This window comes from Pseudomonas sp. LBUM1640, from assembly GCF_059716225.1.
The window spans coordinates 6,710,691-6,894,081 of the sequence record NZ_CP166816.1 but is presented as its reverse complement, the minus strand read 5'-3'; the positions used below and the strand labels follow the sequence as shown (position 1 = coordinate 6,894,081).

Sequence of the window (183,391 nt, the reverse complement as noted above, 5' to 3'; positions counted from 1 at the left end):
GGATATCCCCTAAGTTGAAAGCCGGTGAGGCAAAAACAGCCGCCATTGTAGCGGCCAGCCGTCCACTTATCCACATGTAGGTTGCTCACAGAGCACCCAAAATCAATGCGTTAACCGTAAAAAAGGCGACCAATGGTCTGTGCATAAGCTCTGTGGATAAGCGTGCCTAAGCTCGTTGTACAAGTGGGGTCGAAAGTCTGTGGGTAACTGGCCTGTGGATAACAACCCATTCCACCCACAGCTTATCCGATAGCGCAGCACAGGCTAAGCACCGTTTCCCCGCCTAGTTGTCATTCTCTGTACATCAGGTGGAATATGGGCTTAACGCAGTTATCCACAGAAGATCGTGCCCCTAGCTTTTATAAGCTTTACAGAAAAGCTTTAAATAACTTCCTTCTTTATTTTTATATCTATGGCATTGCCCATGAAAGCCCGGCGAGCAGAAAAGGCCGGAATGCCTGTGAAGATCTAATTGAAGGAAAAGCTGGTTGGAAATTGACCTAGAGGCTTGCTTTCTCTAGAATCGCCGGTCTCTTAAAACGGGGGCCATTCCGGCCCGTTGTGGACGAACCAGGTAACAACGCCATGAAACGTACTTTCCAACCAAGCACCATCAAACGCGCCCGTACTCACGGCTTCCGTGCTCGCATGGCTACCAAGAACGGCCGTGCTGTCCTGTCGCGTCGCCGCGCCAAAGGTCGTGCGCGTCTGGCAGTTTGATAATCCGGTACTGGTGGTGAGTCAGGACTTCAGTCGGGAAAAGCGTCTGCTAACCCCCCGGCACTTCAAGGCAGTCTTTGACTCCCCCACCGGCAAGGTTCCGGGGAAAAATCTCCTGCTCCTTGCGCGTAACAACGATCTTGATCACCCCCGTCTCGGGTTGGTGATCGGCAAGAAGAGCGTAAAGCTCTCCGTTGAGCGCAATCGCCTCAAGCGTCTGATGCGCGAATCGTTTCGCCTCCACCAGGACACTCTGGTTGGTTGGGATATTGTTATCGTCGCGCGCAAAGGCTTGGGGGATGTAGAAAACCCCGAATTGATTCAGCATTTCGGCAAGCTCTGGAAACGTTTGGCGCGTACCAACAAGCCAGCACCAGTAGTCAGCACCGAAACTGTAGGGGTAGACAGCACCAATGCGTAAACTGGCCCTCGTTCCGATCCAGTTTTACCGTTATGCCATTAGTCCTCTGATGGCTAACCACTGTCGTTTCTACCCCAGTTGTTCCTGCTACGCGTTAGAGGCCATAGAAAATCATGGTCTTCTGCGCGGTGGCTGGCTGGCCTTTCGTCGTTTAGGCCGCTGTCATCCGTGGAATCCCGGTGGTTATGACCCGGTTCCGCCTATCCCTACCTCCCGTTCTTCTTCGATGGCCGAGTAATCATGGATATTAAACGCACGATCCTGATCGTCGCCCTGGCAATCGTGTCCTACGTCATGGTTCTTAAGTGGAACCAGGACTACGGCCAAGCTGCCCTGCCGACTCAGAATGTTGCTACCAATCAGGCTGCGCCGGCTATTCCGGACACCCCGTTGGGTAACAATGCGTCCGCGAGTGCCGATGTTCCCAGCGCGAATGGCGAGACAAGCGCCCCTCTAGAAACGCCAGTGGTCACCAATAAAGACCTCATCCACGTAAAAACGGATGTGCTCGACCTGGCTATCGACCCACAAGGTGGTGATATCGCGCAGTTGAAACTGCCGCTGTATCCACGTCGCCAAGACCACCCGGATGTTCCGTTCCAACTGTTCGATAACGGTGGTGAGCGTACTTATCTGGCACAAAGTGGCCTGACCGGCACCGACGGTCCGGATGCTCGTGCTACCGGTCGTCCGGTTTATTCGACCGAACAGAAGACTTATCAACTGGCCGACGGCCAGAACCAGTTGAACGTTGACCTGAAATTCAGTCAGGACGGCGTCAACTACATCAAGCGCTTCAGCTTCACCCGCGGTTTGTACGATCTGAAAGTCACTTATCTGATCGACAACGAAAGCGCCAAGCCTTGGAGCGGCAACCTGTTTGCACAGCTCAAGCGTGACAACAGCGCCGATCCGTCTTCCAGCACCGCCACCGGCACCGCGACTTACCTGGGCGCAGCCCTGTGGACAAGTAACGAGCCGTACAAAAAAGTGTCGATGAAAGATATCGACAAGGGCGCGTTGAAAGAAACCGTGCAAGGCGGCTGGGTTGCCTGGTTGCAACACTACTTCGTGACCGCATGGATCCCGAACAAGGCTGAAGCCAACCTGGTTCAAACCCGCAAAGACAGCCAAGGCAACTACATCATCGGTTTTACTGGCCCGGCGTTGACCGTCGCTCCAGGTGCCAAGGCTGAAACCAGCGCTACTTTGTACGCCGGCCCGAAAAGCCAGGCTGTGCTGAAAGAGTTGTCCCCAGGTCTGGAACTGACTGTGGATTACGGCATTCTGTGGTTCATTGCTCAGCCGATCTTCTGGCTGCTGCAACATATCCACAGCATCGTCGGTAACTGGGGCTTCTCGATCATCTTCCTGACCATGCTGATCAAGGGGATCTTCTTCCCTCTGTCGGCAGCCAGCTACAAGTCGATGGCCCGCATGCGTGCCGTAGCGCCGAAACTGGCCGCGCTGAAAGAGCAACATGGTGATGACCGGCAGAAAATGTCGCAGGCCATGATGGAGCTGTACAAGAAAGAGAAGATCAACCCGCTGGGTGGATGCTTGCCGATTCTGGTACAGATGCCGGTATTCCTGTCGCTGTACTGGGTGCTCCTGGAAAGCGTGGAAATGCGCCAGGCACCGTTCATGCTGTGGATAACTGACCTGTCGATCAAAGACCCGTTCTTTATCCTGCCGATCATCATGGGCGCAACCATGTTTATCCAGCAGCGCTTGAACCCGACCCCGCCGGATCCGATGCAGGCCAAGGTAATGAAAATGATGCCAATCATCTTCACCTTCTTCTTCCTGTGGTTCCCAGCTGGCCTGGTACTGTACTGGGTGGTCAACAACGTGTTGTCGATCTCTCAACAGTGGTACATCACACGTAAAATCGAAGCGGCTACCAAAAAAGCCGAGGCGTAATTTACTCTGTGGATTACCACTCAAGACGCCCCCTAGTGGGGCGTTTTGCTTTCCGTCACTTTTGTTTTGGAACCTGCTGATGAGCGCTCCTCGTGAAACCATCGCTGCTGTCGCTACCGCTCAAGGTCGCGGCGGCGTCGGTATCGTTCGAATTTCCGGGCCGCTGGCCAGCGTCGCAGCCCAAGCCATAAGCGGCCGTGAGTTGAAACCGCGATATGCCCATTACGGCCCCTTTCTGGATGCCGATAACACGGTATTGGACGAAGGCTTGGCGCTGTATTTTCCTGGCCCGAATTCGTTTACCGGCGAAGATGTCCTGGAATTGCAGGGCCACGGCGGGCCGATAGTCCTGGATATGTTGCTGCAGCGCTGCCTGCAGTTGGGTTGCCGCTTGGCGCGTCCGGGGGAATTCAGCGAGCGTGCCTTCCTGAATGACAAACTCGACCTTGCCCAAGCGGAAGCCATTGCTGACTTGATCGAGGCGAGTTCTGCACAGGCAGCGCGCAATGCATTGCGCTCGCTGCAGGGCGCTTTCTCGTTGCGTGTGCATAACTTGACCGAGCAACTGATCAGCTTGCGCATCTACGTCGAGGCCGCGATTGATTTCCCGGAGGAAGAAATCGACTTCCTCGCCGATGGCCATGTCCTGGCAATGCTGGATAAAGTCCGTGATGAGTTATCCACAGTGCTGCGCGAAGCCGGGCAGGGCGCTTTGCTGCGTGACGGCATGACGGTAGTGATTGCCGGTCGACCGAATGCTGGCAAGTCGAGCCTGCTGAATGCCCTGGCAGGACGTGAAGCCGCCATCGTGACCGAGATTGCCGGCACCACCCGGGATATCTTGCGCGAACATATCCACATCGATGGCATGCCACTGCACGTGGTCGACACGGCAGGTTTGCGTGATACCGACGATCAGGTCGAAAAGATCGGCGTGGAACGCGCGCTCAAGGCCATCGGTGAAGCGGACCGCGTGCTGTTGGTGGTGGACGCCACGGCGCCCGAAGCTGTGGATCCTTTTGCCTTGTGGCCGGAATTCCTTGAGCAGCGGCCAGACCCTGCGAAGGTCACCTTAATTCGCAACAAGGCCGACCTGACCGGCGAGGCGATTGCCATGGAAACCAGCGAAGATGGCCACGTCACTATCAGCTTGAGTGCAAAGTCGGCCGGCGATGGCCTGGAATTGTTGCGCGACCATCTCAAGGCCTGCATGGGCTATGAGCAAACATCGGAAAGCAGCTTCAGTGCACGCCGCAGGCACCTGGAGGCGTTACGTCACGCCAGCGCGGCATTGGAGCACGGTCGAGCTCAGCTGACCTTAGCGGGGGCAGGGGAGCTGCTGGCTGAGGATTTGCGTCAGGCACAGCAGCTGCTGGGTGAGATCACCGGTGCGTTCAGCTCGGATGATTTACTGGGTCGGATCTTTTCCAGCTTCTGCATCGGTAAATAACCCTTCGTCGTCCCCAGACAGGCCATTCGCGCCTGTCTGTTTCGCTCGCTTCAGAGCACTCCATCCCTTTTGACTCACCACTCAGCCCCTTGGCGGCTTTTGCGTGGGCGCTATTTGGCCGTCTGGGCAATTTTCTGTGGATTAAGCCCTGTGAATAACCGCCCTTGTGCCCAGTTGATAACAGGGCCTGAAACCTGAGTAAAAACCCCTCTGTGGATAACCACCTGTTTAATCCACAGGCTTAGAGCACTTATCCAAGGGCCTTATTGGCACATGACCACAGGCTTTTGAATCTCTGTACACAGAGTAAATAAAGGCCTGTAGCGATCTATCCACAGAAAGTGGCCTCAGTAGAAATAAACATAAAAACAAAGATCTTATAAATTTCTTTCTTTTTAATTTCTATTGTCTGTGATTCATCCACAGCTGGTTAAATTTTGTGCAAAGGGTTCTTTAGGAAGGGCTAAGTCCCTATACTTGCCGCCAAAGCTCTAAAACCAGCTCAACCAATCAATTCCTAATTACCTACATAAGCAGGCACGAGGTGCGTGGTGGATTTCCCTTCCCGTTTTGAAGTGATCGTCATCGGCGGCGGTCATGCCGGTACCGAGGCAGCACTGGCCTCAGCACGCATGGGCGTAAAAACCCTGTTGCTGACGCACAACGTGGAAACCCTCGGAGCCATGAGTTGCAACCCCGCCATTGGTGGGATCGGCAAAAGCCATCTGGTCAAGGAAATTGATGCCCTTGGCGGCGTCATGGCCATGGCTACCGACAAAGGTGGTATTCAATTTCGCGTGCTCAACAGCCGCAAAGGCCCAGCCGTACGGGCTACACGGGCACAAGCCGACCGCATCCTGTACAAGGCCGCGGTGCGCGAAACCCTGGAAAACCAGCCGAACCTGTGGATATTTCAGCAAGCAGCCGATGACCTGATCGTCGAACAGGACCAAGTACGCGGTGTTGTCACCCAAATGGGCCTGCGTTTCCTCGCAGAATCCGTGGTGTTGACCACCGGTACGTTCCTCGGCGGACTTATCCACATCGGCATGCAGAACTATTCCGGTGGCCGCGCCGGTGACCCGCCGTCGATTGCCCTGGCAAAACGCCTGCGTGAATTGCCGCTGCGCGTCGGCCGCCTGAAAACCGGGACCCCGCCGCGTATCGACGGGCGTTCTGTGGATTTTTCGGTGATGACCGAACAAGCCGGTGATACACCGATCCCGGTGATGTCATTCATGGGTTCCAAAGAACAGCACCCAAAACAGGTGAGCTGCTGGATTACCCACACCAACGCCCGAACCCATGAAATCATTGCCGCGAACCTCGACCGTTCGCCGATGTATTCCGGGGTGATCGAAGGCATCGGCCCGCGTTATTGCCCGTCGATCGAAGACAAGATCCACCGCTTTGCCGACAAGGAAAGCCACCAGGTCTTCATCGAGCCAGAAGGCTTGACCACTCACGAGCTGTACCCGAACGGGATTTCCACGTCCCTGCCGTTCGACGTGCAAATCCAGATCGTGCAGTCGATTCGCGGCATGGAAAATGCGCACATCGTGCGCCCGGGCTACGCCATTGAATACGACTACTTCGACCCGCGTGACCTCAAATACAGCCTCGAAACCAAAGTGATCGGCGGCCTGTTCTTCGCCGGGCAAATCAACGGCACCACCGGTTACGAAGAAGCCGGCGCCCAAGGTTTGCTGGCCGGGACCAACGCGGCACTGCGTGCACAAGGCAAAGACAGCTGGTGCCCGCGCCGCGATGAGGCGTACATCGGTGTGTTGGTCGACGACCTGATTACCCTTGGCACTCAGGAACCGTACCGGATGTTCACGTCTCGGGCGGAATATCGCCTGATCCTGCGTGAAGACAACGCCGACCTGCGCCTGACCGAAAAAGGTCGCGAGCTGGGCTTGGTCGATGACGCCCGCTGGGCTGCCTTCTGCAAAAAACGCGAAAGCATCGAGCTGGAAGAACAGCGCCTGAAAAGTACCTGGGTGCGCCCGGGCACCGAGCAAGGCGATGCGATTGCCGAAAAATTCGGCACGCCGCTGACCCACGAATACAATTTGCTGAACCTGCTGTCCCGTCCGGAAATCGACTACGCTGGTCTGGTCGAAGTGACAGGCCACGGTGCAGAAGACCCACAGGTCGCCGAGCAGGTTGAAATCAAAACCAAATACGCCGGTTACATTGACCGCCAACAGGACGAGATCGCTCGCCTGCGCGCCAGTGAAGACACCAAGCTGCCTGTGGATATCGACTACACCGGGATTTCCGGGCTGTCGAAAGAAATCCAAAGCAAGCTGGGGATAACTCGGCCGGAAACACTTGGCCAGGCTTCACGTATCCCTGGCGTCACCCCGGCAGCCATTTCGCTGTTGATGATTCACTTGAAAAAACGCGGCGCGGGCCGTCAGTTGGAGCAAAGCGCTTGAGTTCGTTGGTCACCTCGCAACACGCCGAAGAGTTATCCACAGGTGCTCGCCAGATTGGCGTCAACCTGACCGAAGCCCAGCACGAGTTGCTGCTGGGCTATCTGGCCCTGTTGATCAAATGGAACAAGGCTTACAACCTGACCGCGGTGCGCGACCCGGACGAAATGGTTTCCCGCCATCTGCTCGACAGCCTCAGCGTGATGCCGTTTATCGAAAATGGCCGTTGGCTCGACGTTGGCAGTGGCGGCGGCATGCCTGGCATCCCGTTGGCCATCCTGTTTCCCGAGTCGCAAGTCACATGCCTGGACAGCAACGGCAAGAAAACCCGCTTCCTGACCCAGGTCAAACTCGAGCTCAAGCTGGATAACCTTCAAGTTATCCACAGTCGCGTCGAAGCCTTCACGCCGCCGCAGCCGTTCAACGGGATTGTTTCCCGGGCGTTCAGCAGCATGGAGAACTTCAGCAACTGGACCCGCCACTTAGGCGACCGCGACACCCGTTGGCTGGCAATGAAGGGCGTTCATCCAAGCGACGAGCTGTTAGCATTGCCGGCAGACTTCCACCTCGATAGCGAACACGCCTTGGCCGTACCCGGTTGCCAAGGCCAACGCCATCTGCTGATACTGCGCCGCACGGCATGATTGGGAACACAAGCAAGAATGGCTAAGGTATTCGCGATAGCGAACCAGAAAGGTGGCGTGGGCAAAACCACCACCTGCATCAACCTCGCAGCATCCCTGGTCGCTACCAAGCGCCGGGTGCTGTTGATCGATCTCGATCCACAGGGCAACGCCACCATGGGTAGCGGTGTGGATAAACACGGCCTGGAAAACTCGGTCTACGACTTGCTGATTGGCGAGTGTGACCTGGCCCAGGCCATGCATTATTCCGAGCACGGCGGTTATCAACTGCTGCCGGCCAACCGCGATTTGACCGCGGCGGAAGTGGTGCTGCTGGAAATGCAGATGAAAGAAAGCCGTCTGCGCAGCGCCTTGGCGCCGATCCGCGAGAACTACGACTACATTTTGATCGACTGCCCACCGTCGCTGTCGATGCTGACGTTGAACGCACTGGTTGCAGCCGACGGGGTGATTATCCCCATGCAGTGCGAGTACTTCGCGCTCGAAGGGTTGAGCGACCTTGTGGATAACATCAAGCGTATCGCCGAGTTGCTCAACCCCAACCTGCAAATCGAAGGCCTGCTGCGGACCATGTATGACCCGCGCCTGAGCCTGATGAACGATGTGTCGGCGCAGCTCAAGGAACACTTCGGCGATCAGCTTTACGACACCGTGATCCCACGCAATATCCGCCTGGCCGAAGCGCCAAGCTATGGCATGCCCGCGCTGGCGTACGACAAGTCATCCCGCGGCGCCATTGCCTACTTGGCACTGGCCGGCGAGATGGTTCGTCGTCAACGCCGCAATTCACGCACCGCTGCAGCCCAGCCAACTTAAGGAATCCCCATGGCCGTCAAGAAACGAGGTCTCGGACGTGGACTGGATGCACTGTTGAGTGGTCCGACTGTCACTTCGCTTGAAGAACAAGCGGTGCAGGCTGATGAGCGCGAGCTGCAACACCTGCCGCTGGACCTGATTCAGCGCGGCAAATACCAGCCACGCCGGGACATGGACCCCCAGGCGCTGGAAGAACTGGCCAATTCGATCAAGGCCCAGGGCGTAATGCAGCCGATCGTGGTACGCCCGATTGGCGGCGGCCGCTTTGAAATCATCGCCGGCGAACGCCGCTGGCGCGCCAGCCAGCAGGCCGGCAAGGAGACCATCCCGGCGATGGTGCGCGATGTGCCGGACGAAACCGCCATCGCCATGGCGTTGATCGAGAACATCCAGCGTGAAGACCTCAATCCAATCGAGGAAGCGATCGCCCTGCAGCGCTTGCAGCAGGAATTCAAACTGACTCAGCAGGAAGTGGCCGATGCGGTGGGTAAATCCCGCGTCACCGTGTCCAACTTGTTGCGCCTGATCGCGCTGCCGGAAGTCATCAAGACCATGCTGTCCCACGGCGACCTGGAAATGGGTCATGCCCGTGCTTTGCTCGGATTGCCGGAAAATCAACAGGTTGAAGGGGCGCGACACGTTGTCGCACGCGGCCTTACCGTTCGTCAGACTGAGGCGTTGGTTCGCCAATGGCTCAGCGGTAAACCTGCACCGGTCGAAACCGCCAAACCTGATCCGGATATCGCGCGCCTCGAGCAGCGACTGGCCGAGCGCCTGGGCTCTGCGGTGCAAATTCGTCACGGCAAGAAAGGTAAGGGGCAATTGGTCATCGGATATAACTCACTCGATGAGCTACAGGGCGTCCTTGCCCACATCCGCTGAAACATTTGCTCATGTAGCGCGCGATCGGAAAACACTACCCGACAGTTGAATAGGGGCTGAACCGCCCCTATACTCTGCGCGCATTTTGTCGGCACAAATTATGCCAAGTTATTGATTCTCGGCAGCCGACCATTGGGGAGCAAAAGTGATGGAAACCCGCACGCCAAACACGTTGCCGTTCCATCGCTTGGCCGTTTTCCCGGTTTTATTGGCTCAATTTGTCATTTTGCTGATCGCCGCATTGGCGCTTTGGTATTGGCATGGAGTCGTAGCCGGATATTCAGGACTCTGCGGAGGCCTGATAGCCTTGCTGCCCAATATGTATTTTGCTCACAGGGCCTTTCGGTTTTCCGGCGCCCGAGCAGCCCAGGCTATCGTCCGGTCTTTTTATGCCGGCGAAGCAGGGAAACTGATTTTGACGGCAGTGCTGTTTGCACTGACCTTTGCAGGTGTGAAGCCATTGGCGCCGCTGGCTGTATTCGGCGTCTTCGTGTTGACCCAACTGGTCAGCTGGTTCGCTCCCCTGCTAATGAAAACAAGACTTTCGAAACCTTAGGGCGTTTGAGGCAACCATGGCAGAAACAACCGCTTCGGGCTATATCCAGCACCACTTGCAGAACCTGACCTTCGGTCAGCTTCCCAACGGCGGCTGGGGCTTCGCCCACTCCGCAGCAGAAGCCAAAGAAATGGGCTTCTGGGCTTTCCACCTGGATACTCTGGGCTGGTCGGTCGCACTGGGTCTGATCTTCGTCCTGATTTTCCGCATGGCGGCAAAAAAGGCGACTTCCGGTCAGCCAGGTGCTTTGCAGAACTTCGTTGAAGTATTGGTCGAATTCGTCGATGGCAGCGTGAAAGACAGCTTCCATGGCCGTAGCCCGGTGATTGCACCGCTGGCACTGACCATCTTCGTCTGGGTGTTCCTGATGAACGCCGTCGACCTGATTCCGGTTGACTGGATTCCTCAGTTGGCCATGGCGATTTCCGGCGACCCGCACATTCCATTCCGTGCCGTATCGACCACTGACCCGAACGCTACCCTGGGCATGGCCCTGTCGGTGTTCGCGTTGATCATTTTCTACAGCATCAAGATCAAGGGTATCGGCGGCTTCATCGGCGAACTGACCCTGCACCCGTTCGGCAGCAAGAACATCTTCGTTCAAGCCCTGCTGATTCCGGTGAACTTCCTGCTGGAATTCGTGACGCTGATCGCCAAGCCAATCTCTCTGGCCCTGCGACTGTTCGGCAACATGTATGCCGGCGAGCTGGTGTTCATTTTGATCGCTGTGATGTTCGGCAGCGGTCTGCTCTGGCTTAGCGGCCTGGGCATTGTTCTGCAGTGGGCGTGGGCTGTGTTCCACATCCTGATCATCACCCTGCAGGCCTTCATCTTCATGATGCTGACCATCGTCTACCTGTCGATGGCGCACGAAGAGAACCATTAAGACCAGTCTCGACTAGTCTGATGTCCTTCCCGGTAACACGGGAAGGTGGCCCAACAGGGCTATGAAACGATTTGTTTTACCGCTTTAAAATCTAAAAAACCTAAACCATACGACGTAAAAGTCGGGAGGAAAGATGGAAACTGTAGTTGGTCTAACCGCTATCGCTGTTGCACTGTTGATCGGCCTGGGCGCCCTGGGTACTGCCATTGGTTTCGGCCTGCTCGGCGGCAAGTTCCTGGAAGGCGCAGCGCGTCAGCCAGAAATGGTGCCAATGCTGCAAGTTAAAATGTTCATCGTTGCCGGCCTGCTCGACGCCGTGACCATGATCGGTGTTGGTATCGCTCTGTTCTTCACCTTCGCGAACCCCTTCGTTGGTCAACTCGCCGGTTAATCACTCGTTTTTTCGAGTGATTGGTGTGTTGTGCAACGAACGAGCGAGGTATTGGCGTGAACATTAATGCAACCATTATTGGTCAGTCCTTAGCGTTCTTGATTTTTGTCGTTTTCTGCATGAAGTTCGTATGGCCTCCGGTCATCGCCGCTTTGCATGAACGTCAAAAGAAGATCGCGGATGGACTGGACGCTGCCACCCGTGCAGCTCGCGACCTGGAGTTGGCCCACGAGAAAGTTGGCCATCAACTGCGCGATGCTAAGGCACAGGCAGCTGAAATCATTGAGCAAGCCAAGAAACGCGGTAATCAGATTGTTGAAGAGGCTGTTGAAAAAGCCCGTATCGACGCTGACCGTGTGAAGGTTCAGGCTCAGGCCGAGATCGAGCAGGAATTGAACGGTGTCAAAGATGCGCTGCGTGCCCAACTGGGTGCGCTGGCTGTCGGCGGTGCTGAGAAGATCCTGGGTGCCACAATCGATCAAAACGCGCACGCGGAGCTGGTAAACAAACTGGCTGCTGAAATTTAAGCGAGGGCGATCATGGCAGAATTGACCACGTTGGCCCGACCTTACGCTAAGGCAGCCTTCGAGCACGCCCAGGCCCACCAGCAGCTGGCCTCTTGGTCAGCCATGCTCGGCCTGGCTGCAGCAGTGTCGCAGGACGACACCATGCAGCGCGTGCTCAAGGCCCCGCGACTGACGAGCGCAGACAAGGCCGCCACGTTTATTGACGTGTGCGGCGACAAGTTTGATGTGAAAGTGCAGAACTTCATCCACGTCGTTGCCGAAAACGACCGTCTCCCGCTTTTGCCGGAGATCGCCGCTCTGTTCGACCTGTACAAGGCCGAGCAAGAGAAGTCGGTAGACGTTGAAGTGACCAGTGCTTTTGCATTGAACCAAGAACAGCAAGACAAACTCGCCAAGGTTCTCAGTGCACGACTCGACCGGGAAGTGCGCCTGCAAGTTGCGGAAGACCCATCCCTCATTGGGGGTGTTGTCATTCGCGCCGGCGACCTGGTTATCGATGGCTCGATTCGCGGCAAACTCGCGAATCTTGCCGAAGCATTGAAATCTTGAGTTTGAAGGGGCAGCAGAGCAATGCAGCAACTCAATCCTTCCGAAATAAGTGAAATTATCAAGGGCCGCATCGACAAGCTCGATGTGACCTCCCAAGCCCGTAACGAAGGCACTGTCGTCAGCGTATCTGACGGCATCGTGCGGATTCACGGTCTGGCCGACGTAATGTACGGCGAGATGATCGAGTTTCCGGGCGGCGTCTACGGTATGGCCCTCAACCTGGAGCAAGACTCCGTAGGTGCCGTTGTATTGGGCGCGTACACCAGTCTGGCTGAAGGCATGAGCGCCAAGTGCACAGGCCGCATCCTGGAAGTTCCGGTGGGTAAGGAACTGCTGGGTCGCGTAGTCGACGCACTGGGTAACCCTGTTGACGGTAAAGGTCCACTGGGCAACACCGAGACCGACGCGGTCGAGAAAGTTGCTCCAGGCGTGATCTGGCGTAAGTCGGTAGACCAGCCTGTACAGACTGGCTACAAGGCTGTCGATGCCATGATCCCAGTCGGCCGTGGCCAGCGTGAGCTGATCATCGGTGACCGTCAGATCGGTAAAACCGCTCTGGCAATCGACGCGATCATCAACCAGAAAGACAGCGGCATTTTCTGCGTCTACGTAGCTATTGGTCAGAAGCAATCGACCATCGCCAACGTGGTTCGCAAGCTGGAAGAAAACGGCGCCCTGGCCAACACGATCATCGTGGCTGCCAGTGCTTCGGAATCTCCTGCGCTGCAATTCCTGGCACCGTACTCCGGTTGCACCATGGGTGAATTCTTCCGCGACCGCGGTGAAGACGCACTGATCGTTTATGACGATCTGTCCAAGCAAGCAGTGGCTTACCGCCAGATTTCCCTGCTGCTGCGCCGTCCACCAGGCCGTGAAGCTTACCCAGGCGACGTGTTCTATCTCCACTCCCGTCTGCTGGAGCGCGCATCCCGCGTATCCGAAGAGTACGTAGAGAAGTTCACCAACGGCGCAGTGACCGGCAAAACCGGTTCCCTGACCGCACTGCCGATCATCGAAACCCAGGCTGGCGACGTTTCCGCGTTCGTTCCGACCAACGTGATTTCCATCACCGACGGTCAGATCTTCCTGGAATCGGCCATGTTCAACTCGGGCATCCGCCCTGCAGTGAACGCCGGTGTTTCGGTATCCCGTGTGGGTGGTGCCGCTCAGACCAAGATCATCAAGAAGCTCTCCGGTGGTATCCGTACCGCTCTGGCTCAGTACCGTGAACTGGCGGCATTCGCCCAGTTCGCTTCTGACCTGGACGAAGCGACCCGTAAGCAACTTGAACATGGTCAGCGCGTTACCGAGCTGATGAAGCAGAAGCAATACGCCCCAATGTCGATTGCTGACATGGCGTTGTCGCTGTATGCCGCTGAGCGTGGGTTCCTGACCGACGTTGAAATCACCAAGGTCGGCAGCTTTGAACAAGCGCTGATTGCTTACTTCAACCGCGATCACGCCGAATTGATGGCGAAGATCAACGTGAAGGGTGACTTCAATGACGATATCGATGCTGGCATGAAAGCCGGTATCGAGAAGTTCAAGGCCACCCAAACCTGGTAAGCCGCAGCGGGAGCCGCAAGGCTCCCGCTTGCTAACCTGATAGGTGTTACATGGCAGGCGCAAAAGAGATTCGCAGTAAGATTGCGAGCATCAAAAGCACGCAAAAAATTACCAGCGCCATGGAAAAAGTGGCGGTCAGCAAAATGCGCAAGGCACAAATGCGCATGGCTGCTAGCCGTCCTTATGCGGAGCGTATCCGCCAGGTAATTGGGCATTTGGCCAACGCCAACCCGGAATACCGCCACCCGTTCATGATCGAGCGCGAAGTTAAGCGTGTGGGTTATGTGGTAGTGAGCAGTGACCGTGGTTTGTGTGGTGGTCTGAATACCAACCTGTTCAAGGCCCTGGTCAAGGACATGGCGGTAAACCGCGAAAAAGGCGTCGAGATCGATCTGTGTGTTGTTGGTAGCAAGGGTGCGGCCTTTTTCCGTAACTTCGGCGGTAACGTCGTAGCAGCTATCAGCCACCTGGGTGAAGAGCCGTCGATCAATGATTTGATCGGCAGTGTGAAGGTGATGCTGGATGCGTACCTGGAAGGCCGGATTGACCGCCTGTCCGTGGTATCCAACAAGTTCATCAACACCATGACCCAGCAGCCGACCGTGGAGCAATTGATTCCACTGGTGGCGACTCCGGATCAGGAACTCAAGCACCACTGGGACTACCTCTACGAACCAGACGCCAAAGAGCTGCTTGACGGCTTGATGGTGCGCTACGTGGAGTCGCAGGTTTACCAGGCGGTGGTCGAGAACAACGCAGCTGAACAAGCGGCGCGGATGATCGCGATGAAAAACGCTACCGATAACGCCGGTGATCTGATCAGCGATTTGCAGCTGATCTACAACAAGGCGCGTCAGGCTGCGATCACCCAAGAGATCTCGGAAATCGTCGGCGGCGCTGCCGCGGTTTAACGGTTCAAATATTCAGAGGATCCAGCTATGAGTAGCGGACGTATCGTTCAAATCATCGGCGCCGTCATCGACGTGGAATTTCCACGCGACAGCGTACCGAGCATCTACAACGCTTTGAAAGTACAAAGCGATGCAGGCACCACTCTGGAAGTTCAGCAGCAGCTGGGCGACGGCGTGGTTCGTACCATTGCAATGGGTTCTACCGAAGGCTTGAAGCGCGGTCTGGATGTTCTGGACACTGGCGCTGCCATCTCCGTACCGGTCGGTAAAGCGACCCTGGGCCGGATCATGGACGTACTCGGTAACCCAATCGACGAAGCTGGCCCGATCGACACCGAAGAGCGTTGGGGCATTCACCGCCCAGCACCTTCGTTCGCCGAACAAGCTGGCGGCAACGATCTGCTGGAAACCGGCATCAAGGTTATCGACCTGGTTTGCCCGTTCGCCAAAGGCGGTAAGGTCGGTCTGTTCGGTGGTGCCGGTGTAGGCAAAACCGTAAACATGATGGAACTGATCCGTAACATCGCCATCGAGCACAGCGGTTATTCCGTGTTCGCCGGTGTGGGTGAGCGTACTCGTGAGGGTAACGACTTCTACCACGAGATGAAGGACTCCAACGTTCTGGACAAAGTGGCACTGGTTTACGGTCAGATGAACGAGCCGCCGGGAAACCGTCTGCGCGTAGCACTGACTGGCCTGACCATGGCCGAGAAGTTCCGTGACGAAGGTAACGACGTTCTGCTGTTCGTCGACAACATCTACCGTTACACCTTGGCCGGTACTGAAGTATCCGCACTGCTGGGCCGTATGCCTTCTGCAGTAGGTTACCAGCCGACCCTGGCTGAAGAGATGGGCGTTCTGCAAGAACGTATCACTTCGACCAAAGAAGGTTCGATCACCTCGATCCAAGCGGTATACGTACCTGCGGATGACTTGACTGACCCATCGCCTGCGACCACCTTCGCCCACTTGGACGCCACCGTCGTTCTGTCCCGTGACATCGCTTCCCTGGGTATCTACCCAGCGGTCGATCCACTCGACTCGACTTCGCGCCAGCTGGACCCGAACGTGATCGGCCAGGAGCACTACGACACCGCTCGCGGCGTTCAGTACGTGCTGCAGCGTTACAAAGAACTGAAGGACATCATTGCGATCCTGGGTATGGACGAGCTGTCGGAAACCGACAAGCAGTTGGTATCCCGCGCTCGTAAGATCCAGCGTTTCTTGTCGCAGCCGTTCTTCGTGGCTGAAGTCTTCACCGGTGCCTCGGGTAAATACGTTTCCCTGAAAGACACCATTGCTGGCTTCAAAGGCATCCTCAACGGTGACTACGACCACCTGCCAGAACAAGCGTTCTACATGGTCGGCGGCATCGAAGAAGCGATCGAGAAAGCCAAGAAACTGTAATCCCGGCGCCCGGCAACGGGCGCTCATCAGGTTGAGGCAATCAGATGGCTATGACAGTCCATTGCGATATCGTCAGCGCGGAAGGGGAAATCTTCTCCGGTCTGGTAGAAATGGTGATTGCACACGGCGAACTCGGTGACCTGGGTATTGCCATGGGCCACGCGCCGTTGATCACCAGCTTGAAGCCAGGTCCGATCACTCTGACCAAGCAAGGCGGGGAACGTGAGGTGTTTTACATCTCCGGTGGTTTCCTCGAGGTTCAGCCGAACATGGTCAAGGTACTTGCCGACACTGTGCAACGTGCTGGCGACCTGGATGAAGCCTCCGCTCAGGAAGCCGTCAAGGCTGCCGAGAAGGCCCTGAACGAAAAGGGCGCGGACTTCGACTACAGCGCTGCTGCTGTACGTCTGGCCGAGGCTGCAGCTCAGCTGCGCACGCTCCAGCAGTTGCGCAAGAAGTAAGCGGCCACGCCGTCATGCTTATGCGCGATTGATTAAAAAGGGTAGCCTCGGCTACCCTTTTTCTTTTTTAGCAAAACACTTCTTTGGTCTGAAGCCGGACCGCCCAGGATTGGTAGCCATTCATGTCTCTTGAAATCGTCATTCTCGCCGCAGGCCAGGGCACCCGCATGCGTTCGGCCCTGCCCAAGGTGCTGCACCCGGTCGCGGGCAATTCCATGCTCGGCCATGTTATCCACAGCGCCCGGCAACTGGACCCGCAGCGGATTCACGTGGTGATCGGCCACGGCGCCGATGTGGTGCGTGAACGCCTGGCCGCGGATGACCTGAATTTCGTTTTGCAGGACAAACAACTCGGCACCGGCCATGCCACTGCGCAAGCCGTGCCGTTCATCACTGCCGACACCGTGCTGATCCTCTACGGCGACGTGCCGTTGATCGAAGTACAAACCCTGCAACGCCTGCTCAAGCACGTAGTACCTGGCCAGATGGGCCTGCTCACCGTTGAACTGGATGACCCCACCGGCTATGGCCGTATTGTGCGCAACGCCGACGGCAAGGTTGCAGCCATCGTTGAGCACAAGGACGCCAGCGAAGCCCAGCGCGCCATCACTGAAGGGAACACCGGCATTCTTGCCGTGCCGGCCAACAAACTTGCCGACTGGATGAGCCGCCTGTCCAACAACAACGTCCAGGGCGAGTACTACCTCACCGACGTAATCGAAATGGCCGTGAGTGATGGCCTGCTGGTCGCCACCGAGCAGCCCCATGACCCGATGGAAGTGCAGGGCGCCAACGACCGCAAGCAGCTTGCAGAGCTTGAGCGCCATTACCAACTGCGCGAAGGCCAGCGTCTGATGGCTCAAGGCGTGACCTTGCGCGACCCGGCACGCTTCGATGTGCGCGGTGAAGTTACCGTAGGCCGCGACGTGCTGATTGATATCAACGTGATCCTCGAAGGCCGCGTGATCATCGAGGACGACGTGGTGATTGGCCCGAACTGCGTGATCAAGGACAGCACCCTGCGCAAAGGCGTGGTGATCAAAGCCAACAGCCATATCGACGGTGCGGTGATGGGCGAGGGCAGCGATGCCGGCCCGTTTGCGCGCTTGCGTCCGGGCAGCGTGCTGGGTGCCCGGGCCCATGTGGGTAACTTCGTCGAACTGAAAAACGCGCAGATGGGCGACGATGCCAAAGCAGGTCACTTGGCCTATCTCGGTGATGCGGTCATCGGTGCTCGCAGCAATATCGGCGCTGGCGCTATCACGTGTAACTACGACGGCGCCAATAAGTACCAGACGACGATTGGTGAAGACGTATTCATCGGCTCCAATAACTCGCTGATTGCACCCGTCACCATCGGCGACGGCTCCAACACCGCTGCCGGCTCCACCATCAATCAGGATGTGGATAAGTCTCAACTGGCAGTGGCCCGTGCTCGCCAGCGCAACATCGACGGTTGGAAACGCCCGGTCAAGATCAAGAAGACCTGAGTTATCCACAGCTCCATCAGCAACACCCTTCCAATGTGGGAGCGGGCTTGCTCGCGAAGGCGGAGTGTCAGTCACTGAATGTGTATCTGATACACCCCCTTCGCGAGCAAGCCCGCTCCCACATTGGGTCTATGTTGTTTTCAAAAAAGTGCACCCGCCGCTTGACGATCTTTCACCAATAGGTTTTGATTGCCTTCGTTATCTTTCGAAACGAAACTTATCAATACCATGTCGAAACGAAATACACCCCAACGACGCCACAACATCCTGACCTTGCTCAATGAACTGGGCGAAGTCAGCGTGGACGAATTGGCCAAGCGTTTCGAAACGTCCGAAGTGACCATCCGCAAGGATTTGGCCGCCCTGGAAAGCAATGGCTTGCTGCTGCGCCGCTACGGTGGCGCCATCACCATGCCCCAGGAACTGGTGGGCGACGCTGCCCAGCCTATCTCGGCCTACAAGCGTGCCATCGCGCGGGCGGCCGTGATGCGTTTGCGTGAACACGCGCGCATCATCATCGACAGCGGCAGCACCACCGCCGCGATGATCCCTGAGCTGGGCCATCAGCCCGGCCTGGTAGTGATGACCAACTCCCTGCACGTAGCCCGCGCCTTGAGCGAACTGGAGCACGAACCGGTGCTGCTCATGACCGGCGGCACCTGGGACCCGCATTCGGACTCGTTCCAGGGCCAGGTTGCCGAGCAAGTGCTGCGTTCCTACGACTTTGATCAACTGTTCATCGGCGCCGACGGCATCGATCTGCAGCGCGGCACCACCACCTTTAACGAATTGCTGGGCCTGAGCCGTGTGATGGCCGAGGTCGCCCGTGAAGTGGTGGTGATGGTCGAATCCGACAAAATCGGCCGCAAGATCCCCAACCTGGAACTGCCCTGGAGCAGCGTCCATACCCTTATTACCGATGATCGCCTGCCGCTTGAGGCCCGCGACCAGATCCAAGCCCGCGGCATTACGCTGATATGCGCGGCAATCATCTAGGAGAAAAACCATGTGTGGAATTGTAGGCGCAGTCGCTGAACGCAACGTCACCGCCATCTTGCTTGAAGGCCTCAAGCGCCTGGAATACCGCGGCTACGACAGCGCCGGTGTGGCCGTCTTCACCAACGCCGGCAAGCTTGAGCGCATGCGCCGCCCAGGCAAGGTCAGCGAGCTGGAGCAAGCCCTGCTCGGCGAGCCGCTGGTCGGCCGCCTTGGTATTGCCCACACCCGCTGGGCCACCCACGGCGCGCCGTGCGAGCGCAACGCCCACCCACATTTCTCCGGTGACCTGGCGGTGGTGCACAACGGCATCATCGAAAACCACGAAGTGCTGCGCGAGCAGCTCAAAGGTCTGGGCTATGTATTTACCTCGGACACCGACACCGAAGTGATTGCCCACCTGCTGAACCACAAGCTCAAGGACCTCGGCGACCTGACCGTCGCCCTCAAGGCCACCGTTAAAGAGCTGCACGGCGCCTATGGCCTGGCGGTGGTAAGCGCGAGCCAACCTGACCGCGTGGTTGCCGCGCGCAGTGGCAGCCCATTGGTGATCGGCCTGGGCCTGGGTGAAAACTTCCTCGCCTCCGACCAACTGGCGCTGCGCCAAGTCACCGACCGCTTCATGTACCTGGAAGAAGGCGATATCGCCGACATCCGCCGTGAAAGCGTAGCGATCTGGGACGTCAACGGTAACTCCGTCGAGCGCGAAGCTGTGCAATATCGCGACGGCGCCGAAGCGGCCGACAAAGGCGAGTTCCGCCACTTCATGCTCAAGGAAATCCATGAGCAACCGTCCGTGGTGCAACGCACCCTGGAAGGTCGCCTGAGCCAGAACCAGGTTTTGGTCAACGCCTTCGGCCCACAAGCCGCCGAGCTGTTCGCCAAAGTGCGCAATGTGCAGATCGTCGCCTGCGGCACCAGCTACCACGCCGGTATGGTTGCGCGTTACTGGCTGGAAGAACTGGCCGGCATCCCGTGCCAAGTCGAAGTCGCCAGCGAATTCCGCTACCGCAAGGTGGTGGTGCAACCCGACACCCTGTTCGTGACCATCTCCCAGTCCGGCGAAACCGCCGACACCCTGGCAGCCCTGCGTAACGCTAAAGAGCTGGGCTTTCTCGCCAGCCTGGCGATCTGCAACGTCAGCATCAGCTCCCTGGTGCGCGAATCCGACCTGACCCTGCTGACCCAGGCCGGTCGCGAAATCGGCGTGGCCTCCACTAAAGCCTTCACCACCCAGCTTGTCGGCTTGTTATTGTTGACGCTGTCGCTGGGCCAAGTGCGCGGCACCCTCGCCGAAGGCGTCGAAGCTACCCTGGTGGAAGAACTGCGCCGCCTGCCGACCCGCCTGGGCGAAGCCCTGGCCATGGACAGCACCGTGGAAAAAGTCGCCGAGCTGTTCGCCGACAAAAACCACACCCTGTTCCTCGGCCGTGGCGCCCAATACCCGGTGGCAATGGAAGGCTCGCTGAAACTCAAGGAAATCTCGTACATCCACGCCGAAGCCTACCCGGCCGGTGAACTGAAACACGGCCCGTTGGCCCTGGTGGATGACGACATGCCAGTGGTCACCGTCGCGCCGAACAACGAACTGCTCGAAAAGCTCAAATCCAACCTGCAGGAAGTCCGCGCCCGTGGCGGCCAACTGATCGTGTTCGCCGACGAAAAAGCCGGCATGACCAACGGCGAAGGCACCCACGTCATCAACATGCCGCACATCCACGACACCCTGTCGCCGATCCTCTACACCATCCCGCTGCAGTTGCTGTCGTACTACGTGGCGGTGCTCAAGGGCACCGACGTTGACCAGCCGCGTAACCTGGCGAAGTCGGTGACGGTGGAGTAATACTGCGCAGCCTGGAGGCCGATCGGGCCTCCAGGTGCCATCGAAAGGACGTGACTTCGATGCAGAACCCCTCACACATCCACGACCGCTTGAACAATCGCCGGTTCACCGTAGCCGCCAACACCCAAGGGCTGTCCGGTTCAGGCACGGTATTTCATTACCAAGTCGACGGCGACTCGATCTCGGGCACCTACCAAGGCGGCCGTATCCGCACGGGCCAACAGGTCGGACGCGTAACAGGCTCCAACACCATCGAACTTCTTTATCAGTGCCTGACCACCGAAGGTGAGTTGCTGGCCGGCTGGTCTCGCGGCACCGTAGGTGTTGACCTTGGCGGGCGTACCACCTTGAGTTTCGTGTGGGGTTGGTTGTCAGGCGCTACAGGCGGCGGGGAGTCCGACTACATTGAGCTTCCCCTATAAAGGCAGAAAAAATCAGGCAAAGATCCGAAAAAAATCGGAAAAATGATTAGTAAGTAGTTGTATGAAATCGCTGATTCATCCCGTTACTATTGGCCTTTAAGGAAAATAAGATCCGAAAAAAAATCGGAAAAGGTGATGTAAATGACGCAGCAGTTTATTTCCGGAAACCACTGGCTGGAGCCTGTCTGGCCATCCCCAGGTTTCCCTGCGTCGATTTTGCGTACGGCAGAGACGCTGTCGTTTCGCGCAGGCAAACTCACAGGCTTGCTCCCCGAACATACTGCGACCCGCATCGGCGGCCTGATGCGAATCACCAATAGCTATTACAGCAACCTGATCGAAGGCCAATACACCGAGCCTGCGACCTTGTCGGCGAGAGGACCTTGTCGGCTTACGCCTGCGGCTCGAGAGAGTGATTGGGCTTGAAGGACGATTCGTAGAGTCGGGTGTGAAACAGGAAATGGCCAGGGCAATCCATATCTTGCTGACTCAGGGTGAGATTGCTCGAGCGGACTTTAAAATTTTCTCGGGCCTGCATGATCGCGTGGCGAGCGATCAGCTTAAGAAATTGATCGATTTGGGGGTAGTTGAAGCACCGTCAGCAAAATCGCGCTCAATCTTCCCTGGGCTTCCCGTCTGGTTTGCGCAGATGATATTTCCGGATCTTCATCGACGTTTTTACTGAGCTGTGTGAAAGGGATGTCTGATCACGGCACAAACTCCACCTTCAACCCCCGGCTCGCACTGCGCCCCTGATCATCACTGACCCGCAACCGGTATTCCCCCGACTTGCCCGGCCGCCAGTTCAGCGTGGTTTGCGGCGGACCCTGGCCGATCAGCGTTTGGTCGGCAAACCAATACAGCGTTGCCGCATCGCTGGCCGCGTTGGCATTCAGCGGGATGCTTTCCTGCGGCAGGGACAGGCGCAATTGATAGCTCACCTGGGTCAGCGGCGAGCGAATCTGCGGCGCTTCGCTCTGGTCGCTGATGCGGTTGGGTTGGCAGTTCTTTATCACGCTGGGCGGCGTGCGCCGTGGCAGGCCAGCCGCGCGATAAAGACGCTGCACATCACTGGGCCAGAACTCGAAGACTTCTTCGCGGGTGTATTGCGGGTCAAACGGCGGGCACGCAGCCTTGCCGGTGCGGGTGTCGATCAGCACCGGGCGGTGCAGGTTGGACACCCGAATCGGCGACACACCGGGCACGTACCACGTCTTGCGGGTTTGCGGGCACCAGCGGTTGGGCAACTCGCCAGAAGCGGCGCAGACATCGATGCGCACCAGCCCGGCCGGCGGTTTGTCGGCTTTGATCACCACGTTGGGCAGCGCGAGGGGCAAGGCATCGGCAATACGAAAGAACAGCGGTGCGGCGGTCTTGGCGCCGATAAACGCAGGATTCGGTCGACCGTCGAAATTGCCCACCCACACCACCAGCACGTACGGCCCGACCAGGCCTGCGCTCCAGGCATCGTGAAAACCCCAAGAGGTGCCGGTTTTCCACGCGGTGCGCCAATGCCGGCCCGGCAAGCCATCTGGCCGCGGGTTGCGGCGCAGCATATCGCGCACCATAAACGCGGCCTGCGGCGTGAGCAGCTGTGGGCCGGTGGCTTGCGGCTGCTCCTGCAAATACCGTAAAGGCCGTAGATGCCCGTCACCGGCCAGCATCACATACAGCCGCGCCAGTTCCTCCGGCGTCATTTCGCCGCCGCCGAGGGCCAAGGCCAGGCCGTAATGGCTTTCGCCGCGCAAGCCCTGGATGCCGGCGCGTTGCAGCAAGCCATACAGCGACGGCGACTTCACCTGGCTGGCGAGCCACACTGCCGGGATGTTGCGACTACGGATCAAGGCATCTCGCGCCGTCAGCGGCCCGATAAAACTGCCGTCGAAATTTTCCGGCTGGAAGTAGCCGAAGTTACTCGGCAAATCCTTGAGGATGCTCATCGGGTGGATCACACCCTGATCCAGCGCCAGCCCATACAGAAACGGCTTGAGGGTCGACCCCGGCGAACGTCGCGCCAACACGCCGTTGACCTGCCCGTGAATGCTTGTGGATAAGTAGTCCGCCGAGCCCACCAGCGCCTTGACGCTCTGGTCGCGGCTGTCGATCAGGATCGCCGTCGCGTTTTCCACGCCAGTGCTGCGCCGCTCGGCGATAAAGCCGGTGATCAGGCGTTCGAGCAGTTGCTGAAGGGGCAGGTTGAGGGTGGTGTTAAGTTCGTTACCTGCCTGGGACGCGAGCAACTGTTCGCTCAGGTGCGGCGCCAGGAACGGAATCTGCTGACGGTTGCGCGCTTCCAGCGGCAAGTCGAGCAAGCTGTCGTTGCGCGGGTCCTGTGGATAAGTTTCACGCCAGTCGGCCATCAAGCGCAGCCGCGCGTTTTGCAGCGATGGCCCGAAGCGCGCGCGTCGCCCCGGCTGCTGGGGAATCACCGCCAGTGCCAGTGCTTCAGACAACGACAACTGCGCCGCCGACTTGCCAAAGTAAATGCGACTGGCCGCCTCGGCGCCTTCGATATTGCCGCCCATGGGCGCCAGGTTCAGGTAGGCCTCAAGAATGTCGTGCTTGCTGTAACGCGCTTCCAACCACAGCGCCAGGGCCATCTGCTGCAACTTGCCCGGCACCTGGCGGGTGTTCAAGTCCCACAAGCGCCGCGCCAGCTGCATGCTCAAGGTCGAGCCGCCCTGGCGCTGGCCGCCGCTGTAGGTGGCCATGGCCGCGCGCAGCAACGCCGGGGGATTGATCCCCGGGTGCCAGTAGAAATTGCGGTCTTCCTTGAGCAGCAAGGCTTCCACCAGTGAAGGCGACATGCGCGCAAGCGGCAGCCATAAACGGTATTGGCCGTCAGCCGCCAGCGTCATGCGCAGCAACGCGCCGTCGTCGGCCAACACCACCCGCGACGAGGTCACGGCCTGTTCCAGCGGGGCATGCGGCCACAGCCGCAACCCCGCCAACACCGCCGCCGCTGCCAACAGCGGCGTCAGGTGTTTAAGGCTTGGTAATTTCAAGCTGGCCTACTTTGCCGCGCCCTTGCAGGGTCGTTTCGTACATCCCTTCGGCGTAGGCCGGTGGCGTGTTGAAGGTGCCGGCGTTGGTGGCGCGCACGCGGTAGACGAACGTGCCTACATCGCGCAGCGCGGTGCCGTACAACACCACTCGATCATCACGCACATCCACGTAGTCCGGCTGCCAGTTGCTCAGCTCGGTTTCGCCGATGGGCGCCTGCCAGGCATCTGCCTCTTCACCGTCGGCGGTTTCCACGTACTCCGAATCGTCGCCTTCACTTTCCTCGGAGTTTGCGGCCTCCGGCTCCGGTGGCAAGTTATACACAGGCTCGACGCCACCGGGCAGCAGGTCGACCACGGCCACTTGCTGCACTTGGTCGCGGTCGGTGGCACGCAGGCGCAGGCGCACCAGGAACTCATCGCCCACCGCCACTTTGCTGACCGGCTCGCCTTTGAGGTCGAGGTATTCGTGGATGATTTCCAGGCCATTGTTGATCGGCTTGAGCTTGGCACCCTTGTCGAAACCGGCTTCGCTGAGCATGTAGAACGCGGCCGGGCCGTCGGTTTTTTCCATCACCAGCTTTTGCGTGGCACCCGGTACGGCGGCGCGTGGCGGCTGACCGGCCATCTCCAGCAATTGCTGCTGCTTGTCGCCCAGCCAGGCGGTGGCCTTGAGGGTCATGTCGCTCTGTGCACGTTGGCCATAGTTGTCCAGGGCACGTAGCAACAGGGCGGCCGACAGCGAGTTGTAGCGTTGCTCGTTGAGACGCTTGCCGAGTTTATCCAGCAAGGCTGTCGGCACGTCGTCCAGCAACTCGGGGAAGTGGCGCGCCAGCAGGTGCAAGTGTTCGGCGTCGTGCACCAGCGGGTCGTAATACAGGCCGTCGCTGTCCCACTTATCCACAAGGGAGCGCCATGGGATTTTGCGGAACAGCATGTCGGCCTGGCGGTCCTGCTTGAGCAGTTTGTAGCTGGCGGCCAGGTAAGCGGCGCCCAGGTCGTTCTGCCAGGTGTCTTTGAAGTAGCTCTCGTAGCGCTCGCGGATATCGCTCAAGGCGCCACTCACCAGAATCCCCTGACGGCTCAGCAGATAACTGGCGTAGGCACGGTTGCGCAATTCCGACAAACCTTCGCTCGGGCCGTTGGCCAGGTCTGTCAGGTAGGCGTTGGCGCGCACCAGCAAATCTTCCGGCACCGGCAGCCCGCGTTCCTTGGCTTCGATCAGGAAGTCAGTGGCGTACAGGCTGGCGTACGGCGCCACGTCCGGGTTAGCCGCCCACAAACCGAAGCCGCCGGCCTGATTCTGGCGTTGGCGCAACATGCGCACCGCGCTGCTGAAGGCTTGTTCAGCTTCAGGCGCGGTGCCGCCCCAGATCAGTGCCGGCATGGCCTTGGACACCAATTGCTCGGTGCAGGCGTAGCCGTAGTCATCCAGGTAATGCTTGAGGCCGTTGGCCCACACCAGCGGCGAGGCCGCCACGCCCAGTTGCACGTCGCGCAGTTGGCTGAACAGTTCACGCGTGGGCTTGAGCTCTTTGCTGGCGCTGTCGAAACGACCCAGGCTCAGGGCCACGCGATGCTCGCTCAGTGGGCGGATCGAGGTGGTTTCTGCGACTTGAATACGCTTGCCGTCCGGCAGCACCGCGATAAATCGCAGGTCCGCCGAGCCGAGGGTTTCGCCGACCTTGATCTTGAACTCGGCGGTGCCTTCTTTGCGCGGCTGCAATGACAAGGTGCTGCCCTTGTTGCCCTGCACATTGAGGCCGTCGCTGGTCTGCAGTTCAAACTTCACGTCTGCCGCCGCGTCGAGGTTGCTGAACACCCCGGCACTCACATTGAACACATCCCCCGGCGCGACGAAGGCCGGCACGTTCGGCGTGATCACGATCGGCCCACGCACGTCGGTGCTGGCCTCGCTGACACCCACGCTGTCGGCGTCCACCGCCACCGCAAACAGGTGCAGCTTGCCGTTGAAGCTGTCCGGCACTTGGTAATGCAGCACGGTTTCACCGGCCGGCAAATCCACCAAGCCGGACCACCACGCCACGGGTGGCTGGTGTTTACGCTTGAACGGGTTGAGGTGGTTGGCCAGGGCGCCTTCGGTATCGCCACCGGGCGCAGCCCCACTGAGCAAGCGGCTGAATTCCGGCAGGATCAGGTCAAGAATCTGACTGGTGCCGACCTCCAGCGCGCGCTTCTGGAAGAAGAAGCCCAATGGGTCCGGCGTCTGGTAGCGCGCCACTTGCAGGATGCCTTCGTCCACTGCGTAGATCACCGCGCGGCCTGGGCGGTCGGCGCTGACCTTGATGTCCAGGGTTTGCCCCGGCTCAATCTTCGCCGGGCCTTCAACCTTCAGCGCCATGCGCCGCGCATCCAGGTTGATGCTGAACGGCACCACGCCGTAGGACAGCGGGCTCATGTAGACCTCGGCCGAGCCCATGTCCCGCACAAACTGCACGTTGACGTAGGCATTGCCCTCAAGCCCAGCAGGCACGCGGATATGTTGCACGCTGTTGGTGCTGTCGGCCTTGAACCACTGCTGGGTGTAGACCTTGTCACGCTCGATGGTGATCAAGCCGGCGCCGGTGTAAGGCGCGCGAATGCTGATCGCAATCTCATCACCGGTGGCATAGCTGCGTTTATCCAGGCGCAGTTGCAGCTCGGCATTACGCTCCAGGGACCGCGAGGTGTTGCCACGCCCGGCCACGCTGTAGTCGATCTGGTTGAGCAGGTTGCCGTTGGCATCTTTGAGTTGCAGGGTGAAATCGCCCGGTGTGCCGGTGTTCAGGGCCTGCTTGGCGCCGTCCTTAGTCATCGTCAGGGGTGAGGCGGGTTGGCTGATGTTCTTGATGCGCGACTCGTATTTGTAGGTGCCGTTGGACTGTTTCACCAGCACCGACACATAACGGTGCTCGACCACTTCGCTGGTCAGGCCGTCCACTGCCAGTGGCGTAAGGTCCGGCGCGACGGCCAGCCATTGCACCTGACGCGGGGCGTCCTTGGCGACGTACGACAGCGAATCCTGACTTTTCACACCGACCAGATACGGCGCGGACGACACCAGCAGCGCACTTTGCGCCGCCACGTTACGACCGCCTTCGGCCTCGAACACCTGGGTCGTCACCTGCAGGCGATAGGTGCTGTTGGCGAAGCGCTGAAGGTTGAGGTCGAGCACGGCCTGGCCGTCGTCGTCGACAGTGGTTTCGGCGAGGTCTTCGGTGCTGGCGTCTTCCAATGAATCGTTGAGGCGGAAGCGGTAATCGGGGTAACGGTCAAAGGCCGCGAGCGTCGGGCTCAGGGACATTTTGGCGGTGACGCGACGGCCGGACGCCGGGGCGCCGAACAGGTGCATGGCGGTGACTTTGGCCACCACCTGGTCCGGTGGAATCCAGCCCAACACGGGCGTGTCGTGCAGGCTCAGGCTGACCTTCATGCGGTCCGGCTCGAAGTCACGCACCTTGAAGCTGACACTGCCCAAGTCGGTGCGGGTGTTTTTCTGGCCAATCAGCTGCAAGGTCGCGGTGTAGTCGCCTGCGGGGGCGACTTCGCTGCTGGGGAAATCAAAGGTTTCAAAACCGCTGGTGGACAGTTTCAGCGGTTGGCGAATCACTTCCAGGCCGCGTGGGTCGGTAATTTGCAGCTCCACCGGCAGGCCTTGCAGGGCGCCTTGCCAGTTGCCGCTGCGCACGATCATGCCCAAGTGCGCGGTTTCGCCCGGGCGATAGAGGCCGCGGTCGGTGAACAGGTAGGCGCTGAGGCGATCAATCGCGCCGTCCTCTTCCAGGCCGCCTACATCGAAGCGCGACAAATCCAGCTGCTGGGACTGACGGGCAATCGGCAAGAAGGATTGGTCATTACCGCGAGTGACCACATACATCAGCGGCGTTTTCTCACGGCGCAGTTCATCCAGCTTGGCGAAATGCGCGTGGCCTTCGGCATCGGTGCGGCCACTGCTGACCGGCAGGCCATTGCGACCAATGATGTCGACCTGCGCATCGGCCACCGGCGAACCGTTGCCGATGGACTGCACATACACATCATGGCTACCGTCGCTGGAGCGTTTGGCGATGATGCCCAGATCTGTAACCACGATAAACCGCAGGTCGCTGGTGCTGCTGCGGTCGTACTCGAAGGTGCGCTCGGCCGGTTCATCCTGCGGGCTGAGCTTGAGCACGAAAATACCGCGACGCCCGCCGTTGGCGGTGAGGTAGTGGCTCAGGTCAACGTTGTCGTACACGGTTTTCGCCGGGTCATTGGACGCCAACGCAATATCCAGCGACTGACGCTCGACCATCCGATCAAAGTATTCATTGCCGAAATTCGGCCGGGCAAAACTGCCGCTGCTCTGGTCCACCAGGTGTTGCAGTTGGTTGGGCAGCAGGCGGGCGATTTCCACGTGAGCGCCGGGCACGCCACGGGCCATGAAGCCCAGGCGTTTTTCGCCATTGAGGCTGAGCAAGGCGCCGTCAGACAGGAACTGCAAGGTGCGCGGATACGCCGGCATGCTGATCAAAGAGGCTGTAGGGTTTTTCGCCAGATAGCCGCCGATGGCTTCCAGGTTGGCGGGCACGCGCACATACAGCGCGCGGCCGGCCGGGGCCTTGAATTTGAAGGCGTGCAGGGTGTTCAGCGGCTCGACGCTGGGCACGTGAGTCAGGTTGACCTTGGTGCTGCGGGCGAGCAGGGCGTCATTGATATCGTTGCTGTTATAGGGACGGGTGTCGTCCTGGGCTTTTTCCGGCAGCAGCCAGGCCTGGACCTTACCGGCGATGGTGTCATCGGCTACGGCGCTGGAGCTGCTGAACATCAGCACGGGTTCCGGCTCACCGCGTTCATTGTCGACAAAGCTGACTTCGGCGCCGGTGAAGGTCAGGCGATAACGACCGGGCACGGTGACTTCCGCCACCAGCGGCGCGGTGCTGGCATTGCCGCCGTCGCGGGCCTTGATGCCTTCATCGAGCTTGGCGCTGACCGGCGAGCTTTCCAGCGGCGTGGCCAGGGCGGCCGAGCGTACGTAAGCGTTGAGCTTGGAGTCGTCGAAGGTGACTTCCGGGCGGTTGGGTAGCTGAGCGTCGCGGTAGGCCAGGCCTTTGCCGAGGGTTACGGACACGCGCTTGCGCAGGTTGTCTTCATCGACCGGGTGGGAAAAGTGGAAGGTCGCGACCAGTTGCTTCAGCGTCGGGTTGGACGGGTCTTGATACAGCTCGTTGTGCGCCAGGGTGGCGCGGAACGGTTGGGTGGAAAACTGGCTGCTGTACTGGCTGAGCAACACGCCGTCGGCCAGGAGGCTTTTCTTTGCCAGGTCCAGCGTGTAGTGGGCGTCTATCGGCCAGTCTTTTTCTGGCACGAACAGTAAAGTGCGGTCATCGGACCAGCGCCACGCACCTGCCACGGTCGGTTTGAGGGTAATGCCTTCGGTTACCGGTTTGCCAATCGCCGCCAACGGGGCCACAGACTCGGCGAAACGCACCTGCAAGTTATCCACAACCGGCGGTTGCTGGGTGTAATCCGTCAGGTTTGGTTTGTGCAGCGAATAACCGACAGTGTGCGGCTGCGGCAGGTTCGAATACCAGTGCCAGCCATAGAAGCCGGCAGCGGCCAGCAACACCAGGCCTAACACCCCGGCGCCGGCCTGGCGTGGGTAGGCGCGAGCCTTGCGGCCCAGGTTCGCCAGGCCGTGGCCGATGGCGCGCAGCCAGAATGGCGGTTGCCATTGGCCGAGCAGGGCACTCACCACAGTGGTTAACAGGCCGAGAAAACGGCGACTGGTCGCTTTCAACGAATCGAACATGGTGAGCATCCCTGGCTAAGTGCGGCGTATCTTACACGCGTCTTTGATACAAAAGATGACGTGGATACACCACACGCGCTCAGGCGTGTTGCACAAAGGTGAGACGCACCGCAAAACCGATCAAAAGACTGCCGAATAACCATTGTTGTACACGCTGCGCCGAGCGATTGCGCGCCAGCCAGTGGCCGATGCGGGCGCCGGCCAGGGCGTAGCAACAGTCGAACGCGAAACCCACACTCACCAAAATCACCCCCAACAACGCGAACTGCGCCGCCACCGGGCCGGCAAGCGGATTGATGAACTGCGGCAGCAGCACCGAGCAGAACAGCAAGGCCTTGGGGTTGAGCAGATTAGTCAGCAGGCCGCGTTGGAAGGCCGCGCGCCAGGCATGGGCGGGCGGGGCGCCGGGGTTTGCGTCGAGCGCCGGCAACATATTCGCGCGCAGACACTGCACACCCAGCCATAACAGATAGGCCGCACCGCCCAGTCGCACTGCATCGAACGTCCACGGCGCCACCTTGAACAAGGTCGCCAGCCCCATGCCTGCCAACGCCACGTGGCATGCCCGCGCGAGCCCCAAGCCGATGGCCGTGGTCAGCGCCAACGCCTTGCCCTGGCGTGCGCCGGTTTGCAGCAACAGGATCATGTCTGGCCCCGGCAGTAGATACGCTACCGAAAGGGCCACCAGAAATACCCAGAGCTCCGTCATGTTCAAACCCCCTAGATGTGTCGGCCAATTCTAGGGCGCAAGGGCGGGGCAGGTGCTTGCGTAGTCAGCCATAAAAGCGTTTAGTCTTGGCACTATCTGCCATTATTCAAGCCTGTGACCATTCACTTATGCCAACTCTCAAACTTGACGCCTTTGACCGCAAGATTCTTGAAGCCTTGCAACGCGACGGTCGCCTGAGCAATGTGCAACTGGCGGATGAGATCGGCCTGTCTGCCTCACCGTGTTTGCGGCGCGTGCGCCTGCTGGAAGAAGCCGGGGTAATTCGCGGCTACCAGGCGACGCTGGACCGCGATGAAGTGGGCTTGGGCATGATGGTGTTCGTCGGCGTGAAGGTTGAGCGGCATAACGACACCGAGGCCAATGCCTTTCGCGAAGCGGTGACCGCACTGCCCGAAGTGATCTCGGCATTTCTGGTGTCGGGCGAGTCGGATTTTCTATTGCAGGTGGTGGTGCCGGATTTGCGTGGGTATGAACGGTTTGTCACCGGCAGCCTGTTAAAGCTGCCGGGCGTGAGAGATATCCGCAGCAACTTCGCGATCCAGACCGTGAAAACCCCAGGCGCCTTGCCCCTGGGGCATTTGCCAGGCTGAGCACTTCAAAACCCCACAAAACCAATGTGGGAGCTGGCTGATCGTTCCCACGCTCCGCGTGGGAATGCCGCCGAGGACGCTCTGCGTTTACTCAGAAAGCCGTGACGCGGAGCGTCACAGGATGCATTCCCACGCAGAGCGTGGGAACGATCGTCAACAAGCGGCTGGGATTCTCTCGGAAATGTCCTGCGAAAGAAAGAGACGCGTGAAGTAGGAGCGGCGGTTTCAGACTTTGCCGCACTCTCGAAAACACCGCAAAACCACTGTGGGAGCTGGCTTGCCTGCGATGGCGGTGTATCAGTCAACAAATGGGTTGCTGACCGACCGCCATCGCAGGCAAGCCAGCTCCCACAGTTGATCCACGTTGAGCTTGAGGTGGTATTTCTCAGGTCCACCAGTAGCGAACAAGGTGAAAGAAAATCGGCGCGGCAAAACACACCGAATCCAGCCGGTCCAGCATCCCGCCGTGGCCTTCGATCATGTGGCCCCAATCTTTCACGCCCCGGTCACGCTTGATTGCCGACATCACAATCCCGCCGGCAAACCCGAGCAGGTTGATCAATAGCGCGATCAAGAACGACTGCCAGGGGTTGAACGGCGTGGTCCACCACAGCGCTGCGCCGATCAGGGATGACAGCAGAATCCCGCCGACAAAGCCTTCGACGGTTTTGGACGGCGACAGGTTGGGCGCGATCTTGTGTTTGCCGAACAGCTTGCCGCACACGTACTGCAGCACGTCCGACAGTTGCACCACGATCACCAAGTAGGCAATCAGCAACAGGTTGCGGCCCTCGTAGCCGGGGATGTCGAGGGTCAGCAGGGCCGGTACGAAAGACACGCAGAACACCGCGATCATCAGGCCCCATTGCACCTTCGATGCGCGCTCCAGGAAGTGCGTGCTGTCGCCGCCCAGCGACGCGAGGATCGGCAGCAGCAGGAACACGTACACCGGGATAAAGATTGAAAACAGCCCGTACCAATCGGAGTAGATCAGCAGATATTGCAGCGGCAATGCCAAGTAGAACGCGGCCACCAGCGCCGGGTAGTCGCTGCGGCGGGTCGGGGTGAGGGTGAGGAATTCGCGCAGGGCGTAGAACGACACCGCATAGAACAGCAGGATCACCGCGCCGGTGCCGAGCCAGAAGGCGATGCCGATGACGACGACCATCACCCACCAGGCGTTGATGCGGGCATTGAGGTTGTCGACCACCGCATTCGGCGTGCCACGGGTGCGCAGCTTGAGGATCAGGCCGATCAGCGAGGCGAGTACCAGGATGGCGCCGATGCCGCCGAACAACATCAGGGTTTGGCTATCCATGTCAGACATGCTCCGGGGCGAGGGCGAGCAGGGCGTCGCGGGTGCGGGCGAGGAAGGCGGCTTTGTCTTCGCCGTCTTCCAACTGCAGTGGCGCGCCGAAGCTGGTGGTGCACAACAAAGGCAGGGGCAGTACGCGGCCCTTGGGCATGACTCGGTTGAGGTTGGCTATCCACACCGGAATCAGTTCGGCCTGTGGGTAACTTTTTGCCAGGTGATACAAGCCGCTCTTGAAGGGCAGCAAGCCGTCTTCGAGATTGCGCGTGCCTTCGGGGAAGATGATCAGCGAGTCGCCGCCTTCCAACGCCGCGAGCATGGGCTGCAAAGGGTTATCCACAGGGTCTTTGCGTTCTCGATCAATCAGCACGCCGTTGAACACGCGGTTGATGATGTAGCGGCGCAGCGCGCTTTTGTTCCAGTAATCGCTGCCAGCCACCGGGCGCGTGAACTTGCGCAGGTTCTGCGGCAACGACGCCCACACCAGCACGAAATCGCCGTGGCTGCTGTGGTTGGCAAAATAGATGCGTTGCACCGGCACCGGCGCGCAACCCAGCCACAGGCTACGGGCGCCGGTGACGGTGCGGGCCATTGAGGTAATCAGGGTGGCAACCACGGGTTCGAACATGGGGATTCCTTATCCGGCGAAAGGTAGCCAAGGGCTGGCGAGGATCACGGCCAGCGTCAGCAGCACTTGCGCGCCCAACAGCCAGGCTTGCTTGCGCAGCAGTTTGAGGGCGCCGCGACGGCGTTCGGTCCACGGCCGGCCGACCCGTTTTGCCGACTGCAGGCCAAGGGTTTGCAGGGCTTGGTCGAGGTCCGGGGTGCGCTCGGTATCGCGCGCCAGCAGGGCGAATAAATCAGCATCGAAGGCTACGCGCAGCGCCCAGTACTTTTGCAGCAGCCCGAGGATAATCATCCACAGGCTGAGCAGCAGGCAGATCGGCGAAATGCTCGCCAACAGCAATTGAGCCAGGCCGAATAACACGCCGAGCAGCGTCAGGCCTGTGGATAACTGGTCCAGCGACCGGCCGCGACGCAGCAGGCTGGCGACCACTTGCAGTTCCATATCAGCGGGCATGGGCTAAACCCTCCAACGCTTCACGGTGAGCGGGATGCAGGACCACCTGGGTCCGCGTTGTACGAATAATAGCCAGTGCCGCATCGACCGTCGCGGCGCGCTGGGTGTGCAGCAGCCAGGCAGCGACGGCGGTGGCGCTGCGTGAGTAACCAAGGGCGCAACACACCAGTAACGGCCCGTTAGCACGCAAGCGTTCAATGGCCTGCGCGGCTTGCAGGCATTCGACGGGTGTAGGAGTGATCAGGTCCAGCACGGGGACGCATTCATAAGCACGGCCCTGTGGATTAATCGGCAATTCGGCGCACAGATCGACGATGGCCTTGAATGAACCTTGCTCGCTGGTCGTGGGAATTCGTCCGAGCCAGACGTTATCCACAATCAGGTCTGGCTGCGGATGTTTGCGTGTCCACAGGCGTGAGTTGAGCCACGCCGCCGCCAAGTAGGGCGCATACAACCAGCGCGCAGCCGGCGTCAGCGTGCCATCGGCGCGTTTCTGAAACCCCGGTGCGCCGAGCACGAAGTAATTGGCCTTGATCAACCCCAGGGAAACCGCCGGCCACAGCAGCCACAGCCACCCACCGCCGAGCACCAAAGCGAGAACCAACAAGGCCAAGGCGCCCAGGCCGTAACGCACGCCCAGCCGCCAGCGTTTTCGATCCCGCGTAAGCCGCGCATTCAGCAGCGGGCTTGGGTGTTCCAGCGGCCATAGCCATACGCATAACCAGCCGGCGAGGGCGCCTGTGGGTAAGTCGATAAAGTGATGTTGATAAGTGGTCAGCACCGAAATACCGATCAACGCGAACCAGCCGTGCACTACCCAGCGCCAAAAGCCTTGGGTGTGGCGCTGGTACATGACCCACAGGATCACCAGCAATGCGATATGCAGAGACGGTGCTTGGTTGAACGGCTTGTCGAAGCCCGCCAGCACGGCAAACAGCCAGCCGAACACGCCGTCCAGTTCTGGCCGCTCAAACGTGAAGCGCAGCGGCCAGATCAGGAAGCAGCTCACGGCGATCACCTGTGCGGACAGCAGGCGCAGCGCGTGTTGTTTCAGTTCATGGCGGCTATTGGGCAGCAGCAGGGAAAAGCCGTAGAGCACGTCGATGGACCAGTAGGGCACGATGGTCCAGGCCCAGAACGGCATATGGGTTTCCCAACCGAACACCAGCGTGCCGACGTCGCTGCGTTGGCTGGTGACCCAGGTGGCGAAGCCGTAGGTGCTGAAAAACAGCGGCGCCAACAGCAACAGCCACAGGACGGCGGGTTTCAATAAACCGGGTTCGCGCATGTTTAGATCTTCTGTGCCAGGGACACGGTGAAAATGCCCCACTCATCCACACGCTGGGTGATCTTGCGGAAGCCGGCTGCTTCCACCAGTTGATCCATTTCCGCCTGGCTGCGCCGGCGCATCACCCAGGCCTGGCCCTGGCGGTGGCTGGTCAATGCGCGGGCGATCAGTTCCAACTGCGGGTGCCATGGCTGGCCGGTGTAGACCAAGTAGCCGCCCGGCTCCACCGCTTCGGCAAGGCCGGCCAACGAACCGCCGACCATGGCGTTATCGGCAAACAACTCATACAGCCCGGACACCACCGCCAAGGTCGGCTTGGGTTCCAGCGCCGCCAAATCCGCTCGATCAAACGCATCACCTTTGACGAACTGCGCGATATCCCCCAGGCCTTTTTCGCGAATCAGTGCGCCACCGTCGCGTACGTTGATGTCGCTGTAGTCGCGCAGCAGGATCGACTCCGGCAACGGCGACACGCCCTGCAAGGCTTCGAGAATGTAGCGGCCGTGGCCCGCAGCGATGTCGACAATGCGCACTTCGCGATCATCGTTGCGTAACGTGGCCATGGCCAGGCGCAGCAGTTCTTCGACGTTCAGCTTGCGCTGGCGAATGCCGCGCCAACCGATGGAGTTGAGGTAGTTGGTGTCGATCATCCGCCCCAACCCGCCCTTGCCGGTGGGCTTGTTGCGGTACACGTAATCGAGGGTACTGCCGGAGTCGAAGCCGGTGTCGAAGCCCAGTTTCACCCCGTCCGAGAGGTTCTTGCCCAGGCCCATGCTGGCGCGGGTCATGCGCCAGTACAGGTCGCGCAGCGAGTTGCGCGGCAGCGGCGCGGCCAGGGATTCGGACTCGGCGCAGGTGGCGCCGAGTGTGTCGGCATCCAGTAAAGAGGCACGGTCCAGCGGGTATTCGAAATTCTGCAGGATAAAGCGCTTGGCGCTGCTCACGGCCACGGCGCGGTCGCGTTCACCGAGGGTGTCGTGGAAGAAGCCGGGCAGGATGTGCAGTTCTTTTTTCAGGCTGCCCAGGCGGTCGAAAAATTGCTGCTGGGGTTTGCGGTGCACCACAAAGTCGGAGCCGGAGATCAGCAGCTGGGTCGGCACCTGGATTGCCTGGGCATCGGCTACAACACGGTCGGCAGCTTCGTACAGGCCGAGCAGCACATTCACCGAGATCGCCTTGGTGATCAGCGGGTCGCTGTCGTAGGACGCGACGCGCTCTGGGTCATGGCTGAGGAACTTGGCCTTGACGTAACTGTTAACGAAAAAGTTGCCGCGAAACGTGCGCATCAGCGCCAGGCCTGGCCGAGCGAACGGCACGTAGAGCTTGACCTTGAACGCCGGAGAGGCGAGCACCAACGCGCGGATTTTCGGCGCGTAGTCGTGCACCCACGTGGCGGCGATCACCGCGCCAACGCTTTGGGCGATCACCGCGCAGTTTTCTTCTTCAATGCCGTAAGTGGCGCCAATGTGGTCGCGAAAGGTCTGCACGTCGCGGGCACTGGTGGCGAAGCTTGGGCTGTCCCCGCGCGCGCCGGGCGACTGGCCGTGGCCACGAGCGTCCCAGGCGAAGAAGTCGAAGTGCGGCAGGTCCAGTTCGTCGACCAAGTGGGCAATGCGCCCCGAATGCTCGTGGCCGCGATGAAACAGCAGGATCGCCTTGCGCGGCTCATCGCCCAGCGGTGCGGTGGCCGGCCAGTGCCGGTAGAAAAGCTCGACGCCATCATGGGTACTGAAGGTGTGCTCTTGCTGTTCGCGCATCGCAAATTCCTTATGCAGAAGGGGAAGTCGTTTCTTTAAGACCTTGGCGCACACGGTTGACCAAGGTGTAGGCGAGCAGGGCGGCAACCAGCCACATCACCGTGTCGACCCAGCCCGCGCCGAGCCAGCCCAGCGCCACGCCGGTGGCCAACACGCCGAGTACAAACGCGCGATCACTCTTGCCCATCGGCCCGTCATAGCGCCGTGACGCACCGACCATCGGCCCAAGCACACCGGCGTATTCGCTGAATACCGCCAGCAACGTGACCAGCAGCACCGGCGCCAGGCTCACACCGGGAATCAGCGCAAACGGCAGGATCAGCGCGCTGTCGGCGATCACATCGCACAGTTCATTGAGGTAGGCGCCCAGGCGCGACTGCTGGCCGAATTCCCGGGCGAGCATGCCGTCGATGGCGTTGAGGGCCATGCGCAGGATCATCCACAACGGGATCAGCGCAAACAGCCAGAGGTGTTGGGCAAAGCAGGCAATCAGCAGGCCGACCAGCAGGGAAACCACGCCGGCCAGCACGGTAATTTGGTTGGCGGTGGTGCCGTTGTCGTAGAGGCGCTGCACAAGGGGGCGCAGCAGGTTTTGAAAACGCGGCTTGAGCTGATAGATCGAAATCATGGGAGGTGACGCTTCCTTGTCCGTGGACCCGCGAAAAACTGTTTGGAGTGTGCCGATTAATCTGCGACTGCACCAGTGATGGCTCGTGTTTATGGGGGTTTAATCACGGTCTTGCAGGCGCCGGAGACTGAATGTCCCACAGGGTGTCTGTGGTGTTTTCGAACAAAAATTTCACGCTGCGTGTTATATCGTAACGAATTGTGTACAAGCGGGCGTTGAGTGGATGCAAGTGGATCTAGAAGCTGACGGCGCTTCGGTTGAAGGCCTGCCGCGTTTTCAGCAGGGGCTGTTTCATGCCCGTCGATTGCGCCAGGCCGGCATCAGCCTGACGGCCCTGGCCGTTTGCGGTTGGGTGCTGGCGTTGTTTGTCGCCCTGTTTGCGCCGCTGTCGATCTGGCCGGTGGTGCTGATCAACTGCGCGTCGGCTTTGTGGGTGCTGGTGGCCGGGTTGCAGTCGGCGTGGTGGGTCGCGGATTGGCGCGCCCAGGCGCTGGAGGAACCGACGGCTGAAGTGATCGAACTGCCGGTTGAAGAGGCCGGTTGGTACGCGCGCCTGCTCGGGCGTTTCGGCAGTGGCCTGTTGGCGCAGATTGGCGCCCCGGTGCTGTGGCTGGGCGGTTGGTCGTTGTTGGCGTTGGTCAGCATCGTCGAATTCTGGAACCTGGCGTTGCCCGCCGCGCCGGTGGGGCAATCGGCAAGCATCGGTGCCGCGCTGGGGTTGGCATTGGCCTTTGGCTTGCTGGTGTTCGAGCGCCGCTTGGCGCAGGAAACGGCGGCGCAATGGCCGGAAGCTTCACCGCTGGCGCAACTGAGCCGGGTGGCGATTGCCTGCCTGGTGGGCAGCGCGATCTGCCTGCTGTTTGCCGGCGCGGAATCGGTATGGCCGTTGCGCTTGGCCGTGTTGATCGGCCTGCTGCCGGGGCTGGTCGCGGTGGAGTTTTTACTGCGGGCTGTACTCTCGCTGTTCAGCCCACGCCAGCCGCGTCTCGAACCACGTTTGATGGCGCAAAGCTTTATCGCCGGGCTGTTGCGTTGGCCGCCACAACCCTTGCTGGCGCTGCAGCACGAGTTGCACAACCGCTTCGGCATCGACCTGCGCCAGATCTGGGCGTTTACCTACATGCGCCGTGCATTCCTGCCGGTGCTGTTGGTGGTGCTGGCGGTCGGCTGGGCGCTGACCGGCGTGCACGAAGTGCCCCTGCAAGGCCGTGGCATTTATGAACGCTTTGGCAAACCGGTCGAAGTCTTCGGCCCGGGCCTGCATGCCGGATTGCCCTGGCCGTTAGGCCGCGTCATCACAGTGGAAAACGGTGTGGTGCATGAACTGGCTACCAGTGTCAGCGAAGCCGCCACACCGGAGCTGGCACCTGCGGAAGGCCCGGCGCCGACGATTGCCAACCGGTTGTGGGACGCCAGCCATGTGAATGACAAATCCCAGGTGATCGCCAGCAGCAGCGGCGACAAACAGAGCTTCCAGATCGTCAATATGGACGTGCGTTTCGTCTATCGCATTGGCCTGACTGATCAGGCTGCGCTGGCCGCCACCTATAACAGTGCGGATGTGCCGACGCTGATCCGTAGCACCGCCAGCCGCATTCTGGTTCACGATTTTGCCTCGCGCACCCTCGACGAATTGCTCGGCGAGCAACGCACCCAACTGGCCGACGAAATCGGCCGTTCGGTGCAGGCCGACCTGCAAAAGCTCGACAGCGGCGTGGAAATTTTGGCCACCGTGGTGGAAGCGATTCACCCACCCGCCGGCGCCGCCAATGCCTACCACGGCGTACAGGCGGCGCAGATCGGCGCCCAGGCGCTGATCTCCCGCGAGCGCGGTGCCGCCAGCGAGCAGACCAACCAGGCCTTGCTGCAAGCCAGCACCGCCCGCGACCAGGCCCTGGCCACCGCGCGCGAAGTGAATGCCGGTGCCCAAGCGGCCGACCTGCGCTTCAGTGCCGAACAAAAAGCCTACGCCGCCGCTGGCAAAGCCTTTGTGCTGGAACAGTACCTCGGCCAACTCAGCCAAGGCCTGGCCCACGCCAAGCTGCTCATTCTGGATCACCGCCTGGGCGCCGATGGCGCACCGACGATTGATCTGCGTTCTTTTACTTTGCCGGCCGACCCCATGGCGCCGCGTAAAGCCGTTCAATAAGGAGTCTGTCTGTTGAGCGCTCATTCTCACGATCACGGTCATCATCACGGCCACCACCATCACCATCACGCTGATGAGCAAGCCGCTGGCCCGTTCCCTTGGCGGCGCATGGCCTGGGCGGTGTTGCTGGTGCTGTTTGCGGTAGCGGCTGCCAGCCTGGTGCAAGTGCGTTCCGGCGAAGCCACGGTGATTACGCGGTTCGGCAACCCGTCGCGGGTGCTGCTGGAACCGGGCCTGGGCTGGCGCTGGCCAGCGCCGTTCGAAGCGGCGATCCCGGTGGACCTGCGCCTGCGCACCACCTCCAGCGGTTTGCAGGATGTGGGCACCCGCGATGGCCTGCGGATCATCGTGCAGGCCTACGTGGCGTGGCAGGTGCAGGGCGATGCCGACAACGTGCAGCGCTTTATGCGTGCGGTGCAGAACCAGCCGGATGAAGCGGCGCGGCAGATCCGCACCTTCGTCGGCTCGGCGCTGGAAACCACCGCGGCGAGCTTTGACCTGTCCAGCCTGATCAACACCGACGCCAGCCAAGTGCGCATCGCCGACTTTGAGGCGCAGCTGCGCCAGCAGATTGATCAACAATTGCTCACTACCTATGGCGTGCGCGTGGCGCAAGTCGGCGTTGAACGCCTGACCCTGCCGTCGGTGACCCTCACCGCCACCGTCGACCGCATGCGCGCCGAGCGTGAAACCATCGCCACCGAACGCACCGCCGTGGGCAAGCGTGAAGCGGCGCAGATTCGCTCCGCCGCCGAACGTGATGCGCGCATTGTGCAGGCCGACGCCACCGTGAAAGCCGCCGATATCGAGGCGCAGTCGCGGGTCGAGGCGGCGCAGATTTATGGCCGTGCCTACGCCGGTAATCCGCAGCTGTATAACTTGCTGCGCTCGCTGGACACCTTGGGCACGGTGGTCACGCCGGGCACCAAAATCATCCTGCGCACCGATGCCGCGCCGTTTCGCGCACTGGTGGACGGGCCGAAGGATGTTCAGCCATGAGTGAGCGTGACAGCCCGGACAGCCCGTGGATCCAGGCCGGGCGCCTGACCTTCCTGGCGCTGTACGCGGTGACGGTGTTGGCGGCGTTGGCCTGGGCGTTTTCCAATGTGCGCCAGATCGACCCGCAGAACCGTGCGGTGGTGTTGCACTTCGGCGCGCTCGACCGAATTCAAAATGCCGGGTTGTTGCTGGCGTGGCCGCAGCCGTTCGAGCAGGTGGTATTGCTGCCGGCCGCCGACCGGGTGATTGAGCGCCGGGTGGAGAACCTGTTGCGCTCTGATACCGCGATTCAGGCCGACCGCGTGGCCAGTTTTGCCACGCCATTGAGTGATGCGCTGGCAGGTTCCGGTTACTTGCTGACCGGCGATGCGGGTGTGGTGCAGCTGGATGTGCGGGTGTTCTACAAGGTCACCGAACCCTACGCGTTTGTGCTGCAAGGCGAGCACGTGCTGCCGGCGTTGGATCGCTTGGTGACGCGCAGCGCCGTGGCCCTGGCGGCCGCGCGCGATCTGGACACTATTCTGGTGGCGCGCCCTGAACTGATCGGCAGCGACAACGGCGCCGCCGAGCGCCGTGAGCGGTTGCGCGGGGATCTGGTGCAAGGCATCAACAAGCGCCTGGTGGCGTTGGCCTCCACCGGTTTGGGGCTGGGCATCGAAGTGACCCGAGTCGACGTGCAGTCGAGCCTGCCGGGCCCCGCGGTAAATGCGTTCAACGCCGTGCTGACGGCCAGCCAGCAGGCCGATAAAGCCGTGGCGAATGCGCGCACCGAGGCCGAAAAACTCACCCAAAGTGCTAACCAAGAGGCTGACCGGCTGGTGCAAGTCGCCCACGCCCAGGCCAGTGAACGCCTGGCCAATGCCCAGGCGCAAACCGCCACCGTCGCAAGCTTGGCCCAGGTCAAAGACCCGGGTTTGCTGCTGCGCCTGTACCGCGAGCGTATGCCGAAGATTCTCGGCCAGGCCGGTTCCGTGACCACGGTCGATCCTAAAGACGACTCCCGTTTGATCATCCAGGGAGCCGAACAATGAGCGCGCCTATGCTGACCTCCGCCGAGCAGCGCAGTGCTGCCCGGCAACTGACCCTGGCCATGTTGGCGCTGGGCTTGCTGGTATTGGGCTTGGTGTGGCGCTGGCTGGCGCCGGACCAGAACGGCGTGAGCCAATTGCTGCTCGGCGTCGCCTCCTTGCTGGTGGCCGTGCCGGTGATGCGCTCGGCCTGGTACAGCCTGCGTTACCCGAGCCTGCATGGCATCACCGACCAATTGATCGCGCTGGCGATGATTGGCGCGTGGGCCACGGGCGACCTGCTGACCGCCGCGTTGCTGCCGATCATCATGATTTTCGGCCATGTACTGGAAGAGCGCAGCGTGATCGGCTCGCAGGAAGCGATTCATGCCCTGGGCAAACTGACCCGCAGCCACGCGCGGTTGGTGCAGGCCGACGGCAGCATCGTGGAAGTGGATAACGGCACGCTGAACACCGGCGATATCGTTGAAGTGCGCGCCGGCGACCGCGTGCCGGCCGATGGCGTGGTGCTGTCGGGCCAGGCGAGCCTGGACACGGCGCCGATCACCGGTGAGTCGGTGCCGCTGGAAGCCAGCGTCGGTGTGCAGGTGTTTGGTGGCGCCATCAACCTTGATGGCTTGCTGCGCCTTGAAGTGACGCGCACGGGTAATGAATCGACGTTGGGCAAAGTCATTGCGCTGATGCAAAACGCCGAGCGTTCCAAGCCGCCGATCACGCGGCTGCTGGAGCGTTACGCCGGCAGCTATATGGTGCTGGTGTTGCTGCTGGCGGCGGTGACGTGGTTTGTGACCCATGACGCCCAGGCGATGTTGGCCGTGTTGGTTGCAGCGTGCCCGTGTGCCTTGGTGCTGTCGGCGCCGGCCACGGCGATTGCCGGGATTGCGGTGGCGGCGCGCCACGGGATTTTGATTCGCAGCTCGGCGTTCCTCGAAGAGCTGGCGGACCTGACCTCGTTGGTGGTCGACAAGACCGGTACGTTGACCTTTGGCACGTTGCGTTTGCAGTCCATCGACACCACGGCGCCGGATCGGCAAGCGTTGCTGAACCTGGCGGCCAGCCTCGGCTCGGCCAGCAGCCACCCGGTCAGCCGAGCGTTGGCGGGGTTGGCGACGCAGGAACAGATGCGGGTGCTCACGGATATTCGCGAACGCCAGGGCCTGGGTGTTGTAGCGCAAACCGAGCAGGGCGAGGCGGCCTTGGGGCGCCCGGAGTTGTTCGAGCAATTGGGCATCGTGACCACTGAGGTGCCTGACCACGATGGCCCGATTGCCGGGCTGGCGTTGGACGGGCAATTCCTCGCCTGGCTGTTACTCGCCGACAGCGTCAAGCCTGAGGCGCGTCAGGCACTGCAAGAACTACGGGACTTGGGCCTGGGTCGCCAACTGTTACTGACTGGCGACCGGCAAAGCGTTGCGGACAGCCTGGCGCTGGACGTGGGCATCAGCGACGTCGAAGCCCAGGCACTGCCGGAAGACAAGCTCAACCGCGTGCTGGGGGAAATCGGCAGCGGCTTCCGGCCGATGGTGGTGGGTGACGGCATCAACGACTCGCTGGCGCTCAAGGCGGGCGTGGTCGGCGTGGCGATGGGGGCGGGCGGGGCGGACATCGCACTCGCCTCGGCGGATGTGGTGTTGATCGGCAGCGACCTGCGCCGCCTGGGCACCTGTGTGCGCTTGAGTCGCCAGTGCCGGCACACGTTGCAGGTCAATGTGATCATCGGTTTAGGCTGGACGCTGGCCATCGTAGTGTTCGCGGCGTTTGGCTGGCTGGGCGCGGCGGGCGCCATGATTGCAGCGGTGTTGCATAACCTCAGCACCTTGCTGGTACTGGGCAACGCCGGGCGTTTGCTGCGCTTTCAGGAGCCGCTTTTGAAGCTCGACGAATAATTTTAGAAATATTTGCACACGGCTGTAACGCCGATAAGGGACCTCACTCTAGTGGTATGTCGAGACTGAACAATCCGTTTGGACCGACTCCCATAACGATCATGAGGTATACAAAAATGAATATTAAATCCGCTGCTGCTGGTGCCGCCCTCGCGATGGCCGCCGCCACTATGTTTGCTGGCGTTGTCACCCAGGCTCAAGCAGCTGATACCGCTGTGCATTGCTATGGCGTCAACGCCTGCAAAGGCCAGAACGACTGCAAAACCAAGGACCACGCGTGCAAAGGTCAGGGTTCTTGCAAAGGCCAGGGCTTCCTCTCCATGAGCAAAGCCATGTGCGATCAGAAAGGTGGCACCGTCGGCGAATAACCGGCAACCCAGTGCACCCGCAGCGGATGCCCCCCACCGCTGCGGACACTTTGCCCAGGAGTGTCTGATGTCCACTTCCCTTCCAAGTCTGGGTTACGGCCTGGGTTTACGCAGTGAGTATTACCAGCAGATCCTTGAACAATCGCCAGCCGTGGATTGGTTTGAAGTGATCTCCGAGAATTATCTGGTGCAGGGCGGCAAAGCTTTGTATTACCTGGACGCGATAGCCGAGCGCTATCCCTTGGTGATGCACGGTGTGTCCCTGTCCATCGGTGGCCCGCATGCCCTCGATACCGATTACCTGAAACACATCAAACAGCTTGCCGAGCGTATTCAGCCTGCGTGGATTTCCGATCACCTGTGCTGGAGCCGCGGCAGTGCGCACCAGCTGCACGATTTGCTGCCGCTGCCCTACACCGAAGAAAGCCTCTACCACGTGGCCGGTCGTGTACGCCACGTGCAGGACGTGTTGCAGCGCCCGCTGGTGTTGGAAAACGTCTCCAGCTACGTTCGCTCCAAAGCCGACGAATTCACCGAATGGGAATTTCTCAACGCCCTGGCGCACCTCACCGGTTGCCAGCTGTTGCTGGACGTTAACAACGTCTATGTCAGCTCGCGTAACCATGGGTTCGACGCCTGGACGTTTATCCGCAGCCTGCCGCCTGAAAGCATCCGCCAGCTGCATTTGGCGGGGCATATGGATTACGGCGACTACGTGGTCGACACCCATGACCACCCGGTGTGCGACCCGGTGTGGGCGCTTTATCAACAAACCCTGGAGCTGTTGGGGCCGGTATCGACGCTGCTGGAGCGTGATGACCACTTCCCGCCGTTCGAAGAGCTGCTCACCGAGTTGAGCAAGGCCCGTGAACTGGGCGCCAACGCGTTGGCCAGGAGAGCGTTATGCGCCTGATCGATTGGCAGCTGGCCTTTGAACAGCACCTGTTATCCGAAATATCGGTGGCCAATACGGGTTTTGCCGCCACCTTGTTGGGCGGGCCGACGCTCGATGTGGGCACGGGCCTGGCGATTTATCACAACGCTTATGTCTCCCGACTGCAGGAAGTGTTGCGGCACGACTTCGGCGCCATCTGGTATTGGCTGGGAGACGATGAATTCGCGTTACTGACGCACGCCTATGTGCGGCGTTATCCGTCTGCCCATTACAGCCTGCGTTGGCTGGGCGAGCGGTTCCCGGCCTTTCTCGTTGAACATCTGGTGGCTGAGCAGAGCGCGCCGCTGGCCGAGCTGGCGCGGTTGGAGTGGGCTTTTACCCTCGCATTCGATGCGCCGCAGGGTGAGCCGCTGAGCTTGAATGACATGGCGCAACTGGCACCCGAAGACTGGCCGGGTTTGCAGGTTACCCTGGTGCCTTCGGTGCAGCAGGTGCTGTGCCATTTCAACAGCGTGGCGATCTGGCGCGCGAGTAAGGATCAGTCGGATTTCCCCGACAGCCATGCACTGGAACTGGCGCAGATTTGCCTGGTGTGGCGTCACCAGAACCTGTGCCATTACCGCAGCCTGGAGCCTGCCGAAGCTTGCGCGTTGGCGGGAATGGTGACCACTGGCTGGAACTTTTCAGAACTGTGCGCAGAGTTAGTAGTCACTTATGGAGAGGGTGCTGCGCTGCAAGCGGTTACGTGGCTGAAACAGTGGATCCAAGACGGTTTGCTCGAGCGTCGAGCCCTATAGATCAGCGCTATCAAATCGATAGCCTCCTACTTTGTCTTCGGATGGTCTACCCTCACACCAGACGTCTGAAACAAGGGGGGATTACTCATGCTCGCGCAACTTCCACCGGCCTTACAGAATCTTAAGCTACCGCTGCGTCTGCGACTCTGGGACGGCCATGAATTCAACTTGGGCCCCGAGCCCAGTGTGACCATCGTGGTGAAGGACCCCACGGTTGTTTCCAGCCTGACCCATCCAACGCTCGACTCACTGGGCGAAGCCTTCATCGAAGGCAAATTGGAGCTGGAAGGCTCCATCACCGAAGTGATACGGGTATGTGACGAGCTGAGTCACGCCCTGATTGAAGACGACGAGGGGAGTCGTCCGGTGCGCTCGATCCACGACAAGGCCACTGACGCAGCGGCCATTTCCTACCATTACGACCTGTCCAACGAGTTCTACCAGCTATGGCTGGACCAGGACATGGCGTACTCCTGCGGTTATTTTGAAACCGGCAGCGAATCCATCGACCAAGCCCAACAAGACAAATTCCGCCATCTGTGCCGCAAGTTGCGTTTGCAGCCAGGCGAGTATTTGCTCGACGTAGGCTGTGGTTGGGGCGGGCTGGCGCGTTTTGCCGCGCGCGAGTTCGGGGTCAAAGTGTTTGGCATCACCCTGAGCAAAGAGCAATTGGCGCTGGCCCGGGAACGCGTCAAAGCCGAGGGCCTGGAAGGCCAGGTGGACCTGCAACTGCTCGACTACCGCGACCTGCCTCAGGACGGCCGCTTCGACAAAGTGGTGAGCGTGGGCATGTTTGAACACGTCGGCCACGCCAACTTGGCGCAGTACTGCAAAACCCTGTTTGGCGCGGTGCGTGAAGGTGGCCTGGTGATGAACCACGGTATTACCGCCAAACACACCGACGGCCGCCCAGTGGGCCGTGGCGCCGGCGAGTTTATCGAGCGCTATGTGTTCCCCAACGGCGAACTGCCGCACTTGGCGATGATGACGGCGGAAATCAGCGAAGTCGGGCTGGAAGTGGTCGACGTCGAAAGCCTGCGCCTGCACTACGCGCGCACGTTGGACCATTGGAGTGAACGCCTGGAAGACAACCTGGAAGCGGCAGCCAAGATGGTGCCGGAGCAAGCGTTGCGCATCTGGCGGCTGTATTTGGCCGGTTGCGCGTATGCGTTTGCGCGCGGTTGGATCAACTTGCATCAGATATTGGCGGTGAAACCGCATGCCGATGGCAGCCATGAACTGCCGTGGACGCGGGAAGATATTTACCGCTGAAACGCGGTTATGAAAACGCTGAAGATGTAAATGTGGGAGCGGGCTTGCTCGCGAAAGCGGTGGATCAGCCAACTTATTTGGCTCTGGCACACCGCCTTCGCGAGCAAGCCCGCTCCCACATTTGTTCTGCGTTGTTTGTTAGAGAATTGGTGAGATCAAACGTGCTACCCGCATGCCCAGTTGTTGCAGGCGACGGGTCTCGCGGCTTTCTTCCTGGCTGACTTCATGGGCCAGGGCGAAGTCGGCCAGCAGCATCTGCTCCACCTGGCTGGCAAACGCCTCATCCACTGTCAGCAACATCACTTCAAAATTCAGCCGGAACGAACGGTTGTCCATATTCGCACTGCCGATGGCGCTGATTTCACTGTCTACCAACACCACTTTCTGATGCAGAAAGCCGGGCTTATAGCGGAACACCCGCACCCCGGCGCGCACCGCTTCGATGGCGTAGAGGCTGGAGGCGGCGTACACAATGCGGTGGTCGGGCCGCGACGGCAGCAGCAGGCGCACATCCACGCCGCGCAAAACCGCCAGGCGCAAGGCAGCGAACACCGCTTCATCGGGCACGAAATACGGGCTGGTGATCCACACGCGCTCCGTCGCCGCATGGATGGCCTCGACGAAAAACAGCGAGCAGGTTTCGTACGGGTCGGCCGGGCCGCTGGCGAGCAATTGGCAGAGCACGCCGTCTTCGGGGTAGGCGTCCGGCAGGATCAGCGGTGGCAGTTCGCGGGCGGCCCAGAACCAATCTTCGGCAAACGATTCCTGCAGGCAGGCCACCACCGGGCCGGTGACCTGTACATGGGTATCGCGCCACGGCGCCAGCGGCGGCTTTTTGCCCAGATATTCATCACCGACGTTATGCCCGCCGACAAACCCGGTGATGCCGTCCACCACCACGATCTTGCGGTGGTTACGGAAATTGACCTGGAAGCGATTGAGCCAGCCGCTGCGCGTGGCGAACGCTTTGACTTTGACCCCGGCGTCGCGCAGCGACTGCACGTAACGGTGGGGCAGGGCGTGGCTGCCGATTCGGTCGTAGAGCACGTGAATGTCTACGCCTTCGGCAGCTTTTTCCTTCAGCAAGGCATGCAACTGCCTGCCAAGCTCGTCGTCATGAATGATGAAAAACTGGAAGAGCACGGCGGTTTTGGCGTTGCGAATCGCCTCGAAGATCGCACTGAAGGTGGCGTCGCCATTGATCAGCAAGCGCACCTCATTGTTGGCCAGGCACGGCATGCGCCCCAGTTTGGGCATGGCGCGCAGCGAGCCATAGGCGCTGGAGTTGCGCGCGGCCAGGGCTTCTTCGACCCAAGGGCGCCAGTTCAGCTCGGTGATGGCGGTGTGCATTTCCTGGTTGGCCTGGCGACGTGCCTGGATGTAGGCGTCGAAGGTGCTACGGCCGAAGATCAGGTAGGGAATCAGCGTCAGGTAAGGCATGAACATCAGCGACAAGGCCCAGGCAATCGAGCCTTGGGCGGTCCTGACAGTCAGCACCGCGTGGATCGCGGCCAGCGTCCCGAGAAAGTGCAGCGTGGCGATGAAGTAGGCGAGCAGGTGCGGGCCAAAAAAATCCATGAACGACTTAACTCCAGGCAATCAAGTGCCTAACAGACCATGAACCGTGGCGAATGTCGCTATTTTATTTGCCGTGCAACACTGACACCTTTGCGGCGTCTAACGCCCACAATTACCCAGGAGTTACCCGATGAATGCTCGTCTGCTTGGTTTGGCCATGGTTGTTGGATTGTCGCTGCCCGTGGCGGCTCAGGCGCAGATGTTGGCGCCGGGTTTGTGGGAATTGACCACCAGCAATATGAAAGTCGATAACCAGGACCTGCCGGATCTGTCGCTGATCCTCGGCCAGCTGAAACAACAGATGACGCCTGAACAGCGCGCCATGCTCGAAAAACAGGGCATCACCATGGCCGGCAAAGGCGTGCAGGTTTGCCTGACGCCCGCTCAAGTCGCGTCGGACTCTATTCCCCTCACCGACCCGCAGTCGGGCTGCAAACAGGAAGTGACCGACAAGACCGGCAACCAGTGGAAATTCCGTTTCAGTTGCCCGAAAGCCCAAGGCACCGGCGTTGCGACTTTCCAGAGCCAGCAGCAATTTACCACCACCGTCAACGGCACCTTCAATGCCACCGGCATCCAGCAAAAGGGCAGCCTGGACACTCACGCCCAGTGGCTGGGCAATGATTGCGGTACGGTCAAACCCCGCGCTTAACGCAGAAAATGCAGGGGCAACCCCTGGCAACTGTCGACCACCTGGCCGTTGTGCCAAGCCAGGTGGCCGGACACCAGCGTGGTACTGACGCTGTGGCGAAAGCTGCGCTCGGCGAAGGGCGTCCAGCCGCAGCGCGCGAGGATCGGCTGGCTGCTGACGGGCTTGCCTTCGGGCTCGGGCTTGATCAGCACCAGGTCGGCCCAATAGCCTTCGCGCAGATAGCCTCGGTCCGGGATGGCGAACAAGTCGGCCACACGATGACTGGTTTTCGCCACCAGTGTGGTCAGCGGCAAATGCCCGTCGATCACCAACTCTAACAACGCCGGCAACGCGTGCTGCACCAGCGGCAGGCCTGACGGCGCTTCGCGATAGCCCAACTGTTTTTGCGCCCAGGTATGCGGCGCATGATCACTGCCAATCACATCCAGACGATCACTCAGCAAGGCCAGGCGCAGCGCGTCGCGGTCGGCGCGGGTCTTGATCGCCGGGTTGCATTTGATCTGATGGCCAAGGCGATGATAGTCGCGGTCATCGAACAGTAAATGGTGCAGGCAGACCTCAGCGGTGATGCGTTTTTCAGCCAGTGGTTTGTCCTCGAACAACGCCAACTCGCGGGCGCTGGTCAGGTGTAACACGTGCAGTCGCGTACCGTGACGCTTGGCCAGTTCCACCGCAAACGACGATGAGCGATAGCAGGCTTCGGCATCGCGAATCAGCGGGTGGGCGACGGCGGGGATGTTGTCGCCAAAGCGCTCATGCAATCGTTGTTCGTTGGCCAGGATGCTCGGTGTGTGTTCGCAGTGAGCCAGCAGGATGGTTGGCACCTCGGCAAACAGCCGCTCCAGAATCCGTGGGTCGTCCACCAGCATATTGCCGGTGGAGGCGCCCATGAACACTTTGACGCCAGCCACTTCGCGCGGGTCGAGGGCGGCGACGGTGTCGAGGTTGTCGTTGCTCACGCCAAAGTGAAAGCCGTAGTTGGCCACCGAGTGCAACGCGGCGCGGCGCTTTTTATCGGCCAGGGCTTCCAGGTTAAGGGTGGCAGGGCGGGTGTTGGGCATGTCCATGAAGCTGGTGATGCCGCCGGCCACCGCCGCGCGGGACTCGCTGTAGAAGCTGCCCTTGTCGGGTGCGCCAGGTTCGCGAAAGTGCACTTGGTCATCAATCATCCCCGGCAGCAGCCACTCACCTTGCGCGTCAATTTCCACCGGTTCGTTGTAGCCTTCGAGGCTGGCGGCGATCTTCTCGATACGGCCATTGGCGACCAGTACATCAGCGTCGAATTCCTGGCCTTCATTCACCAGGCGGGCATTGCGAATCAGCAGGCGGCTCATGGTTCAGAACTCGTTTTGCAGGGCTTTGTAACCGCGCACCAGGTCGACGTTGGTGCGCGCCACGTCTTCGGAAAACTCCGAGGCGCTGACGCTCACCGGCGGGAATTGCGACAAGTCGGTGTTGGGCCCGATGCGGGTGGTGGAGGGCACATAGAAGGCGGCGGGCAGGTCGCGGCCATCGACCACCGAGTTGTGCCTTACCACGCAGCCATCGCCGACGACGCAGTTGAACAGCACGCTGTTGAAGCCGATAAACACGCGGTCGCCGACGGTACACGGGCCATGGACGATGGAGCGGTGAGCGATGGACGTGAACTCGCCGATGTTCACCGCCGCCCCGGATTTGGAGTGGATGACTACGCCGTCCTGGATGTTCGAATTGGCGCCGATGGTGATCGGGTCCATGTCGCCGTTGGCGTTGACTTCGTCGGCGCGGATCACGGCGTAAGGGCCGACGAACACGTTCTCACCGATGATGACCTTGCCGCAGATGATCGCGGTTTTATCGACGTAGGCCGATTCGGCAATCACCGGCAGATCGCCGGAAGGGTTCTTGCGGATCATGCAGCGGGCTCCTTTTTAAGGGGCGAAGTGATTATATGAACGTAGGCGCCGTCGATGGCGTTGTAGAAGCAGGTGGGTCGGCCGGTATGGCAGGCGGGGCCTTGCTGGTCGACGATCAGCAGCACCGCGTCGCCGTCGCAATCCAGCCGCGCTTCGACCAGCTGTTGCCAGTGGCCGGAGCTTTCACCTTTGCGCCACAACTGCCGGCGCGAGCGCGACCAGTAGCAGACGTGCCCGGTGGCCAGGGTTTCGGTGAGGGCCTGGCGGTTCATCCAGGCCAGCATCAACACCTCGCCGCTGCCGTGTTGCTGGGCGATGGCTGCAATCAGGCCATCGCTGTTCCATGGCAGGGCGTCGAGCACCGGTTCGAGTGGAAAGCGGCTGCCGATGGCAGCCTCTTCCAGGTCGAGCATGCTCAGGGTCATGGCTTGCTCAGGGCAGCGCACAGGGTGTTGAGGTTGTATTCGAACAGCCCGGTGAAGGTGCTGGCCGGGCCTTCGGCGGCGAGGGCGTCGGAGTACAGCGTGCCGCCGATCTGCGCGCCGCTTTCGTCAGCAATCTGCTTGAGCAGGCGAGAGTCCTTGATGTTTTCCATAAACACGGCTTTGACCTTGTCTTTGCGGATCTGAGTGATCAGTGCAGCGACTTCGGCGGCCGACGGTTCGCGTTCAGTCGACAAGCCTTGTGGCGCGAGGAACTGAATGCCGTAGGCCTGGCCGAGGTAACCGAAGGCGTCATGGGAGGTAACGATGCGACGGTTGCCCGGTGGCAGCGCGCCGAACTTGGTCTTGGCTTCGGCCAGCAGGCGGTAGATTTCTTTCAGGTAGGTTTGGCTGTTGCGTAGATAGTCAGCCTTGTTGGCCGGGTCGGCTGCCACCAGCGCCTTAGTGATGTTGTTCACATAGATTTCGGCGTTGGCCAGGTTATGCCAGGCGTGCGGGTCGGGAATGGTTTCGCCGTCTTCGTCCATCGTGTGGGAGATCACGCCTTTGCTGGCGGTGACTACGGTGGCTTTGGTTTCGGTGCTGGTCACCAGGCGGTCCAACCAAGGCTCGAAGCCCAGGCCGTTCTTGATGATGAGCTTGGCCTTGAGCAGCGCCTTGGCGTCGTCCGGGGTAGGTTCGTAGGTATGGGCGTCGGCGTCCGGGCCAACCATGTTGCTGATCTGGATGTGGTCGCCACCGATCTGGTGGGTGATGTCATCGAGAATACTGAAGCTGGTAACCACTTGGAGTTTGTCGGCGGCCTGGGCCATCGACAACGGCAGCAGCAGGCTGAACAGCACGAGTAGAGCGCGCATCGGGAAACACCTCATTGGGATGTAAGCAAAGGCGGGCGGCGCAGCAAGCCGTGCACCGGACCGAAGACCACGGACAGCAAGTACCCACCGCCAGCCACCAGCACGATGGCCGGGCCGCTGGGCAGCGAGTAGTAGAACGACAGCAGTAAACCGAACCACACCGACAGGCATCCCAGCACCGCCGATACCGCGATCAACACCGGCAGGCGCCGGCTCCAGAACCGTGAAGCAATCGCCGGCAACATCATCAAACCCACCACCATCAACGCGCCAATCGCCTGAAAGCCGATCACCAGATTCAGCACCACCAAGGTCAGGAACAACCCATGAGCGAGCGGGCCGAGGCGGCTGACGGTTTGCAGGAACAGCGGGTCGAGGGTGTCCAGCAGCAGCGGTTTGTAGATCAGCGCCATGGCGATCAAGCTGAAACTGGAAACCCAGAGCATGCCAGTGAGGGTGGTTTCATCCACCGCCAGGGCAGAGCCGAACAGCAGGTGCAGCAGGTCCAGGCGTTTGCCGGCGATGCCGAGGATCAGCACACCTGCGGCGAGGGAAATGGGGTAAATGGCAGCGAGGCTGGCGTCTTCACGCAGGCCAGTGCGGCGGGTGATCCACGCGGATAAACCGGCCATGCTCAGCCCGGCGCCGAGGCCGCCGATGGTCAGCGCGGGCAGGCTGAGCCCGGCAAACCAGAAGCCCAGGGCGGCACCGGGCAGGATGCCGTGGGCCACGGCATCGCCGATCAAGCTCATGCGCCGCAGGATCAGGAACACGCCCAGTGGCGCGGTGCTGCACGCGAGCACCAGCCCGCCAATGAGTGCGCGGCGCATGAAGACGAAGTCGAGGAACGGCATCCACAAGTGGGCGGCGAAGTGCATCAGGCCACCTGCATGTGAGGTTGCGGGCGGATCAGCTCTTTACTGGGGCCGAATACACAGCCGGTGCTTTTGACCTGCACCACGTGCTGGGTGTGGTGGCGCACGGAAGCCAGGTCATGACACACGACGATAATCGTACGGCCTTGGTCGTGCCAGGCGTGGATGTGTTTCCAGCACAGCGCCTGGCCATCTTCGTCGAGGGCGGCGTGGGGTTCGTCGAGCAACAACACGGGCGCTTCGGCCAAACTCATGCGGGCGAGCAGGGCGCGTTGCAGTTCGCCGCCGGACAAGGCCATCAGCGGACGGTGTTCCAGGCCACTGAGGCACCAATCCTCCAGGACTGCCTGTAGGCGTTCGCTGCGTTGTGGCGGGGTGAGCTGGGTGCCCCAGAAACCGGCGGCGACTAACGCTTGCAGGCTGATCGGAAACTGGCGGTCCAGGTGTTGCTGCTGGGGCAGGAACGACAGGCCACCGCGGCGTGGAACCTCCACGCTGACCTTGCCCGCCAGCGGTTTTTGCAAGCCGGCGATCACTTTGAGCAGGCTGCTTTTGCCGGTGCCGTTGGCGCCGATGATGCCGGTAAGGCTGCCTTTTTCCAACTTCAAATCCAGCGCTGGGGTGAGCGGTTGCCCCGGTGCGCCCCAACGCAAAGCGTTACAGGTGATCATGCAGAGTCTCTCGTCCAGCGGCTTTCAGCCACGGCATCGTGCGCGTGCAGGCTTTCGGCGTGGATCACTTTCAGGTGGAAGGCTTTGACGGCATCCGAGCGTTTCAAGGCGAGGTTGAGGCGGCGAGCGGCGTCTTCGCAGAACATCAGGTTCTGCCCGTTGGCCAGGGCGAAGGCCTGTTCGTCCGCACGTTTCACCGCTGTTTGCACGGCGGTGCCGAGGGCGGCCTCGACGTCGTCGATCAGGTCGGTGAGCGGAAAGGTGGGCTGGTTGGCGTCCAGCTGGATGGACAGCTGTGCGCTGCTGCGCTGGCTGTGGGGCGTGGCGACAATGCCGTTGGCGCTGCCGAGCCAGGTCAGCACGTCTTCATGCTGCAACGGCGTGTTGCCGAAATCTTCCAGAAATTGCTGCTGAATCAACTGCCTGGCGAGCGCGGCTGAACACGGGCAGGTTGAGGAGTAAGTAACGTCAATTTTTAGTTCCACGTGGAACATCTGGTGTTCCAGACGTGCTTCGATGCACACCGGGTAGCCTTTCCAGCCGGCTAATGGGCTGACCAGCGCCGGGCGTTTGAGCAGCAAATCGGTGCGAATACGCAAGTAGGCGTTCTTAGATAAACCTTCATGACTCTCGAGAAAATGCTGCAGTACATTACGCAGAAGTGCAGGCGTAAGAAGCTGCTGGTCGAGCATCTCCAGGGCCAGGTACAGGCGCGACATATGAATGCCACGGGCCTCGCCGTCGTCCAGGCTCACGCCCGCATCGGCGGTTGCAGTCAGGCGTTGGCCGTCGATGAGGATGGGCAAGGCGATGCCGCACATGCCTACCCAGTCGAGCGGCAAGGCTTGGCGTGAAGCCTGCGCGGCGATATCCGGCAGAGTCAGCGCATTCATGAGCAGGTCCATCGTTGGAAATAAAAAGACATGTTATATTATAACTATTGAGTCGACGATGATTTTTCTGCTCCAGCCTTTCTTCAGTCATGTCGAGCAGGGACGCTCCTCTATTTGCGGTATCTGTCATGCATAGACGTCAGCTTCTCAACCTGCTGTTGGTCAGCCCTTTGTTCACCTTTCCAATGGGGGCTTTCGCCACACAGATTCGTAATGCGCGCCTGTGGCGCTCCGACGACAAACTGCGCCTGGTGTTCGACCTCAGCGGCCCGGTGCAATACAAGACCTTCTCCCTGACCGCGCCGGAACGCTTGATCATCGACCTGAGCGGCGCCGGGCTCACGGGTGATTTTTCGCAGCTGGCGTTGAAGAACAGTGGGATTACCTCGATTCGCTCCGGGCATTTCGGCAAAAGTGATACGCGCATCGTGCTGGACCTGGCCACGCCAATGCAGCTCAACAGCTTCTTGTTGCCACCGCAGGATGGCCAAGGTCATCGCCTGGTACTCGATCTGACCAGCGCCACCCACGCCCCGCGCCAGATCGCCGCTGAACCGCCGCCCTTGGTGGCGCCGGTGGATAAAGCGCATCCCAAGCGCGACATCATCGTGGTGGTTGACCCTGGTCACGGCGGCAAAGACCCGGGCGCTATCGGCTCCAAGGGTCAGCGCGAGAAAGACGTGGTGCTGTCCATCGCCCAGCTGCTGGCCAAACGTTTGAAGCGCGAGAAGGGTTTTGACGTGAAACTGGTGCGCAACGACGACTTCTTCGTACCGCTGCGCAAGCGCGTGGATATTGCCCGTCAGCACAAAGCCGACATGTTCATATCGGTGCACGCCGATGCCGCGCCCCGGCTCACGGCGTCGGGCGCCTCGGTGTATGCGCTGTCGGAAGGCGGTGCGACCTCCGCCACTGCTCGTTTCATGGCGCAGCGCGAAAACGGTGCGGATTTGCTGGGCGCCACGACCTTGCTCAATCTGAAGGATAAAGACCCGATGTTGGCCGGGGTGATTCTCGACATGTCGATGAACGCCACTATCGCCTCCAGCCTGCAGCTGGGCAGCTCGGTGTTGGGCAGCCTGCAAAGCATCACCACGCTGCACCAGAAGCGCGTGGAGCAGGCAGGTTTTGCGGTGCTCAAGTCACCGGATGTACCGTCGATCCTGGTCGAGACCGGTTTTATCTCCAATACCCAGGATGCCCAGCGGCTGGTGACCGCGCGGCATCAACAGGCGGTGGCGGATGGGCTGTTCGAGGGCCTGAAAAAATACTTCGAGAAGAACCCGCCGATGAACAGCTACATGGCCTGGGTTCAAGAACAAAAGAGCGGTCAGGTCTAACAGCCGGTAACACGGCTGCATGTGAACTTGGCGCTGGCGCCACCGGAACTGGAAAACCGGTTGATGGTGGTCCAGCCCACGCGGCGCGTGTAGCCGACCCACGCCTCACCATCGGACGCCAACCCGGTAAAGAACGTCAGCTGCCCATAGCGGCTGTTGGTCTGCGCCCAGTAGCGTTTGCCGATCACCTCGAAACCCCGCAAATACGTGGTGCTGCCGGCAGTTGCCACGCTGTAGGCATTGCCCAGCGGATCCACACAAGCCAGCAGGTTGGCGCTGCGTGTGCAGTTCGCCAGCAGGCTTGGCGTTTGGGCGCAGGCCGGTCCAGCCGCTGCCAAAAACAGCGCGCACACCAAGTATTTCATAGGGCTTCTCGGGGCAAGGAAGTATTCAAGCATTGCGCCCTTCGTCGTGACGAGCAAGGGGGATTGGCTTATTTGTATTGTTATACTATAACATCAAAACACAGCCTGACCCGTGAACTGCTTTCCATGACTGAACAAGACCTCCTGACCCAACCGCCTGCCGATTACATGAATGAGGCCCAGCAAGGTTTCTTCCGCGAACGGCTGCTGGCCCAGCGCTATGAACTACAAGCGCGCATTGAAGCCGAGTTCCTGGTGTTGCGTGAGCAGGAAACCAACAGCGACCCAGCCGATGTGGGCAGTGCCGAAGAACAGCGCCAGTGGCAACTGCGCCTGCTGGAGCGGGAAAAGAAGCTGCTGGACAAAATCGACGACGCTCTGGAATTGCTGGCTCGCGGCGAATACGGCTGGTGCCGTGAAACCGGTGACCCCATTGGCCTGAAACGCTTGCTGCTGCGCCCCACCGCGACCCTGAGTATCGAAGCCAAAGAACGTGAAGAGCTGCGCGAACGCCATAAACGGGCGATTTGACCGGCCACCCCTGATGAGGAAAACCTGATGCCCAATCGTCTCCCCGTTACCGTGTTGTCCGGCTTTCTTGGCGCCGGCAAAAGTACGCTGCTCAACTACGTCCTGCGCAACCGCGACAATTTGCGGGTGGCGGTGATCGTCAATGACATGAGCGAAATCAACATCGACGGCAGCGAGGTGCAGCGTGACGTCACCCTCAATCGCTCCGAAGAAAAGCTGGTGGAGATGAGCAACGGCTGCATCTGCTGCACCTTGCGTGAAGATTTACTGGAAGAAGTCGGAAAACTCGCCAAGGAAGGTCGGTTCGATTACCTGTTGATCGAGTCCACCGGTATTTCCGAGCCGCTGCCCGTGGCCGAAACCTTCACTTTCCGCGATGAAAACGAACAAAGCCTGGCGGACATTGCGCGCCTGGACACCATGGTCACTGTGGTCGACGGCATGAACTTCCTGCTCGACTACCAGGCGGCCGAAAGCCTGGCTTCACGCGGCGAAACCCTGGGCGAAGAGGACGAACGCTCGATCACCGACCTGCTGATCGAGCAAATCGAATTCGCCGACGTGATCCTGATCAGCAAGATCGACCTGATCAGCAGCCGTGAGCGCGAGGAACTGATAGCGATCCTCGAACGCCTCAACGCCCAGGCCGAAATCATCCCCATGGTTATGGGCGAAGTGCCGCTGAACAAGATCCTCAACACCGGCCGCTTCGACTTCGAGCGCGCCGCCCAGGCGCCGGGCTGGTTGCAGGAACTGCGCGGTGACCATGTGCCGGAAACCGAAGAATACGGCATCGCCTCCACCGCTTATCGCGCGCGCCGCCCGTTTCATCCACAGCGCTTTTTCGACTTTATCGACCGCCCGTGGGTAAACGGCAAACTGCTGCGCTCCAAGGGTTTTTTCTGGCTGGCGAGCAAGCATCAGGACGCAGGCAGTTGGTCCCAGGCTGGCGGGCTGATGCGCCATGGCTTTGCCGGGCGCTGGTGGCGCTTCGTGCCGAAAAGCCAGTGGCCGCAGGATGAAGAAAGCGTGGCGGCCATCATGGGCAACTGGCAACTGAGCACCGGTGATTGCCGCCAGGAACTGGTGTTTATCGGGCAAAACATCGACTTCAACCAGATGCGCGCCGAGTTGGACGCCTGCTTGCTCACCGATGAAGAAATGGCCCTGGGCGTCGAAGGTTGGCGCCTGCTGGCCGACCCCTTTGGCCCTTGGTATGAAGAGGCAGCCTGATGTTGGCCCCGGTGATCCCGCTGCGCCCAGTAATCCGACAGACCCGCGGTGAAACCCCGCTGGCGTTGTCCGATATCCTCGAAGACGGCGTCAACCTGGCGCTATGGCAGCGCCAACTGCCGCTGCATATTGCTGAGTTCGGCGCCTTGCTGGTGGCGCTCAATGAGCCGTTGGCCGACGCCTTGGTAATTGAGCTCGACAACGAGGACGCTGTACCGAACTTGCAAGGGTTGGCGTCCAGTTGCCGTGATCTTGAAGGCTACGACGGCTTTATCGCCGATGTGTCGTGGTTGGTCAGCGCGTTTGCCTGCTTGCTCGGCGCCAAGCGCATTGGCCTGCGTTTGCGGCTGTTGGACAAGGCCATGTGCCCGCGTTTTCACGTCGATCACGTGCCAGTTCGGCTGATCACCACCTACGCAGGCATCGGCAGCCAGTGGTTGCGTGAAGGCGTGATGGACCGTCGCAAGCTCAGCCAGCCGGACGCTGAGCCTACCGAGCGCATCGAGCAGGTCCTTTGCGGTGAAGTGGCCATGCTCAAGGGCACCAAATGGCATGGCAACGAAGCCCACGGCTTAATTCATCGCTCGCCCGCGCTCAAAGCCGATGAGCGACGATTGATCCTGACGCTGGATTGGCTGGCATAACCGGGTAGGATCTAGCTCTCTAGACGGTCTGAATGATGCCCCTGATGCTGCAGAACATTCCCACCCATGTGATTGCCGGGCCTTTGGGCGCCGGCAAGACCAGCTTGATCAAGCACCTGCTCGCCCAACGCCCGGAACACGAGCGCTGGGCGGTATTGATCAATGAGTTCGGGCAGATCGGCCTGGACGCAGCCTTGCTTGCTCAGGATGACGACGGCATTGCGCTGGGCGAGGTGGCCGGTGGCTGTTTGTGTTGTGTGAATGGCGCACCGTTCCAGGTAGGCCTGGGCCGCCTGCTGCGTAAGGCCAAGCCGGATCGGTTGTTTATCGAGCCCTCGGGCCTGGGCCACCCGGCGCAGTTGCTCAAGCAACTGCGGCAGGCGCCTTGGCAGGACGTGCTCGCGGTTCAGCCGTGCGTATTGGTGCTGGATGCCCAGGCGCTGGCAGCAGGTAAACCCTTGCCTGAGGCGCAACGTGAAACCTTGGCCAGCGCCGGTCTGCTGGTGTTGAACAAGGACGAGTCACTGGATGCCGCGCAACGCCAGGCCATTGAACAGCAATTACCCGATTGCCCGCTCTACTGGACGCGCCAGGCGCAATTGCCACTCGACCAGCTGCCAGGCCTGAATGCGCAAGGCCGTGAGGCTGTGGATAACTTCGACGTGCCCAAAGGCTTGGCGCAGATGCCAGCCATCTGGACCGACCCGGCGCTGCCGATATGCCTTAGCCAGGCTCAAGAAGGCGGTTGGAGCATCGGCTGGCGCTGGCACCCGAGCCAGCAATTCGATGCCCAGCACATTCAACACTGGCTGATAAACCTTGCATGGCGTCGTGCCAAACTGGTTATCCACAGCGCCGATGGATGGGTTAGCGTGAACGCTGTGGATAACCATTCGCTCGCCTTTCAACCTAGCGAATGGCGGCGTGATTCACGTATTGAATTGATCTTCAGCCAGCCACAGGACGTGGCCGCATTGCAGGGTGCGTTAGCGGCCTGCCGTCAGTGACGGTTCTTACTGGCGTGGTCCTGGCGCCATTGGCTCAGCTCGATCACCTCAGCGCTGGGCAGCGGCGTTTTTATCTCGAACGGGTAGGGCGCCAGTTCGATCTGCGCGCTGTGGGCGCCAAACTGAGTGATGGTCCCGGGGTGGCGGGCTTCGCCGGTCACCGTGAACTCAAAGTTATAGATGCGCGCCAGACGGCGCCGACCATTGGCATCCTTCACAAAACCGATGCGCTTCAACGCCACCGCGCCGTCGAGCAGTTCGATATCAAGCTTGGCGCAATGCTGCTTGACCCGCTCCAGCGCCCGCTCGCGCAGGCCGTGGTTGTGCCACACCCAGGCGGCGCCAGTCGCCAGCAGCATCAACACGAAGATGTTTCCCAGGGTCAGCATGCGATGAACTCCAACAAAGTGAGAGCAGCTTAACTGTGTCGCTGGCCTGTCGTATAGGCTGTGTTTAGTCGCATACTGCGCGGCCAGAATTTCAACGGCTTTACGGAAATCTCCCGCATGAAACGCACACCTCATCTGCTTGCGATCCAGTCTCATGTGGTCTTTGGCCACGCCGGAAACAGCGCCGCCGTATTCCCCATGCAGCGGGTCGGGGTGAACGTCTGGCCGCTCAACACGGTGCAGTTCTCCAACCACACTCAGTATGGTCAGTGGGCGGGCGAAGTGTTGGCGCCGCAGCAAATTCCGGCGCTGGTGGAAGGCATTGCCGCGATTGGCGAGCTGGGCAACTGCGATGCCGTGCTGTCCGGCTACCTGGGCAGTGCCGACCAGGGCCGTGCAATCCTCACCGGCGTGGCGCGGATCAAGGCCATCAACCCCAAGGCCCTGTACCTGTGCGACCCGGTGATGGGCCACCCGGAAAAGGGCTGCATCGTGCCCCAGGAAGTCAGCGATTTCCTGCTGGACGAGGCGGCGGCGATGGCGGATTTCCTTTGCCCTAACCAGCTGGAGCTGGACAGCTTTGCCGGTCGCAAGCCGCAGTCGCTGTTCGATTGCCTGGGCATGGCCAAGGCGCTGCTGGCACGCGGGCCGAAGGCGGTGCTGGTCAAGCACTTGGATTACCCGGGCAAACTGCCGGATGGCTTCGAGATGTTGCTGGTGACGGCTGATGGCAGTTGGCACTTGCGTCGGCCGTTGCTGGCCTTCCCGCGTCAACCGGTGGGCGTGGGCGACCTGACGTCGGGGCTGTTCCTGGCGCGCGTATTGTTGGGGGACAGCTTGCTGGCAGCGTTCGAATTCACGGCGGCGGCGGTGCATGAAGTGCTGCTGGAAACCCAGGCCTGCGCCAGCTACGAGCTGGAACTGGTTCGCGCCCAAGACCGTATCGCCCATCCCCGCGTACGCTTCGAAGCTACGCCAATCGGCCTGTAATGACGCAGATCAAAATGTGGGAGCGGGCTTGCTCGCGAAAGCGGAGTGTCAGTCAACGCACATGTGGCTGACCCACCGTATTCGCGAGCAAGCCCGCTCCCACATTTGATCCAGTTTACAGTTTGGGATTTACGGGCCGTCGGCTTTGATTTCCTGATAACGCTTTTCCAGCTCCTGGCGAATCTGCCGGCGCTGCTGGGCCTGCACGAAACGGCGCTTGTCTTCGCTATTTTGCGGTTGCAGCGGCGGGACGGCGGCGGGTTTACGCTGATCGTCCACGGCCACCATGGTGAAGAAGCAGCTGTTGGTATGGCGCACCGAGCGCTCGCGGATGTTCTCGGTCACCACCTTGATGCCCACCTCCATCGAGGTATTGCCGGTGTAGTTGACCGAGGCGAGGAAGGTCACCAGCTCGCCGACATGGATAGGCTCGCGAAAAATCACCTGGTCGACCGACAACGTCACCACATAGCGCCCGGCATACCGGCTCGCGCAGGCGTAGGCCACTTCGTCGAGGTACTTGAGCAGGGTGCCGCCGTGGACATTGCCTGAGAAGTTGGCCATGTCAGGGGTCATCAATACCGTCATCGACAGCTGGGCGTTTCCGGGTTCCATAGCACACTCACGGGTTGTAGGCATCGGTTGGGGAGGCACCTCTGCGGGTGCTGGAATCTTTGCAGCGCTCTCCCTAACGGGACGCCGGCGGGCGGCTTGCCGTCACGCGTGCACCGATCTGTTTCCATATATTGCACCGGCTTTCTGCCGGAAGTCGCGGTGTTAACCTTCAAAAGCCCATCTCAGGGCATTTCTTACGATCAAGGCCGACTTTTCCTTCCGCTTATTGCGACCGTTCAACGGTGCGGGTGGAAGTGGGAAAAGCGCCAGCACCCTCAAGGAGCCCCTCGCCATGCACGCCATCAGCTTTATCCAGGACTTGGCCGTGATCATGTTGGTGGCAGGGGTTGTCACCATCCTGTTTCACCGCCTCAAGCAGCCGGTGGTGCTGGGGTACATCGTCGCCGGCTTCATCATCGGCCCTCACACCCCTCCTTTTGGCCTGATCCACGACGAAGACACCATCAAGACCCTCGCTGAGCTGGGGGTGATCTTCCTGATGTTCTGCCTGGGCCTGGAGTTCAGCCTGCGCAAGCTGTTCAAGGTCGGCGCCACGGCATTTATCGCCGCGTTCCTGGAAATCATTCTGATGATCTGGATCGGCTACGAAATCGGCCGCTGGTTCGACTGGAACACCATGGACTCGCTGTTCCTCGGCGCGATCCTGGCGATTTCTTCGACCACCATCATCGTCAAGGCACTCAACGACCTGAAGATGAAAAACCAGCGCTTCGCCCAGCTGATTTTTGGCGTGTTGATCGTTGAAGACATTCTCGGTATCGGCATCATCGCCTTGCTGTCGAGCATTGCCGTCAGCGGCACAGTCAGCTCCGGCGAGGTGTTCTCCACGGTCGGCAAGCTTTCGCTGTTCATGATCGTCGCGCTGGTCATCGGTATTTTGCTGGTGCCGCGCCTGCTGGCCTATGTGGCCAAGTTCGAAAGCAACGAGATGCTGTTAATCACCGTATTGGGCCTGTGTTTCGGCTTCTGCCTGCTGGTGGTGAAGCTCGAATACAGCATGGTGCTGGGCGCGTTCCTGATCGGCGCGATCATGGCCGAATCCCGTCAGTTGATTAAGATCGAGCGCCTGATCGAGCCCGTTCGCGACATGTTCAGCGCGATCTTCTTTGTTGCCATCGGTTTGATGATCGACCCACAAATCCTGCTGCAATACGCCTGGCCGATTGCGGTGATTACCGTAGCGGTGGTGCTGGGCAAGATGTTGTCCTGCGGCCTGGGCGCGTTTATCGCCGGCAACGACGGCCGTACCTCGCTGCGGGTCGGCATGGGGCTGTCACAGATTGGCGAATTTTCCTTCATCATCGCTGCGCTGGGCATGACCTTGCAGGTGACCAGCGATTTCCTCTACCCGGTGGCCGTGGCGGTGTCGGCGATCACCACGTTGCTCACGCCCTACCTGATTCGCGGCGCCGACCCGTTGTCGTTGAAGATTGCGGCGGTGATGCCCCAGCGCATGAGCCGGGTATTCGGCATGTATGGCGAGTGGCTACGCAGCATTCAGCCTCAGGGTGAAGGCGCGATGCTGGCGTCGATGATCCGCAAGATCATCCTGCAAGTGGGAGTCAACCTGGCGTTGGTGGTGGCGATCTTCTTTGCTGGCAGCTTCTTTGCGGCGCGCATCGGCGGGTATCTGCAGGGCTGGATCAGTGACCCAAGCTGGCAGAAGGCGCTGATCTGGGGCGGGGCGTTGCTGTTGTCGCTGCCGTTTTTGATTGCGGCTTACCGCAAGCTCAAGGCGCTGTCGATGTTGCTGGCGGAGATGAGCGTGAAGCCAGAAATGGCCGGGCGGCATACCCAGCGCGTACGACGGGTGATCGCAGAACTGATCCCGATTCTCTCGCTGCTGGTGATCTTCCTGCTACTGGCAGCCTTGTCGGCCAGTATTCTGCCGACCAACAAGTTGCTGGTGCTGATCGCCGTGGTGGCTGCTGCAGTGGCGGCGGTGCTCTGGCGGTGGTTCATCCGCGTGCATACGCGGATGCAGGTCGCCTTGCTGGAAACCCTGGATAACCATAAGGACACGCCGGAGCATTAAGGCCAATGCCATTGTGGCGAGGGAGCTTGCTCCCGCTGGGCTGCGAAGCGGCCCTAAAATCCGTCACATCGCTGGATCTGAAAGAACACGTCGCCCTGATTGGGGCTGCTTTGCAGCCCAACGGGAGCCCTTGTGTATCAGCTTTCGAGCCACACGTCCCGCGCCCAGTGCCACACCGACTCCCAGGTTTCTTCGGTGACCAGTTCTTCTTCGCCGGACCACAGCACCACGGTGCCGTCTTCTTCGACGCAGTAGTAGTCGTCGCCGTCCTGGCAGATTGGGATCATGCTGCGGTCAACACCGGCATCCCAGGCGTTGGCGGCAACGTCCGGCAGGTAGGTGTGCGACTGCGGGTCGGTGACGGTCACCGGCTCCAGGCTGCCATATACCACGTCGCTGACGGTGAGCAGGAATTCGCGGAAGACAAACGGGATGTCGATGAACAGTTGTTCCTCGATTTCCACCAGTTGGTCTTCGTCAGGCAGCTCCAGAGGAACCGGGACCGGTTCGTTGGCTTCACGCAATTGTTCGATGATTTCTTCCACGGCCGGGATCCTCTTGCTAGTTGGCGCGGTTAATAGGGCGTTTTATACAGTAGCTCGCTATAAGTGCAACCGCGAAATAGAAAACCCCGGAACATGTCCGGGGTTTTTATTACCAAGTGCTCAAGCGTGAGGTTATCAGCCGTTCTGGCGGATACCGGCGACCAGCCAAGGCTGGTTGTCGCCTGGGGCGCGTTCCATGTTCCAGCTTTCGCTGAACACTTCGCCCTGGTCGAAACGCGAGGTCTTCGACACGCCGCTGAAGGTCAGGGTGGCGATGGTCTTGTCGGCGCGATCATCCACACCTTCCAGCTGTACGCGCAGGTCTTCGATGTAGGTCGACTGGAAGCCGTCGCCCAGGTCGGCACGTTCGCGCTTGAGGAAGTCAAGCAGTTGCGGGGTCACGAACTCGGAGATCTTGTCCATTTCGTTGGCGTCCCAGTGCTGCTGCAGGGACTGGAAGTGGCTGCGGGCCGCTTCGACGAAACGCTCTTCGTTGAACCAGGCCGGTGCGTTGATCACCGGACGGGCGGCGGCAGGTGCTGCCGAACCACCGAAGATCGAACCCATGGCTGGTTTTTGCTCGAACACTTCACGCTGCATCGGCGCGCCGGCTGGAGCCATGTGCTCCTGTTGCTTGCGGCGACGGGCGGCAATAAAGCGGAAGATCAAGAAGGCGATGACCGCCATGATCAGGATGTCGAAGATCTGCATGCCCTGGAAGCCGCCGCCCATGAACATGGAAGCGAGCAGGCCACCGGCAGCGATACCGGCCAGAGGGCCCAACCAGCGCGAAGCACCGCCAGCTTTGGCAGCAGCGCCAGCCGCACCGGCTGCGCCTGCGGTAGCCGCAGCGCCGCCGGCACCGGCGGAAGGAGCCATTTGGCTGGTCTGGTGAGTCGGTGCCGAGCCCATGCTTTTGCCGCCACCGAAGCGCTTGGCGTTGGCGTCGAGGCTCATCGTCAGGCCGATGCACAACGCCATGGCGATGCTAAGAAAACGTTTCATAAAGGGAATTCCCATTTGTGGATTGCACGCGCGCCATGTTGCACAGGTGTCGTGACACTGGCTAGCGGCAGAGTGTTTCGGGCTTTTGCGTAAGACCGATTCCGAAGGGTCTGTAGGACTAATTACAGATATTGGCCCGAGTGGGTGAAAAACAAGGGCTGGGCGTCGATCATTCCCACGCTTTGCGTGGGAATGCATCCGGTGACGCTCCGCGTCACGCCTTTAAAGCGGGACGCGGAGCGTCCCAGGCGGCGTTCCCACGCGGAGCGTGGGAACGATCATTAAGCTCCCTTCAGACAGCTTCGAGCTTCGCGTAACCCATCATCAGCCACTTGCTGCCTTCGGCGAAATTCACCTGCACCCGCGCCTGGGCGCCGGCACCTTCGAAGTTGAGGATCACGCCCTCACCGAAGATCGCGTGCTTGACCTGCTGGCCAAGGCTGAACGGTGTTTCCGGGATTTCGGAACCGGCAAACATGCTGCTGGAATTTTGCTGCTGACCACCGCCGAACGGGCGGCTGACGCTGTTGGACAGGCGCACTTCCTGAATCAGCCCCTTTGGCACCTCACGTACGAAGCGCGACACCTTGTTGTAGGTCTCGCTGCCGTACAGGCGTCGGGTTTCGGCGTAGGTCATCACCAGGTTCTGCATGGCGCGGGTGATGCCCACGTAGGCAAGACGGCGTTCTTCTTCAAGGCGGCCGGGCTCTTCCAGGCTCATCTTGTGCGGGAACAGGCCTTCTTCCATGCCCACCAGGAACACATACGGGAACTCCAGGCCCTTGGCGCTGTGCAAGGTCATCAGTTGGACGCTGTCTTCATGCTCATCGGCCTGGGTATCGCCAGCTTCCAGCGACGCATGCCCGAGGAAGGCGGCGAGCGGTGTCAGCTCTTCATCTTCCTCGGTGTTTTCGAACGCGCGGGCGGCGCTGACCAATTCCTCAAGGTTTTCTACCCGGGCCTGGCCTTTCTCGCCTTTTTCCGCTTCGTGATAGGCAATCAAGCCGGACTGTTCGATGACGGTCTGGGTCATCAAGTGCAGCGGCATTTCTGCGCACTTGGCGGCCAGGTTCTCGATCAGCTCGACAAACACCCCCAACGCCCCGGCCGCGCGGCCGGTCAGGCCTTTATTGGCGATCAGCAAGCGCATGGCTTCCCACATCGACACATCGGCGTGGCGCGCGTGGTCGCGGATGGCCTCGACGGTTTTTTCGCCAATGCCACGCGCCGGGATATTGATCACCCGCTCCAGCGCCGCGTCGTTGCCACGCCCTTCCAGCAAGCGCAGATAGGCCATCGCGTTCTTGATTTCGGCTCGCTCGAAGAAGCGCTGGCCACCATAGATGCGGTACGGAATACGTTCGCGCAGCAACGCTTCTTCCAGCACCCGCGATTGGGCGTTGGAGCGGTACAGAATCGCGATATCGCTGCGTGCCAGGCCGGTTTTCAACGCACTCTCGATGGTTTCCACCACATAGCGCGCTTCATCGTGCTCGTTGAAGGCGGCGTACAGGTTGATCGCTTCGCCTTCGCCGCCGTCGGTCCACAGCTCTTTGCCCATGCGCCCGGTGTTATTGGCGATCAAAGCGTTGGCGGCCTTGAGGATACCGGCGGTGGAACGGTAGTTCTGCTCCAGACGGATGGTGATCGCGTCCGGGAAGTCATCGGAGTACTGGTAAATGTTCTCGATTTTCGCGCCGCGCCAGCCGTAGATAGACTGGTCGTCATCGCCGACCACCATCAGGCTGTCGCCGCCTTTGGCCAGCAGGCGCAACCAGGCGTATTGCACGGCGTTGGTGTCTTGGAACTCATCCACCAGGATGTGCCGGAAGCGCTTCTGGTAATGCGCCAGCAAGCCTGGGTTGTCGCGCCACAGGTCGAGGGCGCGCAGCAGCAGCTCGGAGAAGTCGATGACGCCGGCGCGCACGCACGCGGCCTCGTAGGCTTCATAGATGCTGCGCATGGTGGCCAGGAACAAATCGCCGCTGGCCTGGATATGTTGCGGGCGCAGGCCTTCGTCTTTCTGGCCGTTGATGAACCACTGCGCCTGGCGGGCGGGCCAGCGCTGTTCGTCCAGGCCCAACTCACGGATCACCCGCTTGACCAAGCGTTGCTGGTCATCACTGTCGAGGATCTGGAAGGTCTGGCTCAGCCCCGCTTCCTGCCAATGCGCCCGCAACAGGCGGTGCGCCAGGCCGTGGAAGGTGCCCACCCACATGCCGGCCGGGCTGATGCCCATCAGCTGCTCGATGCGGTGGCGCATCTCGGCAGCGGCCTTGTTGGTGAAGGTCACCGACAGGATGGAATGCGGCGACGCGTTCTCGACCTGGATCAACCAGGCGATACGGTGCACCAGCACTCGGGTTTTACCGGAGCCAGCACCGGCCAGGACCAACTGACGGCCAACGGGGGCTGCTACGGCCTGGCGTTGGGCATCGTTGAGGGAGTTCAGCAAAAGGGAGAGATCATCGCGCATCGGCGCATTCTAGGGTGCGCGGCAGAGTGGGGCAAATCCCAATGCCGGGTGGTCGCCAGAAAACAGCGGGTGCGCTTCGGGCCGTGGAAACATTCTATCGAGAGTGATGACTGGTCGGTCATGCCTCGCAGCCCGCGCAGCGTCTCACTCAAGCTGTCTGGCCCCGAGGTTTGCGGCTGATTTTCGCGCGGCTTTTATGACGTCGAGCAGTTTGGCCCAAGCGCTTGCTTGTGTATGCTCCGTCCACGTTTCGGGCTCACCATTATAAGAACACTGCCTATGACTCTCAGTCCCGACCTGTTCGGCCCCTCGGCGGCGCCCGCGCAAGTCATCCGTAAATATTACGCAACCGAGATGGCGGTCGAACGCACGCGTCTGCTGTATCAAGGTTCATTGCTGCCGACCTTATTGATGTTGGTTAACGGCCTGGTCTGCGCCTGGTTGCTGTGGAACCCCAAGCAATACTTGTTGGACAGCATCTGGCTGATCTGGCTGCTGGCCCTTGTGGCATTGCGCGTGATTCAGGTGGCAGCGTTTGATTCGGCGATGCCCAGCCGCCAGGCCCAGCCGATCTGGCGGCGCATGTTCATGCTCGGTTCGGCGGTCAGCGGCCTGACCCTGGCCACTGCCGCCATCGCCCTGGTGCCGGCGGACAGCTTCATGCAACAGGCGTGGGTGTTCGGCCTGATCGGCGCGGCGACGCTGTCAGCCAGCGTCGCCTACGCGGTGAGCCTGCCCGCGTTCCTGTCATTTGCCGTGCCTTGCCTGGTGCCGGCCATCCTCTACCTGTTTTGGAACGGCACCGCACAGCAACAAGGCTGGGGCGTGCTCGGCCTGATCCTGCTGGCCTCTTTGAGCCTGGTGGCGTGGCAGGTCAACCGCCTGATCCAACGCGGGTTGTTGCGACGCTTTCAGAACCAGGCGCTGATCGAGCATCTACAGCAGGCGCAACAACGCAGCGAGCAGTTGAATCAGGACCTGGTGCGCCAAGTCGAGCAGCGCCGCCGGATCGAACAGGAACTGCGCGAAGCCCAAATCGGCCTGCAAGATCGCGTGGCGCAACGCAGTCAGGAACTGGACGCCGCCAGCCTGGCCCTGAATAAAAGCGAAGCGCGTCTGGCCATGGCCCTGCAAGCCAGTGAACTGGGCCTGTGGGACTGGAACCTGCAAACCGATGAAGTCCATCACACCCAGCTCAAGGAGCTGTTTGGCCTTGAGCCCGAGTACGTCACGGCAATGCTCAGCCACCTCAAGCCGCGCCTGCACCCCGACGACTTGCCGCTGCTCAGGCGCGCGCTGGTAGAGCATCTCAAAGGCCGCAGCGAGGACTATCAAGTTGAATACCGCGTGCGCCACGGCGACGGCCATTGGGTGTGGATCGAAGACCGCGGCCGCGCCGTGGAACGTGCGCCCAGCGGTCGCGTCACGCGCATGCTCGGCACCCGCCGCGATATCAGCGCCGACAAGGCCCTGGAAGAACAGCAGCGCCTGGCGTCGACCGTATTCGAGGCCGCCAGCGAAGGTATTGTTATTCTCGATCCGGACTACGCGCTGATCGCCGTCAACCAAGCCTTCAGCCGCGTCACCGGCTTTGACATCGACGACATGCTCGGCCGCAATGTTGTGGAATTGCCCAGCAGCCGCGACGCCCGCCGTCATTTCCCGGTGATCCGCCAGGCGCTGCTCAGCCATGGCACCTGGCAGGGCGAGCTGGTGGAAACGCGCAAGAACGGCGAGTTATACCCGCAATGGCTGCAACTGAATGTAGTGCGCGATGCTCGGGGAAAAGTCAGCCATATCGTGGGTTTCTTCGCCGATCTGTCGGCGCGGCGTGAATCTGAAGAGCGCATGCGCTACCTCACTCACTACGACGAATTGACCGGCCTGGCCAACCGTTCACTGTTCCGCGAACGCCTGCGCGAAGCCCATGCGCGCGTGCGCCAGGGCGGGCGCAGCCTGGCGCTGCTGCACATCAACCTGGACCGTTTCAAGCTGTTGAACGACAGCCTGGGTCATGAAGTGGCCGACCAACTGCTGCAGAAAATGTCACGCCGGCTGATCAACGCGTTGCCCGAGGCCGACACCATTGCGCGCTTGTCCGGGGATGAGTTCGCCGTACTGTTCGACGCCTACGGCAACCTGTCGAGCCTGGCGCGGGTGGCCACGCGGCTGCTCGCCAAGCTGCGCGTGCCGGTGACGGTGGAAGGGCATGAGCTGGTGGTCAGCGCTTCAATGGGCGTCAGCCTGCTGCCGGACAATGCGCGGGAGATTTCCGCGCTGGTCAGTCAATCGAACATGGCCATGCAGCACGCCAAGCATTTGGGCGGCAATAACTTCCAGTTCTACACCGACAGCCTGCAAGCCAGCACGCTTGAGCGGTTGCAGCTGGAGAACCACTTGCGCAAGGCCATCGACGAGCGCCAGCTGGCGGTGTTCTACCAGCCGAAACTGTGCCTGGGCACCGGCAAGCTGAACGCCGCCGAGGCGCTGATTCGCTGGGAGCATCCACAATGGGGCATGGTGCCGCCGGGCGACTTTATCGGCCTGGCTGAAGAGACAGGCCTGATCGTACCGCTGGGCGAATTCGTGCTGCGCCAAGCCTGCTGGCAGGCGTGCGAATGGCAGCGCCAAGGGCTGGCGCCGATTCGAGTGTCGGTCAACCTGTCGGTGCATCAGCTGCGCCAGGGCAAGTTGGTCAGCCTGGTGCGCCAGGTGCTCGAAGAAACCGGTCTGGACCCGCAATACCTCGAGCTTGAGCTGACTGAAAGCCAACTGCTCGACAGCGTCGAGCACATCATCGCCACCTTCCAGCAACTGCGCGACCTTGGCGTGAAGCTGGCCATCGACGACTTCGGCACGGGTTATTCGTCTCTGAGCTACCTCAAGCGCATCCCAGTGGACTACGTGAAAATCGATCAGACGTTTATTCGCGGCCTGGGCCAGGGCCGCGAGGACGCAGCCATTACCCGGGCCATCATCGCCATGGCCCATGGGCTGGCGCTCAAGGTGGTGGCCGAGGGGGTGGAAGATCAGCAGCAGCTGGATTTCCTGCGTGCGGAACGCTGCGATGAGGTGCAGGGCTACCTGATCAGCCGGCCGATGGAGGCGCAAGGGCTGGCAGAATTGTTACGCAAAAATGCAGACTTTCCTTAAAGACAGCCAGGCCGCCTGTGTGGCTACACGGCGGCTGCCCGCTGATTCAAAGGGCATCAGGGCGATTTAGTGATGCATCGGACGGGCAAAACGCCAATTCTTGTAGTATAACTACAAGCTTGCTACATCCCTGGCACCTGCCAATAACAAGAGTCCTGCCCTTTGAACCTGTTGCAACATATCGCCCAGTCGCGCCACCTGTTACGCAAATCGGAACTCAAGGTTGCCGATCACGTGCTGCTTGACCCTGCGGCCGTGATGCACAGTTCCATGGCCGACCTGGCCCACAGCGTGGGCATCAGTGAGCCGACCATCGTGCGCTTCTGCCGCGCCATCGGCTGCTCCGGGTTCCAGGACTTGAAACTCAAGCTGGCCCAGAGCCTGGCGGCCGGTGCGAGCTTTGGGCAGTTTGCGATTCACGAAGACGACTCCGTCGCCGACTACAGCCTGAAAATCTTCGACACCACCTTGCACACCCTCATGGAAGTGCGTGAGAAGCTCGACCCGGTCGAGTTGCAAAAGGCCGTGACCGCGATGTCCCAGGCCCAGCGCGTGGAGTTTTACGGCTTCGGTGCTTCGGGTGCAGTGGCTGCCGATGCCCAGCATAAATTCTTCCGCCTGCTGCTCACCGCAGCGGCCTACAGCGACCCGCACATGCAGGCGATGTCGGCGGTGACCTTGAAGCCGACTGACGTGGCTATCTGCATTTCTCAGTCCGGCCGCTCCAAAGACCTGCTGATCACCGCCAACCTGGTGCGTGAAAGCGGCGCGACGCTGATCACCCTGTGCCCAAGCCAGACGCCGTTGGCGGAGCTGTCCACGGTCAACCTGGCGATCGACGTGCACGAAGACACCGAAATCTACACGCCGTTGACCTCGCGTATCGCCCACCTGGTGGTGATCGACGTGCTGGCCATGGGCGTAGCCATGGCGCGCGGGCCGAGCCTGGTCAACCACCTCAAGAGCGTGAAGCGCAGCTTGCGCAGCCTGCGTCTCTCGCCAAAATCGGTCAAAGCCCTCGACGACTGATTCAAAGGCATACACGGTTGATCGCTCCCACGCTCCGCGTGGGAGTGTCTCTTGCGACGCTCTGCGTCGCGGGACGCAGAGCGTCCTAGCCTGCATTCCCACGCAGAGCGTGGGAACGATCATGCCCTGCTGATCCAGAATCTTCATCAGGCTGTCATCGCCGCGTCATCCCCTGCACCCATCCTGAACTCCCCGTACTCGCATTGGGAGACTCAACATGGCCCGGCAATACGAAGACAGCAGCAGCGTCAAAACCCGTCGTCAGCAAGAAGACCAGCGTCGCATGGCGTTCCGTCGCGCAATCGAAGACCGTTGCGAGGAGCGCCAATTGCTCCAGAGCATCAGTGACTACCCGGAACTCCACTGGCAGGCACCCGCGGCTGCCCAGCGAAGCGTTCAGCCAACGCGCTGATCTGCACCCGTTCGCTGCGGATAAAGCCCAGGAACGCATGGGCCACCGGTGACAGGCGCTTGGCTTTGGCTTGCACCAGGCACCAACTGCGGTACAGCGGCAGTTCTTCCACCGGCAGCTCCTTGAGCCCGCCGGTGGCCAGTTCCAGGTTGACCGCGTGGCGCGTCAGCAGCGCCACGCCCAACCCTGCGTTCACGCACTCACGTTGCGCCTCGGCCGAGGCCACTTCCACCGTCTGGGTGAAGTGCACGCGTTTTTCCTTGAAGTACTCCTCGCACGCCAGCCGTGTGCCGGAACCCGGCTCGCGCAGCAGCAGTGTGTAAGGTTCCAGGTCCTGCAGGCGCAGCGGGCCTTGGAGGCTCAAAGGGTGGTCGGGCGGCGCCACGGCGACAATTGGATTGTTAAGAAACGGCAGGAACTCCAGGCCCATGTCCTGCGGCACCATGGACATGATCACCAGGTCATCGCGGTTGTCCGAAAGCCGGCGAATCACCTGAGCGCGATTGACGACCGTCAGGTGCAATTGCACCTCGGGGTGCTGGCGCTTGAACGCGGCAAACAGGTGCGGCACGAAGTACTTGGCGCTCGATTCCACCGCCAACTTCAACTGGCCCTGCAGCGAACCCTGCATGTCGGACAGCTGCATATCGAGGTTTTCCAGGCGTCCGAAAATATCCCGGCTGGCCCGTTGCAGGGCTTCGGCGGCCTCGGTCATGTAGAGCTTTTTGCCGACGTAATCGAACAGCGGCTGGCCGACCAGCTCTTCAAGCTGGCGAATTTGTAGGCTAACGGCAGGTTGCGTGAGGGACATTTCCTCGGCGGCGCGGCTGTAGGAACGCAAATCACAGACTTCGTTGAAGATCTGCAGTTGACGCAATGTCATACGCATCAATGACTTACGCATTATTAAAGTCCTCTCATCTCAGGCCGTTCGGCCAACTATAAGTCTTTACTTATACACAACCCAATAATTATTGATTTTTGTTAATCCTCCGGTGCGCATAGTGTGTGTCTCGCGACTGTCATGAAACATTTGGTCACGCGCCGACCCCGGTCCAACGGGTCGTAGAACGCAGCAATCGGCTCAAGGGAATTTCCAAGTGATAAAAAAGATCCTGATCGCCAACCGTGGTGAAATTGCCGTACGAATCGTGCGTGCCTGCGCCGAGATGGGCATTCGCTCGGTCGCGGTTTACTCGGACGCCGACCGCCATGCGTTGCACGTCAAACGTGCCGACGAAGCCCACAGCATTGGTGCCGAGCCCCTGGCCGGCTACCTGAACCCGCGCAAGCTGGTGAACCTGGCCGTGGAAACCGGTTGCGATGCGCTGCACCCCGGCTACGGTTTCTTGTCGGAAAACGCCGAACTGGCGGATATCTGCGCCGAACGTGGCATCAAATTCATCGGCCCGTCGGCAGAAGTCATTCGCCGCATGGGCGACAAGACCGAAGCGCGCCGCAGCATGATCAAGGCCGGCGTGCCGGTTACCCCCGGCACCGAAGGCAACGTTGCCGACATCGCCGAAGCCCTGACCGAAGGCGACCGCATTGGTTACCCGGTAATGCTCAAGGCCACCTCCGGTGGTGGCGGTCGCGGTATCCGCCGTTGCAACAGCCGCGAAGAGCTCGAACAAGCCTTCCCCCGCGTGATTTCCGAGGCCACCAAGGCCTTCGGCTCGGCGGAAGTGTTCCTGGAAAAATGCATCGTCAACCCCAAGCACATCGAGGCGCAGATCCTCGGTGACAGCTTTGGCAATGTGGTGCATTTGTTCGAGCGCGATTGCTCGATCCAGCGTCGTAACCAGAAGCTCATCGAAATTGCCCCGAGCCCCCAGCTGACCCCTGAACAGCGCGCCTACATCGGCGACCTGTCAGTGCGCGCGGCCAAGGCCGTGGGCTACGAAAACGCCGGCACCGTGGAGTTCCTGCTCGCCGAGGGCGAGGTGTATTTCATGGAGATGAACACCCGGGTGCAGGTGGAACACACCATCACCGAGGAAATTACCGGCATCGACATTGTTCGCGAGCAGATCCGTATCGCCTCGGGCCTGCCGTTGTCGGTAAAACAGGAAGACATCCAGCACCGTGGTTTCGCGTTGCAGTTCCGCATCAACGCCGAAGACCCGAAGAACAACTTCCTGCCCAGCTTCGGCAAGATCACCCGTTACTACGCACCTGGCGGCCCCGGCGTGCGTACCGACACGGCGATTTATACCGGCTACACCATCCCACCGTTCTACGACTCCATGTGCCTGAAACTGGTGGTGTGGGCGTTGACCTGGGAAGAAGCCATGGACCGCGGCCTGCGTGCCCTGGACGACATGCGCCTGCAAGGCGTGAAGACCACTGCCGCCTACTACCAGGAAATCCTGCGCAACCCGGAATTCCGCAGCGGCCAGTTCAATACCAGCTTCGTTGAAGCCCACCCTGAGCTGACCAACTACTCGATCAAGCGCAAACCCGAAGAGCTGGCCCTGGCCATCGCCGCCGCCATCGCCGCCCACGCAGGCCTGTGAGGAATACAACAATGTCCAAGAAAATCTTTGTCACCGACACCATCCTGCGCGACGCCCACCAATCGTTGCTGGCGACCCGCATGCGCACCGACGACATGCTGCCGATCTGCGACAAGCTCGACAAAGTCGGCTACTGGTCGCTGGAAGTCTGGGGCGGTGCGACCTTCGACGCCTGCGTACGCTTTTTGAAAGAAGACCCGTGGGAGCGCCTGCGCCAACTGCGCGCCGCATTGCCTAACACGCGCCTGCAAATGCTGCTGCGCGGCCAGAACCTGCTGGGCTACCGCCACTACAGCGACGACGTGGTCAGAGCCTTCGTCGCCAAGGCTGCCGTGAATGGCATCGACGTGTTCCGCATCTTCGACGCGATGAACGACGTGCGTAACCTGCGTGTGGCCATTGAAGCGGTCAAAGCTGCCGGCAAACATGCCCAAGGCACCATCGCTTACACCACAAGCCCGGTGCACACCATCGGTGCGTTCGTGGCCCAGGCCAAGCAAATGGAAGCCATGGGTTGCGACTCGGTGGCGATCAAGGACATGGCCGGCCTGCTGACCCCATACGCCACCGGCGAACTGGTCAAGGCACTGAAAGCCGAGCAAAGCCTGCCGATCTTCATTCACTCGCATGACACCGCCGGCTTGGCCGCGATGTGCCAACTCAAGGCCATCGAAAACGGTGCCGACCACATCGATACCGCGATCTCCAGCTTCGCCTGGGGCACCAGCCACCCGGGCACCGAGTCGATGGTCGCCGCCCTCAAAGGCAGCGAATTCGACACCGGCCTCGACCTGGAGCTGCTGCAGGAAATCGGCCTGTACTTCTACGCCGTGCGTAAGAAGTACCACCAGTTCGAAAGCGAATTCACCGCTGTCGACACCCGTGTTCAAGTTAACCAAGTACCGGGCGGGATGATTTCCAACCTGGCCAACCAGTTGAAAGAGCAGGGCGCACTCAACCGCATGAGCGAAGTGCTGGCAGAGATCCCGCGGGTGCGTGAAGACCTCGGCTTTCCGCCGCTGGTTACCCCGACCTCGCAGATCGTCGGCACCCAGGCGTTCTTCAACGTGCTGGCCGGTGAACGCTACAAAACCATCACTAACGAAGTGAAGCTCTACCTGCAAGGCGGCTACGGCAAGGCGCCGGGCACCGTGAACGAAAAGCTGCGCCGCCAGGCCATCGGCAGCGAAGAGGTGATCGACCATCGCCCGGCTGACCTGCTCAAGCCGGAAATGACCAAGCTGCGCGGTGAAATTGGCGCGTTGGCCAAGTCCGAAGAAGACGTGCTGACCTACGCGATGTTCCCGGACATCGGCCGCAAGTTCCTCGAAGAGCGCGACGCCGGCACTTTGAGCCCTGAAGTGTTGTTGCCGATTCCTGAGGCCGGCGGTGTGGCGCGCGCCGGTGGCGAAGGCGTGCCGACTGAGTTTGTCATCGACGTGCACGGCGAAAGCTACCGCGTGGATATCACGGGTGTGGGCGTGAAGGCTGAAGGCAAGCGCCACTTCTACCTGTCCATCGACGGCATGCCGGAAGAAGTGGTGTTCGAACCGCTCAACGAGTTTGTCAGCAGCGGCGGCAGCAAGCGCAAGCACGCCACCGAGCCGGGCCATGTCAGCACGGCGATGCCGGGCAATATCGTCGACGTGCTGGTCAAGGAAGGCGACGTGGTCAAGGCCGGCCAGGCCGTGCTAATTACCGAAGCCATGAAGATGGAAACCGAAGTGCAGGCCGCGATTGCCGGCAAGGTTACCGCCGTTCATGTGGCCAAGGGCGACCGGGTGAACCCTGGCGAAATCCTGATTGAAATCGAAGGCTGATTTAGCCTTCGACACTACCGCTTAATCCTCGGGGGGGCAGGTGCCCCCCTTTTTTTTCGTGCGCAATTTACTGCCCGCGCGATTAAAAGCTCATCTTCCACGACCCCATCAAGCCCTGGCTTTGGCTCTGGCTGCCGGCGTGTGCGCTGTAGGCCAGGCCAACGGTGTGCTGTGTCGACAGGGCAAGGTCCAGACCCGCTTGAGCGTCCAGGCTATTGCGGTCCAGCGAGGTGCCGTTGATGGTGAAGCCGTCGATGAGTCCTGGCGCGGCGCGAGAAGATTGGCGTACGTGGCTGTGCACCTCGCCATAGAGGTGTTTCCAGCCCGTACTCAGGTGAGGCGTGAGGCTCATGCGGTTATCGAACCGATACACCGTCGCCAAGCGAAGGCCAAAGGTGCTGCTCAGGTTTTGCTGGGTTTGTGAGCCAACGTTCAACGCGGTCAGGCCACCTGTTTCCTTGAAACTGTCGCGTTGATAGCGCTGATAGCCGAGGCCTGCGAAGGGCTCTACGTGCACGTATTCACCGCCCAACTGATAGCCCGCTTCGGAAAACACGGTTTGGCTTTGGGCGGTGTGTTTGCCCTTGAGCTGCTCGCTGTAATTGATCACATTGACGCGGCGCTTGTTCTGGCCGGTATGGTCGCTGTAGATCGCCCCCAGGCGCAGGGCCAGTGGGCCGTCCTGGCGCACGGCGTAGCCGCCCAGGTGCCAGCTGTCGAGGTCGGCGGAGAAGCCCCGAGCATCAAATTGGCTGGTGGATTTTGCGCCCATCACCCCCACACGCCAGGCGTGGTCCAGTGCCCAGTCGGCGCCCAGCATTAGACCTTGGGTGGCGTGTTTGAGGCCGGCGCTGCCACCCTGTTTGTCGAGGCTGCCTTTGTTGCTCAGGCCCTGCACCCAAAAATGCCCGGCATCGTCGGTGGGCAGCGTGCGCAGGGTTGAGAGCAATTGGTGGCTGATTTGCCCAGTGACGGCGTGGGTTGCGCCCGCCAGGTTGGCATTTTGGCTGCCGGCCAATTGCTCGAGGGTTGCGCCGATGCCACCGGGTTGATGGGTCAGTGCTTCGGCGATTGATTCCAGCTCAGCATCCCGTTCCGGGCTCAGCTCGCCGGACTCCAGCAGTTTAGCCACTGCAGGCTCCAGAACCTTGGCGGCCTGTAGGCCATTGTGCGTGGTGGCCTGTCGTGTGAGGTAACCGTCCAGGGACGCTGCTTCCTTTGGAGGCGTGTTCAACCGCTCATTATCAAGCGAGTTGTAGGGCTGCACCCCATCGGGAGTGGACTCTATATCTCCTCGCGCCTGCGCGCATTGAAGGCTGACGGCGCTGATCGCAAGGGCCATGACAAGTGCAAGTCTGTGATGTGTACGGGGCATGTAATCCCAACCTCTGATGAATGAGGCCGGGAATTTAACGAGATGGCGGGGTGATAACTGTCAGGTCATCGACCCCTGGTTTGCGGGAGTTGTCTTTAGTCCGGCGCGATTAAAAACTCATCTGCCATTGCCCTGTCAGCGCGTGGTTACGGCTGTTACTGCCTAGCTCGCCGGTGTACCCCAGGCCCAAGCTATGGCGCGCCGACAAGCCCACATCGAGCCCCGCTTCGACGAGCAGGCTGTTGCGGTCCAGGGCGCTGCCCTCAACGTTGAAGGCCGTGCCACCGGCCAGGAAAGCCTGGCGCGTGTTGCTGTCGACATCGCCGTAGGTGTGCTTCCAGCCTGCGCTCACGCGTGGCGTGAGGCTGATGCCGTTGTCCAGTTGGCTCAAGCGCGCCAGGCGCAGCCCGAATGTGCTGCTGAAATTGTCCTGGGTTTGACCGTCGACATGCAGCGCGGCGGCGCCGCCTTTTTCGTTATAGCTGTCACGTCTGTAGCGCTGATAGCCAAGGTTGGCGAACGGCTCGGCACTCAAGCGACCACTGCCCATGGCGTAGCCCAGTTCGGCGAAGGCTTGCTGGCTGTTGGCGTCATAGTCGCCTTTGGGGCGGTCGCTGAAACCGTTGAAGGCCACTGTGCGTTTGCTGTCGCCCTGGTGCCCGCTGTAGGCCGCACCCAGGCGCAAGGCCAGTGGCCCGCTCTGACGCATGGCGTAAACGCCGGCGTGCCAGCTGTCGACGCTGCCGTCGACGCCAGTGGTGTCCAGGTTCGTCTTCGAATAGCCGCCCAGCACGCCCACGCGCCAGTCGCTGTCGAGTGCCCAATCGGCGCCCAGTACGCTGCCCTTGGTGCGTTGGGTGAGGCCATTGCTGCCGTGCTCGCCGTCGAGCTTGCCGTAGCTGCCGATGCCTTGCAGCCACAGACGGCCACGGGCATTCGGGTCATTGAGGTTACGCGCTTGCGCCGGCACGCCGGTGGCGGCGAGCACGGGCGTGTCTTTTTGATCAAGCCCGACCAGCAAGCCCGCACCGCCGCCTAGCTGGTGCATGGCGGCGAGCATGCTGCTGCCCACTTGGGCACTGGCACCGAGCGTGGCGCTGGTGAGGTTGGCGGTGCTGCTGCCGGCCAGTTGCTCGATGGCAGCGCCAGCGCTGGCGGTGGTGGTGTTGAGCAAGGCGTTATACAGCGGGTTGTTCTTGCCCAGACCCGCCAGGCTGTTGGCCGCGCTGGCGCCGTTGCCGGTGCTGGCGAACTGGTTGAAGGCGATGTCGTTACGGGTGTATGTCAGGCCGACTTGGGTGGGGCTGTAATCCAGGGTCGGGGTCAAGAAGGCATAGTCGCTGGTGACGTTGCCGAAGGTGCCGTTGATGCTGCCGGCTTGCAGCACGGTGTAGTGGCTTTGCCACGGGTATGTGCCCTCGCCGGGGTTGATCGCCAAGGTCGCACCATTGAGGTTGGCGATGCCGCCGACCTTGATCGGCGCGCTGCTGCCATCGGCGTTGACGCCGTAGGCCAGGGTCGCGCCGCTGCCCAGGGTCAGGTCGCGGGTGATGGTCGCGGTGCCCAGCGCCGTGTTGGTCTGCAACGTGCCATTGACCACCAGGCTGCCCACCGAGCCGCCACCGGCATACATACCCCCGGCATCGACCGTCACGTTACCGGCAATGCCGCCTTGGTTGATCAGCTTGGCGCCGCTGAAAATTTCGCCACCCTCGCTGAAATCACCGCTGCCGGTGAGGGTCCAGGTGCCTTGTTTCACGTCCAGCCATTCGAAGTTGCGGCTGTCACCGAAACTGCCGCCCGCGGCGTCATCCATGCTCAGCCGGTCATAGCCGGCGCCGCCGTCCACCAGGCCGACAAAACGGCTGCCGCCCAGCAACACCAGCTTGTCATCGCCGCCGCCCAGATCCAGGGCCAGGCCGTTGCTGCCGCTGATGGTGCCGCCGTTGATCACGGTGTCGGCAAAGTTGCCGACGAACTTCACCCCAAACCCATTCAGGCCCTGGATGGTGCCGTGGTTTTCCAGGGTGGTGGCGGCGAGGCCCGGGCCGTCGCTGCCGTCGTCCACCAGGATCGCGTTGTTGGCGCCGCTGACCAGCGCGCCGCGGGCGTTATACACATAGCCGCCGCCCAGGGCGATGCCTTCGCTGCCGTTGGCAAAGCCGTTCTTGTCGACACCCCCGGCGCCGATGCCCTGGATGACCCCGTAGTTTTCGATATGCGCGATTTTGTCGATGTCCACGCCATCGCCGTCGCCGTCCGGTTGCAGCCCGGAGTAGGCGCCGGTGATGGTGCCGTGGTTGATCACCGTACCGTCGCCATCGGAGCCAAAACCCGAACCGTTGCGGCCGATCACTGTGCCGTAGTTGGTGAGCGTGGCGCCCAGGTCGGTGGTGATGCCGTGGCGGCCCCCGGAAATCAGGCCGTAGTTGGTCACCGTCACGCCGGTGGCGGAGTCGATATCGACGCCGTCGAATTTGTCGTCGCGCGAGAACGTATCGCCGCTCGAGATCTCGCCATAGTTGGTGATGCTGGCGTTGGCCCCGGTCTTCATGCCGTCACTGGCATCGCCGCGAATCAAGCCGCCGGCGCGGTTGATGATGGTGGTCGTGACATTGGCGCTGCGGATCGCATCCAGGTCCAGCCCTTGGCCGGTGGCCGAGCGAATGGTGCCGCTGTTGTCGATCAACAAGCTGCCGCTGGCAAAGTTGCTATTGATGCGCAGCGCGTCGTTGGCACCCTGGATCACGCCACCCGCGAGGTTGTAAATGCTGTAGTTGCGCGCCCCGGTGATCGTCCCCGAACTGTCGATGCCGCGCCCGCCAGTGGAGATCAGCTTGCCCGCGTTAGTGATCACCACGCCCGCACCGCTGGTGCCGTCCTTGAGCGTGACGGCCACGCCGGGTGTGGTAATGCTGCCCGGCGCCGAGGTGGTCAACGAATCACTGCCGGTGAGGGTTTGCCCGATGGTGGTCGGTGTATCGATCTGCAAGGTTTTGGTCGGCGCAGGCGCCGCTTCAGCGAGACCGCTGGCCAGTAAGGTAATGGCGAGTGCGAGGCGGTGGGGCGACAGGGGCATGGCGGACGACCTTGTTATGGAAACGAGTCGACCTGTATAGCGGAGGAGGATTGCAGGAATGTGTCGATACTATGACATGTGCTATTTCTGCATTTTATTGCGTAAATAGCTCCAAAGTTTTTTGTTTTATGCATTTTATTGCAGTTTTCGCGGGTGCATAGATTACCCATCTGCACTATATTGCAACCAATGAGCACTTTATTCGCTGATAAATGCATTAAATTGCAGGTAGAGCCATGGTCAGCCTGACGCTACAACTCTACGTCAAAGGGAAATGGCAGGACGCCATGCTCCTGACTTTTGATAAGCCGCAGCTGGGGTTCGAAAGCCGGTGCAGTTTTGGTTATGACCAGCGCTATCTGGTGGACCACCTTGATGAATTGGCGACCCCTTTCGCCACTTCCGTGAGCACCCGATTTCCTCTGCAATGGGAGGGCGGCAGAACCCGCAATGCTCCCGCTTTTGTGCATGACATTGCACCGGCGGGTGCCGCTAAACGTTTTTTGATGGCGCGTATTGGCCGGGAAAAACCGGATGATCTCGGTGCAGACCTGTTTCTGCTAATGCGCAATACGCCCGCCCCGATTGGCCATATGCGGATCAAAGAGTCGATTGAGGCCTTGGACAGTCAGCCTGCCATCGGGTTTGAGCGTGATGAAGTCATCCAGCGAGATAACCGTTTCCTCGAATATGCCTATGAACAAGGCGCGGCGATTGGCGGGGCCACGGGGGCGGGCGGCGAGGCGCCAAAGCTGTTGCTGACGGAAAATCAGGACGGGTTGTTGTTCCCGGATGCGGTGCTCGATGACGAGCAGGTCAAGCAGCACTGGTTCGTGAAGTTTGCGCGCAACAAGGGTACGCAGATGGATCAGGACATTCTGCGAAGCGAATACCACTACTACAAAGCCTTGCAGACCTTGGGTATGGATACCGTGGCGGAGTCAGGGCTGTCCCTGGAGGAGGCGAGAAAGCCCAGTGTGTGGATGCAGCGATTTGATCGATGTGTCACTGCGCAAGGGGTCGAGCGCTATGCCGTGGAGTCGATTGACTCACTGGCAGGTGTGACTGAGCCCGGCAGTGCCATGGCGCATCGCGAGGTGGTGGAACTGCTGGTCGGCGTGTGGCGAGAGGCGGGTCAATCCAACGAAGTGCCAGCATTGGTCGCTGAGTACCTGAAGCGCGATCTATTGAACAAAATTCTCGGTAACTCAGACAACCATGGTCGTAACACCTCGATCATTCGCGAAGCGAACGCCTTGCGCCTTGCCCCCATTTACGATTTGGCGCCGATGGTGATGGACGACGAAGGCATCACGCGCACCACCAAATGGCCAAGGGAACTGGAACGGGCAGGCGAGGTGGACTGGCGCGGGGTATGTCATTCGTTGGGTGATCTTGTCGATAGCCAGGAACTGTTCGAAGGCCTCAGAGCCGCCGCGCAACAGTTATCTGCTTTGCCAGACATCCTCAGTGCAGGCGGTCTGCCTGCCGTGACGATGAACCATCCAGGCATTGCCTTGAAAAATTTGCCGCAGCGCCTGAAAGAGTGGGGATTGAAATGAGCCTGACCGTTGAAGAACGCACCCTGCTGATTGAAAGCATTCAGGATGCCTTGGCCGATGGCACGCTGGAAATCGCCGAAGCGGTACGCCGCTTGCGCACTGAAGTCACCGGCCTGCACCAAAGCCAGTTCGCCAAGATGTGCAAAATATCGGTGCGAACTTTGGTGCATATCGAGCATGGCGAGGGGAATCAGACCCTGAAATCCTTAAATGCTGTGTTCAGGCCGTTTGGGTTGAAGATGGGCGTGGTGAAGGTTCGCAGAAGCTTGTAGGAAAAGGCGATTTCATGGCGTTAGAGCCTTATTAAGTGTTTCCGGTTTTAGCTGCTGGTTTACATTGCGCTGGTTGCCGATGTGTCGGCGGCCGATCTTAGCCGGTCGAAAAAATGGAACCTCTAACTTCAATTACGAGTGTTTCGTTATGCCTACCTACACCCCGCTAGACAGCAATATCAGCTGCAATCCCGTTTTCTTCATCAATGACGACGTCGAAGCCTGTGAGTTGTTCGAAACCGCCACTCAGCGCATTCAGGCGGCCCGCGATCTGCTCAATAGCGTCACCTGTTTAAGTACCGAGTTGGCCGAAGGCGCTGACCTGCAACATGTCGCTTCGGCAGCGCATCTGTTGTTGCAGGATGGGTGTGATGCCTTGAAGGCGTTGGGCTGGAAGGTGGGTAAAGGCGGCTGAGCCCAAAGCTTGGAATTGCTGAAAATCTAATGTGGGAGCGGGCTTGCTCGCGAATGCGGTAGTTCAGTCAACACATGCTGTGACTGATACACCGCTTTCGCGAGCAAGCCCGCTCCCACATTGGTTTTGTGTTGCTGGGGAGAATCAGGCCCGGCACTCGGCCAGTGTTTTCAGTTGGCCGGAACCACTCTGGTTGGCCTCCGACAGCCACGCTTCAAACCCTGCTCCAACCGTCGGCCATTCCGAGTCCAGGATCGAATACCACGCCGTGTCGCGGTTCTGCCCCTTGACCACCATGTGCTGGCGGAACACGCCTTCAAAGCTGAAGCCCAAACGCTCCGCCGCGTACTTGGAGCGGGCGTTGCCGTTGTTGCACTTCCATTCCAGGCGGCGGTAGCCCTGCTCAAACGCGTACTTGGCCAGCAGGTACACGGCGTCGGTGCTTTTCGGCGAGCGCTGCATCGGTGCGCCGAAGGTGACGTGGCCGATTTCGATGCGGCCCTGGGCCGGGACAATCGACATCAGGCTGAGGATGCCCTGCACGTCGCCGCTTTTGCGGTCGATCACGCTGAAGAAATACGGGTCGCTGTGCTGGGCATGGTTGTTGAGCCAGGCATCGAAGGCGGTGCGCTCGGGGAAGGGGCCGTATGGCAAATAGTCCCAGAGTTTCGGGTCGGCGCCGGGCCCTTCGAGTGCTTGCCAAAGGCCGTCGGCATGGCGCGCCGGGTCGAGTTTTTCCAGGCGGATAAAACGCCCTTCAAGCAGTTGAACCGTGGGCGCCGGGACGCCTTTCCAGTCGGCGGGTGAGATAGGCATGCTGCGCTCCTTAAAGACCTTTGCGAAATTGAATAAAACCAGGCCGTTCGGCAATGCGTTCGTAGAGTTGGATCGCCGTGGCATTGGTCTCGTGGGTCAACCAGTGCACCTTGCAGCAACCGTCGGCCTTGGCGGTGGCGTAGACAAATTCGATCAGCTTGCGGCCCACGCCCGTGCCGCGTTGGGTCGGGTCCACCAGCAGGTCCTGCAAATAGCAGGAATTTTCGATGCTCCAGTTGGAGCGATGGTAGATGAAGTTGACCATGCCCACCGCCTTGCCATCCTGCCAGGCCAGCGCCGAATGGGTCGGTTCGTTGGCGTCGATCAGGCGCTGCCAGGTGCTTTGGCTGACGGCGCCTGGCAGCTCGGTGTTGTAGAACGCCAAGTACGCCTGCCACAGCGGTAGCCAGGCAGCGTGGTCGGCGGCGGTGACGGGGCGGATGTCGATCTGGCTCATTCTGGAGCTCCTTGGGGAATAAAGCGCGCGAGGGTCTGGTCGCGCACATCAATGCTGGCGGCGAGGCCTTCGCGTACGCCGGCGATGTCGGCTGGGCTGCGGTTCTGGCTGAGTTTGCGTTTGCCGATCAGGCGCTCGATGGGCAAAGCGAAGCCGACGATGGCCTTGAGCATGCCGTCAATGTAGTCGGCCGGTGCGTCGCTGACTTTCCACGGCTGGGCGCGGCTGCCTTCATGGCGGTCGGTGAGCGCCGTGACCACGGCGAGCAAACGCTCGGCGTCGGTGAATACCTCGGCCGTGCCGTAGGCGTGCACCGCGATGTAATTCCAGGTGGGCACCACTTTGCCGTGCTCGGCTTTGGCCGGGTAAAACGCCGGGCTGATGTAGGCATCGGCGCCGGCAAAGATCACCAAGGCTTCGCTGCCGTTTTGCAGGTCACGCCACTGCGGGTTGGCTTTGGCCAGGTGCCCGTAAAGTGTGCCGTTCGGGCCTTCATCGGGGTTGAGCAGCAGTGGCAAGTGGCTGGCTTGCAAGCCTTGCTCGCCAAAGGTCACCAACTGCGCCAGGCGCGTGTGCTGGATCAGTTGCTGCAGTTCGGGCAAATCATCGAGGGCAAAGGCGCGGGGTGTGTACATGGAAATTTTCCTTGGCGAATGCCTGCATCCTAGGCAGGCTAATGGTTCGTTGTAAGAGCCATCTAGCGCCAATTTCATAGGTCCAATATGCCGCCCATTTCGCCGCCGCTGTCATTCAACCCTGCCGGTATTGAGCTGGATCGCCGCCAGGGGCTGACCCGCCAACTGTATGAGGCCCTGCGCCAGCGGGTGCTGGACGGGCGGCTGGTCAGCGGCACGCGATTGCCCGCGACCCGTGACTTGGCAGCGGCGCTGTCGATCTCGCGTAACAGTGTGGTGCGCGCCTACGATCAGCTGTATGCGGAGGGGTTTATCGAGAGCCGGGTCGGCGATGGCACTTACGTAGCCCAGTTACCCACGCCCAAAAAACTATCCACAAAAGTATCCACAGGGTTTTCAACAGGCTTATCCCCAGCCTTATCCACAAAATGGGAGAAATTGCCGGAAGATCTCGACAGTGAAGTTATCCACAGCGCGGGCCTGAAGCGGGTAAAAAAAAACCACCTGGCCCAACCTCCCTCGGGGCCGCCTCGGGCGTTTCGTGTTGGCGTGCCGGCCTTTGATCTGTTTCCGTTTGAGGTATGGGCCAAGCTGAATGGGGCTTTCTGGCGCAAGCCGGACCTGGAGCAGCTCTGCTACGGCAACCCGGCCGGTGATAGCCGCCTGCGCGGTTTGATCGCCGCTTACCTGCGCAGCTCGCGGGGCATGCAGTGCACGGCTGAGCAGATTGTGATCACCTGTGGCGCGCAGCAAGCAATCAGCCTTTGTGCACAGTTGCTGGTGGAGCCCGGCGACGGGGTGGCGGTGGAGAATCCCGGGTATCGCGCGGCAGGTCATGCGTTCGCGTTGGCCGGCGGGCACTTGCATGGCGTGCCAGTGGACGCCGAAGGCATTGATTGCCAGGTCCTCAATACCCTCGCAGATTGCCGAGTGACGTATGTCACGCCTTCCCACCAGTACCCGATGGGTGTGGTGATGAGCCTGGCGCGCCGACTTGAGTTGCTGGCCTGGGCCGAGCGCACAGGCGGTTGGATCATTGAGGACGATTACGACGGTGAGTACCGCTACAGCGGCGCGCCCCTGTCACCGTTGGCGGCGCTGGATCGCAGTGGGCGAGTGCTGTATGTCGGCACCTTCGGCAAGGTGGCGTTCCCGGCGTTACGCCTGGGTTATCTGGTATTGCCCGCGGGCTTGGTAGACGCTTTTACCCGGCGTCGCGCCGTGGACATTCGCCATTCCGAAGTCAGTACCCAGGCGGTGATGGCGGAGTTTATGGCCGCTGGGCATTTTCAGCGGCACATCCGTCGCATGCGACGGGCCGCGTTGAGCCGGCGCAATGCCTTGCTCGCCGGCTGGCCCAGTGGGTTGCCGGGTGTCGGCGAGCTGCCCAGTGTCGCAGCGGGGCTGCACCTGACGGTGCGCGTGGGCAGCCTAGCGCGCGAGCAGCAATTGCTGAGCCAGGCACATGCGGCAAACGTCGAGATTAATGGCTTGAGCAGTTACTGGTTGCCCCACTCCACCACGCCCGGCGATCAACGTGCCGGGCTGGTGTTGGGTTTCGCCGCTGTGCCTGAGGCAGATATCGCCCTGGCGCTGGCGCGCCTACGGCAGGCATGGGGCCCCGCCGTTCCTGAGCTCACTTGTCAGTTCAGGTGCCCGACTTGATCTTGGTCCACGCCCGTGTCCTGGCTCGTTCCGCATCGCGGCCCAGTGGCTTGAGGGTATAGAGCGTGTTCATGGCGGCGGCGGTCGGGTACAGGTTGGGATTATTGCGAATCGCCGGGTCGACCAACTCGGTGGCGTCCTTGTTCGGGTTGGGGTAGCCGACAAAGTCGCTGATCGGCGCGATCACTTGGGGTTGCAGCAGGTAGTTGATAAAGGTGTAGGCGTCCTGTGGGTTTTGCGCGCCCTTGGGAATGGCGAGCATGTCGAACCAGATCGGTGCGCCTTCTTTAGGCAGGCGCATGTCCACGCTCACGCCATTTTTGGCCTCTTTGGCGCGGTTGGCGGCCTGCGCGAAACTGCCGGAATAGCCCACGGCCACGCAGATGTCGCCGTTGGCGATATCTGCCATGTATTTGGAGGAGTGAAAGTAGGTGATGTAGGGGCGGATCTTCATCAGCAGCGCTTCAGCCTTGACGTAATCCTTGGGGTTGCTGCTGTTGGGGTCCAGCCCCAGGTGTTGCAAGGCCAGGGGCAGAATCTCCGAAGGCGAATCCAGCAGGGCGACGCCACATTGCTTGAGCTTGCTGATGTTCTCTTCCTTGAAGATCAGGTCCCAGCTGTCCACCGGCGCGTTATCGCCCAACGCCGCCTTGACCTTGGCCGGGTTGAAACCGATGAGGATGGTGCCGTACATGTAGGGCACGGCGAATTTATTACCCGGGTCGTTGGCCTCGATCAGCTTCATCAGCTTGGGGTCGAGGTGGTTCCAGTTCGGCAACTGGCTGCGGTCCAATGGCTGGAACACCCCGGCTTCGATCTGTTTGGCAAGGAACACATTGGACGGCACCACCACGTCATAGCCGGAGTTGCCGGTGAGCAGCTTGGCTTCGAGGGCTTCGTTGGTGTCGAAGATGTCGTACACCAGTTTGATCTTCGGGTTCTGGGCCTTGAAGTCTTCAAGCGCCTTGGGCGTGATGTAGTCGAACCAGTTGTAGACCTTAAGGGGTTTCTCTTCGGCGTGGGCCGCGCCGCCGAGAACGGCTGCACAGAGGACGAGTGACTTGAGCGTGTTCATTGGGCGGACTCCTCAAAACCTTCGAGCACGTTGACGGCATTGATGCCGATTTCTTCCACGGCGTAGCCGCCTTCCATCACAAACAGCGTGGGTTTGCCCAAGCGGGCGATGCGTGCGCCCATTGCCAGGTAGTCCGGGCTGTCGAGTTTGAACTGTGAAATGGGGTCATCCTTGAATGTGTCCACGCCCAAGGACACTACGATGACCTCGGCGTCGTAGTGCTCGATCTCTCGGCAGGCTTGCTCCAGTGCGGCGCTCCAGCGTTCCCAGCCAGAGCCTGCCGCCAGCGGGTAGTTGAAGTTGAAGCCAGCGCCGGCGCCTTCTCCCAGCTCATCGGCATAGCCCAGGAAGAACGGGAACTCCGCCTCCGGATGGCCGTGGATCGAGGTGAAGAGCACGTCGCTGCGCGCATAAAAAATCGACTGCGTGCCGTTGCCGTGGTGGTAATCCACATCGAGGATCGCGACCTTTTTATAGCCCTGGTCAAGAAACGCCTGGGCGGCAATCGCCGCGTTGTTGAGGTAGCAATAACCGCCCATCAAATCGCTGGCGGCGTGATGCCCCGGCGGGCGACACAGGGCAAAGGCGGCGTTTGCACCTTGCGCGATAGCCTGTTGCGCGGTCAGCGCGACTTGCGCCGCGCTGTAGGCCGCTTGCCAGGTGCCGGCGGTAATCGGTGCGCCGCCGTCAAAACTGTAATAACCCAACTGGCCGTGCAGGCTGGTGGGCATGACGCGGCGCAAGGTGCGGGCGGGCCAGGTGTAGGGCAGCAAGTCGCCGTCCTGGCCGAATTCGGTCCAGCGTTCCCAGGCACCTTTGAAAAAGTCGAGGTAGTCGCGGCTGTGGATGCGTTGCAGCGGCGCCAGGCCAAAGTCCTGCGGCGCCTGCACCGGGCCCAGTTCGCGGGCCTTGACGCGTTGCAGTACATGGTCGGCGCGCGACGGCATTTCGAAGCAGGGCATTAATTGCCCGTCCATCAATTCGCAACGGCCGTGATGCAGGTGATGATCATCCGAGTAGATCGTCAGCATGTGTTGTTCTCCGCAGGCTGTATCGGTGGATGCAGTCTTGCGGCGGGCCGTGTTTATGAGAACGGCAGGAGCGGCCAAAAGGGGATAAATACGGCCAAATTGTCTGTCCGAAATTCGCCCCATGTGGGCGCGGGCTTGCTCGCGAAGGCAACACCGCGGTGCGGGTCAAGCGCGAAATTGACTGGGTGCTAAACCGCTCCAGCGTACAAAGGCATGGCGAAAACTCGCGGTCTCACTGAAACCCAGATGCTCGGCAATCCGGTAGATCGGCCATTGCTCGTCAGTCAGCAATTGCTTGGCGCGCTCGAAGCGCAGCTCGTCGAGCAGTTCCTGATAGCTACTGCCCAGGTCATGCAGGCGGCGGCGCAGGGTGCGCGCCGAGCAGTTCATCTGCTCGGCCAAGCCTTCCAGGCCGGGCGCGGCATTGAGTTGGGTGGTGAGCAGTTGGCGAATCCTGCCCAGCCAGGCCTGACGCCCGGTGAACTCCAGGTTCTGTTTGCGGCAGCGCTCGGCCATGGCCTGGTGCGTAATGGCGTCAGCCAGGGGCAAAGGCTGCTCGAGCCAGTGCTTGTCGAAGGCGAAGGCGTTGGCGGTCGCCTGAAAGTGCAGTGGGCAGGGGAAGCGTTCCGTGTAGCGCGTGAGGTAGTCGGGCGCGTCATGTTCAAAGCGCGCCGCGAGCAGTGGCAGAGGCTGGCCGAGCAGGTCATCGCAGATCACTTTCAGCGATGCCAGGCACAGTTCGACGTTGAATACTTCCAGGCTCGGGTTTTCCCGGTAGTCACCGGCGGTGAACCAGATGCGCTCACCGTCCGCTTCAAGGCTCAGCTCGAAGAGTGTTCCCAATAGCGCCGGATAACGCAGCGCCAGGCGCAAAGCGTCACCGAAGGTTGCACTGGTGAGCAGGGCATAGCCAAGCATGCCGTAGGCCGAGACGTGCATCTGGCGGCCCAGTTCCAGGCCAACATCCCGGCGCAGGGCCACGGCGTTGGCGCACACGCGCATTTCCTGATTAGTGGTGATGCGCGTGTCGGCGCGGCTCAGGTCTGCCGCACAGATGCCGCTGCCGGCCAGCAGCACCTCAAAGGGCAACCCTTCGGCCTTGAAGGTGCTGAGCACCAGGGAGACCGCATTGAGGGTGGTCAGGTGTGAATGCAACATGGTGGATTCCAGCCTGGGTTTACCAGGTTGGAGCAAGTTATATGCCGTTGCCGGGCACGCCCGTCAATCGCGCACTGGGTGGAAAAACAGCCGCATGGCCTGCGCGAGGGTGATGGTGCTGCGGTAGAACGCGACCCGTTGCTGAGCGTTGAGCCCCCGCACACTGTCAGCCGCTCTGCCCTGCGCGTGTTCGTGTGGGGTTTTCAAGCGAGCGGACAAAAATCTATCGGCCGGTGCGTCTGCGGTGGAGTAATGGAAGTGGGCATACCACAGCGGTGTCTGGGTGGACACATCGGTGAGGGTGTACTCGTCCAGATAGTCCTTGATATCGCTTTTGAGACGGCGCCGCTTGACGGTCTTTTTGAAGGTGATGAGCTTATGGTTCTTGAGCCATTCAACACCGGAGATCACCGGTGGCAGCTGCTTGATCATCTTCTGCACGTGCTGGTTGGCCTGCACGTAAAGGGCTTGCGCCGCTTCGTCGAGTTGTTTGCCAAGCGCCACAGCTGACGGTTGCTCACTTTCCGTGGCATTGGTTTGGGTCAGCGCCGCTTCGATGGTCTTGTTGGCCTGCTCCAGCAGTTGGGCATGTTGATGAAACAGGTATTCGATGCCGATGGGGGTGCGCGAGGTTTTGTTCATTTGCGCATTGGCGCGCGTTTGGAAGGCGGGCAACTGGTCCAGTAACGTCTGGCCTTGGAGCATGCTGTTTTCGACAGTGGGCACCGCCGGTGCGGGCTGCGCGGTGGCAGGCTGAATGTGCTCGGCCCAGACACCTGAGGATTTTTCATGAAAGGTGGCGATGACTTTATGGGTGAGCGGCGACTTGATGTCGACAAACTCGGTTTCGAGCCCCACGGGGGTCAAGCGCGGCTCGCCAATCAATACACCGTTGAAGCGGGTGCGGATGAACTTCTTCACGGGCCGCGGTGGTGAAGGGGGCGGTGTGGGCCGGATGCGGCGCCGTTCTTGTTCACTGTGCAACGGCGCCAGTTCAGTGCTGGCCCGATCAGCGAACACGCGCAGCCGTTCACGCAGGCTTTGAATGGGGGTGGCAAGAGCTTGCTCGATGTAGTCCTGAGGAAAATCCTGCAGGCGCTCATCAATGAACTGAAACTGTTCGACCAGGCTGCTCAAGGTTTCAATGCGTTCATCCAAGCGTGATTCGCTGCGCTCCTGAAGGGTGTCGCGCAGGGTCTGCACGGCAATGTCTGCGCGGTCGACAATCTCGCTGATCAGCGTCCAGGCCGCAGGTTCAGTGGTAAAGGATTGCGGCTGCAGGCAAAGGTTACGCGCCAGCGTCACTTGCAAGGCCCGCAGGTCGTCGCTGGTGTAGCCGGGCAGCCGGGGCTGGTTGAGCTGAATCATACGCAGGCCTTCCTGGGCCAGGCCGCGTAACTCGGTGAAGCGCGATTGTGCGTATTCCAGGCGCGTGATCATGGCGTTGCTCATATCAATCATTAACTGCGCGTCTGTGGCACGGGTTTCCTGGGTTGAGGCCGCGGGTGTTTCGAGGTGGTCAAGCACGGTCTTGAGTGTGGGGTTGAACGTGGTTTGCAGCTCCCTGATGCCGGCCTCATTGAGTTCCAGTTGGGCTTTGATATAGCTCAGTGCTTTTGGCTGGAAGTCCGTGACGGGGGTGAAGACGTTCAGGGTCATCAGCTGTTGTCTTGCCTCCTCGTAGTCCGAACTATGGCTGTCGAGTTTTTCCATGTAGGCCTGGCGCTTCAACTTGGCCTGGGCCGAAGTGCCGGGCGTGGCGGTCATGGCCTGGCGGGCCTGTTGCAGGTCACTTTGTACATTTTTCTTGGTGTTTTCGAATGCCGCCAGTTTCGCGCGCAGTTCGGCAGACTTGAGTTTCGCCTGGCTCAGGGCTTTTTTCTGTTGGCCTTTGCGGCCACCGCCGTGCAGGCGCAGCCGGGTGTCGATAAACCACTCGCCCTTGGCGTTGTGAATCAGCGGCGGGCCCTTACGGTCGGGCTGTTTGGGGTCGACGATGACGAAGGTCTCATCGCCCTCCAGCGTCACTTCAAACCAGCGGCTGCCCACCGGGGCGTAGTAATGCTGTTCGAGCTTATACAGGTGTTGGTAGTCACCCTCTTCGGTGATGGCTTCTGCCAGGTCGCTGGGCTTTTCGAGGTTGAAACTGTCCAGCAAGGTCGCCAGGCTGGCGGAAGTGCGTGTGATCGCGCCGCGGGTGTTCAGTGGCAAGTCGTGACCGCTAGGAGCTTGCTCTGCGGTGCGCGTCGGCAATTGCTCAACAGTCACCGGCTTCTTTGCGGGGAGGCGTGGTATTTCAGGCTCGACCTGGGCCGGGTCCGCGCCGGGGTGAGCGCGCGTGGCGACATGCAAGGTAACGGCCATGCCCACGTTGAGCAGTACATCGGTCAACACCGACCATTGCGCCTGTTGCTCGCCGTGCTCGTGCGCCTCGACCAAGGCTTGCACTTGATCGACGATCTGCCAGATCCAGGCCCCGGTGCCGGCGATACGCCCCATAAAGGGCAAGGCTGCATTGAAGATCAGCCACCCAGCCTGCTTGAGCGTGGCCCAGCGGTTTTCGGCATTGGAGACCGATTGGCGGTCTGCCAGCTCGGCCAGCGCCTTGGCGTTGGCTTCATAGAGGGTGGTAAACAGGTTGCCATTGAGCGCTTGCTGACCAAGGCTCATGGGGCCGCTGTAGGTCCAGAGCTTGTCAGGCTCCACCAGGAAATCGGCCACGGTCCAGGGTGAAGGCAGGTCGCTGGGAAATACGTAGTTGGTGTAATCCGCGCGCACCGAGTCCGGCAGCCAGGCGACCACCGAGTCTCGCAAAGGCTTGGACTGTGCGATGGCGTACAGCAGGTTTGCCTGTGACGGGTATTGAAGCAGCACCGGGTCGAAGAGCGGGCGATACAACAGGCAAGGTCCGGCTTCGGCATTTTGCGGGCCGATAACGTACATGTTGCTCACCACGTCCTGGTCGTTGGACTGCCGACGTTTGGGCACGAAGGCCAGATGCCTGATCACAATGGCTTGGCCGTCGACAAAACGGTCAGCGATCTCGGCTTGCATGACAGCCGCCACGTAGCGGTAGCCGCGCTCGTCGAGCCCTGCCTCGTTGCGTACCTTGTACTGCAAGGCCAGCAACGGCAACTGGATGCGCAGGTGTTGGGTGTACAAGGTTTTGCGCCGCAACGACTCGTCGGGGTCGTTTATCAACTTGCTGCGTATCAGTGCCGGGTAGGCCGTACCGATATCGACTTGCGTGATGAGCGTTTTCACGTAGTCGACGGTCAGCCATGCAGGCAGAGTCTTGCGCGCCTGCATGCGCAGGGTTTGGTTACCGACGGGCAACGCAATCAGGTTTTGCAGGGCCAGGTCGGCCAGGCTGAAGGTGCTGGTTTCGACCTGCCCCGGCACCGGGAACGTGCCCCAGACAATCTGTTTTTTCACATCGATGGTCAAGGTATCCCAGGCCAGCTCTGCGGCGTCGGGATGGTCCTTGATGATCTGCGCCTTGAGCATGTCCTGGGCGTACTGCTGGATGGAGGGGATGTCGTCCTGGTAGGTTTTGCCCGCGTTTCGACTGTTCAGCCCGGCCAGGTCCTTGAGGTGCCTTGAATAAAACGTTCGGTCCGCTGTTGACGCTTGGGTGAGCCAGTCCGGCAACGCTTGCTGATACCACGCAAGATCTGGCCCCTTGGGTGTGATCAGTCCGGCCGTCCCCGCTAATGCGCTCAAGGGCGCCTCGCTTTGCGCCGTTGGGATGCCAGAGGTGAAGCGGGTGAGGGCGTCGATTTGCAGCGTGACCAGGGTGCAGGCCAGGTTCTCGAAAAAATTCCCGACCGGTTCGTACAGGCGCCACTGCAAGCGTTCATAGGGCGGCGGTCGGTATAACAATGTCGTCAGGTACTCACCCAACTGTGCCTGGGTGGTGAATTTTTTGTAGCCATCGAGCGAGTGGCAGAGGATCACGGGTTTGCCCTCGGACTGCCCGAGCAGTACGGCGATAAATACCTGGTAGATGTGGGTCACCTTGTCGCCACTCACAAGGTCAATGTCGATCAGGCAAGCCTGGCGCTGGAGCGTGTCGCCGGGCTGGCGGTCCGCTGGGTCGGGCGAGTGGTACAGGTTGCGGGCCAACTTGCAGTCGTCGTCGCTCCAGTCGTGCACCTGTTGCACATTCCAGGCGTTGCGCAGGGTATTGGCAAGTTCGTGCCAGTGCGGGCCATTGCCGTCGCTGCTGTTCCAGAAAGCCACCAACTGTTCCTTGAATGCCTGGAACAGCAAGGGCGCCAGGATATTGATGGTGTTGGCGATTTGAACAATACGCACTGGCAGGTGAACCGCAGGCTCAGTCAGTGGGAGTTGGGTGAGAAAGTGTTCCCCCTCGATGCACAAGGTCGGCACTTTCAGTACGGCTTGCCTGGCCAACAGCACGCTGAGTGTCCAGTAATGTGCGGGGCTGGAGACGACCTTATTGTCGACAAGCTCCCAGGTCGGCTTGCCCATCAATGTGGTATCAGGGTTGATATGCAGGTCTGGATACTGTTCGTCTAAGGCTTCGCGCAGCAGTTGGCAGGCAACCTCCGTGATCGTGGGGCCGACGCACAGTTGGGTGATCAGTTTAAGCGTGAGCGCTTCGGGTTTTGCATCCTGGGTGGTAGTGCTTTGAGTGGTCATGGTGCATCCCTGTCTTGCCGGTTGATGGGAACAACCCGAGGCATACGCTCGGGGTGTCCATGCTAGAAACCGGCAAGTCGGGGAGGGGGTACTTATCTAGGGCGTGGCTGCGTAACCAGGTCCAGCTCCACCAGGCGGCGGATTTCGTCAGTGGCAAGACCGGCGCCGATCAAGGCGTGAAGTTTGCCGAACGCGGCTTCGCGGGTCATGCCGCCACCGGACAGCACGCCCACGTCGCGCAAACGGCTGCCAGCTTCGTAGACATCCAGTTCCACGCCGCCTTCATGGCATTGGGTGATCGCCACCACCACAATCGCGTTATCGCGTGCGCGCTGCAAGCTGGCCAGAAACGCTGGGTTGTCGCTCGGGCCCGTGCCACTGCCAAAACATTCGAGGATCAACGCCTGGATGCCGCTGTCGATCAATGCCTCCAGTTGCCCGGCAGCGATGCCCGGCACCAGCGGCAATACGCCGACGTTAGCCACGGCTTTGGGCTGGCGGTAATCCAGGGCGGCGGGCAGTGTCTCGGCCTTGGCCATACCGCTGTTGCGTTGCAGTGCGGCGAACGGGTGGCGCCCGAAACTGCGGATTTTCGCGCAACGGGTCGGTGCCATCAGCGCGCCGTGGAAGAACAACTGCACGCCCGGTGCCAGGCCTTCACCCAATGCCGCCAGCGCGCCGCTGACGTTTTCCCAGGCATCGCTGTCGGGCACGCCGGCAGGCAACATGGAACCGGTAAACAACACCGGCGCCGGCAGGCCCAGCAGTTGGAAGCTCATGGCCGCCGCGCTGTAGGCCAGGGTGTCGGTGCCGTGCAGGATCAGCACGGCATCGCAGCCCTCGTCCACCGCCTCGATCACGGCGACGCGCAGGCGCTGCCAGTAGGCCGGGTTCATGTTGGCGCTGTCGATCAGAGGGGACATTTCCCGGAAGCGCCAAGCGGGTACGGGCTGGTTGGCAAGCTGTTCGCGCATGCGCGCTTCAAAACCCGAAGCGGGCGCCAGGCCGTTAGCGCTGGCCTGCATGCCGATGGTGCCGCCGGTGTAGAGCACCATCACGTTATTAGCTGGTTGCATAAAATCTCCTGAACGAAAAACGCCGCCGGGCCCAGAGCATGCCCAAGGCCGGGCGGCGTGTCATCTATCTAGGCTTACGACGCTTAGCGTTGCGCTTGAGCGTTCAGTTCTGCCGTCGCTTGCGCACTAGGCTCAGGCTTTACCGGATTAGCCGGCCAGGCCTTACGGTCCAGGTCCAGGTCCGGGAACTTGCTGGAATCAAACACCGGAGTCTTGATGCCCGCAGCACGCTGGCCGTCGTAGTCATTCAGGATGCGCATGGCGATCTTGAACAGGAACGCCAGGGCGAACAGGTTGACGAACGCGAGCATGGTCATGGTGATGTCGGCGAAGGCGAACACGGTGCCGAGGTTCTCGATGGAACCCCAGAAAATCAGCACCAGCACCAGCGCACGGTAGCCCATCAACACCTTGCGGTTGTCGCCCACAATGAAGCGCAGGTTGCTCTCGCCGAGGTAGTAGTTGTACATGATCGAGGTGAACACGAACAACGCCAGGGCCACCGAGATGAACATCCGGCCCCAGTCGCCGACCACCGCCGCCAGGGAGTTCTGGGTCAGGGCAATGCCGTCGCCTTCAAAACCTGGGGTGTAGAAACCGGAGAGCAGGATCAGCAGCGCGGTGCAGGTGCAGATCACGAAGGTATCGAGGAACACGCTGAACGCTTGCACCACACCTTGGGCAATCGGGTGTTCTACCGAAGCCACCGCCGCCACGTTAGGCGCACTGCCCAAACCGGCTTCGTTGGCGAACACGCCACGCTTCACGCCCATGATGATCGCGCTGCCCACCAGGCCACCGAAGGCTTGGTCGAGGCCGAACGCGCTCTTGACGATGGTCGCGAGCATGGCCGGCACGTGGTCGAATTGCAGCACGATCACGTACAGGGTCACGGCGATGTAGACCAGGGTTTTGACGGGCACCAGCAGGTCGGCAATCGAGGCGATGCGCTTGATCCCGCCGATGAACACCAGGCCCAGCAATACGGCCAGCGCGAGGCCGGTGTAAGTGGTGTCCAGGCCGAACGCGTTGTTCAGCGAGTGGGTCACGGCATGGGCTTGCAGGCCGTTGAAGGCGAAGCCGAAGGTCACCAGCAGCAGGAACGCCATGACCATACCCAACCAGCGTTTGTGCAGGCCGTGCTGGATGTAGTAAGCCGGGCCACCGCGGTAGGTGCCTTCGGCGTCGGTGCGCTTGTACAGCTGGCCGAGGGAGCACTCGATAAAGCTCGAAGACATGCCCACCAGCGCGGTGACCCACATCCAGAACACGGCGCCCGGGCCACCCAGGGTCACGGCAATGCCGACACCGGCGATGTTACCGGCGCCCACGCGGCCCGCCAGGCTGAGCATCAGCGCCTGGAACGAGCTGAGCTGGCCGGCGCTGCTCTTCAGGCTGTCTTTAAACACCGAGAACATGTGAAAAAAGTGACGCAACTGTACGAAACGCGAGCGGATCGTGAAGTAACCGCCGAGCCCGACAATGAGCACGATCAGTACTTTCCCTGAGAGGAAGTCGTTGATGACTTCGAGCATGGAGTGTTCCTCGCTGATTTTTCTAATGGCAAACGCAGGACGGTCCGACGCATCGCTCAGCACCAGGCAGTGCACGACGCTTGGACCCCAATCCTTTTGCGGGTGTTGTTATTCATGCGCTTTCGCGTTGTATCCGGGCCTCGTTACCGACGGCCGCAGACGCGAAGAGGGGCGGCACTATACCTAGGCGAGCGTGATCCGTCTGCACGGGGCGATTAAAGGTTTCAGCCAAGCTGTTGCAGGCAAGGTGGGTTTGCAGGGCGATATTGGAGTTTTTATGGGCGTCATTTCACAACCTTGAGGCAAAAAAAAGGGCCTGAAGAACGAGCCTTCAGGCCCTCAAAAGGTGAGAGGTGTCTAGTCCCTCAACCTGGTGAGCGGTGCAACAAACGCTTAGGCCTTCAGCGGGACCAAACGTGGGGCAATCATGTTTTCGGGGCGCAGGATGTCGTCGAGCATGGCGTCGTCGAGCAAGCCTTCTTCGCGCACCAGTTCCAGCACGCCGCGGCCGCTTTCAAGGGCGATACGCGCGATGCGGGTGGCGTTTTCGTAGCCGATGTACGGGTTCAGCGCGGTCACCAGGCCGATGGAGTGCTCCACCAGTTCGCGGCAGCGCGCTTCGTTGGCGGTGATGCCGACGATGCAGTGCTCGCGCAGCATGTCCATGGCGCGTTGCAACAGGCGGATCGAGTCGAAGATCTTGAACGCGATCAGCGGCTCCATCACGTTCAGTTGCAGTTGGCCGCCTTCGGCTGCCATGGTCAGGGCCAGGTCATTACCGATGACTTGGAACGCCACCTGGTTCACGGCTTCCGGGATAACCGGGTTGACCTTGCCGGGCATGATCGAGCTGCCTGGCTGACGCGCCGGCAAGTTGATCTCGTTGATGCCGGTGCGTGGGCCGCTGGACAGCAGGCGCAGGTCGTTGCAGATCTTCGACAGCTTCACCGCCGTACGCTTGAGCATGCCGGAGAACAGCACGAAGGCGCCCATGTCGGAGGTGGCTTCGATCAGGTCAGCGGCCGGAACCAGCGGCTGGCCGCTGATCAGCGCCAGGCGTTGGACCGCCAGGGCCTGGTAGCGCGGGTCGGCGTTGATGCCGGTGCCGATGGCGGTGCCGCCCAGGTTTACTTCGGTCAGCAGCTCTGGCGCCAGGGTTTTCAGGCGCGCCAGGTCTTCACCGAGCGTCGTGGCGAAGGCGCGGAATTCCTGGCCGAGGGTCATCGGCACGGCGTCTTGCAATTGGGTGCGGCCCATTTTCAACACGTGGCCGAACTCGACGCCTTTGGCGGCGAACGCCTGGATCAGGCTGTCGAGGCTGGCCAGCAGCGCGTCGTGGCCCAGCAGCAAACCCAGGCGGATCGCGGTCGGGTAGGCGTCGTTGGTCGACTGCGCCATGTTCACGTCGTTGTTGGGGTGCAGGTACTGGTACTCGCCCTTGTTGTGGCCCATGGCCTCCAACGCGATGTTGGCGATGACTTCGTTGGCATTCATGTTGGTTGAAGTGCCGGCGCCGCCTTGAATCATGTCCACCACGAACTCTTCGTGGAAATCGCCGCGGATCAGTCGGGCACAGGCTTCGCTGATGGCAGCGTGCTTGGCTTCGCTGAGCTGGCCCAACTCGCGGTTGGCGTCAGCGGCTGCTTGTTTGACCATTGCCAGGCCGACCACCAATTTCGGGTAATGCGAAATCGGAACGCCCGAGAGGCGGAAGTTATTCACCGCTCGCAGGGTCTGGATGCCGTAATACGCTTGAGCAGGTACGTCGAGTACGCCAAGCAGGTCTTTTTCTGTACGGAATGATGCAGCGGAGGACATGACGGAAATCATCTCGATATGGACCCGGAACTGGCCGGAACGCTGTGAATGCTAGGCTTGTAGAAGTTTTTGGGCCAATGCTGTTCGGCACTGGCCTATGCACAAACGGCATAATGTAGGTGTGACCCGGCTATCATGGCGGGCGTGTGTGCCAAAATGGTGCGTACCCGTGGGAGGAAGTGATGAACCTTGAGAGTAAATGGCTGGAAGACTTCAGCGCCTTGGCGGCGACCCGCAGCTTTTCCCAGGCGGCGGAGCGACGCTTTGTCACCCAGCCGGCGTTCAGCCGTCGTATTCGCAGCTTGGAAGCCGCACTTGGCCTGACGCTGGTCAATCGCTCGCGTACGCCGGTTGAGCTGACGGCGGCGGGGCAATTGTTTCTTGTGACCGCGCGCACGGTGGTTGAGCAACTCGGTGAAGTCTTGCGCCATTTGCATCACCTGGAAGGTGGGCAGGGCGAAGTCATGCAAGTGGCGGCGGCGCACTCCCTGGCCTTGGGCTTCTTCCCGCGCTGGATCGCGCAACTGCGCAACGAAGGTCTGAACATCGCCACGCGGCTGGTCGCCACCAACGTCGGTGACGCGGTGCACGCGTTGCGCGAAGGCGGTTGCGATTTGATGCTGGCGTTCTACGACCCGGACGCGGCGATGCAGATGGACCCGGAGATCTTCCCGTCGTTGCACCTTGGCAATACCGAAATGCTCCCGGTGTGCGCCGCTGACGCCGAGGGCAAGCCGCTGTTTGACCTGGAAGGCGAGGGCAGTGTGCCGCTGTTGGCCTACAGCGCCGGCGCCTTTCTGGGGCGTTCGGTGAACCTGCTGCTGCGCCAGCGCGCACTGCGCTTTACCACGATTTACGAAACCGCCATGGCTGACAGCCTCAAGAGCATGGCCCTTGAAGGCTTGGGCATCGCCTGGGTGCCGCAACTGAGCGTGCGCGCCGAGCTGGCCCGAGGCGAGTTGGTGGTCTGCGGCGGTGCGCAATGGCATGTGCCGCTGGAGATTCGCCTGTACCGCTGTGCGTTGGTGCGTAAGGCGAATGTGCGCTTGTTGTGGCGCAAGTTGGAAGGTGGGGCGGCGAGTCCAGCAGGGTGAAATGGGTGAAGATCGCAGGGTTGGGCCTTCACCCCTATTGGGCTAAATAGCCGCGTTAATTAATCAAACTGGCTGAGATACGTTCTGATGCGCGCTCTGTTTTTTTCACTGAAACGATAACTGTTTGTACGCCATCGTGAATCCCTGTCAAACGGCCTCATCGTGGTTTCGCTCCACCAGCCGTTGTAGATAATTTCTCCATCTTCGTGCTTCGCGCCCAGCAAATGTCCTACTTCATGGGCGGCTGTCCTGCGCCGCTCTAGTGATGCTATTGCGAACTGTTTTTTATTTAGCTCGGCGACCCCTAATGTCTTTCCGGGTACGACGTAATTACGGGTGAGCAGAATATATTTGTGCAGTTGGGAAGTAGGTTGGCCTGTCGTTTCTATATAATGAGTCACCGCTTCTTGCCACCGGTCGATAGAAGTGCCGTGATCTTCTGATGTGTAGGCTAGCGTGTGCAGTTTGGGGGCTTCATCCTTATTTATCTCTATAAGTTCCACCCTGCGGTCCGAGAGATATTCAAGTTCTTCAATTAACCAGGAAAAGTATTTTTCTTTAATTGAGATAAATGTATATTTTTCGAGGAACCATGTATTGAACAGGCCCCATAACCCCTCCGAGGGTCTATGCCCCAGATCCTCATGAATCATGATGTGCAGTTTAATGGGGCGTAGCGAAGCGAGTTCGATGTCGGTCGGTGTGGAGGGTGTGACGACCAGCGGTGGAACGGGTTGATTGTTCTCGGGGGCAGGGGCGGTTAGGCGGTTTTTTTCCCAAGCATTCAATTCAGGAATAGCTTTGTTTACCACAGTCTTACCGAAAAACTCGAAGGCTGTGCGATTGATATAATAGCGGTGCACAAATCCCGGCAGGTCTGCTGGAGGCGTCGGGTACTCCGTCTGCGACCACATGTAGGTGATGTCTTGTTTTTGTTGGTCGATTAACAATTGGATGTGGTCGCTGAAAAAATCAGGGTTCACGGGTACGGGCGTCAGGTCGATGCTGTGCTCATCCAATGCTCCGCGATGGGTCAGGTTGCGCAGCACGCTTTGCTGGGACAGGGAGACGCAATAGGGCAGAGGGTTCTGTGGCGCCGCAGGATTTATCAGGTAAGTCGCCAAGAAGATTTTCACTGAGGCGATAGAGTCAAATTGTTGTATTTCCGTACCCGGCACATACAACACGCAGGGGTTCACTTCTCCGGCAATGTCGTTAGCCTTTTTGGATATCAGAAACACACCGATGAGCGCAATGGGGGTGCTGTGCTCCGCGTGGGTAAGCACCACCCTATAAAAGGACGCATTGGGTTTTATAGTCGGATGCGCAAGGCGCAGTATCAAGTCGACACTTTCCAGGTTGAGAGAGCCGTCTTCTTCTCTTATCCTGCTTGCACACTGCAACTGGGCCGCCATTGACCGAGCCATGTATTCTTTATTGGTCAGTTGCGAGAAGTGATGCGGGGCGTTCCAAAAATGATCGATGTTATCCAGATAAAATTGCACACCCTGAATCTTGAATATCACGTTTTCGAGTACGCGCTGATAAGGTGCAGACAGCCGGTGGAGTTTTTCATTTTTGTAGCAGAAAAACACACAATCTCTCGTGTAGTGAGTCCGCGTGGCCGTTATGAATACTGCTGACTCGATAACCGGTGAGAGTTTTTTGGGCGTCGGCACGCGTATGCCAGCTTCAAGTTCTTGCGGGGTCAGGTAAAAAATCTCATCCGGCGTTGCTTCACTTGCAAAAGGGCTGATGGCCTCATCCAGTGAGGTGAAGGCCATGCGTACGAATTCGAAGGCTGCGCTCAGCGTATGTTTTACGTTTTCGTTCAGACTATTCAATATCATTGCGGGCGCTGGGGCCGCCAACGTGGCGATGTCCTCAGGTAAGGGCAGTACGTGTGTTTCGTGTGTAAGTTCAGTCATGCTTATCGTCCTTAATAGTTTCCAGGGCCATGCAAATAGCGCTGCATGGACATGACGAGAATAAGGACTCTTTTATTGATTGCCTCGATGAATAGCGTCTGTTTGATGTAGTGATTTTCTTCAATCAGCGAATAAAAAGCAGTGGGAACTGGTTGGCGTTCTCGGGGTGTCGAATGTATTGACTTTGGAGTCAGAAGATTGGGTTTTAACCCTGTAAGACAGATGGTCGCCAAGGGGGCTGTTTATCTATTTTATTACGGTATACTGCGCGGCCTTCGGCCGGTCCAACCGGCCTTAATTCGTACAACAAGCCACGCCGGATTTCCCGCGTGGCTTGTTGTTTTTTGACGCGCCTGCGGGCGCCCAGAGAGAAGAGGCACGACGATGAGTGCATTGGTTGGCGTGATCATGGGCTCCAAGTCCGATTGGTCCACCCTTAGCCACACCGCCGATATGCTGGAAAAACTCGGCATTCCGTATGAAGTGAAAGTGGTCTCTGCCCACCGCACCCCGGATTTGCTGTTCCAGTATGCCGATGAAGCAGAATCCCGTGGCATCGAGGTGATCATCGCCGGTGCCGGCGGTGCAGCGCACCTGCCAGGCATGTGTGCGGCCAAGACTCACCTGCCAGTGCTTGGCGTGCCGGTGCAGTCGTCGATGCTCTCGGGGGTGGATTCGCTGTTGTCCATCGTGCAGATGCCGGCCGGCATCCCGGTGGCAACCCTGGCGATCGGCAAGGCCGGCGCGATCAACGCCGCGTTGCTGTCCGCCAGCATCCTGGGCGCCAAGCACCCGCAGTTCCACGCGGTGCTGAAAAAATTCCGTGCTGAGCAGACAGACAGCGTCCTGGACAATCCAGACCCACGCATCGCCTGAGGTTGTTGATTGATGAAAATCGGTGTAATCGGTGGCGGCCAACTCGGTCGCATGCTGGCCCTGGCGGGCACTCCGCTGGGGATGAACTTCGCTTTCCTGGACCCGGCGCCAGACGCCTGTGCCGCCGCCCTGGGTGAACACCTGCGCGCTGACTACAGCGACCCGGACCATCTGCGCCAACTGGCCGATGAAGTCGACCTGGTGACCTTCGAATTTGAAAGCGTCCCGGCTGAAACCGTGGCCTTCCTGTCGCAGTTCGTCCCGGTGTACCCAAGCGCCGAAGCCTTGCGCATTGCTCGCGACCGCTGGTTCGAAAAGAGCATGTTCAAGGACCTGGGCATTCCGACTCCAGCCTTCGCCGACATCCAGTCCCAAGCTGATCTGGACGCTGCAGTCGCCTCTATCGGTCTGCCTGCTGTGTTAAAAACCCGCACCTTGGGTTACGACGGCAAGGGCCAGAAAGTCCTGCGCACCGCCGCCGATGTGGTGGGCACCTTCGCCGAACTGGGCAGTGTCGCCTGCCTGCTGGAAGGCTTCGTGCCGTTCACCGGTGAAGTCTCGCTGATCGCCGTGCGTGCCCGTGATGGCGAAACCCGCTTCTACCCGTTGGTGCACAACACCCACGACAGCGGCATCCTCAAGCTGTCCGTGGCCAGCACCGACCACCCGCTGCAAGCCCTGGCCGAAGACTATTCCAGTCGTGTGCTCAAGCAGCTGGATTACGTTGGCGTGATGGCGTTCGAGTTCTTTGAAGTCGACGGTGGCCTCAAGGCCAACGAAATCGCCCCGCGTGTGCACAACTCCGGGCACTGGACCACTGAAGGCGCCGAGTGCAGCCAGTTCGAAAACCACCTGCGGGCGGTAGCGGGCTTGCCGTTGGGCTCTACGGCCAAGGTCGGCGAGAGCGCCATGCTCAACTTCATCGGTGTGGTGCCGCCGGTTGAGCGCGTGATCGCGATTGATGATTGCCACCTGCATCACTACGGCAAAGCCTTCAAAGCCGGGCGCAAGGTCGGCCATGCCAACCTGCGCTGCAAAGACCGTGCGACGCTGCAAGCGCAGATCCTCAAGGTCGAAGCACTGATCGCCGAGCAATAACCCTGGCGTCGGCGGGAACCATTGGTCACCGCCGTCTCTCTGATTGCAGGATGGTAAAGCTTGACTAGGCTTTGCCATGACTCACATTCAATTAGAGGGAAATGCCATGGGTATCATCGGAACCATCTTTATCGGCTTGATCGTCGGTCTGCTCGCGCGTTTCCTCAAGCCTGGCGACGACAGCATGGGCTGGATCATGACCATCCTGCTGGGTATCGCAGGTTCCTTGGTCGCCACCTACGGTGGTCAGGCCCTGGGCATCTACCAGGCGGGTCAGGGCGCAGGCTTTATCGGCGCGTTGATCGGCGCCGTCGTGCTGCTGGTGATTTACGGCCTGCTGCGAAAAAAATAATTTAGCGACAAAGCCCTCTGCGCTGCGCAGGCGCAGAGGGCTAGAATGCTCGCCACGTGTACTTGCCGAGCCTCCCCATGCGCCGTCTTCTGTTGACTCTCCTTTTGCTGGGTTCTGGCCTGGCCCACGCTGGTGAACTGCCGGAAACCGACTGGCTCGACCTGATGCCGCTGTCGGACCAGAAAGCCCTCGAAGAAATGCCCGAGATCGACCACAACTCCCCCGAAGCTCAAGGCACGTTCACCGACAAAGGTGGCTTGAAGCAAAGCAAAGGCTTGCCGGCGGTGATGTATTCGACCAAGACCGTGGCCGCCATGAACGGCAAGAACATCCGCATCGGCGGCTACCCGGTGCCGCTGGAAACCGACGCCAAGGGCCGCAGTACGCTGTTCTTCCTGGTGCCGTACCCAGGCGCGTGCATCCACGTGCCGCCACCGCCGCCTAACCAGTTGGTGCTGGTGCGCTACCCAAAAGGGTTGAAGCTGGATGATATCTACACGCCGCTGTGGGTTACCGGCACATTGAAGGTGGAGAAGGTCAATAACGATTTGGCGGATGCCGCTTATGCGCTGGATGCGGGGAAGGTACGGGTGGTGAAGGAATCCGATCTTTAATCTGACGCAGAACCCAATATGGGTGCGGCCTTGTGTGGGAGCTGGCTTGCCTGCGATGCAGGCGCCTCGGTGTATCAGTTACACCCAGGCGATGCTATCGCAGGCAAGCCAGCTCCCACATTTTTGATTGGGTTTACAGGGCGATACTGGTGATGCTCACACTAAGTGTATGGCTTTCACCCGGCGCCAAGCTCACCACATCATCCAGCACATTCGCCGTCTCGATGCACAGCATGCCCTGCCAGCCATCATCGGCCATGTCGTCAAACGCCTTGGCGCGTTCGGTCCACGGGTTCCAGATCACGGTCGACTTCGAACCTTGGCTGGTCAGCTGGAGACGGCGCTGCCAGTCCTTATCGACAATGTTCAACCGCGCCGGGGTGTCCAGATAGATTCGGTCGGTCTCGGCGGTGAACTGCAGCAGGCCGGATTGCTGCTTATTGCTCCAGCCATCGGCGGTGTCGATATACGCCAGTCCGTCCAGGCCTTCGACCTGCACATTGCGCACATCGCTCACGGCGAAATAAGTGTGCAGTGCCTGGCTTAGGCTGACGGTATCGGTGCCACGGTTATGGCTGGTCAGGCGGATATGCAGTTGGTCGTCCAGCAGCAGGCTCAGCTTCAGGTCGACCTGATGAGGCCAACCGGGAAAACCGCCCGCAGGCACTGGCAGTACCAAGTCGACGCGCAATGCATCGCCTTCACGCTCGGTCCCGGCCAATTCCCAAAGCGCCGTGCGCACAAAGCCATGGGCTCCGGCCGGCTGATCGCTCTGGCGCATCGCCTTGACGCTTTGCGGGTTGCGGTCGAACACGCCAAACCACGGCCAGCACACCGGTACGCCGGTACGAATGCCTTTGCCCTGCTTGAACACTGCCTCGGGGTTCGGCCAGATAACAGGCTGCTCGCCCTCTCGCTGGTAACTGAAGATATGCGCGCCCTGTTGGGCCACCATCAGTTCGGCGCCGTTGTGGCGGATGCGCCAGCAGTCCAGCTCGTCGATTTTCACGGTTTCAACGTGGGGCGTAGGCATACACAGCACTCTTTATGGCAGGCAATGGGGCAATTGACCGTCAAAACCCGGCGATGTTTAACGCGCGCGCGATGGAACCGAGCGCGTACGGCCGCTGCCGTCGATGGCGACGAACACAAATACCGCCTCGGTTACCTTGCGCCATTCGCTGGACAGCGGGTCGTCGCTCCACACTTCGACCATCATCTGGATTGAGCTACGGCCGATTTCCAGGGCCTGGGTATAGAAGGACAATTGCGCGCCGACCGCGACCGGCACCAGGAACGCCATGCGATCAATGGCCACGGTGGCGACACGCCCGCCCGCAACTTTGCTCGCCATGGCCGTGCCGGCCAGGTCCATCTGGGCGACCAGCCAGCCGCCGAAGATATCGCCAAAACCGTTGGTTTCGCGCGGGAGTGCGGTGATTTGCAGGGCGAGATCGCCTTGCGGGATAGGATCTTCTTGTTCGAGTTCGATCATGCCGAGGGTGCCTCTGACCCGTGACGCTTCATGGGTATTTCAAGTGGATAGCCGTCTTCTGGAAAAACGTTTCAGCACCAACATACACCGCTCGATGCGTTTCTCGTAAGGCGAACTAAAGGGAAACTCTGCGAAATCGGCTGGGTGGCACCCAACGACGTTTTGGCACAGCAGCCCCTCAAGACTGCGGGTCTTGCGCTTGCAAGGGCCGAGTATATCGAGACGCTGGCGCCGCGACGACCTCCCGGCACTCATTTGGTCGGCAAATCGCGGCTGTAATGCGGCTTTTTCGCGCAACTGTGTTTCTGATTGCGGTTAAAGCGCACGAAAGGGGAATATTTCAGCCCTGCTGAACTGTTATTCGGTAGACGCTGTGCTTTTTCAAGCGATTTGCTATCTTGCCAAACCTGCTGCAAGTCCCGGGCTTGCCGTTCTGATTACTATAAGAGAAGCCTTGCCATGTCCTCCGTGCCCGCAAGCAGTGCGCAACCGTCGCGCCCGCTGACCCGCAACGACTACAAAACCCTGTCGCTGTCTGCCTTGGGCGGGGCGTTGGAATTTTACGACTTCATCATTTTCGTGTTTTTCGCCACCGTGGTCGGGAAACTGTTCTTCCCCCTCGACATGCCTGAATGGCTGCGCATGATGCAGACTTTCGGCATCTTCGCCGCCGGCTACCTGGCACGTCCGTTGGGCGGCATCATCATGGCGCACTTCGGCGACCTGCTGGGCCGCAAGAAGATGTTTACCCTGAGCATCTTCATGATGGCCGTGCCGACCCTGATCATGGGCCTGCTGCCCACCTACGCGCAGATTGGCTTGTGGGCGCCGCTCCTGCTGCTGTTGATGCGCGTCATCCAGGGCGCGGCGATTGGCGGCGAAGTACCGGGCGCCTGGGTGTTCGTCTCCGAACACGTGCCGCCGCGCCACATCGGCTACGCCTGCGGCACCCTGACCAGCGGGCTGACCGCCGGCATCCTGCTGGGCTCGCTGGTGGCCACTGCCATCAACACGCTCTATAGCCCGGAGCAGGTCTCGGATTACGCCTGGCGTATTCCGTTCCTGCTCGGCGGCGTGTTTGGCCTGCTGTCGGTGTACCTGCGTCGCTGGCTGCATGAAACGCCGATCTTTGCTGAAATGCAGCAACGCAAAACCTTGGCCGCCGAGCTGCCATTGCGCGCGGTATTGCGCGACCACCGCGGCGCCATCGTGCTGTCGATGCTGCTGACCTGGCTGCTCTCGGCCGGTGTCGTGGTCGTTATTCTGATGACCCCGACCGTGCTGCAAACTGTTTACCACTTCAGCCCAACCGTAGCGCTGCAAGCCAACAGCATGGCCATCGTCACCCTGAGCCTCGGTTGCATCGCCTCCGGCGCCCTGGCCGACCGCTTTGGCGCCGGCCGCGTCTTGGTTATCGGTTGCCTGCTGCTGTTGGCGACCTCGTGGACGCTGTACCACAGCCTTCTTGACCACCCGAACTGGCTCTTCCCGCTGTATACCCTGACGGGCCTGTTCGTCGGTGTGATCGGCGTGGTGCCTTATGTGATGGTGAAAGCCTTCCCACCGGTGGTGCGTTTCAGCGGGCTGTCATTCTCCTATAACGTTGCGTATGCCGTATTTGGTGGTTTGACGCCGCTGGCGGTGTCGCTGCTGATGAAGGAAAGCCCGATGGGCCCTGCTTACTATGTCGCCGTGCTGTGTGTGATGGGGATGTTGGTGGGTGGGTATCTGTGGAAGCGCGGGCGCTAACCTCGCCACAGAGTTAAGCGATCATTCCTACACATTGGTGTAGGAACGGTCATAGATTACAGAGTATTTCTGAAACACCGCTTCAAGCGCCTCAACCTCCTCGCAAGCCCCGGATTTATTGATCTTTCCCCTTCCTGTCAGGTTTTTCATAAATACTGGCCTTTCATCTAATTGTCACATTGCGGACATAGAGTGTTCACACGGCCTACCGATACTTGGCCCCGATCCAACTATCCCTATCTGCTAGGAGCAAGGCATGAAACTGAAACGTTTGATGGCGGCAATGACTTTTGTCGCTGCTGGCGTTGCGACCGCTAACGCGGTAGCCGCTGGTGTTGACCCGGCAATTCCGGCTTACGTGAAGACCACTGGTGTGTCGGGCAACCTGTCCAGCGTTGGTTCCGATACCTTGGCAAACCTGATGACCCTGTGGGCTGAGGGTTACAAAAAGGAATACCCGAACGTCAACATCCAGATTCAGGCCGCCGGCTCCGCCACTGCTCCTCCTGCGCTGACTGAAGGCACCTCCAACCTGGGCCCGATGAGCCGCAAGATGAAGGACACCGAACTGGCTGCCTTCGAGCAGAAGTACGGCTACAAGCCAACCGCTATCCCAGTTGCCGTGGATGCCCTGGCGGTATTCGTGCACAAGGACAACCCGATCCAGCACCTGACCATGGAACAAGTCGACGCGATTTTCTCCTCGACTCGTCTGTGCGGCGCCAAAGCTGACGTTAAAACCTGGGGCGACCTGGGTGTGACCGGCGACCTGGCCAACAAGCCGGTGCAACTGTTCGGTCGTAACTCGGTATCCGGCACCTACGGCTACTTCAAAGAAGAAGCCCTGTGCAAAGGCGACTACAAGCCAAATGTTAACGAACAACCAGGCTCGGCTTCGGTCGTGCAGTCGATCAGCTCCTCGCTGAACGGTATCGGTTATTCGGGCATCGGCTACAAGACTGCAAGCGTGAAGACCGTGGCCCTGGCCAAGAAAGGCAGCACTGACTTCATTGAAGACAGCGAAGAAAACGCCCTGAACGGCAAATACCCGCTGTCGCGCTTCCTCTACGTGTACGTCAACAAAGCCCCGAACAAGCCTCTGGCCCCGCTGGAAGCTGAGTTCGTGAAACTGGTTCTGTCCAAACAGGGCCAGGAAGTCGTCGTAAAAGACGGCTACATCCCATTGCCAGCCAAAGTTGCCGCCAAGGCACTGGCTGAGCTGGGTCTGAAAGAAGGCAACTAAGCCTGTAATGCCTGGTGTAGACGCATGCTTTTCTGTGGGAGCGGGCTTGCCCGCGATGCTGGCGACGCGGTTCAAAGTTGAAACCGTATTGATGCCATCGCGGGCAAGCCCGCTCCCACACTAACCGTCTACACCCCTAATTTTTTAGTCCGCTGCCAGCTCTGCTACGCGGCGGATTTCTTGCGTCACTGCATTGTCATCTTTCTGTCATACAGGATCGCTAGGGTGTGCGCATGAATGATCTGGCCAATTCCACCATGACGACGACTTCTCCCCCCAAGCGCATTGATTTCAATACGCCTGAGCTGCAACGCAAGCGCCGCATTCGCGCGCTCAAAGATCGCCTGACCCGTTGGTACGTGCTGGTCGGCGGCCTCGCCGTTCTCGGCGCCATCACCTTGATTTTCTTCTTCCTGGCCTATGTCGTCGCGCCCTTGTTCCAAGGCGCCTCGCTGACCAAGGAAGACGCGCTGACGCCTGCCTGGATCCAGGACGCCGGCAAGCCGTTGATGATCTCCCTCGAAGAACAGAACCAGGTCGCCATGCGGGTTTCCGACAAGGGCCAGGCGCTGTTCTTTAATGTGGACACCGGTGCCGAGCTCAAGCGTGTCGACTTGCCGCTGCCGGCAGGTGCCAGTGTTGCGTCCATTGGTGAAGACCAACCGGGCAGCCCGCTGGTGGTGCTGGGCTTGTCGAATGGCCAGTCGCTGGTGTTCCGCCACACCTATAAGGTGTCCTACCCGGACGGCAAGAAAACCATTACCCCGGCGATCGAATACCCTTACGGTGAAACGCCGATCGTGCTGGATGACGCCGGTCGCCCGCTGGAGCACGTAGCGCTCAACGCCACCGATTCGTCGCTGGTGGTGGCAGGCTCCGCCGGTTCGTACCTGAACGTGCTGGCCCTGAGCCGCGAAGAAAACATGATGACTGGCGAAGTCACCAGCGAGCAGAAGCGCATCGAGCTGCCGCAAATGACTGAGCCGGTGAAGGCGATCTTCATCGACCCACGCCAGCAGTGGCTGTACGTGATCAACGGTCGCGCCCTCGCCGATGTATTCAGCCTGCGCGACAAGAGCCTCAACGGTCGCTACAAACTCCTTGAAGACGGCAATGCCGAAATCACCGCCAGCACCCAGCTGGTGGGCGGTATCTCGTTGATCGTCGGCAACTCCAAAGGCGGCCTGGCCCAATGGTTCATGGCCCGCGACCCGGATGGCGAGCAGCGCCTGAAACAGATCCGTACCTTCCAGATGGGCACCACGCCAATCGTGGAAATCACCGCTGAAGAACGTCGCAAAGGCTTCACCGCGCTCGACGCTTCCGGCAAGTTCGGCGTGTTCCACAGCACCGCCCACCGCACGCTGCTGGTGGACCCGGTGGTCGACGGCCAAGGCGTGTTCGGCATGTCGCCACGCGCCAACCGCGTCATCGTTGAGGCCGGCGGCAAGCTGCAACCGCTGCTGCTCGACAACCCGCACCCGGAAGTGTCCTGGAGCGCGCTGTGGAGCAAGGTCTGGTACGAAAACTACGACGAGCCTAAATACGTCTGGCAATCGACCGCCGCCAACACCGACTTCGAACCCAAGATGAGCCTGGCGCCGCTGACTTTCGGTACGCTGAAAGCCGCGTTCTACGCCATGCTGCTGGCCGCACCGCTGGCGGTTGCCGCGGCGATCTACACCGCTTACTTCATGGCCCCGAGCCTGCGCCGCAAGGTCAAGCCGGTGATCGAACTGATGGAAGCGATGCCGACGGTGATCCTCGGCTTCTTCGCCGGCCTGTTCCTGGCGCCGTATGTAGAAGGGCATTTGCCGGGGATCTTCAGCCTGCTGATGCTGTTGCCGATTGGCATCCTGGTGGCCGGTTTTGTCTTCAGCCGCTTGCCTGAGTCGATCCGCCTGCGCGTTCCCGATGGCTGGGAAAGCGCGATCCTGATCCCGGTGATTCTGTTTGTAGGCTGGCTCTCGCTGTACATGAGCCCGTACATGGAAACCTGGTTCTTCGGCGGCGACATGCGCATGTGGATCTCCCACGACCTGGGGATCACCTACGACCAGCGCAACGCCCTGGTTGTCGGCCTGGCCATGGGTTTTGCGGTGATCCCGAACATCTACTCCATCGCCGAAGACGCCGTGTTCAGCGTGCCACGCGGCCTCACCCTGGGCTCGTTGGCGCTGGGCGCCACGCCATGGCAGACCATGACCCGCGTCGTGATCCTGACCGCCAGCCCGGGGATTTTCTCGGCACTGATGATCGGCATGGGCCGCGCGGTGGGTGAAACCATGATCGTGCTGATGGCCACCGGTAACACGCCGGTGATGGAGATGAACCTGTTCGAAGGCCTGCGCACACTGGCGGCCAACGTCGCGGTGGAAATGCCGGAGTCGGAAGTGGGCGGCAGTCACTACCGCGTGCTGTTCCTCTCGGCACTGGTGCTGCTGTTGTTCACCTTCATCATGAACACCCTCGCCGAGCTGATTCGTCAGCGTCTGCGCAAGAAATACTCGTCGCTTTAAGAAAGGTAGAAGTCTGTGAAACAGAACTCCCTGAATGGATGGTTCAAGAGCGGCGCCCCCGGCGTCTGGATCAGCGGTGGCGCGGTGTCCATCGCGGTCATCATGACCATTGGTTTGCTGGCCGTGATTGCCGTGCGTGGTTTGGGCCACTTCTGGCCGGCTGACCTGATCCAGGCCAACTACAGCGTGCCTGGCCAGGAAAACCATATCGTCATCGGCGAAGTGGTGCAGAAGGAAGAAGTACCCCGCGAGCGCCTGAAAAGCGCCGGTTTGCCGGTGCCCGACCAAGGCCCGGAATTCATGACCCGCGAGCTGATCAAGGTCGGCAACCGCGACCTGAACGGCAACGACTTCACCTGGATCGTTGGCGAGTGGCTCAAGGACCAGACCAAGCCTGCGAACCTAATGGCCATCGAGCGGCGTGAGTGGGGCAATTTCTACGGCACCCTGGTCAACGTCAAGCAGGACGGCAAGGTTATCGCTGAAGGCGAGGCCGCGTGGCCGGAGCTGCAGGCCCGCGTCGACCGCGTGAACACGTTGGCTGCCCAGCTTAAAAGCCTGGAAAAAACCGACATCGGCGCGATCAACGCCGGGCTCGAACGTATCCGCCTGCACGGTCGCAAGCTGGAGCTGGAAGGCAAGCTCGACGCCACCGCCCAAGCCGATATGGACAGCGGCCGCGCTGAACTGAACGCCCGTTACCAGGACATCGAAGCACGCCTGGCTGACCTGCACGCCCAGTTCAACCGCGACGCCCTGACGGCTCGCGATGGCAATGGTAAAGAAATCGAAATTGGCATCGGCAAAGTGGTGCACGCCTACCAGCCGAACGCCATGGGCACGATGACCAAGATCGGTTTCTACTTCAGCAAGGTTTGGGAATTCCTCAGCGATGACCCACGGGAAGCCAACACCGAAGGCGGGATCTTCCCGGCCATCTTCGGCACCGTGATGATGACGCTGATCATGGCGATGATCGTGACGCCGTTCGGCGTGCTGGCTGCGGTGTACCTGCGTGAATACGCCAAGCAGAACACCCTGACGCGCATTATCCGCATCGCGGTGAACAACCTGGCGGGCGTACCGGCCATTGTCTACGGCGTGTTCGGCCTGGGCTTCTTCGTGTATGTACTGGGTGGCTCGGTTGACCGTTTGTTCTTCGCCGAAGCCCTGCCGGCACCGACCTTCGGCACGCCGGGCCTGCTGTGGGCCTCGCTGACCCTGGCGTTGCTGGCGGTGCCGGTGGTGATCGTGGCCACCGAAGAAGGCTTGGCGCGGATTCCTCGTACGGTGCGTGAAGGCTCGCTGGCACTCGGCGCGACCAAGGCGGAAACGCTGTGGAAGATCGTGCTGCCGATGGCCAGCCCGGCGATGATGACCGGCATGATCCTCGCCGTGGCCCGCGCCGCCGGCGAAGTGGCGCCGCTGATGCTGGTGGGTGTCGTGAAGCTGGCGCCGTCGCTGCCGCTGGATGGCAACTACCCGTACCTGCACCTGGACCAGAAGATCATGCACTTGGGCTTCCATATTTATGACGTCGGCTTCCAGAGCCCCAACGTCGAAGCCGCACGGCCGCTGGTGTACGCCACCGCCTTGCTGCTGGTGCTGGTGATCGCCACGCTGAACTTGTCGGCGGTGTGGATTCGTAACCACCTGCGCGAAAAATACAAAGCGCTGGACAGTTAATTGAAATGAACGCGGACTAAATGTGGGAGCGGGCTTGCTCGCGAATGCGGTGTATCAGAAACACATAGGTCGACTGACCTGACGCCTTCGCGAGCAAGCCCGCTCCCACACAACGATTTGGTAGCACAGGGAGCATCCCATGCAACACGAAACCCACACCCACGGCATCAACATGTCGGCCCTGGGTCGCGACAAGCAGAGCCTGAGCCTGGCCCAGGAAACCGTGGCCATCGAAGTGCCGGGCCTGAGCCTGTACTACGGTGAAAAGCAGGCGCTGTTCGACGTCAGCATGAACATCCCGAAACAGCGCGTGACGGCCTTCATCGGCCCGTCCGGCTGCGGTAAGTCCACACTGCTGCGTACCTTCAACCGCATGAACGACCTGGTCGACGGTTGCCGCGTAGAAGGCGCGATCAACCTCTACGGCACCAACATCTATCGCAAAGGCGAAGACGTGGCCGAGCTGCGTCGCCGCGTGGGCATGGTGTTCCAGAAGCCCAACCCGTTCCCCAAGACCATCTACGAAAACGTGGTCTACGGCCTGCGCATCCAGGGCATCAACAAAAAACGCATCCTCGACGAAGCGGTTGAGTGGGCCCTCAAAGGCGCGGCGCTGTGGGACGAGGTCAAAGACCGCCTGCATGAATCGGCACTCGGCTTGTCCGGCGGCCAGCAGCAACGTCTGGTGATCGCCCGCACCATCGCCGTGGAGCCGGAAGTACTGCTGCTCGATGAGCCGTGCTCGGCACTCGACCCGATCTCGACGTTGAAAGTCGAAGAGCTGATCTACGAACTCAAATCCAAGTTCACCATTGTTATCGTGACCCACAACATGCAACAGGCGGCGCGGGTTTCCGACTACACCGCGTTCATGTACATGGGCAAGCTGGTTGAATTCGGCGACACCGATACCCTGTTCACCAATCCGGCGAAGAAGCAGACCGAAGACTACATCACCGGTCGTTACGGCTAGAACGCGGTGGTTCTGATTGCACTGAATGCTGCGGTTCTCCGCACCTTACCGGACGCTCCAAGGACGCCAACATGATTAGCAAAGAAGGCCTTACCCATCACATCTCCGCGCAGTTCAACGCCGAGCTTGAGGAAGTGCGCAGCCACCTCCTGGCGATGGGCGGGCTGGTGGAGAAGCAAGTCAACGACGCCGTCACTGCGCTGATCGAGGCCGACTCGGGCCTGGCCCAGCAAGTGCGTGAAATCGACGACCAGATCAACCAGATGGAACGCAACATCGACGAAGAATGCCTGCGCATTCTGGCGCGTCGCCAGCCAGCGGCCTCCGACCTGCGTTTGATCATCAGCATCTCCAAGTCGGTGATTGACCTGGAGCGCATCGGCGACGAAGCCACCAAGATCGCCCGCCGCGCCATCCAGCTGTGCGAAGAAGGCGAAGCGCCACGGGGTTATGTGGAAGTGCGCCACATCGGCGACCAGGTGCGCAACATGGTGCGCGATGCGTTGGACGCGTTTGCGCGTTTCGACGCCGAGCTGGCGTTGTCGGTGGCGCAGTACGACAAGACCATCGACCGCGAATACAAAACCGCGCTACGCGAGCTGGCCACCTACATGATGGAAGACCCGCGCTCTATCTCGCGGGTCTTGAACATCATCTGGGTGCTGCGTTCGCTGGAGCGTATCGGCGACCACGCGCGCAATATCTCCGAACTGGTGATCTACCTGGTGCGCGGCACCGATGTACGGCACATGGGCCTCAAGCGCATGAAAGCCGAAGTTGAAGGCACGGCTGATCAAATCCCTAATGTTCCGGGCGAATCTGACGATAAGTAAGTTGCCCGAGAAATTAACGCCCGGCCTTTGGTCGGGCGTTTTCGTTTGCGGCACCTGAATATTTTGCGCGGCAGGAGCAATATAGTCCTTCTGCGACCAGCGAGTTTTGGCAAAATGCCATCAGTCAGGCGTTTTGCGTGCCGAAGTTTTTATAGGATGAAGGGTCGATGAGTAAAGTCAGTGTGTTGGTGGTGGATGACGCCTCGTTTATCCGCGACCTGGTGAAGAAGTGCCTGCGCAACTACTTCCCGGGGATCAAGATTGAAGACGCGGTGAACGGCAAAAAGGCGCAATCCATCCTGATGCGCGAGACCTTCGACCTGGTGCTGTGCGACTGGGAAATGCCTGAAATGTCTGGCCTGGAGCTGCTGACGTGGTGCCGTGAACAGCCTCATCTGAAGGCCATGCCGTTCGTGATGGTGACCAGCCGTGGTGACAAGGAGAACGTGGTCCAGGCGATCCAGGCCGGGGTGTCCGGCTACGTCAGCAAGCCGTTCACCAACGAGCAGTTGCTGAACAAGGTCAAGCAGGCTCTGCACAAGATTGGTCGACTTGACGCCCTGATCGCCAGCGCGCCGACCAAGATGAACTCGGCCTTCGGCAACGACTCGCTGAGCGCCCTGACTGGCGGCAAGCCTGAAGCCGTCAAACCGGCACCGGTGGCGGCAGCTCCGAGCAAAGGCCTGCTTAACAGCCCGACCGTGCAGGCGGCTCCGGCAGCCTCGCCGGCTGGCGGTCGTGGCCAGGGCCAACTGCGCCTCTCCAGCGGCACCCAGCAATGCGTGATCAAGGCGCTGAGCATCAAGGAAGCGCTGCTGGTGGTGCGTCGCGGTGAAGTCCTGCCCCAGGTACTGGAAAGCGCTGTGCTCGACCTTGAGCAAGGCGAAAACGCTGAAGTGGCGCGCCTCAACGGCTACCTGCACGCCATCGTCGCCTACGAGCCCAAGCCCGACAGCGACTGGCTGCAACTGACCTTCCGGTTCATCGACCAGGATGCGCAGAAGCTCGACTATATCTCCCGCCTCATCGCACGCGGCACGGCGCAGAAGCATTTTGTGCCGGGTGCGTGATCACCTGAATAACGGGAATCGACCGACCGTCTGTTTCCCGTTAGTTGACTTGATTTATATCCGTTTCGATATAGGCTCTCGATAACGCATCAGTGTTATCGAGCCTTTGCTATGCCTTGAAACAAACCTCCACCGCCTTTGGCTGAATCGTCGATTACGCTTCTTCTTTCCAGCAAAGGAGAAGCCAATGCCAAGGCACAAGGATGTGGTGTTTCTAGGAAGCTCGCTCAAGGATCTCAAAGCGTTTCCTCTCGACGCCCGAAGGGCGGCCGGTTTTCAGTTGGATCTCCTGCAACAGGGCGAGCAGCCTTTTGATTGCAAGCCGATGAAAACCATTGGGAGGGGCGTCAGTGAGATTCGCATCACTGAGGAATCAGGAGCGTTTCGAGTGTTCTATGTGGTCAATCGGCCGGACGCTGTTTATGTGCTGCACGCGCTGCGCGAGGTCACACAGAAAACCGAAGGGCGAGATATCGAACTGGCTCGGGCCAGATTGCAGGAGTTAGGTTAAGCCTATGACGGACCCAAAAATTCACACTGAACGTTTCAACAGCATCTGGGATGCGCTGGAAGACACTCCCCAGCAGGCCGCCAATATGCGCCTGCGCTCAAAGGTGCTGCTGGAACTGTGCAACACCATCCGCAGTTGGGAGTTGTCGCAGAAAGCGGCCGCTGAGCGGCTTAATATCAGTCAGCCTCGGCTCAATGACGTCCTGAATGGCAAGATCGACAAGTTCTCACTGGACGCATTGGTCAATTTGTCTGCCGCCGCGCAGTTGGAGGTCGATATCTGCTTCTCCCCGCTGCCGGCGTAATCAAAGGCGCAGGAGCGAGTTGCTCACTCCCGCGCTTTATCTGGTCAATCGAGCAATAGCACCTTGGCCAGCACGATCTTCGGCCCTTTCATCTTCTTGATGATGATGCGCAAACCTTCAACTTCCAGCACTTCTTCCTCTTCCGGCACGCGTTTGAGGGTGTCGTAGATCAGCCCGGCCAGGGTTTCGGCTTCGATGTGGTCCAGGTCGACGCCCAGCAGGCGTTCCACCTTGAACAGCGGCGTGTCGCCACGCACCAGCAGTTTGCCCGGCTGGTAGGCGAGGATGCCGCGTTCGGCCTTGCGGTGTTCGTCCTGGATATCGCCGACCAGCACTTCCAGCACGTCTTCCATGGTCAGGTAGCCGATGATATTGCCGTCGGCTTCTTCCACCAGGGCGAAGTGCGCGCCGCCTTTGCGGAACTGCTCCAGCAGCTGCGACAACGGCATATGCCGCGACACACGCTCCAGCGGGCGGGTCAGCTCAGCCAGGTTGAACGACTCGGGGATGTGGTCCAGGGCCGCCAGTTCCAGCAGCAAATCCTTGATGTGCAGCAGGCCGACAAACTCGTTGCGCACCGCGTCATACACCGGGTAGCGGCTGAATTTGTGGCGGCGGAACAGCGCGAGGATTTCCTTGAGCGGGGCGTTGAAGTCCAGGGTCACCAGGTCTTCGCGGGAGTTGGCCCAGTCGACCACTTCCAGCTCGCCCATTTCCACGGCGGAGGCGAGTACGCGCATACCTTGGTCGCTGGGGTCCTGGCCACGGCTTGAGTGCAGGATCAGCTTGAGCTCTTCGCGGCTGTAATGGTGTTCATGGTGCGGGCCAGGCTCACCTTGGCCGGCAATACGCAAGATGGCGTTGGCGCTGGCGTTGAGCAGGTAGATCGCCGGGTACATTGCCCAGTAGAACAGGTACAGCGGCACTGCCGTCCATAACGACAGCAGCTCTGGCTTGCGAATCGCCCAGGATTTAGGCGCCAACTCACCGACCACGATGTGCAGGTAGGAAATCACGAAGAAGGCGGCAAAGAACGACACGCCCTTGATCACCTCAGGCGATTGCACGCCCACAGCGCCCAGCAACGGCTCGAGGATGTGCGCAAAGGCCGGCTCACCGACCCAGCCCAGGCCCAGGGAGGCAAGGGTGATACCCAGCTGGCAGGCCGACAGGTAGGCGTCGAGCTGGCTGTGCACGGTGCGCAGGATCTGCCCGCGCCAGCCGTTCTTGTGGGCGATGGCCTCGACCCGGGTGGCGCGCAGTTTGACCATGGCAAATTCCGCCGCAACGAAGAAACCGTTGAGCAGTACCAGGATCAGTGCAAAAAGAATCATGCCGAAGTCGGCGAAGAGTGTGGCGAGGGTGATACCAGGGGAAGGGTCCATGATGGGGTTTTGCAGGTTCCGTGTGTTCAATAAGGGTGACAGGAGGGCCTGAAAGGCAGGCGCAAGTCGGCCAATGTAGCGGCTGACGGGGCGCTTGCCTAGTGCCCGCTGCCGGGTGGGGCCTGGAATGCAGTTCTGGCAACGATGCAGATTCAGTGTGGGAGCTGGCTTGCCTGCGGTAGCGGGCTGCCAGTTGACATATTTTTAGCTGACTCACCGCCATCGCAGGCAAGCCAGCTCCCACAGTCAGTGCAGTGGCGTTTTCAGGTTATTCATCATTCCCGATCACCCGCGAACGCGTCACCTGCGCCGGCGGGAAATGGCAGGTAAACGTGCTGCCATGCCCCAGCACGCTGCTGATCTCCAGCCGTGCGCGATGGCGCAGCAGCACATGTTTGACGATGGCCAAACCAAGCCCGGTGCCGCCAGTATTGGAATTGCGGCTGGAATCGACACGGTAGAAGCGCTCGGTCAGGCGCGGCAGGTGCTTGGCGTCGATACCGATGCCGGAATCCTGCACGCTCAGGTGCGCGCCGTGTTCATCGGCCCACCAGCGGATGCGAATATTGCCCTTGTCCTGGGTGTACTTCACGGCGTTGAACACCAGGTTGGAAAACGCACTGCGCAACTCGCCCTCGCTGCCCTTGAGCAGCACCAGCGGGTCGGCTTCCAGGCTGATCTGCTGCCCGCGCTCGCCGGAAAGCGCCTGGGCGTCATTCTTGATGGTCTGCAACAGGCTCTGCACGGCGACAGGATGGTTATCCGAGGGGTAATCGGTGGCTTCAAGCTTGGCCAGCAACAACAGGTCGTTGAGCAGGGTCTGCATGCGCGAACCTTGCTGCTGCATCTGCTGCAGGGCACGACTCCAGCGCGGGTTGATCTCCTCGACATTGTCCAGCAGCGTCTCCAGGTAGCCGCAGATCACCGTCAATGGCGTGCGCAGCTCGTGGGAGACGTTGGCGACGAAGTCTTTGCGCATCTGTTCCAACTGGTGGATGCGCGTTACGTCGCGTACCAGCATCAGGTGTTCATTGTTGCCGTAGCGCGTCAGGTACAGCTGGATGCGCACGCGGTCGTTGGTGGGCGAGGGGATTTCCAGGGCTTCTTCGTAGTTCTCCTGTTCGAAGTACTCCTTGAAGCGCGGGTGGCGCACCAGGTTGGTTACCGGCTGGCCGCTGTCCTGAGGCGTCTTGAGGCCCAGCAGCGTCTCGGCAGCGCGGTTCCACCATTCCAGGTTGCCGTCGCTGTCGAGCATGATCACCGCGTCTTTGAGCGCGGCGGTGGACTCCTGCACCCGGTCGATCACCGCTTGCAGGCGGCCGCGCACGCGTTGGTCACGGCGTTGCAGGTGATAGATGCTGTCGAACACCTCACCCCACAGGCCGTAGCCGTCGGGTGGCGCTTCGTCGGGTTTGTGCTGGCGCAGCCATTCATGCAGGCGCAGCAATTGCTTGAGGGTCCAGCCCAGGTACAGGCCGATGCCGACGGCCAGGCTCCAGCCGTATTGGCCGCTGACCAGGCCCACCACCAGGCAGCCGGTGATCAATAACAGCATGTGGCGGATCAGGGTGCCATGCCAGTTCTGGTTCACTTAAACATGCGTCCTTGTCAGCTGTTAAGGAAAGGGAAGGGCTGGCTCAGCCTTTGGTGGAAAAGCGGTAGCCGGTGCCGCGCACGGTTTGTACCAGATTCTCGTAGGCATCGCCCAAGGCTTTGCGCAGGCGGCGGATGTGCACGTCTACGGTGCGCTCTTCCACATACACATTGCCGCCCCACACTTGGTCGAGCAATTGGCCGCGGGTGTAGGCGCGTTCCTGGTGGGTCATAAAGAATTGCAGCAGGCGGTATTCGGTCGGGCCCATCTCGGCCGGCTTGCCGTCGATGGTCACGCGGTGGCTGATCGGGTCCAGAATCAGGCCGTCAACTTCGATGGGGGCTTCGCCATCAGTCGGGCCGGCGCGGCGCAGTACGGCTTTCAGACGAGCGACCAGCTCACGTGGGGAAAACGGCTTGGTGATGTAGTCATCGGCGCCGACTTCCAGGCCCTGGATCTTGTTGTCCTCTTCGCCCTTGGCGGTGAGCATGATGATCGGGATGTCCCCGGTCAGCTCATCCCGCTTGAGGCGGCGGGCCAGTTCGATGCCGGAGGTGCCTGGCAGCATCCAGTCCAGCAGGATCAGGTCCGGTTTGCGGTCGACGATAATGGCATGGGCCTGCTGGGAGTTCTCCGCCTCCAGGCAGTCATAGCCGGCCATTTCCAACGCAACGGCGATCATCTCGCGAATGGGCGCTTCGTCGTCAACGATCAGAATGCTCCTGCCAACCATGCTCAAAATCCTCTTGTCATTTAACTGTCTTGCGCCGCATTAGATAACGGAATTATTGCAGTCGTGTGACAGTAATTTAGTCGATCGGGCAATTCCCGGCACTCTGGACTACCCTTTGGGTCCGAATCCTGACAACCACAAACGGAAGGTTCCGATGACTCAAGCTACTTTTTCCTGGAAAGCCCTGCTGGTAACGGCCGCGTTGACGCTGCCGACACTGGCGTTTGCGGCGGAACCGGCGATGACCGAAGGCGGCGTGTTGGTGGACCATAAGGGCATGACGCTCTACACCTTCGCCAAGGATGCCGATGGCAAATCCATGTGCAACGACAAGTGCGCCACCAACTGGCCGCCGTTGATGGCCGAATCCACCGACAAACCTATGGGCAAGTGGACCGTCATCACCCGTGATGACCAAAAGAGCCAGTGGGCCTACAGCGGCAAGCCACTTTATACCTTCGTGATGGACAAGAAAGCCGGTGAGATGACCGGTGAAGGCAAAATGGAAGGGGCCTGGAAAGTCGCCAAGCCCTGATTTCGAGGAGCCGCTGAAATCATCGCGGGCAAGCCCGCTCCCACAGGAGGACGCGGTCCAAATGTGGGAGCGGGCTTGCCCGCGATGGCGTCCGAACAGCCACTGCAAGCAGTCTCAACGAAACCCGTAATCCGCCACAATCCCGACAAAAATCGCCAAGCCGGCCCAGTGGTTGTGCAAAAACGCCTTGAAGCATTTCATCCGGTCCTTGTCCCGCGTGTACCAGAACTCCCAGGCAAAACAGCCTGCCGCCGCCAGCAACCCCAGATGAAACCAGCCACCCAGCTCAAACCGCATGCCCGCCAATAACAGGCAGACCAGCGACAAACCTTGCAGCGTCAGGATGATCACGCGGTCCGCGTCGCCGAACAGAATGGCGGTGGATTTAACGCCGATCTTCAAGTCGTCATCGCGGTCCGTCATCGCGTAGTACGTGTCGTAGCCTACCGTCCACAGCAAATTGGCGATGTACAGCAGCCATGCCGTGGCGGGCAGGTGGCCGGTCTCGGCGGTGAACGCCATCGGCATGCCCCACGAAAACGCCGCGCCCAAGACGACCTGTGGGTAATAGGTGTAACGCTTCATGAACGGGTAGCTCGCCGCCAACGCCAGGCCGCCGAGCGACAGCAGGATCGTGGTGGCGTTGGTCAGCAGCACCAGCAGGAAGCTGATGCCCATCAGCACCGCAAAAAACACCAGTGCCTCTTTCGAGCTGATCTTGCCGCTCACCAGCGGGCGTTGCTCGGTGCGCTTCACATGGCCGTCGACCTTGCGGTCGGCCCAGTCATTGATCACGCAGCCACCAGCGCGGGTCAGCACCACGCCCAGTACGAAAATCACGATGTTGAGAAAGGAAGGCGAGCCTTTGCCGGCGATCCACAGCGCCCACAGCGTCGGCCACAACAGCAGGTAGATGCCGATGGGCTTGTCCATGCGGGTCAACTGAATGAAATCCCAGGCCCTGGGGTTCAGGTGGTTCAGGGATTTGAGCAGACGTTGATACATCAGCAGTTCTCCGGATGGTCATGCAGCGCATGCCAAAAGCTCGGCAGGAAGATTTCCGCGACCAGCACGCTCAGCGGCCCGCGATCAAAGCGCGAGCGACGCCCCCACAAGCCGTCGGCCTGGTCCGCGGTCGGCAGCCATTGCCGTGGGTAATGGCACACCTCGATCGCCTGACGGGTGAAGGCGCGGTCGCAGAACAGCAGCTCGCCCAGCGAACGGCTGCCCAGCTCATCCATGTGCAAGCCGTCGCCCTGCAGGGCACTGCGCGCCGCCACGCTGCGCGCAAACACCCACGGCTGGCCATGCCCGCGCAGATACACCTCGCGCACCCAGCCGACAGTGGCCGGGGCCAGGCCCAGCGCTGCGCATTCATCGTCGCGCAACGGTTGCCAGCCTTCGAACAGCGGCGTCACGCTGAAACCGTCGTCGGACAGCCACGTAAGCCGGCGCGTCAGCGAGCCTTCGTCGAACAGCCAATTGAGGGTCAAGGGTGCGGGCAACGGGCTCAGAAGGCTCTGGGTCAGCCATTGGCAAGCATCGGGAAGGGCGATTGAGTGCGGCACGGTGAGTCAGTATTGGCAGCAAAAGAGGCGGCGAGCTTACCATGGCGTCCTGAGCTTTTGCCGGGCTGAACCGGCCGTTTGCGCCGAACATGCTTGCATCTGCCGGCCCTGATCAGTACAAAACGCCCTGAGCCGCACGGCAACGTTGGTCTATCGACCGTCGGCCAAGATGCCTGGACCCTGAGGAAGCAATTAATGAAGAAGTGGCAATGTGTAGTCTGCGGCCTGATCTATGACGAAAAAGACGGCTGGCCGGATGACGGTATCGCACCTGGCACCCTGTGGCAGGACGTTCCAGAAGACTGGCTGTGCCCGGACTGCGGCGTGGGCAAAATGGATTTCGAAATGATCGAAATCGGCTAATTCCAAGTTTAAGAAACGTACTACAAGGAGAAAGGAATGAACGCACCTGTCGTGATCATCGGCACAGGACTGGCCGGTTACAACGTGGCCCGGGAGTTTCGCAAGCTCGACAGCGAGACGCCATTGCTGCTGATCACCGCGGATGACGGGCGCTCCTACTCCAAACCCATGCTCTCCACCGGCTTTGGCAAGAACAAGGAAGCTGACGGCCTGAGCATGGCCGAACCGGGCGCCATGGCCGAGCAACTCAAGGCCCAAGTGCGTACCCACACGCGCATCAGCGGTATTGACCCTGGCCACAAGCGCCTGTGGATCGGCGAGGAAGCGGTGGCTTATCGCGACCTGATCCTGGCCTGGGGCGCAGAAACGGTGCGCGTACCGGTCGAAGGTGATGCAGCTGAGCTAGTTTTCCCGATCAACGACCTCGAAGACTACGCACGCTTTCGTGCCGCTGCTGCCGGCAAACGCCGCGTGTTGCTGCTCGGCGCCGGCCTGATCGGCTGTGAGTTTGCCAACGACCTGATCCTCGGTGGCTACGAAGTCGATGTGGTTGCGCCGTGCGAGCAAGTCATGCCGACGCTGCTGCACCCGGCGGCGGCCGCAGCGGTACAGGCCGGGCTGGAAGGCCTTGGCGCGCGTTTCCACCTGGGCCCGGTGCTCAACCGCCTGCAGCGCACGGCTGATGGCCTGGAAGCGCACCTGTCGGACGGTGAAGTGATCCACTGCGACCTAGTGGTCTCGGCCATCGGCCTGCGCCCGCGCGTGGACCTGGCCGCCGCCGCCGGCCTGCAAATCAACCGTGGGATCATGGTGGACCGCCACCTCAAGACCTCCCACGCCAATATCTACGCCCTCGGCGACTGCGCCGAGGTCGATGGCCTGAACCTACTCTATGTGATGCCATTGATGAGCTGCGCCCGCGCCCTGGCCCAGACCCTGGCCGGCAACGCCACGGCCGTCAGCTACGGGCCGATGCCGATCACCGTGAAAACCCCGATCTGCCCGCTGGTGGTCTCGCCACCGCCACGCGGCACCGAAGGCGTGTGGAGCGTCGAAGGGCAGGGCGCCGACATCAAGGCCTTGTGCCGCGACGCCAGCGGCCGCCTGCTGGGTTACGCGCTGACGGGCAGCGCGGTAATGGAAAAACTGGCCCTGAACAAAGAACTCCCGCCGTTGCTGGCGTAAATACCGGTCGTTCTGTCGGAATCAGCACGTTCTTACCCCCAGAAAGGTCGCCGCGAGACTGGCGGAGCGTGCGTGGGCATGCCATCCTCACTCCCGTCTGCCGCAGAGTAGAGCCTGCGGCGCCTTGGGCGCTGCTCCATAAGAGAGCAGCACGGACATAACAACAAAAAACCGTCAAAGAGGCTTCACTTATGCGTAAACCAGAACTCGCAGCCGCCATCGCTGAAAAAGCAGACCTCACCAAAGAACAGGCCAACCGCGTCCTCAACGCCGTTCTCGAAGAAATCACCGGCGCCCTGCACCGCAAGGACAGCGTCACCCTGGTTGGCTTCGGCACCTTCCTGCAACGCCACCGCGGCGCCCGCACCGGCAAAAACCCGCAAACCGGTGAGCCTGTGAAAATCAAGGCCAGCAACACCGTTGCGTTCAAGCCGGGCAAGTCGCTCAAAGACAGCGTCAACCCGTAATAGCAGGACCGTCTGAAGGGAGGCGGGTTGGGAAAGAAAATGGGCACGCCGACTGGGTCGGGTGCCCATTTTTTGTGGGTGATGATTGGCGCTTTTAACGAGTGCCTTTCACGCTTGGTTTTTATAGGGGGTGAATGATCGCTCAGCGTTATAGAAACCTAGCCCTTTGTCGCCTTTGAATTTTCTTTCGATCATAGCGTCAGCCAGCTCTTGAGAAATCAATAGGTCTCCCGAATCACATTCGCGTGCGATTGCGCGCATTCCTGTGGGGCTGTCTTGGAACCAGGTTTTTGTGAAATAAAGTATTGATCCGTCGTCGGCGCGCTCCGCAACCGACTTGCTGTGATCAACCGCGCTTATCGCTTGCACTGCGTTCATCACGTAATACGCTTCGTTAACATCTTCACCTCCGGCAATGATGCTTGCGGGTGTCAAAAGCTCAATATCTTGATTTGCATGCTGTATGAGGAAGTCCGCTAATCGACTACTCAAAAGTGGAACACCACCCAATAGCCATAAGCAGTCGTAAGTAAGTAATTTCTTTTTGCTGCATGGGAAAAAAATCCTGGGTTTGTCCATGTCTGGCGGATAGGGCTTGCCCGCCCGAAGCGACAAATATTTGAAATTTGAGCCTGCGGTTTCATAAGAGCCGCTTTCGGCGTCGTATGAGCCAATTAATTTTTCGCTGTAATAGGTAGGGGCTTTCCAGCTCAAGATCATTTCTGGATCTCCTAATCGTAGTAAGCGCCCGGTCGAGCATTTTTATTCAATTGCCTTTCGCCGGAGCGGAGTAATCTGCGTTCATCAGACACGATTTTATCCAAGGCTTTGCGGTACTGAGCTTGGTTCCATTTGTTCCGATCACCGACTGTTTGCACTTGTGTCATTTTTTCGGCAAGACTGTCGTTGACTTTACCTGCATGGCGTCCTTGGTGGATGGATCGACGCCCATCAGTCAACGCCGTGGTCTTATTGGGCAGGAATATTTTGTTCTGCCGGCTTTGTAAATCGAACCCTGCCAATTTGAGCAGAGGATGATTTTTTGTACTGGCATGTTTGTCGCTCAGTATGTGGTGGTCCTGATATCCCTGTTTTTTCAGGCGACCAATACGTCGATTTATAGATGACGTACAACTCCAACCCAATGGGTCAATCCAACCGTATGGGTTTGCTGCATAAAGATAAAGATTGATCCCACCTGCCAACCCAATCGGATCCGGCGTTGTAAACCGCCCCACATCCGGATCATAAAACCTGAACGTATTGAAATGCAGCCCCGTCTCCCGGTCCAGGTATTGCCCCTGAAACCGTAGGTTCTGCTCCTCAATGTAATAGGGCTCACGCACTTCTTCCAGCGTGTTGCCCCACACCCGATAAGTCGCCTGCCAGACGCTGTGCCCGTCGGCCTCGGTCAGTTGCTCCGGCAAGCCGTTCAGGTCGTTGTGGTAGTAACGAATCTTTTGCAGCAGCCCGGCACCATCGACGCGGGCCAAGGGTTGGTAGCCTTCATCTTCATAGACATAAAGGCTGGACTGGCTGTGCTTATGCTCCTGCAATAAACGTAGCCCATTCCACATGAACCGGGTTTCGCCGAGTGGATAACCATCACTGCCATGCTCTGTTTTTTCAATCCGCCGTCCCAGCGGGTCATACGCCATCCTGACCACGCTGCCGTTTTCATTGCGCACTTCAACCAGCCGACTTTCCGCGTCATACGCAAACCGCTGCACACCGCGCTTGGCGCTGCGCTTCTCGATCATCCGCCCAAACGCATCGTAGCGATAACGCTTGTCCTGATACGTCAGCAGCTTGTTATGCACCACCAACCCGGCGCCTGCCTGCGGGCCGTCCAACAGGTTGGCGGCGGCGTCGTAGGCGAAGGTTTCGCGCTGGCCGTGCAGGCTGTCTTGGCTGGCGATGATGCGGCCGGTGGCGTCGTAGTGCAGCAACTGGCGATGTTGCGCGGCAGGTTGCTGGTCGAGTTTGCCGATCAGGTTGTCGGCTGGGTCGTATTCGAACTGCTTTTGCACCGCTGCCGGCATCAACGAGGGCTGGCTGTTAAGGCGGCGTTGGCGTGAGCGCAGGCGGCCGCTGCGGTCGTATTCGCTGCGGGTGCTGAGCTGGCCTTGGGTGCGCAGCACTTCGCGGTGCAGGCGGTCGCGCTCGAAGTCGCTGATGACCTGGCCGTCGAGGTTGATCTGATGCAGATGGCCGCTGCCGTAGTACAGGCGATTGAGCCAGCGGCCGTCCGGCAGTTGGGTCTGGATCAGGTTGCCGAGTTCGTCGTAGTGGTGTTGCAGGTTGCCGCCAGCACTCTGTTCGGCAAGCAACTGGCCGACAGCGTCGTAGGCGAAAGCCAAGGCTTGTGCATTGCCCTGCAAGTCGGTGAAGGTGACGGCTGTGAGCTGATCGACTGCATCGTAGCTGTAGTCGGTGCGGCCATCGTCGGTGGTTTTGGCGACCAGTCGGCCAACCGCATCGCGTTCCAGTCGGTGAACGATAGGCGCCGGTGGCGTCTCGGGGACCACCGCCAAGCCATTGCCATAAGGCGCCGCAACGGCAGTCACCGCCGTGATGTTGTCCAGCAGGTCATAGTCGTAGCGCTTGGCGCTGCCGTCGAGGTCGTGCTGTTCAGTCAGCCGATCCACTGCGTCCCACGCAAACCGATAGCTTTCACCGTTCTCATTGACCAGCGCTTGCAGCCGCCCGTAGCTGTCGTAGCCGAACTGCACCTGCCGACCATGGGCGTCGGTGCGCTGGCGTACCTGGCCACGCCGGTTGTGTTGATAGAGCGTGGTGTGCCCGGCGGGATCGGTGTAGCCCACCAACTGCCCGCTGGCGTCTCGCTGGTAGTGCTCGGTGCGACCGTCTGGCAGTTGGCTGCTGAGCAAGCGCCCCTGAGCGTCATAGCTGAACTGAGTGCGTTCGCCGAGAGCATCGGTGATGACCTGCAGATAACCCCGTTCGTCATAGCTGAAGCGTGTTGGGTAGCCCGAGCAATCGATGTGCTCAACCAGTTGCCCGAATGGGTTCCAACGCAGCGTTTTGCTTTTGCCAGTGGCATCGATGATTTCTACTGGCTGGCCGTGCGCGTCATAGCGGTAACGGGTGATATACCCCAGCGGATCGGTCTCGGCGATACAGTTGCCGCGCGGGTCATAGCGATACTGCCAGCTGTTGTCGGCAGCGTCGGTTTCCACCAGCGGCAATGCCCAGTGCTCCAGCCACAAGGTCGAATCGCTGCGGCCCAGCGGGTCGGTCTCGCCGATCAGGTTGCCGCTCTCATCGTAACTGTATTCATAGCGCCCGCCCTGCGGGTCGGTGGCGCTGAGCAACTGGCGTTCGTCGTTCCATTCGAACAGCCAAGTCTGGCCGAGGTTGTCGCTGTACTGAATGATCTGGTGCTGAGTGTTCCAGTGGCGGATGCTGACGCGCTGCAAGCCATCGGTGATGCGTGTGGTGCCGGCTTGCAGGTCATAGTCGAATTGGAAGGTGTCACCTTCATCGGTCCAGTGCCGCACCACGCGCCATTCCAGACCTTCAACAAACGCCCAGTCGTAGAAGCAGCGCAATCCTGTCGGCAACTGGTGCTCGACCATACGGCGCCCGGAATCATAGGCAAAACGCCGCTGCACCTGGCCAGTTGCGTCGCGCACCTGCGCCAGGTTGCCCGCAGCGTCATAGCCGTAACTGACCAGCACTTCACGGCGTTGATCCGGGTACAGGCGTTCGATGTGGGTCACATGGCCCTGATCGCGGATCAGCTCAACCTGCACCAGATCAAACGTATCGCGCAGCCGCACCAGACGCGCGGCTTCGTCATAGTCGAGATAAATGCGGTTGTCGTTACGGTCACCCAACTGGCTCAGGCGCAATCGCGATGGGTTTGCTGGTGCAGGCTCGAACAGGCGGTAAACGCCGTCATCGCTTTCGATCAGCAACTGGCCATTGAGATGTCGCCGCACGGCCAGCCCTTCACCGGCGCTGAACACCGCGCCACCCAAGGCAATCGAGCCCATGTCGATAGGCCGGCCCTGTTCATCGGTATAGACCAGCGTTTCGCCGCCCTCGGGATGCGGCTGGATATCGACGCATACTTCATAGGCCACGCTCCAACCGGCACCAAACAAACTGCCTTGGCGTTCATCGCGGCTGTTGTAGAAGCGCTGCCAGTCGATCGGCAGGATACCGGGCAGCACGAAATCCAACTCCTCGACATCGCCCAATATCTTCGCGCCCGTCGCAGCCTGCACCGGGTTCGACGAGCCCATCGCGGCGTTGGCCGCAGCCCCCATCGCGCTACTGATGGCCATCGAGGTAGCCCCGCTGACCAACATGCACGGCAGCTTGCTGAAAAACTTGCCCTTGCCGCCTTTGAGCATCAACAACGCTGTAACCGCCAGGCCGACGCCCGGCGTTTTACCGCTGCGAATTTCACGCACCACCACCGAGCCGCCGCCAATGGTCACGTTGGATGAGATCAGCCCCGACGACACCACCGTGGCATCGCACGTGCTGCGGTCACCGCTGCGCACCGCCGGTTGACCATTGACCGTGACCTTTTCCGAACCTTCTGCGAGAAACTGCGGCGGCATCGGCGGGTGCTTCATGCACACGACCAGGTCCAGCGGTTTGGGCACGGCGCCCGGCGCGGGTGTCGCAACGGTGGGGCGCCACATTTGCGAGAAGAAGCCCTCGGCCATATCCAGGTAACTGGGTTCCGGATCAGGCGTGGGCGCTTCCAGCTCGGTGCCGGCCGGCGTGACATGCGAGCTGATCGCCCCGGCGGCACGCGCGGCTGGGATGTTGTTGGTGAGCGTATTGGTGGAACCGGTGAGAATGTTCGCCTGCACCGTGGGCGGAAACAGGGCATTGCTAAAGGCGTCGCATATCTTGGTCAGCCCTTTGTCCGCTCCACTTTTGCTCATGGCGAGGCCGACAATCGTGCCGACCACCGCGCCCAGCAGAAAGCAACCGAGGCCGCCAGTGACTACGGTAATACCGGTGGCGGCAACCACGGCGGCGGTCGCCACAGCAGTGATCGCGATATTGGCCGCCACTTCCAGCACACCGCCGAGGATGTCGGCCATCATCGAAGTGTGGGACAGCGCATCGCCCATCCGGGCCGCCCATAACGCGTCAGACATGCAGGCTGCTCATCAAGAAATAGCGTCGAACGACAGTGAGTTCTTAATCGTCGCCCAATGCGCCGCCTCAGCATCCCCAAGCTTGTCGGCCTTCACATAACTCAAGGCAAGCATCTTGCGCGTACCCGGCAACACCAATGCCAGCTGATACTGGAACACCTTGTCATTGCCCTTGTTGAACTGGCTGCGCAGCTCGATGCCTTCCACTGCCTGGGCTGCACCCAAACGCACGGTAATGCTGGGTTGGCAGCGCAAGTCCTGTACCTGTTTTTCCAGGCGCTTGAGCTGGTCGTCGAAGTTGCTGTGCAGGGTTTCGCCTTCGGTGAGAACGCTGCGGCTGATGATCAATGAAGTGCCCAGTTCGGGAAACTTGAGGATATTGATCGACGCGTCCTGCAGCTCGCCCTCAGGCAGTTGAAACTGGAATTCGTTGATTCGGTACGTCATGGCAAACAGGTCTCGTCAGGAGCTTTTAGGCGCGGGGAAGACGGCTTTTATATTGGCGTCGATGCTTTTTTTGATGCCCTGGCCATCGGGTGTGGCGCCGGGGCCGTGGCCGTTGTTCAGATGCAGTACGCCCTTGGTGTTGAACTCGGCATCGCCGCTGGCATACAAGCTGATATTCACGCCGGTAAGGTTGATCTGCCCACTGGCATTTAGCTCCAGGATGCTTTTACCGCAGACCAGGCGAAGGTTCTCGCCCACTTCGATGACGTAGCTCTGGCTGATGCTGTCGGTCTTTCTCTGGCCCACCAAGAGGACGTCCTCCTGCTTGACGATGCGCGTACGGTTATTACCGATGGTCACCGTCTCGTTATGCCCAATGCTCTTAGTGCGGTCATGCCCGACGGAGTGGCTTTCATCCACCTCCACCACGATGTCCTGATTCCTCTCGGCGTGAATGTACAGCTGTTCCAGCCCCTTCTTGTCCTCCATGCGGATTTCATTGAAGTTGGCCGGCGTGCCGCCTTTGCTCGAGCGGCTTTTCATGCCGCTCTGGGTGGCGTTTTCGGGCAGGTCGTAAGGCACGGTCTGCTCGGCGTTGTACACCCGGCCGGTGATGATCGGCCGGTCGGGGTCACCCTCAAGGAAGCTCACAATCACTTCCTGGCCGATGCGTGGAATCTGCATCGAACCCCAGTTTTTCCCGGCCCAGGATTGCGACACACGAATCCAGCACGAGCTGTTTTCATTGGATTGGTCGTGACGGTCCCAGTAGAAGTGCACCTTCACGCGGCCGTATTGGTCGGTCCAGATTTCTTCGCCTTTGGGGCCCACCACCAAGGCGGTCTGCGGGCCTTTGACGATGGGCCGATGCGTGTTCGCCAGCGGGCGGAAGCTTTGCTGGGCGTCGATACACGTAAGGCTGCTTTCGAACTGCGCCGAGCCCGAGCCGCCGCCGCTTTCCAGGCTTTCCTGGACGATGTAATAACGGCAGCCGACGATCAGGTACTCGCGGTTCTGGTCCTGGCGACTGAAGCCAGTCAGGCTGAACAAATGGCCCGAGCCGAGGCCGCGGGCATTGCCGCTGAACTCGATCTGCTCATGCAAGGTTTGCAGGGCTTCGATGCGCGTGCGCGCGTAGTGTTCGCCGTCTGCGCTTTGCACGTAGGTGCCGGGGTAGTCGTACAGCGGATAGTCGCCGGCGGTGTGCGGGCGCGGCATCGCCGAACGCACATCGATGCTGGCGCTGGGGCGTTGGAAGTCGTAGTCGTTGAGCTCCAGCGAGCCCGGCTGTACTTCGTGCGCCAGGTGCCAGTTGTGCATATGGTCGCGTTCGCGCTGCTGCTCGTCCTTGGGGTAGTACGGAATCGACGCGTAGCCCGGCACCGTGGTGTGGGCGCCGTAGGCATCGGCCAGCACCAGCACATGGCGGTCCTGCTCATGGCGGAAGAAGTAGTAAATGCCTTCCTGTTCCATCAAGCGGCTGACGAAGTCAAAGCTGGTTTCGCGGTACTGCACGCAGTATTCCCACTCGCGGTACGGGCGGCTCAGGGCGTCTTCGAAGTCGGAAAAACCCAGGTCGCGGAACACCTGCTTGATGATCTGCGGGATGCTCAGGTTCTGGAAAATCCGGCAATCGGAGGTACGGCTAAGCAGCCAGAACCACGGGCGCAGTGTCACCTGATAACTGGCGAACTGGCCTTGGTCGATGTTCTGGCTGCACCGCGCGACGATGCCGTGGAAGTGCCGTTCGCCGCCGTCCGCCAGTTGCACGCCGACGCTCATCGGCTTGCCCAGCAACTGATTGAGGTCGATGTTGGCGTCCAGCGACGTCAGTTGCAGCTCATAGTTAAACAGCCTGCCCAGCTCTTCACCGCCGCCCATTTCATTGAGCAGCAGCACATCCGGCCCCAGAGGGCTGGTGATCTTGGCCAGGCGTGAGGCTTGGTTGAATAGCATCGGGCGTCTCGTAAATGACTTAATAACTGAAGAAACCGGTTCAACTGTGGGAGCCGAACTATGTGGGAGCCGGGCTTGCCCGCGATGCAGGCACCTCGGTGTGTCAGGTACACCGAAGTGATGCTATCGCAGGCAAGCCAGCTCCCACACAAGCCAGCTCCCACAGTTTTGATCGCGTTCCTTCAGGTTAATCGCTGAAGTCGTAGTGCAATTCATTATCCCGGCTACTGATCCGCACACCCGCCAGCGCCTTGCCTTCGAGCATGCGCGTGAGGAACTCACGGCTCATGTCCGGCAGCAGGCTGTTGGTGAGGATGGTGTCGATCATGCGGCCACCGCTTTCGGTTTCGGTGCAGCGTGAAACGATCAGGTCGACCACCGCATCGTCGTAGTCGAAGGCGACTTTGTGCGTAGTTTCCACGCGTTTTTTGATGCGGTTGAGTTGCAGGCGGGTAATTGCCTTGAGCATCTCGTCGCTCAGCGGGTAATAAGGAATCGTCACCAAACGGCCGAGCAATGCCGGCGGGAAAATCTCCAGCAGCGGCTGGCGCAAAGCCTTGGCGATTTCTTCCGGCTCAGGAATGTTCGCCGGGTCTTTGCACACCCGGGAAATCAGCTCTGTACCGGCGTTGGTGGTCAGCAGGATCAAGGTGTTCTTGAAGTCGATCACCCGGCCTTCGCCGTCTTCCATCACGCCCTTGTCGAACACTTGGAAGAAGATCTCATGCACGTCCGGGTGGGCTTTTTCCACCTCGTCCAGCAGCACCACGCTGTAGGGTTTGCGCCGCACCGCCTCGGTCAGCACGCCGCCTTCGCCGTAGCCGATATAGCCCGGTGGCGCGCCTTTGAGCGTCGACACGGTGTGGGCTTCCTGGAATTCGCTCATGTTGATGGTGATCACGTTCTGCTCGCCGCCGTACATGGCTTCGGCCAGGGCCAACGCGGTTTCGGTCTTGCCCACACCAGAGGTGCCGGCGAGCATGAACACACCAATCGGCTTGCTCGGGTTGTCGAGGCCGGCGCGCGAAGTCTGGATGCGCTTGGCGATCATTTGCAGGGCGTGGTCCTGGCCGATGATGCGTTTTTTCAGGTGCTGGTCGAGGTTGAGCACCGTCTCCAGTTCGTTGCGTGCCATGCGGCCCACCGGGATGCCGGTCCAATCAGCGACCACCGAAGCCACGGCCTGGTAATCCACGGTCGGCAGGATCAGCGGGGTTTCGCCTTGCAGCGTGGTGAGGCGCTGTTGCAGGTCGACCAATTGCGCACGCAAGTCATCGTCGCCACTGTCCACAACACCGGCTTTCTCGCGCAAAGTTGCACGGGTGGCGAGCAGCTCATCCACCAGGGTTTTCTCTTCGGCCCAGCGGCTTTCCAAGGTTGCCAGGCGTTCACGCTCGGCACTCAGCAAGGCTTCGCTATTGGTCTGGCGCGCGCCAATCGCGATGCCGATGGCATGCTCGCGGGCGATGATTTGCAGCTCGGTTTCCAGCGCTTCGATACGGCGGCGGCTGTCGTCCACTTCGGCCGGCACGGCGTGCAGGCTGATGGCGACGCGGGCACAGGCGGTGTCCAGCAGGCTTACGGATTTATCCGGCAACTGGCGGGCAGGAATGTAGCGGTGTGACAACTTCACCGAGGCTTCCAGGGCTTCATCGAGGATCTGCACCTGGTGGTGCTTTTCCATGGTTGAAGCCACGCCGCGCATCATCAGCAGCGCTTTGTCTTCCGACGGTTCGGCGACCTGCACGACTTGGAAGCGACGGGTCAGGGCCGGGTCTTTTTCGATGTGTTTTTTGTACTCGGCCCACGTAGTGGCGGCCACGGTACGCAACGTGCCACGCGCCAAGGCAGGTTTCAGCAGGTTGGCCGCATCGCCCGTCCCGGCAGCGCCACCGGCACCCACCAAGGTGTGGGCTTCGTCGATAAACAAGATGATCGGCTTGGGTGAGGCCTGCACGTCTTCGATGACCTGGCGCAGGCGCTGTTCGAACTCGCCTTTCATGCTGGCGCCGGCTTGCAGCAGGCCCACGTCAAGGCTGCGCAACTCCACGTCTTTCAGCGCGGGCGGTACGTCGCCGGCGACGATGCGCAGGGCGAAACCTTCGACCACGGCGGTCTTGCCCACACCGGCTTCGCCAGTGAGGATCGGGTTGTTCTGGCGTCGACGCATCAGAATATCCACCAGTTGGCGGATCTCTTCATCACGGCCCACGATGGGGTCGAGCTTGCCGCTGCGCGCCTGTTCAGTCAGGTCCACGGTAAAACGCTTGAGCGCTTCCTGCTTGCCCATCGCGCTCGGCGCCATGGCGCCGCTGGCTTCGCCCGGTACAGCACCAGCATTGAAGCCGTCGCTGGCACTCAATGCATTTTCGGGTGAGTCGCCGACGTATTCATCAAAGCGTTCGCTCAGTGCTTCAGCCTTGATTTTGTCGAATTCGGCAGACAAGCCCAGCAGCGCATGGCGCAGGCTCGGCGTCTTGAGAATCCCCAGCACCAGGTAGCCGGTGCGCACCTGGCTTTCGCCGAACATCAGGCTGCCGTAGACCCAGCCGCGCTCCACGGCCTCTTCCACGTGGGACGACAGGTCGGTGATCGACGTCGAGCCACGCGGCAGGCGGTCCAGCGCTTCGGTCAGGTCACGGGCCAGGCGCGCCGGCTCCACGTTGAACTGGCGGATGATGCGGTGCAGGTCCGAGTCCTGCAGTTGCAGCAACTGGTGAAACCAGTGAGCCAGTTCCACATACGGGTTGCCCCGCAGTTTGCAGAACACGGTGGCGGCTTCGATGGCCTTGTAGGCCACGGTGTTGAGTTTGCCGAACAGTGCGGCGCGACTGATTTCACCCATGCTCTGGATTCCTTGAGGTGGTGGCGTGATCGGCGTAATGCCGGGCCAGGATTAGGTCGTTGGCGTCATGCTCGGGTTGGCCGAGCCAGGTGTTGAAGCCCAGGCGGAACTGGCCATTGAGCTGCAGCGCCGGTACTTCGGGTTGTTGCAAAACCAGGTTCAAGTCCCAGTCCAATTCATGGCCCAGGTACTCGGCTACCCACGCCACCAGCTCGTTGAACGGCTGGCTGCCGGGCAGCATGCCCATGTAGTCATCGAGCGTGAGCGGGCCGAGGCGAATGCGGAATTTATGCTGGCGGTCCCACACGTGGCTTCCCAGGCAAAAGTCCACGCCCAACTGGTTGGCACTGACACTGACGCGGCTGCGCTCGGGCAATTCAAGCCATTGGCCGACGTATTCTTCGATCTCCACCGGCAGGCCGAAGTACTCGCCGAGAATCGCCTTCAAGCCGTCCGGGTAGCGGGTTTGCGCCGACAGGTGGCCGCTGTAATGCAGTTTTGCGGTGTCGGGAATCAGCCCCTGATTGAGCAGGCTGGGCATACCTCGGCCGCTTAATGCCGCCAGGCGCGCCGACCAGTAATCGTCATCCGGGCGGTCATGGCTGACCGTTGGCCGCGCCTCGGCCCAGGCCCGGTAAAACAGGCTGAGCAGGCGGTGGTGGAACACATCCAAAAACTGCTTGCTGGTGCTGTCGGCATTGTTGCGCTGACGCTCGCGCACGTACTCGGTGATGTGCAGCGGCAACGGGCCGTTGGGGCCGCCAAGGCCGAAGAAGAACTGCTCCAGCCGCGCTGGCTTGCCTTCGCCACCAGGGTTGACTGAGGCCAAGGTCGCCGGGGCGAAGGTGCAATCCGCCTGTTGCCCCAGGCGCAGCGGGTCATCCGCCAGGCGCAGCGAATGGCCCAGGCGCGGCAGCTCCGGCGATTCGCACTCGATACGCCGCAGCGCCTGGAAGAAATCGTATTCCCAGGGCTGCTGATGCATCGCATCCAGTGTGTTCACAGGGTCGGACGACGCCCGGGCTTGGCTTTCCATCGCATGATCTCGCCGCGTTCGGTGGTACGGATCACCGTCTCGGTAAAACTGTTGATCGACACGTAGCGTGCCAGGAAGCGCTCCAGCACCGCACCGAGCAGGAACACGCCGGTGCCGCGAAACGCGTTTTCATCGAATTCCAGGGTGATTTCCAAACCGCGGCCAAACACAATCGGGCCGGGCATCGGCAGGCGCCGGGTCACGGCTTTGCTGCTGACCTCACGCAAACCTTCGATCTGCAATTGCAGCGCCGCGTCGTTGCTGTCGCCATACAGACGCAGCAGTTCACGCAAGGCCCCGGCGCCCTGGCCTTGTTCGCTCAGCGACAGGTAGTTGAGTGACAACTGGCTGATCAGGCGCCACGCCTTGGCGTCATGGGCATGGCTGGCACGCGGGCGGCTCGGGCCGGCCACGCAGCGCACCGATAATACCGGCGCGCTGTCGGCCAGGGTGAAGTCGGTCTTGCCGTTGCCCACGCTCATGAACAGCGGCAGATCGCGGTTGGTGCACAGCGCGGTCACGCCGAGTTGGCGCAGGTCGTGGCGGTACGGCGCTTGCTGGCTGTCGACCAGGCTGACAAAGGTCTCGCTGCCCACATAAGTGGAGCGCGGGCCGTTGCGGCGCTGGTCGCTGGACAACACGCGGGGCTCGCGGCGCAGGGTGTAGTAGGCCTGGTCGCGGCCGTAGCGCGACGGGTCGCGCACCGCGTAGAACGGCAGAAACGGCTGCTCCGGCCCGGTGCCATGGCCGGTGATGCCGCTCAGTGAGTGAATCTCGAAATCCATCGGCCGTGTGCGGTCGGCGATCACATGGTGTTCGTTGACGCGGTCGGACAAGTGGATACGGTCCACGCGTTTCGGGAACAGGTTGATCGCGGGCGTGCAGAACGGCATGAACTGCGCGGCGCCGACGCTGCCTTCCAGGCTCGGTTCGTGGCGGTCGAACAGCACGATCAGCTCCAGCTCCTGGCCATCGCAACGTTTGACCGCGCGGCTCAGCTCAGCGAATTCGACGAACAGGAAGCGGTGGGGCAGGGCGAAGTATTCCTGCAACAGGCGATAGCCCTGAAACGCGCGGGCCACCACCGGCATGGCCGCGTCGGCGTCGTCGAACCCGCGTGAGCGTAAGGCGTCGTGCGGCAGGCGCTCAACCCAATCACCACCGGGCTTGCGTGCAAACACCGCGCAGGCATTGCCGAGCAGTTGTTCGTAAAGGCGGAACGGCTGCTCATCGGCGCCGCTGAGGTACAGCGGCAGGTTGTCGAGGTCGAGGCTGTTGAACGGCAACTCGGCGCCGGTGCGCAAGGTCAGGCGCAAGCCAGCCTTGGCTTTCGGCTCGCTGGCGGCCAGGCGGCCGAGCACGGCGGCGGGGTTGCCGAAGTATTCGGCGCCGCTGACCTGCAACGGCCACAGCATCACCGGGTGCGCGGTGCGGTACTCGCAGCAGGTCTGGGTTTCGCGGCCCAACGCAGCGCGCAACACCGTGTCGCGGGGCAGCGGGAAACCGCTGGCCAGCGAGCCTTCATCGGGGTCGGTCTGCAATTGCACCACGGTCATCGACGGGGTCGGCGCCAAGTAGTGTGGGTAAGCGATTTCAAGCAGGTTGTGGGTGAAGGTCGGGTACTCAGCGTCGAGCTTGAGCTGCACGCGGGCCGTGAGGTAGGCAAAACCTTCGAGCAAACGTTCGACGTATGGGTCGGCGCAGTCCATACCGGACAGGGTCAGCCGACTGGCGATCTTCGGGTATTCCTTGGCGAACTCGGCGGCGCTTTCGCGCACGTGGTGCAGTTCCTGGTTGTACAGCTCCAGCAGGCGCGGGTTCATGGGCGCCTCCGCTGGTCGGCATTCACCACGCGCACGTGGCCGGATTCCAGGTCGAGGTCGGTTTGCAGCAGCAGGCGCAGCGGCACGGGCTGCGCCCACAGGTCGCCCTCGATCTCGAAACTCAGCGCGTTGTGGTTCATCTCGCCATGACCCACGCGGGCTTTGACGCGCAAGGTGTGGCGCAAAATTCGCGGTTCAAAGGTGGCGATCGCCTGGTAGATCAGGGCTTCCAGGGCCTTGACGTCGACGCTGGACACGCTGTTTCCCGCGAGTGCCGGCAGGCCGTAATTGACCACCGAGGTGCCGGCCGGGGTGTGTAGCGTGGCATCGGCATCCAGCAACGACGTGGTGTTGAGCAGCCACGCCAGATCGCGCAGAACCGAGGCTTTTAATTGGGTCAGGGACAGCACGCGTTTGTCGGCGCTTTCCTTGGGGTTGGTCGGGTCGTCGTCGGTCAACCGGTCCAGCAGGGACGGTTGCAGACGGTCGCGGGAAGCGATTTCAGTTACCAAGAAAGCAGCTCCACGGACGGGTTGTGAGGGGGCGGTTTTTCAGCGGGGCAGATGCCGGTGGCCGTGGCAGGGAGCCACGGCCGCCAGGCCTATCAGCGCTTGGTGTTGGAACGGATGTTCCAGCCAAACTTGATCGCGCCGCCGTCTTTGGTGCCGTCGGCTTTCTGCGGCTGGTAGTCGACCATCACTTGGGCGAAGTTCAGGGTGACGTTTTCGGTCAGGCGATCATCGGTGCCCGAGCCGCCGGTGCTCAGGGACGTGACCAGCACTTCTTCCAGGTTGATCACCATGTACTCGACCTGGCTTTCGCCACCGGCCTTGCGCACGGTCAGCTTGACCTTGTCGATGTGCTTGCCGCTGGCGCAGTGCATCATCAGGTTCGGCGAAGCCTTGTCGACGTACTTGGTCAGCGACAGGTCCTGGATATTCACCTTGCCCGCGCCGCCGCCACCGCCAACGTGCATGTTGCCGGACTGGGCCATGCCCCAGCTCCAGTTCAGCACGTCGATTTCGTCCTTGTGGGCCTTGTCCATGGACTCGCCCTTGATGTCGCCGATCTTGATGAAAATATCAACAGCCATGTTTTCTCCCTGTGTGGACTCAGCCACAGAATTTATTAACGCTGATCGTTCCCACGCTCTGCGTGGTAACGCATCCTGTGACGCTCTGCGTCACTGGGGCGCGGAGCGTCCCGGGCGGCATTCCCACGCAGAGCGTGGGAACGGCCGACAGTTACTTACGCGCTCTTGGCCGAAGGCAGCTTCGATACCAGGCGCAGCGACACGGTCAGCCCTTCGAGCTGATAGTGCGGGCGCAGGTAGAACTTGGAGTTGTAGTAACCCGGGTTGCCTTCGACGTCTTCCACGATCACTTCGGCGGCAGCCAACGGGTGCTGGGCCTTGGTGGTTTCGGTGGAGTGCGCCGGGTCGCCGTCGACGTAGTTGAGGATCCAGTCCTGCAACCAGCGCTGCATCTCGTCCTTCTCTTTGAAGGAACCGATCTTGTCGCGCACGATGCACTTCAAGTAGTGAGCGAAACGGCAGGTGGCGAACAGGTACGGCAGGCGCGCGGCCAGGTTGGCGTTGGCGGTGGCGTCCGGGTCGTCGTATTCGGCCGGTTTCTGCAACGACTGGGCGCCGATGAAGGCGGCAAAGTCGGTGTTTTTCTTGTGCAGCAGCGGCATGAAACCGTTCTTCGCCAGTTCCGCTTCACGGCGGTCGCTGATGGCGATTTCGGTCGGGCACTTCATGTCCACGCCACCGTCATCGGTGGGGAACGTGTGGGCCGGCAGGTTTTCCACTTCACCGCCGGACTCTACGCCACGGATGCGCGAGCACCAGCCGTAGTGTTTGAACGAACGGTTGATGTTCACTGCCATCGCGTACGCGGCGTTGGCCCAGGTGTACTTGGAGCTGTCGGCGCCGTCGGTATTTTCTTCGAAGGCGAAGGCTTCCACCGGGTCGGTCTTGGCGCCATACGGCAGGCGCGCCAGGAAGCGCGGCATGGTCAGGCCGATGTAACGCGAGTCTTCCGATTCACGCAGCGAGCGCCAGCCGGCGTATTCCGGGGTGGTGAAGATCTTGGTCAGGTCGCGCGGGTTCGACAGTTCCTGCCACGAGCCCATGCCCATCACGGTCGGCGACGCCGCAGCGATGAACGGGGAGTGCATGGCGGCGCAGACTTTCGACAGCTCGCCCAGCAGCTCTACGTCGGGTGGCGACTGGTCGAAGTAGTAATCGCCCACGAGGCAACCGTACGGTTCGCCGCCGAACTGGCCGTATTCTTCTTCGTACATCTTCTTGAAGATCGGGCTCTGGTCCCACGCGGTGCCCTTGAATTTCTTCAAGGTCTTGTGCAGGTCCGGCTTGGAGATGTTGAGCACGCGAATCTTCAGCTGCTCATCGCTCTCGGTGTTGCTGACCAGGTAGTGCAGGCCACGCCAGGCGCTTTCCAGCTGTTGGAAATCCTGGTGATGGATGATCTGGTTGACCTGGGCGGTGAGCTTGGCGTCGATGGCGGCGATGATCGATTCAATCGACTTGATCGCGTCATTGGACACCAGGTCCGTCTGCGCCAGGGCCTGTTCGGCCAGAGTGCGCACGGCGGTTTCCACGGCTTCGCGGGCACGCTCGGTCTTGGGTTTGAATTCCTGCATCAACAAGGATGCGAATTCGCTGGTTTCTTCAGTGGCGCCCAGGCTCTGGACGCCTTCGCGGGCGGTATTCTCGGTCATGATTACTGGTCCCCTGCAGGCTTCGGCGCGCTGGCAAGTGCCTGGAGCAATGCCGGGTCCTTGATCGCCTTCATGATGATTTCTTCAGCGCCGGTCTTGCCGTCCATATAGGTCAGCAGGTTGGCCAGCTGGGTGCGGGCTTCGAGCAGTTGCTTGAGCGAATCGACCTTGCGGGCCACGGCGGCCGGGCTGAAGTCGTCCATGCTTTCGAAGGTGATGTCCAGGCTCAGGTTGCCTTCGCCGGTCAGCTCGTTCGGTACGTGGAACGCCACGCGCGGCTGCATGGCCTTGAGGCGCGAGTCGAAGTTGTCGACGTCCACTTCAAGGAACTTGCGGTCGGCCACGGGCGCCAGAGGCTCGGCGGGCTTGCCGGCGAGGTCGGCCATCACACCCATCACGAAGGGCAGCTGGACCTTTTTCTCGGCGCCGTAAAGCTCGACGTCGTACTCGATCTGCACTCGAGGCGCACGGTTGCGCGCGATGAATTTCTGAGAACTTTGCTTCGCCACGTTGCTGCTCCTGGTCGCTTGAGCGACGGTGTTGTTACTGCACAGTCGGGCGGCTTACTCGCCGTCCGGGCCGCGCAGGTTTTCAAATTGGGACATGCCGTCGGGAATCAGATTGCGCACGATGGCCGCGAAGTCGGCGTGCACCAGATTCTTCGCCCGGTTCAACAGCACCGGCAGCGGGCTCGAAGGCTCGTGCCGGGTGTAGTACGCAAGGATCTTGTCGAGGCTGCGCAGCACGTCATCGCGGCTGGCGATGTCGCCCGTCGGGCGCGGGGCTGCGGGGGTAGCGGCGTATTCAACCGAGGGGGCATTGTCGTCACTGACGGCCTCGGGCTCGCTGCTGGTATCGCTGTTCGGTACGAATTGGTTGAGGACTTGCAGCGCCTGCTTGAGTGGTTGCTTGAGCAGGCTGAGGTCCACGCCCTGGGCCGAACCGACCTGGTCGCTGACCTGTTGTTCGATGGCTTCGCAGGCTGCACGTGCGGCGCTCAGCGCGTCGCGGGTGGCTTGCAGTTGCTCGGGGTCGCTGTCGAGAAATGCGGCGTTGAGTTGCTGGGCGCCGAGTTGTTCATCGGGGAAACTCATCAGGCCGCTGGCGTTCAGCGCGGCGCGCAGACTCACCGGCCCGAACGTGCGCGAGCGCGTGAGGATGCTTTCGCGCAGCAGGCGAATGGTCGCGTCGCTGGTCAGGCCGGACAGGGCATTGATGCGTACAGTGGGGTCGTTATCGTCGTCGGCATCCAGGTGCGGGTGCAGGTCGGCCCAGTATTCGCGCAGCAGCGCGTTGATCAACGTCAGGACATCGGCCAGCCCGGCTACACCCTGGAGGGCAAGGGAGCTTTGCAACAGAAAGTGGGTGATGCGCAGGTCTTTGCTGCGTTGCAGCAGGTCGAGGCTTTGCTGCTGGATGCTGCGCCATTCCGGCGGTTCAGCGGGCAAGATTGAGTCGCCCATGCTGCGCTCGGGTTGGCCCTTGGCATCACGCTCCAATTGGAGAAATTGCGCGTCATATTCCATATCTTCGCCACACGGCGAAGTCGCGGAAACGGCGGCGAGCAGCAACGGCACATCCACTTAATTTGATCTCCCTATCGGCCCGTTAGATCACGGGCAATTCATGCATTAGTTGCGCGATGAACTTTGCATGTTTTCTTGGTCATATACGCAGAGTGCCACTACTGTGCCACCACTGATGTTCAAGAAGTTGTGCATTTTTGGTGTAGTAGTTACGCGTTGTCAAGGTAAGCTATTCGCACTCTGTGACAGATGTGCGGTGCTTAACAACCTGCGCGACTGGTGGGTCGAGTGGCGCACCGGGACAGGATTTTTGTCATAGAGCCCAGTTAAGATCAGCGATCATGCTGACAAAAGCAGGTTGTGAAGGTCGATTGCACGACCTGGTGGGGATTTCTCGGGAACCGTTGTCCTGGGAGTCGACTGCGCGCGAAGTATCAGCAAGGAGGCAAGATGTCGCTGTGTTTGACTATTACTAGTTATCACAAGATCACCCCTGGGCAGTGCCCCGAAAAGTCCATGAATCAGGGCTCGATGGCTATCGGCCGCAGCTCGGATAATGACTGGGTATTGCCTGATCCAGAGCGCCTGGTGTCCTCGCAACACTGCGTTATTCAATACAAAGATGGCCGTTATTATTTAACCGATAACAGTACCAACGGCGTGGAGCTGGTTAACGCCGGTATTCGTATGCGTCGGGGTAACAGCGAGCCGCTGCAAGATGGCGAACTGATCCGCATCGGCGACTACGAGCTTCAGGCGCGTATCGATTTCAACGTGCAAGCCGTTGATAGCCAGACGTTTTCCGGTGATTCACCGAACAGTTTTGAAGCGTTGATGGGCGCAGCGGCGGCCACGCCCGCACACACGCCTGCGCCCACACCGGTGATCGCGCCGCAGTTCCAGGGCGCCTCGTCGATGGACACGCTGCCGGACCTGTTCGACTTTCTCAGCCCCACCGCCGTGCCACCACCGACCGTGGCGGACCATGTACCGTCCGAGCAACACGACTTCCGCCCGCCAACTCCGGTCGCCGTGCCGGTGGTCGAGAAGCCGCTGGTGTCAGGTTCGGTGATCCCTGACGACTGGGACCTGTTTGGTGACACGCCAGCGCCCGTGGTCAGTATGCCGACGCCGGTCGCACCACTGCCTCCTGCGCCGCCATTCATCCAACCGCCACCGGTGGTCGAGCCCGTGCTCCCCGTGGCCGACAGCCAGCAGCCCGACCTCCTGCAAGCCTTCCTGCGCGGCGCCGGCCTGGACCAGTTGCGCCTCGACAAAGCCGATGCCTGCGCACAGATGGAAAGCATCGGCCGCAGCTATCGGCTAATGGTCGAAGGCCTGATCGACGTTCTGCGTGCCCGCGCCAGCCTCAAGGGCGAGTTCCGCATGCAGCAGACGATGATCCAGCCCGCCGAAAACAATCCGTTGAAGTTCGCACCGAATGCCGACGAAGCTTTACTGCTGCTGCTTCGTCATGGAAACCAAGCGTTTATGGCGCCGGATATCGCCGTGCGCGACAGTTTCGACGACCTGCGCGCGCACCAGTTGGCGGTGATGGCGGGTGTGGAAGCCGCGATCAAACACCTGCTTACGCGTTTTGAACCGGCACAGCTGGAAGAGCGCATGGGCAAGCCGGGCGGGCTGTCGAGCATTTTCAACGGCTCGCGCCAGGCCCAGTACTGGCAGCAGTTCACCGAGCTCTACAGCAACATTTCCCGCGAAGCCCAAGAGGACTTCCAGGACCTGTTTGGCCGCGAGTTCAGCCGCGCCTACGAAGAACACAGCGCACGACAGCGTCGTTAAAAGCACGACGCAGTAATGGATAAACGGATAGCTAAGTACGTCATTGAGGACGCAGGATGATTCCCAGGATTTTACTCGCAGCCGCCACCGCGCTGCTGCTGACGGCGTGTGCCAAGGATGCCGTCAAGCCCGAGGCCGCCACTGAAGCCGAGGCGGACACCGCCGCTGTCGAGCTGCACTTTCACGCGATTGCCGGGCTAAACCCCGGCGCCAACGGCCAGGCCGCCCCGGTGCGGGTGCGCATTTTCGAGCTTAAAAACGCCGCCACCTTCAGCCGCTCCGACTACTTCGCACTGGCTGATCGCGCGCAGTCCACCCTCGGCCTGGACCTGCTGGACCAGGACGAAGTGATGGTCCAGCCCGGCCAGCAACTGAGCATCCAGCGCGACCTCGACCCGTCCACGCGCCAGATCGGCTTGCTGGTGGGTTATCGCGAGTTGGACCGCGCGCAATGGCGCACGGTGCTCACCGTGCCAGCGCGCCAATACACCGAATACCAGATCAGCCTCGATGTGCGTGCCGTGCGCGCTGACGTCGTGGCTCCCCCATCCAGCCCTGCCCAATAAGAAGCAAACGGAGCCCCCATGTCCTGGAACAATCGCGTGGTCTGGTCGGAAGGCATGTTCATCGGAACGCAGCACTTCCAGCAGCATGACCGTTACCTGGAAAACCTGATCGACGCCCGCAACCGCCCGCTGTCGGCCGGCGCCTGGGGCTTTTCCGAGTTGCTCATCGACCAAGGCCTGCTGGCCCAGGGCAAGCTGGCAATCGTTTCGGCGCGCGGCCTGTTGCCGGATGGTACGCCGTTCAATATTCCCCAGGACGACCTGGCGCCGAGCCCGCTGAATATCGACGACAACCTGCGCGATGGCCTGGTTTACCTGGCTTTGCCGCTCAAGCGCGCGGGCGCGCGTGACACCGTTGACGACGGCGAAGACCTCGGCGGCGCGCGTTACGTCAGCCAGGTGCGCGAAGTGCGTGACGACAACGCCCCGTTCGAAAACCGCGCGCCGGTGGCCGTGGGCTCCCGCGCGCTGCGCCTGCTGACTGCGCAAGATGGCATCAGCGACTACGCCGCCATCGGCCTGGTGCGCATCAAGGAAAAACGCGCCGACCGCGCGCTGGTGCTGGATGACGCTTACATCCCGCCAGTACTCGATGTGGCCGCCAGCAAACCGCTGAGCGCCTTTCGTAGCGAACTGCTCGGCCTGCTGCACCAGCGTGGCGAAGCCCTGGCCGGCCGCGTGGTCGCCTCGGGCGCCGGAGGTGCGTCGGAGATTGCTGACTTCATGCTGCTGCAATTGGTCAACCGCGCGCAGCCGCTGCTTCAGCATTTCAGCCAGTTGAGCCCGCTGCACCCGGAGCGTTTTTTCAGCGAACTGGTGAGCCTGGCTGGCGAGTTTTCCACCTTCTCAACCTCGGGTCGTCGCCCCCAGGAATACCCGCAATACCAGCATGACGACCTGGCCCTGAGCTTCACCCCGGTGATGGCGGCCTTGCGGGAGGCGCTGTCGATGCTGATCGACAGCAAAGCCACACCGATTCCGATTGTGGAAAAAGCCTACGGCATCCACGTGGCGATGCTCGCGGACAAAACGCTGCTCGACAGCGCCAGTTTCATTCTCGTGGTGCGCGCCGATGTGCCCGGCGAAACCCTGCGTGCGCGCTTCGGCCAGCAGAGCAAAGTCGGCTCGGTGGAGCACATCCGCGACATGGTCAACCTGCAACTGCCGGGCATCGGCCTGCTGCCGTTGCCGGTGGCGCCACGTCAGATCCCGTACCACGCGGGCAGCACCTATTACGAGCTGGACCGCGGCAGCGAGCACTGGCAGCAGCTGAACAACTCCGGCGGTTTTGCCTTCCACATCGCCGGGCAGTTCCCGGGCTTGAACCTGGCCTTCTGGGCGATCCGAGGATAATCCGCGATGCATCCCAATGATGATGACCGCACCCAGTTCATGCCGCGCCCGGGTGGCCGTGCGCCGGAACCCGCGCGTGCAGAACCCGCGCCGCTGTCGATGCCGGCCGCGCCGATCCTGACCGGCAAAAGCCAAGGCCTTAACCCGCTGGAAAGCGCCGCCGGCCCACTGCTGGCGCTGTTGACACGCCTGCGCAATACCATCGCGCACCCGGCGCCGGCCAGCCTGCGCGCGCAGTTGCTGGCCTACCTGCGCCAATTCGAAGAGCGCGCAGAAGCGGCCGGTGTGGCGCGCAACGAAGTGCTGCTGGCACGTTACGCGCTGTGCACCGCGCTCGATGAAGCGGTGCTCAGTACGCCGTGGGGCAGCACCAGCGACTGGGGTAAGCAGAGCCTGTTGATCACCGTGCACAACGAAGCCTGGGGCGGCGAAAAAGTCTTCCAGTTGCTCGACCACTGCCTGCAAAGCCCGCGCGAGCGCCTGTACCTGCTGGAGCTGTTGTACCTGTGCATGTGCCTGGGTTTCGAGGGCCGTTACCGCGTGATGAACGACGGTCGCAGCCACTTGGAAACCTTGCGTGAACGCACCGCCGCCGCCATCCGCAGTGCGCGTGGCGAGCACGAGCGCGAGCTGTCACCGCATTGGCGCGGCGTGACCATGGCGCGAGATCGCCTGGCGCAATTCATGCCGCCGTGGATCGCCGTGGCCATCGGCCTCGCGCTGCTGCTGGCGTTGCTGTTTGGTTTACGCATGAAACTGGCCTCGGATGCCGAGCCGGTGTTCAAGAATATCCATGCCCTGGGCGAGATCCCGGTGCAGGCCATCGACCGCCCCGTGGCGCAGCCAAAAGTCATCGAGCGCCCGCGCCTGGCCGGTTTCCTGGTGGAAGACATCAAGGCGGGTCGCGTGGCCGTGGAAGACAAGGTCGACCGCTCCGTGGTGACGATCAGGGGCGATGAGCTATTCGCCTCCGCCAGCTCCAGCATCGTCGATGACTACCAGCCGCTGATGCTGCGCATCGCCGACGCCATCCGCAAGGTCAAGGGCCAGGTGCGCGTCACCGGGCACAGCGATAACCGCCCGATTGCCACGCTGCGCTTCCCCTCCAACTGGGCGCTGTCCGAAGCCCGCGCCAAGTCGGTGCTGGAGATTCTGGCGGCCAAGACCGGCCAGGCGGATCGCTTCAGCGCCGAAGGCCGAAGCGACACCGAGCCTGTGGCCACCAACGCCACCGCAGAAGGCCGTGCCCGCAATCGTCGGGTTGAAATCACCGTATTGGCGGAGGGCGTCGAGTGAAGGCGTTTTTCAGTTTCATGATTCGCTGGGTGATCCCCGTACTGGGCCTGATCGCCCTTAGCCTGATCATCTGGTTTGTCGGGCCGTTGCTCGACGTGCTGGTGCCGGAAGGGCGGCGCTGGGCGCTGATTATTCTGGTGTTTGCGGTGTGGATCGCTTACCGCGTGTTTCGCATCGTCCAGGCCCGTCGACAGGCCGCCGAGGTGATGCGCAGCCTGGCGGCGCAAACCCCGGTCGACCCTAACAGCGCCGCTACCACCGAAGAACTCACCGCCCTGCGCCAACGCATGGACGAAGCCCTGGCGCTGCTGAAAAAGGCCAAGCTCGGCGGTGATGAGCGCCGCAACCTCTACGAGCTGCCGTGGTACGTGATCATCGGCCCACCGGGTTCGGGCAAGACCACCGCGCTGGTCAATTCCGGCCTGCACTTCCCACTGGCGGCGCAGTTGGGCGCCGGTGCGGTGCGCGGCGTCGGCGGTACGCGCAACTGCGATTGGTGGTTTACCGATCAAGCCGTTTTGCTCGACACCGCTGGCCGCTACACCACCCAAGACAGCAACTCGACGGTGGATAAAGCCGCGTGGTTGGGCTTCCTCGACCTGCTGAAAAAGCAGCGCTCGCGTCGCCCGATTGATGGTGCGTTTATCGCCATCAGCCTGTCGGACTTGCTGCTCGGCACGGATGCCGAACGTGCCGCCCATGCGGCGGCGATTCGCTTGCGTATCCAGGAGCTGTACACCCAGTTGGGCGTGCGTTTCCCGATCTACCTGATGCTGACCAAGCTCGACCTGGTGCCCGGCTTCATGGAGTTCTTCGACAACCTGAGCAAGGAAGACCGCGCCCAGGTGTGGGGCATGACCTTTGCCCTGGATGACGGCAAAAACAGCGACAGCCCGTTGGCGACGCTGCAAAGTGAATTTGCAGGCTTGGAGCAGCGCCTCAACGAGCGCTTGGTGGAACGCCTGCAACAGGAGCGCGACCCGGCGCGGCGCGACCTGATCTACGGCTTCCCGCAGCAGTTCGGCGCGTTGAAGGATTGCCTGCAAAGCTTCCTCGAAGGTGTGTTCAAACCGAATGCCTTTGAAGAGCGCGTGTTGCTGCGCGGCGTGTACTTCACCAGCGGCACCCAGGAAGGCAGCCCGATTGATCGCTTGATCGGCGCCATGGCCCAGAGCATGAACCTGGACCGCCAGCACCTGGCGCGCCAGAGCGGCACCGGGCGCAGTTATTTCATCGAAAAGCTCTTCACTGCCGTGGCGTTTGCCGAACGTGGGCTGGTGGGTGTGAACCCGAAGGTCGAGCGTCGGCGCAAGTGGATCGCGCGCGGCGTGTTGGCGGCTACCATCGCCTTGGTGGTAGTGGTCAGTGGCCTGTGGTGGGTGAGTTATCGCGCCAACCAGGCCTATATCGCCCAAGTCGATCAGAAGGTTGCGCCGCTGGGCCAGACGGTACAGAACCTCAGCCCGGCGCAGCGTGAAGTGCTGGCCGTACTGCCATTGCTCAATGCGGTGAAGAACCTCGCGGGTGATTCGCCAAGCTGGTCCGAAGGGCTGGGGCTGTATCAGGGCGACATGCTTGAGGCCGAGTCTGCCAGTGTTTACCGCAAGCTGTTGATCGCCGTCTTCGCGCCGCGCCTGGTGACGCGCATCGAAGAACAACTGCACGGTGGCGGCAATTCCGACTTCCTTTACGAAGGCCTCAAGGCTTACCTGATGCTCGCCGACGCCGAGCATTACGACCCGGACTTCATCAAGGCCTGGATCGCCCTGGACTGGGACCGCAACCTGCCGCGCGACCTGCCGGCCGATCAGCGCCAGGCGTTGAGCGGGCACTTGCAGGCCCTGTTCGAACGTCACCCGCCAAACGCACGCCTTGACCCGCGCCTGATCGACGATCTGCGTCGGCAGCTGCAACAACTGCCGGTGGCCCAGCGCGTGTATGACCGGGTCAAACGCCAGAAACTGCCCGAAGGCATCCCGGACTTTCGCATTAACGAGGCCGCTGGCCGCGACGCTGCGCTGGTGTTCAGCCGCAAGAGTGGCAAGCCGCTGGGCGAGCCGCTGAGTGGGTTCTTCACCGCCAAGGGTTATCGCCAGGCGTTCCTGCTGAGCAGCCTGAACCAGACCGGCACCCTCGCCGAAGAGCAATGGGTGCTCGGCCGTGAACAGGCCGACCAGCAGAACGTGGTCAGCCTCGCCGCCGATGTACGCCGCCTGTACTTCCAGGATTACCAGCGCCAGTGGGACGCCTTGCTCGCCGACATCGACTTCGTGCCGATCACCAGCGTGGCCCAGGCCGCCGATGTGCTGCGGGTGATTTCCGGCCCCACATCGCCGCTGAAAAAGCTGCTGGTGGCGGTGGCCAAAGAGACCGACCTGCAAGCCGAGGAGCGCCAACTGGCTGCCAAAGGCGTGCCGGTGGAAGGCGGTGTCGACAAGCTCAAGGAGCGCCTCGGCAGCCTGCTCGGCCAGGAGCAACAGACCGCCAACGCACCGCAAGCGGCTGACGACCCGGTGACTGCGCACTTTGCCGAACTCAACAGCATCGTCAGCAAGAGTGAAGGCGAGCCGGCCGCCATCGACGGCCTGCTGGCGGACATGAATGCGCTGTATGTGCAGGTCAGCGCCATGGTCGGCGCCAGTGGCGATGCCTTGCTCGGTGAGGCGAAGAACCAGGCGGCGGCTGCGGCCACACGCGTCAGCCTGAATGCCGAACGCCAGCCGCCACTGGTGCAGGGCATGGTCAAGTCGGTGGTCAATTCCACCACCAACAGCATGATGGGCGGCGTGCGCAATCAACTGAACGCGGCGTGGGTCAGCGAAGTGGTCAACGTGTATCGCCAGTCCCTGGCCGGGCGTTACCCGATGTCGCCGGGCAGTGCTCGCGATGCCACGCTGGATGACTTCGGCCAGTTCTTCGGCGTAGGCGGGGTGATGGATAACTACTTCCGCAAATACCTGCAGCCTTACGTGGACACCTCTGCGCAGACTTGGCGCTGGCAACCGGGTGCGGCGCAGAAGCTTGGAATTGCACCGGGCGTGCTGCAAACCTTCCAGCGTGCAGCAACTATTCGTGATGCGTTCTTTAGATCGGGGGGGACTCAGCCGATTGTGCGTTTTGAACTCAAACCCGTGTCGATGGACCCGACCATCACCCAGTTCCTGCTCGACCTCGACGGCCAGCAAATCAGCTACGACCACGGTCCAAGCCGCCCGGTGGCGATGCAATGGCCGAACCCCGGCAGCATTGGTGTAGTGCGTATTTCCATCATGCCGCCATCGGCCAGCGGCCGTTCGGGCGTGACCCTGGACGGCCCGTGGGCTTGGTTCCGCTTACTGGAGCAGTCGGACCTCACCGCCGGCAATTCGCCGGACCGCTTCAACCTGCGCCTGCGGGTGGACGGCGCGAGCATCGCCTACGAGCTGCGCGCCAACAGCGCTTTCAACCCGTTCAGGAGCCGTGTGCTCAGCGGCTTCAGCCTGCCGGAGCGGTTATGACCACGCTGGGTTTCTACGGCAAGTTGGCCAGTCGCGGAGACTTCGTCAGCCGCGCCTTGCCCCAGAGTTTTATCGGCCCGTGGGACAGCTGGTTGGCGGCGGGTTTGCTCGCCAGCCAGAACAGCTTGGGCGGCGATTGGCTCAACGTGTACCTGGTCAGCCCGTTGTGGCGCTTTGTGCTGGCGCCGGGTGTGTGCGGGCCGAACGCGGCGGCGGGCGTGGTGATGCCGAGCATTGACCGGGTCGGTCGGTATTTTCCGTTGGCGGTGGTGGCGTTGCTTGATCACGACACCAACCCTGCGTCGCTGGTCGGCGGGCCGGACACCTGGTTTGAGCAGGCCGAAGAGCTGTTGCTCAGCACCCTGGAGGCCGGCGCGACTTTTGAAGCTTTCAACGATGGCCTCGACAAACTGGGCATCCCGGCGAGTGAACAGCGCGCCGTGGACAGCCGCTTTGCAGGCCTGCAACGCGTTGCCGCCACCGTGCCCCACAGCCGCATGACCGCGCTGGCCGAACAGGCCTGCGAAGGCGCGAGCCTGTGGTGGGGCCGTGGTTCGCAGGTGATTTCCCCTGGTTTATTGCGGTGTCAGGGCTTGCCTGCCGCCGGCGATTTTGCGCAGTTTTTGCTCGGACAAGAAGGTGTGATGTAGATGGGGTCAACGTTCAAATCCGCGAGCAAAAGCCATGTAGGCATGGTCCGCCAGGTCAATGAAGATGCGTGCCTGGACCTGCCGGAGAACCGCCTGTGGGTGGTGGCCGACGGCATGGGCGGGCATGCGGCGGGTGACTATGTCAGCAGCCTGATTGTCGACAGCCTGCGCAATGTGCCGGTGGGGCGTTCCCTCGACGAATACTCGGCGGCCCTGCGCAATGACCTGCTGCGCATCAACGCCGCCGTGCGCGAAGAAACCGCCAACCGCGGCGTGACCATGATGGGCAGCACGGTGGTGGTGTTGGCGGCGCGCGGCCTGCGCGGCGTGTGCTTGTGGGCCGGTGACAGCCGCCTGTACCGCCTGCGCGACGGCGTGCTCGAAGGCATTTCCCGCGACCACAGCTACGTGCAAGACCTGCAAGACAGCGGCCTGCTCAGCGAGGCCGATGCCCGCGTGCACCCGCGCGCCAATATCGTCACCCGCGCGATTGGCGTGGAAGCCCAGTTGGAACTGTCGGTGGTCGACCTGCTGATCGCGCCGGGTGACAGCTACCTGCTGTGCAGCGATGGCCTGAACAAAACCGTCGAAGATCACGAAATCCGCGAAGTGCTGGGCCATGACGCGCCGGACGAAATCGTGCGCAGCCTGGTGCACTTGGGCCTCAACCGGGGTGCGCCGGACAACATCACCGCCATTGTCGTGAAGGTTTCGCCATGAACATCGTGATTCCGGGTTATGACATCGAAGGCGGGATCGGCGAAGGCGCCATGGCCAGCGTGTACCTGGCGACCCAGCGTTCGCTGGAGCGAAAGGTGGCGCTGAAAGTAATGGCGGCAGCGCTGGCGGCCGACCCGAGTTTTTGCGAGCGTTTCCTGCGCGAGGGCAAGACCCTGGCGCGCTTGTCGCACCCGCACACGGTAACCATCCATGACATCGGCAACGTCGGTGAGCTGTATTACATGGCCATGGAATACCTGCCCAACGGTACGCTGAAAGAGCGTATCGCCGCTGGCCTGACACCGGAGCAGGGCGTAACGCTGATCCGCCAGATCGCCTCGGCGTTGGGTTATGCGCATGCTCAAGGCCTGGTGCACCGTGACGTCAAACCGGCGAACATTCTGTTTCGTGCTGACGGCACTGCCGTGTTGTCGGACTTCGGCATCGCCAAGTCCCTGGACGACCGCACCCAGTTCACCCAGGCCGGGTTTGCCGTGGGCACGCCGAGCTACATGAGCCCGGAGCAGGCGCGGGGCCAGGAGATTGATGGCCGCGCCGACCTGTACGCGTTGGGCGTGGTGCTCTACGAGATTCTCGTCGGTAAACTGCCTTACTCCGGCACTGATGCGCTTTCCACGGCGCTGGCGCACCTGACCGAACCGCTGCCCGAATTGCCGGTGCACCATGGCCGTTATCAGGACGTGCTGCGCAAGCTGTTAGCCAAGGACCCGGCGGAACGTTTCCCGGATGCGGCGGCGTTGCTGCGCGCGCTGGACCAACTGCCGGCAGAGGCGCCGGAAGCCACGCTGGTGCGGCCGTTGCCGATTCCGCTGAGCTTTGACCTGGCGGGCATGACGCCGGTGTCTATCGAGATTCCGACCGAGAAACCCCAGCCGCAACCGGTGCGTCAGCCGGTGGTGACGCCGACGCAACACCGCGCGGTATCCGAGCAGCGTCGTGGGCCTGTGTTGGCCCTGGCTGCGGTTGCGGTGGCTGTCGCGCTGGCCATCGGTGGCGCGAGCTACTGGTGGCTGAGCGGTAGCGATACACCTGCCGCGCCGCCTGCCGCGCCGTCTGCCACGAAAGTCCCGAAAACGCCGCCGGCGGCACCGCCTCCTGCTGAAGTAAAACCAGCCGTGGCCGATGTGGACGGCGGTCAGCGTCCTTTGCTGATGGCTGGCAAAAAGACCTTGTTCCAACGTGTGCTCAGCAAGCCGGGCGCCAAGCTTTCCCATGACGCCGGTGGTGCAACCGGCGAAGGGCTGCCGGCGTTTTCCGTGCTCTATGTTTACCAGCGCAAAGACGTTGGTGGCAGCCCGTGGGTACGCGTGGGCGCCGCCACCGATGGGCGCAGCGATGGCTGGTTGCCGGCCGCCCAGGTCAGCGACTGGAAGCAAAGCCTGGTGCTCAAGTTCACCGAGCGCTCGGGCCGGGCGCCGGTGATGTTCCTGCGCCAATCCAGCGAGGTGGAAAAGCTGCTCGCCGATCCCGCTGCCGCCAAAGGCGTGCTGGCCAAGGCGCAGAAGAACAGCGAAGACAATCAGCAAGTCCTGGCGCTGGAGCCGACGGCCAGCGCCGTGCCGCAGAACCAGTTTTACCTGCTGCCGATCTTCGACTCCAAAGAGAGCTTCGATGAAAACGGCCAGCCGGTGCAGTTGCTGAATGTCGCGTCTATCGACCCCGGCAGCAGCGCTGCCGCCAAGCCGACCGCCCGAGCGATCAACGCCAACGCTGATGCCTTCCGCACCGCGGTGGTGCTGGTGGTCGACACCACCGTGTCGATGCAGCCTTACATCGACCAAGTCCGCGACGTGGTGCACGAACTGCAAACCCGTATCGCCGAACGTGGCGAGCTGGACAGCGTCAGCTTCGGCCTGGTGGGTTTTCGCAGCAGCATCAAGAAAACCCCCGGCCTGGAATACGTGGCCAAGACCCTGATCACCCTTGATCAAGGCCGCGACCCGCAACGCTTTCTCGACATGGCGCGCCAGGTCAAAGCCTCCACCGTGTCCAGCCACTCGTTCAACGAAGACGCGTTTGCCGGGGTGATGCAGGCGGTGGATGGCATGGATTGGTCCGGCTACGGCGGGCGTATCATCCTGCTGGTCACCGATGCTGGCGCACTGCGCAAAAACGACCCGTTTGCCGCCACCCAGATGAACGAAGCCGAAGTGCGCCAGGCGGCACTGGGCAAGCAGATCAAAATTTACGCGTTGCACCTGCGCACCGACGCCGGCAAGAAAACCCACGCCGGGGCTGAAACCCAGTACCGCGTGCTCACCGCCGACGCCAACCCGCAGATCGGCGACCTCTACACGCCGGTGCCGGGTGGCGATGTACGCAAGCTGGGTGAGCGCGTTGATGAGATCGGCAGCGTGTTCGCCAACCTCGTGCACCAGGTGCGCAGCAATACGCCACAACCGGTGCCGTTGTTGAGTACCGCGCCGACGCTGGCCGACAAGTCCGCCGCCGTCGGTTACGCCATGCACATGGACTTCCTCGGGCGCAAAGCCGCCAGCCAGGCGCCACAACTGGTCAGCGCCTGGACCGCCGACCGCGACCTGACCAACCCGGCGCTGCCGGCGTTTCAGGTGTGCGTGATGCTGACCAAATTGCAGCTCAACGACCTGCAGCAGTCGCTGAAGCTGATCGTCGATGCCGCGCGCAAAACCCAGACTTCACCCAAGGACTTCTTCCAGGAAATCGCCAGCGCCTCGGCCTACATGAGCCGCGACCCGCAGGCCCTGCGCAAGGGCGGCAACCTGGCCGACGGCGGCATCCTCGGTGAGTACCTGGAAGGCCTGCCGTACCGCAGCAAGTCGCTGAACATGACCCAGGACTTGTGGTTGTCGTTGAGCGTGGCCGAGCAGGAAGACTTTATCGACGAGTTGGATTCGAAAATTCGCCTCTACGAAACCTTCCACAATGACGTGGCCAACTGGGTCCGATTCGGCGATGCCGAGCCGGGCGACGCGTTGTACCGCGTGCCATTGTCGACGCTGCCGTAATGCTTAACCTGAGCGCAGTGCACAAAAGCCGTGGCGTCGGCAGCCAGCGCTACAGCCTGGTTATTCCGGCGCTGGCGCTGCGCGCGGGTGAGCAGCTCGCGATTGTCGGGCCCAGTGGCTGTGGCAAAAGCACCTTGCTCGATTTGCTGGCGCTGGTGTTGGCGCCGGATCAGGTCGGCCAGTTTGAATTTGACCAGCTTGATGTCGGCGGGCTGTGGCGTGCTGATCAGCAATCCACCTTGGCCGAGTTGCGCAGCAAACACCTGGGGTATGTGCTGCAAACCGGCGGCCTGCTGGGTTTTCTCGATGTGCGCAGCAATATCGCTTTGTCCCGGCAATTGCTCGGCCTTAAGGACGACGGCAGCGTGGCGCGTTTGGCCGAGCAGTTGGAAATCAGCGATCAGTTGGCCAAAAAGCCGGCCGCGTTGTCGGTGGGCCAACGCCAGCGCGTGAGCTGTGCCCGCGCCTTGGCCCATGCGCCGCAGTTGGTGCTGGCTGATGAGCCGACCGCCTCGCTTGACCCGCTTAACGCAGAGCGCGTCATGCAGGCGTTGCTGGCGCAGGCCCGCGAGCACCGCGCCGCCTGCGTGATCGCCACCCATGATGAACCGCTGGCCCGCGCCAGTGGCTTGCAGGTGCGGCGCATCAGTTGCCGGCGCGACACCGACGGCGGCGTCACCGCCACGCTCGGGGAGGTGTGCTGATGCGCATCGGCCTGGTGGCGTCGCTGGCTTGGCAGGATTACCGCAACGACGCCTGGCTGTCGGCCTGTTCGGTGTTGGCGTTGGTGGCCGTTATTGCGCCGTTGCTGGTGTTATTCGGGCTGAAATTTGGACTGGTTAGCAGTTTGACCGAACGCTTGGAGACCGACCCCGCGACCCGTGAAATTATTCCGTTGGGCGGTGGTCGATTCAACGCGGCGTTTATCGAGCAGCTCGCCCAGCGTAGCAACGTGGCCTTTGCTGTGCCGCGTACACGGCAGATTGCGGCAACCGCGCAAGTGGGCACGCTGACCTTGGAAATGCTGCCGACGGCGGCGGGTGACCCATTGCTGGGCGGTGTGCCGATGCCCAAGGGCCTGGACCAGATCGTGCTGAGCCACACCGCTGCGGAAAAACTCGCGGCGCGGCCTGGCGATTGGCTGGAGACCAGCTTTGCGCGGCAAGTGGCGGGGCGCGTCGAAGCCCAGCGCACGCGTCTGCAAGTGCTGGCAGTGCTGCCATTGGCGGCGTTTGCGCGTGACGGCTTGTTTGCCGATTTGGCCCTGCTGGAAGCGGCGGAAGATTACCGCGACGGCCGCGCGGTGCCGGCGTTGGGTTGGGAAGGTGACGCGGTCGGCGTGACTGAGCAGCGGATATATCCGGCGTTTCGTCTGTACGCGCGCAACCTCGCCGATGTGGAGCCGTTGCGGGTGTTTTTCGCCGGGCAGAACCTGTTGGTGTCGACCCAGGCGAACACCATCGCCCAGGTGCAGTCGTTGAGTCGCAACCTGTCGATCGTATTCTGGATCATTGCCGCGCTGGCCTTGGCCGGGGCGTTTGCGGCGATCTTCGCCGGGGCGCTGGCGGCCGTGGCGCGCAAGCGTCGGGAATTATCGGTGTTGCGCCTGTTGGGGTTTTCTACCGCCGGGCTATTGCTGTTTGTGATGGTGCAGGCGCTGTACAGCGCAGGTTTTGCTGCTGTACTCAGTGCTGGGCTGTATGGCTTGGCCGAGGCCGCTTTGAATAAGCTATTTGTGCAGGTGCCGGGCGAATACGCCAGTCACCTGCTGGCGCGTCACTACGGTCTGGCCCTGGTTGCAATCCTCGGCGTCAGCGCCGTGGCGGCGGCCTGTGGCGGTTGGCGAGTGGCGCGTATCCAGGCTTCTGAAGGAATCAGAGATGTATAAGTTACTGGGCGCCGCCATGGCGCTGAGCTTGGCCTCGCTGGCTTGGGCCGACGAAGCGAGCGACAAACTCGACAACCCCAAACCGTTGCCCGACGACGTGAGCCTGCCGCTGCCGTGCGAAGGCAATATGGTGTTCCGCTACGCCTACGTGTTGGCCCAAGGCACCTTGGATGACCGCGAGATCAGCCTCGGCTACCCCTTTGCCGAAGGTGAGGCGGGTTATCAGCAGTCGTTTATTTCCGGCTACCGCCGCGACTTTATCAACGGCCAGTTCACTCTCAAGGACTTGCCCAAAGACTGGAACAAAGTCATTGCGCCGTTGATGCCGAAGACCGACGCCAAAACCCCGCTCAAGCCGATGCTGTACTTCATCGGCAAGTACGAAGTGACCGCACGCCAATACGCTCAGGTGATGTCCCAGGCGCAGTCGCTGGCCAGTGGCGAACCAGCGCCTGCCTGCGATGCGCCTACCGGCATGGCCGCGCGTTTGCCCAAGGTGAAACTGTCGCGCTTTGAGGCCGAGCGTTTCTCGGCGGTGTACAGCGCCTGGTTGATGAAATACCACCGCGACGTGCTGCCGGTGAGTGGTCGCGGTGCTTCGGCTGAAGACGGCGGCCTGGGTTTCGTACGCTTGCCCACTGAAGTGGAATGGGAGTTCGCCGCGCGCGGTGGCCAGGCGGTGAGCCGCCAGGATCTCGAAGGGCGCCTGTTTCCACGCCGCGTCGAAGGCAGTGAAAGCGACGGCCCGCTGGGTGATTACGCGGTGTTCAACCAGGTCGCTGGCGGCACCGGCCAGGCGGCGCGCCTGATGCCGATTGGCACCAAACTGCCCAACCCGATCGGTATGTTCGATGTAATCGGCAACGCGGCGGAAATGGTCCAGGAATCGTTCCAACTGGTGCACGCCGGGCGTCGCCAAGGCACCTACGGCGGCTTTGTGGTCAAGGGCGGCAACTATCTGGAAGGCGAGGGCACGCTGTTTACCGGCATGCGCCGCGAGTACCCGTTGTTCGCCGCCGACGGCACCGAACAGAGCAACGAGACCACCGGTTTTCGCGTGGCGATTGGCGCGTTGTCGGCGCCGCGCTCGCGCTACAAGGAGCTGTTCGCCCAGTGGCAGAAAGAAGGCCGCCTGGCCTCGCTGACCGACGCCATCGACGACGCCCAGGACCCGACCAAACGCCTGGACAGCATCATCGCCGCCAGCGTCGATCCCAAGCTGCAAGCCGAGCTGGGCCTGGTCAACGAAGAGCTCAAACGCAACGTGTCGCTGATCGCCCAGCAACGCGAAGAGGCGGCGGGCAACCTGATTCAGTCGGCCGCGCTGGTGGCCGAGACCATCGCCAACTACAACATCCGCCTGGCCAACCTGCAGAAGAGTCGCCAGCAGGCCTTGGACAACAAGGACGCGGCCAGCGCGCAGCTGTTTGACATGGCCATCACCAATGGCCGTAGCGCGCTTGATGGCGCGGTGGCGATCTATATCGACAACCTGGCCACCGGCACGCGTTACACCGATGCGGTGATCCAGGCGCAGTTTCAACGAATCAAGGAAGAGTTGGATCGCAAGCCCGTGCTCGGCAAGAGCCTGGTGACGCGCGCAACACTGTTCGTTCGCCATGTCGGCAACTACCGCAAGCAACAGCGGGCCGACCCGGCAACGATCTTGAAGGAATTGCTCGCAGCGAGCGGTCAGCGGTCTTGATCGCTGGTTGTATGGCGAGCTTGGAAGGGACTCAGGCGGCGGTGGGCCGTGCTGGGCAAGTCAAACTTAAAAGAGAACACACCTATGCTTTTTTCCCGTAAGGCGGTTTCCAAGCGTCACCTGCTGCTGATCGCGGCCGGTTTCAGCACCGTGTTGACCGGTTGTGCCACGTCGCCGGCCTCCAAGGTCGCGTCGAGCACCAAGGTCGAGTACTACCCGAGCTGCTACGAGCCGGTGCAACACCTGCGCGCGACGGATTCGGACATGACCAAGTCGGTCGTCACTGGCGCGGCCATCGGCGCTGCCGGCGGTGCACTGCTGGGCGCGCTGACCGGCGACTCCGACAAGCGCGGCCGTAACGCCGCCATCGGTGCAGCGGGCGGCGCCCTGGCTGGCGGCGCGGCGGGTTACTACACCGAGCGTCAGAAGCAGATCAGCGATGACAACCAGCGCATTGCGTCCTACGCAGCTGACGTCAACAAAAGCGCCTCCGACATCGACCGCAGCACCGCGTACGCCAAGGCGTCCCAGCAGTGCTACCAGAGCGCATTCACCAAGCTGGTGGCTGATCGTAAAGCCAAGACCGTCAACGATACCGAAGGCCGCAAACGCCTGGCGGAAATCGTTTCCGGCCTCAAAGAATCCAATGACCTGATCGTCGCGGTCAACGGCAAAGCCAGCGAAGACCTGAACAACTACACCCAGGCTTACGAGAAAGACCTGCAACAAGTCGGCGTGCAGCGTGCCGACGTGGTCACCGTGGCTCAGGCCGATGTGACGCCAGCCGTGACCCCGGCCAAGAAAGGTAAAAAGCCACCGAAAAAGCCGGTGCTGCCAACCGTGCCGAAAGAAGCGGTCTCCACCGAAAAAACCATCCTGACTGCGCAGACCAAGCAAGCTGAAAGCAAGCAGGTTGCCAGCGCCGGTAAAGCGCAGATCGAAGGCACCTGCCGCGATCCAAACCTCGCCGACTGGGCGCCGGTGCCTTGCCCTAACGTTTAAGCAAGATGTTGCTATAAGCGTTAAACGCCTGCCGATCTCCTGCTAAAGCGCGAGATCGGTGGCGTTCCACCGGTAAATCGTTACACTGCTGCGGCCACTTAATAAATACACCGAGGCCGTGTGCATGAAATTTCGTCTTCTGCTGTGGGTGCTGGGCCTGATGATGGGCAAAGCCAGCCGCACCAACCCTGCTTTCCAGCAACAGTTGGGTGATAAAGACCTGGCGTTCCAGTTGCAGACCCTCGACGGCAAGGTTGCCCGTCACTTCATCGTCAAAGACCAGCGCATCACCAGCCGCTCGGGTGTCCACCCGGAGCCTGCGTTTGCTATCGCCTTCAAGGATGCCGCCTACGGCTTCGCCACGATGCAGGCGAAGAACAAGCAACTGGCGTTCATGACGGGGATTCAGGACAAGTCGATCCAGATCAAGGGCAACCCGGCGCTGGTGATCTGGTTCCAGGGGCTGACCAAGTATTTGAAGCCGAAGAAAAAGAAGAAGGCCTGAGGGTTTCTTCAGCAGTACCGAGCCGACTGCATTCGCGAGCAAGCCCGCTCCCACATTCGACCGAGTTCCAGCTTTGGAATGCAGCCAAATGTGGGAGCGGGCTTGCTCGCGAATACGGTGTAATGGACGCCGAATTTATCCCTGGCTGAACTGCGACGCCAACTCACGCAACAGCACCTCGGCATCCAACACCTTGCCGACCACTTCCTCAGCCTTGTCACGGCTCAAGCCCAAGCGCTCCAGCAGTGCATCCGGAATCGCCTCATCCGGCCCGGAACCGATGCCGCGGCTGCGCAGCAAGCGCACCGCCAGGCACACCAGGTTCGGGTACTCGGCATATTGGCCGTCGTAGGTTGGGTCGTGCTGGAAGCGCAGGGCAGTGGACAGTTCGTCCGGCATGTCCCAGTAGCGCATCAGCCAGGCACCGATCTGCTCGCGGCTGATGCCCAGCAAATGTTGCTCGACATAGCTGTGGCACAGGTGCGGGTTGACCTCCAGGTGACGGCAGATCAGCGAGAAGTGCGGCGGGAACACGTGGGCCAGCAGCAGGTAACCGAAGTTGTGCAGCAGGCCGGCCAGGTACGTCAGGCCGGCTTCCGGGCGCTGCGCGCGCGGCATGGCGCGGGTCAGGCCTTCGATCACGGCGGCGGTGTAGATCGACTGGTGCCAGTACGGCGTGGACTGGTGCGGATGGTCTTTGGGCAGGCTCAGGGTTTTACCGAGGGCCAGGCCCAGCGCCAAGTTGATCACCAGATCAAAGCCCAGTACGCGCACGATGGCGTCTTCCACTGAGCGAATTTTGCCGGGCGAGGCGTAGTACGGCGATGCAGCCCAACTCACCACCTGGGCGGCCAGGGCCGGGTCGGTTTCCACCACGCCGGTGATGTCATCGATGGTTGCGTTGGGGTCGACGCGCAGCTTGATGATTTTTTGCGCAGTGTCGGCCAGCGGCGGAATCTCGATGGTCGCTTCCAGGCGTTGCTGAATACGGCGGGCGGTGAAGGCCTGCATCGCCTGGGTGATTTCCTCGCGGTCATCATTGGGGCGGTCGAGGTTGGGGCGAATGTTGCTCAAGGGCTCGCCGAAGTGCCCGGCGCTGGCTTTGGTGAGCATGGTCTTGAAATCGCCGCTGGCGATTTCCAGCAGCAGGCCGGCTTCGCCCGAATGCACCAGCAGGCTCGGCTCGCTGAGCAGGCTGCCTTCGTACAGGCAAGGCGAGCTGGTCAACGCAGGCAGGCCTGGCAGCAGGCTCAGGTCATGCTTGGCCAGCATGCGCTCGACGCGGTCCGGCGACACGGCCGTGAGGCGGCGGCCGGTCAGTTCGGCGAGGCGGTTGAGGTCAAGCAACTGGCTCTGCGGGAACAGCACCATGAGTGCGCCAACGGCATCTTCCAACAGCACCGCCTGGACCTTTCGCGCGGGATTCAGGCCGGCGTGTTCCGCCACTTCCGTGTAGGGGATGGCGAGCTTTGCGAGCAGAGCCCGAATGACCGGCGGGGCGGTCAGTGGGGCTGTGGCGAGGGCAACTTCTGACATGGCCTGATCCAATTTCGTACAGTCACCGAAGTATAACCAGCTTGTTACATGTGTTGGTTGGATAAGTGAGTCAGGCGTCACACTTGGCCGTATTGCTGCCCATGGCGCAGCCAGCGGTCGAGCAACGGGCTGACATGATCCGGCCAGCGTTCGAGCAGCGCTTGCGCGGCATCACGCACGGCGGGTAACAGGTCGGCATCGCGCATCAGGTCGGCGACTTTGAATTGCAGCAGGCCGGTCTGGCGGGTGCCGAGCATTTCGCCGGGGCCGCGCAGCTCGAGGTCTTTTTCGGCGATGACAAAACCGTCGTTGGTTTCGCGCATGATGCCCAGGCGCTGACGGCCGATCTGTGACAGCGGCGGGTGGTAGAGCAGCACGCAATGGCTGGCGGCGCTGCCCCGGCCGACGCGGCCGCGCAATTGGTGCAGTTGGGCGAGCCCCAGGCGTTCGGGGTTTTCGATGATCATCAGGCTGGCGTTGGGTACGTCCACACCTACTTCGATCACCGTGGTGGCGACCAGCAGTTGCAGGTTGCCGGCCTTGAATTCGGCCATGACGGCGGCTTTTTCCGCAGGCTTCATGCGGCCGTGGATCAGCCCGACCTTGAGCTCGCCCAAGGCACTGGTGAGGTCTTCAAAGGTGGTTTCGGCGGCCTGACAGGTCAGCTCTTCAGACTCCTCAATCAGCGTGCACACCCAGTAAGCCTGGCGGCCTTCGGCGCAGGCGCCGCGCACGCGCTCGATCACTTCCACGCGGCGGGTGTCGGTGACCAGCACGGTGTTGACCGGGGTGCGACCTGGCGGCAGTTCGTCGAGGATCGAGGTGTCGAGGTCGGCGTAGGCGCTCATGGCCAGGGTGCGCGGGATCGGCGTGGCGGTCATGATCAACTGGTGTGGGTTCATGCGCCCGCCCACACCTTTCTGACGCAGGGCCAGGCGTTGCTGCACGCCGAAGCGGTGCTGCTCGTCGATGATCACCAGTGCGAGGTTCTTGAACTGCACTTCGTCCTGAAACAACGCGTGGGTGCCCACCACCATCGGTGCGCCGCCGGCGATCTGTTCCAGCGCCGCCGCGCGGACCTTGCCCTTGAGCTTGCCGGCCAGCCATGCCACTTCCAGGCCCAGCGGTTCGAGCCAGCGCTTGAAGGTGATGAAGTGCTGTTCGGCGAGAATCTCGGTGGGCGCCATCAACGCCACTTGGTAACCGGCTTCCAGCGCCTGCAAGGCGGCGAGGGCGGCGACCACGGTCTTGCCCGCACCCACGTCACCCTGGATCAGGCGCAGCATCGGTTCGTGCTGACTGAGGTCGTAGGCGATTTCATTGCCAACGCGCTGCTGGGCACCGGTCGGCGCGAAGCCCAGGTTGGCCAAGTATTGCGCAGGCAGGCGCGTGGCTTTGGGCATTGCCGGCGCGCGCAGAGAGCGCATGCTTTCGCGCAGGCGTTGCTGGGACAATTGGTGCGTCAGCAGTTCTTCGAAGGCCAGGCGATGTTGCGCCCAGTGATGACCCAGCGCGAGCTCGTCTACATCGGCGTCGGCGGGCGGGTGATGCAGGTAGCGGATTGCATCGTCCAGCGGCGCCAGTTGGTAGTCGCGGGCCAGCTCCACCGGCAGCCAGTCGGGCAGGCTTTTTGGGCCGAGCATGGACAGGGTCTGCATGCACAGCTGACGCAGGCGCTGCTGGGTCAGGCCTTCGGTCAGCGGGTAGATCGGTGTGAGGGTGGTGTCCACCGGCGGTGGCTCGTCGCCGGTAATGGCGCGGTATTCCGGGTGGTAGATTTCCAGGCCGGACGCGCCAGGCCTCGCCTCACCGTAGCAACGCACGCGAGTGCCGCGCTTGAGGCCTTCCTTTTGTGCGTTGCTGAAATGGTAGAAGCGCAGGCTCAGGCCGCCCGTGCCGTCCTGCAGGCGCACGACCAGACTGCGGCGCTTGCCCATCACCACGTCGGCGCCACTGACGGTGCCTTCGACCACCGCGTCTTGCCCAGGGCGCAAATGGCCGATGGGCACCACACGCGTGCGGTCCTGATAACGCAGGGGCAGGTGGAACAGCACGTCCTGGAGGTTTTCCAGGCCGACCTTGGCCAACTTTTCGGCCATGGCTTCACCGACACCTTTGAGTGCGGTCACCGACACCTGCGACAACTCGGTCATACGTTTACTTAGCTCGCAGCAGGCGGCTTGGCCACCGAACACAGGCGGATCGAGTCGGCGAGGATTTCAATCGCTTTCGGGCGCGGGAAGCTGGCGCGCCAGGCGATTGCTACGGTGCGGAACGGCACCGGTGGCGTGAGTGGGCGCACTTCGATCACGCCGGGGGCGTAGTGATGGCTGTCGACTGCCGACAGCGGCAGGATCGAAATACCCAGGCCGGACGCCACCATGTGACGAATGGTTTCCAGGGAGCTGGATTCCACGGTGGTGTGCTTGGCGCCGTCGTTGCCTTTGGTCAGCGTCGGGCAGGCTTCGAGTACCTGGTCGCGGAAGCAGTGGCCTTCGCCGAGCAGCAGCAGGCTCTTGTCGTTGAGCAGGCCGGCGTCGATGGTGTCTTTTTGCGTCCACGGGTGGGAGGCGGGCATCAGCACGTAGAACGGCTCATCGTAGAGCGGCAGGGTCAGCACGTCTGCCTCGTTGAACGGCAGGGCGATGATGATCGCGTCCAGCTCACCGTTGCGCAGTTTGTCACGCAATACGTGGGTGAAGTTTTCTTCGATATACAGCGGCATCTGCGGCGCGACGCGGTGCAGTTGCGGGATCAGGTGCGGGAACAGGTACGGGCCGACGGTGTAGATGGCGCCGACTTTCAGTGGCGCAGTCAGCTGGTTCTTGCCGGCCTGGGCCAGCTCGCGAATGCTTTGGGCTTGTTCAAGCACCTTCTGAGCCTGGGCAACGATGCCTTCGCCCACCGGAGTGAGGCGCACGGCGCTCTTGCTGCGCTCGAAAATCAGCACACCGAGTTCGTCTTCAAGCTTTTTCACACCCACCGACAGCGTCGGCTGGCTGACATGGCAACGCTCGGCCGCGTGGCCGAAGTGCTGCTCTTGGGCGAGGGTCACGATGTAGCGTAATTCTGTAAGAGTCATAGCGGGCGTCCATGAGGTTGCGGGCCAAGCATACCGGCTGCAATCGATAGACGCACGTTATCAGAACTTTGGTCGGGATTGAGCGGGGAGTGCGGAGGATTTAGCTGAAAGATGGGTTTAGAGGCAACGAAATCAAATGTGGGAGTGGGCTTGCTCGCGAAAGCGGTGGATCAGCCAATAAATTCAATGACTGATACTCCGCATTCGCGAGCAGGCCCGCCCCCACACAAGCCCGCTCCTGCAATCTTTAGCGGCGGCGCTTCTCGATGTTGTAAACGAACGGCGCGACGATCTCGACGCTGCCGCCTTTCAACATGTCGGCCGGAGGCTTGGGCAGTGGCTGGGCACGACGGATCATGTCCAGGGTTGCGCGGTCCAGGTCGGCATTACCGGAGCGGCCCACCAACTCGTAGGACAGCACATTGCCTTCGGCATCGACCACAAAGCGCAGGCGGTTCAGGCCTTCCTTGCCACGCTGTTGGGCGCCTGGCGGGTACTTCTTGTACTTCTGCAAGTGCGCCAGCAGGGCACCTTCCCAGGACGCTTTGGCCGCCACCTGTGCTGGCGATGGGCCGGGCACTGGCTGGGCGGATTTTTCCGCCGGCGCGTTGGTCTGCGGGGATTCGCTCGGAGGGTCCTCGGAAGGTTTTTCCTTGGGCGGCTCGGGCTTCTTCTCCACCGGCTTGGGCGGCTGAGGTTTGGGCTTGGGCTTGACCGGCTTGGGCACCTGGATCGTCGGCTTGGGCGCCTCGGCCAGTTTCGGCAGGGGCAGCTCTTCGACCGGAGCAGGCGGCTGCGGCGGTGTGACCACCTTCGGTGGCGCCGGAGGCGGCGGTGCCGGCATCGGCGCCAGGTCAATGACCATAGCCGCCGGGGGCAATGTCACTTGGTGCGGCGCGGACCATTGAAGCGCGATGATGATCGCGACGGCATGCACGCCCAGCACGACGGCGAGGCTGGTGCCATAACGCGTCAGTTTGTGGCGCGTCGTGATCATTTCTTGGCTGCCGTCTCAAGTCCGACCAGGCCTACCTTGAGGTAGCCGGCTGCCCGCAGGGCATCCATCACGTTCATCAGGTCGCCGTAGTCCACGCCCTTGTCGGCCTGGAAGAAGATCGTCGTGTCTTTTTTGCCTTGGGTCTTGGCGTCGAGCACCGGGCCCAGGGTTTCAGCTTTGACTTCTTCTTCGCCCAGGAACAGGCGTTGGTCCGCCTTGACGCTGAGGAAGATCGGTTTCTCTGGCCGCGGCGCAGGCTTGGCGCTGGACGCGGGCAGGTCGACCTTGATGTCCACGGTGGCCAGCGGTGCCGCCACCATGAAGATGATCAGCAGCACCAGCATCACATCGATAAACGGCGTGACGTTGATTTCGTGGTTCTCGACGAGGTCATCGTCGCCTTGATTCAAATGCAGGCCCATGGCCGATTACCCCACTTTCACCATGTGCGGTTGCGAGCTGCGCTCGGTAGGCAGGTGATCGAGGTCGCGGCTGACCAGCAGCAGGACTTCTGCCGACGCGTCCGATACCTGGGCCTTGTAGCCGGCAATCGAACGGGCGAATACGTTGTAGATCACCACCGCAGGGATGGCGGCAACCAAGCCCAGGGCGGTAGCCAGCAGGGCTTCGGCGATGCCTGGGGCAACGACGGCGAGGTTGGTGGTCTGGGTTTTGGCGATGCCGATAAAGCTGTTCATGATGCCCCACACGGTGCCGAACAGGCCGACAAACGGCGCAGTCGAGCCGATGGTGGCCAGCACGCCGGTGCCGCTGCTCATGTTACGACCGCAGGCCGCAACCAGGCGCTCCAGGCGGAAGCTGACGCGCTCCTTGATGCCTTCTTTTTCGCGGGTATTGACCGACAGGCGCATTTCTTCCAGCGCGTCGTGTACCAGCAGGTTGGCCAGGGTGCCCTTCTTGGTCGCGGTGTCGCTGGCTTCCTTGAGGGTGGTGGCTTTTTTCAGGTGGACGATTTCAGTGCGCAAGCGACGCTTGGCGCCCAGCAGCTCGAAGCCTTTGCCGATCCAGATGGTCCAGGTAATGATCGAGGCGATGGCCAGGCCGATCATCACGGCTTTCACCACTACGTCAGCATTCTGGTACATGCCCCACGGCGACAGGTCATGTGCCATGCCCAGGCTGTTGTCTTCTTCCAATACAACACCGGAGTCGTCTGCCGGTGCTGGCGTTGCAGCCTGGGCCGGGTCGGTAGCGACTGGCGCGGCAGCAGGAGCAGCCGGGGTTGCTGCGTTGTGCTCGGCAGCCGCCGGAGCCGCTGGGGCAGTCGCGTCAGCGAACGCGGCGGTCGGTGCCAGCATTACGCTGAACAGCAGCGCAGCAATCGCACGCCAGGCGCGGGATGGGCTGTGAGGCTTGGTTGGCGAAGCGGGTTTTGTATTACGTGTCATGCTGGCCGGACCTGAGAGAAAAAAATGAGTGATCGTCCTGCCAGACCCTGTGGGTCGAGGACAAATGGGCGGTTATTATTGCAAGTAATTCTTGTTAACAAAAGTAATACAGTTACTTAATTTGTCCTTTTGCTGGCCGCTGGTCATCTTCGGCGGCTAATCTGCGCCTTTAAGAACGGAGTTTTATGATGTCTGCGCCTTCTGTTGTAATTGCCGGTTGCGGCGATGTGGGTAGTCGGCTGGCTAGCCAATTGCTGGCCTCGGAATGGGAGGTTCATGGCCTGCGCCGCGATGTTTCGCGGCTTCCCGAGGGTGTAATCGGTATCGCCGGTGACCTGTTCAAAAAGGACTGCCCGGACACTTGGCCGATCGGCGGGGTGGATTACCTGGTGTATTGCGCTGCGGCGACCGACCACGATGAGGCCGGCTATCGCGCTGCTTACGTGCAAGGGTTGCAGCATGTGTTGGAGTGGCTGAGCGACTACGGTCAGGCGCCCAAGCATTTACTGTTTGTGTCCAGCAGCAGCGTGTATGGCCAGCAGAACGGTGAATGGGTCGACGAAACGTCCGACACCCAGGCGAAGGGCTATTCCGGTCAAGTCATGCTGGAAGCCGAGCAAGTGGCGCTCAACAGCGGCATCCCGGCGAGCATCGTGCGGTTGACCGGCATTTACGGTCCCGGTCGCGAATGGCTGTTGACCCAGGTGCGCCAAGGCTATCGCGTGGCGGTTGATCCACCTTTATATGGCAACCGGATTCACGCGGATGACGCGGCGGGTTTGTTGGCCTTTTTGTTGCGGCATGTGGAGCAGGGCGGTTCGCTGGACAAGATTTACATCGGTGTGGACGATGCGCCCGCGCCGTTGGCTGAGGTAGTGGCCTGGCTGCGCGAGTATCTGGGTGTTACCGAGTGGTCAGAAGACGCCAGTGTGCGCCGTGCCGGCAGCAAGCAGTGCAGCAATGCCCGAGCGAAGGCGCTGGGCTGGGTGCCGACGTATTCGACCTATCGCGAAGGGTATGCGGCGATCCTGAAGGGCTAAAACACGGTCAAAAAAATGTGGGAGCTGGCTTGCTTGCGATGACGGTGTCACATCCAACAATGATGTGACTGATACACCGCTATCGCAGGCAAGCCAGCTCCCACATTTATATCCGCGTGAGGCTGCTTATTTCTTTTCCAGCAGCCACTGGCGAGGGCCAGGGGTGAAGGAAGGCACTTCATCCGTTTGCGAAGTGTTCACCGCCTGGAAGATTTCCAGCTGCTTGCCTTTGCGGGCAAAGATCCACGGGTTGCCCTGGCCGTTCAGTTGCAGCCAGATGCTGTCGTAGCCGCCGCTCATCGAGGCGCAGTCACCGGCCAGGCACAGCGAGTACCGGTCGACACCTGGCAAGCCGGCGACTTTGCCGTCAGCCTGGAACTGTACCGTGGCGCCGTCACCGGTGCCGTCGGTGATCTTCCAGTCGCCGCCCATGTAGGCTGCATACAGCGCGCGCTCGAAGTTGGCGCCCAGTGGCGCGCCTTCGGGGGCTGGGTCTTTGGCACGGGCAAACAGTTGCTCAGGCTCATTGTCGTTGGCCACTTGCAGCAGTTGCTTGCCTTTACGCTTGAGTTCGGTGGCGGAGCTGCCATAGAAGTCGACGCTCCAGGCGCCGGGTTTTTCGCTGACCAGCTTGCCTTCGGCGACTTCAAAACCGTTGTAGTAGCGCGCCTGGAAAGCCTTGGTGTTGACCTCCCACTCGAGGTTTGGGCCATAGGTTTGCAGCGCTTCACGCAAAGGGCCGCCCTTGGCAGCCGCGTTGATGGCGGCCTGGTTGATCCAGGTGCCACTCACATCCAGGTCGGCGGGGTTGCTGGCGCAGCCGCCGAGCAACAGGGCGAACGTTGATAAGGCTACAAGCGCTTTGCGCATTACTAAATCCTTCTGAAACGAAGTCGACGCAGCCTGTGAAGGCTGCGTCGGGTGTTTTACTCGATGACCAGAATCGCGTCCATCTCAACCTGCGCGCCCTTTGGCAGGGCGGCAACGCCGATGGCGGCGCGGGCTGGGTACGGCTGTTCGAAGTACTTGCCCATGATCTCGTTGACCTTGGCGAAGTGGCTCAGGTCGGTGAGGAAGATGTTCAGCTTGACGATGTCCTTGAACGAACCGCCGGCGGCTTCGGCAACGGACTTGAGGTTTTCGAAGACCTGGACGGTTTGTGCTTCAAAGCCTTCAACCAGTTCCATGGTCTTTGGGTCGAGCGGGATCTGGCCGGACATGTAGACGGTGTTGCCTGCCTTGATCGCCTGGGAGTAAGTACCGATGGCGGCGGGGGCCTTGTCGCTGGTGATAACAGTCTTGGTCATGAGTGACTCCTTGTAAGAGATCGGCTATGCACGCATGCGGGTGATGCGAATCACCCCGATCAGGGCGCGCAGTTTCTTGATCACGCGAGCCAGGTGCACGCGGTCGTGCACGCTGACCACCAGTTGGACCACGCTGATGCGGCCATCGCGCTCATCCATGCTGATTTTCTCGATATTGCCGTCGGCCGCGTTGACGCTGCTGGCCAGCAGGGCGATCAGGCCGCGCTGGTGCTCCAGCTCAACGCGCAGCTCGACGTTGAATTCGCCGGTAACATCCTTGGCCCAGGAGAGCTGGATGCATTTCTCGGGGTTGTGACGGATTTCAGTGATATTGCGGCAGTTGTCCAGGTGCACGACCATGCCTTTGCCTGCAGACAGGTGCCCGACAATCGGGTCGCCCGGAATCGGCGTGCAGCATTTGGCGTAGCTGAGTACCAGGCCTTCAGTGCCGCGAATTGCCAGCGGGCCTTCGGGGCTTGGCAGCTGTTCGCCTTCGCCAAGCAGGCGACGGGCGACTACATAGGCCATGCGGTTGCCCAGGCCGATATCTTCCAGCAAGTCTTCGATGGTTTCCTGGCGATACTCGTGGAGCATCGCCTGTACGCGCTCGGCCGGGATCTTCTCCAGGGCGCTGTCGAAACCGTTGAGCACCTTGTTCAGCAGGCGTTCGCCGAGGCTGATGGATTCGGAGCGACGCTGCAGTTTGAGGGCGTGGCGAATATGCGTACGCGCCTTGCCGGTGACCACAAAATTGAGCCAGGCCGGGTTCGGGCGTGCGCCCGGTGCGCTGACGATCTCGACCGTGGAGCCGCTTTGCAGCGGTTCGGACAGCGGCGCGAGACGACGGTTGATCCGGCAAGCGATGCAGCTGTTGCCGACGTCGGTGTGCACCGCGTAGGCAAAGTCGACCGCCGTGGAGCCTTTGGGCAGCTCCATGATCCGGCCTTTGGGCGTAAACACGTAGACCTCGTCCGGGAACAGGTCGATCTTCACGCTTTCGATGAATTCCAGGGAGTTGCCGGCACGTTGCTGCATTTCCAGCACGCCTTTGACCCACTGACGGGCGCGGGCATGCGTGCCCTTCGGTTGCTCGTCACCGCTGGATTTGTACAGCCAATGGGCGGCGATGCCGTTGTTGGCCATCTCTTCCATTTCCCGGGTGCGGATCTGAATCTCGATCGGCACCCCGTGCATACCGAACAGCGTGGTATGCAGCGACTGATAGCCGTTGGCCTTGGGAATGGCGATGTAGTCCTTGAAGCGGCCCGGCAGGGGTTTGTACAAATTATGTACAGCACCCAGCACGCGGTAGCAGGTGTCGACCTTGTCGACGATGATGCGGAACGCGTACACGTCCATGATCTCGTTGAAGGCGCGACGCTTGCCGCGCATCTTCTTGTAGATGCCATAGATGTGCTTTTGTCGGCCGCTGACCTCGCCTTCAATCTCGTCGATCGCCAGGCAATGGCTCAGCGACTCTTCGATCTTGTTGACGATTTCCTTGCGATTGCCCCGGGCGCGCTTGACTGCCTGGTAGATGCGCGCGGAGCGCATCGGATGCATGGCCTTGAAGCCGAGGTCTTCGAATTCGATACGAATGGCGTGCATGCCCAGCCGGTTGGCGATGGGCGCGTAGATTTCCAGGGTTTCCTTGGCGATGCGCCGGCGTTTTTCGCCGGACAGCACTTCCAGCGTGCGCATGTTGTGCAGCCGGTCGGCCAGCTTGACCAGGATCACCCGAATGTCTCGGGCCATGGCCATGGCCATCTTCTGGAAGTTTTCCGCCTGGGCTTCGGCCTTGGTCTCGAAGTTCATCTGGGTCAGCTTGCTGACCCCGTCGACCAGTTCGGCCACGGTTTCGCCAAATTGCGCACTGAGCGCTTCCTTGGCAATGCCGGTGTCTTCGATTACGTCATGCAGCATCGCGGCCATCAGGCTCTGATGGTCCATGTGCATGTCGGCTAGAATATTTGCCACGGCAAGAGGATGCGTGACATACGCCTCGCCACTGCGTCGGCGTTGGCCGTCGTGGGCTTGTTCGGCGTAGAAATACGCTCGGCGGACCAGGTTGACCTGGTCTGGGCCGAGGTAGGCCGATAAGCGATCGGCGAGGGCGTCTATGCTCGGCAAAGTGTTAACTCCTGCCGTTGGCTGTGACCCCGCGCCGTGCTACGTCGACCAGGCATAGGCTTAGACGGCCTCGTTGGACTCGTCCTCGAACGCTGCAAACAGCGGTTCGTCTTCAACGATTTCGGCGTTGGCGATGAACTCGTAGCTCATCAGGCCTTCAGCGATTTCACGCAGGGCGACAACGGTAGGCTTGTCATTTTCCCACTGGACCAGGGGCTCTTTGCCGCCAGTGGCCAGTTGACGGGCACGCTTGGTAGAGAGCATGACCAGCTCAAAGCGGTTATCCACGTGTTCTAGGCAGTCTTCAACGGTTACGCGGGCCATGGTATTCCTCGGAGCGAATGCAAGATGCGCGCTGCCCGGTTGGGCGAGCGGACTGAACAGTTTAAAAAATCACCAGCGTTTAGGGAAGCGCTGATTTCTCGCAAGCCCTCGCAAAACCGCTACAAGTGCCAATGTAAAGCCCTTGCAGCCGTTTTGGGAAGAGCCAATCAGCCGAGCAGTTCGGCGAGTAATTTGCCAAAACGCTGCTGTTGGCGCTTTTGCTGGAGCTGATTGGTGCGGAAAATCGCCTTCAAATCGTCCAGGGCATGGGCGAAATCGTCATTGATGATCAAGTAGTCGTAGTCGACGTAGTGGCTCATTTCGCTGACGGCTTCACGCATGCGGCCTTCGATGATCTCGTCGCTGTCCTGGCCGCGATTGGTCAGGCGCTGGTGCAGGGCTTCAAGCGAAGGCGGCAGGATGAAGATCGAGCGCGCCTTGGGCATCAGCTGACGCACTTGCTCGGCGCCCTGCCAGTCGATTTCCAGGATCAGGTCGTGGCCTTCGTCCAGCGTCTGCTGCAAATGGCTTTGCGAGGTGCCGTAGAGGTTACCGAACACTTCGGCGCGCTCCAGGAAGTCACCGTGTTCGATCATCTTCACGAACTCGGTGCGCTCGACGAAGTGATAGTGCACGCCGTTCACTTCGCCCGGGCGCATGGCGCGGGTGGTGTGCGAGACCGAGATGCGGATCTGCTCGTCAGCGTCGGTGAGGGCCTTGACCAGGCTGCTTTTGCCCGCGCCCGAAGGGGCGGAAATGATGTAAAGGGTGCCGGTGCTGTGGGTCATGAAAGTTGCCTTACTCAATATTCTGTACTTGTTCGCGCATCTGCTCGATCAACACTTTGAGGTTGACCGCAGCCGTAGTGCTGCGCGGATCAAACGCCTTGGAGCCTAGTGTATTGGCTTCGCGGTTGAGTTCCTGCATCAGGAAGTCCAGGCGCCGACCAGCGGCACCGGCGGACTTTAATACGCGGCGCACTTCGAGGATGTGGGTACTCAGGCGGTCGAGCTCTTCGGCCACGTCACTCTTCTGCGCCAGCAGGACCATCTCCTGCTCCAGGCGCGTCGGGTCGAGGTCGGCCTTCATGTCGGTGAAGCGGTCCAGGACTTTCTGGCGCTGGGTGGCGAGCATCTGCGGCACCAGCTCGCGCAGGGTGACCACGTCTTCTTCAATCGAGGTCAGGCGCTCGTTGATCAGGCGCGCCAGTTCAGCGCCTTCTCGCTCGCGGCCGGCCTTGAGCTCCTTCAAGCCCTGGGTGAACAGGGCGAGGGCTTCGGCGTTGAGAGCCTGCGGGTCGGTGGCGTCGGCCACCAGTACGCCAGGCCAGGCCAGCACTTCCAGCGGGTTTAGCGCGGCAGGCTGTTTGATCAGGCCAGCGATGGTTTCAGCGGCGGCGACCAGTTGCGCGGCGCGGTCGCGGTCGACCTGCAGCGGCTTGCCGGTGGTTTCTTCGGTAAAACGCAGGGTGCATTCCAGCTTGCCGCGGGAAATGCCCTGGCGCAGTGCTTCACGTACGGCGCCTTCGAGGTCGCGGAAGGATTCCGGCAGGCGCAGGTGCGGCTCCAGGTAACGGCTGTTGACCGAGCGCAGTTCCCAGCTCAGGGTGCCTTGGGCGCCGGCTTTTTCGACGCGGGCGAAGGCGGTCATGCTGTGCACCATGGAAGTACCTCGCGATGCAGTCCCGCAAATACGGGCTGATGGGTAAATTGAAGCCGACAGGCTGCGAAGGCGCAGGATTGTAGCGCAGTGAGGCGAGCGCGCCCAAACAATGGGCGCCAGGCTAATCATTCGTAACCGAATTTTTTAGAAGTGCCCCGAAACGGTTCGCGGCTCTATAATGCTCGGCAGTTTTTCGTCCTCCGTACAGGTATCCCCTATGAAACGTCCAAGTGGTCGCGCTGCCGATCAGCTCCGCTCGATCCGCCTCACCCGCAACTACACCAAACACGCCGAGGGATCTGTACTGGTCGAGTTTGGCGATACCAAGGTGATCTGCACCGTCAGCGTCGAAAACGGCGTGCCGCGTTTCCTCAAGGGCCAGGGCCAGGGTTGGTTGACTGCCGAGTACGGCATGCTGCCGCGCGCCACCGGCGAGCGTAACCAGCGTGAAGCCAGCCGTGGCAAACAAGGCGGCCGCACCCTGGAGATCCAGCGTCTGATCGGTCGTTCGCTGCGCGCAGCCTTGGACATGTCCAAGCTGGGCGACGTGACCCTGTACGTCGATTGCGACGTGATCCAGGCTGACGGCGGCACCCGCACTGCTTCCATCACCGGCGCCATGGTGGCCCTGGTTGACGCACTGAAAGTGATCAAGAAGCGTGGCGGCCTGAAAGCCGGCGACCCGCTCAAGCAGATGATCGCCGCCGTATCGGTTGGCATGTACCAGGGCGAGCCCGTACTGGACCTGGACTACCTGGAAGACTCGGCTGCCGAGACCGACCTGAACGTGGTAATGACCAGCACTGGTGGTTTCATCGAAGTGCAGGGCACCGCTGAAGGCGCGCCATTCCAGCCGGCGGACCTGAACGCCATGCTGGCACTGGCCCAGAAAGGCATGACCGAAATCTTCGAACTGCAGAACGCCGCACTGGCTGACTGATTCGGCCCCAAGGAGAAACGCTATGAATGACAGCCAACTGCCGGTGCCCACGCCTTCCTATGAAGTGCGTCAGGGCGCAATGTTGTGTCACCTCGCGGCGTTTCTGGGGTTTGTGTTCCCCTTCGGCAGTGTCATAGGGCCGCTGATCCTGTGGCAGATGAAGAAGGAAGTGGACCCGTTCATTGATGATCAGGGCAAGGAAGCCTTGAACTTCCAGATCACCGTGGCCATTGCCTGGCTGGTTTGCATCGTGCTGGCCTTCGCCATAATTGGTTTTTTCCTGATGACTGCGCTGGCAATCGCGACCGTGGTGCTGACGATCATCGGTTCGATCAAGGCCAACAAGGGGATCGCTTATCGCTATCCCTTCACTTGGCGGCTGGTCAAATAATGAGCGCCCACAAAAAAACCGACAGCGATGTCGGTTTTTTTGTGCCTGGAAAAAGACCTCAGATGGTCAGTGTCCAGTCGTAGTCCACGATCAGCGGCGCATGCTGCGAGAAGCGTGGCTGACGCGGCAGGCGTGCGCTGCGAACAAAACGGCGCAGGCCTGGAGTCAGCAGCTGGTAGTCGAAACGCCAGCCCAGGTTGAGCATCTCAGCCTGTTCGTTATCCGGCCACCAGCTGTACTGGTCGCCTTCACGGCTGACTTCGCGCAGGGCATCGACATAGCCCATGTTGCCGACAATCTCGTCCATCCAAGCACGCTCAGGTGCCAGGAAGCCCGGGGATTGCTGGCTGTCGCGCCAGTTCTTGATATCCAGCTTTTGTTGCGCCACATACAGCGAGCCACAGTAAATGTACTCGCGACGTTTGCGCCGCTGTTTATCCAAGTAACGGGCGAAATCGTCCATTAGCTTGAACTTCTGGTTCAAGTCTTCATCGCCGTTCTGCCCCGAAGGGAGCAGCAAGGTCGCGATGCTGACCTTGTCGAAATCGGCTTGCAGGTAGCGCCCGTAGCGGTCGGCTGTCTCGAAGCCGAGGCCGCTGATGACCGCCTTGGGTTGCAACCGCGAGTACAAAGCCACGCCACCTTGGGTGGGCACTTCGGCATCGCAGGCATAAAGGAAGTAGCCATCCAGTTGGAAGGCTGGGTCGTCCAGTTCAAAGGCGGAGGCGCGGGTGTCCTGCAGGCAGATGACGTCGGCATTCTGTGCTTGCAGCCAACTGAGCAAACCACGCTCGACTGCAGCCTGAATACCATTGACGTTCACACTGATGATCCGCATAAATGGCCCCAAAAATCGCGTGCGTGTATGATACACGCCGTCTACCTAATTAGCTAAATCCGTGGTATCTGAGGCTTTTTTCATGCAGGCGTATCAACGCGATTTCATTCGTTTTGCCATCGATCGCGGCGTTTTACGCTTCGGTGAGTTCACGTTGAAGTCCGGGCGTACCAGCCCGTACTTCTTCAATGCAGGCTTGTTCAACTCGGGTTCGGCCCTGGCTCAGCTGGGTCGTTTCTACGCGGCAGCCATCGTTGAAAGCGGCATTTCCTTCGACGTACTGTTCGGTCCAGCCTACAAGGGCATCCCGCTGGCGGCCGCGACTGCCGTGGCGTTGGCTGAACATCACGGGCTGGACCTGCCGTGGTGCTTCAACCGCAAAGAGGCCAAGGCCCATGGCGAAGGTGGCAGCCTGGTGGGTGCTCCGCTCAAGGGCGACGTGCTGATCATCGACGACGTGATCACCGCCGGCACCGCCATCCGTGAAGTGATGCAGATCATTGCTTCCCAGGACGGCGCCAAGGCGGCCGGCGTGCTGATCGCACTGAACCGCCAGGAGCGCGGCAATGGCGAGTTGTCGGCGATCCAGGAAGTTGAACGTGATTTCGGCATTCCGGTGGTGAGTATCGTGTCGCTGAACCAGGTGTTGCAGTTCCTGGAAGATGACCCACAGCTCAAGCAGCATTTGCCGGCGGTCAAAGCGTACCGCGAGCAGTTCGGCGTCTGAGGCGATCTAAAGGCATCGCAAACCCCTTGTGGGAGCGGGCTTGCTCGCGAAAGCGGTCGGTCATTCAGCAGATGTATTGGCTGACACTCCGCATTCGCGAGCAAGCCTGCTCCCACATTGGATTGCATTTCACCTTGAAGACCTCATAAAAAAGGCCCCGCTCAATTTGATTGAGCGGGGCCTTTTGTTTTTCAGCGTTTAAGGACGCTTGCGGTTACTGATCAACGTGCCCACACCGGTATCGGTGAAGATTTCCAGCAGGATCGCATTCGGCACGCGCCCATCCAGGATCAGCGAACTACCCACGCCGCCTTGCACTGCTTCCAGTGCGCAACGGATTTTCGGCAGCATGCCGCCATAGATGGTGCCGTCGGCGATCAGCTCGTCGACTTGCTGGGTAGTCAGGCCGGTCAAAACCTTGCCTTCCTTGTCCATCAGGCCGGCGATGTTGGTCAGCAGCATCAGCTTTTCAGCCTTCAGCGCCTCGGCCACCTTGCCGGCTACCAGGTCGGCGTTGATGTTGTAGGACTCACCGTTGGCACCCACGCCGATTGGCGCGATCACCGGGATGAAATCGCCCTTGACCAGCAGGTTCAGCAGGTCGGTGTTGATACCGATCACTTCGCCTACCTGACCAATGTCGATGATTTCCGGCTGGGTCATCTCCGGCGTCTGACGGGTAACGGTCAGCTTTTTCGCGCGGATCAGCTCCGCGTCCTTGCCGGTCAGGCCGATGGCGCTGCCGCCATGACGGTTGATCAGGTTGACGATGTCTTTGTTGACCTGGCCGCCGAGGACCATCTCCACCACGTCCATGGTTTGCGCGTCAGTGACGCGCATGCCATCGATGAAGTGACTCTCGATCGACAAACGCTTGAGCAGGTCGCCGATTTGCGGGCCACCACCGTGCACCACCACCGGGTTGATCCCGACGGCTTTCATCAACACGATGTCGCGGGCAAAGCCGGTTTTCAGCTCATCGCTTTCCATGGCATTGCCGCCGTACTTGATCACCAACGTCTTGCCGACGTAGCGTCGAATGTAAGGCAACGCTTCGGACAGGACCTTGGCAGTATTGGCAGCGGCTTCGCGTTCGAGGGTCATTCAGGGCTCCGGTAAAAAATCAGAACGGTAATTGGAGATCAGGGGCAACACGTTTCAATTGGGCGTGGAACACGTCCTTGATGCGCTGCAACTCAGCCTCGGTATCCGCCTCGAAACGCAGGACCAGCACCGGTGTGGTGTTGGACGCGCGAACCAGGCCCCAGCCTTTGGCGTAATCGACTCGCACACCATCAATGGTGGTCAGGTTGGCGCCTTCACCCCATTGCGCATCGTGCAGTGCGTCAATGATGCTGAATTTGCTCTCCTCGGTCACATGGATATTGATCTCTGGCGTAGAAATATCATTCGGAAAGGTCTGAAACAGCTCCTGCGCCGTGGATTTTTCCTTGCTGAGGATCTCCAGCAGACGGGCGGCGCTGTAAATGCCGTCGTCAAACCCGAACCAGCGCTCTTTGAAGAACACGTGGCCGCTCATTTCGCCGGCCAACAGCGCGCCGGTTTCCTTCATTTTCTTTTTGATCAACGAGTGGCCGGTCTTCCACATTAGTGGGCGACCGCCGTATTCCTTGATCAGCGGCGTAAGGCGGCGGGTGCATTTCACGTCGAAGATGATTTCGGCGTTGGGGTTGCGGGCCACCACGTCACGGGCAAACAGCATCAGCAGGCGGTCAGCGAACACGTTTTCGCCAGTGTTTGTTACTACGCCAACACGGTCGCCGTCACCGTCAAAGGCCAGGCCTACATCGGCGCCGGTTTCCTTGACCTTGGCGATCAGGTCTACCAGGTTTTCAGGCTTGCCCGGGTCCGGGTGGTGGTTGGGGAAGTTGCCGTCGACGTCGCAGAACAGCGGGATCACTTCGCAGTTCAGGGCTTCGAGCAGTTGCGGGGCGATTACGCCGGCCGCGCCGTTGCCGCAGTCCACTACCACTTTGAGGCGGCGGGCAAGTTTGACGTCACCGGTGATCTGGTCGGAGTAGCGTTGAAGAATGTCGACCTTGGTGACGCTGCCGGTGCCGCTGGTCAGGTCGTTGGTCTTCAGGCGGTCGTGCAGGGCCTGGATCTGCTCGTTGGCCAGGGTGTCACCGGCGATGACAATCTTGAAACCGTTGTAGTCCGATGGGTTATGGCTGCCGGTGAGCATCACCCCGGACTTGCCGGCCAGTACGTTGGCTGCGTAGTACAGCGCAGGCGTTGGCACCAGGCCGACATCGCTGACGTGGCAGCCGCTGTCGGCCAGGCCCTGGATCAGTTGCTCGACCAGCTCGGGGCCGGACAAGCGGCCATCACGGCCGACCGAGACGTTGGGTTCGCCCTGGGCCAGGCTCTGGGAGCCGATGGCGCGGCCGATCCAGTAGGCGGTTTCGGCAGTCAGGGTCTTAGGCACGACGCCACGAATGTCGTAGGCGCGAAAGATGCTGTCGGGGAATGTCGGGGCTACTCGGGCTGCGGTACTCATCGCGTGGGGAAACTCCATCTGAAAGGGGCAAGGCTGGCCTGAATGTGGCTGACCGGCGGGCGCAAACTGAAGGGTATGACGGCTTTTTCGGCAGAGAGTTCGTGGTGCAAAAATGCCACTGGCGCGGGTGCTCTGTGTTTGTGGCTGCGTAATACGTTGATTTCAATGGTGAAATCTCGCTGATTGGGACCGCGCATTCTTCGTCCTGAAAAGCCTTGCGGTGGCGTCGGGCCGGACAAAGGTGTCCGGCCTGATTCAGCTTGGTCAGTGGCTGCCGGAATGCCCGAAACCGCCTGCGCCGCGCTGGGTCTCGTCGAATTCCTGCACCAGCTCGAAGTGCGCCTGCACCACCGGCACCAGTACCAGCTGGGCGATACGCTCGCCGACGGCGATGTTGAAAGCGGTTTGGCCACGGTTCCAGCACGACACCATCAGCTCGCCCTGGTAATCGGAGTCGATCAGGCCGACCAGGTTGCCCAGCACGATGCCGTGTTTATGGCCCAGGCCGGAGCGCGGCAGGATCAATGCCGCCAGGCCCGGATCGCCGACGTAGATCGACAGGCCGGTCGGGATCAGAAGGGTCTGGCCTGGCTCGAGGACGGTGTCTTCCTTGAGCATGGCGCGCAGGTCCAGCCCGGCGGAGCCTGGGGTGGCGTAGTCCGGCAGTGGGAATTCGTTGCCGATGCGTGGGTCGAGGATCTTGGCTTGCAAAGCGTGCATGTAAATTAAACCTGGTTCAGCCGTTGGGCGATAAATGAGATCAGTTGGCGGGCAATCTTGCCTTTGCTGGTCTGGGCGAAAACGGTGGCGTGCAACTCGCGGTCGATCACGCTGATGGCATTTTCCTCGCTGTTGAAGCCGATGCTCGGGTTGGCGACATCATTGGCAACGATCAGGTCGAGGTTTTTGTCTTTCAGTTTGCGTGCGGCGTAGTCCAGCAGGTGCTCGGTCTCGGCGGCAAAGCCGACGCTGAACGGGCGGTCCGGGCGCGTGGCGATGGTTGCCAGGATGTCCGGGTTGCGCACCATTTGCAGGAGCAGGCCGTCGCCGCTTGTAGGGTCTTTCTTAAGCTTTTGCGGGGCGACGACTTCAGGGCGGTAGTCCGCAACCGCAGCCGAGGCGATAAACAGGTCGCAGGGAATGGCGGCCTCACACGCCGCCAACATGTCCCGGGCGCTGACTACGTCGATGCGCGTGACCCGATCAGGGGTCGGTAAGTGCACCGGGCCGGTGATCAAGGTGACGCGCGCGCCTGCCTCGACCGCAGCTTCCGCCAAGGCAAAGCCCATTTTCCCTGAGCTATGGTTGGTGATGTAGCGCACCGGGTCGATGTTTTCCTGGGTCGGGCCGGCGGTGATCAGCACGTGCTTGCCGGTGAGGGCCAGGTGCTGGAAGCACTCGGCGGCGCACAGCGCCAGGTCGGTGGCTTCGAGCATGCGGCCCATGCCGACGTCGCCGCAGGCCTGGCTGCCGGACGCCGGGCCGAACACCTTGAGGCCTCGGCTTTGCAGCAGTTGGGTATTGGCCTGGGTGGCCGGGTCGCGCCACATGGCCTGGTTCATGGCCGGGGCAATGGCGACGGTGGCGTCGGTGGCCAGTACCAACGTGGTCAGCAGGTCATCGGCGATGCCTTGGGCCAGGCGGGCGATCAGGTCGGCGGTGGCCGGGGCGATCAGCACCAGGTCGGCCCATTTGGCCAGCTCGATATGGCCCATGGCGGCTTCGGCTGCCGGGTCCAGCAGGTCGAGGTGAACCGGGTGGCCGGACAGGGCTTGCATGGTCAGTGGGGTGATGAACTCACTGCCACCGCGAGTCATGACCACGCGCACTTCGGCGCCCTGGTCCAGGAGCCTGCGAACCAGCTCTGCGCTCTTGTAGGCGGCAATGCCGCCGCCGACGCCGAGAACGATGCGTTTCCGATACAGACGCTGCATTGGTTTGCCTTTCCAGTTCAGTGATGCCAGTTCAGTGACGCCTGCGATGCCCCCTCCCCAGGAGAAATCGCACGCAAAAAAGAGGGCTTACGATAACACAGCGTCCGCTTGGCAACAGCGGCGCACATGGCGCCTATGGATGGAAGGGAGGTGGGATGAGTATTCGCGATTGGCCTGTGGCGGAACGTCCACGGGAGAAACTTTTGGAATGGGGCGCGGCAAGCCTGTCGGATGCCGAGCTGTTAGCCATCTTCCTGCGTACCGGGGTTTCCGGCAAAAGCGCGGTCGACCTGGCGCGCCATTTGTTGGCGCAATTCGGTGGCCTTCGCCCATTGCTGGAGGCCAGCCAGGCGTTGTTCAGCAGGCATTTGGGGCTGGGGCCGGCGAAATACGCCCAGTTGCAGGCCGTGCTGGAAATGTCTCGACGCCATATGGCCGAACGCCTGCGCGCAGACTCGGTGCTCGAAAGCCCCTTGGCCGTGCGCGATTACCTCAAGGCGTTGTTGCGTCATGAGCCCCACGAGATCTTCGGCTGCCTGTTTCTCGACTCAAAGCACCGGGTGCTGGGTTTCGAGGCGTTGTTCCAGGGCACCATCGACGCGGCCGTGGTCTATCCGCGGCAAGTGGTCAAGCGCGCACTTGAATACAACGCGGCCGCGTTGATCCTGTGTCACAACCATCCTTCCGGGAGCGTCGAGCCGAGTGCGGCTGATCGAAAATTAACCAAATTGCTGCAAAAGGCCTTGGAAATGGTGGATGTGCGGGTGCTGGATCACATCATCGTGGGCGATGGTGACCCGCTGTCGATGGCCGAATACGGGTGGTTGTAGCCCCGCCCGGTTGAGGGCGGGGCGGGTTGTCAGGGCTTGACGCTGACCTTGGAGAAGTCCTGGCGCCCGAACGGGCTCACCTGGTAACCCTTGACATTTTTGCGGGCCAGGGCAAACGCGGTCGGGTGCGCCAGTGGCAGCCATAATGCCTGCTGCTGGATCTGCGCCTGGGCCTGCTGATACAGCTTGCTGCGCACGCCTTGTTCGCTGGTGGTCTTGCCGGCGCTGATCAGTTTGTCCAGGGCGGGGTCGCAGTAGCGGGCGAAGTTGGTGCCCGATTTTACCGCCGCGCAAGAGAACTGCGGGGTCAGGAAGTTATCCGGGTCGCCATTATCGCCAGCCCAGCCCATGAACAGCAGGTCATGTTCACCGGCCTTGGCGCGGCGAATCAGTTCGCCCCACTCAATCACGCGTATTTCTGCCTGGATGCCGATCTTGGCCAGGTCTGCCTGCAACAGCTGTGCGCCGAGGTTAGGGTTGGGGTTCAGCAGGCTGCCAGTCGGGCGCGTCCAAATGGTGGTCTTGAAA

General features: G+C 60.9%; 159 protein-coding genes and 1 pseudogene (1 of these 160 running past the window's edge). 86 read left to right on the top strand and 74 right to left on the bottom strand.

From position 1 onward, the window contains the following. Positions 1 to 585 precede the first annotated feature (585 nt). The 24 genes from rpmH to ACA065_RS30660 all read left to right on the top strand — a co-directional run bounded on the left by rpmH (position 586) and on the right by ACA065_RS30660 (position 21,987). Positions 586 to 720 (top strand): 50S ribosomal protein L34, encoded by a 135-nt coding sequence (rpmH, locus tag ACA065_RS30775; RefSeq protein ID WP_003213577.1) that lies wholly within the window; start codon positions 586 to 588, stop codon positions 718 to 720. A 16-nt stretch (positions 721 to 736) separates the two neighbouring features. Beyond that, positions 737 to 1,141 carry a ribonuclease P protein component gene (gene rnpA / locus ACA065_RS30770; RefSeq protein ID WP_341869439.1) on the top strand — a complete coding sequence of 135 codons (405 nt, stop codon included), beginning with the start codon at positions 737 to 739 and terminating at the stop codon, positions 1,139 to 1,141. Continuing rightward, the gene (gene yidD / locus ACA065_RS30765) at positions 1,134 to 1,379 is read left to right on the top strand and encodes a membrane protein insertion efficiency factor YidD (protein WP_077430980.1); all 246 of its coding nucleotides are present in this window, start codon (positions 1,134 to 1,136) and stop codon (positions 1,377 to 1,379) included. The genes rnpA and yidD overlap by 8 nt, the downstream gene beginning before the upstream one ends. Before the next feature lie 2 nt (positions 1,380 to 1,381). Further along, positions 1,382 to 3,064, top strand: a complete 1,683-nt coding sequence (yidC, locus tag ACA065_RS30760; protein WP_497692788.1) for a membrane protein insertase YidC — start codon at positions 1,382 to 1,384, stop codon at positions 3,062 to 3,064. A 79-nt stretch (positions 3,065 to 3,143) separates the two neighbouring features. Beyond that, positions 3,144 to 4,514, top strand: coding sequence for a tRNA uridine-5-carboxymethylaminomethyl(34) synthesis GTPase MnmE (mnmE, locus tag ACA065_RS30755; protein WP_497692787.1), 1,371 nt, complete (start codon positions 3,144 to 3,146; stop codon positions 4,512 to 4,514). Between the two features lie 551 nt (positions 4,515 to 5,065). Beyond that, complete coding sequence (mnmG, locus tag ACA065_RS30750) at positions 5,066 to 6,958, top strand: tRNA uridine-5-carboxymethylaminomethyl(34) synthesis enzyme MnmG (RefSeq protein ID WP_497692786.1); 1,893 nt, start codon at positions 5,066 to 5,068, stop codon at positions 6,956 to 6,958. After that, entirely contained in the window at positions 6,955 to 7,599 is a 645-nt protein-coding gene (gene rsmG / locus ACA065_RS30745) for a 16S rRNA (guanine(527)-N(7))-methyltransferase RsmG (RefSeq protein WP_497692785.1), read from the top strand. The genes mnmG and rsmG overlap by 4 nt, the downstream gene beginning before the upstream one ends. Positions 7,600 to 7,617: 18 nt before the next feature. Further along, the gene (locus ACA065_RS30740; protein WP_017477894.1) at positions 7,618 to 8,415 is read left to right on the top strand and encodes a ParA family protein; all 798 of its coding nucleotides are present in this window, start codon (positions 7,618 to 7,620) and stop codon (positions 8,413 to 8,415) included. Positions 8,416 to 8,424: 9 nt separating this feature from the next. Continuing rightward, positions 8,425 to 9,297, top strand: coding sequence for a ParB/RepB/Spo0J family partition protein (locus ACA065_RS30735; protein WP_145158403.1), 873 nt, complete (start codon positions 8,425 to 8,427; stop codon positions 9,295 to 9,297). A gap of 148 nt (positions 9,298 to 9,445) precedes the next feature. Beyond that, on the top strand, positions 9,446 to 9,853 hold the full coding sequence (locus tag ACA065_RS30730) for a F0F1 ATP synthase subunit I (protein WP_010565865.1): 408 nt from the start codon (positions 9,446 to 9,448) through the stop codon (positions 9,851 to 9,853). Positions 9,854 to 9,869: 16 nt separating this feature from the next. Beyond that, on the top strand, positions 9,870 to 10,739 hold the full coding sequence (gene atpB, locus ACA065_RS30725; RefSeq protein ID WP_017736231.1) for a F0F1 ATP synthase subunit A: 870 nt from the start codon (positions 9,870 to 9,872) through the stop codon (positions 10,737 to 10,739). Positions 10,740 to 10,872: 133 nt separating this feature from the next. After that, positions 10,873 to 11,130, top strand: coding sequence for a F0F1 ATP synthase subunit C (gene atpE / locus ACA065_RS30720; RefSeq protein WP_002555987.1), 258 nt, complete (start codon positions 10,873 to 10,875; stop codon positions 11,128 to 11,130). A gap of 56 nt (positions 11,131 to 11,186) precedes the next feature. After that, positions 11,187 to 11,657, top strand: a complete 471-nt coding sequence (locus ACA065_RS30715) for a F0F1 ATP synthase subunit B (protein ID WP_497692784.1) — start codon at positions 11,187 to 11,189, stop codon at positions 11,655 to 11,657. Positions 11,658 to 11,669: 12 nt separating this feature from the next. Further along, positions 11,670 to 12,206 (top strand): F0F1 ATP synthase subunit delta, encoded by a 537-nt coding sequence (locus ACA065_RS30710; RefSeq protein ID WP_057439298.1) that lies wholly within the window; start codon positions 11,670 to 11,672, stop codon positions 12,204 to 12,206. A 21-nt stretch (positions 12,207 to 12,227) separates the two neighbouring features. Next, positions 12,228 to 13,772: a F0F1 ATP synthase subunit alpha gene (atpA, locus tag ACA065_RS30705; RefSeq protein WP_083355999.1), complete on the top strand. Its 1,545-nt coding sequence runs from the start codon at positions 12,228 to 12,230 to the stop codon at positions 13,770 to 13,772. 50 nt (positions 13,773 to 13,822) lie between these two features. Next, complete coding sequence (gene atpG, locus ACA065_RS30700) at positions 13,823 to 14,683, top strand: F0F1 ATP synthase subunit gamma (protein ID WP_034139931.1); 861 nt, start codon at positions 13,823 to 13,825, stop codon at positions 14,681 to 14,683. Between the two features lie 27 nt (positions 14,684 to 14,710). Beyond that, positions 14,711 to 16,090 (top strand): F0F1 ATP synthase subunit beta, encoded by a 1,380-nt coding sequence (gene atpD / locus ACA065_RS30695; RefSeq protein ID WP_083356001.1) that lies wholly within the window; start codon positions 14,711 to 14,713, stop codon positions 16,088 to 16,090. 44 nt (positions 16,091 to 16,134) lie between these two features. After that, positions 16,135 to 16,551: a F0F1 ATP synthase subunit epsilon gene (locus ACA065_RS30690; RefSeq protein WP_083356002.1), complete on the top strand. Its 417-nt coding sequence runs from the start codon at positions 16,135 to 16,137 to the stop codon at positions 16,549 to 16,551. A 122-nt stretch (positions 16,552 to 16,673) separates the two neighbouring features. Then, positions 16,674 to 18,041 carry a bifunctional UDP-N-acetylglucosamine diphosphorylase/glucosamine-1-phosphate N-acetyltransferase GlmU gene (gene glmU, locus ACA065_RS30685; RefSeq protein WP_497692783.1) on the top strand — a complete coding sequence of 456 codons (1,368 nt, stop codon included), beginning with the start codon at positions 16,674 to 16,676 and terminating at the stop codon, positions 18,039 to 18,041. Between the two features lie 228 nt (positions 18,042 to 18,269). Continuing rightward, entirely contained in the window at positions 18,270 to 19,037 is a 768-nt protein-coding gene (locus tag ACA065_RS30680; RefSeq protein ID WP_497692782.1) for a DeoR/GlpR family DNA-binding transcription regulator, read from the top strand. A gap of 10 nt (positions 19,038 to 19,047) precedes the next feature. Then, a complete protein-coding gene (gene glmS / locus ACA065_RS30675; protein WP_083356004.1) occupies positions 19,048 to 20,880 on the top strand; it encodes a glutamine--fructose-6-phosphate transaminase (isomerizing) in 1,833 nt (610 codons plus the stop codon). A 59-nt stretch (positions 20,881 to 20,939) separates the two neighbouring features. After that, entirely contained in the window at positions 20,940 to 21,302 is a 363-nt protein-coding gene (locus ACA065_RS30670) for an avidin-fold protein (RefSeq protein WP_497692781.1), read from the top strand. 141 nt (positions 21,303 to 21,443) lie between these two features. Further along, entirely contained in the window at positions 21,444 to 21,728 is a 285-nt protein-coding gene (locus ACA065_RS30665; RefSeq protein ID WP_497692780.1) for a hypothetical protein, read from the top strand. Positions 21,729 to 21,750: 22 nt separating this feature from the next. Next, on the top strand, positions 21,751 to 21,987 hold the full coding sequence (locus ACA065_RS30660) for a hypothetical protein (protein ID WP_497692779.1): 237 nt from the start codon (positions 21,751 to 21,753) through the stop codon (positions 21,985 to 21,987). A 22-nt stretch (positions 21,988 to 22,009) separates the two neighbouring features. Here the strand turns inward: ACA065_RS30660 and pbpC are convergent, their stop codons facing one another. The 3 genes from pbpC to ACA065_RS30645 form a co-directional block, all read right to left on the bottom strand. Continuing rightward, positions 22,010 to 24,307: a penicillin-binding protein 1C gene (pbpC, locus tag ACA065_RS30655; RefSeq protein ID WP_497692778.1), complete on the bottom strand. Its 2,298-nt coding sequence runs from the start codon at positions 24,305 to 24,307 to the stop codon at positions 22,010 to 22,012. Continuing rightward, entirely contained in the window at positions 24,288 to 30,095 is a 5,808-nt protein-coding gene (locus tag ACA065_RS30650) for an alpha-2-macroglobulin (protein ID WP_497692777.1), read from the bottom strand. The genes pbpC and ACA065_RS30650 overlap by 20 nt, the downstream gene beginning before the upstream one ends. 79 nt (positions 30,096 to 30,174) lie before the next feature. Further along, a complete protein-coding gene (locus tag ACA065_RS30645) occupies positions 30,175 to 30,804 on the bottom strand; it encodes a LysE family translocator (RefSeq protein ID WP_497692776.1) in 630 nt (209 codons plus the stop codon). A gap of 128 nt (positions 30,805 to 30,932) precedes the next feature. Here ACA065_RS30645 and ACA065_RS30640 point away from each other — a divergent pair, with 128 nt between their 5' ends. After that, the gene (locus tag ACA065_RS30640; protein ID WP_497692775.1) at positions 30,933 to 31,415 is read left to right on the top strand and encodes an Lrp/AsnC family transcriptional regulator; all 483 of its coding nucleotides are present in this window, start codon (positions 30,933 to 30,935) and stop codon (positions 31,413 to 31,415) included. Between the two features lie 385 nt (positions 31,416 to 31,800). Here ACA065_RS30640 and ACA065_RS30635 read toward each other — a convergent pair whose 3' ends face one another. The 6 genes from ACA065_RS30635 to ACA065_RS30610 are packed head-to-tail and all read right to left on the bottom strand — an operon-like array spanning position 31,801 to position 37,481. After that, positions 31,801 to 32,733, bottom strand: coding sequence for a phosphatidate cytidylyltransferase (locus ACA065_RS30635; protein ID WP_106575956.1), 933 nt, complete (start codon positions 32,731 to 32,733; stop codon positions 31,801 to 31,803). 1 nt (position 32,734) lies between these two features. Next, on the bottom strand, positions 32,735 to 33,355 hold the full coding sequence (locus tag ACA065_RS30630; protein WP_159961216.1) for a lysophospholipid acyltransferase family protein: 621 nt from the start codon (positions 33,353 to 33,355) through the stop codon (positions 32,735 to 32,737). 9 nt (positions 33,356 to 33,364) lie between these two features. After that, entirely contained in the window at positions 33,365 to 33,808 is a 444-nt protein-coding gene (locus tag ACA065_RS30625) for a hypothetical protein (RefSeq protein WP_497692774.1), read from the bottom strand. After that, positions 33,798 to 35,096, bottom strand: coding sequence for a phosphatase PAP2/dual specificity phosphatase family protein (locus ACA065_RS30620; protein WP_497692773.1), 1,299 nt, complete (start codon positions 35,094 to 35,096; stop codon positions 33,798 to 33,800). Before ACA065_RS30620 ends, ACA065_RS30625 begins: the two co-directional genes overlap by 11 nt. 2 nt (positions 35,097 to 35,098) lie before the next feature. Further along, complete coding sequence (locus ACA065_RS30615; protein ID WP_497692772.1) at positions 35,099 to 36,853, bottom strand: bifunctional alpha/beta hydrolase/class I SAM-dependent methyltransferase; 1,755 nt, start codon at positions 36,851 to 36,853, stop codon at positions 35,099 to 35,101. A 10-nt stretch (positions 36,854 to 36,863) separates the two neighbouring features. Continuing rightward, on the bottom strand, positions 36,864 to 37,481 hold the full coding sequence (locus tag ACA065_RS30610) for a CDP-alcohol phosphatidyltransferase family protein (protein ID WP_497692771.1): 618 nt from the start codon (positions 37,479 to 37,481) through the stop codon (positions 36,864 to 36,866). A gap of 223 nt (positions 37,482 to 37,704) precedes the next feature. On the opposite strand from ACA065_RS30610, the gene hflK (ACA065_RS30605) reads away from it, so the two are divergent. The 8 genes from hflK (ACA065_RS30605) to cfaB all read left to right on the top strand — a co-directional run bounded on the left by hflK (ACA065_RS30605) (position 37,705) and on the right by cfaB (position 46,875). After that, on the top strand, positions 37,705 to 39,630 hold the full coding sequence (hflK, locus tag ACA065_RS30605) for a protease modulator HflK (RefSeq protein WP_497692770.1): 1,926 nt from the start codon (positions 37,705 to 37,707) through the stop codon (positions 39,628 to 39,630). Between the two features lie 9 nt (positions 39,631 to 39,639). Continuing rightward, positions 39,640 to 40,629, top strand: a complete 990-nt coding sequence (gene hflC, locus ACA065_RS30600) for a protease modulator HflC (RefSeq protein ID WP_497695444.1) — start codon at positions 39,640 to 39,642, stop codon at positions 40,627 to 40,629. After that, entirely contained in the window at positions 40,626 to 41,660 is a 1,035-nt protein-coding gene (gene hflK, locus ACA065_RS30595; protein ID WP_497692769.1) for a protease modulator HflK, read from the top strand. Before hflC ends, hflK (ACA065_RS30595) begins: the two co-directional genes overlap by 4 nt. Continuing rightward, positions 41,657 to 43,543: a cation-translocating P-type ATPase gene (locus tag ACA065_RS30590; RefSeq protein ID WP_497692768.1), complete on the top strand. Its 1,887-nt coding sequence runs from the start codon at positions 41,657 to 41,659 to the stop codon at positions 43,541 to 43,543. The genes hflK (ACA065_RS30595) and ACA065_RS30590 overlap by 4 nt, the downstream gene beginning before the upstream one ends. A gap of 116 nt (positions 43,544 to 43,659) precedes the next feature. Next, positions 43,660 to 43,911: a BufA2 family periplasmic bufferin-type metallophore gene (gene bufA2 / locus ACA065_RS30585; protein ID WP_083356020.1), complete on the top strand. Its 252-nt coding sequence runs from the start codon at positions 43,660 to 43,662 to the stop codon at positions 43,909 to 43,911. Between the two features lie 67 nt (positions 43,912 to 43,978). Beyond that, complete coding sequence (gene bufB, locus ACA065_RS30580) at positions 43,979 to 44,824, top strand: MNIO family bufferin maturase (RefSeq protein WP_497692767.1); 846 nt, start codon at positions 43,979 to 43,981, stop codon at positions 44,822 to 44,824. Continuing rightward, positions 44,815 to 45,603 (top strand): HvfC/BufC family peptide modification chaperone, encoded by a 789-nt coding sequence (locus tag ACA065_RS30575; protein ID WP_497692766.1) that lies wholly within the window; start codon positions 44,815 to 44,817, stop codon positions 45,601 to 45,603. The genes bufB and ACA065_RS30575 overlap by 10 nt, the downstream gene beginning before the upstream one ends. 87 nt (positions 45,604 to 45,690) lie before the next feature. Further along, a complete protein-coding gene (cfaB, locus tag ACA065_RS30570; protein WP_497692765.1) occupies positions 45,691 to 46,875 on the top strand; it encodes a C17 cyclopropane fatty acid synthase CfaB in 1,185 nt (394 codons plus the stop codon). Between the two features lie 138 nt (positions 46,876 to 47,013). On the opposite strand, the gene cls is transcribed toward cfaB, so the two are convergent. Then, positions 47,014 to 48,453: a cardiolipin synthase gene (gene cls / locus ACA065_RS30565; protein ID WP_497692764.1), complete on the bottom strand. Its 1,440-nt coding sequence runs from the start codon at positions 48,451 to 48,453 to the stop codon at positions 47,014 to 47,016. Between the two features lie 130 nt (positions 48,454 to 48,583). Here cls and ACA065_RS30560 point away from each other — a divergent pair, with 130 nt between their 5' ends. Further along, entirely contained in the window at positions 48,584 to 49,105 is a 522-nt protein-coding gene (locus tag ACA065_RS30560; RefSeq protein ID WP_497692763.1) for a DUF3617 domain-containing protein, read from the top strand. On the opposite strand, the gene ACA065_RS30555 is transcribed toward ACA065_RS30560, so the two are convergent. The 7 genes from ACA065_RS30555 to folE2 are packed head-to-tail and all read right to left on the bottom strand — an operon-like array spanning position 49,102 to position 54,742. Continuing rightward, on the bottom strand, positions 49,102 to 50,439 hold the full coding sequence (locus ACA065_RS30555; RefSeq protein WP_497692762.1) for a dihydroorotase: 1,338 nt from the start codon (positions 50,437 to 50,439) through the stop codon (positions 49,102 to 49,104). The two genes, ACA065_RS30560 and ACA065_RS30555, sit on opposite strands and share 4 nt — an antisense overlap. Before the next feature lie 3 nt (positions 50,440 to 50,442). Next, the gene (locus ACA065_RS30550) at positions 50,443 to 51,003 is read right to left on the bottom strand and encodes a gamma carbonic anhydrase family protein (protein WP_497692761.1); all 561 of its coding nucleotides are present in this window, start codon (positions 51,001 to 51,003) and stop codon (positions 50,443 to 50,445) included. Beyond that, positions 51,000 to 51,428, bottom strand: coding sequence for a phosphoribosyl-AMP cyclohydrolase (hisI, locus tag ACA065_RS30545; RefSeq protein WP_497692760.1), 429 nt, complete (start codon positions 51,426 to 51,428; stop codon positions 51,000 to 51,002). Before hisI ends, ACA065_RS30550 begins: the two co-directional genes overlap by 4 nt. Then, positions 51,425 to 52,303 (bottom strand): metal ABC transporter substrate-binding protein, encoded by an 879-nt coding sequence (locus ACA065_RS30540; protein WP_497692759.1) that lies wholly within the window; start codon positions 52,301 to 52,303, stop codon positions 51,425 to 51,427. Before ACA065_RS30540 ends, hisI begins: the two co-directional genes overlap by 4 nt. Positions 52,304 to 52,314: 11 nt before the next feature. Next, a complete protein-coding gene (locus tag ACA065_RS30535; protein WP_497692758.1) occupies positions 52,315 to 53,181 on the bottom strand; it encodes a metal ABC transporter permease in 867 nt (288 codons plus the stop codon). Next, positions 53,181 to 53,849, bottom strand: a complete 669-nt coding sequence (locus ACA065_RS30530; protein WP_497692757.1) for a metal ABC transporter ATP-binding protein — start codon at positions 53,847 to 53,849, stop codon at positions 53,181 to 53,183. The genes ACA065_RS30535 and ACA065_RS30530 overlap by 1 nt, the downstream gene beginning before the upstream one ends. Next, positions 53,846 to 54,742, bottom strand: a complete 897-nt coding sequence (folE2, locus tag ACA065_RS30525; protein ID WP_497692756.1) for a GTP cyclohydrolase FolE2 — start codon at positions 54,740 to 54,742, stop codon at positions 53,846 to 53,848. The genes ACA065_RS30530 and folE2 overlap by 4 nt, the downstream gene beginning before the upstream one ends. Before the next feature lie 128 nt (positions 54,743 to 54,870). On the opposite strand from folE2, the gene ACA065_RS30520 reads away from it, so the two are divergent. Beyond that, positions 54,871 to 56,082 carry an N-acetylmuramoyl-L-alanine amidase gene (locus ACA065_RS30520; protein WP_497692755.1) on the top strand — a complete coding sequence of 404 codons (1,212 nt, stop codon included), beginning with the start codon at positions 54,871 to 54,873 and terminating at the stop codon, positions 56,080 to 56,082. Here the strand turns inward: ACA065_RS30520 and ACA065_RS30515 are convergent. Beyond that, the gene (locus ACA065_RS30515; RefSeq protein WP_497692754.1) at positions 56,079 to 56,447 is read right to left on the bottom strand and encodes a glutamine synthetase; all 369 of its coding nucleotides are present in this window, start codon (positions 56,445 to 56,447) and stop codon (positions 56,079 to 56,081) included. The two genes, ACA065_RS30520 and ACA065_RS30515, sit on opposite strands and share 4 nt — an antisense overlap. Positions 56,448 to 56,573: 126 nt before the next feature. Between ACA065_RS30515 and dksA the strand changes: the two genes are divergently transcribed. The 4 genes from dksA to ACA065_RS30495 are packed head-to-tail and all read left to right on the top strand — an operon-like array spanning position 56,574 to position 59,862. After that, the gene (dksA, locus tag ACA065_RS30510; RefSeq protein ID WP_497692753.1) at positions 56,574 to 56,978 is read left to right on the top strand and encodes an RNA polymerase-binding protein DksA; all 405 of its coding nucleotides are present in this window, start codon (positions 56,574 to 56,576) and stop codon (positions 56,976 to 56,978) included. 27 nt (positions 56,979 to 57,005) lie between these two features. Continuing rightward, a complete protein-coding gene (gene zigA / locus ACA065_RS30505) occupies positions 57,006 to 58,211 on the top strand; it encodes a zinc metallochaperone GTPase ZigA (protein ID WP_497692752.1) in 1,206 nt (401 codons plus the stop codon). After that, on the top strand, positions 58,211 to 58,855 hold the full coding sequence (locus ACA065_RS30500) for a DUF1826 domain-containing protein (RefSeq protein ID WP_497692751.1): 645 nt from the start codon (positions 58,211 to 58,213) through the stop codon (positions 58,853 to 58,855). The genes zigA and ACA065_RS30500 overlap by 1 nt, the downstream gene beginning before the upstream one ends. Before the next feature lie 44 nt (positions 58,856 to 58,899). Then, positions 58,900 to 59,862 (top strand): CobW family GTP-binding protein, encoded by a 963-nt coding sequence (locus tag ACA065_RS30495; protein ID WP_497695443.1) that lies wholly within the window; start codon positions 58,900 to 58,902, stop codon positions 59,860 to 59,862. Here the strand turns inward: ACA065_RS30495 and ACA065_RS30490 are convergent. After that, positions 59,856 to 60,251, bottom strand: coding sequence for a DUF3301 domain-containing protein (locus ACA065_RS30490; protein WP_083356039.1), 396 nt, complete (start codon positions 60,249 to 60,251; stop codon positions 59,856 to 59,858). The two genes, ACA065_RS30495 and ACA065_RS30490, sit on opposite strands and share 7 nt — an antisense overlap. Before the next feature lie 117 nt (positions 60,252 to 60,368). On the opposite strand from ACA065_RS30490, the gene pdxY reads away from it, so the two are divergent. Further along, positions 60,369 to 61,241, top strand: coding sequence for a pyridoxal kinase PdxY (gene pdxY, locus ACA065_RS30485; protein ID WP_497692750.1), 873 nt, complete (start codon positions 60,369 to 60,371; stop codon positions 61,239 to 61,241). 129 nt (positions 61,242 to 61,370) lie between these two features. On the opposite strand, the gene ACA065_RS30480 is transcribed toward pdxY, so the two are convergent. Continuing rightward, positions 61,371 to 61,856 (bottom strand): acyl-CoA thioesterase, encoded by a 486-nt coding sequence (locus tag ACA065_RS30480; protein WP_003213461.1) that lies wholly within the window; start codon positions 61,854 to 61,856, stop codon positions 61,371 to 61,373. A 292-nt stretch (positions 61,857 to 62,148) separates the two neighbouring features. Here ACA065_RS30480 and ACA065_RS30475 point away from each other — a divergent pair, with 292 nt between their 5' ends. Continuing rightward, entirely contained in the window at positions 62,149 to 63,912 is a 1,764-nt protein-coding gene (locus ACA065_RS30475) for a cation:proton antiporter (RefSeq protein WP_497692749.1), read from the top strand. A gap of 137 nt (positions 63,913 to 64,049) precedes the next feature. Here ACA065_RS30475 and ACA065_RS30470 read toward each other — a convergent pair whose 3' ends face one another. From ACA065_RS30470 to uvrD, 3 genes are all read right to left on the bottom strand, one after another. After that, entirely contained in the window at positions 64,050 to 64,457 is a 408-nt protein-coding gene (locus ACA065_RS30470; protein WP_017739032.1) for an SMI1/KNR4 family protein, read from the bottom strand. Between the two features lie 135 nt (positions 64,458 to 64,592). After that, positions 64,593 to 65,462 (bottom strand): Tim44 domain-containing protein, encoded by an 870-nt coding sequence (locus tag ACA065_RS30465; RefSeq protein ID WP_497692748.1) that lies wholly within the window; start codon positions 65,460 to 65,462, stop codon positions 64,593 to 64,595. 292 nt (positions 65,463 to 65,754) lie between these two features. After that, positions 65,755 to 67,938 carry a DNA helicase II gene (gene uvrD, locus ACA065_RS30460; RefSeq protein WP_497692747.1) on the bottom strand — a complete coding sequence of 728 codons (2,184 nt, stop codon included), beginning with the start codon at positions 67,936 to 67,938 and terminating at the stop codon, positions 65,755 to 65,757. Between the two features lie 279 nt (positions 67,939 to 68,217). On the opposite strand from uvrD, the gene ACA065_RS30455 reads away from it, so the two are divergent. The 3 genes from ACA065_RS30455 to ACA065_RS30445 all read left to right on the top strand — a co-directional run bounded on the left by ACA065_RS30455 (position 68,218) and on the right by ACA065_RS30445 (position 72,532). Beyond that, positions 68,218 to 71,091 (top strand): putative bifunctional diguanylate cyclase/phosphodiesterase, encoded by a 2,874-nt coding sequence (locus ACA065_RS30455; protein ID WP_497692746.1) that lies wholly within the window; start codon positions 68,218 to 68,220, stop codon positions 71,089 to 71,091. A gap of 162 nt (positions 71,092 to 71,253) precedes the next feature. Continuing rightward, complete coding sequence (hexR, locus tag ACA065_RS30450) at positions 71,254 to 72,120, top strand: transcriptional regulator HexR (RefSeq protein WP_010168370.1); 867 nt, start codon at positions 71,254 to 71,256, stop codon at positions 72,118 to 72,120. Positions 72,121 to 72,337: 217 nt separating this feature from the next. Beyond that, positions 72,338 to 72,532 (top strand): PA3496 family putative envelope integrity protein, encoded by a 195-nt coding sequence (locus ACA065_RS30445; RefSeq protein ID WP_497692745.1) that lies wholly within the window; start codon positions 72,338 to 72,340, stop codon positions 72,530 to 72,532. Here ACA065_RS30445 and ACA065_RS30440 read toward each other — a convergent pair. Further along, positions 72,462 to 73,436, bottom strand: a complete 975-nt coding sequence (locus ACA065_RS30440; RefSeq protein WP_497692744.1) for a LysR family transcriptional regulator — start codon at positions 73,434 to 73,436, stop codon at positions 72,462 to 72,464. The two genes, ACA065_RS30445 and ACA065_RS30440, sit on opposite strands and share 71 nt — an antisense overlap. A 196-nt stretch (positions 73,437 to 73,632) precedes the next feature. On the opposite strand from ACA065_RS30440, the gene ACA065_RS30435 reads away from it, so the two are divergent. Both ACA065_RS30435 and oadA read left to right on the top strand, forming a co-directional pair. Then, positions 73,633 to 75,048, top strand: a complete 1,416-nt coding sequence (locus tag ACA065_RS30435; RefSeq protein ID WP_049710865.1) for an acetyl-CoA carboxylase biotin carboxylase subunit — start codon at positions 73,633 to 73,635, stop codon at positions 75,046 to 75,048. Between the two features lie 11 nt (positions 75,049 to 75,059). Further along, positions 75,060 to 76,868 (top strand): sodium-extruding oxaloacetate decarboxylase subunit alpha, encoded by a 1,809-nt coding sequence (gene oadA, locus ACA065_RS30430; protein WP_497692743.1) that lies wholly within the window; start codon positions 75,060 to 75,062, stop codon positions 76,866 to 76,868. An 82-nt stretch (positions 76,869 to 76,950) separates the two neighbouring features. Here oadA and ACA065_RS30425 read toward each other — a convergent pair whose 3' ends face one another. Then, on the bottom strand, positions 76,951 to 78,243 hold the full coding sequence (locus ACA065_RS30425) for an autotransporter outer membrane beta-barrel domain-containing protein (RefSeq protein WP_497692742.1): 1,293 nt from the start codon (positions 78,241 to 78,243) through the stop codon (positions 76,951 to 76,953). A 109-nt stretch (positions 78,244 to 78,352) separates the two neighbouring features. After that, entirely contained in the window at positions 78,353 to 81,322 is a 2,970-nt protein-coding gene (locus tag ACA065_RS30420; protein ID WP_497692741.1) for an autotransporter outer membrane beta-barrel domain-containing protein, read from the bottom strand. A gap of 236 nt (positions 81,323 to 81,558) precedes the next feature. Between ACA065_RS30420 and ACA065_RS30415 the strand changes: the two genes are divergently transcribed. The 3 genes from ACA065_RS30415 (at position 81,559) to ACA065_RS30405 (ending at position 83,571) form a co-directional block, all read left to right on the top strand. Next, entirely contained in the window at positions 81,559 to 82,884 is a 1,326-nt protein-coding gene (locus ACA065_RS30415; RefSeq protein ID WP_497692740.1) for a type II toxin-antitoxin system HipA family toxin, read from the top strand. Next, entirely contained in the window at positions 82,881 to 83,156 is a 276-nt protein-coding gene (locus ACA065_RS30410; RefSeq protein ID WP_242169649.1) for a helix-turn-helix domain-containing protein, read from the top strand. The genes ACA065_RS30415 and ACA065_RS30410 overlap by 4 nt, the downstream gene beginning before the upstream one ends. A gap of 148 nt (positions 83,157 to 83,304) precedes the next feature. Then, the gene (locus ACA065_RS30405) at positions 83,305 to 83,571 is read left to right on the top strand and encodes a hypothetical protein (protein ID WP_177016730.1); all 267 of its coding nucleotides are present in this window, start codon (positions 83,305 to 83,307) and stop codon (positions 83,569 to 83,571) included. 144 nt (positions 83,572 to 83,715) lie between these two features. Here ACA065_RS30405 and ACA065_RS30400 read toward each other — a convergent pair whose 3' ends face one another. Genes ACA065_RS30400 through ACA065_RS30390 form a run of 3 tightly spaced genes read right to left on the bottom strand, consistent with a single transcriptional unit; the run spans position 83,716 to position 85,479 of the window. After that, entirely contained in the window at positions 83,716 to 84,387 is a 672-nt protein-coding gene (locus ACA065_RS30400) for a GNAT family N-acetyltransferase (RefSeq protein ID WP_497692739.1), read from the bottom strand. A 10-nt stretch (positions 84,388 to 84,397) separates the two neighbouring features. After that, a complete protein-coding gene (locus tag ACA065_RS30395; protein ID WP_497692738.1) occupies positions 84,398 to 84,844 on the bottom strand; it encodes a GNAT family N-acetyltransferase in 447 nt (148 codons plus the stop codon). Further along, the gene (locus ACA065_RS30390; protein WP_497692737.1) at positions 84,841 to 85,479 is read right to left on the bottom strand and encodes an FMN-binding negative transcriptional regulator; all 639 of its coding nucleotides are present in this window, start codon (positions 85,477 to 85,479) and stop codon (positions 84,841 to 84,843) included. The genes ACA065_RS30395 and ACA065_RS30390 overlap by 4 nt, the downstream gene beginning before the upstream one ends. 87 nt (positions 85,480 to 85,566) lie before the next feature. Here ACA065_RS30390 and pdxR point away from each other — a divergent pair, with 87 nt between their 5' ends. Continuing rightward, a complete protein-coding gene (pdxR, locus tag ACA065_RS30385; protein ID WP_497692736.1) occupies positions 85,567 to 87,144 on the top strand; it encodes a MocR-like pyridoxine biosynthesis transcription factor PdxR in 1,578 nt (525 codons plus the stop codon). Here the strand turns inward: pdxR and ACA065_RS30380 are convergent. The 7 genes from ACA065_RS30380 to aspA all read right to left on the bottom strand — a co-directional run bounded on the left by ACA065_RS30380 (position 87,128) and on the right by aspA (position 99,502). Further along, positions 87,128 to 88,219 carry a polyamine ABC transporter substrate-binding protein gene (locus ACA065_RS30380; RefSeq protein ID WP_497692735.1) on the bottom strand — a complete coding sequence of 364 codons (1,092 nt, stop codon included), beginning with the start codon at positions 88,217 to 88,219 and terminating at the stop codon, positions 87,128 to 87,130. The genes pdxR and ACA065_RS30380 overlap by 17 nt on opposite strands. Continuing rightward, positions 88,216 to 89,250 (bottom strand): histone deacetylase family protein, encoded by a 1,035-nt coding sequence (locus tag ACA065_RS30375; protein ID WP_497692734.1) that lies wholly within the window; start codon positions 89,248 to 89,250, stop codon positions 88,216 to 88,218. The genes ACA065_RS30380 and ACA065_RS30375 overlap by 4 nt, the downstream gene beginning before the upstream one ends. A 165-nt stretch (positions 89,251 to 89,415) precedes the next feature. Beyond that, on the bottom strand, positions 89,416 to 90,408 hold the full coding sequence (locus ACA065_RS30370) for an AraC family transcriptional regulator (RefSeq protein WP_497692733.1): 993 nt from the start codon (positions 90,406 to 90,408) through the stop codon (positions 89,416 to 89,418). Positions 90,409 to 90,471: 63 nt separating this feature from the next. Further along, a complete protein-coding gene (locus ACA065_RS30365; RefSeq protein ID WP_497692732.1) occupies positions 90,472 to 95,073 on the bottom strand; it encodes a hypothetical protein in 4,602 nt (1,533 codons plus the stop codon). Positions 95,074 to 95,165: 92 nt separating this feature from the next. Continuing rightward, complete coding sequence (locus ACA065_RS30360; protein ID WP_497692731.1) at positions 95,166 to 96,149, bottom strand: asparaginase; 984 nt, start codon at positions 96,147 to 96,149, stop codon at positions 95,166 to 95,168. A gap of 83 nt (positions 96,150 to 96,232) precedes the next feature. Next, positions 96,233 to 97,684 (bottom strand): alanine/glycine:cation symporter family protein, encoded by a 1,452-nt coding sequence (locus ACA065_RS30355; RefSeq protein WP_497692730.1) that lies wholly within the window; start codon positions 97,682 to 97,684, stop codon positions 96,233 to 96,235. A 393-nt stretch (positions 97,685 to 98,077) separates the two neighbouring features. After that, the gene (gene aspA / locus ACA065_RS30350; RefSeq protein WP_101273640.1) at positions 98,078 to 99,502 is read right to left on the bottom strand and encodes an aspartate ammonia-lyase; all 1,425 of its coding nucleotides are present in this window, start codon (positions 99,500 to 99,502) and stop codon (positions 98,078 to 98,080) included. A 182-nt stretch (positions 99,503 to 99,684) separates the two neighbouring features. On the opposite strand from aspA, the gene ACA065_RS30345 reads away from it, so the two are divergent. Continuing rightward, the gene (locus tag ACA065_RS30345) at positions 99,685 to 100,596 is read left to right on the top strand and encodes a LysR substrate-binding domain-containing protein (protein WP_497692729.1); all 912 of its coding nucleotides are present in this window, start codon (positions 99,685 to 99,687) and stop codon (positions 100,594 to 100,596) included. A 59-nt stretch (positions 100,597 to 100,655) separates the two neighbouring features. Here the strand turns inward: ACA065_RS30345 and ACA065_RS30340 are convergent, their stop codons facing one another. After that, complete coding sequence (locus ACA065_RS30340; protein WP_497692728.1) at positions 100,656 to 102,524, bottom strand: zinc metalloprotease; 1,869 nt, start codon at positions 102,522 to 102,524, stop codon at positions 100,656 to 100,658. 384 nt (positions 102,525 to 102,908) lie between these two features. On the opposite strand from ACA065_RS30340, the gene purE reads away from it, so the two are divergent. The 4 genes from purE to ACA065_RS30320 all read left to right on the top strand — a co-directional run bounded on the left by purE (position 102,909) and on the right by ACA065_RS30320 (position 105,464). Next, a complete protein-coding gene (purE, locus tag ACA065_RS30335) occupies positions 102,909 to 103,400 on the top strand; it encodes a 5-(carboxyamino)imidazole ribonucleotide mutase (protein ID WP_003195648.1) in 492 nt (163 codons plus the stop codon). Positions 103,401 to 103,412: 12 nt separating this feature from the next. Next, complete coding sequence (locus ACA065_RS30330; RefSeq protein WP_083356067.1) at positions 103,413 to 104,498, top strand: 5-(carboxyamino)imidazole ribonucleotide synthase; 1,086 nt, start codon at positions 103,413 to 103,415, stop codon at positions 104,496 to 104,498. A gap of 106 nt (positions 104,499 to 104,604) precedes the next feature. Further along, positions 104,605 to 104,850 carry a GlsB/YeaQ/YmgE family stress response membrane protein gene (locus ACA065_RS30325; RefSeq protein WP_497692727.1) on the top strand — a complete coding sequence of 82 codons (246 nt, stop codon included), beginning with the start codon at positions 104,605 to 104,607 and terminating at the stop codon, positions 104,848 to 104,850. Between the two features lie 77 nt (positions 104,851 to 104,927). Next, entirely contained in the window at positions 104,928 to 105,464 is a 537-nt protein-coding gene (locus tag ACA065_RS30320; RefSeq protein ID WP_497692726.1) for a DUF3299 domain-containing protein, read from the top strand. A gap of 133 nt (positions 105,465 to 105,597) precedes the next feature. On the opposite strand, the gene ACA065_RS30315 is transcribed toward ACA065_RS30320, so the two are convergent. Continuing rightward, a complete protein-coding gene (locus tag ACA065_RS30315) occupies positions 105,598 to 106,497 on the bottom strand; it encodes a D-hexose-6-phosphate mutarotase (RefSeq protein ID WP_497692725.1) in 900 nt (299 codons plus the stop codon). Positions 106,498 to 106,554: 57 nt separating this feature from the next. Then, positions 106,555 to 106,959: an acyl-CoA thioesterase gene (locus ACA065_RS30310; RefSeq protein WP_003176975.1), complete on the bottom strand. Its 405-nt coding sequence runs from the start codon at positions 106,957 to 106,959 to the stop codon at positions 106,555 to 106,557. 459 nt (positions 106,960 to 107,418) lie between these two features. On the opposite strand from ACA065_RS30310, the gene ACA065_RS30305 reads away from it, so the two are divergent. From ACA065_RS30305 to ACA065_RS30265, 9 genes are all read left to right on the top strand, one after another. Further along, the gene (locus tag ACA065_RS30305) at positions 107,419 to 108,708 is read left to right on the top strand and encodes an MFS transporter (RefSeq protein ID WP_497692724.1); all 1,290 of its coding nucleotides are present in this window, start codon (positions 107,419 to 107,421) and stop codon (positions 108,706 to 108,708) included. A gap of 256 nt (positions 108,709 to 108,964) precedes the next feature. Beyond that, complete coding sequence (locus ACA065_RS30300) at positions 108,965 to 109,951, top strand: phosphate ABC transporter substrate-binding protein PstS (RefSeq protein ID WP_005792536.1); 987 nt, start codon at positions 108,965 to 108,967, stop codon at positions 109,949 to 109,951. Between the two features lie 485 nt (positions 109,952 to 110,436). After that, positions 110,437 to 112,470, top strand: coding sequence for an ABC transporter permease subunit (locus ACA065_RS30295; RefSeq protein ID WP_497695442.1), 2,034 nt, complete (start codon positions 110,437 to 110,439; stop codon positions 112,468 to 112,470). 15 nt (positions 112,471 to 112,485) lie between these two features. Next, a complete protein-coding gene (pstA, locus tag ACA065_RS30290) occupies positions 112,486 to 114,156 on the top strand; it encodes a phosphate ABC transporter permease PstA (protein WP_497692723.1) in 1,671 nt (556 codons plus the stop codon). A gap of 139 nt (positions 114,157 to 114,295) precedes the next feature. Continuing rightward, positions 114,296 to 115,129 carry a phosphate ABC transporter ATP-binding protein PstB gene (pstB, locus tag ACA065_RS30285; protein WP_056860879.1) on the top strand — a complete coding sequence of 278 codons (834 nt, stop codon included), beginning with the start codon at positions 114,296 to 114,298 and terminating at the stop codon, positions 115,127 to 115,129. 71 nt (positions 115,130 to 115,200) lie between these two features. Further along, complete coding sequence (gene phoU, locus ACA065_RS30280) at positions 115,201 to 115,962, top strand: phosphate signaling complex protein PhoU (RefSeq protein ID WP_053258703.1); 762 nt, start codon at positions 115,201 to 115,203, stop codon at positions 115,960 to 115,962. 167 nt (positions 115,963 to 116,129) lie between these two features. Beyond that, positions 116,130 to 117,032, top strand: a complete 903-nt coding sequence (locus ACA065_RS30275; RefSeq protein WP_497692722.1) for a response regulator — start codon at positions 116,130 to 116,132, stop codon at positions 117,030 to 117,032. A 187-nt stretch (positions 117,033 to 117,219) separates the two neighbouring features. Then, positions 117,220 to 117,543, top strand: coding sequence for a type II toxin-antitoxin system RelE/ParE family toxin (locus ACA065_RS30270; protein ID WP_497692721.1), 324 nt, complete (start codon positions 117,220 to 117,222; stop codon positions 117,541 to 117,543). Positions 117,544 to 117,547: 4 nt separating this feature from the next. Then, on the top strand, positions 117,548 to 117,847 hold the full coding sequence (locus tag ACA065_RS30265; RefSeq protein ID WP_497692720.1) for a helix-turn-helix domain-containing protein: 300 nt from the start codon (positions 117,548 to 117,550) through the stop codon (positions 117,845 to 117,847). Positions 117,848 to 117,891: 44 nt separating this feature from the next. On the opposite strand, the gene ACA065_RS30260 is transcribed toward ACA065_RS30265, so the two are convergent. The 3 genes from ACA065_RS30260 to phoB all read right to left on the bottom strand — a co-directional run bounded on the left by ACA065_RS30260 (position 117,892) and on the right by phoB (position 121,559). Continuing rightward, positions 117,892 to 119,232 (bottom strand): hemolysin family protein, encoded by a 1,341-nt coding sequence (locus ACA065_RS30260; RefSeq protein WP_497692719.1) that lies wholly within the window; start codon positions 119,230 to 119,232, stop codon positions 117,892 to 117,894. Between the two features lie 268 nt (positions 119,233 to 119,500). Continuing rightward, a complete protein-coding gene (phoR, locus tag ACA065_RS30255; RefSeq protein ID WP_497695441.1) occupies positions 119,501 to 120,787 on the bottom strand; it encodes a phosphate regulon sensor histidine kinase PhoR in 1,287 nt (428 codons plus the stop codon). A gap of 82 nt (positions 120,788 to 120,869) precedes the next feature. Then, positions 120,870 to 121,559 (bottom strand): phosphate regulon transcriptional regulator PhoB, encoded by a 690-nt coding sequence (phoB, locus tag ACA065_RS30250; RefSeq protein WP_003195617.1) that lies wholly within the window; start codon positions 121,557 to 121,559, stop codon positions 120,870 to 120,872. A gap of 154 nt (positions 121,560 to 121,713) precedes the next feature. Here phoB and ACA065_RS30245 point away from each other — a divergent pair, with 154 nt between their 5' ends. Further along, positions 121,714 to 122,094 (top strand): COG4315 family predicted lipoprotein, encoded by a 381-nt coding sequence (locus ACA065_RS30245; protein ID WP_497692718.1) that lies wholly within the window; start codon positions 121,714 to 121,716, stop codon positions 122,092 to 122,094. A gap of 114 nt (positions 122,095 to 122,208) precedes the next feature. Here the strand turns inward: ACA065_RS30245 and ubiA are convergent, their stop codons facing one another. Continuing rightward, complete coding sequence (ubiA, locus tag ACA065_RS30240) at positions 122,209 to 123,099, bottom strand: 4-hydroxybenzoate octaprenyltransferase (RefSeq protein WP_497692717.1); 891 nt, start codon at positions 123,097 to 123,099, stop codon at positions 122,209 to 122,211. After that, positions 123,099 to 123,662, bottom strand: a complete 564-nt coding sequence (locus ACA065_RS30235) for a chorismate--pyruvate lyase family protein (protein WP_497692716.1) — start codon at positions 123,660 to 123,662, stop codon at positions 123,099 to 123,101. The genes ubiA and ACA065_RS30235 overlap by 1 nt, the downstream gene beginning before the upstream one ends. A 195-nt stretch (positions 123,663 to 123,857) precedes the next feature. Between ACA065_RS30235 and ACA065_RS30230 the strand changes: the two genes are divergently transcribed. From ACA065_RS30230 to ACA065_RS30220, 3 genes are all read left to right on the top strand, one after another. Beyond that, positions 123,858 to 124,025 (top strand): rubredoxin, encoded by a 168-nt coding sequence (locus tag ACA065_RS30230; RefSeq protein ID WP_003213373.1) that lies wholly within the window; start codon positions 123,858 to 123,860, stop codon positions 124,023 to 124,025. 36 nt (positions 124,026 to 124,061) lie between these two features. Further along, positions 124,062 to 125,210 (top strand): NAD(P)/FAD-dependent oxidoreductase, encoded by a 1,149-nt coding sequence (locus tag ACA065_RS30225; RefSeq protein WP_497692715.1) that lies wholly within the window; start codon positions 124,062 to 124,064, stop codon positions 125,208 to 125,210. Between the two features lie 191 nt (positions 125,211 to 125,401). Beyond that, positions 125,402 to 125,677 (top strand): HU family DNA-binding protein, encoded by a 276-nt coding sequence (locus ACA065_RS30220; RefSeq protein WP_003213368.1) that lies wholly within the window; start codon positions 125,402 to 125,404, stop codon positions 125,675 to 125,677. A 108-nt stretch (positions 125,678 to 125,785) separates the two neighbouring features. Here ACA065_RS30220 and ACA065_RS30215 read toward each other — a convergent pair whose 3' ends face one another. From ACA065_RS30215 to tssA, 12 genes are all read right to left on the bottom strand, one after another. Next, positions 125,786 to 126,397, bottom strand: coding sequence for a hypothetical protein (locus ACA065_RS30215; protein WP_497692714.1), 612 nt, complete (start codon positions 126,395 to 126,397; stop codon positions 125,786 to 125,788). A gap of 11 nt (positions 126,398 to 126,408) precedes the next feature. Next, positions 126,409 to 130,824: an RHS repeat-associated core domain-containing protein gene (locus ACA065_RS30210; protein ID WP_497692713.1), complete on the bottom strand. Its 4,416-nt coding sequence runs from the start codon at positions 130,822 to 130,824 to the stop codon at positions 126,409 to 126,411. Between the two features lie 12 nt (positions 130,825 to 130,836). Then, positions 130,837 to 131,271 carry a DcrB-related protein gene (locus ACA065_RS30205; protein ID WP_497692712.1) on the bottom strand — a complete coding sequence of 145 codons (435 nt, stop codon included), beginning with the start codon at positions 131,269 to 131,271 and terminating at the stop codon, positions 130,837 to 130,839. Between the two features lie 15 nt (positions 131,272 to 131,286). Then, complete coding sequence (locus ACA065_RS30200) at positions 131,287 to 133,227, bottom strand: type VI secretion system Vgr family protein (RefSeq protein WP_497692711.1); 1,941 nt, start codon at positions 133,225 to 133,227, stop codon at positions 131,287 to 131,289. A gap of 187 nt (positions 133,228 to 133,414) precedes the next feature. Continuing rightward, a complete protein-coding gene (gene tssH / locus ACA065_RS30195) occupies positions 133,415 to 136,072 on the bottom strand; it encodes a type VI secretion system ATPase TssH (RefSeq protein WP_497692710.1) in 2,658 nt (885 codons plus the stop codon). Then, on the bottom strand, positions 136,065 to 137,108 hold the full coding sequence (gene tssG, locus ACA065_RS30190) for a type VI secretion system baseplate subunit TssG (protein ID WP_497692709.1): 1,044 nt from the start codon (positions 137,106 to 137,108) through the stop codon (positions 136,065 to 136,067). The genes tssH and tssG overlap by 8 nt, the downstream gene beginning before the upstream one ends. After that, a complete protein-coding gene (gene tssF, locus ACA065_RS30185; protein ID WP_497692708.1) occupies positions 137,072 to 138,931 on the bottom strand; it encodes a type VI secretion system baseplate subunit TssF in 1,860 nt (619 codons plus the stop codon). Before tssF ends, tssG begins: the two co-directional genes overlap by 37 nt. Further along, positions 138,928 to 139,443: a type VI secretion system baseplate subunit TssE gene (tssE, locus tag ACA065_RS30180; protein WP_497692707.1), complete on the bottom strand. Its 516-nt coding sequence runs from the start codon at positions 139,441 to 139,443 to the stop codon at positions 138,928 to 138,930. The genes tssF and tssE overlap by 4 nt, the downstream gene beginning before the upstream one ends. Positions 139,444 to 139,535: 92 nt before the next feature. Continuing rightward, positions 139,536 to 140,024: an Hcp family type VI secretion system effector gene (locus ACA065_RS30175; protein ID WP_005792512.1), complete on the bottom strand. Its 489-nt coding sequence runs from the start codon at positions 140,022 to 140,024 to the stop codon at positions 139,536 to 139,538. 155 nt (positions 140,025 to 140,179) lie between these two features. After that, a complete protein-coding gene (tssC, locus tag ACA065_RS30170; RefSeq protein WP_497692706.1) occupies positions 140,180 to 141,676 on the bottom strand; it encodes a type VI secretion system contractile sheath large subunit in 1,497 nt (498 codons plus the stop codon). 2 nt (positions 141,677 to 141,678) lie between these two features. Continuing rightward, positions 141,679 to 142,185, bottom strand: coding sequence for a type VI secretion system contractile sheath small subunit (gene tssB, locus ACA065_RS30165; protein ID WP_017135823.1), 507 nt, complete (start codon positions 142,183 to 142,185; stop codon positions 141,679 to 141,681). Between the two features lie 54 nt (positions 142,186 to 142,239). After that, complete coding sequence (tssA, locus tag ACA065_RS30160) at positions 142,240 to 143,259, bottom strand: type VI secretion system protein TssA (protein WP_497692705.1); 1,020 nt, start codon at positions 143,257 to 143,259, stop codon at positions 142,240 to 142,242. Between the two features lie 393 nt (positions 143,260 to 143,652). Between tssA and tagH the strand changes: the two genes are divergently transcribed. From tagH to ACA065_RS30095, 13 genes are all read left to right on the top strand, one after another. Further along, complete coding sequence (tagH, locus tag ACA065_RS30155; protein WP_497692704.1) at positions 143,653 to 145,005, top strand: type VI secretion system-associated FHA domain protein TagH; 1,353 nt, start codon at positions 143,653 to 143,655, stop codon at positions 145,003 to 145,005. A gap of 56 nt (positions 145,006 to 145,061) precedes the next feature. After that, on the top strand, positions 145,062 to 145,571 hold the full coding sequence (tssJ, locus tag ACA065_RS30150) for a type VI secretion system lipoprotein TssJ (protein ID WP_497692703.1): 510 nt from the start codon (positions 145,062 to 145,064) through the stop codon (positions 145,569 to 145,571). An 18-nt stretch (positions 145,572 to 145,589) separates the two neighbouring features. Next, positions 145,590 to 146,924 (top strand): type VI secretion system baseplate subunit TssK, encoded by a 1,335-nt coding sequence (gene tssK, locus ACA065_RS30145; RefSeq protein ID WP_497692702.1) that lies wholly within the window; start codon positions 145,590 to 145,592, stop codon positions 146,922 to 146,924. A 6-nt stretch (positions 146,925 to 146,930) separates the two neighbouring features. Next, positions 146,931 to 148,220 (top strand): DotU family type VI secretion system protein, encoded by a 1,290-nt coding sequence (locus ACA065_RS30140; RefSeq protein ID WP_497692701.1) that lies wholly within the window; start codon positions 146,931 to 146,933, stop codon positions 148,218 to 148,220. Beyond that, complete coding sequence (gene tssM, locus ACA065_RS30135; protein ID WP_497692700.1) at positions 148,217 to 151,717, top strand: type VI secretion system membrane subunit TssM; 3,501 nt, start codon at positions 148,217 to 148,219, stop codon at positions 151,715 to 151,717. Before ACA065_RS30140 ends, tssM begins: the two co-directional genes overlap by 4 nt. After that, a complete protein-coding gene (gene tagF, locus ACA065_RS30130; RefSeq protein ID WP_497692699.1) occupies positions 151,714 to 152,367 on the top strand; it encodes a type VI secretion system-associated protein TagF in 654 nt (217 codons plus the stop codon). Before tssM ends, tagF begins: the two co-directional genes overlap by 4 nt. After that, positions 152,368 to 153,087 carry a PP2C family protein-serine/threonine phosphatase gene (locus tag ACA065_RS30125; protein ID WP_159961053.1) on the top strand — a complete coding sequence of 240 codons (720 nt, stop codon included), beginning with the start codon at positions 152,368 to 152,370 and terminating at the stop codon, positions 153,085 to 153,087. Beyond that, positions 153,084 to 156,095 carry a serine/threonine-protein kinase gene (locus tag ACA065_RS30120; protein WP_497692698.1) on the top strand — a complete coding sequence of 1,004 codons (3,012 nt, stop codon included), beginning with the start codon at positions 153,084 to 153,086 and terminating at the stop codon, positions 156,093 to 156,095. The genes ACA065_RS30125 and ACA065_RS30120 overlap by 4 nt, the downstream gene beginning before the upstream one ends. Further along, positions 156,095 to 156,799, top strand: coding sequence for an ABC transporter ATP-binding protein (locus ACA065_RS30115; RefSeq protein WP_497692697.1), 705 nt, complete (start codon positions 156,095 to 156,097; stop codon positions 156,797 to 156,799). The genes ACA065_RS30120 and ACA065_RS30115 overlap by 1 nt, the downstream gene beginning before the upstream one ends. After that, positions 156,799 to 157,983, top strand: coding sequence for an ABC transporter permease family protein (locus ACA065_RS30110; protein WP_497692696.1), 1,185 nt, complete (start codon positions 156,799 to 156,801; stop codon positions 157,981 to 157,983). The genes ACA065_RS30115 and ACA065_RS30110 overlap by 1 nt, the downstream gene beginning before the upstream one ends. Beyond that, entirely contained in the window at positions 157,976 to 159,688 is a 1,713-nt protein-coding gene (locus tag ACA065_RS30105) for a formylglycine-generating enzyme family protein (protein WP_497692695.1), read from the top strand. The genes ACA065_RS30110 and ACA065_RS30105 overlap by 8 nt, the downstream gene beginning before the upstream one ends. Positions 159,689 to 159,772: 84 nt before the next feature. After that, positions 159,773 to 160,690, top strand: coding sequence for a type VI secretion system-associated lipoprotein TagQ (tagQ, locus tag ACA065_RS30100; RefSeq protein ID WP_497692694.1), 918 nt, complete (start codon positions 159,773 to 159,775; stop codon positions 160,688 to 160,690). A gap of 124 nt (positions 160,691 to 160,814) precedes the next feature. Next, positions 160,815 to 161,195 (top strand): helicase, encoded by a 381-nt coding sequence (locus tag ACA065_RS30095; protein ID WP_094948697.1) that lies wholly within the window; start codon positions 160,815 to 160,817, stop codon positions 161,193 to 161,195. A gap of 135 nt (positions 161,196 to 161,330) precedes the next feature. Here ACA065_RS30095 and ACA065_RS30090 read toward each other — a convergent pair whose 3' ends face one another. The 6 genes from ACA065_RS30090 to exbB form a co-directional block, all read right to left on the bottom strand. Continuing rightward, positions 161,331 to 162,731: an aminoacyl-tRNA deacylase and HDOD domain-containing protein gene (locus ACA065_RS30090; RefSeq protein WP_497692693.1), complete on the bottom strand. Its 1,401-nt coding sequence runs from the start codon at positions 162,729 to 162,731 to the stop codon at positions 161,331 to 161,333. 77 nt (positions 162,732 to 162,808) lie between these two features. Next, complete coding sequence (gene recG / locus ACA065_RS30085; RefSeq protein ID WP_497692692.1) at positions 162,809 to 164,884, bottom strand: ATP-dependent DNA helicase RecG; 2,076 nt, start codon at positions 164,882 to 164,884, stop codon at positions 162,809 to 162,811. Positions 164,885 to 164,892: 8 nt separating this feature from the next. Then, positions 164,893 to 165,813 (bottom strand): hydrogen peroxide-inducible genes activator, encoded by a 921-nt coding sequence (locus ACA065_RS30080; protein WP_015886540.1) that lies wholly within the window; start codon positions 165,811 to 165,813, stop codon positions 164,893 to 164,895. Between the two features lie 247 nt (positions 165,814 to 166,060). After that, positions 166,061 to 166,810 (bottom strand): energy transducer TonB family protein, encoded by a 750-nt coding sequence (locus ACA065_RS30075; RefSeq protein ID WP_497692691.1) that lies wholly within the window; start codon positions 166,808 to 166,810, stop codon positions 166,061 to 166,063. Continuing rightward, on the bottom strand, positions 166,807 to 167,232 hold the full coding sequence (exbD, locus tag ACA065_RS30070; protein WP_497692690.1) for a TonB system transport protein ExbD: 426 nt from the start codon (positions 167,230 to 167,232) through the stop codon (positions 166,807 to 166,809). Before exbD ends, ACA065_RS30075 begins: the two co-directional genes overlap by 4 nt. A 6-nt stretch (positions 167,233 to 167,238) precedes the next feature. Then, positions 167,239 to 168,219 (bottom strand): tonB-system energizer ExbB, encoded by a 981-nt coding sequence (gene exbB, locus ACA065_RS30065; RefSeq protein WP_497692689.1) that lies wholly within the window; start codon positions 168,217 to 168,219, stop codon positions 167,239 to 167,241. A gap of 188 nt (positions 168,220 to 168,407) precedes the next feature. On the opposite strand from exbB, the gene ACA065_RS30060 reads away from it, so the two are divergent. Continuing rightward, positions 168,408 to 169,259, top strand: a complete 852-nt coding sequence (locus ACA065_RS30060) for an SDR family oxidoreductase (RefSeq protein ID WP_497692688.1) — start codon at positions 168,408 to 168,410, stop codon at positions 169,257 to 169,259. A 126-nt stretch (positions 169,260 to 169,385) separates the two neighbouring features. Here ACA065_RS30060 and ACA065_RS30055 read toward each other — a convergent pair whose 3' ends face one another. From ACA065_RS30055 to ACA065_RS30030, 6 genes are all read right to left on the bottom strand, one after another. Further along, positions 169,386 to 170,129, bottom strand: a complete 744-nt coding sequence (locus ACA065_RS30055; protein WP_497692687.1) for a hypothetical protein — start codon at positions 170,127 to 170,129, stop codon at positions 169,386 to 169,388. Between the two features lie 56 nt (positions 170,130 to 170,185). Continuing rightward, a complete protein-coding gene (locus tag ACA065_RS30050; protein WP_003176922.1) occupies positions 170,186 to 170,566 on the bottom strand; it encodes a RidA family protein in 381 nt (126 codons plus the stop codon). Positions 170,567 to 170,590: 24 nt separating this feature from the next. Further along, on the bottom strand, positions 170,591 to 172,696 hold the full coding sequence (spoT, locus tag ACA065_RS30045; protein ID WP_497692686.1) for a bifunctional GTP diphosphokinase/guanosine-3',5'-bis pyrophosphate 3'-pyrophosphohydrolase: 2,106 nt from the start codon (positions 172,694 to 172,696) through the stop codon (positions 170,591 to 170,593). Positions 172,697 to 172,756: 60 nt separating this feature from the next. Next, positions 172,757 to 173,020 (bottom strand): DNA-directed RNA polymerase subunit omega, encoded by a 264-nt coding sequence (gene rpoZ, locus ACA065_RS30040; protein ID WP_003176920.1) that lies wholly within the window; start codon positions 173,018 to 173,020, stop codon positions 172,757 to 172,759. A gap of 167 nt (positions 173,021 to 173,187) precedes the next feature. Next, positions 173,188 to 173,808 carry a guanylate kinase gene (gmk, locus tag ACA065_RS30035; protein WP_010168203.1) on the bottom strand — a complete coding sequence of 207 codons (621 nt, stop codon included), beginning with the start codon at positions 173,806 to 173,808 and terminating at the stop codon, positions 173,188 to 173,190. 10 nt (positions 173,809 to 173,818) lie between these two features. Continuing rightward, positions 173,819 to 174,682, bottom strand: coding sequence for a YicC/YloC family endoribonuclease (locus ACA065_RS30030; protein WP_497692685.1), 864 nt, complete (start codon positions 174,680 to 174,682; stop codon positions 173,819 to 173,821). A 217-nt stretch (positions 174,683 to 174,899) separates the two neighbouring features. Between ACA065_RS30030 and rph the strand changes: the two genes are divergently transcribed. Continuing rightward, positions 174,900 to 175,622, top strand: coding sequence for a ribonuclease PH (gene rph, locus ACA065_RS30025; RefSeq protein ID WP_497692684.1), 723 nt, complete (start codon positions 174,900 to 174,902; stop codon positions 175,620 to 175,622). Between the two features lie 22 nt (positions 175,623 to 175,644). Continuing rightward, positions 175,645 to 176,013 (top strand): DUF4870 domain-containing protein, encoded by a 369-nt coding sequence (locus tag ACA065_RS30020; protein WP_497692683.1) that lies wholly within the window; start codon positions 175,645 to 175,647, stop codon positions 176,011 to 176,013. 58 nt (positions 176,014 to 176,071) lie between these two features. On the opposite strand, the gene crc is transcribed toward ACA065_RS30020, so the two are convergent. Beyond that, a complete protein-coding gene (gene crc, locus ACA065_RS30015) occupies positions 176,072 to 176,851 on the bottom strand; it encodes a catabolite repression control protein Crc (protein ID WP_003195493.1) in 780 nt (259 codons plus the stop codon). 82 nt (positions 176,852 to 176,933) lie between these two features. On the opposite strand from crc, the gene pyrE reads away from it, so the two are divergent. Further along, positions 176,934 to 177,578 (top strand): orotate phosphoribosyltransferase, encoded by a 645-nt coding sequence (gene pyrE / locus ACA065_RS30010; protein WP_063033848.1) that lies wholly within the window; start codon positions 176,934 to 176,936, stop codon positions 177,576 to 177,578. Positions 177,579 to 177,776: 198 nt separating this feature from the next. On the opposite strand, the gene argB is transcribed toward pyrE, so the two are convergent. The 4 genes and pseudogenes from argB to coaBC form a co-directional block, all read right to left on the bottom strand. Continuing rightward, positions 177,777 to 178,682 carry an acetylglutamate kinase gene (gene argB / locus ACA065_RS30005; RefSeq protein WP_015886532.1) on the bottom strand — a complete coding sequence of 302 codons (906 nt, stop codon included), beginning with the start codon at positions 178,680 to 178,682 and terminating at the stop codon, positions 177,777 to 177,779. A gap of 19 nt (positions 178,683 to 178,701) precedes the next feature. After that, positions 178,702 to 180,099, bottom strand: a pseudogene (locus tag ACA065_RS30000) (phosphomannomutase/phosphoglucomutase); the annotation flags it as partial. Between the two features lie 264 nt (positions 180,100 to 180,363). After that, on the bottom strand, positions 180,364 to 180,819 hold the full coding sequence (dut, locus tag ACA065_RS29995; protein WP_497692682.1) for a dUTP diphosphatase: 456 nt from the start codon (positions 180,817 to 180,819) through the stop codon (positions 180,364 to 180,366). 5 nt (positions 180,820 to 180,824) lie between these two features. Then, positions 180,825 to 182,033, bottom strand: coding sequence for a bifunctional phosphopantothenoylcysteine decarboxylase/phosphopantothenate--cysteine ligase CoaBC (coaBC, locus tag ACA065_RS29990; RefSeq protein WP_048723622.1), 1,209 nt, complete (start codon positions 182,031 to 182,033; stop codon positions 180,825 to 180,827). Positions 182,034 to 182,188: 155 nt separating this feature from the next. Here coaBC and radC point away from each other — a divergent pair, with 155 nt between their 5' ends. Continuing rightward, on the top strand, positions 182,189 to 182,863 hold the full coding sequence (gene radC, locus ACA065_RS29985) for a RadC family protein (protein WP_497692681.1): 675 nt from the start codon (positions 182,189 to 182,191) through the stop codon (positions 182,861 to 182,863). A gap of 29 nt (positions 182,864 to 182,892) precedes the next feature. On the opposite strand, the gene ACA065_RS29980 is transcribed toward radC, so the two are convergent. Next, on the bottom strand, positions 182,893 to 183,391 hold the 3' end of the coding sequence (locus ACA065_RS29980; protein ID WP_497692680.1) for an ABC transporter substrate-binding protein. 1,094 nt of this gene lie beyond the right edge of the window; 499 of the gene's 1,593 nt are visible here — the last part of the coding sequence; its start codon lies beyond the right edge, outside the window — the gene reads right to left on this strand; its stop codon occupies positions 182,893 to 182,895.

Coding starts and splice junctions, on each gene's coding strand:
- ACA065_RS30120 (WP_497692698.1), top strand. CDS start 153,084: ATGAACATCGTGATTCCGGGTTATGACATCGAAGGCGGGATCGGCGAA.
- ACA065_RS30215 (WP_497692714.1), bottom strand. CDS start 126,397: ATGATCTTGAGCTGGAAAGCCCCTACCTATTACAGCGAAAAATTAATT.
- ACA065_RS30405 (WP_177016730.1), top strand. CDS start 83,305: ATGCCTACCTACACCCCGCTAGACAGCAATATCAGCTGCAATCCCGTT.
- pyrE (WP_063033848.1), top strand. CDS start 176,934: ATGCAGGCGTATCAACGCGATTTCATTCGTTTTGCCATCGATCGCGGC.
- ACA065_RS30555 (WP_497692762.1), bottom strand. CDS start 50,439: ATGAGCCGCCTGCTGATTCGCAATGCCCGCCTGGTGAATGAAGGCCAG.
- ACA065_RS30315 (WP_497692725.1), bottom strand. CDS start 106,497: ATGCCTACGCCCCACGTTGAAACCGTGAAAATCGACGAGCTGGACTGC.
- ACA065_RS30615 (WP_497692772.1), bottom strand. CDS start 36,853: ATGCGCGAACAGCAAGAGCACACCTTCAGTACCCATGATGGCGTCGAG.
- ACA065_RS30345 (WP_497692729.1), top strand. CDS start 99,685: ATGAACCTTGAGAGTAAATGGCTGGAAGACTTCAGCGCCTTGGCGGCG.
- ACA065_RS30325 (WP_497692727.1), top strand. CDS start 104,605: ATGGGTATCATCGGAACCATCTTTATCGGCTTGATCGTCGGTCTGCTC.
- hflK (WP_497692769.1), top strand. CDS start 40,626: ATGAGTGAGCGTGACAGCCCGGACAGCCCGTGGATCCAGGCCGGGCGC.
- atpD (WP_083356001.1), top strand. CDS start 14,711: ATGAGTAGCGGACGTATCGTTCAAATCATCGGCGCCGTCATCGACGTG.
- pdxR (WP_497692736.1), top strand. CDS start 85,567: ATGCCGCCCATTTCGCCGCCGCTGTCATTCAACCCTGCCGGTATTGAG.
- ACA065_RS30480 (WP_003213461.1), bottom strand. CDS start 61,856: ATGGAACCCGGAAACGCCCAGCTGTCGATGACGGTATTGATGACCCCT.
- ACA065_RS30730 (WP_010565865.1), top strand. CDS start 9,446: ATGGAAACCCGCACGCCAAACACGTTGCCGTTCCATCGCTTGGCCGTT.
- ACA065_RS30125 (WP_159961053.1), top strand. CDS start 152,368: ATGGGGTCAACGTTCAAATCCGCGAGCAAAAGCCATGTAGGCATGGTC.
- ACA065_RS30220 (WP_003213368.1), top strand. CDS start 125,402: ATGCGTAAACCAGAACTCGCAGCCGCCATCGCTGAAAAAGCAGACCTC.
- ACA065_RS30740 (WP_017477894.1), top strand. CDS start 7,618: ATGGCTAAGGTATTCGCGATAGCGAACCAGAAAGGTGGCGTGGGCAAA.
- gmk (WP_010168203.1), bottom strand. CDS start 173,808: ATGACCCACAGCACCGGCACCCTTTACATCATTTCCGCCCCTTCGGGC.
- ACA065_RS30060 (WP_497692688.1), top strand. CDS start 168,408: ATGTCTGCGCCTTCTGTTGTAATTGCCGGTTGCGGCGATGTGGGTAGT.
- ACA065_RS30535 (WP_497692758.1), bottom strand. CDS start 53,181: ATGCACTTCGCCGCCCACTTGTGGATGCCGTTCCTCGACTTCGTCTTC.
- exbB (WP_497692689.1), bottom strand. CDS start 168,219: ATGACACGTAATACAAAACCCGCTTCGCCAACCAAGCCTCACAGCCCA.
- recG (WP_497692692.1), bottom strand. CDS start 164,884: ATGACCGAGTTGTCGCAGGTGTCGGTGACCGCACTCAAAGGTGTCGGT.
- argB (WP_015886532.1), bottom strand. CDS start 178,682: ATGACCCTCGAACGCGAAGCCGCTGCCAATACTGCCAAGGTCCTGTCC.
- hflK (WP_497692770.1), top strand. CDS start 37,705: ATGCAAGTGGATCTAGAAGCTGACGGCGCTTCGGTTGAAGGCCTGCCG.
- ACA065_RS30320 (WP_497692726.1), top strand. CDS start 104,928: ATGCGCCGTCTTCTGTTGACTCTCCTTTTGCTGGGTTCTGGCCTGGCC.
- folE2 (WP_497692756.1), bottom strand. CDS start 54,742: ATGAATGCGCTGACTCTGCCGGATATCGCCGCGCAGGCTTCACGCCAA.
- ACA065_RS30030 (WP_497692685.1), bottom strand. CDS start 174,682: ATGGTGCACAGCATGACCGCCTTCGCCCGCGTCGAAAAAGCCGGCGCC.
- ACA065_RS30530 (WP_497692757.1), bottom strand. CDS start 53,849: ATGATCACCTGTAACGCTTTGCGTTGGGGCGCACCGGGGCAACCGCTC.
- ACA065_RS30115 (WP_497692697.1), top strand. CDS start 156,095: ATGCTTAACCTGAGCGCAGTGCACAAAAGCCGTGGCGTCGGCAGCCAG.
- ACA065_RS30670 (WP_497692781.1), top strand. CDS start 20,940: ATGCAGAACCCCTCACACATCCACGACCGCTTGAACAATCGCCGGTTC.
- ACA065_RS30050 (WP_003176922.1), bottom strand. CDS start 170,566: ATGACCAAGACTGTTATCACCAGCGACAAGGCCCCCGCCGCCATCGGT.
- cfaB (WP_497692765.1), top strand. CDS start 45,691: ATGCTCGCGCAACTTCCACCGGCCTTACAGAATCTTAAGCTACCGCTG.
- ACA065_RS30680 (WP_497692782.1), top strand. CDS start 18,270: ATGTCGAAACGAAATACACCCCAACGACGCCACAACATCCTGACCTTG.
- ACA065_RS30455 (WP_497692746.1), top strand. CDS start 68,218: ATGACTCTCAGTCCCGACCTGTTCGGCCCCTCGGCGGCGCCCGCGCAA.
- ACA065_RS30520 (WP_497692755.1), top strand. CDS start 54,871: ATGCATAGACGTCAGCTTCTCAACCTGCTGTTGGTCAGCCCTTTGTTC.
- crc (WP_003195493.1), bottom strand. CDS start 176,851: ATGCGGATCATCAGTGTGAACGTCAATGGTATTCAGGCTGCAGTCGAG.
- ACA065_RS30375 (WP_497692734.1), bottom strand. CDS start 89,250: ATGCTGACGATCTACTCGGATGATCATCACCTGCATCACGGCCGTTGC.
- ACA065_RS30515 (WP_497692754.1), bottom strand. CDS start 56,447: ATGAAATACTTGGTGTGCGCGCTGTTTTTGGCAGCGGCTGGACCGGCC.
- ACA065_RS30275 (WP_497692722.1), top strand. CDS start 116,130: ATGAGTAAAGTCAGTGTGTTGGTGGTGGATGACGCCTCGTTTATCCGC.
- ACA065_RS30245 (WP_497692718.1), top strand. CDS start 121,714: ATGACTCAAGCTACTTTTTCCTGGAAAGCCCTGCTGGTAACGGCCGCG.
- ACA065_RS30710 (WP_057439298.1), top strand. CDS start 11,670: ATGGCAGAATTGACCACGTTGGCCCGACCTTACGCTAAGGCAGCCTTC.
- ACA065_RS30500 (WP_497692751.1), top strand. CDS start 58,211: ATGTTGGCCCCGGTGATCCCGCTGCGCCCAGTAATCCGACAGACCCGC.
- ACA065_RS30055 (WP_497692687.1), bottom strand. CDS start 170,129: ATGCGCAAAGCGCTTGTAGCCTTATCAACGTTCGCCCTGTTGCTCGGC.
- zigA (WP_497692752.1), top strand. CDS start 57,006: ATGCCCAATCGTCTCCCCGTTACCGTGTTGTCCGGCTTTCTTGGCGCC.
- ACA065_RS30260 (WP_497692719.1), bottom strand. CDS start 119,232: ATGGACCCTTCCCCTGGTATCACCCTCGCCACACTCTTCGCCGACTTC.
- ACA065_RS30540 (WP_497692759.1), bottom strand. CDS start 52,303: ATGCGCGCTCTACTCGTGCTGTTCAGCCTGCTGCTGCCGTTGTCGATG.
- ACA065_RS30630 (WP_159961216.1), bottom strand. CDS start 33,355: ATGTTCGAACCCGTGGTTGCCACCCTGATTACCTCAATGGCCCGCACC.
- hisI (WP_497692760.1), bottom strand. CDS start 51,428: ATGACCCTGAGCATGCTCGACCTGGAAGAGGCTGCCATCGGCAGCCGC.
- ACA065_RS30475 (WP_497692749.1), top strand. CDS start 62,149: ATGCACGCCATCAGCTTTATCCAGGACTTGGCCGTGATCATGTTGGTG.
- ACA065_RS30560 (WP_497692763.1), top strand. CDS start 48,584: ATGAATGCTCGTCTGCTTGGTTTGGCCATGGTTGTTGGATTGTCGCTG.
- radC (WP_497692681.1), top strand. CDS start 182,189: ATGAGTATTCGCGATTGGCCTGTGGCGGAACGTCCACGGGAGAAACTT.
- ACA065_RS30300 (WP_005792536.1), top strand. CDS start 108,965: ATGAAACTGAAACGTTTGATGGCGGCAATGACTTTTGTCGCTGCTGGC.
- yidD (WP_077430980.1), top strand. CDS start 1,134: ATGCGTAAACTGGCCCTCGTTCCGATCCAGTTTTACCGTTATGCCATT.
- ACA065_RS30610 (WP_497692771.1), bottom strand. CDS start 37,481: ATGATTTCGATCTATCAGCTCAAGCCGCGTTTTCAAAACCTGCTGCGC.
- ACA065_RS30175 (WP_005792512.1), bottom strand. CDS start 140,024: ATGGCTGTTGATATTTTCATCAAGATCGGCGACATCAAGGGCGAGTCC.
- ACA065_RS30735 (WP_145158403.1), top strand. CDS start 8,425: ATGGCCGTCAAGAAACGAGGTCTCGGACGTGGACTGGATGCACTGTTG.
- aspA (WP_101273640.1), bottom strand. CDS start 99,502: ATGTCCTCCGCTGCATCATTCCGTACAGAAAAAGACCTGCTTGGCGTA.
- ubiA (WP_497692717.1), bottom strand. CDS start 123,099: ATGTATCAACGTCTGCTCAAATCCCTGAACCACCTGAACCCCAGGGCC.
- ACA065_RS30640 (WP_497692775.1), top strand. CDS start 30,933: ATGCCAACTCTCAAACTTGACGCCTTTGACCGCAAGATTCTTGAAGCC.
- phoB (WP_003195617.1), bottom strand. CDS start 121,559: ATGGTTGGCAGGAGCATTCTGATCGTTGACGACGAAGCGCCCATTCGC.
- ACA065_RS30095 (WP_094948697.1), top strand. CDS start 160,815: ATGAAATTTCGTCTTCTGCTGTGGGTGCTGGGCCTGATGATGGGCAAA.
- pstB (WP_056860879.1), top strand. CDS start 114,296: ATGCAACACGAAACCCACACCCACGGCATCAACATGTCGGCCCTGGGT.
- tagH (WP_497692704.1), top strand. CDS start 143,653: ATGTCGCTGTGTTTGACTATTACTAGTTATCACAAGATCACCCCTGGG.
- ACA065_RS30205 (WP_497692712.1), bottom strand. CDS start 131,271: ATGACGTACCGAATCAACGAATTCCAGTTTCAACTGCCTGAGGGCGAG.
- ACA065_RS30490 (WP_083356039.1), bottom strand. CDS start 60,251: ATGCTGACCCTGGGAAACATCTTCGTGTTGATGCTGCTGGCGACTGGC.
- atpB (WP_017736231.1), top strand. CDS start 9,870: ATGGCAGAAACAACCGCTTCGGGCTATATCCAGCACCACTTGCAGAAC.
- ACA065_RS30415 (WP_497692740.1), top strand. CDS start 81,559: ATGGTCAGCCTGACGCTACAACTCTACGTCAAAGGGAAATGGCAGGAC.
- ACA065_RS30650 (WP_497692777.1), bottom strand. CDS start 30,095: ATGTTCGATTCGTTGAAAGCGACCAGTCGCCGTTTTCTCGGCCTGTTA.
- tssC (WP_497692706.1), bottom strand. CDS start 141,676: ATGACCGAGAATACCGCCCGCGAAGGCGTCCAGAGCCTGGGCGCCACT.
- ACA065_RS30380 (WP_497692735.1), bottom strand. CDS start 88,219: ATGAACACGCTCAAGTCACTCGTCCTCTGTGCAGCCGTTCTCGGCGGC.
- ACA065_RS30265 (WP_497692720.1), top strand. CDS start 117,548: ATGACGGACCCAAAAATTCACACTGAACGTTTCAACAGCATCTGGGAT.
- glmS (WP_083356004.1), top strand. CDS start 19,048: ATGTGTGGAATTGTAGGCGCAGTCGCTGAACGCAACGTCACCGCCATC.
- atpA (WP_083355999.1), top strand. CDS start 12,228: ATGCAGCAACTCAATCCTTCCGAAATAAGTGAAATTATCAAGGGCCGC.
- ACA065_RS30550 (WP_497692761.1), bottom strand. CDS start 51,003: ATGATCCGCAAGAACCCTTCCGGCGATCTGCCGGTGATTGCCGAATCG.
- ACA065_RS30140 (WP_497692701.1), top strand. CDS start 146,931: ATGCATCCCAATGATGATGACCGCACCCAGTTCATGCCGCGCCCGGGT.
- ACA065_RS30445 (WP_497692745.1), top strand. CDS start 72,338: ATGGCCCGGCAATACGAAGACAGCAGCAGCGTCAAAACCCGTCGTCAG.
- atpG (WP_034139931.1), top strand. CDS start 13,823: ATGGCAGGCGCAAAAGAGATTCGCAGTAAGATTGCGAGCATCAAAAGC.
- exbD (WP_497692690.1), bottom strand. CDS start 167,232: ATGGGCCTGCATTTGAATCAAGGCGACGATGACCTCGTCGAGAACCAC.
- ACA065_RS30620 (WP_497692773.1), bottom strand. CDS start 35,096: ATGCGCGAACCCGGTTTATTGAAACCCGCCGTCCTGTGGCTGTTGCTG.
- oadA (WP_497692743.1), top strand. CDS start 75,060: ATGTCCAAGAAAATCTTTGTCACCGACACCATCCTGCGCGACGCCCAC.
- tssF (WP_497692708.1), bottom strand. CDS start 138,931: ATGAACCCGCGCCTGCTGGAGCTGTACAACCAGGAACTGCACCACGTG.
- tssH (WP_497692710.1), bottom strand. CDS start 136,072: ATGGGTGAAATCAGTCGCGCCGCACTGTTCGGCAAACTCAACACCGTG.
- mnmE (WP_497692787.1), top strand. CDS start 3,144: ATGAGCGCTCCTCGTGAAACCATCGCTGCTGTCGCTACCGCTCAAGGT.
- purE (WP_003195648.1), top strand. CDS start 102,909: ATGAGTGCATTGGTTGGCGTGATCATGGGCTCCAAGTCCGATTGGTCC.
- ACA065_RS30355 (WP_497692730.1), bottom strand. CDS start 97,684: ATGCTCGAAGTCATCAACGACTTCCTCTCAGGGAAAGTACTGATCGTG.
- dksA (WP_497692753.1), top strand. CDS start 56,574: ATGACTGAACAAGACCTCCTGACCCAACCGCCTGCCGATTACATGAAT.
- bufB (WP_497692767.1), top strand. CDS start 43,979: ATGTCCACTTCCCTTCCAAGTCTGGGTTACGGCCTGGGTTTACGCAGT.
- ACA065_RS30365 (WP_497692732.1), bottom strand. CDS start 95,073: ATGACCACTCAAAGCACTACCACCCAGGATGCAAAACCCGAAGCGCTC.
- ACA065_RS30270 (WP_497692721.1), top strand. CDS start 117,220: ATGCCAAGGCACAAGGATGTGGTGTTTCTAGGAAGCTCGCTCAAGGAT.
- dut (WP_497692682.1), bottom strand. CDS start 180,819: ATGCACGCTTTGCAAGCCAAGATCCTCGACCCACGCATCGGCAACGAA.
- tssG (WP_497692709.1), bottom strand. CDS start 137,108: ATGGAAAGCCAAGCCCGGGCGTCGTCCGACCCTGTGAACACACTGGAT.
- ACA065_RS30390 (WP_497692737.1), bottom strand. CDS start 85,479: ATGTACACACCCCGCGCCTTTGCCCTCGATGATTTGCCCGAACTGCAG.
- atpE (WP_002555987.1), top strand. CDS start 10,873: ATGGAAACTGTAGTTGGTCTAACCGCTATCGCTGTTGCACTGTTGATC.
- ACA065_RS30200 (WP_497692711.1), bottom strand. CDS start 133,227: ATGCTATTCAACCAAGCCTCACGCCTGGCCAAGATCACCAGCCCTCTG.
- ACA065_RS30105 (WP_497692695.1), top strand. CDS start 157,976: ATGTATAAGTTACTGGGCGCCGCCATGGCGCTGAGCTTGGCCTCGCTG.
- ACA065_RS30110 (WP_497692696.1), top strand. CDS start 156,799: ATGCGCATCGGCCTGGTGGCGTCGCTGGCTTGGCAGGATTACCGCAAC.
- ACA065_RS30395 (WP_497692738.1), bottom strand. CDS start 84,844: ATGAGCCAGATCGACATCCGCCCCGTCACCGCCGCCGACCACGCTGCC.
- ACA065_RS30440 (WP_497692744.1), bottom strand. CDS start 73,436: ATGCGTAAGTCATTGATGCGTATGACATTGCGTCAACTGCAGATCTTC.
- ACA065_RS30410 (WP_242169649.1), top strand. CDS start 82,881: ATGAGCCTGACCGTTGAAGAACGCACCCTGCTGATTGAAAGCATTCAG.
- ACA065_RS30340 (WP_497692728.1), bottom strand. CDS start 102,524: ATGACTGAACTTACACACGAAACACACGTACTGCCCTTACCTGAGGAC.
- ACA065_RS30590 (WP_497692768.1), top strand. CDS start 41,657: ATGAGCGCGCCTATGCTGACCTCCGCCGAGCAGCGCAGTGCTGCCCGG.
- uvrD (WP_497692747.1), bottom strand. CDS start 67,938: ATGCGCGATGATCTCTCCCTTTTGCTGAACTCCCTCAACGATGCCCAA.
- ACA065_RS30635 (WP_106575956.1), bottom strand. CDS start 32,733: ATGGATAGCCAAACCCTGATGTTGTTCGGCGGCATCGGCGCCATCCTG.
- ACA065_RS30400 (WP_497692739.1), bottom strand. CDS start 84,387: ATGCCTATCTCACCCGCCGACTGGAAAGGCGTCCCGGCGCCCACGGTT.
- ACA065_RS30020 (WP_497692683.1), top strand. CDS start 175,645: ATGAATGACAGCCAACTGCCGGTGCCCACGCCTTCCTATGAAGTGCGT.
- ACA065_RS30305 (WP_497692724.1), top strand. CDS start 107,419: ATGTCCTCCGTGCCCGCAAGCAGTGCGCAACCGTCGCGCCCGCTGACC.
- ACA065_RS30230 (WP_003213373.1), top strand. CDS start 123,858: ATGAAGAAGTGGCAATGTGTAGTCTGCGGCCTGATCTATGACGAAAAA.
- ACA065_RS30080 (WP_015886540.1), bottom strand. CDS start 165,813: ATGACTCTTACAGAATTACGCTACATCGTGACCCTCGCCCAAGAGCAG.
- bufA2 (WP_083356020.1), top strand. CDS start 43,660: ATGAATATTAAATCCGCTGCTGCTGGTGCCGCCCTCGCGATGGCCGCC.
- ACA065_RS30225 (WP_497692715.1), top strand. CDS start 124,062: ATGAACGCACCTGTCGTGATCATCGGCACAGGACTGGCCGGTTACAAC.
- phoU (WP_053258703.1), top strand. CDS start 115,201: ATGATTAGCAAAGAAGGCCTTACCCATCACATCTCCGCGCAGTTCAAC.
- pdxY (WP_497692750.1), top strand. CDS start 60,369: ATGAAACGCACACCTCATCTGCTTGCGATCCAGTCTCATGTGGTCTTT.
- ACA065_RS30420 (WP_497692741.1), bottom strand. CDS start 81,322: ATGCCCCTGTCGCCCCACCGCCTCGCACTCGCCATTACCTTACTGGCC.
- ACA065_RS30425 (WP_497692742.1), bottom strand. CDS start 78,243: ATGCCCCGTACACATCACAGACTTGCACTTGTCATGGCCCTTGCGATC.
- phoR (WP_497695441.1), bottom strand. CDS start 120,787: ATGCTGTTATTGATCACCGGCTGCCTGGTGGTGGGCCTGGTCAGCGGC.
- ACA065_RS30465 (WP_497692748.1), bottom strand. CDS start 65,462: ATGAAACGTTTTCTTAGCATCGCCATGGCGTTGTGCATCGGCCTGACG.
- ACA065_RS30210 (WP_497692713.1), bottom strand. CDS start 130,824: ATGTCTGACGCGTTATGGGCGGCCCGGATGGGCGATGCGCTGTCCCAC.
- ACA065_RS30495 (WP_497695443.1), top strand. CDS start 58,900: ATGCTGCAGAACATTCCCACCCATGTGATTGCCGGGCCTTTGGGCGCC.
- ACA065_RS30690 (WP_083356002.1), top strand. CDS start 16,135: ATGGCTATGACAGTCCATTGCGATATCGTCAGCGCGGAAGGGGAAATC.
- tagQ (WP_497692694.1), top strand. CDS start 159,773: ATGCTTTTTTCCCGTAAGGCGGTTTCCAAGCGTCACCTGCTGCTGATC.
- ACA065_RS30330 (WP_083356067.1), top strand. CDS start 103,413: ATGAAAATCGGTGTAATCGGTGGCGGCCAACTCGGTCGCATGCTGGCC.
- ACA065_RS30370 (WP_497692733.1), bottom strand. CDS start 90,408: ATGTTGCATTCACACCTGACCACCCTCAATGCGGTCTCCCTGGTGCTC.
- ACA065_RS30090 (WP_497692693.1), bottom strand. CDS start 162,731: ATGTCAGAAGTTGCCCTCGCCACAGCCCCACTGACCGCCCCGCCGGTC.
- ACA065_RS30665 (WP_497692780.1), top strand. CDS start 21,444: ATGACGCAGCAGTTTATTTCCGGAAACCACTGGCTGGAGCCTGTCTGG.
- tssJ (WP_497692703.1), top strand. CDS start 145,062: ATGATTCCCAGGATTTTACTCGCAGCCGCCACCGCGCTGCTGCTGACG.
- tagF (WP_497692699.1), top strand. CDS start 151,714: ATGACCACGCTGGGTTTCTACGGCAAGTTGGCCAGTCGCGGAGACTTC.
- tssK (WP_497692702.1), top strand. CDS start 145,590: ATGTCCTGGAACAATCGCGTGGTCTGGTCGGAAGGCATGTTCATCGGA.
- yidC (WP_497692788.1), top strand. CDS start 1,382: ATGGATATTAAACGCACGATCCTGATCGTCGCCCTGGCAATCGTGTCC.
- ACA065_RS30360 (WP_497692731.1), bottom strand. CDS start 96,149: ATGCAACCAGCTAATAACGTGATGGTGCTCTACACCGGCGGCACCATC.
- glmU (WP_497692783.1), top strand. CDS start 16,674: ATGTCTCTTGAAATCGTCATTCTCGCCGCAGGCCAGGGCACCCGCATG.
- rpmH (WP_003213577.1), top strand. CDS start 586: ATGAAACGTACTTTCCAACCAAGCACCATCAAACGCGCCCGTACTCAC.
- ACA065_RS30625 (WP_497692774.1), bottom strand. CDS start 33,808: ATGCCCGCTGATATGGAACTGCAAGTGGTCGCCAGCCTGCTGCGTCGC.
- rph (WP_497692684.1), top strand. CDS start 174,900: ATGAAACGTCCAAGTGGTCGCGCTGCCGATCAGCTCCGCTCGATCCGC.
- ACA065_RS30075 (WP_497692691.1), bottom strand. CDS start 166,810: ATGATCACGACGCGCCACAAACTGACGCGTTATGGCACCAGCCTCGCC.
- cls (WP_497692764.1), bottom strand. CDS start 48,453: ATGGATTTTTTTGGCCCGCACCTGCTCGCCTACTTCATCGCCACGCTG.
- ACA065_RS30310 (WP_003176975.1), bottom strand. CDS start 106,959: ATGATCGAACTCGAACAAGAAGATCCTATCCCGCAAGGCGATCTCGCC.
- ACA065_RS30645 (WP_497692776.1), bottom strand. CDS start 30,804: ATGACGGAGCTCTGGGTATTTCTGGTGGCCCTTTCGGTAGCGTATCTA.
- ACA065_RS30575 (WP_497692766.1), top strand. CDS start 44,815: ATGCGCCTGATCGATTGGCAGCTGGCCTTTGAACAGCACCTGTTATCC.
- coaBC (WP_048723622.1), bottom strand. CDS start 182,033: ATGCAGCGTCTGTATCGGAAACGCATCGTTCTCGGCGTCGGCGGCGGC.
- rpoZ (WP_003176920.1), bottom strand. CDS start 173,020: ATGGCCCGCGTAACCGTTGAAGACTGCCTAGAACACGTGGATAACCGC.